This window comes from Noviherbaspirillum sp. UKPF54 (assembly GCF_007874125.1).
Classification (GTDB): domain Bacteria; phylum Pseudomonadota; class Gammaproteobacteria; order Burkholderiales; family Burkholderiaceae_D; genus Noviherbaspirillum.
In genome coordinates this window covers 2105598-2334039 of sequence record NZ_CP040128.1, presented here as the reverse complement: position 1 = coordinate 2334039, position 228442 = coordinate 2105598, and the positions used below count along the sequence as shown (strand labels likewise).

212 protein-coding genes and 8 tRNA genes (2 of these 220 only partly in view) are annotated in these 228442 nt (G+C 60.4%); 157 read left to right on the top strand and 63 right to left on the bottom strand.

All coding sequences use genetic code 11. From position 1 onward, the window contains the following. From hemC to FAY22_RS10780, 6 genes are all read left to right on the top strand, one after another. On the top strand, positions 1-317 hold the final stretch of the coding sequence (hemC, locus tag FAY22_RS10805; RefSeq protein ID WP_146330206.1) for a hydroxymethylbilane synthase. Its footprint begins 628 nt before the window's first position; 317 of the gene's 945 nt are visible here — the last part of the coding sequence; the start codon falls outside the window, past its left edge; its stop codon occupies positions 315-317. Between the two features lie 105 nt (positions 318-422). Then, complete coding sequence (locus FAY22_RS10800; RefSeq protein ID WP_146330205.1) at positions 423-1199, top strand: uroporphyrinogen-III synthase; 777 nt, start codon at positions 423-425, stop codon at positions 1197-1199. Between the two features lie 2 nt (positions 1200-1201). After that, positions 1202-2344: a uroporphyrinogen-III C-methyltransferase gene (locus tag FAY22_RS10795; RefSeq protein ID WP_146330204.1), complete on the top strand. Its 1143-nt coding sequence runs from the start codon at positions 1202-1204 to the stop codon at positions 2342-2344. Next, a complete protein-coding gene (locus FAY22_RS10790) occupies positions 2344-3540 on the top strand; it encodes a heme biosynthesis protein HemY (protein WP_146330203.1) in 1197 nt (398 codons plus the stop codon). The genes FAY22_RS10795 and FAY22_RS10790 overlap by 1 nt, the downstream gene beginning before the upstream one ends. A 149-nt stretch (positions 3541-3689) precedes the next feature. Further along, positions 3690-4229: an inorganic diphosphatase gene (ppa, locus tag FAY22_RS10785; protein WP_146330202.1), complete on the top strand. Its 540-nt coding sequence runs from the start codon at positions 3690-3692 to the stop codon at positions 4227-4229. Between the two features lie 188 nt (positions 4230-4417). Then, the gene (locus FAY22_RS10780) at positions 4418-6043 is read left to right on the top strand and encodes an HDOD domain-containing protein (RefSeq protein WP_246860732.1); all 1626 of its coding nucleotides are present in this window, start codon (positions 4418-4420) and stop codon (positions 6041-6043) included. 7 nt (positions 6044-6050) lie between these two features. Here the strand turns inward: FAY22_RS10780 and FAY22_RS10775 are convergent, their stop codons facing one another. Continuing rightward, positions 6051-7079 carry a serine/threonine-protein kinase gene (locus FAY22_RS10775; protein ID WP_246860731.1) on the bottom strand — a complete coding sequence of 343 codons (1029 nt, stop codon included), beginning with the start codon at positions 7077-7079 and terminating at the stop codon, positions 6051-6053. 144 nt (positions 7080-7223) lie between these two features. Continuing rightward, a complete protein-coding gene (locus tag FAY22_RS10770) occupies positions 7224-8360 on the bottom strand; it encodes a GNAT family N-acetyltransferase (protein ID WP_146330199.1) in 1137 nt (378 codons plus the stop codon). Between the two features lie 45 nt (positions 8361-8405). On the opposite strand from FAY22_RS10770, the gene FAY22_RS10765 reads away from it, so the two are divergent. Beyond that, the gene (locus FAY22_RS10765; RefSeq protein WP_146330198.1) at positions 8406-10019 is read left to right on the top strand and encodes an NAD+ synthase; all 1614 of its coding nucleotides are present in this window, start codon (positions 8406-8408) and stop codon (positions 10017-10019) included. Between the two features lie 18 nt (positions 10020-10037). Next, a complete protein-coding gene (locus FAY22_RS10760; RefSeq protein WP_146330197.1) occupies positions 10038-10376 on the top strand; it encodes a P-II family nitrogen regulator in 339 nt (112 codons plus the stop codon). A 65-nt stretch (positions 10377-10441) separates the two neighbouring features. Here the strand turns inward: FAY22_RS10760 and FAY22_RS10755 are convergent, their stop codons facing one another. The 3 genes from FAY22_RS10755 to trxB form a co-directional block, all read right to left on the bottom strand. Next, a complete protein-coding gene (locus FAY22_RS10755; protein ID WP_146330196.1) occupies positions 10442-11044 on the bottom strand; it encodes a trimeric intracellular cation channel family protein in 603 nt (200 codons plus the stop codon). A 113-nt stretch (positions 11045-11157) separates the two neighbouring features. After that, complete coding sequence (locus tag FAY22_RS10750; RefSeq protein ID WP_146330195.1) at positions 11158-11796, bottom strand: Smr/MutS family protein; 639 nt, start codon at positions 11794-11796, stop codon at positions 11158-11160. Between the two features lie 64 nt (positions 11797-11860). Further along, positions 11861-12817: a thioredoxin-disulfide reductase gene (gene trxB / locus FAY22_RS10745; protein ID WP_146330194.1), complete on the bottom strand. Its 957-nt coding sequence runs from the start codon at positions 12815-12817 to the stop codon at positions 11861-11863. 259 nt (positions 12818-13076) lie between these two features. Between trxB and FAY22_RS10740 the strand changes: the two genes are divergently transcribed. From FAY22_RS10740 to serS, 4 genes are all read left to right on the top strand, one after another. Beyond that, positions 13077-15413, top strand: a complete 2337-nt coding sequence (locus FAY22_RS10740) for a DNA translocase FtsK (protein WP_146330193.1) — start codon at positions 13077-13079, stop codon at positions 15411-15413. A 20-nt stretch (positions 15414-15433) separates the two neighbouring features. Beyond that, a complete protein-coding gene (lolA, locus tag FAY22_RS10735) occupies positions 15434-16075 on the top strand; it encodes an outer membrane lipoprotein chaperone LolA (protein ID WP_146330192.1) in 642 nt (213 codons plus the stop codon). Continuing rightward, positions 16075-17370, top strand: coding sequence for a replication-associated recombination protein A (locus FAY22_RS10730; RefSeq protein WP_146330191.1), 1296 nt, complete (start codon positions 16075-16077; stop codon positions 17368-17370). Before lolA ends, FAY22_RS10730 begins: the two co-directional genes overlap by 1 nt. A gap of 127 nt (positions 17371-17497) precedes the next feature. Then, positions 17498-18793, top strand: coding sequence for a serine--tRNA ligase (serS, locus tag FAY22_RS10725; protein ID WP_146330190.1), 1296 nt, complete (start codon positions 17498-17500; stop codon positions 18791-18793). Positions 18794-18832: 39 nt separating this feature from the next. Here the strand turns inward: serS and FAY22_RS10720 are convergent, their stop codons facing one another. Next, on the bottom strand, positions 18833-20617 hold the full coding sequence (locus FAY22_RS10720) for a GGDEF domain-containing protein (RefSeq protein ID WP_246860751.1): 1785 nt from the start codon (positions 20615-20617) through the stop codon (positions 18833-18835). 392 nt (positions 20618-21009) lie between these two features. On the opposite strand from FAY22_RS10720, the gene FAY22_RS10715 reads away from it, so the two are divergent. The 3 genes from FAY22_RS10715 (at position 21010) to FAY22_RS10705 (ending at position 25264) form a co-directional block, all read left to right on the top strand. After that, positions 21010-21100, top strand: a tRNA-Ser gene (locus FAY22_RS10715). Positions 21101-21921: 821 nt separating this feature from the next. Beyond that, entirely contained in the window at positions 21922-24462 is a 2541-nt protein-coding gene (locus tag FAY22_RS10710) for an EAL domain-containing protein (RefSeq protein WP_146330188.1), read from the top strand. Positions 24463-24481: 19 nt separating this feature from the next. Continuing rightward, entirely contained in the window at positions 24482-25264 is a 783-nt protein-coding gene (locus FAY22_RS10705) for an ABC transporter substrate-binding protein (RefSeq protein WP_168204821.1), read from the top strand. On the opposite strand, the gene FAY22_RS10700 is transcribed toward FAY22_RS10705, so the two are convergent. The 3 genes from FAY22_RS10700 to FAY22_RS22580 all read right to left on the bottom strand — a co-directional run bounded on the left by FAY22_RS10700 (position 25258) and on the right by FAY22_RS22580 (position 29100). Continuing rightward, positions 25258-25740, bottom strand: a complete 483-nt coding sequence (locus tag FAY22_RS10700; RefSeq protein ID WP_146330186.1) for a polyhydroxyalkanoate granule-associated phasin — start codon at positions 25738-25740, stop codon at positions 25258-25260. The two genes, FAY22_RS10705 and FAY22_RS10700, sit on opposite strands and share 7 nt — an antisense overlap. Positions 25741-25816: 76 nt before the next feature. Then, the gene (locus tag FAY22_RS10695; protein ID WP_146330185.1) at positions 25817-26953 is read right to left on the bottom strand and encodes an ABC transporter substrate-binding protein; all 1137 of its coding nucleotides are present in this window, start codon (positions 26951-26953) and stop codon (positions 25817-25819) included. 83 nt (positions 26954-27036) lie between these two features. Then, complete coding sequence (locus FAY22_RS22580) at positions 27037-29100, bottom strand: methyl-accepting chemotaxis protein (RefSeq protein ID WP_146330184.1); 2064 nt, start codon at positions 29098-29100, stop codon at positions 27037-27039. Positions 29101-29274: 174 nt separating this feature from the next. Here FAY22_RS22580 and FAY22_RS10685 point away from each other — a divergent pair, with 174 nt between their 5' ends. From FAY22_RS10685 to FAY22_RS10640, 10 genes are all read left to right on the top strand, one after another. Next, positions 29275-30042, top strand: a complete 768-nt coding sequence (locus FAY22_RS10685) for a GNAT family N-acetyltransferase (protein ID WP_146330183.1) — start codon at positions 29275-29277, stop codon at positions 30040-30042. Continuing rightward, positions 30039-30899 carry a UDP-2,3-diacylglucosamine diphosphatase gene (locus FAY22_RS10680; protein WP_146330182.1) on the top strand — a complete coding sequence of 287 codons (861 nt, stop codon included), beginning with the start codon at positions 30039-30041 and terminating at the stop codon, positions 30897-30899. The genes FAY22_RS10685 and FAY22_RS10680 overlap by 4 nt, the downstream gene beginning before the upstream one ends. Further along, positions 30881-31918 (top strand): glycosyltransferase family 1 protein, encoded by a 1038-nt coding sequence (locus tag FAY22_RS10675; RefSeq protein ID WP_146330181.1) that lies wholly within the window; start codon positions 30881-30883, stop codon positions 31916-31918. The genes FAY22_RS10680 and FAY22_RS10675 overlap by 19 nt, the downstream gene beginning before the upstream one ends. A 4-nt stretch (positions 31919-31922) precedes the next feature. Further along, on the top strand, positions 31923-33116 hold the full coding sequence (locus FAY22_RS10670) for a glycosyltransferase (RefSeq protein WP_146330180.1): 1194 nt from the start codon (positions 31923-31925) through the stop codon (positions 33114-33116). Next, a complete protein-coding gene (locus FAY22_RS10665) occupies positions 33106-33594 on the top strand; it encodes a hypothetical protein (protein ID WP_146330179.1) in 489 nt (162 codons plus the stop codon). The genes FAY22_RS10670 and FAY22_RS10665 overlap by 11 nt, the downstream gene beginning before the upstream one ends. A gap of 61 nt (positions 33595-33655) precedes the next feature. Continuing rightward, positions 33656-34900 carry a DUF445 domain-containing protein gene (locus FAY22_RS10660; protein ID WP_146330178.1) on the top strand — a complete coding sequence of 415 codons (1245 nt, stop codon included), beginning with the start codon at positions 33656-33658 and terminating at the stop codon, positions 34898-34900. 112 nt (positions 34901-35012) lie between these two features. Beyond that, positions 35013-35381, top strand: a complete 369-nt coding sequence (locus FAY22_RS10655; RefSeq protein WP_146330177.1) for a DUF5132 domain-containing protein — start codon at positions 35013-35015, stop codon at positions 35379-35381. Next, the gene (locus FAY22_RS10650) at positions 35378-35842 is read left to right on the top strand and encodes a hypothetical protein (RefSeq protein ID WP_146330176.1); all 465 of its coding nucleotides are present in this window, start codon (positions 35378-35380) and stop codon (positions 35840-35842) included. Before FAY22_RS10655 ends, FAY22_RS10650 begins: the two co-directional genes overlap by 4 nt. A gap of 40 nt (positions 35843-35882) precedes the next feature. Beyond that, positions 35883-36485 (top strand): hypothetical protein, encoded by a 603-nt coding sequence (locus tag FAY22_RS10645; RefSeq protein WP_146330175.1) that lies wholly within the window; start codon positions 35883-35885, stop codon positions 36483-36485. 95 nt (positions 36486-36580) lie between these two features. Then, positions 36581-36931, top strand: coding sequence for an HMA2 domain-containing protein (locus FAY22_RS10640; RefSeq protein WP_146330174.1), 351 nt, complete (start codon positions 36581-36583; stop codon positions 36929-36931). On the opposite strand, the gene FAY22_RS10635 is transcribed toward FAY22_RS10640, so the two are convergent. Continuing rightward, positions 36835-39936: a cation-transporting P-type ATPase gene (locus FAY22_RS10635; RefSeq protein WP_146330173.1), complete on the bottom strand. Its 3102-nt coding sequence runs from the start codon at positions 39934-39936 to the stop codon at positions 36835-36837. The two genes, FAY22_RS10640 and FAY22_RS10635, sit on opposite strands and share 97 nt — an antisense overlap. 262 nt (positions 39937-40198) lie before the next feature. Between FAY22_RS10635 and FAY22_RS10630 the strand changes: the two genes are divergently transcribed. After that, the gene (locus tag FAY22_RS10630) at positions 40199-41944 is read left to right on the top strand and encodes a methyl-accepting chemotaxis protein (protein ID WP_146330172.1); all 1746 of its coding nucleotides are present in this window, start codon (positions 40199-40201) and stop codon (positions 41942-41944) included. A gap of 57 nt (positions 41945-42001) precedes the next feature. Here FAY22_RS10630 and FAY22_RS10625 read toward each other — a convergent pair whose 3' ends face one another. The 3 genes from FAY22_RS10625 to FAY22_RS10615 form a co-directional block, all read right to left on the bottom strand. Then, positions 42002-43714, bottom strand: coding sequence for a right-handed parallel beta-helix repeat-containing protein (locus FAY22_RS10625; RefSeq protein WP_146330171.1), 1713 nt, complete (start codon positions 43712-43714; stop codon positions 42002-42004). Positions 43715-44009: 295 nt separating this feature from the next. Beyond that, positions 44010-47255 carry a DUF748 domain-containing protein gene (locus tag FAY22_RS10620; protein ID WP_146330170.1) on the bottom strand — a complete coding sequence of 1082 codons (3246 nt, stop codon included), beginning with the start codon at positions 47253-47255 and terminating at the stop codon, positions 44010-44012. Positions 47256-47370: 115 nt separating this feature from the next. Beyond that, complete coding sequence (locus FAY22_RS10615; protein WP_146330169.1) at positions 47371-48621, bottom strand: Hsp70 family protein; 1251 nt, start codon at positions 48619-48621, stop codon at positions 47371-47373. A gap of 132 nt (positions 48622-48753) precedes the next feature. Between FAY22_RS10615 and FAY22_RS10610 the strand changes: the two genes are divergently transcribed. Together FAY22_RS10610 and FAY22_RS10605 are read left to right on the top strand one after the other, a co-directional pair. Continuing rightward, positions 48754-48840, top strand: a tRNA-Leu gene (locus FAY22_RS10610). A gap of 44 nt (positions 48841-48884) precedes the next feature. Beyond that, a tRNA-Leu gene (locus tag FAY22_RS10605) sits at positions 48885-48969 on the top strand. A 75-nt stretch (positions 48970-49044) separates the two neighbouring features. On the opposite strand, the gene FAY22_RS10600 is transcribed toward FAY22_RS10605, so the two are convergent. From FAY22_RS10600 to FAY22_RS10590, 3 genes are all read right to left on the bottom strand, one after another. After that, positions 49045-49425: a hypothetical protein gene (locus tag FAY22_RS10600; protein ID WP_146330168.1), complete on the bottom strand. Its 381-nt coding sequence runs from the start codon at positions 49423-49425 to the stop codon at positions 49045-49047. A 105-nt stretch (positions 49426-49530) separates the two neighbouring features. After that, positions 49531-49731: a hypothetical protein gene (locus tag FAY22_RS10595; RefSeq protein WP_146330167.1), complete on the bottom strand. Its 201-nt coding sequence runs from the start codon at positions 49729-49731 to the stop codon at positions 49531-49533. A 45-nt stretch (positions 49732-49776) separates the two neighbouring features. Continuing rightward, positions 49777-50004, bottom strand: coding sequence for a hypothetical protein (locus tag FAY22_RS10590; RefSeq protein WP_146330166.1), 228 nt, complete (start codon positions 50002-50004; stop codon positions 49777-49779). Between the two features lie 203 nt (positions 50005-50207). Between FAY22_RS10590 and FAY22_RS10585 the strand changes: the two genes are divergently transcribed. Together FAY22_RS10585 and FAY22_RS10580 are read left to right on the top strand one after the other, a co-directional pair. Further along, complete coding sequence (locus tag FAY22_RS10585; RefSeq protein ID WP_146330165.1) at positions 50208-50633, top strand: CopG family transcriptional regulator; 426 nt, start codon at positions 50208-50210, stop codon at positions 50631-50633. Positions 50634-50648: 15 nt separating this feature from the next. Further along, complete coding sequence (locus FAY22_RS10580) at positions 50649-51869, top strand: PHB depolymerase family esterase (protein WP_146330164.1); 1221 nt, start codon at positions 50649-50651, stop codon at positions 51867-51869. 23 nt (positions 51870-51892) lie between these two features. On the opposite strand, the gene FAY22_RS10575 is transcribed toward FAY22_RS10580, so the two are convergent. The 3 genes from FAY22_RS10575 to FAY22_RS10565 form a co-directional block, all read right to left on the bottom strand. Beyond that, the gene (locus tag FAY22_RS10575; protein ID WP_146330163.1) at positions 51893-52360 is read right to left on the bottom strand and encodes an Lrp/AsnC family transcriptional regulator; all 468 of its coding nucleotides are present in this window, start codon (positions 52358-52360) and stop codon (positions 51893-51895) included. A 241-nt stretch (positions 52361-52601) separates the two neighbouring features. Continuing rightward, positions 52602-53195: a 2-hydroxychromene-2-carboxylate isomerase gene (locus tag FAY22_RS10570; RefSeq protein WP_146330162.1), complete on the bottom strand. Its 594-nt coding sequence runs from the start codon at positions 53193-53195 to the stop codon at positions 52602-52604. Between the two features lie 43 nt (positions 53196-53238). Next, on the bottom strand, positions 53239-53970 hold the full coding sequence (locus FAY22_RS10565) for an SDR family oxidoreductase (protein ID WP_146330161.1): 732 nt from the start codon (positions 53968-53970) through the stop codon (positions 53239-53241). A 90-nt stretch (positions 53971-54060) separates the two neighbouring features. Between FAY22_RS10565 and FAY22_RS10560 the strand changes: the two genes are divergently transcribed. Both FAY22_RS10560 and FAY22_RS10555 read left to right on the top strand, forming a co-directional pair. Next, entirely contained in the window at positions 54061-54663 is a 603-nt protein-coding gene (locus FAY22_RS10560; protein WP_146330160.1) for a TetR/AcrR family transcriptional regulator, read from the top strand. A gap of 7 nt (positions 54664-54670) precedes the next feature. After that, entirely contained in the window at positions 54671-55453 is a 783-nt protein-coding gene (locus tag FAY22_RS10555) for an N-acetylmuramoyl-L-alanine amidase (RefSeq protein ID WP_146330159.1), read from the top strand. A 33-nt stretch (positions 55454-55486) separates the two neighbouring features. Here FAY22_RS10555 and FAY22_RS10550 read toward each other — a convergent pair whose 3' ends face one another. Further along, on the bottom strand, positions 55487-55789 hold the full coding sequence (locus FAY22_RS10550) for a hypothetical protein (RefSeq protein ID WP_146330158.1): 303 nt from the start codon (positions 55787-55789) through the stop codon (positions 55487-55489). Between the two features lie 273 nt (positions 55790-56062). Here FAY22_RS10550 and FAY22_RS21985 point away from each other — a divergent pair, with 273 nt between their 5' ends. The 12 genes from FAY22_RS21985 to FAY22_RS10495 all read left to right on the top strand — a co-directional run bounded on the left by FAY22_RS21985 (position 56063) and on the right by FAY22_RS10495 (position 66718). Continuing rightward, complete coding sequence (locus FAY22_RS21985; RefSeq protein WP_168204820.1) at positions 56063-56215, top strand: hypothetical protein; 153 nt, start codon at positions 56063-56065, stop codon at positions 56213-56215. 157 nt (positions 56216-56372) lie between these two features. Further along, positions 56373-57704 carry a D-serine ammonia-lyase gene (locus FAY22_RS10545; protein ID WP_146330157.1) on the top strand — a complete coding sequence of 444 codons (1332 nt, stop codon included), beginning with the start codon at positions 56373-56375 and terminating at the stop codon, positions 57702-57704. Next, complete coding sequence (locus FAY22_RS10540) at positions 57701-58204, top strand: GNAT family N-acetyltransferase (protein WP_146330156.1); 504 nt, start codon at positions 57701-57703, stop codon at positions 58202-58204. The genes FAY22_RS10545 and FAY22_RS10540 overlap by 4 nt, the downstream gene beginning before the upstream one ends. A 213-nt stretch (positions 58205-58417) precedes the next feature. After that, on the top strand, positions 58418-59461 hold the full coding sequence (gene pstS / locus FAY22_RS10535; RefSeq protein WP_146330155.1) for a phosphate ABC transporter substrate-binding protein PstS: 1044 nt from the start codon (positions 58418-58420) through the stop codon (positions 59459-59461). 198 nt (positions 59462-59659) lie between these two features. Beyond that, entirely contained in the window at positions 59660-60607 is a 948-nt protein-coding gene (gene pstC, locus FAY22_RS10530; RefSeq protein WP_371417395.1) for a phosphate ABC transporter permease subunit PstC, read from the top strand. Beyond that, a complete protein-coding gene (pstA, locus tag FAY22_RS10525; RefSeq protein WP_146330153.1) occupies positions 60604-61449 on the top strand; it encodes a phosphate ABC transporter permease PstA in 846 nt (281 codons plus the stop codon). The genes pstC and pstA overlap by 4 nt, the downstream gene beginning before the upstream one ends. A gap of 1 nt (position 61450) precedes the next feature. Further along, entirely contained in the window at positions 61451-62230 is a 780-nt protein-coding gene (pstB, locus tag FAY22_RS10520; protein WP_146330152.1) for a phosphate ABC transporter ATP-binding protein PstB, read from the top strand. 25 nt (positions 62231-62255) lie between these two features. Continuing rightward, positions 62256-62963, top strand: a complete 708-nt coding sequence (phoU, locus tag FAY22_RS10515; protein ID WP_146330151.1) for a phosphate signaling complex protein PhoU — start codon at positions 62256-62258, stop codon at positions 62961-62963. A 2-nt stretch (positions 62964-62965) separates the two neighbouring features. Beyond that, on the top strand, positions 62966-63655 hold the full coding sequence (gene phoB, locus FAY22_RS10510) for a phosphate regulon transcriptional regulator PhoB (protein WP_146330150.1): 690 nt from the start codon (positions 62966-62968) through the stop codon (positions 63653-63655). A gap of 18 nt (positions 63656-63673) precedes the next feature. Beyond that, positions 63674-64981 carry a phosphate regulon sensor histidine kinase PhoR gene (phoR, locus tag FAY22_RS10505; protein WP_146330149.1) on the top strand — a complete coding sequence of 436 codons (1308 nt, stop codon included), beginning with the start codon at positions 63674-63676 and terminating at the stop codon, positions 64979-64981. A 141-nt stretch (positions 64982-65122) separates the two neighbouring features. Continuing rightward, complete coding sequence (locus tag FAY22_RS10500; RefSeq protein ID WP_146330148.1) at positions 65123-65680, top strand: hypothetical protein; 558 nt, start codon at positions 65123-65125, stop codon at positions 65678-65680. Positions 65681-65815: 135 nt separating this feature from the next. Next, on the top strand, positions 65816-66718 hold the full coding sequence (locus tag FAY22_RS10495) for a patatin-like phospholipase family protein (protein WP_146330147.1): 903 nt from the start codon (positions 65816-65818) through the stop codon (positions 66716-66718). A 10-nt stretch (positions 66719-66728) separates the two neighbouring features. On the opposite strand, the gene FAY22_RS10490 is transcribed toward FAY22_RS10495, so the two are convergent. After that, positions 66729-67193: a C40 family peptidase gene (locus tag FAY22_RS10490; RefSeq protein ID WP_246860750.1), complete on the bottom strand. Its 465-nt coding sequence runs from the start codon at positions 67191-67193 to the stop codon at positions 66729-66731. Between the two features lie 189 nt (positions 67194-67382). On the opposite strand from FAY22_RS10490, the gene FAY22_RS10485 reads away from it, so the two are divergent. From FAY22_RS10485 to FAY22_RS10460, 6 genes are all read left to right on the top strand, one after another. Further along, a complete protein-coding gene (locus tag FAY22_RS10485) occupies positions 67383-68540 on the top strand; it encodes a response regulator (RefSeq protein ID WP_146330146.1) in 1158 nt (385 codons plus the stop codon). Between the two features lie 73 nt (positions 68541-68613). Beyond that, complete coding sequence (locus tag FAY22_RS10480) at positions 68614-69021, top strand: heme-binding protein (RefSeq protein WP_146330145.1); 408 nt, start codon at positions 68614-68616, stop codon at positions 69019-69021. Between the two features lie 225 nt (positions 69022-69246). After that, positions 69247-70401 (top strand): glutamine-hydrolyzing carbamoyl-phosphate synthase small subunit, encoded by a 1155-nt coding sequence (gene carA, locus FAY22_RS10475; protein ID WP_146330144.1) that lies wholly within the window; start codon positions 69247-69249, stop codon positions 70399-70401. Beyond that, a complete protein-coding gene (gene carB, locus FAY22_RS10470) occupies positions 70394-73624 on the top strand; it encodes a carbamoyl-phosphate synthase large subunit (RefSeq protein WP_146330143.1) in 3231 nt (1076 codons plus the stop codon). The genes carA and carB overlap by 8 nt, the downstream gene beginning before the upstream one ends. A 99-nt stretch (positions 73625-73723) precedes the next feature. Next, positions 73724-74200, top strand: coding sequence for a transcription elongation factor GreA (greA, locus tag FAY22_RS10465; protein WP_146330142.1), 477 nt, complete (start codon positions 73724-73726; stop codon positions 74198-74200). 6 nt (positions 74201-74206) lie between these two features. Continuing rightward, entirely contained in the window at positions 74207-74656 is a 450-nt protein-coding gene (locus tag FAY22_RS10460; RefSeq protein ID WP_146330141.1) for a DUF4149 domain-containing protein, read from the top strand. A 4-nt stretch (positions 74657-74660) separates the two neighbouring features. On the opposite strand, the gene FAY22_RS10455 is transcribed toward FAY22_RS10460, so the two are convergent. Next, positions 74661-75122, bottom strand: a complete 462-nt coding sequence (locus FAY22_RS10455; protein WP_146330140.1) for a YhbY family RNA-binding protein — start codon at positions 75120-75122, stop codon at positions 74661-74663. A gap of 36 nt (positions 75123-75158) precedes the next feature. On the opposite strand from FAY22_RS10455, the gene FAY22_RS10450 reads away from it, so the two are divergent. From FAY22_RS10450 to FAY22_RS10420, 7 genes are all read left to right on the top strand, one after another. Further along, complete coding sequence (locus tag FAY22_RS10450) at positions 75159-75803, top strand: RlmE family RNA methyltransferase (protein WP_146330139.1); 645 nt, start codon at positions 75159-75161, stop codon at positions 75801-75803. 136 nt (positions 75804-75939) lie between these two features. Further along, positions 75940-77826 carry an ATP-dependent zinc metalloprotease FtsH gene (gene ftsH / locus FAY22_RS10445; protein WP_146330138.1) on the top strand — a complete coding sequence of 629 codons (1887 nt, stop codon included), beginning with the start codon at positions 75940-75942 and terminating at the stop codon, positions 77824-77826. Positions 77827-77959: 133 nt separating this feature from the next. Then, positions 77960-78808: a dihydropteroate synthase gene (gene folP, locus FAY22_RS10440; RefSeq protein WP_146330137.1), complete on the top strand. Its 849-nt coding sequence runs from the start codon at positions 77960-77962 to the stop codon at positions 78806-78808. Positions 78809-78820: 12 nt separating this feature from the next. After that, complete coding sequence (gene glmM / locus FAY22_RS10435; protein ID WP_146330136.1) at positions 78821-80158, top strand: phosphoglucosamine mutase; 1338 nt, start codon at positions 78821-78823, stop codon at positions 80156-80158. Between the two features lie 136 nt (positions 80159-80294). Then, positions 80295-80371: transfer RNA gene (locus FAY22_RS10430), tRNA-Pro, on the top strand. 313 nt (positions 80372-80684) lie between these two features. Beyond that, a tRNA-Arg gene (locus FAY22_RS10425) sits at positions 80685-80761 on the top strand. A 277-nt stretch (positions 80762-81038) separates the two neighbouring features. Then, a complete protein-coding gene (locus tag FAY22_RS10420) occupies positions 81039-81410 on the top strand; it encodes an HPF/RaiA family ribosome-associated protein (RefSeq protein ID WP_146330135.1) in 372 nt (123 codons plus the stop codon). Positions 81411-81433: 23 nt separating this feature from the next. Here the strand turns inward: FAY22_RS10420 and FAY22_RS10415 are convergent, their stop codons facing one another. Further along, the gene (locus FAY22_RS10415; RefSeq protein WP_146330134.1) at positions 81434-82000 is read right to left on the bottom strand and encodes a hypothetical protein; all 567 of its coding nucleotides are present in this window, start codon (positions 81998-82000) and stop codon (positions 81434-81436) included. Positions 82001-82037: 37 nt separating this feature from the next. Here FAY22_RS10415 and rnk point away from each other — a divergent pair, with 37 nt between their 5' ends. Next, a complete protein-coding gene (gene rnk / locus FAY22_RS10410) occupies positions 82038-82454 on the top strand; it encodes a nucleoside diphosphate kinase regulator (protein WP_146330133.1) in 417 nt (138 codons plus the stop codon). Between the two features lie 254 nt (positions 82455-82708). Then, entirely contained in the window at positions 82709-83695 is a 987-nt protein-coding gene (locus FAY22_RS10405) for a C45 family peptidase (protein WP_168204819.1), read from the top strand. A 19-nt stretch (positions 83696-83714) separates the two neighbouring features. On the opposite strand, the gene FAY22_RS10400 is transcribed toward FAY22_RS10405, so the two are convergent. Genes FAY22_RS10400 through wrbA form a run of 4 tightly spaced genes read right to left on the bottom strand, consistent with a single transcriptional unit; the run spans position 83715 to position 86541 of the window. After that, positions 83715-84140 carry a DUF4124 domain-containing protein gene (locus tag FAY22_RS10400; protein WP_146330131.1) on the bottom strand — a complete coding sequence of 142 codons (426 nt, stop codon included), beginning with the start codon at positions 84138-84140 and terminating at the stop codon, positions 83715-83717. After that, on the bottom strand, positions 84137-85549 hold the full coding sequence (locus FAY22_RS10395) for an FAD-binding oxidoreductase (RefSeq protein WP_146330130.1): 1413 nt from the start codon (positions 85547-85549) through the stop codon (positions 84137-84139). Before FAY22_RS10395 ends, FAY22_RS10400 begins: the two co-directional genes overlap by 4 nt. Next, the gene (locus FAY22_RS10390; RefSeq protein WP_146330129.1) at positions 85546-85938 is read right to left on the bottom strand and encodes a DUF2069 domain-containing protein; all 393 of its coding nucleotides are present in this window, start codon (positions 85936-85938) and stop codon (positions 85546-85548) included. The genes FAY22_RS10395 and FAY22_RS10390 overlap by 4 nt, the downstream gene beginning before the upstream one ends. 3 nt (positions 85939-85941) lie before the next feature. Continuing rightward, on the bottom strand, positions 85942-86541 hold the full coding sequence (gene wrbA / locus FAY22_RS10385; RefSeq protein ID WP_146330128.1) for an NAD(P)H:quinone oxidoreductase: 600 nt from the start codon (positions 86539-86541) through the stop codon (positions 85942-85944). 68 nt (positions 86542-86609) lie between these two features. Between wrbA and FAY22_RS10380 the strand changes: the two genes are divergently transcribed. Continuing rightward, a complete protein-coding gene (locus FAY22_RS10380) occupies positions 86610-87920 on the top strand; it encodes a YihY family inner membrane protein (protein WP_146330127.1) in 1311 nt (436 codons plus the stop codon). Positions 87921-88008: 88 nt separating this feature from the next. On the opposite strand, the gene ssb is transcribed toward FAY22_RS10380, so the two are convergent. The 4 genes from ssb to FAY22_RS10360 all read right to left on the bottom strand — a co-directional run bounded on the left by ssb (position 88009) and on the right by FAY22_RS10360 (position 90727). Continuing rightward, complete coding sequence (ssb, locus tag FAY22_RS10375; RefSeq protein ID WP_305778384.1) at positions 88009-88455, bottom strand: single-stranded DNA-binding protein; 447 nt, start codon at positions 88453-88455, stop codon at positions 88009-88011. Between the two features lie 22 nt (positions 88456-88477). Next, positions 88478-88984, bottom strand: coding sequence for a siphovirus Gp157 family protein (locus tag FAY22_RS10370; RefSeq protein WP_146330126.1), 507 nt, complete (start codon positions 88982-88984; stop codon positions 88478-88480). Further along, on the bottom strand, positions 88981-89910 hold the full coding sequence (locus FAY22_RS10365) for an ATP-binding protein (protein ID WP_146330125.1): 930 nt from the start codon (positions 89908-89910) through the stop codon (positions 88981-88983). The genes FAY22_RS10370 and FAY22_RS10365 overlap by 4 nt, the downstream gene beginning before the upstream one ends. Positions 89911-90094: 184 nt before the next feature. Then, positions 90095-90727, bottom strand: coding sequence for a hypothetical protein (locus FAY22_RS10360; protein WP_146330124.1), 633 nt, complete (start codon positions 90725-90727; stop codon positions 90095-90097). Between the two features lie 228 nt (positions 90728-90955). Here FAY22_RS10360 and FAY22_RS10355 point away from each other — a divergent pair, with 228 nt between their 5' ends. After that, positions 90956-91360, top strand: coding sequence for a hypothetical protein (locus tag FAY22_RS10355; protein WP_146330123.1), 405 nt, complete (start codon positions 90956-90958; stop codon positions 91358-91360). 338 nt (positions 91361-91698) lie between these two features. Here FAY22_RS10355 and FAY22_RS10350 read toward each other — a convergent pair whose 3' ends face one another. Further along, a complete protein-coding gene (locus FAY22_RS10350; RefSeq protein WP_146330122.1) occupies positions 91699-92511 on the bottom strand; it encodes an alpha/beta fold hydrolase in 813 nt (270 codons plus the stop codon). A 1-nt stretch (position 92512) separates the two neighbouring features. Further along, entirely contained in the window at positions 92513-93823 is a 1311-nt protein-coding gene (locus tag FAY22_RS10345) for an O-acetylhomoserine aminocarboxypropyltransferase (RefSeq protein ID WP_146330121.1), read from the bottom strand. 160 nt (positions 93824-93983) lie between these two features. On the opposite strand from FAY22_RS10345, the gene FAY22_RS10340 reads away from it, so the two are divergent. From FAY22_RS10340 to FAY22_RS10330, 3 genes are all read left to right on the top strand, one after another. Then, entirely contained in the window at positions 93984-94430 is a 447-nt protein-coding gene (locus tag FAY22_RS10340) for a CBS domain-containing protein (RefSeq protein WP_146330120.1), read from the top strand. 131 nt (positions 94431-94561) lie between these two features. Further along, the gene (locus tag FAY22_RS10335) at positions 94562-95572 is read left to right on the top strand and encodes an NAD(P)/FAD-dependent oxidoreductase (RefSeq protein WP_146330119.1); all 1011 of its coding nucleotides are present in this window, start codon (positions 94562-94564) and stop codon (positions 95570-95572) included. 146 nt (positions 95573-95718) lie between these two features. Beyond that, positions 95719-97605 (top strand): MFS transporter, encoded by a 1887-nt coding sequence (locus tag FAY22_RS10330; protein WP_146330118.1) that lies wholly within the window; start codon positions 95719-95721, stop codon positions 97603-97605. Positions 97606-97631: 26 nt separating this feature from the next. On the opposite strand, the gene FAY22_RS10325 is transcribed toward FAY22_RS10330, so the two are convergent. Further along, positions 97632-100511 carry a PAS domain S-box protein gene (locus tag FAY22_RS10325; protein ID WP_246860748.1) on the bottom strand — a complete coding sequence of 960 codons (2880 nt, stop codon included), beginning with the start codon at positions 100509-100511 and terminating at the stop codon, positions 97632-97634. A gap of 28 nt (positions 100512-100539) precedes the next feature. After that, the gene (locus tag FAY22_RS10320) at positions 100540-102780 is read right to left on the bottom strand and encodes an EAL domain-containing protein (protein WP_246860729.1); all 2241 of its coding nucleotides are present in this window, start codon (positions 102778-102780) and stop codon (positions 100540-100542) included. A gap of 340 nt (positions 102781-103120) precedes the next feature. On the opposite strand from FAY22_RS10320, the gene aroC reads away from it, so the two are divergent. From aroC to FAY22_RS10155, 33 genes are all read left to right on the top strand, one after another. Continuing rightward, positions 103121-104221: a chorismate synthase gene (gene aroC, locus FAY22_RS10315; RefSeq protein ID WP_146330116.1), complete on the top strand. Its 1101-nt coding sequence runs from the start codon at positions 103121-103123 to the stop codon at positions 104219-104221. A gap of 111 nt (positions 104222-104332) precedes the next feature. After that, positions 104333-105508 (top strand): MFS transporter, encoded by a 1176-nt coding sequence (locus tag FAY22_RS10310; protein WP_146330115.1) that lies wholly within the window; start codon positions 104333-104335, stop codon positions 105506-105508. Further along, positions 105505-106332 (top strand): M48 family metallopeptidase, encoded by an 828-nt coding sequence (locus tag FAY22_RS10305; RefSeq protein ID WP_146330114.1) that lies wholly within the window; start codon positions 105505-105507, stop codon positions 106330-106332. Before FAY22_RS10310 ends, FAY22_RS10305 begins: the two co-directional genes overlap by 4 nt. Before the next feature lie 153 nt (positions 106333-106485). Then, positions 106486-107889 carry a 3-isopropylmalate dehydratase large subunit gene (gene leuC / locus FAY22_RS10300; protein ID WP_146330113.1) on the top strand — a complete coding sequence of 468 codons (1404 nt, stop codon included), beginning with the start codon at positions 106486-106488 and terminating at the stop codon, positions 107887-107889. Positions 107890-107914: 25 nt separating this feature from the next. Further along, positions 107915-108037 carry an entericidin A/B family lipoprotein gene (locus tag FAY22_RS10295; protein ID WP_146330112.1) on the top strand — a complete coding sequence of 41 codons (123 nt, stop codon included), beginning with the start codon at positions 107915-107917 and terminating at the stop codon, positions 108035-108037. 46 nt (positions 108038-108083) lie between these two features. Further along, entirely contained in the window at positions 108084-108731 is a 648-nt protein-coding gene (gene leuD, locus FAY22_RS10290) for a 3-isopropylmalate dehydratase small subunit (protein WP_146330111.1), read from the top strand. 20 nt (positions 108732-108751) lie between these two features. Beyond that, on the top strand, positions 108752-109825 hold the full coding sequence (gene leuB, locus FAY22_RS10285) for a 3-isopropylmalate dehydrogenase (protein ID WP_146330110.1): 1074 nt from the start codon (positions 108752-108754) through the stop codon (positions 109823-109825). Between the two features lie 67 nt (positions 109826-109892). Continuing rightward, a complete protein-coding gene (asd, locus tag FAY22_RS10280; RefSeq protein ID WP_246860747.1) occupies positions 109893-110996 on the top strand; it encodes an aspartate-semialdehyde dehydrogenase in 1104 nt (367 codons plus the stop codon). A 292-nt stretch (positions 110997-111288) separates the two neighbouring features. Beyond that, positions 111289-114156, top strand: a complete 2868-nt coding sequence (locus FAY22_RS10275) for a FimV/HubP family polar landmark protein (RefSeq protein WP_146330108.1) — start codon at positions 111289-111291, stop codon at positions 114154-114156. Between the two features lie 79 nt (positions 114157-114235). Next, on the top strand, positions 114236-115057 hold the full coding sequence (truA, locus tag FAY22_RS10270) for a tRNA pseudouridine(38-40) synthase TruA (RefSeq protein WP_146330107.1): 822 nt from the start codon (positions 114236-114238) through the stop codon (positions 115055-115057). 30 nt (positions 115058-115087) lie between these two features. Further along, positions 115088-115759 (top strand): phosphoribosylanthranilate isomerase, encoded by a 672-nt coding sequence (locus FAY22_RS10265; protein WP_146330106.1) that lies wholly within the window; start codon positions 115088-115090, stop codon positions 115757-115759. A 12-nt stretch (positions 115760-115771) separates the two neighbouring features. Then, positions 115772-117040 (top strand): tryptophan synthase subunit beta, encoded by a 1269-nt coding sequence (gene trpB / locus FAY22_RS10260; protein ID WP_146330105.1) that lies wholly within the window; start codon positions 115772-115774, stop codon positions 117038-117040. 94 nt (positions 117041-117134) lie between these two features. After that, a complete protein-coding gene (gene trpA / locus FAY22_RS10255; protein WP_146330104.1) occupies positions 117135-117932 on the top strand; it encodes a tryptophan synthase subunit alpha in 798 nt (265 codons plus the stop codon). Positions 117933-118028: 96 nt separating this feature from the next. Further along, on the top strand, positions 118029-118901 hold the full coding sequence (accD, locus tag FAY22_RS10250; RefSeq protein ID WP_040040939.1) for an acetyl-CoA carboxylase, carboxyltransferase subunit beta: 873 nt from the start codon (positions 118029-118031) through the stop codon (positions 118899-118901). Between the two features lie 74 nt (positions 118902-118975). Further along, positions 118976-120289 carry a bifunctional tetrahydrofolate synthase/dihydrofolate synthase gene (folC, locus tag FAY22_RS10245; RefSeq protein WP_146330103.1) on the top strand — a complete coding sequence of 438 codons (1314 nt, stop codon included), beginning with the start codon at positions 118976-118978 and terminating at the stop codon, positions 120287-120289. A 52-nt stretch (positions 120290-120341) separates the two neighbouring features. Further along, a complete protein-coding gene (locus tag FAY22_RS10240) occupies positions 120342-121283 on the top strand; it encodes an SPOR domain-containing protein (RefSeq protein WP_146330102.1) in 942 nt (313 codons plus the stop codon). Between the two features lie 15 nt (positions 121284-121298). Next, entirely contained in the window at positions 121299-121787 is a 489-nt protein-coding gene (locus FAY22_RS10235) for a CvpA family protein (protein WP_146330101.1), read from the top strand. A 57-nt stretch (positions 121788-121844) separates the two neighbouring features. Further along, positions 121845-123362 (top strand): amidophosphoribosyltransferase, encoded by a 1518-nt coding sequence (purF, locus tag FAY22_RS10230; protein ID WP_146330100.1) that lies wholly within the window; start codon positions 121845-121847, stop codon positions 123360-123362. A gap of 232 nt (positions 123363-123594) precedes the next feature. Further along, positions 123595-124836, top strand: coding sequence for a cystathionine gamma-synthase family protein (locus FAY22_RS10225; RefSeq protein ID WP_146330099.1), 1242 nt, complete (start codon positions 123595-123597; stop codon positions 124834-124836). A gap of 110 nt (positions 124837-124946) precedes the next feature. Then, a complete protein-coding gene (locus FAY22_RS10220) occupies positions 124947-126650 on the top strand; it encodes a GspE/PulE family protein (RefSeq protein ID WP_146330098.1) in 1704 nt (567 codons plus the stop codon). Positions 126651-126653: 3 nt separating this feature from the next. Then, complete coding sequence (locus FAY22_RS10215; protein WP_146330097.1) at positions 126654-127886, top strand: type II secretion system F family protein; 1233 nt, start codon at positions 126654-126656, stop codon at positions 127884-127886. 155 nt (positions 127887-128041) lie between these two features. After that, on the top strand, positions 128042-128452 hold the full coding sequence (locus FAY22_RS22140; protein ID WP_210411933.1) for a type II secretion system protein: 411 nt from the start codon (positions 128042-128044) through the stop codon (positions 128450-128452). Positions 128453-128640: 188 nt separating this feature from the next. Beyond that, positions 128641-129153, top strand: a complete 513-nt coding sequence (locus tag FAY22_RS10205; protein WP_146330096.1) for a Tfp pilus assembly protein FimT/FimU — start codon at positions 128641-128643, stop codon at positions 129151-129153. A 4-nt stretch (positions 129154-129157) separates the two neighbouring features. Next, the gene (locus FAY22_RS10200; protein WP_168204818.1) at positions 129158-129538 is read left to right on the top strand and encodes a type II secretion system protein; all 381 of its coding nucleotides are present in this window, start codon (positions 129158-129160) and stop codon (positions 129536-129538) included. An 11-nt stretch (positions 129539-129549) separates the two neighbouring features. Then, positions 129550-130056, top strand: coding sequence for a prepilin-type N-terminal cleavage/methylation domain-containing protein (locus FAY22_RS10195; protein WP_168204817.1), 507 nt, complete (start codon positions 129550-129552; stop codon positions 130054-130056). Positions 130057-130058: 2 nt separating this feature from the next. After that, positions 130059-131066 carry a hypothetical protein gene (locus FAY22_RS10190; protein WP_146330093.1) on the top strand — a complete coding sequence of 336 codons (1008 nt, stop codon included), beginning with the start codon at positions 130059-130061 and terminating at the stop codon, positions 131064-131066. 204 nt (positions 131067-131270) lie between these two features. After that, positions 131271-132131 carry a pilus assembly protein PilM gene (gene pilM / locus FAY22_RS10185; protein WP_246860728.1) on the top strand — a complete coding sequence of 287 codons (861 nt, stop codon included), beginning with the start codon at positions 131271-131273 and terminating at the stop codon, positions 132129-132131. Beyond that, positions 132128-132787: an MSHA biogenesis protein MshI gene (locus tag FAY22_RS10180; protein WP_146330091.1), complete on the top strand. Its 660-nt coding sequence runs from the start codon at positions 132128-132130 to the stop codon at positions 132785-132787. The genes pilM and FAY22_RS10180 overlap by 4 nt, the downstream gene beginning before the upstream one ends. Then, positions 132784-133494 (top strand): MSHA biogenesis protein MshJ, encoded by a 711-nt coding sequence (locus FAY22_RS10175; RefSeq protein WP_146330090.1) that lies wholly within the window; start codon positions 132784-132786, stop codon positions 133492-133494. Before FAY22_RS10180 ends, FAY22_RS10175 begins: the two co-directional genes overlap by 4 nt. Next, positions 133479-133883, top strand: a complete 405-nt coding sequence (locus tag FAY22_RS10170) for an MSHA biogenesis protein MshK (RefSeq protein ID WP_210411932.1) — start codon at positions 133479-133481, stop codon at positions 133881-133883. Before FAY22_RS10175 ends, FAY22_RS10170 begins: the two co-directional genes overlap by 16 nt. Beyond that, positions 133880-135616 carry a pilus (MSHA type) biogenesis protein MshL gene (gene mshL / locus FAY22_RS10165; protein ID WP_146330089.1) on the top strand — a complete coding sequence of 579 codons (1737 nt, stop codon included), beginning with the start codon at positions 133880-133882 and terminating at the stop codon, positions 135614-135616. The genes FAY22_RS10170 and mshL overlap by 4 nt, the downstream gene beginning before the upstream one ends. A 2-nt stretch (positions 135617-135618) precedes the next feature. Continuing rightward, positions 135619-136515 (top strand): ExeA family protein, encoded by an 897-nt coding sequence (locus FAY22_RS10160; protein ID WP_146330088.1) that lies wholly within the window; start codon positions 135619-135621, stop codon positions 136513-136515. Next, entirely contained in the window at positions 136497-137639 is a 1143-nt protein-coding gene (locus tag FAY22_RS10155; RefSeq protein WP_146330087.1) for a lipopolysaccharide assembly protein LapB, read from the top strand. Before FAY22_RS10160 ends, FAY22_RS10155 begins: the two co-directional genes overlap by 19 nt. A 50-nt stretch (positions 137640-137689) precedes the next feature. On the opposite strand, the gene FAY22_RS10150 is transcribed toward FAY22_RS10155, so the two are convergent. The 5 genes from FAY22_RS10150 to FAY22_RS10130 all read right to left on the bottom strand — a co-directional run bounded on the left by FAY22_RS10150 (position 137690) and on the right by FAY22_RS10130 (position 141913). Further along, positions 137690-138283 (bottom strand): TIGR00730 family Rossman fold protein, encoded by a 594-nt coding sequence (locus FAY22_RS10150; RefSeq protein WP_146330086.1) that lies wholly within the window; start codon positions 138281-138283, stop codon positions 137690-137692. Positions 138284-138455: 172 nt separating this feature from the next. Continuing rightward, a complete protein-coding gene (locus tag FAY22_RS10145; protein ID WP_146330085.1) occupies positions 138456-139229 on the bottom strand; it encodes a hypothetical protein in 774 nt (257 codons plus the stop codon). A gap of 13 nt (positions 139230-139242) precedes the next feature. Next, entirely contained in the window at positions 139243-139908 is a 666-nt protein-coding gene (locus FAY22_RS10140; RefSeq protein ID WP_040040960.1) for a TetR/AcrR family transcriptional regulator, read from the bottom strand. Positions 139909-139987: 79 nt separating this feature from the next. Continuing rightward, a complete protein-coding gene (locus FAY22_RS10135; RefSeq protein WP_146330084.1) occupies positions 139988-141244 on the bottom strand; it encodes a patatin-like phospholipase family protein in 1257 nt (418 codons plus the stop codon). Positions 141245-141382: 138 nt separating this feature from the next. Continuing rightward, positions 141383-141913: a phasin family protein gene (locus FAY22_RS10130; RefSeq protein ID WP_146330083.1), complete on the bottom strand. Its 531-nt coding sequence runs from the start codon at positions 141911-141913 to the stop codon at positions 141383-141385. A gap of 219 nt (positions 141914-142132) precedes the next feature. Between FAY22_RS10130 and FAY22_RS10125 the strand changes: the two genes are divergently transcribed. After that, positions 142133-144121 carry an SDR family oxidoreductase gene (locus tag FAY22_RS10125; protein ID WP_146330082.1) on the top strand — a complete coding sequence of 663 codons (1989 nt, stop codon included), beginning with the start codon at positions 142133-142135 and terminating at the stop codon, positions 144119-144121. A gap of 95 nt (positions 144122-144216) precedes the next feature. Here FAY22_RS10125 and FAY22_RS10120 read toward each other — a convergent pair whose 3' ends face one another. After that, entirely contained in the window at positions 144217-144684 is a 468-nt protein-coding gene (locus FAY22_RS10120; RefSeq protein WP_146330081.1) for a fasciclin domain-containing protein, read from the bottom strand. A gap of 266 nt (positions 144685-144950) precedes the next feature. Here FAY22_RS10120 and corA point away from each other — a divergent pair, with 266 nt between their 5' ends. Continuing rightward, positions 144951-145916, top strand: coding sequence for a magnesium/cobalt transporter CorA (corA, locus tag FAY22_RS10115; protein WP_146330080.1), 966 nt, complete (start codon positions 144951-144953; stop codon positions 145914-145916). 7 nt (positions 145917-145923) lie between these two features. Here corA and FAY22_RS10110 read toward each other — a convergent pair whose 3' ends face one another. Genes FAY22_RS10110 through FAY22_RS10100 form a run of 3 tightly spaced genes read right to left on the bottom strand, consistent with a single transcriptional unit; the run spans position 145924 to position 149083 of the window. Next, positions 145924-146898 carry a triacylglycerol lipase gene (locus FAY22_RS10110; RefSeq protein WP_146330079.1) on the bottom strand — a complete coding sequence of 325 codons (975 nt, stop codon included), beginning with the start codon at positions 146896-146898 and terminating at the stop codon, positions 145924-145926. Between the two features lie 16 nt (positions 146899-146914). Further along, positions 146915-148555, bottom strand: a complete 1641-nt coding sequence (locus FAY22_RS10105; protein ID WP_146330078.1) for a GMC family oxidoreductase — start codon at positions 148553-148555, stop codon at positions 146915-146917. A 6-nt stretch (positions 148556-148561) separates the two neighbouring features. Further along, positions 148562-149083 carry a hypothetical protein gene (locus FAY22_RS10100; protein ID WP_146330077.1) on the bottom strand — a complete coding sequence of 174 codons (522 nt, stop codon included), beginning with the start codon at positions 149081-149083 and terminating at the stop codon, positions 148562-148564. A 194-nt stretch (positions 149084-149277) separates the two neighbouring features. Here FAY22_RS10100 and FAY22_RS10095 point away from each other — a divergent pair, with 194 nt between their 5' ends. Further along, a complete protein-coding gene (locus FAY22_RS10095; RefSeq protein ID WP_146330076.1) occupies positions 149278-149988 on the top strand; it encodes a hypothetical protein in 711 nt (236 codons plus the stop codon). Positions 149989-150004: 16 nt separating this feature from the next. On the opposite strand, the gene FAY22_RS10090 is transcribed toward FAY22_RS10095, so the two are convergent. From FAY22_RS10090 to FAY22_RS10075, 4 genes are read right to left on the bottom strand one after another with little or no spacing between them, the layout of a single operon-like run. Then, complete coding sequence (locus FAY22_RS10090) at positions 150005-150487, bottom strand: RDD family protein (protein ID WP_146330075.1); 483 nt, start codon at positions 150485-150487, stop codon at positions 150005-150007. Between the two features lie 15 nt (positions 150488-150502). After that, a complete protein-coding gene (locus FAY22_RS10085; RefSeq protein ID WP_246860727.1) occupies positions 150503-151162 on the bottom strand; it encodes a DUF3106 domain-containing protein in 660 nt (219 codons plus the stop codon). 1 nt (position 151163) lies between these two features. After that, positions 151164-151568, bottom strand: a complete 405-nt coding sequence (locus FAY22_RS10080) for a DUF3619 family protein (protein ID WP_146330074.1) — start codon at positions 151566-151568, stop codon at positions 151164-151166. Then, positions 151565-152134 carry an RNA polymerase sigma factor gene (locus tag FAY22_RS10075; RefSeq protein WP_146330073.1) on the bottom strand — a complete coding sequence of 190 codons (570 nt, stop codon included), beginning with the start codon at positions 152132-152134 and terminating at the stop codon, positions 151565-151567. The genes FAY22_RS10080 and FAY22_RS10075 overlap by 4 nt, the downstream gene beginning before the upstream one ends. Positions 152135-152644: 510 nt before the next feature. On the opposite strand from FAY22_RS10075, the gene FAY22_RS10070 reads away from it, so the two are divergent. The 6 genes from FAY22_RS10070 to FAY22_RS10045 all read left to right on the top strand — a co-directional run bounded on the left by FAY22_RS10070 (position 152645) and on the right by FAY22_RS10045 (position 159797). Then, the gene (locus FAY22_RS10070; RefSeq protein WP_146330072.1) at positions 152645-154366 is read left to right on the top strand and encodes an acetolactate synthase 3 catalytic subunit; all 1722 of its coding nucleotides are present in this window, start codon (positions 152645-152647) and stop codon (positions 154364-154366) included. After that, on the top strand, positions 154366-154857 hold the full coding sequence (ilvN, locus tag FAY22_RS10065; RefSeq protein WP_040040971.1) for an acetolactate synthase small subunit: 492 nt from the start codon (positions 154366-154368) through the stop codon (positions 154855-154857). Before FAY22_RS10070 ends, ilvN begins: the two co-directional genes overlap by 1 nt. Positions 154858-154902: 45 nt before the next feature. Continuing rightward, on the top strand, positions 154903-155919 hold the full coding sequence (gene ilvC / locus FAY22_RS10060; RefSeq protein WP_040040972.1) for a ketol-acid reductoisomerase: 1017 nt from the start codon (positions 154903-154905) through the stop codon (positions 155917-155919). A gap of 160 nt (positions 155920-156079) precedes the next feature. Beyond that, entirely contained in the window at positions 156080-156835 is a 756-nt protein-coding gene (locus FAY22_RS10055) for an SIMPL domain-containing protein (RefSeq protein WP_146330071.1), read from the top strand. A gap of 212 nt (positions 156836-157047) precedes the next feature. Next, positions 157048-157929 carry a CDP-diacylglycerol--serine O-phosphatidyltransferase gene (gene pssA, locus FAY22_RS10050; protein ID WP_146330070.1) on the top strand — a complete coding sequence of 294 codons (882 nt, stop codon included), beginning with the start codon at positions 157048-157050 and terminating at the stop codon, positions 157927-157929. A 329-nt stretch (positions 157930-158258) separates the two neighbouring features. Further along, positions 158259-159797, top strand: coding sequence for a 2-isopropylmalate synthase (locus FAY22_RS10045; RefSeq protein ID WP_146330069.1), 1539 nt, complete (start codon positions 158259-158261; stop codon positions 159795-159797). A 59-nt stretch (positions 159798-159856) separates the two neighbouring features. On the opposite strand, the gene FAY22_RS10040 is transcribed toward FAY22_RS10045, so the two are convergent. After that, positions 159857-160375 carry an outer membrane protein assembly factor BamE gene (locus FAY22_RS10040; protein WP_146330068.1) on the bottom strand — a complete coding sequence of 173 codons (519 nt, stop codon included), beginning with the start codon at positions 160373-160375 and terminating at the stop codon, positions 159857-159859. A 156-nt stretch (positions 160376-160531) separates the two neighbouring features. Here FAY22_RS10040 and rpsO point away from each other — a divergent pair, with 156 nt between their 5' ends. Then, on the top strand, positions 160532-160801 hold the full coding sequence (rpsO, locus tag FAY22_RS10035) for a 30S ribosomal protein S15 (RefSeq protein WP_040040977.1): 270 nt from the start codon (positions 160532-160534) through the stop codon (positions 160799-160801). A gap of 196 nt (positions 160802-160997) precedes the next feature. Then, positions 160998-163127, top strand: coding sequence for a polyribonucleotide nucleotidyltransferase (pnp, locus tag FAY22_RS10030; RefSeq protein WP_146330067.1), 2130 nt, complete (start codon positions 160998-161000; stop codon positions 163125-163127). A 116-nt stretch (positions 163128-163243) separates the two neighbouring features. Here the strand turns inward: pnp and FAY22_RS10025 are convergent, their stop codons facing one another. Beyond that, on the bottom strand, positions 163244-166102 hold the full coding sequence (locus FAY22_RS10025; protein WP_146330066.1) for a diguanylate cyclase domain-containing protein: 2859 nt from the start codon (positions 166100-166102) through the stop codon (positions 163244-163246). A gap of 278 nt (positions 166103-166380) precedes the next feature. Between FAY22_RS10025 and FAY22_RS10020 the strand changes: the two genes are divergently transcribed. From FAY22_RS10020 to FAY22_RS09925, 20 genes are all read left to right on the top strand, one after another. Beyond that, the gene (locus tag FAY22_RS10020; RefSeq protein WP_146330065.1) at positions 166381-167361 is read left to right on the top strand and encodes an NAD(P)H-quinone oxidoreductase; all 981 of its coding nucleotides are present in this window, start codon (positions 166381-166383) and stop codon (positions 167359-167361) included. Between the two features lie 151 nt (positions 167362-167512). Next, positions 167513-168259, top strand: a complete 747-nt coding sequence (gene tpiA, locus FAY22_RS10015; RefSeq protein WP_146330064.1) for a triose-phosphate isomerase — start codon at positions 167513-167515, stop codon at positions 168257-168259. A gap of 50 nt (positions 168260-168309) precedes the next feature. Then, a complete protein-coding gene (gene secG / locus FAY22_RS10010; RefSeq protein ID WP_146330063.1) occupies positions 168310-168711 on the top strand; it encodes a preprotein translocase subunit SecG in 402 nt (133 codons plus the stop codon). 97 nt (positions 168712-168808) lie between these two features. Then, positions 168809-168893: transfer RNA gene (locus FAY22_RS10005), tRNA-Leu, on the top strand. Positions 168894-168990: 97 nt separating this feature from the next. After that, a complete protein-coding gene (locus FAY22_RS10000; protein WP_146330062.1) occupies positions 168991-169350 on the top strand; it encodes an NADH-quinone oxidoreductase subunit A in 360 nt (119 codons plus the stop codon). Positions 169351-169353: 3 nt separating this feature from the next. Continuing rightward, a complete protein-coding gene (locus FAY22_RS09995; RefSeq protein ID WP_146330061.1) occupies positions 169354-169830 on the top strand; it encodes an NADH-quinone oxidoreductase subunit B family protein in 477 nt (158 codons plus the stop codon). An 18-nt stretch (positions 169831-169848) separates the two neighbouring features. Beyond that, entirely contained in the window at positions 169849-170445 is a 597-nt protein-coding gene (locus FAY22_RS09990; protein WP_146330060.1) for an NADH-quinone oxidoreductase subunit C, read from the top strand. Then, positions 170445-171698, top strand: a complete 1254-nt coding sequence (locus FAY22_RS09985; protein ID WP_146330059.1) for an NADH-quinone oxidoreductase subunit D — start codon at positions 170445-170447, stop codon at positions 171696-171698. The genes FAY22_RS09990 and FAY22_RS09985 overlap by 1 nt, the downstream gene beginning before the upstream one ends. Before the next feature lie 23 nt (positions 171699-171721). Further along, complete coding sequence (gene nuoE, locus FAY22_RS09980; RefSeq protein WP_168204816.1) at positions 171722-172213, top strand: NADH-quinone oxidoreductase subunit NuoE; 492 nt, start codon at positions 171722-171724, stop codon at positions 172211-172213. Then, positions 172210-173505 (top strand): NADH-quinone oxidoreductase subunit NuoF, encoded by a 1296-nt coding sequence (gene nuoF / locus FAY22_RS09975; protein ID WP_146330058.1) that lies wholly within the window; start codon positions 172210-172212, stop codon positions 173503-173505. Before nuoE ends, nuoF begins: the two co-directional genes overlap by 4 nt. Before the next feature lie 87 nt (positions 173506-173592). Next, entirely contained in the window at positions 173593-175929 is a 2337-nt protein-coding gene (nuoG, locus tag FAY22_RS09970; RefSeq protein ID WP_146330057.1) for an NADH-quinone oxidoreductase subunit NuoG, read from the top strand. After that, a complete protein-coding gene (nuoH, locus tag FAY22_RS09965; RefSeq protein WP_146330056.1) occupies positions 175929-176996 on the top strand; it encodes an NADH-quinone oxidoreductase subunit NuoH in 1068 nt (355 codons plus the stop codon). The genes nuoG and nuoH overlap by 1 nt, the downstream gene beginning before the upstream one ends. Positions 176997-177028: 32 nt before the next feature. Next, positions 177029-177517, top strand: coding sequence for an NADH-quinone oxidoreductase subunit NuoI (gene nuoI / locus FAY22_RS09960; RefSeq protein ID WP_146330055.1), 489 nt, complete (start codon positions 177029-177031; stop codon positions 177515-177517). Positions 177518-177564: 47 nt separating this feature from the next. Further along, entirely contained in the window at positions 177565-178203 is a 639-nt protein-coding gene (locus FAY22_RS09955) for an NADH-quinone oxidoreductase subunit J (RefSeq protein WP_146330054.1), read from the top strand. Between the two features lie 12 nt (positions 178204-178215). After that, positions 178216-178524, top strand: coding sequence for an NADH-quinone oxidoreductase subunit NuoK (gene nuoK, locus FAY22_RS09950; protein WP_040040991.1), 309 nt, complete (start codon positions 178216-178218; stop codon positions 178522-178524). 26 nt (positions 178525-178550) lie between these two features. Continuing rightward, positions 178551-180599, top strand: coding sequence for an NADH-quinone oxidoreductase subunit L (nuoL, locus tag FAY22_RS09945; protein ID WP_146330053.1), 2049 nt, complete (start codon positions 178551-178553; stop codon positions 180597-180599). Positions 180600-180626: 27 nt separating this feature from the next. After that, on the top strand, positions 180627-182117 hold the full coding sequence (locus FAY22_RS09940) for an NADH-quinone oxidoreductase subunit M (RefSeq protein WP_146330052.1): 1491 nt from the start codon (positions 180627-180629) through the stop codon (positions 182115-182117). A 41-nt stretch (positions 182118-182158) separates the two neighbouring features. Then, on the top strand, positions 182159-183637 hold the full coding sequence (gene nuoN, locus FAY22_RS09935; RefSeq protein ID WP_146330051.1) for an NADH-quinone oxidoreductase subunit NuoN: 1479 nt from the start codon (positions 182159-182161) through the stop codon (positions 183635-183637). An 11-nt stretch (positions 183638-183648) separates the two neighbouring features. Continuing rightward, on the top strand, positions 183649-183954 hold the full coding sequence (locus FAY22_RS09930; protein ID WP_146330050.1) for a DUF2818 family protein: 306 nt from the start codon (positions 183649-183651) through the stop codon (positions 183952-183954). Between the two features lie 66 nt (positions 183955-184020). Then, positions 184021-184575, top strand: a complete 555-nt coding sequence (locus tag FAY22_RS09925; RefSeq protein ID WP_146330049.1) for an NUDIX hydrolase — start codon at positions 184021-184023, stop codon at positions 184573-184575. A 51-nt stretch (positions 184576-184626) separates the two neighbouring features. On the opposite strand, the gene FAY22_RS09920 is transcribed toward FAY22_RS09925, so the two are convergent. Then, the gene (locus FAY22_RS09920) at positions 184627-186315 is read right to left on the bottom strand and encodes an electron transfer flavoprotein-ubiquinone oxidoreductase (RefSeq protein ID WP_146330048.1); all 1689 of its coding nucleotides are present in this window, start codon (positions 186313-186315) and stop codon (positions 184627-184629) included. A gap of 173 nt (positions 186316-186488) precedes the next feature. On the opposite strand from FAY22_RS09920, the gene FAY22_RS09915 reads away from it, so the two are divergent. Next, entirely contained in the window at positions 186489-187253 is a 765-nt protein-coding gene (locus tag FAY22_RS09915) for an SDR family oxidoreductase (protein WP_371417394.1), read from the top strand. 23 nt (positions 187254-187276) lie between these two features. Further along, entirely contained in the window at positions 187277-187687 is a 411-nt protein-coding gene (locus tag FAY22_RS09910; protein WP_146330046.1) for a thioesterase family protein, read from the top strand. A 7-nt stretch (positions 187688-187694) separates the two neighbouring features. Here FAY22_RS09910 and FAY22_RS09905 read toward each other — a convergent pair whose 3' ends face one another. Then, positions 187695-188255, bottom strand: coding sequence for a LuxR C-terminal-related transcriptional regulator (locus FAY22_RS09905; protein WP_146330045.1), 561 nt, complete (start codon positions 188253-188255; stop codon positions 187695-187697). 138 nt (positions 188256-188393) lie between these two features. Here FAY22_RS09905 and FAY22_RS09900 point away from each other — a divergent pair, with 138 nt between their 5' ends. Both FAY22_RS09900 and FAY22_RS09895 read left to right on the top strand, forming a co-directional pair. After that, positions 188394-189092: a CoA transferase subunit A gene (locus FAY22_RS09900; RefSeq protein ID WP_146330044.1), complete on the top strand. Its 699-nt coding sequence runs from the start codon at positions 188394-188396 to the stop codon at positions 189090-189092. Between the two features lie 14 nt (positions 189093-189106). Continuing rightward, entirely contained in the window at positions 189107-189760 is a 654-nt protein-coding gene (locus FAY22_RS09895) for a 3-oxoacid CoA-transferase subunit B (RefSeq protein WP_146330043.1), read from the top strand. Positions 189761-189864: 104 nt separating this feature from the next. Here FAY22_RS09895 and FAY22_RS09890 read toward each other — a convergent pair whose 3' ends face one another. Together FAY22_RS09890 and FAY22_RS09885 are read right to left on the bottom strand one after the other, a co-directional pair. Next, positions 189865-191247 (bottom strand): sorbosone dehydrogenase family protein, encoded by a 1383-nt coding sequence (locus tag FAY22_RS09890; RefSeq protein ID WP_210411931.1) that lies wholly within the window; start codon positions 191245-191247, stop codon positions 189865-189867. Between the two features lie 87 nt (positions 191248-191334). Beyond that, positions 191335-192117, bottom strand: coding sequence for a 3-hydroxybutyrate dehydrogenase (locus FAY22_RS09885; RefSeq protein ID WP_146330042.1), 783 nt, complete (start codon positions 192115-192117; stop codon positions 191335-191337). Positions 192118-192219: 102 nt separating this feature from the next. Between FAY22_RS09885 and FAY22_RS09880 the strand changes: the two genes are divergently transcribed. From FAY22_RS09880 to FAY22_RS09870, 3 genes are read left to right on the top strand one after another with little or no spacing between them, the layout of a single operon-like run. Further along, complete coding sequence (locus FAY22_RS09880; protein WP_146330041.1) at positions 192220-193086, top strand: alpha/beta fold hydrolase; 867 nt, start codon at positions 192220-192222, stop codon at positions 193084-193086. Positions 193087-193099: 13 nt separating this feature from the next. Further along, the gene (locus FAY22_RS09875; RefSeq protein WP_146330040.1) at positions 193100-193453 is read left to right on the top strand and encodes a RidA family protein; all 354 of its coding nucleotides are present in this window, start codon (positions 193100-193102) and stop codon (positions 193451-193453) included. Continuing rightward, the gene (locus tag FAY22_RS09870; protein WP_146330039.1) at positions 193453-195714 is read left to right on the top strand and encodes a bifunctional (p)ppGpp synthetase/guanosine-3',5'-bis(diphosphate) 3'-pyrophosphohydrolase; all 2262 of its coding nucleotides are present in this window, start codon (positions 193453-193455) and stop codon (positions 195712-195714) included. Before FAY22_RS09875 ends, FAY22_RS09870 begins: the two co-directional genes overlap by 1 nt. A gap of 6 nt (positions 195715-195720) precedes the next feature. On the opposite strand, the gene FAY22_RS09865 is transcribed toward FAY22_RS09870, so the two are convergent. Continuing rightward, positions 195721-196647, bottom strand: coding sequence for a cation diffusion facilitator family transporter (locus FAY22_RS09865; protein ID WP_146333400.1), 927 nt, complete (start codon positions 196645-196647; stop codon positions 195721-195723). Between the two features lie 197 nt (positions 196648-196844). Here FAY22_RS09865 and FAY22_RS09860 point away from each other — a divergent pair. From FAY22_RS09860 to FAY22_RS09820, 9 genes are all read left to right on the top strand, one after another. Continuing rightward, positions 196845-196921 (top strand) — tRNA-Val (locus FAY22_RS09860). A 207-nt stretch (positions 196922-197128) separates the two neighbouring features. Then, complete coding sequence (gene thrS, locus FAY22_RS09855) at positions 197129-199036, top strand: threonine--tRNA ligase (RefSeq protein WP_146333399.1); 1908 nt, start codon at positions 197129-197131, stop codon at positions 199034-199036. Between the two features lie 59 nt (positions 199037-199095). Then, the gene (infC, locus tag FAY22_RS09850) at positions 199096-199617 is read left to right on the top strand and encodes a translation initiation factor IF-3 (RefSeq protein ID WP_146330038.1); all 522 of its coding nucleotides are present in this window, start codon (positions 199096-199098) and stop codon (positions 199615-199617) included. 158 nt (positions 199618-199775) lie between these two features. Beyond that, complete coding sequence (gene rpmI, locus FAY22_RS09845; protein ID WP_132259957.1) at positions 199776-199973, top strand: 50S ribosomal protein L35; 198 nt, start codon at positions 199776-199778, stop codon at positions 199971-199973. 20 nt (positions 199974-199993) lie between these two features. Continuing rightward, the gene (gene rplT / locus FAY22_RS09840) at positions 199994-200353 is read left to right on the top strand and encodes a 50S ribosomal protein L20 (RefSeq protein ID WP_146330037.1); all 360 of its coding nucleotides are present in this window, start codon (positions 199994-199996) and stop codon (positions 200351-200353) included. 135 nt (positions 200354-200488) lie between these two features. Next, a complete protein-coding gene (pheS, locus tag FAY22_RS09835) occupies positions 200489-201505 on the top strand; it encodes a phenylalanine--tRNA ligase subunit alpha (protein WP_146330036.1) in 1017 nt (338 codons plus the stop codon). 112 nt (positions 201506-201617) lie between these two features. Beyond that, positions 201618-204044: a phenylalanine--tRNA ligase subunit beta gene (gene pheT, locus FAY22_RS09830; protein ID WP_146330035.1), complete on the top strand. Its 2427-nt coding sequence runs from the start codon at positions 201618-201620 to the stop codon at positions 204042-204044. A gap of 60 nt (positions 204045-204104) precedes the next feature. Then, positions 204105-204518 carry an integration host factor subunit alpha gene (locus FAY22_RS09825; protein WP_146330034.1) on the top strand — a complete coding sequence of 138 codons (414 nt, stop codon included), beginning with the start codon at positions 204105-204107 and terminating at the stop codon, positions 204516-204518. A gap of 11 nt (positions 204519-204529) precedes the next feature. After that, positions 204530-204910, top strand: a complete 381-nt coding sequence (locus tag FAY22_RS09820; protein ID WP_146330033.1) for a MerR family transcriptional regulator — start codon at positions 204530-204532, stop codon at positions 204908-204910. 69 nt (positions 204911-204979) lie between these two features. On the opposite strand, the gene FAY22_RS21980 is transcribed toward FAY22_RS09820, so the two are convergent. Continuing rightward, entirely contained in the window at positions 204980-205294 is a 315-nt protein-coding gene (locus FAY22_RS21980; protein ID WP_168204716.1) for a hypothetical protein, read from the bottom strand. Here FAY22_RS21980 and FAY22_RS09815 point away from each other — a divergent pair. Both FAY22_RS09815 and FAY22_RS09810 read left to right on the top strand, forming a co-directional pair. Next, positions 205178-206623 carry a sigma 54-interacting transcriptional regulator gene (locus tag FAY22_RS09815; RefSeq protein WP_210411930.1) on the top strand — a complete coding sequence of 482 codons (1446 nt, stop codon included), beginning with the start codon at positions 205178-205180 and terminating at the stop codon, positions 206621-206623. The two genes, FAY22_RS21980 and FAY22_RS09815, sit on opposite strands and share 117 nt — an antisense overlap. A gap of 359 nt (positions 206624-206982) precedes the next feature. Next, positions 206983-209127, top strand: coding sequence for a 3-hydroxybutyrate oligomer hydrolase family protein (locus tag FAY22_RS09810; RefSeq protein WP_146330032.1), 2145 nt, complete (start codon positions 206983-206985; stop codon positions 209125-209127). An 82-nt stretch (positions 209128-209209) separates the two neighbouring features. Here the strand turns inward: FAY22_RS09810 and FAY22_RS09805 are convergent, their stop codons facing one another. Continuing rightward, entirely contained in the window at positions 209210-210589 is a 1380-nt protein-coding gene (locus FAY22_RS09805; protein WP_146330031.1) for an erythromycin esterase family protein, read from the bottom strand. A 393-nt stretch (positions 210590-210982) separates the two neighbouring features. Between FAY22_RS09805 and FAY22_RS09800 the strand changes: the two genes are divergently transcribed. The 3 genes from FAY22_RS09800 (at position 210983) to FAY22_RS09790 (ending at position 212768) form a co-directional block, all read left to right on the top strand. Further along, positions 210983-211059, top strand: a tRNA-Pro gene (locus FAY22_RS09800). Positions 211060-211173: 114 nt separating this feature from the next. After that, on the top strand, positions 211174-212307 hold the full coding sequence (locus tag FAY22_RS09795; RefSeq protein WP_146330030.1) for a M14-type cytosolic carboxypeptidase: 1134 nt from the start codon (positions 211174-211176) through the stop codon (positions 212305-212307). Beyond that, positions 212304-212768 (top strand): CYTH domain-containing protein, encoded by a 465-nt coding sequence (locus tag FAY22_RS09790; RefSeq protein WP_146330029.1) that lies wholly within the window; start codon positions 212304-212306, stop codon positions 212766-212768. The genes FAY22_RS09795 and FAY22_RS09790 overlap by 4 nt, the downstream gene beginning before the upstream one ends. A gap of 18 nt (positions 212769-212786) precedes the next feature. On the opposite strand, the gene FAY22_RS09785 is transcribed toward FAY22_RS09790, so the two are convergent. The 6 genes from FAY22_RS09785 to FAY22_RS09765 form a co-directional block, all read right to left on the bottom strand. Further along, positions 212787-214034, bottom strand: coding sequence for a DUF2863 family protein (locus tag FAY22_RS09785; RefSeq protein ID WP_146330028.1), 1248 nt, complete (start codon positions 214032-214034; stop codon positions 212787-212789). Positions 214035-214269: 235 nt separating this feature from the next. After that, positions 214270-214434 (bottom strand): hypothetical protein, encoded by a 165-nt coding sequence (locus tag FAY22_RS21975; protein WP_168204815.1) that lies wholly within the window; start codon positions 214432-214434, stop codon positions 214270-214272. Between the two features lie 119 nt (positions 214435-214553). Beyond that, positions 214554-217265, bottom strand: a complete 2712-nt coding sequence (gene acnA, locus FAY22_RS09780) for an aconitate hydratase AcnA (RefSeq protein ID WP_146330027.1) — start codon at positions 217263-217265, stop codon at positions 214554-214556. 108 nt (positions 217266-217373) lie between these two features. Further along, entirely contained in the window at positions 217374-217841 is a 468-nt protein-coding gene (locus FAY22_RS09775) for a hypothetical protein (RefSeq protein ID WP_146330026.1), read from the bottom strand. A gap of 58 nt (positions 217842-217899) precedes the next feature. Continuing rightward, positions 217900-218871, bottom strand: coding sequence for a CoA ester lyase (locus FAY22_RS09770; protein WP_146330025.1), 972 nt, complete (start codon positions 218869-218871; stop codon positions 217900-217902). A gap of 88 nt (positions 218872-218959) precedes the next feature. Then, positions 218960-219949 carry a malate dehydrogenase gene (locus FAY22_RS09765; protein WP_146330024.1) on the bottom strand — a complete coding sequence of 330 codons (990 nt, stop codon included), beginning with the start codon at positions 219947-219949 and terminating at the stop codon, positions 218960-218962. Positions 219950-220245: 296 nt separating this feature from the next. Between FAY22_RS09765 and FAY22_RS09760 the strand changes: the two genes are divergently transcribed. From FAY22_RS09760 to FAY22_RS09725, 8 genes are all read left to right on the top strand, one after another. Next, positions 220246-221037, top strand: a complete 792-nt coding sequence (locus FAY22_RS09760) for a GntR family transcriptional regulator (RefSeq protein ID WP_146330023.1) — start codon at positions 220246-220248, stop codon at positions 221035-221037. Between the two features lie 138 nt (positions 221038-221175). Further along, a complete protein-coding gene (sdhC, locus tag FAY22_RS09755) occupies positions 221176-221586 on the top strand; it encodes a succinate dehydrogenase, cytochrome b556 subunit (protein ID WP_146330022.1) in 411 nt (136 codons plus the stop codon). A gap of 2 nt (positions 221587-221588) precedes the next feature. Beyond that, positions 221589-221957, top strand: a complete 369-nt coding sequence (gene sdhD / locus FAY22_RS09750) for a succinate dehydrogenase, hydrophobic membrane anchor protein (protein WP_146330021.1) — start codon at positions 221589-221591, stop codon at positions 221955-221957. Between the two features lie 2 nt (positions 221958-221959). Further along, positions 221960-223738, top strand: a complete 1779-nt coding sequence (gene sdhA, locus FAY22_RS09745; protein WP_146330020.1) for a succinate dehydrogenase flavoprotein subunit — start codon at positions 221960-221962, stop codon at positions 223736-223738. A gap of 9 nt (positions 223739-223747) precedes the next feature. Beyond that, complete coding sequence (locus FAY22_RS09740) at positions 223748-224458, top strand: succinate dehydrogenase iron-sulfur subunit (RefSeq protein WP_040041134.1); 711 nt, start codon at positions 223748-223750, stop codon at positions 224456-224458. A 94-nt stretch (positions 224459-224552) separates the two neighbouring features. After that, a complete protein-coding gene (locus tag FAY22_RS09735) occupies positions 224553-224822 on the top strand; it encodes a succinate dehydrogenase assembly factor 2 (RefSeq protein WP_146330019.1) in 270 nt (89 codons plus the stop codon). A gap of 78 nt (positions 224823-224900) precedes the next feature. Then, the gene (gltA, locus tag FAY22_RS09730) at positions 224901-226214 is read left to right on the top strand and encodes a citrate synthase (protein WP_146330018.1); all 1314 of its coding nucleotides are present in this window, start codon (positions 224901-224903) and stop codon (positions 226212-226214) included. Positions 226215-226444: 230 nt separating this feature from the next. Continuing rightward, positions 226445-228442, top strand: partial view of a 2-oxoglutarate dehydrogenase E1 component gene (locus tag FAY22_RS09725; protein WP_146333397.1) — the 5' portion only. 858 nt of this gene lie beyond the right edge of the window; the window shows 1998 of its 2856 coding nt (coding positions 1-1998); its start codon is at positions 226445-226447; its stop codon lies off the right edge, out of view.

Here is a 228442-nt window from a genome sequence, read left to right as displayed (position 1 = left end):
ACGGCCGCGACGACTTGGTGCAATTGCTCGCGCCGCTCAACCACGAGGCGACGGCGCAGGCCGTCAGCGCGGAACGCACCGTATCGCGCGTGTTCGGCGGCAGCTGCCAGATTCCTCTGGCGGCTTTTGCGACGGTCGACAGCGGCGCGATGCGCCTGCGCGCAATGGTCGCCACGCCCGACGGCAAGCGCATTGCGACGGCGGACGCGTCCGGTCCGGCCAGCGCCCCAGAAGCCCTGGGCAACCAGATCGCCCAGTCGCTGCAGGCGCAGGGCGCCGACGACATTCTCGCGGCTTGCAAGGCAATGGATGCCTGATGCGAAGGCGGGATGGCGGCGCTCGCCATCCCGGACGCAAGCCTCTTTCCCACGAAGCGTGGCTGTTATTCCGGCGCGCCTGCCGCGCCATTGCACGGTTGCACGATGACAGATCAAACCGCCCGTCCCGTTATCATCACGCGTCCGCTGGCACAGGCGACGCCCCTGGCGCAACGCGTTCGCGACATCGGACGCCACGCCGTCGTATTCCCGCTGCTCGACATCGAGCCCTTACCCGATCAGACGCAGCTGCGCGCCGAATTGCATGATTTGCGCCGCTATGCGATGGTCGCCTTCGTCAGCCCGAATGCGATCAACGCGGCCTTCGCCATCCTGCCGTCGTGGCCGCGCGAGGTCGCGATCGCCGTGGTGGGCGAGGGCAGCCGGCAGGCGCTCGCCGCGCATGGCGTGACCGACGCGAATGCCACCATCTTCAGCCCGAAGGATACGGAGCGCACCGATTCGCAGACGTTGCTGGAAGTGCTTGACATCGATGCGCTGCGCGGCAAGCGGGTGCTGATCGTGCGCGGCGAAAGCGGGCGCGAATTGCTGGCCGACGCCTTGCGCGCGCAGGGGGTCGATGTCACGCCGCTGCCAGCCTACCGGCGCCGCGCGCCCGCGCTGGACGATGCCGGACGCGGCCAGCTGCTCAGCCTGCTGGATGCGCAGGGCGACTGGATCATTACCAGTTCCGAGGCATTGCGCATCCTCGTGGAGATGGTGCGGGAAGCGGCGACCGAAGACGGAGTGGCGAAATTGCAACAGCAGCATCTGGTCATTCCCCACGTCCGCATTGCGGAAACCGCGCGTTCACTCGGCTTCACCCATCTTACCCAGACGGCGTCAGGCGACGAACCGCTGCTTGCCGCGTTACAATTTTGAGCATGAACGAATTGCCATCCTCCAATAATTCCACTCCATCCGGCGGTGCCAGCCCCGCGCCGCAGCTGCCTTTGCAAACTGAGACTGGCTCCGGGCATCATCGGCTGAACCGCCCGGTGTACGCGGCGCTGGGCGTGCTCGGCTTCTTGCTGGCGGCGCAATGGTGGTCGTCGAACCACGAAATCAGCAGCTTGCGCGAGGAAATGGCGCAGCGTCTGAAAACCGGCGAGTCGATCAATGCCGAAACCAAGGTGCTGGTGAAGTCGATGCAGGACAGCATGCGCGACATGCAGGCCAAGGTCAATGTCCTCGAAGGCAAGCAGGTCGAAGCGCAGGGGCAGCAACTGGCGCTGGAACAGATGTACCAGGAGCTGTCGAAGAATCGCGACGACTGGGCGCTGGCGGAAATCGAACAGGTGCTGTCGACCGCCAGCCAGCAATTGCAACTGGCCGGCAATGTGCAGGGCGCGCTGATTGCGCTGCAAAACGCCGACAACCGCCTGTCGCGTTCGGACAAGCCGCAGTTCATCGTCATCCGCCGCGCGCTTGCCAGGGACATGGAGCGTCTCAAGCTGCTGCCGAACATCGATCTTCCCGGCATCGCGTTGCGCCTGGATAGCCTGATCGGACAAATCGACAGCATGCCCTTGCTGGCCGATGAAAAGCCGGCGTTGCCGGCCACCCAGCCCAAGACCTCGCGCCGCGCATCGAAGAGCGCAAGCGCCGCGAAAGCGCCGGCGAACGCGGGCAATTCCGCCGCCGACTGGTTCAGCGACCTGGAAGACAGGTGGAACAGCTGGACCAATGAAGTCTGGACCGAGCTCAAGCAAATGGTCCGCGTGCGCAATGTGGAAACGCCCGATGCGCTGCTGCTGTCGCCGACCCAGGCCTACTACGCGCGCGAGAACGTGAAGCTGCGCCTGCTGAATGCGCGCATGGCGCTGTTGACCCGCAATGAAGCCATGTTCCGCAGCGATCTTCTCGCCGCGCAGGACGCCATCTCCAGGTACTTCGATACGCGCGCCAAGCAGACGCAGACGGCGCTGGCGCTGCTGCGGCAAGTCCAGTCGAGCAACCTGTCGATCGACATGCCGACCCTGGCCGACAGCCTGAATGCGGTGCGCAATTACAAGGCGAAGCCATAATGCGTATCCTGCTCTCGCTCGTGATCCTGTTTGCCGCCGCCATCGGGCTGGCGGTAGGGGCGCAATTCAATCCCGGCAACGTGGTGTTCTTCTACCCGCCGTACCGCATCGATCTGTCGCTCAACCTTTTCATCGCACTGGCCGCGCTGCTGTTCGTCGTCGTATATTCGGTCCTGACCGCCATCCGCAGCACGCAGCAGATGCCGCAGCGCGTGGCGGCCTACCGCCGCGACAAGCGCGAGCGCGAAGGCAACCGCGCCATGCGCGAGGCGCTCAAGGCCTTGTTCGAAGGCCGCTTCGGCCATGCGGAAAAGGCGGCCATCCGCGCCGCCGACAATCCGGACAATGCCGGGCTGTCGGCCCTGATCGCGGCGCGCGCGGCGCACCGCATGGGACAGCCTGAGCGACGCGACGTCTGGCTGGCCAAGGCGCAGGACGACCAGGCGCTGAAAACCGCGCGCCTGATGACGGCCATTGAACTCGCCGTCGACGGCCAGCAGCCCGAAAGCGCGCTGGAAGCGATCAGGGAACTCAATGCCAGCGGCATGCGCCATATCCATGCGCTGCGCCTGGCGCTCAAGGCCAACCAGCGCGCCAAGAACTGGCCCGAAGTGCTGCGCCTGGTGCGCTTGCTCGACAAGCGCAACGCATTGCATCCGGCGCTGTCGCACCGCCTGCGCGAACTGGCCTATGAGGCGCTGCTTTCCAGCGTTGCGCATGACACCGAATCGATTCGGCGGATTTGGGCGGCCGTGCCTGCCGAAGACCGCGTGCGGCCGTTCGTGGCGGTGCGCGCCGCCGGGGCGTTCAACGCCAGCGGACTGCACGACGAGGCGCGTACCATCGTGGAAAAGGCGCTGGAGGTCGAATGGGACGAGCGCCTGGTGCGCGCGTACGGCAATTCCGCGGCGGCCGAAGGATCGCCCGCCCTGCTGGCCCAGATCGAACGCTGCGAGGAATGGGCGCGTTCGCATCCTTCCGACTCCGAGCTGGCGCTCACGCTGGGCGTGCTCTGCCTGCGCCAGAAATTGTGGGGCAAGGCGCAGCGCCACCTGGAGCAGGCGCTGTCGGAGGCATCCGGCGCGTCCACGGTGCGCGAAGCGCATCTGAAGCTGGCGCAACTGCACGAAGCGCTGAAGCAGCCGGACGAAGCGGCCGCGCATTATCGCCAGTGCGCACTGGCCAGCATCCTGTAGCTTGTAGCTATCACTTGTTGCTGACACGCGGCTGACGGCGTTGCGTGTCAGCCCACAGCGCGCGGCGCGTGCTGTTGCGACGCACAAAGCCAGAATGAAAGCCGCTATAATCTGCGGGTTTCCAAATTTTCATTAGATGAGAGAGCAACATGAGCTTGAATAACGTTCCCGCCGGACGCGACTTGCCGAACGATTTCAACGTGATCATCGAAATCCCGATGAACGCCGACCCGATCAAGTATGAGGTGGACAAGGATACCGGCGCGATTTTCGTCGACCGTTTCATGGGCACCGCGATGCACTATCCGTGCAACTACGGCTATATCCCGCAAACCATTTCCGCCGACGGCGACCCGGTCGACGTGCTGGTGGTGACTCCGTTCCCGCTGATCCCGGGCGTGGTCGTGCGCTGCCGTCCGATCGGCGTGCTGAAGATGACCGACGAGGCCGGCGGCGATGCCAAGGTGCTGGCGGTTCCGGTAGATAAGGTGCTGCCGATCTACACCCACTGGCAAAAGCCGCAAGACCTCAACGACCTGCGCCTGCAGCAGATCCAGCACTTCTTCGAGCACTACAAGGATCTCGAAAAAGGCAAGTGGGTCAAGGTGGACGGCTGGGAAGGCCCGGACGAGGCGAAAGCTGAAATCATGGCTGGCGCGGAAGCCTACAACAAGGCGCACAGCAAGTAATCGCCAAAGTGTTCTTACGAAAGGGCGCACCGCAAGGTGCGCTTTTTTTTTCGCCCCAGCGCCGCGCTTGCACGCTTTCGTTGCCGCACAGTGATAACTTGCATCTCCAGCGCACGTTTGCATCGACAACTGAATTCAAATGCGTCATTATTGGCTAAAGTTGCCGTGCGGCAATAATGGAGCGGGCAGTGGAATTAAAGAAGGCTGGAGCATCGGGCTCCGGGACGGGGATAGGGACAGGTGACGGCGGCGTCCAGGACGCGGCCCGGGCGCGCGATCGTTTGCTGCAGAAAATTAACGCCGCCGCCGATCTCCCGGCGCTTGGCAGCGCCGTATCCCGTGTGGTGCAAATGGCTTCGTCGGACGATGAGGCCGTCAGCGATCTCGCGCATTTCATCCTGTCGGACGTCGCGCTGACGCAAAAGATCCTGCGCATCGCCAACACGGTCAGCTACCGCACCGCTTCGGGCCGGCAGGTGACGACGGTGTCGAAGGCCATCTTCCTGCTTGGCCTGGAAACGGTCAAGACGACGGCGCTGGCGATGCTGCTGGTGGACCGGTTGGCCGGGACGCATGCGCAAAGCGTGCGCAACGAACTGCTGCTGGCGCTAACCGCCAGCATGGTGGGACGCGAGATGGCGCGCCGCAGTCAGCACAAGGATGCGGAGGAAGCGGCGATTGCGGCGCTGTTCAAGAATATCGGCCGCCTGCTGGTGGCCGCGCACGACCACCGGCTGTACCTGAATATCGCCAGGCTGGTGGAAAGCGGCACGCATACGCCGGCCCAGGCATCGAAAGAGCTGCTGGGTTGCAGCTTCGACTTGCTGGCCGAGTCGGTACTGCGCAGCTGGAATATCCCCGAGTCTATCGTGCATGCGCTGTCAGCGTTGCCGTCAGGCGTACTGAAACCGTCGAAAGGGCGGCAGGAGTGGATGCAACAGGTCGCATCCTTCAGCCTGAACGCCGCGAAGCTGATTCCGGCAATGGACGACCCCGCCCAGGCGGATGCCCGCAATGCCTTACTGCTGCGCTTCGGCGCGGCGTTCAACCTCGATCACGCCAGGCTGGAACAATTGTTCGCCAGCGTCGCGCAAGAGTCGAGCGCGCTGGCCAGCGACAGCGAACTGGCCCCGTACTTCGACGCGAGGGGCGAGGCGCACGGTACGCATGCCGACGCCGGACAATCCGCGGCGAAGGCGCCGGCACAAGCCGGCCTGCTCAACGAGTTGCTGCTGGATTTAGTCGAGGAAAGCGAGCCGGTGCAGGTGGGAGCGTGCCATCCGAGCGGCAAGCCGCTCAACGCGCGCGACCTGCTGCTGGACGGCGTGCTGGACGTGACGCAGATGATGGCCTCGGGTAACTGCAAGCTCAACGACTTGATGCTGCTGGTGCTGGAAACCTTGTACAGCGGCATGGGGTTCCGCTTTGCCACGGTGTGCCTGAAGGAAAAGCATTCGAACCGGTTCCGGGCGCGCATCACCGTCGGCGAGAATTATGCGGCGCGCGAGGCGGGCTTCGTCTTTCAATTCGCGCCCGGCGACGATCTCTTCAAGCTGGCAATGGAAAACAATGCCGACCTGATGATTTCGGATGCGTTCGCCCCCAAGATACGCAGCCTGCTTCCTGACTGGCATCGCGCGCTGCTGCCGGAGGCGCGCAGCTTCATCGTGCTGCCGCTGGTGGTCCAGAACAAGCAGCTTGGCCTGTTCTATGCCGACCGTGCGCAACCAGCCCCGGAAGGCGTGCCGGCCGATGAAACGGCGCTGATCAAGACATTGAAAGGGCAGGTGTTGACAGCGCTGAACTCGCTTTAGGCGCGGTTCAGCGCAACATCCTGAACGTCAGCATGGTCGCCGCTGCCAGCGCCAGGCATCCGCCCCAGAAGAGCGGGCTGCGCGCAAAATTCAGCTTGCGCGGATGGCGGCGTTCGAGGGCCACCATCTCGAGTTTCATGCGGCGCATTGCGCGCCTTTCGCGCAGCAGGAAACGCTTCAGGTCGAGCGCCATCGCTTCCGCCGTCTGATAGCGCTTCTCGGGGCGCTTGCTCATTGCCTTCATCACGATTTGCGACAGCGCCATGGGAATGTTCGGATCGACCTCGTGCGGCGGTGCCGGCGCCCGCAGCGCGATCTCGTTCAGGAGCTTGTCGACGCTGCCGGACTGGAACGGCTTCTGGCCGACCAGCATTTCATACATGACGGCGCCCAGGGAATAGATGTCGGTCGGCGGGCCGGCTGGTTTGCCCGCCGCCTGTTCTGGCGACATGTAGGCCGGGGTGCCGAACAGCTTGTTGTTCTGGAAGATGGTGTGCGGCCAGTGATCGGCGGGCGTTTCCCCCTCCGCGCCGCCGCTGCGTTTCGGCGCGCGCGCGATGCCGAAATCGACCAGCTTGGGCAATTCATCCTTCACCATGAAGATATTGGCCGGCTTGATGTCGCGGTGCACGACGTCATGGCGGTGCGCGTGGTCGAGCGCATCGGCGATCTTCCATCCGATCGAGGCCGTTTCTTCCGGCTTGAAGCGATGGCCATTGTCGAGCATCCTGCTCAGCTCGCGCCCTTGCAGGTATTCCATCGCGATGTAGGTCGCTCCGTTTTCAACCGAAGCGTCGTAGATCGTCGCGATATGTGGATGCGACAGGCAGCCCGCGGCGCGGGCTTCGTTGAGGAATTGCTGTTCGTAACGCGACTTTTCGGCTGGCGTCAGGCGCGGATTGAAGGTCTTGATCGCCAGGTCGCGGCCGATGACCGGATCGTGGCCGAGATAGACGCAGCCGACCGTGCCGCGCCCCAGCTCGCGCGTAATGTAGAAGCGTCCGATTCGGCTGAGCGCAGGGGCGATCGATGTCATGCGGGCAGTCGGCTGGGAGATCATGATGCGACAGGATGCCGCGAAGTTTTATTCTTGGCAAGAAAATAGCGTCGACTCGCACCAGAAATATCCTCCTGCGCGCCGTGCTGTGCCCGCAAGTTTTTTGTCGGTGTCGACTCTTGGTTAAGGTGATTTGAACGGCGTGTGTTCGTCGAGCTCGTCAATGTAGGCATCGATCCCGCCAGATTCCTGCTGCAGGAAACGTTCGATCGCTTCGGCGAAGGCGGGATGGGCCAGCCAGTGGGCGGACCAGGTTTTTTCCGGCAAAAATCCACGTGCCATCTTGTGCTCGCCCTGGGCGCCGCCCTCGAAGCGTTCGATGCCGCGCGCAATGCAGAATTCGAGCGGCTGATAGTAGGCGGTCTCGAAATGCAGGCAGGGCACATCCTCCAGCGCGCCCCAGTAGCGGCCGTACAGCGCAAGACGATCGTGAAAGACCAGCGAAGAGGCGATCGGCTTGCCGTCGCGTTCGGCGAGGATGAGCCGGATATGCTGCGGCATCGTTTCGCCGATGCGCAGGAAAAATTCCAGGTTCAGGTAAGGCGTGGAATAGTGGGCCGCATAGGTGCGGTCGTAGCAGCGTTTGAAAAACCGCCAGTCCGCTTCAGTGGCATCCTCTCCCGCGACATGCCGAAAGCGGATGCCTGCTTCCTGCACCTTGCGCCGCTCGGCGCGGATGTTCTTGCGCTTCTTGCGGTCGAGCGCCGACAGAAAATCGTCGAAGCTCCGGTAGCCCTGATTGAGCCAGTGGAACTGCACGCCGCTGCGCAGCATGAAGCCGGCCGCTTGCAGGGCCTGCGCCTGCGCCGCGGGCGGAAACAGGATGTGGGTGGACGACAGTCCGCTGTGCTCCTGCAGCGCGCACAGCGCATCGATCAATTGTTGCGCCGCGTCCGCATCGCGCGCCAGCAGGCGGCTGCCCGTGACAGGCGTGAACGGGATCGCCGACAGCAGCTTCGGGTAGTACGCAAGACCGTTGCGGCGGTAGGCGTCGGCCCATGCCCAGTCGAACACGTACTCGCCATACGAATGGGATTTGACGTACAACGGCAGCGCCGCGCACAGCTCGCTGCCTCGCCAGAGCGTCAGGTATTGCGGCTGCCAGCCGGTGTCGGGTGCGGCACAGTCGGTTTCATGCAACGCCGCAAGAAAAGCATAGGAAAGAAACGGATTGCGCTCCGCTTGCACCGATACAAGCGCATCCCATGCGGCTTGACCGATCTCGGACAGAGCGGAAACGATTCGCGTGCGATAATTCACTATCAATAATTTGTTTCAGCAGAGTTAAGCCGTCTGTGCACCATCATGACAGTCAAAGTTGCAATCGCCCAAATCAATAGTACCGTCGGAGACCTGGCGGGCAATCGCGCCAAAATCGTCGATTTCGCGCGCCGCGCCGCCACTCAGGGCGCGGACGTGGTGCTGACCCCGGAAATGTCGCTGGTCGGCTATCCGCCGGAAGATTTGTTGTTGCGCCATTCATTCTACGCAAAAGTCGCCGAACAGTTCGAACTGCTGACGGCCGAGCTGGCGGACCTGCGGGATGTACATATCGTCGTCGGCCATCCTGTCTTGCTGGAAGGCGCGCGCTTCAACGCCGCATCGGTTGTCGTCAACGGCAAGCTGCTGGCTTCCTATCGCAAGCACGACTTGCCCAACGACACGGTGTTCGACGAAAAACGCTATTTCGCTTCGGCTGATGAACCGGTCGTGTTCGACGTGAAGAGCGTGCGCTTCGGGATCAACATTTGCGAAGACACATGGTTTTCGCATGCGCCGGCGCGCGCGCAGGAAGCCGGCGCGCAGGTGCTGCTGGTGCCGAACGGCTCGCCTTATCACATCAACAAGCAGCACCTGCGCTATGACGTGATGCGCGCCAACGTGACCGCGCGCGGCATGGCGATCGTGTACGCGAACCTGGTCGGTGGCCAGGATGAGCTGGTTTTCGACGGCAATTCCTTTGTGCTGGATGCGCAAGGCGAGGTGCGGGCCCGCATGAAGCACTGCGTGGAGGAGCTGCGGATCGTGGAGTTCGACGGTGCGACCCCGAAGCCGTCGACGATCGAGCCCGACCTGCCGGTCGAGGAGCAGGCGTATAAGGTGCTGGTGCTGGGCGTGCGCGATTACGTGACCAAGAACGGCTTTCCGAGCGTGCTCATCGGCCTGTCGGGCGGCGTGGACTCGGCGTTGACGCTGGCGGTCGCGGTCGATGCGCTGGGCGCGGACAAGGTGCGCGCGGTGATGATGCCGTCGCCGTACACCGCCGAGATTTCCTGGATCGATTCGCGCGACATGGTCAAACGCATCGGCGTGCGCTATGACGAGATTCCGATCGTCGACTGCTTCGATGCGTTCCGCAAGACGCTGGCCGGCGAATTCAAGGGCTTGCCGGAGGATACGACCGAGGAAAACATCCAGGCGCGCATCCGCGGCACCATCCTGATGGCGCTGTCCAACAAGTACGGCTCGATCGTTCTCACAACCGGCAACAAGAGCGAGATGGCGGTCGGCTACTGCACGCTGTACGGCGACATGGCGGGCGGTTTCGCGGTAATCAAGGATATCGCCAAGACGCTGGTGTACCGTCTGTGCGACTACCGCAATGCGATTTCCGACGTGATCCCGACACGCATACTGACGCGCGCGCCGTCGGCCGAGCTGCGGCCCGACCAGACCGACCAGGATTCGCTGCCGCCGTACGAGGTGCTGGACGCGATCATGCAGATGTACATGGAAGAAAACCGCAGCATTGCCGAGATCCTGGCGCAAGGGTATCGTAGGGAAGATGTCGAGCGTGTAACGCGGTTGATTAAAATAAACGAATACAAGCGCCGCCAGGCCCCGATCGGCATTCGCGTCACGCATCGCGCATTCGGCCGCGACTGGCGTTATCCGATTACGTCCAAATTTCGTGAGTGATTACATTAAGGAGCATATATGAAATTGATTACCGCAATCATCAAACCCTTCAAGCTGGACGAAGTGCGCGAAGCGCTGGGCGAGATCGGCGTCACCGGCCTGACCGTGACCGAAGTAAAGGGTTTCGGCCGCCAGAAGGGCCACACCGAGCTGTACCGCGGCGCCGAGTACGTGGTCGACTTCCTGCCGAAGGTGAAGATCGAGGCGGTGGTGGATGAAAAGGTGGTGGAACAGGCGGTCGATGCGATCATCAAGGCGGCGCGCACCGGCAAGATCGGCGACGGCAAGATCTTCGTGCGCGACGTGGAGCAAGTAATCCGCATCCGCACCGGCGAAACGGGTCCGGACGCGGTCTGATCCTGTTTTCCTTGCGGACTATGGAATCGTTCATGCGCAGCCGCATTCGATTCCGTAGTCCGCATTCATTCGAGGCGCACGCCTTTGGCCCAGGTCAGCAGGCGCAAGCCGCAAATGACCAGCGCGCTCGACCACAGTGAAAAATCCGGCGGCACGCCGGTTTTTTGCATCAGCAGGTACATCCAGCATCCCGCGAACGAGCAGATCGCATAGGGCCTGCCGTCGCGCAGCACCATCGGGATTTCATTGCACACGATATCGCGCAGGATGCCGCCGAAAATGCCGGTAATGACGCCCATCATCGAGGCGATAAAGATCGGCATGCCGGCCGCCAGCGCCTCGGACACGCCGGCGATGGAGAACAGGCCGAGCCCGAGCGCATCTGCGAATACGATCACCCTTTCCGACACGATTTTGCGCGCCATGCGCACCGCCGGCACGGCGATCAGGGACAGCACGAAGATCAGGATCGCATATTCCTGGTGCGTGACCCAGAACAGCGGACGCTTGTCGAGCAGGATGTCGCGCAGCGTGCCGCCGCCGAACGCGGTGATGAAGGCCACCGTGAACACGCCGACCACGTCCATCTTCTTGCTGCGCGCTTCGGCGAAGCCGGAGAACGCGCCGACCAGGATGGCGAGGACCTCGATGATCTTGATCAGGGACATGCGGCGCGCGGGCGAGTGGTTGATCGCTGCATGATACCGGCAGCAAGCAGGGACGGTCGAGACCCGCCGATCATCGGTTGCTGGCGGCGGGTCTCGGCCCGCACTATGCTTTTCTATGCCTTTAACAGAACGACCAGCGCGCCCGAGCCGCCGTCGGCGGCGCGTGCCTGGCAAAAGGCGATCACTTCCTCCTTTTGCACCAGCCAGTTGCGCACCTTGTTCTTCAGGACCGGTTCCTTGTTGACCGAGCCCAAACCCTTGCCGTGGATGATGCGCACGCAGCGCGTGCCGCGCTTGACGGCATTGCGCAGGAATTCGGCCAGCGCCTCGCGCGCTTCGTCGCGCCGCATGCCGTGCAGGTCGAGCTGGCCCTGGATCACCCAATGGCCGCGCCGCAGTTTGCGCAGGATGTCCTGGCCGATGCCGGGGCGCGCATAGCTCAGGGCTTCGTCGGTGTCGAGCAGGGTGTCGACGGTGAATTCGTCGGACAGCGATTCCTCCAGCGCCGCCAGCTCGTCGGCGATGCGCTGGCGCGGGATCGGCAATGGCGCCGGCGACGCCGGGTGCGCCTTGTCCGACGGCGGCAGCAGCGACACCTCGCCCACCGCGCGGCGGAACAGTTCGGCGTCGCGCCTGCTTTCCTGCTCGCGGCGCAGCCGTTCCGCTTCGGCGGCCTTGCGCGCCTCTTCCTGCGCCTTTACCTGCGCGCGCAGGGATTTGAGTGCGGCGAAATCCTTGATGGGGCCAGACATGATGGGTGCTTCCTGAGGCCATTCGCCGCCATCAGGCGGCGAATGGATTACTACTGTAACGGCTTCAGCCTTCCAGGCTTTCCAGATAGCGCTGGGCGTCGAGTGCGGCCATGCAGCCGGTACCGGCACTGGTGATCGCCTGGCGGTACACGTGGTCCTGCACGTCGCCGGCGGCGAACACGCCCGCGATGTTGGTCGCGGTGGCCATGCCTTCCAGGCCGGTCCTGGTCTTGATGTAGCCGTTGTGCATGTCGAGCTGGCCTTCGAAGATGCCGGTGTTGGGCTTGTGGCCGATGGCGACGAACACGCCATGCACCGCGATCTTGCTGATCTCGCCAGTGGTGGTCGACTTGACGTTGACGCCGGTGACGCCGCTGTCGTCGCCGGTCACTTCATCGAGCGTATGGTTGAGCTTGAGCTCGATCTTGCCTTCGGCGACCTTGGCCATCAGGCGGTCGATCAGGATCGGCTCGGCACGGAACTTGTCGCGGCGGTGCACCAGGGTCACCTTGCTGGCGATGTTGGCGAGATACAGCGCTTCCTCGACCGCGGTATTGCCGCCGCCGATCACGGCGACTTGCTGGTTCTTGTAGAAGAAGCCGTCGCAGGTGGCGCAGGCCGACACGCCCTTGCCCATGAACGCTTCTTCCGACGGCAGCCCCAGATACTGGGCGGAGGCGCCGGTGGCGATGATGAGTGCGTCGCAGGTGTATTCGCCGGAGTCGCCGATCAGGCGGATCGGCTTTTCGGTCAGCCTCGCGGTATGGATATGGTCGAAGATGATCTCGGTGTTGAAGCGTTCCGCGTGCTGCAAGAGGCGCTGCATCAGTTCCGGACCTTGCACGCCCATCGGGTCGCCGGGCCAGTTTTCGACGTCGGTGGTGGTCATCAGCTGGCCGCCTTGCTCGACACCGGTGACCAGCACCGGCTTGAGATTGGCGCGCGCGGCATAAACCGCAGCGCTGTAGCCGGCGGGGCCGGAACCGATAATCAGGACGTGGGCGTGTTTGGTGGTAGCCATGGCAATATGTGGAGAGGGAATAGGGTTGGTCGGTGAGAGCGTGGAAAGCTGACAAAAACGGGCGCTGACCGTGTCTTCATGCGGTGAATATGTCACCAAAAGGCAAAAATTCAACCGCGTTACTATTTATTAAGGTATTGCACTCGAAAAACTGGGTAAGATTATAGACGAACATGCTTCGCGAGGATGCCCGTCGCTGCGATCCGCCGCGAACCCCACGCGGCCGGTGCGCGGATGCATCACCGATTTTGCAAGAGTTATGACCCGAACAACCCAAGCCTATACGCGCAACACCAATCCGACCCCGGAAAATCCATTGCCGAATCGCCTGGTGCGCCTGCTGTCCGAAGCGCGCTGGTTCGCGCTGACGGCCGCCACGGTGTACCTGATCCTTATCTTTCTGACATATTCGAAGGCCGATCCGGGCTGGTCGCATGCGAGCGTGGTGCCGCGGCTGCACAACTGGGGCGGGCACATCGGCGCCTGGCTAGCCGACCTGATGCTGTTCATTTTCGGCTTTTCGGCGTGGTGGTGCTGCGTCTACATGGTGCGCCTGGTATGGGCTGGCTATCGCCGTCTGTCGCATCGTTTCCTGTTCCAGAAGGAGCTGGAGCCGGAGCACCATCATGAAGCGTGGATCCGTTCGATCGGCTTCGTGCTGATGTTGCTCGGCAGCGTGGCGATCGAATACCTGCGCATGTACACGCTGAGGGCCCAGCTGCCGCGCGCGCCCGGCGGCGTGCTGGGCGAGCTGATCGGCGGCGGCGCGCAAAACGCATTTGGATTCACCGGCGCGACGCTGTTTTTGCTGCTGCTGTTCGGCGTGGGCTTCTCGCTATTCTTCCATGTGTCGTGGCTGGCCGTCGCGGAGCGTATCGGTGGCTGGATCGAGGATGGGGCGAGCGCCGTGCGCAAGCGCTACACCGAACGCGAAGACCGCAAGATCGGGCAGGTCGCCGCGGTCAAGCGCGAGGAAGTCGTGGTGCAGGAGCGCGCCAAGGTGGTCGAGGCGCCGCCGATCCGCATCGAGCCGCAGGTGGTCGAAGTGCCCAAGTCCGAGCGCGTGCAGAAGGAAAAGCAGGTGTCGCTGTTCTCCGACCTGCCCGATACCAACCTGCCGCCGCTGTCGCTGCTGGACGATCCGCCCCCGGCGCAGGAAACGGTCAGCGTCGAGACGCTGGAGTTCACCAGCCGCCTGATCGAGAAGAAGCTGTCGGACTTCGGCGTCGAGGCCAAGGTCGTGGCGGCCTACCCGGGCCCGGTCATCACCCGCTATGAAATCGAGCCGGCGACCGGCGTGAAGGGCAGCCAGATCGTGAATCTCGCAAGGGATCTTGCGCGCTCGCTGTCGCTGACTTCGATCCGCGTCGTCGAAACCATCCCGGGCAAGAATTACATGGGCCTGGAGCTGCCGAATCCGAAACGCCAGATCGTGCGCCTGACCGAGATCCTCGGCTCCAAGGTGTACAACGACAGCGCGTCGAGCCTGACGGTTGCGCTCGGCAAGGATATCGCCGGCAATCCGGTGGTGGCCGACCTGGCCAAGATGCCGCACCTTTTGGTGGCGGGTACCACCGGCTCCGGCAAGTCGGTGGGCATCAACGCGACCATCCTGTCGCTGCTGTACAAGTCGGACCCGAACAGCGTGCGCATGATCCTGATCGATCCGAAGATGCTGGAGATGTCGGTCTACGAAGGCATCCCGCACCTGCTGGCGCCGGTGGTGACCGACATGCGCCAGGCGGGGCACGCGCTGAATTGGGCGGTGGCGGAAATGGAGCGGCGCTACAAGCTGATGTCGAAACTGGGCGTGCGTAACCTTGCCGGCTACAACCAGAAGATCGCCGAGGCGGAAAAGAAAGAGGAAAAGATCCCGAACCCGTTCAGCCTCACGCCGGACGCGCCGGAACCGCTGGAGAAGCTGCCGACCATCGTCATCATCATCGACGAGCTGGCCGACCTGATGATGGTGGTGGGCAAGAAGGTCGAAGAGCTGATCGCGCGTATCGCGCAGAAGGCGCGCGCGGCCGGCATCCACCTGATCCTCGCCACTCAGCGCCCGTCGGTGGACGTGATTACCGGCCTGATCAAGGCCAACATCCCGACGCGCATCGCATTCCAGGTCAGCAGCAAGATCGACTCGCGCACCATTCTCGACCAGATGGGCGCGGAGACGCTGCTCGGCATGGGCGACATGCTGTACATGCCGCCGGGGACAGGCTTGCCGGTGCGCGTGCACGGCGCCTTCGTGTCGGACGACGAGGTGCATCGCGTGGTGCAGCACCTCAAGGCGCAGGGGGAACCGAATTACGTCGAGGGAATCCTAGAAGGTGGCGTGGCCGAGGAGGGCGGCGATGCGGCGCTCGGGGCGGAGGGCGGCGGCAATGGCGAAGCCGACCCGATGTACGACCAGGCAGTGGCGGTAGTGCTGAAGAACCGCCGCGCTTCGATCTCGCTGGTGCAGAGGCATCTGCGTATCGGCTACAATCGCGCAGCCCGCCTGCTGGAGCAAATGGAGCAGAGCGGTCTGGTTTCGACAATGCAATCCAACGGCAACCGGGAAATTCTTGTGCCGGCTGGGAATAACTCCGAATAGGGTAGAAGTTGAAAAAAACAATGTACATCGGTGCCGCGTCGCGCCTTGCAAAACTGCTGGCGGCCGCTGCGATCGCGATTCCTGCCATTGCCAGCGCCTCGGCACTGGATCAGTTCAAGTCGTTTGTCAGCAGCACCAAGTCGGCCAAGGGCGAATTCACGCAGCGCCAAGTCAAGGTGGTAGAAGGTGCGACCAAGGTGTCCAGCCAGTCGACCGGCAGCTTCGCCTTCGCGCGCCCCGGCAAGTTCATCTGGACCTACCAGAAGCCGTATGAACAGCTGCTGCAGGCCGATGGCGACAATCTCTACATTTACGACAAGGATTTGAACCAGGTCACCATCAAGAAACTGGGCAATGCGCTTGGCTCCTCGCCGGCCGCGATCCTTTTTGGCAGCAATGACCTGGAAAAGAATTTCACGCTCAAGGATGCCGGCGCCAAGGATGGCCTGGAGTGGCTGGAAGCCACGCCCAGGACGAAGGATACGACCTTTGACAAGATCGGCATTGGCCTGAAGGATGGCGTGCCGCGCGCGATGGAATTGCGCGATTCCTTCGGACAGGTGTCGCTGCTGACGTTTAATCGGTTCGAGAAGAATCCGCCGATGCCCTCCGGCCAGTTCAAATTCGTGGTGCCCAAGGGCGCCGACGTGTTCCAGCAATAGTGGCATCGATTCCCTTAGCCGAAAGGCTGCGCCCCCAATCGCTCGATGAAGTCATCGGCCAGCGGCATCTGCTCGGGCCCGGCAAGCCCTTGCGCGTGGCGTTCGAGTCGGGCGAACCGCATTCGATGATCCTGTGGGGGCCGCCCGGCGTGGGCAAGACCACGCTGGCGCGCCTGATGGCGGACAGTTTCAATGCCGAATTCATCGCATTGTCGGCGGTGCTGTCGGGAGTGAAGGAAATCCGCGAGGCGGTCGAACGCGCCCAGGTGGTGCGCGCCAACTCGGGCCGGCGCACCATCCTGTTCGTCGACGAGGTGCACCGCTTCAACAAGAGCCAGCAGGATGCCTTCCTGCCTCACGTGGAGAGCGGGCTGTTCACCTTCATCGGCGCGACCACCGAAAATCCGTCGTTCGAGGTCAACAGCGCATTGCTGTCGCGCGCGGCCGTGTATGTGCTGAAGTCGCTGTCGGACGAAGAGCTCGATGAGCTGGTCGACCGCGCCTGCATCCAGGAGCTCGACGGTCTCGATTTCACGCCGGAGGCGAAAGCGACCCTGATCGCCAGCGCCGACGGCGACGGACGCAAGCTGCTCAACAACCTCGAGATCGTGGCGCGCGCGGCGGCAGCCAACGACCAGCAGGAAGTGGACGAGGCGCTGCTTGCCACGGCGCTGGCGGAAAACCTGCGCCGCTTCGACAAGGGCGGCGACGCGTTCTACGACCAGATCTCGGCACTGCACAAGTCGGTGCGCGGCTCCAATCCGGATGCATCGCTGTACTGGTTCGTGCGCATGATCGACGGCGGCGCCGACCCGCGCTACCTGGCGCGACGCATCATCCGCATGGCGGCCGAGGATATCGGCCTGGCGGATCCGCGCGCGTTGCGCATTACGCTGGATGCCGCCGAAACCTACGAGCGGCTGGGTTCGCCTGAAGGCGAGCTGGCGCTGGCCGAGGCGGTGGTTTTCCTGGCTTGCGCGGCCAAGTCGAACGCGGTTTATAACGCCTATAATGCGGCGCGGGCGTTTGTCGCGAAGGACAAGTCGCGGCCCGTGCCGGAGCATTTGCGCAATGCGCCGACCAAGCTGATGAAGGAGCTCGGGTACGGGAAGCTGTACCGGTACGCGCACGACGAACCGGATGCTTATGCCGCGGGCGAAACCTATCTGCCGGAAGGCATTGCGGAACCGGGATGGTACCGGCCCGCACCGCGTGGATTGGAAATCAAGATAGGGGAGAAACTGGCCTATCTGCGCACGCTGGACCGCGAAGCGAAGAAGAGCGAAAAGAAATAGTCGCAGCAGGCGTGCGCGCGGCGCACGCTACTTGCCAATAATCAAGCATTTACGCTTGGGTGGCCGCTGGAAAATCCTTCCTGCTTGGTACAATGGCGGTTTTCGCATTCCAACCCTCGCAATTCCCATGATCGACATTCAACTTCTCCGCAAGGACATCGATAGCGTCGCCGCCCGCCTGGCCGCGCGCAAGTTCCAGCTCGACGTCGCCGCTTTCAATGCGCTGGAAGCCGAGCGCAAGCAGATCCAGACCCGTACCGAAGAGCTGCAGAGCAAGCGCAATACGCTGTCCAAGCAGATCGGCATGCTCAAGGGGAAGGGTGAGGATACGTCGGCGGTGATGGCGGAAGTGGCCGGCATTGGCGACGAGCTGAAGGCTTCCGCCGAACGCCTGGACGCGGTGCAGGCGAAGATGAGCGAATTCATGCTCGCCGTCCCGAACCTGCCGCACGAGTCGGTGCCTGCAGGGCAGGACGAATCCGCCAATGTCGAGATGCGCAAGGTCGGCACGCCGCGCGCATTCGATTTCGAGGTGAAGGACCACGTTGACATCGGCGCCGCGCTGGGGCTGGATTTCGACGTCGCCGCCAAGCTGACCGGCTCGCGCTTCGCCGTAATGAAGGGCGGCATCGCACGCCTGCATCGCGCGCTGGCGCAGTTCATGCTCGACACCCAGACCGCCGAGCACGGCTATACCGAATGCTATACGCCGTACATCGTCAATGCCGATTCGCTGCGTGGCACCGGCCAGCTGCCGAAGTTCGAGGCCGACCTGTTCGCCGCCAAGAAGGGCGGCCAGGAAGGCGAGGGCGAGGCGCTGTACCTGATCCCGACCTCGGAAGTGCCGCTGACGAACATGGTGCGCGACGAGATCGTCTCCGCCGACGCATTGCCGATCAAGCTGACCGCGCATACGCCTTGCTTCCGCTCCGAGGCGGGCAGCTACGGGCGCGACACGCGCGGCATGATCCGCCAGCACCAGTTCGACAAGGTCGAGATGGTGCAGATCGTGCACCCGGAAAAATCCTACGAAGCGCTGGAAGAGATGGTCGGCCACGCCGAAAACATCTTGAAGAAACTGGGACTGCCGTACCGCGTGATCACGCTATGCACCGGCGACATGGGCTTCGGCGCGGCCAAGACCTACGACCTGGAAGTGTGGCTGCCGGCGCAGAACACCTACCGCGAAATCTCATCGGTGTCGAACTGCGAAGCCTTCCAGGCGCGTCGCATGCAGGCGCGCTTCCGCAATGCGCAGGGCAAGCCGGAGCTGGTGCATACCTTGAACGGCTCCGGCCTGGCGGTGGGCCGCACGCTGGTCGCGATCCTCGAAAACTACCAGCAGGCTGACGGCAGCGTCGATATTCCCGAAGCGCTGCAGCCCTACATGGGCGGGCTCAAGCGGCTGACGCGCGCAGCCTGACCGCGGGCCGGCCGTATCGTGTTGGTGTCAAGCCCGATATCAGCCTGGATACGGCCACTGTGAACACGAAACTCCCTGGCGCCGTTCGATGAACAGGCTGTTGCCAGGGATTTTTTTCGCCTGCTTCTTGGCTTCCGCCGCCGCCGTGGCGATCTGATGGTGCGACACGAAATGCGCCGGCTCGGCGCGCACCACGCCCAGCGACAGGCTGATCAGCGGGTGGAAGACCTTGCGCCCGCGCCGGTCCTCGCAGACGTAGCCGCCGCGCTCGCGGTCCGCGCCGCAGTAATGTTCCGGGACCGCGGCGGAGAACGCCGTCAGGATCGCCTCGCAGCGCGTTTCCCAATCCTCGCTCTGGAATAGCACGATGAAGTCGTCGCCGCCGATGTGGCCGACGAAGTCGCGGTTGGGATCGCAATGCATGCCCAGTATCCGCCCCGTCAGCTGGATCACGTCATCGCCCTTGCGGTAGCCGTACACGTCGTTGAACGGCTTGAAGTGATCGAGATCGGCGTAGCAGGCGGCGAAGCGCGCGCCGCCGGCAAGCAGGCGGTCGATATGTTCGTTGATCGGCACATTGCCGGGCAACAGGGTGAGCGGGTTGGCGTAGCGCGCCGCGTTGATCTGCATCTGGGTAATCTCGCGCATCAGGTCCTGCCCGGTGCCCATGCCGAGATAGCGCCCGCCGTCGGTGATGATGAACCCGTTGGAGAGATGATGCCGGTCGGCTTCCACGATGGTCTGGCTCAGCTCCTGCAGGCTGGTGTTCTTGTCGGTGATGAGCGGCTTGGCGTCCATGAAGGTGGTACAGGATTTCTTGCCGTACAGCTCGCGCAGATAGGGGCGGGCGAAGCGGTCGATCAGGTCCGGCCGCGTAATCAGGCCGACAGGCACTTCATTGTCCACCACCGGGATGATCTGCAGGTCGGGCGCGGCGCGGAAGACTTCGTAGACCTGGTTGTTGGTCATCTCCGGCGCCACGGCCGGTACGGTACGCAACAGCTTGGCGGCGGTCACGATGTTGTGTTCGAATGCGCTCTTTTGCGGGTACACCGCCACTTCGTTGCGGTTGAGGCTCTTTGCCACCTCCACCGGAAGCTCGGTGCCGGGCGTGGGCTGCGGCCGGGCGATATGGTAGCCCTGCCCGTACGCGATCCTGAGGTCGCGGATCAGCAGCAGCTCGGCCTGCGTCTCGATGCCTTCGGCGATCACTACAGTGCCCGACTCTTCCGCGATCTCCTGGATCGAGCGCACGAACTGCAGCTTGACCGGGTCGTGGTTGATGCCCTGCACGAAGTGCATGTCGATCTTCACGTATTCCGGGCGCAGCTCCGACCACAGTCGCAGGCTGGAAAATCCCTCGCCTAGATCGTCGATCGCGATCTGGAACCCCATGCCGCGATAATGCATCACCGCTTCGCGCATCAGGTCGTAGTCGTAGGTGGGCTGGTTCTCGGTCAGCTCGATGATCACGCGCTCCGGGTTGATGCCGACCTCGTCGATGTAGCCGAGCGTTTCGCCGTGCCTGGCGTGCGGCTGCAGCAGCATTTCCGGGCTCACGTTGAGAAAGAGCTTGCCCGGCAGGTCCAGTTCGGCAAAGCGCTCCAGCACCACGCGCCGGCACATATGCTCGACGGCTACGCCCAGGTTGTTGGCGCGCGCCACCTTGAACAGGTTCAGCGGCGAGTGCAGCGGGCTGTCGGACGGCCCGCGGATCAAGCCCTCGTAGCCGACGATTTCCCCTTTTTGCATGTTTATGATGGGCTGAAACAGCGCCGTCAGCTGACGCCGGCCCAGGATTTCATTCAAGCGCGATAACAGCATGGCATCCTTGCTTTCTGGCAGCCTCGACCTGTTCCTGTCATTGGCGGCGACGCCCGGGATGAGCACCGCCGTCGCGCCCTGGGAATGGCCGGGGGGGAGGAATTCCGCAGTGCTGGACGTCATGATGGAGTGCTCCTGCGCCAAATCGCAGACAGGGTTGTTGAAAAATTGAAGCGAATTCAAGGCGGCCTTTCTTGTTTTTCTGTTTTCGATACTGCGCCGCAATACTAGATAACATTTATGACAAGATGATGATTCGGAGAAATTTTGGGTGCGTAAAAGGAAGAGGCCAGCGCAATGTTAATTATTGGGATTGCTATTCCTTCCGCGTGACTAGTCTGCTATAATCGTCTGCTTTGTGGCGTCGTCAAAGCCACAAAACGACCGAAGACGGAAAGGTGGCAGAGTGGTCGAATGCGCTGGACTCGAAATCCAGTGTACGGTTATACCGTACCGTCGGTTCGAATCCGACCCTTTCCGCCAAAATACGATCAGAAAAGATCCGGAAACCCGTGCTAATTCAATGAATTAGCACGGGTTTTTTGTTTTCCTGCATCTCGTTTTTCAGTTGGGGAAAGTGGTTTTCCATACTCCTGTCCCTACCGCACCGTCTCCCATTGGATTAAGAAATTACCTACAAAGATAAGGTAAATACCTGATAGGAAAAGGACTTTTCTGGAAGTCCACATTTCCTGTGGATAAGTTTGTGGACAAGGCGCTCTTGACATTCGTTAAAGCGAGGAAACATGCGGTTTCCATTAGCATGCCCACAAAATGGGCATTATGGGCAGCCCTTATAAATCAATGACTTAGCAGATCGGCTGAGAGAGCGATCAAGGGGGTACGAAATCGTACCAAAAATCTTTCGGGGTATTGCACTTGTGCACAAAGTGTATTAGGCGCCTTGATGCTTGTGTGCATCGCGCGGCTTGCCGAAGTACTGTCTCGCAATTTTGGGCTGGTTTTGTTGATAAGCATGATTTTCACTTGTCAGAGAAGTCCTACGAGGCAAGGAAAAAGTGCTGAATTCGGGAATGCAATAAATCTAGGATTCATCTCCGCGCTACGGAGCAGCCCGGAATGGCACGATTTTTTTCCGCTATTCCGCCGCCATTGCGCCCGCTTTTTGCTGTATTGCACAAGCAAATCCTGGTGATGAGGACCAGCCAATCCCACTACTCCAGTTTGGAAATGCTATTCTTTCCTAATGGAAATATATGCTGATGCTTTAAACCACCGATCCTGCTGACGGCGCGACCACCGATCGCTGGCTAGCCAGGAAACTGTCATGAGGTCCTGATCCCATGAGCATTTCGGCAAGCGGAAAAATCTGGGGCGATCCTCTCGGAAGGAGGCTGCTGGCGGCCATTCTGTTTTGCAGCACCGGGCTGGCCCTGATTGCGACCGGCTCGCAACTGCTGCTCGATTACCGGCAGGGCGTGAGCGCCGTCGAATCGCGCATGGCGGAAATCGAGCATGCCTATCTCGACAGCGTGGCAGCATCGCTGTGGACCATGGACGAGCAGCAGACGCGCAAGCAGATCGAAGGCATCGCGCGGTTGCCGGATATCGAGTCGGTGGAGTTGCGCGACCCGATAGGCATGTTCCTGATGCGGGCGGGAGCCGCGCGCAGCGCGGAAAACATGATTCACCGCGAAATCCCGATCCGGTTCGCCGACGACAGCACGCCGCACATCAGGGTCCCGCTCGGCACCTTGATGGTGAGCGCCAGCCTGGACAACCTGTACCGGGACCTGAGGAACAAGGCCTTGCTGATCCTGGTCGCGCAGACCACCAAGACGGCGATTGTCGCGTTCTTCACCCTGTTCATCTTCCGCCGCATGGTCAGCCGCCACCTTTCGGCGATCGCCGCCTACGCGCGCCGGCTCGACCTGGACAAGCTCGGAGAGCCGCTTGCCCTGCGCAGGCGCAAGCGCAAGGCGGATGAACTCGACGTCGTGGTCGATGCCTTCAACGACATGGCGGGATCGATCAGGCGCGATGTCGAAGAGCTGGCGCGCTACCGCAGCGGGCTGGAGCAGCTGGTGGCCGTGCGCACCGGAGAGCTGGCGCAGAAAATCGCCGAAAAGGACGAGGTCATCCGCCGGTTGAACCGGGAAATGACGGAACGCCAGGCGGCGGAGCGGACGGCGTGCGAAAGCGAGGAACGCTGGCGGCAGGTGGTGGAAATGTCGCCGGACGCGATCATGATCGAGCGCAACGGGCGCATCGTGTTCGTCAATCGCGGCGCGCTGGAGCTGCTGGGCGCGCCGAATGCGGCGCAGATCAGGGCGATGAGCTTCATGCAGCTGATCCCCGCCGACTGGCGCGAGCGCCTGCGGGAAAAGATGGAGGCCGCGGCCGACCGCGAAGAGGCGGTTGGCTGCTTCGAGGGCAGGATGGCGCGTTTCGACGGCAAGGTGATCGATGTCGAAATCCGGCGCGCCGTGTTCCGCTACGAGGGCTCGCCGGCGGTGCAGACCGTGGTGCGCGACATCACGCGCCGCAAGGATTACGAGGAGCAGCTGCGCAGGCAGGCCATGCACGATGCGCTGACCGGCCTGCCCAACCGCGTACTGCTGATGGACCGCCTGGACCAGGCGATTGCGCAGGCGCGGCGGCGCCGGCACGCGGTATTCGTGCTGTTCTTCGACCTCGACCGCTTCAAGTACGTCAACGACATGCTCGGCCATGACGCCGGCGACGAACTGCTGTGCGCGATCACCGGCCGCATGGCGGAGTGCGCGCGCAACTGCGACACGCTGGCGCGCCTGGGCGGCGACGAGTTCGTGATGGTGATCGACGGCGTCGAAGACGAACAGGGCGTTCCGGCGCTGGCGCGGCGCCTGATGGAGCGGATTTGCGCGCCGATATTGCTGCGCGATCAAGAGATCGCGGTCACCTGCAGCATCGGCATCAGCGCCTATCCGCATGATGCCGACGACCCGCATACGCTGCTGAAATACGCCGATACGGCGATGTACCACGCCAAGGAAAAAGGGCGCAACACCTTCGAACGCTATACCGCCGAGATGCACAGCCGCGTCAACGAGCATTTGCTGATCGAGTCGAACCTGCGGCGCGCGCTGGAGCGCAACGAATTCCTGCTGCATTACCAGCCTTTGGTGGACCTTGGCAGCGGCAGGATCGTGGGCGCCGAGGCGCTGGTGCGCTGGCGCCATCCGGAGCTGGGCATGGTCGCGCCGGCGCGCTTCATCCCACTGGCCGAGGAAACCGGCCTGATAACGGGCATCGGGGAATGGGTGATGCGCTCCGCCTGCCGGCAAGCCAGGGCGTGGCATGACGCGGGCTTCGGGGATTTGCAGGTGGCGGTCAACCTGTCGACGCAGCAGCTCACGCGCGCCGGTTTCGACGCCGAGGTGGCCGCCGCGCTGGCCGATGCCGGCCTGGAGCCGCGCTACCTGGAGCTGGAAATCACCGAAAGCGCGTCGATGAAGCACCCCGAGCGCACGGTCGTCCTGCTGGCGCGCCTGAAGCAGATGGGCATGTCGATCGCGATCGACGATTTCGGCACCGGCTACTCCAACCTGTCCTACCTGAAGCGCTTTCCGGTCGACCGGCTCAAGCTGGACCGCGCGTTCGTGTCCGATATCACCAGCAAGCCCGAGGACTCGGAGCTGGCGCGGGCCATCATCGCCATGGCGCGCAGCCTGCGCCTGACCGTGGTGGCCGAAGGCGTGGAGGATGCGCAGCAGGTCGAGCTGCTGCGTGCCTACGGTTGCGACCAGGTGCAGGGCTATTATTTCAGCCCGCCGCTGGCGCCGGAGGATTTTGCCGACGTGCTGCGTTCCGGCCGCACGCTGGGCGCGGTGGCGGCGGCATGAGCCGGGAGCGGAGGAAGCCATGAAAACGATTCGTCGCGGTTGCGGTGCCGGCGGCGCGCGCCGCTGGTTGGCCGCGGCGGCGCTATTGGCCTGTATCGCGGGCGCCCGCGCGCAATCGCTCGACGAGCTGACCTTCATCACGGAAGACTACCCGCCGTTCAATTTCGAGCGGCACGGGCAGCGCCAGGGCATCTCGGTCGACTTGCTGGAGGAGATGCTGGTGGCGGACGGCGCGGCGAAGCGGCGCAAGGACATCAAGGTGTGGCCGTGGGCGCGCGCCTACCAGACCGCGCTCAGGGAAAGGAATACCGTGCTTTTCTCGACCGCGCGCACCGGGGAGCGGGAGAGCCTGTTCAAGTGGGTAGGCCCGATCATGCCGTCGCGTATCGTGCTGGTCGCCAGGAAGACCAGCCGCATCCGCTTTGGCTCGCTCGATGAGCTGAACCGGATGAACCTGCGCATCGGCGTGGTGCGCGAGGACATCGGTGGCCTGCTGCTGGCAAGGCAGGGCGTGCAGAAGGAAAAGATGCTGCAGGCGCATTCCGGGAAGAACTTGGCGAAGATGCTGCAGGCCGGGCGCGTGGACCTGTGGGCGTATGGCGCGCAGGTAATCCAGTGGAACCTGAAGGAAATGGGTTATCCCTCCGCCGACTATGAAGAGGTGCATACACTCGCCGATGAGCAGCACTATTACTTCGCGCTGAACAAGGATACTGACGACAGGCTGGTCGCCAGGCTGCAGTCCGCGCTCGATGCGCTCAGGGCGAGCGGCCGGCTGGCGGAGATCGTGGCGCGCTACTGATTGCGCAAGCGCCTGGCATTGCCGGTGGCGCGCGCATGGACCGGGCGCAGCGCGTGCTGCGCCACCTGCGCGGCCGAATTGGCGAGCTTCGACGCGAGTGCGCCGGAATTGAGCATGGCCGCGCGCAGCAGCGCCGCCTGCCTGCGGCCGGACAACGCGAGCGCCGGCTGCATGACCAGCGCGAAGGCGCCGCCCGCGCCACCGATCCATTGCCTGAGCACCATCGTGCCGATCTGCTGGTTGAGCGCCATCATCCGCATGCCGGCGGCGAGCGCCGATTCGGCGGCGGCTTCGATCTTTTCCTGTCCCATCAAGGTGAATTCGCGCCGGTCGCGCGCATCGGGCAGGGGGCCTGCGGCCGCGATGCGGGCGCTGCGGTGGCCGATGACCTGCGCCGAAGCAAGCATCATTTCGCCGGTTTTCAGCGCCAGCGCGCTCCAGGCCTGGTACGTATTGAGAAGCGGGAATCGTTGCACGGCGCGTCCTTGGCATGAATAAACAGGTTGGAGCGCGTGCCGGCGGCGGAAGTTCGGCGCCGTCGCTATTTATTTGTCAGAACACCAGCCCGCTGCCTTTCCGGAACAGCGCGATGTCGACATAGCCCGACAGGCGGTTACCGCGATCCGACGCCGCAACGGACAGCCCGCCCAGGTCGATCCTGCCGCTCTGCGCGAGGAAATCCTGCAGCGCGTTCCCGCCGCGCCGCGCTTGCCGGATCGCGCCGGCCAGCGCCTTGGCCGCCGCAAATCCTTCCAGCGTCAGCGACGACACCGCCTCGTCGCGATACTTCTTCATCATGTTCAGGTGCTCTATCTGGAGCGGCGACGCGCCCGCGCCCGGGTTCGGCACCACCTGCGAAAACACGGTCCATTCCACCGCACGCGCGCCCGCCAGCTCGCGCAGCGTGGACAGGTTGATCAGAGAAGTGCCGGCGACGAAGGTCTGGCCGTCGTACTTGCGGTATTCCTTCAGGAAGAGCGCGGTGCCGATGGTATCGGCGATCACCAGCACGAAGCCCGGCCTGGCCGCGGCGAGGCGCCGCGCTTCCTGCGCGATGCGGGCGGCGTCGGTACCCTCCGCACCGATACGGGCGCTGCCGGCCAGCCGCACGTGCCGCTCCCGCATTTCCGCCGTCAGGCTGTCATAGGCTTCCAGGTTGGACGGCGAATCCTGCAGCACGATGCCGGCATGGGCGATGCCGAGCTTGCTGAAGTGCTCGAAGATGTGACGGATTTCCTGCTTGTAGCTCGGGCGCCAGAACAGCACGCGCTCGTCGGCGCGGTAGTCGGCCGCCGCCAGCGGCGCGAACAGGATGTGCCCGCTGCGCCTGAAGGCCGGAGCACTGAGCACGGCCCTGGCGGCCTGGTCGCCGATGCCGCCCATCAGGTAGTCGACCTGGTCGCGCTCGATCAGCTCGGTGGCGGCCCTGGCCGACAGTTCCGGCTGGCCGCGGTCGTCGCGCGCGATGAAGCTGATGCGCCGGCCGTTGATGCCGCCGGCAGCGTTGATCATGTCGAAGCAGGTCTTGATGCCGGCGACGTAATCGCGTCCCAGGCTGCCGTCCGGCCCGGACAGGTCGACCGCCTGTCCGATCACGATGGCGTTGCTTCCGGCGGCGGCATCCAGCGGTAACAAGGGCAGCAAGGCCGCGCATGCGGCGGCGAGAAGGCGGGAGAGTCGGTTCAGCATTGCATGAATGGATAGGAAAATGGACAAGGCGGGATTCTGGCGGCCGTTTGTGACGGCATGATGAATCGCGCTTCCAGGCGCCGTCAGGCGCGCTTGCGCGGCGCGGAGGCGTCGAATTCAGCGGCGTCGAACGCGATGCGTTGCGGCCTTTTGCGTGGCAGCGCGGCGACGCTCGCGCGCGCCGGCGGCGCTTCGGCCGCTGGCTCCCGCTGCTCGTCCAGCTTGAACACGGCGACTGCCTGCGACAGCCGCAGCGCCTGCTGCTGCAGCGAGACTGCCGCGCCGGCGGCGTGTTCCACCAGCTGCGCGTTGCGCTGCGTGACTTCGTCCATCTCGCCGATGGCGCGATTGACCTGCTCGATGCCGCCCGCCTGTTCCTGGCCGGCGCTCGCGATGTCGTTCATGAGGCCGGTCAGTCCGCGCACCGCGCCGAGGATGTCGTCCATGGTCTTGCCGGCCGAATCCACCAGCTCGTTGCCGCGCTCTATCTGGGCGACCGAATGCTCGATCAGGCTCTTGATTTCCCGCGCCGCGCCGGCGGAGCGCTGGGCCAGCGCCCGCACTTCGGCGGCCACCACCGCGAAGCCGCGCCCCTGTTCGCCGGCACGCGCCGCCTCCACCGCGGCATTCAACGCCAGGATATTGGTCTGGAACGCGATGCCGTCGATGACGCCGATGATGTCGATAATCCGGCAGGAACTGGTCTTGATATCGCCCATGGTGCCGATCACCTGTTCCACGGCCGCGCCGCCGCGGGTGGCGACTTCGTCCGCACCTGCCGCCAGGCGGGTCGCTTCGCCGGCGTTGCGGCTGTTCTGCCGCACTGTGGCGGTCAGCTCTTCCATCGAGCCGGCGGTCTGCTCCAGCGCGCTGGCCTGCGATTCGGTGCGCGCCGCCAGGTCGGAGTTGTCGCCGGAAATCTCATGGGCGGCCTGTTCGATGGCGCCGCTCGCCGTCCGCACCTGCGCGACCAGCGTCGCCAGCCGCGCGTTCATGTCGCCGAAGGCATTCACCAGCCCGCCGATTTCATCGGTCGCATCGGACGAGACGCGATGCGCCAGGTCGCCGCCGGCGGCGCGCTCGACCGCCTGTTCCAGGGCCGCGACGCCGCGCGAGAACGATGCGTAGAAGCCGGCCAGCAGGTAGAGGGCGATGCCCAGCGTGGCGGCGACCGCCAGCACGATCATGTTGCGCCGCGCGGTGTCGAGTTCGATGCGCCGTTCCAGCAGCGTGTCGAGGGCGGAGGCGGACGCGGCCGCGGCGGCGTACAGCCCGTCGATGCAGGCTGCGCCGGCGTCGAAGAACTGGCTGCCGGAAGTCTGGTTGTAGGTGTTGAGCACTTCGCCGCGCGCCCGCTCCAGAAAGGCGAGCGAGGCGGGAACGGCGGCCAGCTGGCGCTCCAGCGTGCGGCGCAGTTCCGGGTTTTCCCGGAACACCGCTTCGAACTGCGGCGGGATGCTCGCCAGGTCGCGCCCGGCGAGCATGACGTTCGAGCTGAGCAGCAAATCCTCGTTCGGTTCGAGCAGGCCGGTATCGATGTAGGCCGCGCCGCGCCCGGCGATCTGCGCCAGGTTGTCGGCGACCGCCGGAAAGCCGTGCACCAGGGCCGCGATCAGGTGGTAGCTGTCGATCTGCGGGTCGAGCGTCAGCCCGGACTTGTCCGCCGCCAGCGCGTTGAGCTTGCCCATCCGTTCGATCAGCCGCGTGTGGTCGGCATAGCTGTCCTTGGCGGACGCGCCGCGCATCTTGCCTTGCAGCGCGGTCCAGTCTTGCCGGACGTCGTTCCATGCGGCCTCGATGCCGAAGGCCGCCGCATCGCCGCGCAGCGCGTCCAGCGCAGCGACCTGGCGATTCAATTCGGCTTGCGCTGAGGCCGCCTGGCCGGCGGCGGTGGCGTTGCCGGACAGCTGCATATGGCGCAAGGCGCGGTGGCGCTGCGCCAGCCGCATCGCATTCTCCAGCTGACGCACATAGCGCGCGCCGAGCCGTTCCTGGCGCGCGGTGTCGATGGATTTGTTGAGCTCGGCGAACAGCAGCGATGCCATCAGTGCCAGCGGCACGGCGAACACTGCCGTGATCAGGGCGAATTTGGGCAGCAGGCGCAGGCGCTGCATCAGGTGCACGACGGGGGCAAGCAGGATCTTCATGGTAATCCTTGTTGTTCGATGAAGTTGATTTTTAGCAATTCTGCTGGGCGATTGTTACAACCTGATGAAGCGGGGACGTGCCGGCCCTGCATGTCATCGCCCTGACACGGAACTGTCATTGGGGTGAAGCAAAGCGCGGTTACGCTTGGCCCGTCTCAACCACAAGGACGACGAATGCGATTACTGACCACCGCCGCCGATGCGAGCGCGAGCTTCCCGAAACTGACCCTGAGCCTGGCCAGCACGCGCGAGGAAGTGCGCGAAGTGCAGCGACTACGCTACAAAATCTTCATCGAGACGATGGGGCTGTCGGCGCTGGCCAACGACGACGGGATCGACGCCGACGAGTTCGACGCCTGGTGCGATCACCTGATCGTGCGCGACGCGCGCTCGCTGAAGGTGGTCGGCACCTACCGCGTCCTCGGCCCCGCGGCGGCGCGCGAACTGGGGCGCTTCTATTCGGAAGGCGAATTCGACCTGGCGCGCCTGCAGCACCTGCGCGGGCGCATGGTGGAGGCCGGGCGTGCCTGCATCCATCCGGATTACCGCAGCGGCGGCGTGATCATGCTGCTGTGGGCGGGGCTGGCCGCCTACATGCGCCGCCAGCGTTGCGAATATCTGATCGGCTGCGCGTCCATCAGCCTGTCCGACGGCGGGCACAACGCCGCCGCCGTGTACCACGCGCTGGCGCAGACCAACCTGGCGCCGCCCGAATACCGCGTCACGCCGCATGCGCCGTTTCCGCTGCATGCGCGCGACGCCGACCGCAAGTCACAGGTGCCGCCGCTGCTGAAGGGCTACATGCGCAGCGGCGCCTGGATCTGCGGCGAACCGGCGTGGGACGCCGACTTTCATAGCGCCGACCTGTTCCTGCTGCTGCCTTTGGACCGGCTGGACGAACGCTATGCGCGCCACTACCTGAAAGACTCGGGGCAGCCATGAAGCCGCGCGACGCTTTCCTCGATCCGCTCCTGGATGCCGCGCCGAAGAAGACGGTCAAGCGCTTCAGGACCATCTGGATCTCGGACATCCACCTCGGCACCACGGGATGCCAGGCGGCGCGGCTGCTCGAATTTCTGCAGGCGACCGAGTCGGAGACGCTGTACCTGGTGGGCGACATCATCGACGGCTGGCAGTTGAAGCGCCGCTGGTACTGGGACCAGGCGCACAACAACGTGGTGCAGGCCGTGCTGAAGAAGGCGAAGAAGGGTACCGAGGTGATCTTCGTGCCCGGCAACCACGACGAGGCGATCCGCCAGTTCATCGACCTCGACTTCGGCGGCATCCGCATCCGCGACGAGCTGATCCACGTGACCGCCGGCGGCAAGCGCATGCTGGTGCTGCATGGCGACCGCTTCGACGGCGTGATCGCCTGCGCCAAGTGGCTGGCCTATGTCGGCGACAGCCTGTACACGATGATCCTGAAATTCAACCAGGTCTACAACAATTGGCGCGCGCGCGCCGGGCTGCCGTACTGGTCGCTGTCGCAATATCTCAAACTGAAAGTGAAGAACGCGGTCAGCTACATCACCTCGTTCGAGCAGGCGCTGGCGGCCGAGGCCCGGCGCAAGGGCGTGGACGGCGTGATCTGCGGCCACATCCACAAGCCGGAAATCCGCGACATCGACGGCATCACCTATTGCAACGACGGCGACTGGGTGGAAAGCCTGTCGGCGCTGGTCGAGGATCATGCGGGCGAGCTGCGCCTGGTGAGCTGGGAGGAGGGCGTCAAGCGGCGCAAGCAGGACAAGCACGAACGAGTAGAGGAACTGCAAGACATATGCGTATCGCCATCGTGACCGATGCCGCGCCGCCCCAGGTCAACGGGGTGGTCAATACCATCAAGGCGACGCAGCGCTGCCTGCAAGGCCTCGGCCACGCGGCGCATGTTATCGATCCAGCGGGACTGGAAACCTTCGCCTGTCCCACCTATCCGGAAATCCACCTGGCCCGCAATCCCTATCCCAAGGTCGAGCAGGCGCTCGACGCGCTGCAGCCGGACTGCATACACATCGCCACCGAAGGGCCGATGGGTCTGGCCGCGCGGCGCTATTGCGCCAGGCGCCGGCTGGATTACACCAGTTCCTACCACACCCGCTTCCCCGAATACGTGCGCTCGCGCTCGCTGATTCCCGCCGCGCTGACTTACCGCTGGCTGCGCTGGTTCCATGGCCGCTCGAAGGCGGTGATGGTGGCCACGGCAGGCATGCAGCGCGTGCTCGAAGCACGCGGCTTTCGCAATGTCGTGTTGTGGGGGCGCGGCGTCGACACCGGGTATTTCAGGCCGGACGCGCAGGACTACGCCTGCATTGCGCGGCCGCTGTTCCTGTACGTGGGGCGGGTCGCGGTGGAAAAGAATATCGAGGATTTCCTGCGCCTGGACCTGCCCGGCACGAAGTGGGTGATCGGCGACGGGCCGCAGCGCGAGCAGCTGGAGCGGCACTATCCTGCGGTACGCTTTCTCGGACCCAAGCCGCACGAGGAGCTGGCCGCGTATTACAACTGCGCCGACGTGTTCGTCTTCCCCAGCCGCACCGACACCTTCGGCCTGGTGATGGCCGAGGCAATGGCGTGCGGCGTTCCGGTGGCCGCCTATCCGGTGGAAGGACCGCTGGACGTGGTCGTGCATGGGCGCTCGGGCATCCTTGACAAGAACCTGGGCAACGCCTGCATCGACGCACTGCGGCTGAACCGCGACACGGTGCGCCATTGCGCGCTGCGCTATTCCTGGAACGCGGCCACCCGGCAATTCCTGCAGAACCTGCATCCGGCGCGGCGGCGGCATGTCGGCGGCACGCCCTGTTCCGTGCCGGTGTGAGCCGATGAAGACGCGTTCGCTTTTTTCAGTGCCGCTGCAGCCGCGTGCCGCGCCCGTGCGCCGGAAAAGGATCCTGCTGCTGAGCGTGTCCGCCGGCGCCGGCCACGTGCGCGCGGCGGAAGCGATCCGGCATGTCGCCGATGCGCATGAAGACGGGGTGGAGGCGAGGCATCTGGACGTGATGGATTACGTGCCGGCCCTGTTCCGCTGGCTGTATACGGACCTTTACATTTCCATCGTCAACCGCTTTCCGGGGCTGTGGGGAGCCCTGTATCGCGTCACCGACGAGGCGCGGCCCGGCGGCGTGCTGCAGCGGTTGCGGCGTTTTGCGGAGCGGCTGAACACGCTCGCCTTGCGCCGTGAAATCGCCGCGTTCCGGCCGGATGCGATCGTCTGCACCCATTTCCTGCCGGCTGAAGTGCTGGCGCGCATGGCCCGCAAGGGGATGCTGGCATGCCCGCTATGGGTGCAGGTCACCGACTTCGACCTGCACCGGATCTGGGTCCAGCCGGGCGTGACCGGATATTTCGCCGCGAACGAAGAGGTTGCGTTCCGCCTGCGCGCGCATGGGGTGGCGCCGCAGGCGATACGCGTCACAGGCATTCCGGTCATGCCGGCCTTCGCGCGTGCCGCCGCAAGCGCGGGCGGCGCGCAGGAAGCGGGGCTCGATGCGCGGCGCAGGATCGTCTTGCTGATGGGGGGCGGCGCCGGACTGGGGAGCCTGGAACAGGTGGCGGCAAGCCTGCTGGCGCTGGACGTGGACATGCAACTGGTCGTGCTGGCAGGGAAGAACCGCGCCGCGCTGGCGGCCTTGCAGCGGCTTGCCGCACGTTATCCCGGCCGCCTGCTGCCGCTCGGATTCACGGACCGGGTGGAGCGCTTGATGGCCTGCGCCGACCTCGTCATCACCAAGCCGGGCGGGCTGACCGTGTCGGAATGCCTGGCGATGGGCTTGCCGGCGATCCTGCATGCGCCCATTCCCGGGCAGGAGGAGCGCAACGCCAATTTCCTGCTGGAGCAGGGCGCGGCGCTCAATGCCGGCAACGGCGTGGCGCTCGCCTATCGCGTGTGCCATCTGCTGCGGCATCCGGAGCAGATGGCGCGGATGCGGGAAAGGGCGGCCGCGCTGGGCCGCCCGGACGCCGCGCGCCACGTGCTGCAGGCGGTGCTGGCCGGCCTGAGAGCCGATGAGGCGTAAGCACGCCTGGCGGCAGTTGTTGCCGACGCTGGCCTGGACGATCCTGCTCGCCTGCTTCTTCGCGCACGTCGAGATCGAGATCGAAGGCGGCGCCGGCTGGGCGGCGAGCCTGCCGACCTGGCGCATCGAGCGGCACTGGCTGCTCGACATCTTCTGGGGCGGGCGGCCGATGACCGGGTACCACGCCTGGGTCTTTCCGTTCATCGCGCTGTTCTTTCATTTCCCGCTGGTCTATGCTGGCCGCTGGTCGTGGCGCGACGAAACCCGCGTGCTTGCCTGCATCATGCTGTTCTGGCTGGTCGAGGATTTCCTCTGGTTCGCGCTCAATCCGGCTTATGGGCTGGCGCGATTCCATGCCGGCGCGGTTGCCTGGCATAAGCACTGGCTATGGGGCGCACCGGTCGATTACTGGGTGTTCGGCGGCCTGCTGCCAGTCTTGCTGCGGTGGTCGTGCAAGGGCGCGAGTTGTCAGGAATGAACTATTTGGCTTGGCTCACGCTCGAATCAGGCATCGACTACCTTGCGTGTATAACCCATCGATGCGCCCATCAGACCGGGAAGCGGAACAACTCGTCCAATTGACCAAGACCAGGCGGCTGGCGACCGGCCTGCTGGTGCTGATGGCCGTGCTGTTCGTGGTGGCAAGACTGCTGCAGCCGGCGCATCCATCCCTGTCCTTTGTCGCGGCGTTCTCCGAAGCGGCGATGGTGGGCGCGCTGGCCGACTGGTTCGCGGTGACCGCGCTGTTCCGGGCGCCGCTCGGATTGCCGATTCCGCATACCGCGATCATCCCCAGGAACAAGGAGCGCATCGGCGAAAGCCTCGCGTATTTCCTTAAGCATAACTTCATCACGCAGGAAGTGATCCGCGAGGAATTGCGGCCGATCGACTTTTCCGGCACGGCGGCGAAATGGCTGGCGCGGCCCGAGAACAGCCGCTTCGTGGCGAAGCAGGTGGTCGGCAGCATCCCCGCGATCCTGCGCATGATCGAGGACGAGGACGTCGCCCAATTCATGCAGCGCCGCATGCGCGCCGCCATGGGCAGCGTGCAGTTCGCGCCGCTGGTGGCGGAAATCCTGTCGGTGCTGGTGGCCGGGCGGCATCACCAGGTCGTGTTCGACCACCTGGTGAACCTGATGGCGCAGCTGGTGGAGAACAACAGTTCCTACATCCGCTGGAAAATCAACGAGAACAGCCCGCGCTGGCTGCCGAAGGCAGTGGACGACCGGTTTTTTGCGCGCCTGCTCGACGCCATGCAGAGCACGCTGGCCGAAATGCGCGAAGACGACAGCGAGTGGCGTAACCGCTTCCAGATCGCCATCGAGGAACTGATCGACAAGCTGCGCACCTCGCCCGAGTACGAGGAAAAGATCGAAGTGGTGATCATGAACGTGCTCGAGCACCCGGTGTTTCGCAACTACATCAACCACATCTGGCATGAAATCAAGCTGCGCCTGCTGACCGAAGTGGAGGCGGAGGATTCGGTCATGCTGACCAAGCTGACCCAGGGGTTGCATACCTTCAGCGTTGCGCTGCTGCAGGACAAGACGGTGCAAAAGAAGCTGAACCAGTGGATCCGCATCGTCGCCACCGATACGCTGGTCGAGCGGCGCGAAATGATCGCCGACCTGGTCACGCGCGTGATCCGCAAGTGGGATGCGGAAACGGTGTCGCGCAAGTTCGAGCTGCATGTCGGCAAGGACCTGCAATATATCCGCATCAACGGCACCCTGGTGGGCGGCCTGGTCGGCCTGGTCTTGCATACCGTGTCGCTGGCTTTGTGAAACTTACCGTCAAGACGCTTCTTCCATATAGCGCAAAGTGCGTCCCTTTTTGCAGGAACGCCAGGCGCGGTGCCGGGGTCGAACGAGGTGGAGAACCGAGGCGGAGTCCTTCATGGATATTTTCAAGAGCAATATCGTCGTCGGCCTGACCGCAGGGCTGGCCGCAACCGTGCTGGCGCCGGTGGTCATTCCTGTGGTGGCGATGGCTGCCCGCCCGCTGGCCAAATCCCTGCTGAAGGGCGGCGTGCTGCTGTACGAGAAAGGACGGGAGGCGCTGGCGAGCGCCGGCGAGGAAATGGAGGACCTGATCGCGGAAGTGCGCTCGGAGATGGAAATGGAGCACGGCGGGCATGGTTATGGCTACGCGGCGCCGGACGAGGCCGGCGACCTGCCGCAGGCCGGCACGCAGGAGGATGTGGGCCCGCGCCCGGAGGCTGGGCCCGCGGCGCGCCATTCGGGCAATGGAGCGCATGCGTCATGACGGCCCATGCGGTCATCGTCCACTGGATTGCCGGCAGGGTGCGCTTGCGCATCGACGAGAAGCGCGGCGATGCAGGCTATTTTTCGGATATCTCGGAACGCTTCGCCCGCTTCGGCAACGTATACAAGACAAAGGCGAATCCGGTCACGGGCAGCCTTGCGCTGGAATTCTCGGGGGATCTGGACGACCTGCTGCGACGGGCAGAGCAGGACGGCTTGCTGTCTGTCGCCGCCGATGCCGGCGCGGAGCATTCTTCCGGCGCTGCGGCGGTCTACAGGGGCCTGGACGGCGGGCCGATCAACCTGGTCAGCGGGCGCGACATCAATCGCGACTTCATGATGGGGGCGCTGCTGCTGCTGGTCGGCGTCGGCCAGATGTTCAGGGGGAAGTGGTTCCCGCCCGCGTTCTCGGTATTGTGGTACGCAAGGCAGGCATTCAATCTTGCGGATAGGCGGCGTTGAGCGCAAGCGGGACGGCGCCGCAATGGAAAGGAGATTCACCATGGCAGAACATCATCATCCAGCCGGAAAGACGGAACAGGCGATGAATCCTCAGGTGCGCAAGGAATCGGCGGCCGAGTCGATCCAGCGCGACCCCTATCACGCCCAGGCGGCGCAACAGACCGCGGCCGAAACCGGCGCCGAACAGGAAGGACTGGAAAGCCTGTCCGGCATGTCGGGTACGGTCGGCCAGGCAGCAAGCCGGGCGGCGGCGGGCGCACAGCACGCGGTATCGGGCACCATGCATTCGGTGGCCAGCGTCGGCGATGACGTCATCGGCGCCACGCGCGACGTGCTCAAGGGCGTCATCGCCGCCACCGAGGAAGTCGGCAGCGGCCTGGTCGGCGGCGTGCAGCATATCGCCAAGGACGTGCTGCACGGGGTCGAGGATGTCGGCGGCGCCGCGGTGCATACCCTGACCGGGCTGCTGGTCGGCGTCGTGGGCGGCGTGAAGGCGGTGGTCGGCGAGGCGATGCCGCGCCGCAGCGCCGAAGGGCAGCAGGCGGGCGCCGGCATGGTCGAGCGCAAGCGGAACGAGACGGCGGAGGCGCCCGGGCGCAATGTACCGATCGAGCACTCGCGTCCGGAAGAAATGATGCATTGAACGCAAGCCCGGACCGGACGCCCGTCCGAGTCTGAACGGGCGTCATCATCCTGTCACGCTGGCCTGCTACGGTACCGCCCGTAGTGGAGGCCAGCATGAGCGAATACATACATCACACTTCGGGACGCCTGCGACTCAAGCTCGCGCGCATCAGGAAAAATCCGGCACGTGCCCATGACATACAGATAATGGCGCGCCGTCTCGACGGCGTCACGTCGGCGGCGGCGAACAGCGTCACGGGCAGCGTGCTGATTCATTACGAGCCGGGACGCACCGATGTCCACGCCATCCTGCGAGCGATGAGCAGCGCAGGATGGCTATCACCCATGGCCACGGCCGGCAATGCCGGTCAGGCCTTGCCGCCGCTTGCCGGCAAGGTGCTCGACGCTCTTGCCGAAAAACTCGTCGAACGCTCCGCGCTCGCGCTGCTGGGCGCGCTGCTGTAGCGTGGCCGGCGGGCAGTCGCGCCGGTTGCGCTCGCAGCGTCGCGCGGCCGCTGCCCGGCGCGCGCGGCGTCCGGCGGCTTGGCCGCTTCGTTGAGCAGCAGCGGCAGGGCGGCCCCGGCCGCTACGGCAAGCACATCGCCGAACACAGGCGCGCGCATGCCCAGCAGCCTGCGCAGGCCCGGCACCAGGTTGGCCAGCAGTTGCAGTCCGACCGAGCCGGCGATCGCCCAATCGAGCTGCCGGTTGCGCGCGGCGCCGGAGAACGGCCGCCGCCGCTCCGAGCGGCACGACAGCGCATGCAGCAATTGCCCCAGGATCAGCGTATTGAAGGCGACGCTGCCGGCGCGCGGGCCGGCGCCGTGGCGCGCCGTTGCGTACAGATGCGCGGCCAGCGCGCCGCCGGCGATGAGCGCGGCTTCGCGGGTGTAGTGCGCCAGGTCGTCCCTGCCGATCATCGGCTGGCGCGCATCGCGCGGCGGCCGCGCCATGACATCCTCTTCCGGCGGTTCCGCCGTCAGCGCGATCGCGGGCAACACGTCGCTGAGCAGGTTCAGCCACAGCAGCTGCATCGGCGTGAGCGGCGAACCCGCGCCGAACGACACGCCGCCGAGCACCAGCAGGATTTCGCTCAGGTTCGACGAGATCAGGAAATGCACGGACTTGCGGATGTTGGCGGAGATGGTGCGGCCCTGGCTGATCGCCGCCAGCAGGGTCTCGATGCGGTCGTCCTTGAGAATGATGTCCGCTGCCGCGCGCGCCAGGTCGGTGCCGCCGTGCCCCAGCGCGATGCCGATGTCGGCCGCCTGCAGGGCAGGGCCGTCGTTGATGCCGTCGCCGGTCATCGCGACCACTGCGCCGCCTGCCTGCAGCGCCTGCACGATGCGCAGCTTGTGCGCCGGGCTGACGCGGGCGAAGACGTCGGTGCGCCTTGCCAGGCGTTGGAAGGTTTCGGCTTCCATGCGATCCAGGTGCGCGGCGTTGAGGATGCGCAGTTGCGTGCGCCGGCCCAGGCCCAGTTCCTTGCCGACCGATGCGGCGGTGGCGCCCTGATCGCCGGTCGCCATCACGGTGCGGATGCCGGCGCGGTGGAAGCTGCCGATCAGCTGCCTGGCCCCGGCGCGCAGCGGGTCGGCCAGGCCGACCAGCCCGAGCCAGACCAGTGGCGGCCGCTCGACATGCGACGGGTCGGCTTCCGCATACGCGAACCCGAGCACGCGCAGGCGCCTTTGCGCCATCCCTTCATTCTGCCGTGCGAACTCGTCGCGCAGCGGTTGGGTCAGCGGCACGAGCCGTCCATCGCTCAGGCAGGCGCGACACAGGCCGAGCACTTCCGGCGGACTGCCCTTGACCGTCACCAGCTGGCGGGACATGCCGGGGATCGCGTGCACGGTCTTCATGTAATTGCGCCCGTGCGCGCGCAGCTCGGTCACCAGCGTCGAGTGCCGGTTGCGCCATTCGGCGGCCGGCGCGCCCGCGAGTGCAGCCAGTTCCTGGAGCGCGCGCTCGGTGGAGGAACCGTTGGACGATGACAGGTCGTCCGGCCTGGCCCCGTCTTCGCTGCTCAGCACGCAAACCTGCAGCAGCCGCAGCAGTTCCGGCTGCGCTGGGTCTGCCGGGTCAGCCGGCGTGCCGTCGGCGGCAAGCAGGCGGCCGGCGTCGACCCGGAAATGGCGCAGCCCGGCGCGCACTTCGAGCGCGGACATGCGGTTCATGGTCAGCGTGCCGGTCTTGTCTAGGCAGATGGTCTGGATGCCGCCGATGGTTTCGACCGCCTGCAGTCGCCGGATCAGCACGTTGATCCGGCGCATCTGGCCGATGCCGCGCGCCAGCGTCGCGGTGGAAGCCGTCGGCAAGCCTTCCGGCACGGCGGCGATGGCCAGCGAGACGGCCACCTTCAGCATGTGCAGCCAGCCTTGCCCGCGCAACAGCCCGATGCCGAACACGCCGGCGCAAATGGCGCCGCTGAGGACGACCAGCCGGTTGCCCAGCTGGTCCAGCTGCTGCTGGATCGGCGTCGGCGGGCGCTCCGCCTGCGCCATCAGGCGCTGGATGGCGCCGATTTCGGTGCGCGCTCCGGTGCCGACCGCAAGCGCCAGGCCGGTGCCGGCGGCCACCGCCGTGCCGCGATAGACCATGTTGCGGCGCTCGGCCAGCGGCGCGGCATCCTTCAGCGCCGCCGGGTCCTTTGCCGCGGGCAGGCTTTCGCCGGTCAGCGCGGATTCGTCGAGAGCCAGGCCGTTGGCGGCGAGCAGCCTGGCATCCGCCGCCACATGGATGCCGGGGGAAAGGAGCAGGATATCGCCGGGCGCGATATCGGCCGCATCGACTTGCCGCACCTTGCCGTCGCGCAGTACCGGGACGACGTCGTCGATCAACTCCGACAGCGATGCGATGGCAGACTCGGCGCGCCGTTCGGTCGCGAAACCGATGCCCGCGTTTAAGGCCAGCACGGCGGCAATCGCCGCCGCTTCCGGCAGTCCGCCGGTGAGCGCCGACAGCAGCGCGGAAGCGCCAAGCAGGAGCACCGGCAGGCTCTTGAACTGGTTGGCCAGGAGCATCCATTGCGACGGCCCCGGGGCTTGCGGCAGCAGGTTGCGGCCATGGCGCAGGCGCTCGGCGGCCGCCGCCGGCGACAGGCCGGAGGGCGAGCTGCGGTAGTGCCGCAGCGCCTCCTGCGCCTCGCGCAAGTGCCAGGGCGGGTAGATGTCGCGGGGGGCTGGCGTCTGCTTGGCAGCAGTGCGGCCGGGACGCGGGGCGGGCAGCCTACGCGCATGCGGGGCTCCGGCGGGAGGCATGCCGAGCGCGTCGAAGATTTCGCGCGGCGGGTCGGGCGCGTCGAACAGGACCAGGATGCGCGCCGTCAGCGGATTGGCATAGACGGCGGTGACGTCGCGGCATGCGGCCAGACGCGACTCGATGCGGTTTTTTTCCGTTTCACAGCGATAGAGCTTGGGGAACGTTATCCGGACGCGGCCGGGCGGGCCGGAATGCACCGTGGCTTGCACTGCAATGCCTCCTTGCGATCGTTCCCGTCAGAGGATGCGGCGCGGGCAAAGTTCAGCGCGGGCCTGTCGCAGCATCGCCCGCACCGCCGTGCTGCCCGGCTATCGCATGAATAAAATTGATTTAGAGTAAGTTTTCCATAAGGCAACAAGCGTAAGATAAAATATTGTCCATGCGCGAGATAGGGTGATTGTCTCCTTCGCCCTTGTTGCAGCAGCACCGATTTTCATTTGAACCATCGTCCCCTTTTCCGGAAGATTCGACATGAAGCTGTCTTTTCGTACCAAGCTTTTTGCCCCGCTCGTGGTTTGCTGGGTTGCCCTGTGGGCAATCACGGGAGCCGACATCTATCACAACAAGCAGCGCCGCCTGGAAGAGCGGCAGCTGTCGCTGAAGTACGCGACCGAGATCGGCGTATCGATCGCCAGGGAATACGAGGCGCTGGCGACTGCCGGCACGCTGACGGTCGACGAGGCGAAAAAACAGGCGCTGGCCCGCATCAAGGCGGTGCGCTTCGGCAAGGACGGCTACCTGACCGTCGTCTCTTCCGAGCCCAAGATGATCATGCATCCGATGAAGCCGGAAATGGACGGCTCGACCCTCGCGGACTACAAGGACCCGCAAGGGAATTACCTGTTCCGTGACATGGCCGCCATCGCCAAGAGCACGGGAGAAGGGTGGGTCGAATATGTGTGGGCGAAACCGGGACATCCCGACCAGTCCAAGGTCTTTCCCAAGGGATCCTACGTCCTGACCTTCAAGCCCTGGGACTGGTCGGTCGTGACCGGCGTCTACCTGGATGACCTGTCCGACGCCACGGTCCGGGACTTCTGGCAGGCGTTTCTCGCGCTGGCCGTGGTCGGCATTTTCCTGAACGGCGCGGTCCTGCTCGTGATCCACAGCCTCAACCGGGCGGTCGGCGGCGACCCGCAGGATGCGGCCGAGGTGGCGCGCAGGATTGCCGCCGGCGACCTGTCGGAGCCGGTCAAGGTCAAGCCGGGCGACAGGTCCAGCCTGCTGTTCGCCATGAAGACCATGCAGGAAAGCCTGCTGGGCATCGTGAGCAAGGTCCGCACCGGAACCGATGCCATCACCTCCGCCACCAACGAAATGGCGGCCGGCAATCTCGACCTGTCATCGCGCACCGAGCAGCAGGCGGCATCGCTGGAAGAAACCGCTTCCTCGATGGACGAGCTGACCTCGACCGTGAAGCAGAATGCCGACAATGCGCGCCAGGCCAACCAGATGGCGGTTGTGGCGTCGGAAGTCGCCGGCAAGGGCGGCGCCGTGGTGGCGGAGGTGGTCGATACCATGGCCGCCATCAACGAGTCGTCACGCAAGATCGTCGACATCATCGGCGTGATCGACGGCATCGCCTTCCAGACCAATATCCTGGCGTTGAACGCGGCGGTGGAAGCGGCCCGTGCCGGCGAGCAGGGGCGCGGCTTCGCGGTCGTGGCGGCGGAGGTGCGCACGCTGGCGCAGCGCTCGGCGTCGGCAGCCAAGGAAATCAAGGAGCTGATCGGCGACTCGGTGGACAAGGTGCACGCCGGCACCGGCCTGGTCGACCAGGCCGGCGCGACGATGCAGGAAGTCGTCGCCAGCGTCACCCGCGTGGCCGACCTGATCGGGGAAATCGCCGCGGCCAGCCAGGAACAGAACAACGGCATCGAACACGTCAACCAGGCTATCGCGCAGATGGATCAGGTGACGCAGCAGAACGCCGCGCTGGTGGAAGAGGCGGCCGCCGCGGCGGAATCGATGCACAAGCAGGCCGAGGAACTGGCCCAGGCGGTGCAGGTGTTCAAGCTGACGGCCGACGATGCCGCCATGCGGCCTGCAGCAGCGCCGGCGTCTGCATCGGTATCTGCGCCCGCCCGCGCCGAGCCGGCATTGAAGGTGGTCGCTCCGAAGCGCGCCACAAAGGCTACCGCGAAGGCCGCCGCGCCGGCCATCCCGGCACGCGCGCTGCCGCCGGCATCCGCTGCGGACGGCTGGGAAGAGTTCTGATTCACCATGCCGGGCGCTCCCTGCGCCCGGCGTCGCCGGCATGAATGATGCCGGAACCTACTGCGCCTGGAACGTCGACGACGCGTCCTGTCCCGTGCGCGCCTTCCATTGCGTGTAGTTCAGCAGCTCGCCATTGAAGTTGGCGAAGGTGGCGGAGGAACTGGTATAGGCGTTGTCGCTGTATGCGGCGAACTGTGCCACCGAATCCGCGCCCAGCGTGCTGCTGATGCGATACGTCTCTTCGCCGTTCTTCGACGTAAAGACATTGTTTTTCACGACATTGTTGCGCACGCTGGGCGCGCTGCCGTCCTCGTCCATCTGGATGTGGGCCTGACGGCTCGCCGAGAAGCGGTTGCCGCTGATCGTGTTGCCGCCGCCGTCATGGAGCTGCATGCCGTTGGCGCTGGCGGTGATCGTGTTGTTCGACACGGTGACGCCGCTGGCGGCGTCGAGATCGATCGCCCATGCCAGTTTCTGGCTGCCGCCGACATTGGCAATCGTGTTGCCGTCGACCACGGTATTGAGCGCCTGGCCGTCGTCCGTGTAAAAGTACATGCCGCCGCAGTCGGTCAGGACCATGCAGGCGCCGTCCACCGTGTTCTGCGTCACGCTGGCATTGCGGAACGCACGGATGCCGATATAGCCGGAATTGGTGACGGTGTTGTTGCTGACGGTCGAGCCGACGCCCACGGTCAGGTTGACCGCCGCGTGGGCATTGGTCGGCATGCCGATCACGCCGGATGCGTCGATGGTCGAATTGCGCACGGTATCCCCGCCGCCGCCCCACTTGACGGCAATCGCGTCATGCCGCGAGTTCCTGATGCTGGCGCCGTCGACATACAGCCCCGAACCGCCGGAATTGAGGATGCCGTTTTCGGAGGAGTTGGCGATATCGGTGGCCGTCACGCGCAGGTTCTTCGCGTCGAGCGCGTTGATGCCGTTGGCGGCGGCATAGATGCTCACGCCGTCGACCGTGATTCCCTGCGCATTGCGCGCGTTGATGCCGTCGCGGTCGGGCGAAGCCACCACCCGTCCTTGCGGCGACTTGCCGTCGGCCGTCCAGACGTACAGCCGGCCGCCGGACACTGCCCATTCGCCGGGCTCGTCGAGCATCCACAGCTTGCCTTCCACGTAAAAGTCCGGCTGTCCGGAAAGCGCGTAGCCGTCGAACGAGACCTTGCCCGTCGAGGCCAGGCTCATCGAGCCTGCCGAATAGCCGGTGATGGTGCGCGCCTCGATCGCCCAGTCGTTGGGGCGGAACAGCAGGGTGGCGCCGGCCAGGTCGCCGTTCGGCATTGGATAGGCGAGCGAAGCGCCGCTGGAGCTGCCGGCCCTGGCCCAGGTTTGCGAACGCGACGGCCAGTGTGCGCGCGCCAGCGGCTGCCCGTCGACAAGCACTTGCGCCGCGTCGAAGGCAATGGGCGCCGAATAGATGTTGCCCTGGTATAGGCTCCATCCGTCGATCGCCTGGCCGGGCGTGATGACGGCCTTGCCGCAGCCGCCTTCGGTCCTGACGGTCACGTTCGACTTGCCGGCAAGGTCCAGCGTGCCGGAATAGGTCCGGCCGCACTGCAGCGACACCACGCTGCCATTGGCGATATTGGCGGGCAGCGCCAGCGCCGGCTGCGTCAGGTCGGGGGCGGCGATGGCCTCCGCCGGCGACTGCACTGCGGAAGGCGCGGCGCTGGCGGCCGGCGTGGTCCCGGTGGTGGCGGCTGCGGAAGCGGATGGGGTCGCGGCGGGAGAGCCGGAGCCGCCGCAGCCAGTCATGCCGATCGCAAAAGACGTACACAGGACGAGCGAAACGGCCGGGCGGAGACGGTGGGGGGAGTTGATCATGAATCTGGAAGATGCTTCCCGAAACACGGAAGCAGTCAGGCAATGGAAGAAGGCTTAATTTCACCATTGTCACTTGACATGCGGCAATGCCGCATTGGCAAGCCCTGGCGTTAAAGGGCTTGCTCTAGCGTAACAAATGTGACGTTACGTAACAGATTGCGGAGGCAAGGGATGGCAGCAATGCAAGATTTCCATCACCGCGCCGCGGTGGTGGAAACCGGCTCGGCTACCTTAGCGAAAATTCCACCTTGCTCAGCGCGGCTGGGCTCCCGCCTGCCTTCGCTTCCTGCTGCCCAGCCTTGGAGGCGAGGATGAAGATGCGCTCGCCGGGGATCTTGCCGAACTTGATCAGCCAGTCCTTGACGGCTTGCGCGCGCCGGTTGGCGAGGGCATTCAAGTCATCCTCGTCGATCGGCGTATTTTCCTTGATCAGGTTTTCCATGTCCGCTTGCGGCAAGGCTTTTTGCAGGCCGATCACATTGCGCGGCTTGGCAAACTTTTCCTCCTTGTAGACGCGCGCCAGCAGGGCAGGGTATTCCTCGGGCGTGACAGTGATGCCCGACATTTCGAAAAACTGTCCTTTCGTCTGCAAGTCCTTTTGCTTGAGCGCGCGCAGCTTGCGGTCGATGGCGGCACGCTTCAAGCCTTCGAAGTCCGACGCCCGGTCGGCCCAGCCGGTGATTTCCAGCTGCAGGGCGGGGCGGGCGGCCAGCGCCTTGGCGAGCGTATTGAGCGCGGGCTCGGCGGAAGGCCGGACGACGGCGCGCCCGGGCTCGAACGGCAGCGACGACAGTTCCGCGCCGCTGCCGAACATCGAGCCGAGCAGGGCGAACGGCTTGCTGACCGCCTTGACGATGGCGTTGCCGATCACCTTGAGGACGATGCCGCCGACCGAGAAATGCGGATCGTCGAGCGATCCGTCGACCGGCACGTTGACGTCGATGACGCCGTTGCTGTCCTGCAGCAGCGCGATCGCCAGCTTGACGGGGAGCTTGGTGGCGGGGGAACTGGCGCTGCGCTCGCTCAGCGTGAGCTGGTCGAGGATGAGCCGGTTGGCCGCGTTGAGCTGGCGGTTCTCGACGTGGTAGGCGACCTCGAAGGACAGCTTGCCCTTCTCGATGCCGTAGCCGATGTAGCGGTCGGCGTAGGGTGACAGGTCGGCCAGTTCCATGCCGCGCACGTTGGCTTGCAGGTCCAGCAGCAGGTCCTTGCGCAGCGGCTGGATGCGCCCGACGATCGACAGCGGCGCGCGGTTGACTTCGCCGCGCAAGTCCACGCCCGCGCTGGCCGACGGATCGGAGGACAGGCCGGACACCACGCCGCCGAGATTGCTCAGGCTGGCCGAATAATTGGGCTTGATGAAGTTGTCGGAGAAGCGTACCCGGCCGCCCTCGAAAGTGAGCTTGCGGATGCTAATCGGGGGCATTGCATGTTTTGATTCGCCCTTTGATTCGGCGGCGGTGCCGGGCTGCTTGCCGCCGGCACGGGCACTGTCTGCCTCGGTGAGGCTCCGCCGGTCTTCCGCATCGCCGCGCACGATGTCCTGCAGATTGATGCGCCCGGACGGATCGATGATGATGCGGGCGAAGAAGTCCGCCAGCGCGAGGTGGTCCACGGCCAGCGAAAACGGCGCGAGCCGCACATCCATGCCGCCAGCGGAAAGCGACTTCCAGCGCAGGAAGTCGTTGCCGCTGATTTCATCCACGGTCGCCAGGTTGGTCAGGCTGGCGTCGCCCTTGAAGCCGCCTTGCAGGCTGCCGTCCCGCGCCGTATCGAGTTGCAGCTTGCCCTTGGAGGTCAGGCTGGCGCGCGTGACGCGCAGGTTGATCCTGTCCTCGACCAGCGGCTGCAGCGGAAGGAGATCGACGCCGTTCAGGTCGAGCGCCAGGTCGGCGCGGAACGGCGCGAGGCCGAGGCTGCCGTCGGCGGCCAGCCGGCCGTTCTTGTTGACGCTTGCCTTGAGCGCCACGCGCGCCGGCGCCGAGGATGCGGTCGACGCGTCCTGCACCGAAACGCTCAGCGGTGCGATCGTCGTCACGATCGGCTGCGGCGCGTTCTGGTCTTCCAGCCGCGCCGACCAGTTGTCGATGCGCAGCCTGCCGACGCTCACCGCGTAGGCCGGCCCGCTATCCTGCGCGGCGGGCGCCTGCGGCTTGTTCGGCGCAGGTGCAGCCGCCGCGCCGGGTTTGCCCTGGCGCAGGAGCAGCGCGGCATTGTCCGACACGGCATCGCCGATGCCGACCGTCTTCTTGCCGGTGTCGACGGCAAGCTTGTGCAGCTTCAGCGCGAATTTCTCGACGCCGGCGCGTAGCGGGCGCGTGCCGGTGTCGTCCGCGTAGCGCACGGCGCCGTTGCGGATTTCCAGATCGTCGAGCGCGATGCGCAGCGGCGTCGAGGGCGCAGCCGGCCGGCTATCCGGCTTGGCGGCCGGCGCAGGCAACAGGCGCTGCAGGTTGAGCCGGCCGTCGCGGCCGCGCGTCAGTTCCATTTCCAGGCCGTTCAACGCAACTTTGCTCAAGGCGACTGTGCCGCCGAATGCATTGGTGCTGCCCAGGGTGACGGCCAGTTCCGGCAGCTTCAGGAGGGGCGCGCCGTTTTTCTCGACGAGCTGCACCGACTTGAGCGCGGCGCTGCCGGCCAGCAGGAGTTCCGGCGCGCCATCCTTCAGTTGGCGGAAGCTGGCGTTCAGGCGGGTATCGAGGCGCGCGCTGCGCAGCGTCGCGCCGGGTTCGAACGGCAGGTACTCGACATAGCGGGTCAGGTCCAGTCCGTCGAGGTTCAGTTCCACCACGGCGTCCCTGTCCTGCGCGAACGGACGCGCCTTGCCCTTGAGTTCCAGCGGCGAGCCATCAACCTGCATGCGCAGCAGCGGTTCGACGAAGATGCCCACCTGCGACGGCAGCGACGAAATGAAGGGGATGCCCAGCGAGACGTCGGTGACGGCATGGGAGGCGTGGCCCGGCCGGTCCTGGAAGTCGACGCGGCCGTTATCGATGAGGATATTGTTGACGGAAAAGCGAGCAGGTTGCGGCGACGGGGGCTGGCTGGTCGCCAGTTCGATCAGGTCGTCGATGTTGTAGCGGTGGGAAGCGGTGCGTTCCAGATGCACATAGGGTTTGTCCAGGCGGACCTGCTGCACCACCGGCGCCAGGCGGAACAGGGATTCGGTCGACAGGTTGACGACGAGCGCGTCGAACGAGGCGAAAGTGGCGTTGCCTTGCGGTTCCATCAGCTTGAAGTCGCGCACGCTCACGGTAAGGGCAAACGGGTTGACCTTGACCTCGCCGAGGGTCCCGCGCCGGTGGAGCTTTTCCGCGAACAGCGTTTCGGCCTGCGACTTGATAACGAACGGCAGCACGACGAAACCGGCGAGGCTGTACAGCAGAAGCAAGACGCCCAGCGTGATGCAAGCGCGTCGAAACGCGGCATGGTGCAGGAGGGAGGAGAGTCGCTTCGACAGGGCGCTGGACATGGGAGATTTTGCCGTGCGGCAGAACATGAGATGGAGAAATTTTACCAGCGGCACGAGGCAAGAGATTTAACGCATGGACGTAGCTTGTTGCGCGTTCCTTTGCCGCCGGTCATGCTCAACCGAAACGGCGCGCGGCATCGAGCGCCAGCCCGGTGCCGATGCTGCCGAACACGTCGCCTTCGACCCGCCGCGCGGCAGGAAAGAGCGCGGCGATCCTTGCGCGCAGCAGCGGCACGCTGCTCGACCCGCCAGTGAAAAACACCGTGTCGACCGCGTCACCGGCCACGCCGGCGTCGCGCAACAGCCGGGCGACCGTCTTTTCCACGCCGTCGACCAGGGACGCGATGGCGGCGTCGAATGCTGGCCGCCGCAGGTCGAGCATCAGGTCGGGCGCCAGGCGGTCGAGCGCCAGTTCTACCGCATCCCGCTCCGACAGCGCGATTTTCCCTTGCTCGACCTGCAGCGCCAGCCAGTGGCCGTCGCGCTGCTCGATCAGCTTCAGCAGGAGACCGAGCTTGTCGCGTTCACGCGCGTCGCGATACACCTCCTGCAATTCGCGCCAGACCTTTTGGGTATAGGCGAAATTGATGGTGTGCCAGGTCGCCAGGTTGAAGTAGTAACTCGACGGCACTTCCTTGTTGTTGACCAGCCGGGTGCCGAGGCCGAGGAACGGCATGGCGCAGGCCAGGCTCAGGTGCTTGTCGAAGTCGGTGCCGCCGATATGCACGCCGCCGGTCGCGAGGATATCGTCGCGCCGCTCGGTCTTGCGCGCGCGTTGCGGCGAAAGCCGCACCAGCGAAAAGTCCGAGGTGCCGCCGCCGATGTCGGCGACCAGCACGAGTTCTTCGCGCTCGATGCCGGATTCATAGTCGAAGGCGGCGGCGATCGGTTCGTACTGGAACGCGACCTCGGCAAAACCGGCCGCGCGCGCCACTTCGCGCAACGTGCTTTCCGCCTGCCGGTCGGCCTGCTCGTCGTCGTCGACGAAATGCACCGGCCGCCCGAACACGGCCTGCGTGAATGCGCGGCCCGCGGCCTGTTCGGCGCGGCGCTTGAGCTCGCTCACGAATTGCGCGAGCAGTTCGCGAAACGACAGGGCGCGGCCTTGCACTTCGGTCTGCCCGTCGATCAGGCTGGTGCCGAGCAGGCTCTTGAGCGAGCGCATCAGGCGGCCCTCGTGGCCGGCGAGATAGTCGGCCAGCGCGGCGCGGCCGAACGTGACCGCGTTGTCGTCGGCATTGAAGAACACCACGGAGGGCAGGGTGGGCTTGCCGTCCTCCAGCGGGAGCAGGACGGAATGGCCGGGCCGGCAGCAGCCGACGGTCGAATTCGAGGTGCCGAAATCGACGCCGCAGACATCAGACATGTTCAGGCTTTCAATTCAAAGGGGGGACATGATACGGGAAATGGGGCGGCTCCGAAGCCGGACAGAAAGCGAAAAGAAAAATACGGTATTGCTTCTATCCGAGGTTCGGCTATAATTGCGGCCTTTCGCATCGCCCAGATGGCGGAATTGGTAGACGCACTAGGTTCAGGTCCTAGCGGTGGCAACACTGTGGAGGTTCGAGTCCTCTTCTGGGCACCACTCTCATGCGGGATCTTGCTGCAACGATCCCGGCATATTCTTCAGCCCAGATGGCGGAATTGGTAGACGCGCAACGTTGAGGTCGTTGTGTCTTAGGACGTGGAGGTTCGAGTCCTCTTCTGGGCACCATACGTGCGGCAAGCTGTTGCGGGCCGACGCATTCTTTTCCAACTGCTCGATACGAACGCGCCGGCGGAGAATCCGCTAGCCGAGCGTCGCCACCGCGTGCTGCGCCTGCTCGATGGCCGCTGCCACGACGTGGTTGGGCGCCGCGCTGATCGCGTCGATAATCGGCGGAAGCGTCTCGCGCAGCCATTTCACTTCGTCTTCGAGCGCGTAAAGGCGGCCTTCCTGCTTTTGCCGGTCGACGATGACTGCCAGGCGGCTGAGAATCTCAGTCCCGACAGGTTCGTTGCTCATCACGCTCCACAGCAATCCCATCATCTGCAATTCCCCGACATGGCCCATGTCGAGCCAGTCGGTGTCCAGCGAGATCAACGCAACGCGCGCGGGCAATTCCGTCTTGAGCAAGTGCTTTGCGTTACCAGGCAGTAGGGCGTTGCGGGGATTATGTTTTTTCTTCATCGTGACTCTGAGAATGCGGAGATGCTGTCGCTGATCGGACTTTAGCATGCCCCGCCTTTGTGGAGGGCTTTTGCTTACCTATCAGCAACATTTACTTATCGCGCGTCAATCGCGCAATGCCGCCTTCGCCGCTTCTTCCGGAGACAAGCCGTCATAGAACATGTCGGTGAACCACTCGACCTGTTCCTCGATATGTTCTTGCGCCTGGGCCAGCGTCGCTCCGCCGGCAACAAGAAATCCTTCCACCTCCGTGCACCACTGAATCAGCGCGGCGGTTTCCGGATCGAGTTTCTCTTTTTTTGCCATTGGTTTTTCCTCTGCAGATAAATGATGTGAGCGCTCCGGCCGCGCTTACAAGGGCGCCGTCGTCCTGATTACCGTAACGCGGCTGATGAGGAATTCTCCGTCCACCACGCTGCGGTGCGGCACGCCGACCACATTGAATCCCGGTCCGCCGTCATCGAGCCAGCGCTGCGCCAGCGGGTCGAACTCTTGCGGCTTAAGGCGCAGCATTTGCGCGCTGATGACAAACTGTGCCCCGGTTTTTTGTTTTCGTACCAAATCCTCGATAGAAGCCATGCCTGTCCTTTCCCGTCATGACTGCGCATCATAAAGCAGTTTCCCCCGGTAGATTGCATTAAGGCGAGCGCCTTGGTCGGCATTCGTCGGAAGAGTGGCATTTTCACCAACCGCGTTGCATTCGCCTTCATCTTCGCCTTCACCATCCACGTGGATGGGAACTGGATGGCTTTTAGATGGTCATACGGTGAAAGGAGACAATCATGGGACGTGAAATCGCCGCGCAGGAAAACCGGATGAAACCGGCTGACACCGAGAAAATCACCATCAATCTCGGGCCGGTCGACCTCGGCCAGATCGACCTGCTGGTGCAGGAAGGCTTCTATTCCAACCGCACCGATCTGATCCGCACGGCGATCCGCAACCAGTTGCAGTCGCATGGCGACGTGATCAAGCAAACGGTCGCGCGCAAGAGCCTCGTTCTTGGATTGCAACATTACACCCGCGCCGACCTGGAGGCGGTGCGGGATGCCGGACAGAAGCTGCAGATACAGGTGCTGGGGCTGGCGAGCATCGGTGCGGATGTCACGCCCGAACTGGCGCTGGCCGCCATCGACTCTGTCACCGTGCTGGGTGCCTTGCATGCCAGCGCAGCCGTCAAGGCCGCCTTGGCCGGACGGATTCATTAACTACGAAAGAATGCCATGAAAATCAACGAAGGCTTTCTCGCGCAAATGCGCGAAGCCGCCAGGATCCTGCAAAGCGAAGGCCCGATGGCCGCCACCGCCGCCATCCAGCGCGCCCTGAATGGTGCCGGCGCGCCCGAACAGACGGCGGCGCCAGCGGATTGGACCCGCTACCTGCCAAAGGCCCCGGAGCCGGACGGCAGCCCTGCGCCGCATGTCCCCGAAACGGAGGCAGGCGCGCATCCGCACGACCGCATGCGCGCCCAGTTGCATAGGTTCCAGCGCGCCTGGCCCGGCGCGATGGCCGACCTGGAAGTCGAGGATGTCCAAGCCAGGGAAGTTGTCGACCTGGCGGGCAAGGGCCGTTTCCTGTCCGGTTCGTGCACCAGCCACGCCGGCACGCGCGCCTACAAGCTGTATGTCCCGAGCGGTTACACCGGCCAGGCGCTGCCGCTGGTCGTCATGCTGCATGGCTGCACCCAGCATCCGGACGATTTCGCCGCCGGCACCGGCATGAACGCGGCTGCCGAGGAGCGCAACTGCTTTGTCGTGTATCCGGCGCAGACCAAGGGGGCAAACGCGTCGAACTGCTGGAACTGGTTCAACGCAAGCGACCAGCGCCGCGATCACGGCGAGCCTGCCATCATTGCCGACATCACGCGCGCCATTATCCGCGACTATGCCATCGACACCGGCCGCATCTATGTCGCCGGCCTGTCCGCGGGCGGCGCCATGGCGGCAGTGATGGGCGCGACTTACCCGGACCTGTACGCCGCGATTGGCATACATTCGGGGATTCCATACGCCGTCGCGCACGACATGCCTTCCGCGTTTGCCGCGATGAAAAGCCGCAAGCTCAAGGCGTCGGCACGCAAGACGGGATGCAAGCCGGCGCGGCCGCTCGGGCACGCCATGCCGGTCATCGTGTTCCATGGCGATTGCGATGCCACCGTGGATTGCGCCAATGGCGAGCAGGCATTGGCGCAATGCGTGCCGTCGCCGGGCGCGGGCGGCAAGACGGAAAGCGGCAGGATTCCCGATGGCCGGTCTTATACGCGAACTGTTGTGCACGACGCGCAGGGCAAGGTCGTCGCGGAAAAATGGATCGTGCACGGCGCCGGGCATGCATGGTCCGGCGGCAGCAGCAGGGGGACGTACACCGATCCGCAGGGGCCGGATGCGTCGCGCGAAATGCTCCGCTTCTTCGGTGCGCACGGACGAAATCGGACTGCTGCATGATTTAGTCCGCCCGCCCGTTCCGCTCACGGTGTGACGGAGTGCACCCGCTTCAGGCAGCGCAGGGCGAAGGTCGAGCGGGAATGGCGAATGCCGGGAATTTTGTACAGCTTTTGGCGCAGGAAGCGTTCATAGCCTTCCGTTCCGGAGACCGCCACCTTGATCAGGTAGTCGTATTCTCCGGTCAGCAGATAGGCTTCCATGACTTCCGGCAGTTCCGCCAGCGCATCGCCGAAGCGCTTGAAAATGTCGTCGTCATGCCGCTCCAGCGTGACCTCGATGATGACCGTGTCGGGCAGTCCGAGCGCGCGCTGGTCGAGGATGGCGACATATTCATTGATGAAACCGGCTTCCTCCAGCGCCTTGACCCGGTTCCAGCACGGCGTGGGCGACAGGTTCACCGTTTCGGCCAGCTTCTGGTTGCTGATGCGGCCGTCGCGGCTCAAGGTGCGCAGGATCTTGCGGTCGATTTCATCCAGCTGGTTTTCCTTCATCGCGGTACATCCTTTTGCATTTTTTGGTTGGCGAGGGAATTTTATCCGTGAATTGCTTTAGGCGTGGATGAATGTTCTGCATTTTCAGGTTTTTATTCTGAAAAACAAAAGCACATTCTGCAGCCTCCCTTGTAAGATTTTCCCGTGCTCACAAGGCACTACCAAGCCGGCACTCTGCCGCCTTCCCGGACCAAGGGAGGGCGGAGATGCGGCGGTGCCAGGATAGAGAGCATCGACGGAATCAAGCCTGTCCCAATGCCAGATCGACGAAATGCAGGCGATCCTGTCCCCAGAACATCTCCTCGCCGACGAAGAAGGTCGGGGCGCCGAACACGCCGCGCGCCACCGCTTCGTCGGTGTTGGCCCTGAGCTTCTGCTTCACCTTGTCGTTCTGGGTCAGCGCCAGGACATCCATCGGTGAAAAACCCGCGCCCTCGAGAACGGCGGCAATTTCCTGAAGGTCGTTGAGATTGCGCGGTTTTTCAAACATCGCCCCGAAGATCGCCGACAGGTAGCGCTGGAACTCTTCATCGCCGCGCATCTGCATGCCCACGGCGCCGCGCATGAGTTGCAGGGTGTTGAGCGGGAAGTGCGGGTTCGGGGTAAATGGCGCATTGAAATACCTGGCCCACCGTTCCAGGTCGATCAGCGAATGTTTTGCCTTCAGCGGCACGGCGGCCGGGCTGCTGTTGCCGGTTGCCTGGAATATGCCGCCCAAAAGCATCGGGCGCCAGACGATGCCGGCATTCCTGGCGCCGGCGATCTTCGGCAACTGGTGGTAGGCGAGGTAGCTGTACGGGCTGCCAACATCGAAGAAGAATTCGACTTGTTTCATGGGATTGCTCCTGTGGGTGGGATTGCGGGCGAGACCGATGCGCTTACCAGCGTTCGATCCAGGGGCGCAGGTCGAGCTCATGGGTCCAGGCGTCGCGCGGCTGTGTGTGCAGATGCCAGTAGTTGTCCGCGATATGGTCGGGGTTCAGGATGCCGTCCCGCTCCTTCAGGGCGTAGCGCTCGGGGAATGTGTCGCGGATGAACGCGGTGTCGATCGCGCCGTCGACGACCACGTGTGCGACGTGGATGTTCCTGGGGCCAAGCTCGCGCGCCATGCTTTGCGCGAGCGCGCGCAGGGCGTGCTTGGCGCCCGCGAATGCGGCGAAGTTGGCCGAGCCCCGCAGACCGGCCGTCGCGCCCGTGAAAATGATGGTGCCGCGTTCGCGGCCGACCATGCGCCTGGCGACTTCCCGCCCGGCCAGAAAGCCGGAAAAACAGGCCATCTCCCAGATCTTGAAGTATTTGCGCGCGGTTTCATCGAGGATGCTGCACGGGACATTTGCGCCGATATTGAAGACCATGACCTCGATGGGTGCGATGTCGCGCTCGATGTCGTCCACCAGCTTGACGACTTCCTCTTCCTTGCGGGCATCCGAGGCGAAGCCGTACGCCTGTCCGCCCGCGTTGCGGATATCGTCGATCAGCGGTTGCAGCTGGTCGGCGTTGCGCCTGGTGGCGCAGGCGATCAGTCCTTCTTTCGCAAACCGTTTCGCGATCGCGCCGCCCGTCGCGTCACCGGCGCCGATAATCAGCGCCGCCTGCTTTGTATTTCCCATGCCCGCTCCTCATTAAATAACGATCGTTACTATAACGAACGTTATGCTAACATTCGCTATGTGTCAAGCGATGGGAAGGTCGGGGCGAACATGCGGTACAAGCCGGGTCATAAAGAGGAAAAGCGCAAGGAGCTGCTGAAAGCCAGCGGTGCGCTGGTCAAGCAGCGCGGCTTCGCGGCCACCGGCGTCGATGCGCTCATGCAGGCGGCCGGCGTGACTAGCGGCGCGTTCTACAGCCATTTCTCGTCCAAGTCGGAGTTGCTCAAGGCGCTGGTCGAAAGCGAATTGCAGGCAAGCCGGGAGATGTGGGCTGGTAATCCGCACGAGACGGCCGAAGACTGGCTCAACTTCGAGCTGGATCGCTACCTCAACATGGGCCACGTCAGGCATCCCGATGCGGGCTGCGTGCTGCCTTCCCTGGGGGCGGAAATCGCGCGGGCGGAAATGCCGGTGCGCGAACTGTTCGAAACGGAGTTGCGCAAGGGCCAGGAAGGACTGGCGCAGCGTCTTGGCAGCGACGATCTCGCCTGGGCTTTCCTTTGCCAGCTCGTGGGCGCCATGCTGATCGCGCGGGCGCTGCCGGACGAATCGTCGCAACGCGCCGTGATCGATGCCAGCAAGCGCTTCCTGAAGGATGCCGTGTCGAGCAGGGCCGGTGACGCGGGCAAGCACGCGGCGGAAAAAAAGGCGTAGCGGCCAGATGAAGTTCCTGGCCTCGATCCTGGGCCTGGCGCTGCTGGCCGGCTGCGCCGGCGGCCCGCCGATCGATCACAGCTATTCCGCGGTGTCCCAGGATAGCCGCGTGCGCTATGTGATCCTGCATTACACGGAGGGCGATTTCCCGCGTGCGCTGCAGGTCCTGACCAGGGGCGCCGTGAGCAGCCACTACCTGATCTCGGACCGTCCTGCCGAGATCTACCAGCTGGTGGATGAAAACCGGCGCGCTTATCACGCCGGCGTGAGTGCATGGAAAACCGACGCCCAGTTGAATTTCAGCTCGATCGGCATCGAACTGGTCAATCCCGGCTATCGCGATACGCCCGAGGGGCGGGTGTATTTCGCCTATCCTCCGGAGCAGATCGCATTGCTGATCGACTTGCTCAGGCAGATCGTCGCGCGCCACCAGATCGCGCCGGACCGGATTTTGGGCCACAACGAAATCGCGCCCCAGCGCAAGTCCGATCCCGGGCCGATGTTTCCGTGGCAGCGCCTGGCGCAAGCCGGCCTGATCCTCTGGCCGGACGCCGCGGAGGTTGCTCTGCGGCGGCAGGCATTCGAGCGGCAGTTGCCAGACGCCGCCTGGTTCCAGCGCAAGCTGGCGCTGCATGGCTATGTGCTGCCATGCAGCGGGCTATGGGACGAGGCGACGCGCCAGGTGCTGGTGGCGTTCCAGATGAAATACCGGCCGGAACGCTTCGATGGACTGGCTGACGCAGAAACGGCGGCGCTGCTCGATGTGCTGACCTCGCACGCGGCGCCGTGAGCGCATGCGCCGGGACGCCCGGCTTATGGTGCGTTATGCCGCGTGCTTGTGCGGCGCGTACTGAGCGGCGATACGCGAGATCGCCTGCTGGCCTTGTGCGATCGCCTGGGAAGCCGCGTCGCGCATGCGCGCGGATTCCATTTTCGTCAACGCGTGTTTGCGCAACGCCTGTTCCGCCATTTCATGCGCGTCACGCTGCAGCAGGCGCAGCGCGCTGCGATGTTTTTCCGCTTCGCCGAGGATCTGTTCATATTGCACGGACGGCGCCAGTTGCTTGGCGACGTAGGCGAATGAGCGGACGATCAGGTCGGTATCCGATGTGACTTGAATTTTCATAAATATTCCCTGAGCAATATGGTGATTCAAGGCGTATAACGCGCCACCTTGCCATTGCGACGACGCAATCACAAAAACTTACGAATTTTTTTGTGGCATTGCAGGAAGAACAACAGAATGTGCATGGGAAAAAATCATCGCGGAAGATCAGGGCGTTTGCCATTGCCGAGGCCTGTCGCTGGCAAGCGGCTGCGTCGCCGCATGAAACCTTATTGAAGGCGCGAAAACTAACGGGGTGAATGGTTCCGAAGCTTCTTTTTTGAAGGAAATCCCATGGCAGCGAATACGAAAAACAAGTATCCGGCCGACAAGGCAGGCACCAAGTACAGCGAGTTCAAAAATACGAAGCGCACCCCGCCGGGCAAGGTACATCGGGAAACAAAGCAATCCGGCGCCACCGACCGTACGGCGGGCAAGACCGCCTAAGCGAGCCAGGGTAAGTCGGAAATGCTTGCCAATCTGTAAAGGTCGGGCGAGATTTCCGCCTGTTGATGCGACCGCCGCACGGATGCCGGCAGACGCCATCGTAAACAGTTGCCATCCCGCGTTATGATCGCCGGTATCGCAACTTGATGGATGCCCGATGTCGACTGTCGAAGAAATCTCCAGCGCGGCCATGGACTCGCTTCGCGCGCGCCGGCCTTTCCTGTGGCTGAACCCGGCGCGGCGGCCCGCGCAGGAAGCCTTGCGCGGCGCGCAACCAGGCGCGGACGCGATCGAGGCGGCATGCGCGCGCTGGCAGCGCTTTGCACCCTTGCTGGTGAAGTTGTTCCCGGAAACCGCCGCAAGCGGCGGCATCATCGAATCGGACCTGATCCCGGTGCCAAGCCTGCGGCGCGCGCTTGCCGGGAACGCCGCTGCAGGCGCGTGGTTCATCAAGGCGGACCATGCGCTGCCGATCGCCGGTTCGGTCAAGGCGCGCGGCGGGATTCACGAAGTGCTGGAGTTTGCCGAAAAACTGGCGCTCGAACACGGCTTGATCGACCGCACTTCCGACGCTTCCGACTACGGTGCGCTGGCCGATCCGACGGCGCGGCAACTGTTCGCGCGTTACACGGTCGCGGTCGGCTCGACCGGCAACCTCGGCATGAGCATCGGCGTGATCGCCGCCGCGCTCGGGTTCCGCGCCCAGGTGCACATGTCGGCCGAGGCGAAGGAATGGAAAAAGCAGCGCTTGCGCCGGCACGGCGTGGAAGTGATCGAACATGCCGGCGATTACGGCGCGGCGGTCGAAGCCGGACGGCGCGCGGCGCAAGCCGATGCGCGCGCCTATTTCGTCGACGACGAGCGTTCCCTGTCGCTGTTCCTGGGCTATGCGGTTGCGGCATCGCGCCTGCGCGACCAGTTGCGGCAGGCCGCAGTCGCGGTCGGCCCGCAGGCGCCCCTGTTCGTCTACCTGCCGTGCGGCGTGGGCGGCGCGCCGTCCGGCATCGCTTTCGGGCTCAAGCAGGTGTTCGGCGACCATGTGCATTGCTTCTTCGCCGAGCCGACTGCGTCGCCCTGCGTGCTGGCGCAGATGAGCCAGCCCGGCCGCCCCGGCATCACGGTCTACGATCTCGGGCTGGATAACCGCACGGCGGCCGACGGCCTCGCCGTGGGCCGGGCATCGGAGCTCGCGGTGCGGGTCATGACGCCGCTGCTGTCCGGAATATTCACGCTCGATGACGACATGCTCTTCCGCAACCTGTTCCTGCTGCACGAGAGCGAAGGCATCCGCATCGAGCCCTCTGCGGCGGCGGCCATCGCCGGTCCGGCGATGCTGCTGGACACGCCCGCCGGGCAGCAATATCTGAAGGAAAACAAGCTGGAACAGGCCATGTCCAGTGCGACGCACCTGCTGTGGACGACCGGCGGCCTGTTCGTCCCGGATGACGAATATGAGGGGTTCCTGGCACGGGGGCGGGCGCTGGCATGACGATACGTATCAGGCGCTATCGGGCCGGCGACAGAAAGGCCGTCATCGCGGCGTTCCGCTCGAACGTCCCCGACCATTTCCCTGCCTCCGAGGAAAGCTGGCTGCGCTCGTGCCTGGACGAGCCGGACGGTCCGCTGTTCGTCGTGGTGGACAACGGAGAAGTGGTCGGCTTCGGCGGGTATGAACTGTCCGAGTTCTATCATCTCGGCACGCTCGTGTTCGGCCTGGTGCGCGCCGACCGCCACGGCACAGGAATAGGGCGCATGCTGCTGAATTACCGGCTCATTCACATGGCCGGCCGCAAGTTGCGTCCGCGTTACGTCACGGTCGATACCCATGCGCACACGGCGGGCTTTTTCCGGCGCTGCGGATTTGTCGAGATCGCCAGATGGCCGGGCGGCTACCGTTCCGGCCGGGAACGCGTCGACCTGCGTTTCGAACTGACCGACGCCGCCGTTGCAGCGCTGCGCCAGGGTACGCACGCCCGCAACGGCCGCTGACCAGGCTTCTTTCTTCCTATCGTTTCATCCACCGTTCCATCTGCCGCAAAGCCGCATGTCCGCTTGCCAAGCGGACTTTATGACAAATTGATGACGCCGATTCATGGCTCCGGCACTTTATGACATGCCTTTTTGTCAGTGTCATAAACCTGTCACATTCGTCGGATAGAGTTCGCCCTGTCCCTTTTTGACAACTTCCATGAAGGAGTAGATATGCGACTGAACAAATTTCTCTCGGTAACGCTGGCAGCGGCCGGCGCCGTAGCAGTGTTTTCTTCCGCCTTCGCGGCAGACATCACCGGTGCCGGGGCAACCTTTCCGTACCCGATTTACGCGAAGTGGGCGGAAGAATACAAGAAAGCCAGCGGCAACGGCCTGAACTACCAGTCCATCGGCTCCGGCGGCGGCATCAAGCAGATCAAGGCGAAGACCGTCGACTTCGGCGCCTCCGACATGCCGCTCAAGGAAGAAGAACTCAACGAGAGCGGCCTGATGCAATTTCCGGCGATCATGGGCGGCGTGGTGCCGGTCGTGAACCTGGAAGGCGTCGCTCCCGGCCAGCTGAAGCTGACCGGCCAGGTGCTGGCCGATATCTACCTGGGCAAGGTCGCCAAGTGGAACGCCTCTGAAATCGCCTCCCTCAATCCCGGCGTGAAGCTGCCGGCGGAAGACATCACCGTCGTGCATCGCGCCGACGGCTCCGGCACCTCCTTCCTGTTCACCGACTTCCTGTCCAAGGTCAATCCGGAATTCAAGACCAAGGTCGGCGCCGGCACCGCGGTCAAGTGGCCGGTCGGCGTGGGCGGCAAGGGCAACGAGGGCGTGGCCGCCAACGTTCAGCGCATCAAGAACTCGATCGGCTATGTCGAGTATGCGTACGCGAAGAAGAACAAGATGGCGTACACCCAGCTGAAGAACCGCGACGGCCAGTTCGTGCAGCCCGACGATGACACCTTCAAGGCCGCCGCCGCCGGCGCCGAATGGGCCAAGACTCCGGGCTTCGCGGTGGTGCTGACCGACCAGGCCGGCAAGCACAGCTGGCCGATCACCGGTGCGTCCTTCATCCTGATGCACAAGGCGCAGGCCGATGCCGCCAAGGGCAAGGAAGTGCTCAAGTTCTTCGACTGGGCCTACAAGAACGGCGACAAGATGGCTGCCGATCTGGACTATGTATCCATGCCGGCGGCAGTCGTCAAGCTGGTGCAGGATGCCTGGAAGGCGCAGCTGAAGGACGCTTCCGGCAAGGCGGTCTGGTAAGCCGACGCAAGTGGCATTATCGATTCTCCAGGCGCGGGCCGGCCGACCGTCTTGTGACGGCGGCGCGGCCCGGCCGCATTGCCCGGACGGGCACTCCGACTTATGAATGCACCTCTTTCCACGATCACGGGCCGGATGACGAAACCCGAACATGCTGGCGCAGATGGCGCGCAGGCCGCCCGCGACGCCGAGCGCGCGATGAACGCCGTCATGCGCAGGCAGCGCCTGCAGGATTTCGTGTTCCACAAGATCACGCTCGCTTTCGCGCTGAGCGTGCTGGCCGTTTTGATGGGCATCATCGTCTCGCTGATGATCGGCGCCTGGCCGGCATTCAAGGAATTCGGCCCGGCGTTCATCACGACCGTCGAATGGGACCCGGTCAACGAACAGTACGGCGGCCTGATCGCGATCTACGGCACGCTGGCCACCTCGGTGATTGCGCTGGTGATCGCCTTTCCCGTCAGTTTCGGCATCGCGCTGTTCCTCACCGAGATTTGCCCGGCCCGCCTGCGCCGTCCGCTCGGCACGGCCGTCGAGCTGCTGGCCGGCGTGCCCAGCATTATCTATGGCATGTGGGGCCTGTTCGTGTTCGCGCCGCTGTTCGGCGACTATATTCAGCCGGTGCTGAACAAGACCCTGGGGCAGCTGCCGCTGGTCGGCATGCTGTTCAAGGGCCCGATGATGGGCATCGGCATCATGACCGCCGGCCTGATCCTGGCCGTCATGATCATTCCCTTCATCTCCTCGGTCATGCGCGACGTGTTCGAAATCGTGCCCGCCGTGCTAAAGGAATCGGCCTACGGCCTGGGCTGCACCCGATGGGAAGTGGTGCGCAAGGTGGTCCTGCCGTACACCAAGACCGGCGTGGTCGGCGGCGTGATGCTGGGGTTGGGGCGCGCGCTGGGCGAGACCATGGCGGTCACCTTCGTGATCGGCAACGCGCAGCAATTGTCCTGGTCGCTGTTCGCTCCGGGCAACAGCATCGCCTCCACCCTGGCCAACGAATTCGCCGAGGCGGCATCGACGTTCCACGTGTCGTCGCTGTTCGCGCTCGGCCTGATCCTGTTCGTCATCACTTTCCTGGTGCTGTCCGCCGCCAAACTGATGTTGCTGGGCTTGTCGCGCCGCGAGGGAACGAAATCATGAATCCTGTGTACCGCAAGCGCCTGTGGGCGCACCGCATCGGCATGTCGCTGTCGGTGCTGGCCATGGCCGTCGGCCTGTTTTTCCTGATGTGGATACTGCTGACGCTGGTGCTCAAGGGCTTCGGCGCGCTGAGCCTGTCCATGTTCACCGCGACCACGCCGGCGCCGGGCAGCGAAGGCGGCGGACTGATGAACGCCATCGTCGGCAGCCTGATGCTGGTCGGCGCGGCCACCGTGGTCAGCACGCCGATCGGCATCCTGGCCGGCGTCTATCTTGCCGAATACGGCGAGGAGAGCTGGCTGGCGCAGGTCACGCGCTTCGTCACCGACATCATGCTGTCGGCGCCGTCGATCGTGATCGGCCTGTTCGTCTACGCCATCTACGTCGCCAACGTGAAGCACTTCTCCGGTTGGGCCGGCACCTTCGCCATTTCGCTGATCGCCATCCCGGTGGTGGTGCGCACCACCGACAACATGCTGAAACTGGTGCCCGCCAGCCTGCGCGAAGCGGCGTTTTCGCTCGGTGCGCCGCGCTGGAAGGTGGCGCTGCTGGTGCGCCTGCGCGCCGTGAAGGCGGGCGTGGTGACTGGCGTGCTGCTGGCGATTGCCCGCATTTCCGGCGAAACCGCGCCGCTGCTGTTTACGTCGCTGAACAACCAGTTCTTTTCGGCCGACATGAACAAGCCGCTGGCCAACCTGCCGGTCGTGATCTACCAGTTCGCCATGAGCCCCTACGACAACTGGCGCTCGCTCGCCTGGGGCGGCGCGCTCCTGATCACCTTCAGCGTGCTGGGCCTGAATATCCTGTCGCGCACTTTGTTCAGCCAAAAGGTTCCGCATTAATATGACTACGCAAACTCACGCCGCAGACAAGGCGACGCTTGAAATCTCGAACCTGAACTTTTTCTACGGTTCGTTCCAGGGGCTGAAAAACATCAACCTGAACATCCACGAGAAAAAGGTCACCGCCTTCATCGGTCCGTCCGGGTGCGGCAAGTCGACCCTCTTGCGCACGCTCAACCGCATGTATGATCTGTATCCCGGACAGCGCGCCGAAGGCAGCATCCTGTACCAGGGCCGCAATATCCTCGACGCCGATCAGGATGTGAACATGTTGCGCGCCAAGATAGGCATGGTGTTCCAGAAGCCGACACCGTTCCCGATGTCGGTGTACGACAACATCGCGTTCGGCGTGCGCCTGTACGAAAAGCTGTCGAAGGGCGAGATGGACGAGCGCGTCGAGTCGGCGCTGAAGAAGGCGGCGCTGTGGAACGAGGTAAAGGACAAGCTCAACAAGAGCGGGCTTTCCCTGTCCGGCGGCCAGCAGCAGCGGCTGTGCATCGCGCGCGGCATCGCGGTGCGGCCGGACGTGCTGCTGCTGGACGAGCCGACCTCGGCGCTCGACCCGATCTCGACGGCGAAGATCGAGGAACTGATCGCCGAGCTGAAGGAAGACTACACGATCGCGATCGTGACGCACAATATGCAGCAGGCGGCGCGCTGCTCGGACTACACCGCATACATGTACCTGGGCGAACTGGTGGAGTTCGGCGACACCGACCAGATCTTCATGAACCCGGTGAAGAAGGACACCCAGGATTACATTACCGGCCGTTTCGGCTGATCGACTGAATGCACGGAGAAAGACAATGCCCGGAGACCACTCTTCAAAGCAGTACGACATGGACCTTGAAACGATTCGCTCCAAGGTGTTGCAGATGGGCGGATTGGTGGAAAGCCACTTCAACGATGCGATGGCCAGCTTCAGGTCCGGCAACATCGCGCAGGCGGAACAGCTGATCAAGTCCGACGAAGACGTCAACCGGCTGGAAGTGACGCTGGACGACGCCTGCAGCCACCTGATCGTCAAGCGCCAGCCGGCCGCCAACGACTTGCGCACGGTAATGGCCACGCTCAAGGTCATCACCGACCTGGAGCGCATCGGCGACGAGGCAACCAAGATCGCGCGCATCGGCAAGAACCTGCACGAGCGCGGTACGGTGGCCGTGCTGAACCATTACGAATCGGTGCGCGTGATGGCGGCCAACACGGCTGGCCTGCTGCACGATGCGCTGGATGCCTTCGCGCGGCTGGACGAGAAGCAGGCCGCCCGGATCATCGCGCAGGATGCCGCGATCGATCACGAGTTCGGCGCCGTCCTGCGCACCATGATCACCTTCATGATGGAAGACCCTCGCACGATTTCCGCCGCGCTCGACACGCTGTGGGTGGCGAAGGCGATCGAGCGCATCGGCGACCATGCAAAGAACATCGCCGAATACGTGATCTACGTGGTCGAGGGCAAGGACATCCGTCACACCGATTATGTCTACACCAAGCTCAACAGTTCCGTCTGAAAATGGCAGCCGATAAAACCACCATTCTGATTGTCGAGGATGAGCCGTCGATCGCCGCGCTGGTGACCTTCACGCTGAAGGAAGCGGGATGGAATACCTTTGTCGCCGGCAGCGCGGGCGAGGCGTGGGAATTCATCCAGCGCCGCATGCCGCAGCTCGTGCTGCTGGACTGGATGCTGCCGGACCAGTCCGGCCTGCGCCTGCTGTCGCGCATCCGCGCCGACCGGCAGCTGCAGGATATTCCGGTGATCATGCTGACCGCGAAAAGCATGGAGGAGGACAAGATCGCCGGCCTCGACAACGGCGCCGACGACTACATCACCAAGCCGTTCTCGCCGCGCGAACTGGCCGCGCGCATCAAGGCGCTGTTGCGGCGCAAGAGCCCGGAGCATGCGCAGAGTCTGATGAGCGCCGGCGAGGTGACCCTGGACCCGGCCAGCTGCACGGTCATGCTCCACGGTCAGAAGATCGACATCGGTCACGCCGAATACAAGCTCCTGAAGTTCTTCCTCGCGCACCCGGAGCGGGTGTTTTCGCGCGGCCAGCTGCTCGACAAGGTGTGGGGTGACCACGTCGCGATCGAGGAGCGCACGGTCGACGTGCACGTGCTGCGGCTGCGCAAGGCGCTCAAGGAAGCCGAGTCCCTGATCAGGACGGTGCGTAGTGTAGGATACATGCTCTCCGAAAAGTAGTTCAACCGCCCTCTAACGATGAATCCTCAGTTGCTATTCTGGGTGCCGGCCGGCCTGCGCCTGGCGCTGCTGCTGGTCTGCGCCGGCGCGGTCGGGCATTTTTTCGGCATCGTCGCCGGGCTTGCAGCCGCGCTGGCGGGCATGGGAGTGGCGCTGGTCGCGCAGCTGCATTACCTGTACCGGCTGGCCGACTGGCTCGATCACCCGGCCAGCGCCCGGCTGCCGGATGGCTGGGGCGCCTGGACCGATATCTTTTCGCGCCTGTACAAGCTGCGCCGCGACGATGAAAAGAACCAGGCCGAGCTGGCCGAGTGGCTGGCGCGCTTCCGGCAGGCGATGAGCCTGCTGCCGGATGGCGTGGTCATCATGGACGATGTGCTGTTCCTGGAATGGTGCAATCCGGCGGCGGAAAAGCATCTCGGCCTGCACCTGGAACGCGACAAGGGCATGCGCGTCACCAACCTGATCCGCAGCCCGGAATTCATGGATTACGTCATCCTCGGCCGCTACGAGCAGCCGCTTACCCTGTCGCTGCGCGAGCGCAAGCTGTTCGTACAGATCATCCCGTTCGAAAACCGACGCCAGATCCTGGTCACGCACGACGTCACCGAGACGGAACGCATCGAGATGATGCGACGCGACTTTATCGCCAACGCCTCGCACGAGCTGCGCACGCCGCTGACCGTGATCAACGGCTTCCTGGAAATCGCGCAGAGCCAGCCCGACCTGGATGTGCAGACCCGGATGGGACATCTGAACCTGATGATCGAGCAGGGCCAACGCATGCAGAACCTTGTGGAGGACATGCTGACGTTGACCCGGCTGGAATCGGTCGACTATCCGTTGCGCCCCGAGCGGGTCAACATTCGTGCACTGCTGGAGCAGATCCTGCGCGAGGCGACGGCGCTGTCGAACGGCAGGCACAGGATATCGCTCGATATCGAGGGGCCGGACATCAGGGGCAGCACGGATGAGTTGCGCAGCGCCTTCGGCAACCTCGCGTCCAACGCCGTGCGCTACACGCCGGAACAGGGCAGCATCCATCTTGCATGGACCACGACGCCGGCCGGGCCGAGGTTCACTGTGAGCGACACCGGAATCGGCATTCGTCCGGAACATATTTCCCGCCTGACCGAGCGTTTCTATCGGGTCGACAAGAGTCGGTCGCGGGAAACGCAGGGCACCGGGCTGGGACTGGCGATCGTCAAGCACGTCCTGCTGCGCCACGATGCTTCCCTGTCGATCGAGTCCGAGCCTGGCAAAGGCAGCACATTCACCGTGGCTTTTCCGAACAAGTCCATTTGCAACGCGGAGGAAGCCGCTTGATTCCCGGCGAGGGAAGGGGGCATTGAATTTCTTTGGGCTAAGCAGAGTTCATGCTACATTGAAAGTATGCAAGTTGCCCGACGAGTTGCCCCTATGCGGCTCCTTCCCCTGACTCAGCCCAACGGACCATTGCAGCCTGTGTTGGCAAGGACCATTGTGGCGTGCTTGCTGGCCGCAACGACTGCTTGCTCCAGCCTGCTGCCCGACGCGCGCCAGGAAACCCGGACGCCCTGGCACAGCTATGCCGAGGCGCAAGCGATGTTCAATAGCATCGTTCCCGGCCAGACGACCCTGACGGAATTGAAAGCGCTCGGCATCGATCCCGACAAAACCACGAACGTCGCATTGCTGAGCCACACCGATCTGTTGCGCCGGCTGGTGCCGTCCACTTCCTTCGACATCGGCTTGCTTGATCCCGGCTTGCAGAAATGCGTATCGGCGCAGGCGCGGTGTTTTGCCTATGAAATCGAGCAGCTTTCCCTGCAGCGCAACCGATATGGCAACTTCTGGCTGGATTTCCTGAATTTCCGCCGGCAGGTCGATGTCTCTGGCTGGCAGTTCGATGCCGTCGTGGTTATCAAGAATGAAACCGTCGTCTACAAGACCTGGAGCGGCAAGCCCAAGGTGCATCAACTGGAAAACGAACGCAATCCGCTCGGGCCGCTGCAGGGGCTGGGCCCGTCGCTGATACAGCGATGACGCCGCGAAGGCGATCTTGATTCCTGGACATCCGCTACAATTTCCATCTTTTCTAGCCGCCGGGCCGTTTGTGCTTCGGCCGGCCGCCTGTTTTTTAACTGCTGTTCAGGTGCTCCCTGGCGCCGCCGACATTTCATGTATCGCCTACGTTCATCCATCATCTCCCTGCTGTCCACCCTGTTTTTGCTTGCTGCCTGCACCACCGCGCCGCCCGTGCCGCAAGTCGCCAGCCAACCGAAGCCGGCGCGCCCGGTCAAGATCGGCCTCGCCCTGGGCGGCGGCGCCGCGCGCGGCTTCGCGCATATCGGCGTGATCAAGGCGCTGGAGGCGCAAGGCATCGTGCCCGACATCGTGGTCGGCACCAGCGCCGGCAGCGTGGTCGGCGCGCTTTACGCTGCCGGCAACAACGGTTTCGCCTTGCACAAGCTCGCTCTGGAAATGGATGAGGCGACGATTTCGGACTGGTCGCTGCCATTCTTTTCCAAGGCAACCGGCGTGCTCAAGGGCGAGGCCTTGCAAAACTATGTGAACAGGGCGGTCAATCAAGTGCCGCTGGAAAAACTGAAGATTCCGTTCGGCGCGGTGGCCACCGACCTCAACAGCGGCGCGCCGATCCTGTTCAGGCGCGGCAATACCGGCGCCGCGGTGCGCGCTTCGTCGGCCGTGCCCAGCGTGTTCCAGCCGGTGCGCATCGGCGATCACTCCTATGTCGACGGCGGCCTCGTTTCGCCGGTGCCGGTGCGCTTTGCACGGGAAATGGGCGCGGATTTCGTGATCGCGGTGAATATCTCGGCGCAGCCCGATGCGCAACCGGCGTCCAGTTCGCTGGAAGTGCTGTTGCAGACGTTTGCCATCATGGGCCAGAGTATCAATCACTATGAATTGAAAGAGGCGGATGTGGTGATCCAGCCGCGCCTCGGGACCATGAAGGGCAACGATTTCCCTGGCAGGAATACGGCCATTCTCGCCGGCGAGCAGGCGGCGACGGCGGCGATGGCGGAATTGAAGCAGAAACTGGCGGCCAAGCGGACGCAGTAGGGCGCTGTTATTACTGTTGTTCAGGCTCGTTGATCCGGCGCGCGCCGTTGAAGCGTTGCTTCCAGTAGCTCAGGTCCATGCTTTCGATCCGGACCTGGCCGCCGCTGGAGGGCGCGTGGATGAACTTGTTGTCGCCCAAATAAATGCCGACATGCGAAAAGCCACGGCGCAAGGTATTGTAGAAAACTAGGTCCCCTGGCCGCAAATCATTCGTATCCACATGCTGGCCGACGTGGCTGATCTGTTCCGATGTGCGCGGCAAATCCTTGCCCCACACCTGCTTGAACACATAGCGCACCAGGCCGCTGCAATCCAGGCCGCTTTCAGGCGCGTCGCCGCCGTACTTGTAGCGGATACCGATCATGCCCATGGCCTGAATCGCCAGCTCGGATGCCCGGCTGGTCAGGTTATGTAATTTAGTCAATGCCGTGGCGGGGACCGGCTCCGTGCTTTGTGGTTCGGCGCCGAAAGCCATCCCGGAGAGGCAGGCGACCGCGGCCACCGCGCAGAGGCGGAGTCGGAAGCGCTGAGGGAGGGATGGTGATGTCATGTTGATAATGTTTCTTCGGCGTGACAGTTGCAATGTAAGGGAATCGGGTAGTGCTGTCAAAAAATAGTGTGCGAAGGTATCCTTGTAGTAGTGCATCTTTTTTGATCAACCAGCATGGCCACGCTCGCCCCCGACATTTCCGTCAAGCCCAGGGTATTGATTGCCGACGACTCACGCATCGTGCGCGCGTCGCTGATCAAACACATCGAAGGCATGTTCGAATTCCGCGAGGCACTCAACGGGGAAGAGGCTTGGGAAACACTGTTGATCGATCCGAATATCCGCGTCGTCATCACCGACCTGACAATGCCGAAGCTGGACGGCTATGGCCTGCTGCAGCGCATTCGCGGTTCGAAGATCGGCCGCATCCGGGATATTCCCGTGGTCGTGGTGTCGGGCAGCGACGAAAACGCGGAGCGCGAGCGCGCCAAGGCGGCCGGTGCAACCGACCTGATCACCAAGGGGATCGGCACCGCGCAGCTGTTGTCCCGACTGGACATCCTGTCCAAGCTGGTGGCAACGCAACGCGAATTCGAACACAGCCTGGAGGCGCTGGTGCGCCACGCGCAGGTGGAGACGGTTGATCTGCCTTCGGCCGACGTGCTGCGCACGCAGGCGGCGGTGCTGCTGGCAAACGCCGTCAAGAACCGGAAAAACTTCGTCGTCCTGAATGTTTGCGTCGGCCTGAGATGCCTCAGTCCGGAGCAGTCGGTGCTGCCGGCTGGCGTGGTCGACGCGATCGGCCAGCTTTTGCAGCGTAACGTGCGCCAGACCGACCTCGTTGCCCGGACCGGCGAAGCGGAGTTCACACTGGCGACCGGCAGCATCAATTTCGATGCAGCACGCTACTTTGCGCGGCGGGTATGCAAGGCCATTGCCAGCGCCGACCTGGTGCACGACGATCGACTGTCATTGATTGCCAGTTGCGGCGTGGTGTCGTTAAGTGACGACGCCGAGGATACGCAGCACCGGACGTTCGATACGCTGGCCGGGATGGCTCACCGGCGCGCCGTGCTGGGACTGAATTGCGCGCTAACCGGCATCGTGGGACGCACCGAAGAAGAGGTCCTGCTGCGTTCCAGGGCAGCCGTGTCCGCGGCGGTTCAGCCGCTCGTGCCAAGCGCTTCAATCGACGCCGGCGTTCCCGAGGTGCCGGTGCTGGTTCAGTGGATCCGGGAGGGACGGCAAGCGGAGGTGCTGCCGCATCTCGACAAGCTGCCGGCCGATTTGCGAGCCTTGGTCGAACTGGCATTGCAACAGGACGGCCGGTAAACCGGTAATTTTCCGGCGTCTCGCACGGTTGGCCTGTCGTACAATCCTCCCTTCAATTTTCGCGGGAGAGATGATGTTATCCAAGCAAGTTCTGACGTTGGACGAAGTCAAGAAAATCGCGGCGGCCGCCGAGGCGGAAGCAAGGGCCCACAACTGGGCGGTGACGATTTCCGTGGTCGATGATGGCGGCCAGTTGCTGTGGTTGCAGCGCATGGACGGCGTGGCGCCGATTTCGGTCGACATGGCGCAGGCCAAGGCGAAAACCGCGGCGCTCGGCCGGCGCGAAACCAAGATTTACGAAGACATGATCAATAACGGCCGCTTTTCCTTCATGAGCGCGCCGGTCCTGGAAGGCATGATCGAAGGTGGCGTCCCTATCATGGCGGATGGCCAGTGCCTCGGCGCGGTCGGCGTATCCGGCGTCAGGTCCGCCGAAGATGTGCAGATCGCCAGGGCGGGAATCGCCTCGCTCGGTCTCTGAAGGGCCTCCGTCGGCATGGCCGGCGGACGAGTCTTACATCAGGCTTACGGCATTGCAGGGAAGTGCGTATTCGGCTATAATTTTGGGGTTTAACCAAATCAGTCCGCCGTAGCGCATACCCCTTCCATCACGTCCCAAAAAGACCCACAGCACCCTAACGCATGCCGTTCGGTTGACGGTCGTTCTGGCGCGGCGCAGCGGCGGTAACAATCTCAGGAGTTACCCTTGCTGCCATTTTTTTCTGGCCAATCAGTTCCGGCCATCCTAGCGCTTGCAGACGGGTCGATTTTCCAGGGTTTTTCCATCGGTGCTTCCGGTCATACGATCGGCGAAGTCGTGTTCAACACGGCCATCACCGGCTATCAGGAAATCCTGACCGACCCCAGTTACTGCCGTCAGATCGTCACCTTGACCTATCCGCATATCGGCAACGTCGGCATCAATGAAGAAGACGTCGAAGCGAGCAAGATCCATGCGGCTGGCCTGATCATCAAGGATCTGCCGCTGTTGGCGTCGAACTTCCGCTCCACGCAAAGCCTGTCGGATTACCTGAAATCCCAGAACGTGGTCGGCATCGCCGGCATCGATACCCGCAAGCTGACGCGCATCCTGCGCGAAAAAGGCGCGCAGAACGGCGCGATCCTGGCGGGCGAAGCGGCCAACGCCGAAGAGGCGCTGGCGCTGGCGAAATCGTTCCCCGGCCTGGCCGGCATGGACCTGGCCAAGGTCGTATCCACCGCCAAGCCGTACGTGTGGAGCGAGACCGAATGGTCGCTGGGCTCTGGCTACGGCCAGCAGGCTAATCCAAAATTCCACGTCGTGGCCTTCGACTACGGCGTAAAGTACAACATCCTGCGCATGCTTGCCGCGCGCGGTTGCAAGGTGACCGTGCTGCCGGCTCAGGCGTCGGCAGCCGACGCGCTCGCGCTGAACCCGGACGGCATCTTCCTGTCCAACGGTCCCGGCGACCCGGAGCCGTGCGACTACGCGATCGCGGCGACGAAGGAACTGATCGAGCGCGGCATTCCGACTTTCGGCATCTGCCTCGGCCACCAGATCATGGCGCTGGCCTCCGGCGCGAAGACGCTCAAGATGAAGTTCGGCCATCACGGCGCAAACCATCCGGTGCAGGATCTCGACACCAAACAGGTGATGATTACCTCGCAAAACCACGGTTTCGCGGTGGACCAGGAAACACTGCCGGCCAACTGCCGCGTCACCCATGTGTCGCTGTTCGACGGTTCGCTGCAGGGCTTCGCGCGCACCGACAAACCCGCATTCTGCTTCCAGGGCCACCCCGAGGCGTCGCCCGGACCGCACGACATCGCCCCCCTGTTCGATCGCTTCGTGGCGATGATGGAGAAACACAAAAATGCCTAAGCGCACAGACATCAAAAGCATCCTGATCATTGGCGCCGGCCCGATCATCATCGGCCAGGCGTGCGAATTCGACTACTCCGGCGCGCAGGCCTGCAAGGCATTGCGCGAAGAGGGCTACAAGGTCATCCTGGTCAACAGCAATCCGGCGACCATCATGACCGACCCGGAAATGGCCGACGTCACCTACATCGAGCCGATCACCTGGCAGGTGGTGGAGCGCATCATCGCCAAGGAGCGTCCGGATGCGATCCTGCCGACCATGGGCGGCCAGACCGCGCTGAACTGCGCGCTCGACCTGAGCCGCAACGGCGTGCTCGACAAGTACAAGTGCGAACTGATCGGCGCCACCCCGGAAGCGATCGACAAGGCCGAAGACCGCTCCAAGTTCAAGGCAGCGATGACCAAGATCGGCCTGGGCTCGGCCCGCTCGGGCGTGTCGCACACGATGGAAGAATCGTGGGCGGTGCAGCGCGAAATCGGCTTCCCGGTCATCATCCGCCCGTCGTTCACGATGGGCGGCACCGGTGGCGGCATCGCGTACAACCCGGAAGAATTCGAAACCATCTGCAAGCGCGGCCTGGAAGCGTCGCCGACCTCGGAACTGCTGATCGAGGAATCCCTGATCGGCTGGAAAGAGTACGAGATGGAAGTGGTGCGCGACAAGAAGGACAACTGCATCATCGTTTGCTCGATCGAAAACCTCGATCCGATGGGCGTGCATACCGGCGACTCGATCACCGTTGCTCCTGCTCAGACGCTGACCGACAAGGAATACCAGATCATGCGCAACGCCTCGCTGGCGGTGCTGCGCGAGATCGGCGTGGACACAGGCGGCTCCAACGTGCAGTTCGCGGTCAATCCGGCCGATGGCCGCATGATAGTGATCGAGATGAACCCGCGCGTGTCGCGTTCGTCCGCGCTGGCGTCGAAGGCGACCGGCTTCCCGATCGCGAAAGTCGCCGCGAAACTCGCGGTCGGCTTCACGCTGGATGAATTGCGCAACGAAATCACTGGTGGCGCCACGCCGGCTTCGTTCGAGCCCTCCATCGACTATGTCGTGACCAAGGTGCCGCGTTTCGCATTCGAAAAATTCCCGCAGGCCGACAGCCACCTGACCACCCAGATGAAATCGGTGGGCGAGGTGATGGCGATCGGCCGCACCTTCCAGGAATCGTTCCAGAAGGCGCTGCGCGGCCTGGAAGTCGGCGTCGACGGCATGAACGAAAAGACCACCGACCGCGAAACCATCGAAGAGCAGCTGGGCGAGCCCGGTCCGGAACGCATCTGGTACGTCGGCGACGCGTTCGCAAAGGGTTTTTCGCTGGAAGAGGTGCATCAGCTCACGCACATCGACCCGTGGTTCCTGGTGCAGATCAAGGAAATCGTCGACATCGAATTGTGGCTGGAAAAGCAGAAGCTCGAAGATCTCGACAAGGCAATGCTGTTCAAGCTGAAGCAGAAGGGTTTTGCCGACCGTCGACTGGCCAAGCTGTTGAAGACGACCGACAAGGAAGTGCGCAACCGCCGCCGCGAATTCAACGTGCGCCCGGTGTACAAGCGCGTCGACACTTGCGCCGGCGAATTCGCGACCAATACGGCCTACATGTACTCGACCTATGATGAAGAGTGCGAGTCGCAGCCGACCGGCAAGAAGAAGATCATGGTGCTGGGCGGCGGTCCGAACCGCATCGGGCAGGGCATCGAATTCGACTATTGCTGCGTGCACGCGGCACTGGCGATGCGCGAAGACGGCTACGAGACCATCATGGTCAACTGCAACCCGGAGACGGTATCGACCGACTACGACACCTCCGACCGCCTGTACTTCGAGCCGCTGACGCTGGAAGATGTGCTGGAAATCGTCGACAAGGAAAAACCGTACGGCGTGATCGTGCAGTATGGCGGCCAGACGCCGCTGAAGCTGGCGCTCGATCTGGAAGCGAATGGCGTGCCCATCGTCGGCACCTCGCCCGACATGATCGATGCCGCCGAAGACCGCGAGCGTTTCCAGAAGCTGCTGCAGGACCTGGGCCTGCGTCAGCCGCCGAACCGCACGGCGCGCACCGAGGAAGAAGCATTGAAGCTGGCGCAGGAAATCGGCTACCCGCTGGTGGTGCGCCCCTCCTACGTGCTGGGCGGCCGTGCGATGGAAATCGTGCACGAGCAGCGCGACCTGGAGCGCTACATGCGCGAAGCGGTGAAGGTCTCGAACGATTCGCCGGTGCTGCTCGACCGCTTCCTGAACGATGCGATCGAAGTCGACGTCGACTGCCTGTCGGACGGCCAGCGCACTTTCATCGGCGGCGTGATGGAACACATCGAACAGGCTGGCGTGCACTCGGGCGACTCCGCCTGCTCGCTGCCGCCGTATTCGCTGTCGCCGGAAACGATCGCCGAACTGAAGCGTCAGACCGCGCTGATGGCCAAGGGCCTGAACGTGGTCGGCCTGATGAACGTGCAGTTCGCTATCCAGCAGCAGGAAATCGACGGCAAGCTGCAGGATGTGGTGTTCGTTCTGGAAGTGAACCCGCGTGCCTCGCGCACCGTGCCGTACGTGTCGAAGGCGACCGGGCTGCAGCTAGCGAAGATCGCCGCGCGCTGCATGGTCGGCCAGTCGCTCGACAGCCAGGGCGTCAAGGACGAAGTGGTGCCTTCGTACTACAGCGTGAAAGAAGCCGTATTCCCGTTCAATAAGTTCCCGGGCGTCGATACCATCCTCGGCCCGGAAATGAAATCGACCGGCGAAGTAATGGGCGTGGGCAAGACCTTCGGCGAAGCCTTCGTCAAGTCGCAGCTGGGTGCAGGCGTGAAGCTACCGAAATCAGGCAAGGTTTTCTTGAGCGTCAAGAACAGCGACAAGCCGCGCGCAGTGCAGGTGGCGAAAGACTTGGCCGGGCTCGGTTTCACGTTGGTCGCGACCAGGGGAACCGCAGCAGCAATCAGCGCGGCCGGCATTCCGGTTACCGCCGTCAACAAGGTGGTGGAGGGGCGTCCGCACGTGGTTGATATGATCAAGAACAACGAGATTGTCATGGTCATCAACACCGTCGAGGAAAAGCGCACGGCAATCGCCGATTCGCGCGCCATTCGTACCTCGGCGCTGCTGGCGCGGGCCACCACGTACACGACGATTGCCGGTGCGGAGGCGGCAGTCGAAGGCATGCGGCATCTTGATGAGTTGCATGTCTACGATTTACAAGGCCTGCATAAAACCTTACACTAACCCGATAATTTAATCTCGCCACAGAGGTCACAAACGGTACCGGGTTCTTCCCGGCACTATTTGTGACCTCTGTGGTTTTCATTTGATCAATAGAAAAGCATGAGCACAGTTCCTATTACCAAGCGCGGTGCAGAACTCTTGAAGGAAGAGCTGCATCGCCTGAAGACCAAAGATCGCCCGGCAGTCATCAATGCGATTTCCGAGGCGCGCGCGCAGGGCGACCTGTCCGAAAATGCCGAGTACGATGCGGCGAAAGAGCGCCAGGCCTTTATCGAAGGGCGCATCGCCGAACTCGAAGGCAAGTTGAGCGCGGCGCAAATCATCGACCCTGCGGTGCTGGATGCGGAAGGCCGCATCGTGTTTGCCTCGACCGTCGACCTGGAAGACCTCGAGTCCGGCCAGAAGGTCACCTACCAGATCGTCGGCGAGGACGAAGCCGACCTGAAAGAGAAGAAAGTGTCGATCACTTCCCCGATCGCTCGCGCGTTGATCGGCAAATACGCCGGTGATGTGGTCGAAGTGAATGCACCTTCCGGCGTGCGTGAATACGAAGTTCTCGAAGTCCGTTATATCTGATCTGCCATGCTCGCCGCACCTGCCCGCCTGCTGATCGCAACCCTGTGGGCTGGCAGCCTGTGGACGATCGGCTATCTGGTGGCGCCGACCTTGTTTGCGACGCTCGACGACAAGGTGCTGGCCGGTTCGATTGCGGGCAGCCTGTTTCGCATCGAAGCATGGCTGTCGGTATTTTGCGCCACCGTTTTGCTTGCTCTCGCCGCTGGCATGACGGGTCCGCATAGCGGCAAGCCGGGGCGGAGACTATCGTGGATCGTCGCCGGCATGCTGGCTTGCACGGTGATTGGATATTTCGGTCTCCATCCGTACATGGCCGCCCTCAAGGAGGCGGTCGGTCCCGGAGGAGTCATGGCAGCTGACGCCAGAACGCAGTTCGGCATCCTGCACGGCATTTCAAGCGCTTTCTACCTTGTTCAGAGCCTGCTGGCTATCGCGCTTGTTCTGGCCGTGCGGTAGAAGCTTAAGTCGATTTCTTGCTGCTGGTCTGGCGCGGCTTGGCGCGTTTGATCAGGCCGCCGGCGGTTACCCGCTCGTTACCTTTTAACACTACCTTTGTGACGGTAGGGCGCTTTGTGCCGCTCGGGCTGGGCTTGACGATAGTGACTTCGCGCAGGCCCTTGCCGCGTTTTTCGCTGCGTTCCTTTTGTGCTTCTTTTTTCGGACGGTAGAGCACCAGCAGCTTTCCGATATGCTGGATGGGAGCGGCGCCGAGCTGCTCGCAGATGGTTCCATACATTTCGATGCGCGCATCGCGGTCGTCGCCGGCTACGCGGACCTTGATCAGGCCGTGCGCATTCAGGCTGCCATCGATTTCCTTGAGCACGGCGGGCGTCAGTCCGGCGTCGCCGACGATGACCACCGGGTTGAGCGCGTGGGCCTCGGAGCGAAGCGCGCTGCGCTCCGCAGGGGTGAGTTTTAACATAATCAATAAATCCTTCAAAAGCGGTATTCTACGCGAATGGCAAAGAACAAATTCAACAAAAACTGGCTGAACGACCATATCAACGACCCTTACGTGAAGCTGGCGCAGAAGGAGGGCTATCGAGCCCGTGCCGCCTACAAGCTGAAAGAGATCGACGAGAGCGAAAAGCTGATCAAGCCGGGGCAGATCATCGTGGACCTGGGATGCGCTCCCGGCAGCTGGTCGCAATACTTGCGCAACAAGCTGGCAGGGAAGGAGGGCGGCGGCATCAACGGCACCATCATCGGCCTGGACATGCTGCCGATGGACCCGATCGCCGACGTCCATTTCATCCAAGGCGACTTCCGTGAACAGGACGTGCTGGAGCAACTGGAGGCAGTGGTGGGCGGCCGCAAGGTGGACCTGGTATTGTCCGACATGGCTCCCAACCTGTCCGGCGTGGCCGTGACCGATGCGGCCCGCGTCGAACATATCATTGATCTGGCCATAGAATTCGCGCAGGCCCACATGAAACCTTCCGGCGCCTTGCTCGTCAAATGCTTCAACGGGACGGGCTATACCCAACTGGTGGAAAAGTTCAGGCAGGAATTCAAGACCGTTGTGTCCAAGAAGCCCAAAGCCAGCAGGGATAAATCGTCAGAAGTCTTTTTGCTCGGCAAAGTGCTCAAAAACCCCTCTTAAAGCCACGTTATTTACTTGATAACCCTTGAATTTCAGGGTCTTAGCCGCACATGCAGCCTAGCAAGCGCTGATTAATGCGGGTAGAATCAATTTTACAAGTCTTGTAAATAGGCGCGCCTGCGTCTAAGGAGTCCTAGTGAACAACATGTTTTCCAAGGCCGCCATCTGGGTGGTCATCGCCTTGGTGCTCTTTACCGTCTTTAAGCAGTTCGACGGCCGAACTCTGGCCGGCGGCGCGCAGCAGGTGGCATATTCGGATTTCCTCGACGAAGTCAAGTCCAAGCATATCAAGGAAGCCACCATCGAGGATCGGACCATCGTGGCGACAACCACGGAAGGCAAGAAGGTCAAGACCGCCGTTACCTATCTCGACCGCGGCCTGATCGGCGACTTGGTGAACAACAATGTCAAGTTCGACGTCAAGCAGCCTGAGGAACAATCCTTCCTCTCGCAAGTATTCATTTCCTGGTTCCCGATGTTGCTCCTGATCGGCGTCTGGGTGTTCTTCATGCGCCAGATGCAGGGCGGTGGCAAGGGCGGCGCCTTCTCGTTCGGCCGCTCCAAGGCGCGCATGCTCGATGAGGCAAGCAATACCGTGACCTTTGCCGATGTTGCCGGCTGCGACGAAGCGAAAGAAGAAGTGCAGGAGCTGGTCGATTTCCTGCGCGACCCGACCAAATTCCAGAAGCTGGGCGGTCGTATTCCGCGCGGCGTGTTGATGGTCGGTCCACCGGGAACCGGCAAAACCCTTCTCGCGCGTGCCATCGCCGGCGAGGCGAAGGTCCCGTTCTTCACGATTTCCGGCTCGGATTTCGTTGAAATGTTTGTCGGCGTAGGTGCCTCGCGCGTGCGCGACATGTTTGAAAATGCAAAGAAGCATTCCCCTTGCATCATCTTCATCGATGAAATCGACGCGGTCGGCCGCCATCGCGGCGCCGGCATGGGCGGTGGCAACGACGAGCGCGAACAGACGCTGAACCAGTTGCTGGTGGAAATGGATGGTTTCGAAGCTAATTCCGGCGTGATCGTGATCGCAGCAACCAACCGTGCCGATGTGCTGGACAAGGCATTGCTGCGTCCGGGCCGCTTCGACCGCCAGGTGATGGTCGGTCTGCCCGATATTCGCGGCCGCGAGCAGATTTTGTACGTCCACATGCGCAAGGTGCCGATCGCGCCGGACGTCAAGGCAGACATTCTGGCCCGTGGCACACCGGGCTTTTCCGGTGCCGATCTGGCCAACTTGGTGAATGAAGCCGCATTGTTCGCTGCGCGCCGTAATAAGCGCCTGGTGGAAATGCAGGATTTCGAAGATGCCAAGGACAAGATCGTGATGGGTCCGGAGCGCAAATCCGCCGTCATGCGCGAGGAAGAGCGTCGCAATACGGCCTACCATGAATCCGGCCATGCAGTGGTTGCCAAATTGCTGCCGAAAGCAGACCCGGTGCATAAAGTGACAATCATGCCGCGCGGCTATGCCCTTGGTCTGACTTGGCAATTGCCCGAGCATGACCGTGTGAACATGTACAAAGACAAGATGCTGGAAGAGATCGCGATCCTGTTTGGTGGCCGGATCGCCGAAGAGATATTCATGCATCAGATGTCTACCGGCGCGTCGAATGACTTTGAGCGCGCAACCAAACTTGCGCGCGCCATGGTTACCCGCTATGGCATGTCGGAAACCATGGGGACCATGGTGTACGAAGATAGCGAGCAGGATGCCTACTTCGGCCGTATGACAGCGAAGACCGTGTCGGAAGCGACGCAGCAAAAGGTCGACAATGAAATTCGCCTGATTCTTGATGCGCAATATGCGTTGTCACGCAAATTGCTGGAAGAAAATCAGGATAAGGTCGAAACCATGGCCAAGGCTTTGCTCGAATGGGAAACCCTCGATGCCGAGCAAATCAACGACATCATGGAGGGCCATGAGCCGCGTCCGCCCAAAGCGGGCGTCCCGACCAAACGATCCGCGTCGGACAGTACATCTGGAGGCGTCTCTCCCAACGCGACGGCGCCGGCCTGATTTCGCCGCTAATCGGAAGTAATGGAAAAAGGGTGGGGAATGATCCCCACCCTTTTTTTATGGGATGCATTCTTCGCTGATCAGCACGATAATGTGTGCGCGCCGATGCGCGGACAATTTACTCAAACAGGAAATGACCACTCAGAAGTTGCAATGCGGGCGTTACCGCTTTTCTCTTGGCGGCGATGCTCCAACCCTAGTGATGGGGATCCTCAACGTAACGCCAGATTCCTTTTCGGACGGGGGGCAATTCCAGTCGCTGGATCTGGCGTTAACGCATGCCGAGCAAATGATTGCGGAAGGCGTCGATATTATCGATATCGGCGGCGAGTCAACCCGTCCTGGTTCGCAACCCTTGCCACTTGACGAAGAGTTGCGCCGGGTAATGCCAGTGATCTATGCGCTTCGCGATTGCGGCAAGCCTTTGTCGATTGATACCTACAAGCCGGAGGTCATGCGCGAGGCAGTGGCTGCAGGCGTTGACATGATCAATGACATTAATGGATTCAGGGCTAATGACGCGTTGAGTGTCGTCAAGGAAAGTGATTGTGCGCTTTGTATCATGCATATGCAGAAAGAGCCTCTGACGATGCAGATGCAGCCTCAGTATGAAAGCGTCACAGACGAAGTTCTCTCGTTCTTGCGCGAACGAATCCGGACTGCGGAGGACGCAGGCATTGCGCGCGAGCGGTTATGCGTCGATCCCGGCTTTGGGTTTGGCAAGACGTTGGTGCATAACCTTGCCCTTTTGAGAGATACACAAAGGATTTCCGATGATTTGGGCTTGCCGGTGCTGGCGGGCCTGTCACGTAAATCGATGATAGGCGCGATTACCGGCAGACCGGTGGAGCAGCGCCTGGCCGGTACGCTTGCAGCGAACTTGGCAGCCGTAGCCCATGGCGCGAGGATTGTGCGCGTTCATGACGTGGCGGCAACAGTGGATGCAATCAAGGTCTGGCGTGCGATTCACGATTTCAACTAGGGATATTAAAGAATGACACGAAAATATTTCGGCACGGACGGCGTGCGAGGGCGGGTGGGCAGCCTTCCGATTACACCCGATTTCGTCATGCGGCTCGGCTATGCGGCCGGCAAGGTGCTGGCCAAGGTGGAAACGACGACGGCGAATCCGGTCGTATTGATTGGCAAAGACACGCGCATTTCCGGCTACATGCTGGAAGCGGCGCTTGAAGCCGGATTTGCGGCGGCCGGCGTCGACGTGATGCTGGCCGGCCCGATGCCGACGCCAGCGATCGCTTATCTGACCCGTGCTTTGCGCCTGTCGGCAGGCGTCGTCATTTCTGCATCTCATAATCCTTACGACGACAACGGCATCAAGTTTTTTTCTGCGTCGGGCAACAAGCTGCCTGACGCGGTGGAGGCCGAGATCGAGGCTGCGCTGGATCAGCCGATAGAATGCGTGGGTTCGGAAAAGCTGGGCAAGGCCAAGCGCCTGTCCGATGCGCAGGGGCGGTATATCGAGTTCTGCAAGAGCACTTTCCCTAACGAGTTGGACTTGCGCGGCCTGAAGATCGTGGTCGACTGCGCTCACGGCGCCGCTTACCACATCGCGCCCGATGTGTTCCATGAACTTGGGGCAGATGTGATCGCTATCGGCAATGCGCCGAACGGACTCAATATTAATGATGGCGTTGGCGCGACCGCACCGGCAGCCTTGTCGGCCGCGGTCAAGGAGCATGATGCCGATCTCGGTATCGCGCTCGATGGTGATGCCGACCGCTTGCTGATGGTGGACGCGACCGGCCGGGTTTATAACGGTGACGAATTGCTCTACGTGATGGCCAAGGACCGGATGCATGGCGGACCGGTTGCCGGGGTGGTCGGCACCCTGATGACCAACATGGCGCTGGAAGTCGCCTTCAAGCAGATGGGCATCGGCTTTGCCCGCGCCAAGGTTGGGGATCGATACGTACTCGAGGTGTTGCAGGAGCGGGGATGGCTGATCGGCGGGGAGGGTTCGGGGCACCTGCTTTTCCTGGATAAGCATACTACCGGCGATGGCATCGTTTCGGCGCTGCAGGTGTTGTCGGCGCTAAAGCGCAGCGGCAAGACGCTGGCAGAGGCGACTGCCGAACTCGTGCTGTATCCGCAAAGCCTGATCAATGTGAAGGTCGCTCCGGGCTTTGACTGGCAAAAGAACATGGCGGTCGTCGCTGAAAAGGAAGTGGTCGAAGCTGAACTGGGCGACAACGGCCGTGTGCTGATCCGCGCATCCGGCACCGAACCGCTAATCCGCGTGATGGTGGAGGCCGCAAACGCGGAAACGGCGCAACGAATGGCGCGTCGCATCGTAGACAAACTGGAGGTGTGAAAGGCGGCCGACGCAGCGGATGCGCCGGCCGTTGATAAGCAGGAGGGGCGTAGTGACAGTCGCTCCTGCTTTTATTTTTCGGGCGCGGCAGTTATAAATTGACCTCGGCCGCGGGGAACTGTATGATGCGTGCTCTCGGGGCGTAGCGCAGCCTGGTAGCGCACCTGATTTGGGATCAGGTGGTCGGACGTTCGAATCGTCTCGCCCCGACCAGAATTTGCCGCAGAGGTGCGGCCACAGCAGTTTATCCTTCCTCCTCTCCGTTCGACATCTTCGATTTCTCCTGAATGCGCTGCCTGAACGGTGTCGATGGTTTTTCGCCATGCGCGGATGTCAGCAATCGACAAACTGAAGCAGCTGATGTTGGACAACAAACTGCGACTGGCCGTTGAAACACTCGTCCATTAGATGTAATATCCGCAAGCCCTGCCGGCGCGGCATCCTTTCCGCTCGTTGCAAGGTGGCGGCCATGCACTTTTGTTGTGGCCGCGTGTAGTTAAGTATTATATTTCGGTAATTCTCCCCTCCGTCCTTAGCTCAGTTGGATAGAGCAACGGCCTTCTAAGCCGTAGGTCACACGTTCGAATCGTGTAGGACGGGCCATCTCGCCTTTTCCCCATCACTGATTCAATCGGCAGGAAAAGAGCCTACCCTCGGTGGCGCTCGCAACGCCTGCTCACGCTTGTTCCGGCCACGGCCTGTTTCATGGCGAGGGCGACACCGTCAAGTCATCCTGCGGGTCCCGGAGAACGAATGCACTGTCCTGTTTTTCGGAACCTGACGTCAGGTAAATGCATCTTTTGCCACTTCGTTTTCTATGGAACCATGGAGCTGCGGTTTGAACAAGACCGCGTCACATGTTCCGTAAGAGGAGGTCTTCATGCAGGTTCATTTCATGGCGAGCGAATTCGAATTAACCCCGTCGCTTCGGGATCATCTCGCACGCCGCTTGCGTTTTGCATTCATCTCGCTCCAAAACAAGATCCAATCCATATCGGTACGCCTGCGGGATCTGAACGGTCCCAAAGGGGGGCGTGACATGCTGTGCCAGGTGGCCGTTGTCATCCCCGGACGCCCGACAGTGCTGATCAAGGACGTTCAGGAAGACATGTATGCGGCGATCGATAGCGCATTCAAGCGGGCGTCCTACAGGGCGAGCCAGATGATTACGCGCCAGCGTGACGTCATGCGCGGGATTCGCGGAAACACGAATCGCGGCACGCCTGATTCCGTTCAACAGCGGGAGGCTTAAGAACTATCTCCCATCGGGCGGCGTCAACGCTTGACGATGTGCATTTGATTCCAAAGCGGTGCCATCACCGGTGTTTTCGCCTTTGATCCATGTCCGTGCCCCTGAGCTAGGGCTGCACGGGCAACTGTTTTTTCTTCAAGAAGCATGTGTTTCATGTATTTGATCAGCCAGGCAAGCGCCAGCTTGCGAGCAATGTGGTAGGGCGCGGAGCGCACAGGCGCGCTTGGCTGCTGATCGTCTTTGTCGTCGAAATCGTTATTGCTGCGACGATCCTGATCGCTGACTAGCCGAAAGTGAACAACGCCTTCCATTTCACGAATTGCTATTGTCCGCCCCTGGACGAGGGGGCGTTGTCTGTTGTCGAGCCTCTGGATTTCATTTTTCCTTACTGGGCATCGAATGGATATTCGTTCCCGGATATCCGTCATGCGTGCTTGCCTGCGCGAGGCCGCGCCCGTCTCTTTGGAGCTCGGTGAACGGCTGGAATATCCGCAAGGTTCTGCCCGCCCTCCCGAGCCTCCATCATTTGAATCCTGAATGCCTTGCTGGCGCCAATGCGGCGCCGGGCGATCGATCAACCTGGCGGCCATGTGCGCGCCAGTCGTGCACTAATTACCGGAAAATACCATGATGATGAAACCTCGCATTACCGTGTCCGAGCAGGACCTGGAGCAACTCGAATCGCTGCTGGATATGTTGCCGGTATCGGCTGCCAATTGCAGGTCGGCGCTGCTCGCGGAACTCGACCGGGCCGATATCGTCGACTTGAGCGACATCCCGCATTCAGTGGTGACGATGAATTCGACCGTCCGGTTCGAGATCGATTCTCCGAGGGAGGAGTTCTGCCTGACGCTCACTTACCCCAGTGAGACAGGCAATACTCCGGATACGATTTCAGTGCTTACGCCGATTGGCACCGCGCTTCTGGGAATGTTCGTGGGGAGTGAAATCGAATGGCCTCGCCCTGACGGAAAGCTGGTCAAGGTGCGCATATTGGATGTGGTGCGCCACCCCGAGCATGCTGGTAAGCAGGAAATATCCTAGAAATACCGGGTATCGCATGATGGCGCAGGCTGGATTTTTGCGCCGGAAGGAGGAGAATGAAGATTCAGCCGCGCGTTTTATCGCGAGCGGATCGACAGCTGTACAGCAACGTCGTCGTTCGCGTGCCGATGCTACGACGCCTGCTTATCATCTGAGATACATTGATTCGAGCAATGCAATCACGTTTGCCAGTCAGGATTGCCGGTTCTCCGCTGGAGATCGGGAGGGCGCTTGGGCGCCTCGCACATCCTGCGATGAGCAAGGTGATCGTTCACACCGATGCATGGAAAAAACTGCTGAAATGGCGCGGCGATTCGGCGCTCGTGCGGCGCATGGAGGCGACCAGGGATTTGTTCCCGGATCTCTGGCAGGAAATCCATGGCCTCAGTCTGGGCCTGGATATGGAAGTACAAGACGTCTTCCTCTGGAATTGCAGGGCCGATTTGATGCCCGATGCCATCGCTAGTAGCATGTCTATTGCAGTCAATAGACTGACAAGCCGTTCCATCCTGTACGTGCTGCAGCAGAATGGCTTACCGGGCGAACACGTTTCGCTGGTCGAAGTGAATCCTTCCGGAAAACCAGGCTTCCTTGGGCTATGCCATCCTGGTTGTGTTCCGGGCTCTACCATTGCCTTTACGCGCGACGGGTTGCTACAGGCGGTCAATGACTTGCCCTGCGAATGGGACGATGACGGCATCCCCAGCGCGCTGATCGGCCGTGCCGTCCTTGGCGCGGAATCGCTGGCGGATGCAATCGACGGCGTGACCCAATGTCCACGCTCGGGGTGTGCTCATCACATCCTCGCATCCGCACACGAGTTCATCATGTTGAGTATCGAAGCTGCCGGCGCTCATCGTTCCGTTCTGCCGGTGTCGAGCAAGTACATGCACGGCAATGCCCCGGAGCATCGCGCTACAGGGGCGGTACGGCATGAAGCCAAGGACCGGAGGCAGCCGGATTATGTCCGGGTAAGCGGGTTCCTGAACAGCATGCCGGACCATCCAGCGGACGACGAAGTGCTCGAACTCTTTGGGAGATTGAGCCAGGGAAAATCCTGCGATGGACCGGGCGGTGTGACGCCGTTGTTATCCGAGGAAGCGTCGGCGGTTGCACTGGTGCAAGCAAACGAGGGCGCAATTGGCCTTCGCTTATGCCTTCGCTCGCAGGGCCAAGTCCACGAGCTGAATGTCGAGTGGCCGTTTGCGGGGAGTCAAGGACGGCCTGAGCGCGAAGCGTAAAGGGCCTGCCGGGTGCAGCCTACTTCGGGCATTCTCCGTCGTACTGTTCCACCAGGCGGTGGGCTTTTCGTTGAGCTTTGTCTGCCGATCGGCCGCGCGCCAAGCGGGAATCCTCTTCAGCCCATTTGACGCGGCGCGCCAAGGTGTCGCATTTTTTCTTGCGGCTTGCCATTGCATGGGCGATACGCGCCTGCTCCTTTTCTTCTTTGGCTTCGCGCTTGTGCCTGTCGCTTTCCAGGCGTCGCAACTCGCTTTTTTCCTGCGCCAGCCGCAGCCTTGCGTCCGCCGCATCGGTGGCGGGCACGGCGATGTCCAGTTGCCGGCCGCCGGCACAGACCATGTCACTGTAGCTGATCTTGCCGCCTTCCTCGCACCGGTATACAGCCAATGCGGGTAGCGAGCACGACAACAGGCAAAGCGCCGTCAGCGCGCGGCGCGCCATCATGGCTGGATTACCTTTCCCGGATTCATCAGGCCCTGCGGGTCGAGCGCCTGCTTCAGTGTCTGCATCAGCTTCATTTCCACCTCTGACTTGTAGTGCCGGATCTCGTCGCGCTTTAACGCGCCAAGGCCGTGTTCCGCCGAGATCGAGCCGCCGAAGCGATGCACGCTGTCATGCACCACGCGGTTGACGGCCGCTTGCCTTGCAATGAATGCGTCGGGTGCTTCGTCTTCCGGCGGCGACACGTTGTAATGCAGGTTGCCGTCGCCGAGGTGGCCGAAGGTCACCATGCGGCATTTCGGGAAGGCTTGCTGCAGCAGCGCGTCCGTAGAGCGGATGAATTCACCGATACGCGAAATCGGCACCGATACGTCGTGCTTGATATTCTTGCCTTCCTCGGCTTGGGCTAGCGGAATATGTTCGCGCAGGTTCCACAAGGCTTTCGATTGCGCGATCGATGATGCTACCGCGGCATCCTGGATGACACTTTGCTCCAGCGCATCCGTAATCAAGCTTTCCAGCATCGCATTCGCATGCGCTTCGGATTCGCTGTCCGACAGTTCCAGCAGCACGTACTGCGGATAATTCTGCGGAAATGGCAGGCGTAGGTGGGGGAAATGCTTGGCGACCAGCTTCAGGCAGAAATCGGACATCAGTTCGAATCCGGTGAGCGCCGCACCACAGGTATCCTGCGCCAGCGTCAGCAGGCGCAGGGCGTCATCCGGCGTCTGCATGGCGGCGAGTGCCGTCAATTGCGCCCGCGGCTGGGGAAACAGCTTGAGCACGGCGGCGGTGATGATGCCGAGCGTGCCTTCCGCGCCGATGAACAGGTCGCGCAAATCGTAACCGGTGTTGTCCTTGCGCAGCCCGCGCAACCCATCCCAGATCTCGCCCTGCGGCGTGACGACTTCCAGCCCGAGGCAGAGCTCGCGCGTGTTGCCATATCGAAGGACGGCCGTGCCGCCGGCATTGGTCGAGAGATTGCCGCCGATGGTGCAGCTGCCTTCGGCTGCCAGCGACAGGGGAAACAGGCGGCTGGCTTCCGCGGCGGCATTTTGCACCTGTTCCAGGATGCAGCCCGATTCGACGGTCATCGTATTGTTGACGGTATCGACCGTGCGAATGCGATTGAGCCTGGTCAGCGACAGGATGATCGCCGTGCCGCTGTCGTCCGGGACGCTGCCGAGCACAAGACCGGTGTTGCCGCCTTGCGGCACGATCGGCACGCGAAATTCGTTGCATAGCCGTACGACGGCCGCGACCTCGGCGGTCGACCCGGGCTTGACGACGGCCAGCGCCTTGCCCGTGAACCGGCGGCGCCAGTCGGTCAGGAAGGCCGCCGTATCATTGGGGGCGGTCAGCACATGACTGGTTCCGACGGTTCCACGGCAACGGTCCAGGAAATCGTTCATTTCGATGCCTTCTGTATGGCCTGCTGCGCCAGCCTCTTGGCCGCCTGCTTGTAAGGACGCAGATAAAAGATGACGCAAACGAAGAAGACACATACCAGTCCGACCTCGATCCACCCCAGATTGGCCGACACGCCCTTGTCGCTGGTGGCGCGCACGACGCCTTCAGCCAGGTAAAGCAGGATCAGCATCGACGACCACTGCATCGTGTAGATGTTGCGCTTCAATACGCCGCGCAAGGGCAGCAGCAGCGGCACGACTTTCAGGACCATCCACGAGCCGCCCGGGCGCAGCGGCGCAAGCGCCAGCTCCCAGGCCACGCACAAGGCGATCAGCAGCGTGAGGCTGATGACGGCACCGGCATAACAGGTCTTTTGCATGGGGTTTTGCATTGGTCACATTCCTTTCAGCTTGAGCGCGGTTTGCGCCAGTCGCTTCCCGAGGGCGACCGTCAATGATTTGGTGTCGTCGGAGACGGCATGCGTTCCGTTCGGCCCCGACCAGTGGCTGGCGCCGTAAGGGGTGCCGCCGGTGGTCGTGGTCATCAGTTCCGGGCAGGTATAGGGAAGGCCCATCAGCATCATCCCGTGATGCATGAGCGGAAGCATCATCGACAGCAAGGTCGATTCCTGGCCGCCATGCAGGCTGCCGGTGGATGTGAAAACGCAGGCCGGTTTGCCGCTCAATGCACCGGACAGCCATTGCGCCGACGTGCTGTCCCAAAAGTATTTCAGCGGAGCGGCCATGTTGCCGAAGCGGGTAGGAGAGCCGAGCGCCAGGCCCGCGCATTGTTCCAGGTCCTGCAGCTCCACGTAGGGAGCGCCATGTTCCGGAATCGCCGGCTCCGTCGCTTCGGTCACGGGGGATACCGCCGGCACCGTGCGCAGCCGCGCGTCGCAGCCGGGAACGCTTTCCACGCCTTGCGCGATCAGCTCCGCCATCCGCCGCGTGGCGCCGCGCCGGGAATAATAGAGGACGAGAATGGTGAGATTCATGCTTGGTATTATAGTGGCACTCAATCATCGCAACGCCTCGGCAACCGCACCGCACAACCATTCAACGCATGCTTCGATTTGACCATCCGCTACTTCGCCAGTTGCCTCTCGACGACGCTCGCGGCTTGCTGCGCTTCGCGCGCCGCCGGCTGGACGAGGAACGCTTGCCGCAGGTGGCCGGCAGCCTGACGTTTACCACCGTATTGGCGCTGGTGCCGATGCTGACAATCGCGTTCGCGATTTTCACTACGTTCCCGCTGTTCAATACGTTTCGCGCATCGCTGGAAGCGTATTTCATCAAGAGCCTGATGCCGAAGACGATTTCCAACACGATACTCGGCTACCTGAGCCAGTTCGCCTCCAAGGCGACGCGCCTGTCTGCCATCGGCGCGGTCGGCCTGATCGTGACGGCGGTGGCGACCATGCTGACGATCGACCGGGCATTCAACCAGATCTGGCGCGTCAAGCGGGCGCGCACCTTCACGCAGCGGATGGTGATCTACTGGACCATGATCACGCTCGGCCCGCTGCTGATCGGCGTGTCGATTACGGTGACGTCGTACCTGATCGCCGCGGCCAACGGCCTGGTCGGCAGCTCCTCGTTTTTCGGTACCTTGTTGTACACGTCAATATCAGTCCTGCTGACGACGGGAGCATTTACGCTGCTCTATATTGCAGTGCCGAATCGCCAGGTTGACTGGCGCGATGCCGTCGCGGGCGGGTTTCTTGCCGCCACCGTCTTTGAAATCGCCAAGCGCATTTTCGTGGTGTTCGTCACCAAGATTCCGGCTTACACCATGATCTATGGCGCGCTGGCCGCATTGCCGATCTTCCTGTTATGGGTCTATGTTTCCTGGATGATTACGCTGATGGGCGCGGTGCTGGTCGCGGCGCTGCCGGTGGTGAAGTATGAGCGCTGGTGGCATGTGGCTACGCCCGGCAGCGCCTTCATCGACGCGATGGCCATCCTGAAAGTCTTGTACGCGGCCAGGGAAGGCGGCACAACGGCGGCGGTCGATGCCGGTGCCATCCGCACAAGCACGCGGCTGGGGTATGACGAGTCGGAAATGCTACTGATGAGCATGCTGGAAGCGGGCTGGGTAGGCCGCATCAGGACGGAGCACGTGAAGCGCGCCCAGTTCGGCAAGCGCATTACCGAAGGGCTGTTCAAGTGGACCCTGCTGGCCAATCCGCAGCAGCTGAGATTGTGCGACGTCTATCGTTTATTCGTTTTTAACAAGACCGGCGATATGGACTTGGCGGAAAAAGTCGAAACAGCCGTCGAACGGGGGCTGAACCAGACACTGGCCGGCTATTTCACCACTGGGGACGTGGCAGCCGGAGCTTCTGTGGACGTTACAGCGACGCGCGCAGGGTAAGCGGCCGCAGGTCTCTCACCCGCTCGCCTGTCAGGAAGCAGGCTGGCGACTGAGAGATCTGGTCAAGGCAAGGCTCGGGGCCGACTGATCAGAATGGAATGGCGTCGTCCTCGTATTCATAACGCGCATGCGACTGGCGGGCGTGTTGCGGCGCCGCCGGTGCGGATGCGTTGTCTTCATTGCCGGTATCGCTGGTCGCAGGGCGCGCGCCGAGCATGCGCATGTCGTCGGCAATGATTTCCGTCGTATAGCGGTCGATGTCATCCTTGCCGGTCCACTTGCGGGTCTGCAGTCGCCCTTCGAGGTAGACCAGCGAACCTTTTTTCAGATACTGGCCGGCGATCTCGGCGAGTTTGCGATATAGCACGACGCGGTGCCATTCGGTCGCTTCCTTCTTTTCACCGCTAGCCTTGTCCTTCCAGGTCTCGGTCGTCGCCACCGCGAGATGGGCGACGGCGTCGCCGGCGGCGGTGGAGCGCATTTCCGGATCATGCCCGAGATAGCCGATCAGGGTGACTTTGTTCAGTGTTGCCATAGCAATCTCCTCGCTGGAAGGTCTAACGAATTTCAAGTCGCACATGCTGCTCGCTGCGTGCGCCGGGAACCGGGATGCCAGCCTTGAGCGCCGCAGCGATCGCCTTTTTGTCGGGCGTCGGTGCCGGTGGCTCGTGCCGAGTGAGGAAGTCCGGCGGCAAGGCCGACTCCTGGTCAATGACGACTTGCGGCGGATTTTTCCTGACCGCGATCGTAAACAGCGCCGTGGTCGCCTTGTCGCGCCCCGCCGCCTGCATCAGGTCGAGCACCAGCCTGCGGGCGCGCTCGGCGGCGCGCTGCAGGGCGGCATGCCGGCGTTCGAGACTGGCCATCGTCTGCTGCACGCCGGCGGCGGCGCTTTCGATGTTGCGCACCATTTTGGCGAGATTTTCGAGCCGCTCGTCGAGCGGCTCGGAAATACTCTCCAGCGTGTCCGCGATCACCTGCTCGTCGTCGTGCCGCTCGGCCAGCAGTCCGGCGAGTTGCCGGTACTGTGCCGCGAGCTCGAACGCTTCAAACATCGGGCTCATGCGGCAACTCCATAGGCGGCTTCGTTATGCACTTCGAGCAGGATCTTGCGCGCATCCTTCACCCTGGTCAGTTCTGCCAGCGCCTCGGGGTCGGGCAAGGCATTCGCGGTGCGGTAGGCCAGCGAGAATGCCTGGAACAGTTCATCCACCGATTCGGCGCGGTAGATCGAGTCGATCAGTTCCGTCTTCTGCTCTTCCGGCATGGCATTACGCTTGACCTGCGGCTCGTCGATGCCGGCATTGAGCCAGCCCAGCAATTGGCGCCCCGTTTCCATTTCGGGCCGGAAGATCTGGCCGTCGAATAGCTGCGTGCGGTCCTTGCCGACGAAGGCCATGTGCTGCACATCGAGTTCGAAGAAAGTCGTGAACTCGTACTCGATGCCGTCGCGCATGATCGGCGCCAGGCCGATCTTGCGCACTACCTGCTTGCCGGTGCGCTCATCCTTTTCCTGCACATACTCGGTCTTGGCACGCATCGTCGCGATGATGTGGCAGGGGCTTTGCAGCAGGGTCTCGACCAGGGCATTGTGCTCCGGGGTGACCTGCCGCCAGGCTTGCCAGCTGTTGCCCGACTTGTCGGCGATCTTGCCTTGCCGGTCGAGCGAGCCGCCTTCGCCGCTCCATGCATGGGTCAGGCTGTCGACGATGATGGTCGACACGCCCGCTTCCTCCAGCGCATGAATCGCTTCGATATAGCGCGCCGGCGTATAGGGCGGAGTGAGTGACAGCACGTCATAGCCGTCCGGCAGCAGATCGGCGTACAGATCGCCGCTGCCGTGCTCGGTATCGATCATGCCGATCCGCCCGCCCAGGCCGCTGGCGATCAGCAAGGCGGAATAGGTCTTGCCGCTGCCGGCCGGCCCGGACATCCCAAGACGCAGCTTGGCGCGACGCTTCGTGGCACGATGAATCTCAAATGTACTCATGATTTCCTTCCTTTCCTGGTCCTCGTGTTCAATCTGCTCCAAACGGCCGACCTGCTCATACCACTGCATTCCGCCGTCATTCCAATCAGCTTGGCAATCCATTTCCTGGTTCCCGCGAATCGGTTTGTCGACTACTGAAAAGGTAGTCGTGAAAGTCGCTCCTGTTCCGATGCGATCCTGCCGCTCAGCGCAAGCTCTTGATCTTCACCTGCGCGATGATTTCCAGCGCGCTGAGCGTGGCCGACTGTTCCGGCAGCAGCTGGGCGACATGGCTGGGCGACAGCCGCTTCTTGTCCAGCGCCTCCAGCAACACCCGTTCGCGCCCGGCCGGATCAATGCCGAGCGATGGCGTCCAGTGCGGCGGTTCGCGCCGGGTGCGTGCTTCCCGCACCGCCCTGGCGTAGGTCTCGCAAAAGGCGGTGCGCGCGCCGCCGGCGTCGCCGACATTGAGCAGCGGCAGCGCTATGCCCCAGGCCCTGGCCATCTCGTCGGTCCAGACGACGGACGCCAATTCGCTGTGTGGCATCATCGACCATGCTTCGTCGGTATCCGGCCGTCCGTCATCGATGCGCGCCAGGATCTCGGCTGCTTTCAGCGGACCCTGCAATTCCATCCGGCAGCGCGCCAGCGCGGCCAAAACCTGCGCCTCGTCGAAGTCGCACAAGTCGCCCGCCAGCATGTCGGCGGCGGCGTTTGACATGGCCTGCCCGCAGACTTCCGCCGTCAGCGAAACCGCCTGCGCCAGCGCAGCGCGCCTTGCTTGCCGGCGCGCCGCCGGACCGGTCGAATCGCTCCATTGCGGGTAGTGAATCTTCATCTTTTTCATAACAGTCAAGCAGCGTGATTGCGGAGTAGGGCTCGACGCATCACATGCAGATAGATCGTTGCTTTAGTTAATCGTCGAAGGATGGTTACGCTTGGTAAGGCGCTGTTCAGCGGAAACGATACAAAGCGGAAATGCGTCAGATTTGGTTGCATTAACTCAACAAAAGCCGGCGCGCCTGCGGTACACTGTCGGGCCTCTTGCAGCATCGGCGACAGGGCGATGGATAGTGCACAAATAAGACATAAAAATTTCCGGAAGCTGTTTGATGACTTTGTCCGTCAGCATCCCGACTTGCCCCAGCGCGGCATGCTCAAGCTGTTTGCACAGCATCTGGAGCTGTCCGACCGCTACCTCAGTCATATCAAATGCAATCGTAAAAACATCGGCAACAACGTCGCGCGCGTCATCGAAGAACGGCTGAAACTGCCGCATGGCTGGATGGATCGGGAACACGACGCGTTCAATATGCCTGTCGATGAAAAAGAAAAACTGTTTGTCGAAACAGCGCTCACCCTGTTCCGGGCGCAACCGGAAAATGCCCGCGAAATCATGATCGACATGCTGCGACAACGCCTCCAGACCCCGCCGCCGGCGACGAAACGCCGTACGCCGAAATTCGACTGAGACTTGCTGGAAGTAATTCAATGCTTGCCTGATACCTAAGTGTGGCAAGCAGGCTTTGCTCATCCTGTCTGCCTATACATACTGTATAAAAGCACAGTGAATGTTAAACAAAGTGGCGGTGATATGCAATACCAAATAGGTAGTTTTTTGAGAAAAAATTCGGATGCGTTGCATCCATGCTGATTGCTTTTGGTTAAGTCTTAAGGGACTGTTTCAAAAGGAATTTTTTTGCGGAGTTGATGAGATTGGGAAGCTACTTCTCGTTACCGAGATATAGCTTCGCTCTCATTTTTCAAGTGGCTAAATGCGACCGTTCCAGGTGTTTTTTGCGGTTGGAATTACTCCGGCGCGCGAGAAAATGCGTACAGCGCGTCGAGCACGGCATCCGGCTGTTCCGCCATCAGCGCATGGCCGCAGTGATCGACTTGCACTACCTGGCAGCGCGCCAAGTTGGCGGCCAGGGGCGCGGAGGACTTCGGAGTCGTCATCATGTCGCGTTTGCCGAGCAGGAGCAGGGCCGGGCAGGAAACCGCCTTGGCCGCCGCTTCCCCGTTGGCATAGGCATTACAGGCCGAAAAATCGGTATGGAACACCTTGGCCGGATTGCGCCTGGCGATATGCTGCATCAGCCGCTGCGCGCCGCCCATCACGTTAAACCCGGGGCCTGGGCAGGACGGCTTTTGCGCAATCGACGAATGCGACCAGATGTTGACCATGTCGATCGCCTTCTGTTCTTCGTTTTTCGCCGCTTCCAGCAGCTGGCTCGATACTTTCATCGGATAGGCGGTGCCGACCATGGCCAGCTTGCGGCAGCGCTGCGGCGCGCGGAACGCCGTCTCCAGTGCGACCAGCGATCCCATGCTGTGGCCGATCAGGACCGCCTCGCGCACGCCTGCCGCGTCCAGTACCGCGAGCAGCCAGTCCGCCATGGCTTCGACCGTCGCCAGCGGCTCGCCCTTGCTGCGTCCGTGACCGGGCAGGTCGACCGCCAGCACGCCGAAGCCGTGGTGCGCGAAATAACGGGTCTGAAGCACCCAGACGGAATGGTCGTTCTGGGCGCCGTGGATGAACACGGCGGTCGGCAGTGATGGATCGAACGGTTTGCCGCCGGTATAGCAGTAGGTCTCATGACCTTGAACGTTGATCAGCACGTCATGCTCCTTTCTGCGCAGTCTTCAGCGCGCGTCCCAGGTCTTCGATCAGGTCGTCGGCGTCTTCCAGTCCAACCGACAGGCGCATGGTGCCTTCGGTGATGCCGGCTTGTTCCAGTTGGTCCGCCGGCACCCGGAAATGGGTGGTCGAGGCGGGATGGATCACCAGCGACTTGGCATCGCCGACATTGGCCAGATGCGAGAAGATCCGCAGCGATTCGACGAAGCGGCGGCCGGCGGCGCGGTCGCCCTTGATGCTGAACGAAAATACCGCGCCGCAGCCCTTCGGCAGCAGCTTTTGCGCCAGCGCATGGTCGGGATGGGAGGCGAGTTCCGGATAGGCGATCGATGCCACCGCCGGATGTGCCGCCAGAAATTCGATGATGCGGCGGGTGTTGGCGACATGGCGTTCCATGCGCAGGCCCAGCGTTTCGATTCCCTGCAGGATGGCGAACGCGTTATGCGGGCTCATCACTGCGCCGAAGTCGCGCAAGCCTTCGCGCCGCGCGCGCAGCGAGAACGGCGCGACCGACGACTCTTCGGAAAACACCATGCCGTGAAAGCCGTCGTACGGCTCGCACAGCTCGGCGAAATGTCCGGTCTTTTCATAGGCCAGCTGCCAGTCGAACGTGCCGCCATCGACCAGCAGGCCGCCGATCGCGGTGCCATGCCCGCACAGGAACTTGGTTGCGGAATGCACGACCAGGTCGGCGCCATGCTCGAACGGCCGAAGCAGGCTGGGCGTGGTGAAGGTTGCGTCGACCATCAGCGGCAGGTGGCGCTCGTGCGCGATGTCCGCGACCCGGGGAATGTCGAGCACGTCCAGTCCCGGATTGCCGAGCGTCTCGCCGAACAGCAGCTTGGTGTTGGGGCGAATCGCGTTGCGCCAGGCATCGAGGTCGCGCGGGTCGACGAAGGTGGTGTCGATGCCGAAGCGCTTCATGGTGTAGGCCAGCAAGTTGTGAGAGCCGCCGTACAGCGCGCGCGAGGCGACCACGTGCGAGCCGGCGCCGGCGATCGTGGCCAGTCCCAGGTGCAGCGCCGCCTGGCCGCTGGCGGTCGCGATGCCCGCTACGCCGCCTTCCAGCGCCGCGATGCGCTCTTCCAGCACCGCATTGGTCGGGTTGGAGATGCGCGAGTAAACGTGGCCGGCGCGCTCCATGTTGAACAGCGACGCCGCATGGTCGGAATCCTTGAACGCGAACGATGCGGTCAGGTAGATCGGCGTGGCGCGCGCGCCGGTGGCGGGGTCGGGCGCGGCGCCGGCATGCAGCGACAGGGTGTCGAAGCCCGGATATTTGGGATCGCTCATAAGGTGGTTTGTCTCCCGGAATGGTTTGGTGTGCGCAATCCTAGCATTGAACGTAATATTGAGCTGTCAAGCTGGCGACAGCTGACGCGCTGGATTTTTCAGTCGGCTTAGGCTACATTTGAGCTGCCAAAACAACAATTTCTCTACCAGGGTGACGCCCATGAAAGTATCCGAAATTCTGAAGGTCAAAGGAGACATCCTCTACACCGTCACGCCGGACACGCCGATGTCGCAGGCGGTCGACACCATGGCGGAAAAGGATATCGGCTCGCTGGTGGTCATGGAGTACGGAGAACTGGTCGGCATGCTGACCTTCCGCGAAGTGATGAAGGCGCTGTACGCCAACAAGGGCGAAATCGGCGGCGGCACCGTGCGCAAGCACATGGACGATCATCCGATCACGATCACGCCCGATACCGACGTCAACGAAGTGCGGCGCCTGATGCTGGAGCGCCATGCGCGTTACGTCCCGGTGGTGGACGCCAGGACGCTGATGGGCGTGATTTCGTTCTATGACGTCGCCAAAGCCGTGTTCGAGGCGCAAAGCTTCGAGAACAAGATGCTCAAGGCTTATATCCGCGACTGGCCCGCCGAGGGCGACGAATAAGGACCAAGACAAGAACCAAGCCGACGCGATGAAACAGGCCGTTCATGGTAAGCGAACCATGAACGGCCTGTTTCACATGCACGCCCGTTTTTGACCATCACCCGCGGCAAACAGGAAAGGGGATTCCATTCATGCATATCGCTATCATCGGCGCCGGACTGGCGGGCCTGACCTGCGCGCGCCGGCTGCAGGCCGCCGGACATGACGTCATCGTGTACGAGAAGGGCGACGGCGTCGGCGGGCGCATGAGCACGCGCCAGACCGAGCTCGGCGGGTTTGATCTGGGCGCGCAATACTTTACCGCTTCCAGCGGGCGTTTCAGGAACGAGGTCGCCGCATGGCGCAAGGCGGGCTGGGTCGTGCCGTGGGAAGGCCGGCTGGTGACGCTCGATCACGGCGTCGCGCAAGCGGCCGGCCGCTCGGGCAGCCAGCGCCTGGTTGCCGTTCCGGGAATGGCGTCGCTCGCGCAGCGGCTGGCGCAGGGCATCGAGATTCGCGCCGGGCAGGCGGTCGTCGGCCTCGAGCGGCATGGCGCGCAATGGCTGCTCTCGGTGCTGTGCGATACGGTGCCGGTCGCCGCGACTGCCGGGCCGTTCGACGCGGTGATCCTGGCCATTCCGGCCGACCGGGCGCTGCCGCTGCTGCGCCCGGTATCGGCTTTCGCCGTCCGGGCCGAGGGCGCGCATCTGGTGCCGTGCTGGGCCCTGATCCTGGGCTTCCAGGAGGCGCTGAACCTCGAGTACGACGGCGCCTGGGTACAGGGATCGCGTCTGCGATGGATAGCGCGCGATAACTCCAAGCCGCAGCGGCGGCCCGGCGAGCACTGGATCGGGCATGCTTCGCCGCAGTGGAGCCAGGAGCACCTGGGCGACGACCCGGAGAGGGTCAAGGAAAAGCTGCTCAAGGCGTTTCACGAAGCGACAGGCTCGCCGGTCAACCCGATTTATGCAGATGTGCACCTGTGGCCGCATGCGCAGGCTGCCACGCCGCTTGCGGCAGATTGCTACTGGGACGAGGGCGAGCGCATCGGCGTCTGCGGAGACTGGTTCGCCGCGGGATTGGACGGCTGCGGACGCATCGAAAATGCCTGCCTGAGCGCGCTTGCGCTGGCAGGCGCGATACGCCCCGAGCCGCAGCATTAAACGCACGGTATCGAAAGCCGCAACTTTCCGCAAAACGCAGACAACGTCCCCGGTTGTCCACTACACTTGCGCCATTGACAACAGGCATTGCCGGCCTGCTGCCGAACGGGGCATTCCGCATTCAATCTTATTGACCATTCATCGATATGAGCCAATCCAGCCAATTCGCCTTGCTTGCGCAACGCCGTTTCGGCCCGTTTTTCTGGACCCAGTTTTTCGGTGCGTTCAACGACAACGTCTTCAAGACTGCGCTTCTGACGATTCTGACCTATGAGGCATTGAGCTGGACATCGCTCGATCCCGGACTGCTGAACAACCTGATCCCCGGGCTGTTCATCCTGCCGTTCGTGCTGTTTTCGGCGACCGCCGGCCAGCTGGCGGACAAGTTCGAGAAGTCGGGGCTGGCGCGCTACGTCAAGATCCTCGAAATCGCCATCATGACCATCGCCGCCGTGGGCTGGATGGCGCACAGCCTGTGGCTGCTGGTCGCCGCTGTCGTCGGCATGGGGCTGCATTCGACGCTGTTCGGGCCGGTCAAGTACGCCTATCTGCCGCAGCAGCTGAAACCGGAGGAACTGGTCGGCGGCAACGGCCTGATCGAAATGGGGACCTTCGTCGGCATCCTGCTGGGCGAGGTGCTGGGCGCATTGCTGGTCGTGCACAAGCCCTGGGGCATCCAGCTGGTCGCCTACGGCACCATCTCGATCGCCGTGGTCGGCTGGCTGTTCAGCCGTCGCATCCCGAATTCTCCTGCGCCGGCGCCGGACCTGAAAATCAACTGGAATCCGCTGACCGAAACCGTGCGCAACATCGGCTTTACCCGCCAGAACCGCCCCGTGTTCCTGTCGGTGCTCGGTAATTCCTGGTTCTGGTTCTACGGCGCCGTGATCCTGGCGCAGTTCCCGGTCTATGCGAAGGATTACCTGCACGGCGACCACAGCGTGTTCGTGCTGCTGCTGACAGTGTTTTCCCTCGGTATTGGTGCCGGCTCCCTGCTGTGCGAGCGCATGTCCGGCCACAAGGTCGAAATCGGCCTGGTGCCGTTCGGCTCGATCGGCCTGTCGCTGTTCGGCTTCGACCTGGCGCTGGCCAGCACGCACTACACGAGCACGATGGCGGTCGACTTGTCCGGCTTTGTCGCCCAGCCAGGCAGCCTGCGCATCCTGTTCGACTGCATGATGATCGGCATGTTCGGTGGTTTTTACATCGTCCCGCTGTTCGCCCTGATCCAGACCCGCTGCGACCGCAAGCATGTGTCGCGCACCATCGCCGGCATGAACATCATGAACGCGCTGTTCATGGTGGTGGCCGCCCTGTTCGCGATGGCGCTGCTGAAGGCGGGCTTCAGCATCCCGCAGATCTTCATGGCGACCGCATTGCTCAACGCAGTGGTGGCGATCTACATCTTCTCGCTGGTGCCGGAATTCCTGATGCGTTTCCTGGCATGGCTGCTGATCCATACCATCCACCGCGTGCAAACCGTCGATACCGACCGCATCCCGGAAGAGGGCGCGGCAGTCCTGGTGTGCAACCACGTCAGCTACGTCGACGCGATCGTCATCATGGCGGCCAGCCCGCGCCCGATCCGCTTCGTGATGGACCACCGCATCTTCAGGATCCCGGTGCTGTCCTGGATCTTCCGCACCGCCAAGGCGATTCCGATTGCGCCGGCCAAGGAAGATCCGTGGCTGATGGAAAAGTCGTTCGTCGACATCGCCCAGGCCTTGCACGAGGGCGAGCTGGTCTGCATTTTCCCGGAAGGGAAGCTGACCACTACCGGCGAGATGAACGAATTCAAGGGTGGTATCCGCAAGATTCTCGACCGTACCCCGGTGCCGGTGATCCCGATGGCGCTGCGCGGCCTGTGGGGCAGCATGCTCACCCGCGGGCCCGGCAATCCGTTCGAGCGTTCATTCCGGCGCGGGCCGTTCTCGCGGCTGTCGCTGGTGGTGGGCCAGCCGGTGGCGCCGACGGTGGCTACGCCGGAGGCGCTCTATTCGCAGGTGCGTGAACTGCGCGGCGACTGGAAGTGATGTCAGCGGCATGGCCAAGAAGACGGCTATGCCCGCACCGCCTCGTCGTCGTGCTGCCGTTGCGGCGCCACCAGCGGCAGGTTCAGGAAGAACGAGGTGCCGCGTCCGACTTCGCTTTGCATCCGGATGCGCCCGCCCAGGATGCCTGTCACGATGTTGTGCGCGATGTTCAGCCCCAGGCCCGATCCGCCGGAGCCGAGCTTGGTGGTAAAGAAGGGATCGAAGACCCTGTTCAGGTTGGCGGGCGGGATGCCGACGCCATCGTCCCGGACAACGAATTCCAGCCAGCCGTCGGCGCTTTCATGCGCCGAAATCAGCACCGTGCCCGTAGCACGGCCTTCGAAACCGTGCAACAGGGCGTTGTTCACCAGGTTGGTGATGACCTGCCCGAGCGGTCCCGGATAGCTGTCCATTTTCAGGCCGGCGGCAATATCCTGTTTTACCGTGAATGAGGTTTTCTTGAGCGTCGGCCACAAGGTCAACATGATTTCCGCCACCACTTCCGCGACCGAGAACGTGCGGCGCTGCGAACTGGTCTGGTCGACCGCCACTTGCTTGAAGCTAGTGACGAGGTTGGCGGCGCGCTGCAGGTTGCGCACCAGGATGTCGCCCGCCTTGCCGGTATCCGTGATGTAGTTCTCGAGCGTCGAGCGCTTGATGCCGTTGTCCCGGGCGTAGCTGGTGCCCAGCGCGCGGCTCTGGTCGAGCAGGGTGCTGGCCACCATCAGGCTGTTGCCGATCGGGGTGTTGAGCTCGTGCGCGACACCGGCCACCAGGGAGCCGAGCGCCGCCAGCTTTTCGCTGCGTACCAGTTCTTCCTGCGCCATGTTCAAGGTGCCGAGCGTGTATTCCAGTTCCTCGTTGGCCTGCTGCAATTCTTCGGTGCGTTCGACCACGCGCTGCTCGAGCGTCGCGTTCAGTTCCCGGATTTCGTTTTCGATGCGGCGCTTGTCGGTCACGTCGGTACAGGCCAGGATGCCGAACCTGTCGCCGGCCAGCGTGAAGGTATGGCCGAATATCTCCACCAGGACCCGGCTGCCATCGCCGCGCAACATCCAGATCTCCGGCCGGCTGTCTGCGGTGCCGGTCCGCTTCAGCTCGGCGATGAGCGCGGCGCGGTCTTCCGGATTGCAATACAGGCCGATTTCGGAGGTATTTTTTCCGAATACCGCAGCGCGGCTGCGCAGGAATAATTGTTCGAACGCGCGGTTGACATCCTTGATGATGTAGTTGCCGCGCACCTGGGTGACGAACATCGCGATCGGGGAAGACTGGAAAATGGTGGAAAAGCGCTGCTCGCTGGCGCGCAGCTCTTCTTCGGCGCGCTTTCTTTCCATTTCCGCCGACGCACGCTCGCCGAACACCTGCAGCATCGAGCGTACCAGGTCGGGATTGTTCAGCGGCTGCGAATGCAGTACCGCCAGCACCCCGATCGGATTGCCTGCGGCGTCGCGCAGTGCGGTACCGGCATAGCTCTCCCATCCGTGTTCGGACAGCAGATGATCGGCCGGAAAGTTGCGCCGCACGTCTGAAGCGTATACGCAAATCCCGTCTTCCAGCGTGCGTTCGTACGGCGTGCCGGCGCTCGCGAAATCGAAGGGCCCGACGTCGTGTCCGCGTTCGTGGGCCGCGATGGTGCGGAAGAGATCCTGCGACTTGCGCGTGCGCAGGCCGATGAATGCGCAATCGGTACCCAGCGCCGAAGCCAAGTCCGCCACCAGCAGGTCGAAAAAGGATTCGCCGGCGATGTCGCGCGTGCCTTGGGCCAGGCGCAGCAAGGCGCGGTCCGCCTCAGCCTTTTGCTCTTCGAGCTGGCGCTGGTCGGTCACGTCGCGAATGATCACGAGGATGTAGCGCTCATTGCTAGCAGTGAAGATAGTGCCGTTGGTAAGGCATTGACGCGTCACTCCGTGGCGGATACGCATTTCCCAGGGAATGTTGCGCACGCTGTAGCGGTCGCGCAGCTCGCGAAACATGGCTATCCGTTGTTCCGGCTTGACCCACATCTGCAGTTCGACCGATGTCCTGCCGACGGCTTCGTCGCGCGCATACCCGGTCATCTCGGCGAACGTCTGATTGACGTCGATGATCACGCCGTCGCCCATGCGCACGATCGCTACCGCCTCCGGGTTGCAGTCGAACGCGCCGGCGAACTTGGCTTCCGACAGGCTCAGCGCCTCCTCGGCGCGCCGCTTGTCGGTGATGTCCTGTTCCAGCTCCCGGTTCTTGCGGTCGAGTTCGTCGAACAGTTTGCGCAGGCTGATCCGGGTGTCTTCCATGCGGCGGCTGAGCAGGCCGATCTCGTCCAGCCGCTGCCAGGTAAACGGCACTTCCAGCTGGCGCTGCGCCAGGCGTTCGGCGCCGAGGCTGATGCGCTGCAGCGGACGCACCAGGCGCCGGTCCAGCAGGAGAAGGATCAGCACGATCGACAGCGCCGCCTGCGCGACCATCGCCGTCGTCGATTCCAGCAGGCCCGCGAGCAGGGCTCGGCGCAGCCTTGTGCTGCCGACCTCGATCTGCACCGAGCCGATGGTGCTGCCATGGTAGAGAACGGGCTTTTCCGTGACCGCGGTATAACCGTCGCGGCGTTCCGGATGCTCGCCCGAGACGAACACGCCGAGCGCGTTGTCGCGCACTTCGATGCGCACGATGTCCTCGTCGCGCGACATCATCGCTTCCAGCAGTGCATTGCCACTTTCTTGGTTGAGGTTCCACAGCGGCTCCTGCATGCCGGTGGCCAGAACCGCGGCATTCTGCTGCAGCAGGCCCTCGGTCTGCTTGCGGATGTCCTCGTTATAGCGATTGATCCAGGAGTAGCCGCTGATGAGCAGGGCGGGTATCAGCAAGCCGAGCATCACCATGAGCACGATCGCGCGCCGCAGTGTCAGGGTGCGTCTTCTGCGCATCACGGCTGCTCCCGGATGAGATGCCGCGTCATGCGGCGGTGTGCTCCAGCCAGCTCTGCAATTGCTCGACCGTCATCGGTCGTGCGAACAGGTAGCCTTGCGCCAGCGGGCAACCGAGCGCGGCCAGTATTTCCGCCTGCCGTTCATCCTCGACGCCCTCCGCCACCACCGACAGGCCGAGGTTGCGGCCGAGCTGAATCACCATCTCGGCAATGCTGCTGCCGCGCGCTGAACTGGTGATCTCCGTCACGAAGCCACGGTCGATCTTGAGGCGGTCGGCCTGCAGGCGCTGCAGGTAGCTGAGCGACGAAAAGCCGGTGCCGAAATCGTCGATCGCGATGCTGACCCCGATCTGCTTGATCTTGCCGAGCAGTTCGATCAGCGCATCGGGTTCCTCCATGGCGATCGATTCGGTGATTTCCAGCTCGATGCGCGAGGCCGGCGCCCCTGTGTCGACCAGCACCGCGCGCAGCGTGTCAAGGAAGCGCGGATGGCGGAACTGGACCTGGGAGACGTTGATCGACATCGTGAAATCGGTGAAGCCGAGCGCTTGCAGCCGCACCAGCTCCTCGCAGGCGACGCGCATCACCTGTTCGCCGATCTCGATAATCAGGCCGGAGTACTCGGCGATCGGAATGAAGCGGTCGGGCGCGATGAAGGTGCCGTCCTTGGTCTTCCAGCGCAGCAAGGCTTCCGCGCCGACCGGGCGGCGCGTCGCGAGATCGATTTGCGGCTGATAGACGACGAACAGTTCCTTCGCTTCCAGGGCGGAGCGCAGAGCGTGCATCAGGCGCACCCGTTCGCGGATGTCCACTCCCATGCTGCGCGAGAAATAGAAATGGCCGGCGCGCTGCAGAAGCTTGGCGCGCTTGAGCGCGATGTCGGCGTCCTTGAGCGCGTCCGCGCCGCAGCCTTCGTAGTCGTGCAGGTTGACCAGGCCTGCGGTGGCGGAAAGCTGCACTTCCTGCCCATCGATGTGGAACGGCTTGTCGAACAGATCCAGGATCAGGTCTGGGTTGACCAGTGCAGCGTTGCCGAGCACGGCGAAGGTATCGCCGCCCACGCGCCCGACCACCAGCGAATCGCCCAGCTCCGATTGCAGGCGCGCCGCCACGCCGAGCAGGAGCGAGTCGCCGAACTGGTGACCCAGCGCATCGTTAGTCTCGGCAAAATGGTCGATGTCGACCAGCGCGAGCGTGGCTTCGGCCCGGGATGGGGCTGCGAGCGCCGCGTCCAGCATTTCCTTGAGCCGGGTACGATTGGGTAGCTTGGTCAGCGGATCGTAAAACGCGGACGTGTGCAGGCGGGACATGAGCAGTACATTGTCCAGGCCGACGGCGATGGTGCGGCAGAATACGTTCAGCAATTGCCGATCGATCTCGCCGACGGTTTTGCCGGTATCGATAAACGCGACGAATTCGGCTCTGGCATTGCCGCCCAGGTAAAGCGTGGCGAAATCGTCTCCGTAGACGTGGTGGCGCTCGCGCAGCGCAGCCTGCATGGCGCCCGCAACATGGGCATTGGAAAGCGCGCAGATCGGCTTGTTCAGCAGTCCAGCGTGCATTCCGCGGGCCGCCACGGTCAACAATTCATGCCCGTGCTCATCCGATTTTTCATGCAGGCAAAGCAGCCCGTTCGGAGGCAGGTCGAGCAGGCACGCCACCTGGCTAAGGACGCCTGCGGCAAAACTGTCCAGACCGTGCAGCGCCATCAATTCCGAACTGGCCCGCACGATACGGTCGAGGCCGCGCCGGCTGGCGTTGATCGCGCAGATCTGTTCGTAGGAACGGATGGCGGCGGTGACCGTGGTGTACAGCTTGATGCGGGTTAGCTCCGACTTGGTCTTGTAATCGTTGATGTCGAAATCGCGGATGGCATCGATTTCCGGCGCATAGCCGGGCTGGCCGGTGCGCAGGATGATGCGGACCTCGCTGAGCTTGAGCACTTCGCGGATGTGGCGCACCAGTTGCAGCCCTGAGTCGCCCTGTTCCATCACGACATCGAGCAGGATGACCGCAATGTCTTTTTCGCGGGCCAGCAGCTCGCGCGCCTGCGCCGCCGAATAGGCATGCAGGAATTCCAGGGGGCGGTGCTGCATTTCCAGGTTGGCGAGCGCGAACATGGTGGCCGAATGGACATCGGCATCGTCGTCGACGATCATGACCCGCCAGACGTGCTGTCCGGTGGGGCATCCGGGAGCGCTGCTCGCCTCCGTCGTTTCTTCCAGAAATATCAGATCGTCGCCAGCCGACGTTCTCGATCCGCTCATTGTCCCCCCCGCAGCTCAGAGGTTTTTGCCTGAAAGCAATATACAGAAAATTCCATGTGAAACAGTACGGCGATAGGTTTTGTATTGCCAGGCTAGTAATTTTTCTTGGCGCTTGTCCAGATTAGCTTACTAAGCGGTGGACATGCTTTCAGTTAAGTAATTTCGCTCTGTAAATTATTGTTTGGATACTGCACGATATTTTGCTGTCGTGCAATCAAGACATTTCCTTAATTTTTTCATGTGGTTAATCCGTCGCCGCAACTGTTGGTTGTCGCGTTTTTTCTACGGCTGCAAGGACGATACGTTAAAATCGTGCCTTTCTAATCAATTCGATATCACCATGTCCGGCAACACTATCGGCACGCTCTTTTCGGTCACCACTTTCGGCGAGTCGCACGGCCCGGCCATCGGTTGCGTGGTGGATGGCTGCCCGCCGGGCATGGCCTTGTCGGAAGCCGATATCCAGCCCGAACTCGACCGCCGCAAGCCGGGCACGTCGCGGCACGTGACGCAGCGCCAGGAATCGGACACGGTGGAAATCCTGTCCGGCGTGTACGAGGGCAAGACGACCGGCACGCCGATCGCGTTGTTGATTCGCAACGAAGACCAGCGCAGCAAAGACTACGGCAATATTGCCGACACGTTCCGGCCTGGCCATGCGGACTACACCTACTGGCACAAATACGGCATCCGCGACCCGCGCGGCGGCGGACGCTCGTCGGCGCGCCTGACCGCACCGGTGGTCGGCGCCGCCGCCATCGCCAAGAAATGGCTGCACCAGCAATTCGGCACCACCTTCCAGGGGTGCATGAGCCAGCTCGGCGAGATCGAAATCCCGTTCCAGTCCTGGGAGCATGTGCCGGACAACCCGTTTTTTGCCGCCAATGCGGATATCCTGCCGCAGCTGGAGGCTTACATGGATGCGCTGCGCAAGGACGGTGACTCCTGCGGCGCGCGCATTGACGTCGTTGCGCAAAACGTGCCCGTCGGACTGGGCGAACCGATCTACGACAAGCTGGATGCCGATATCGCGTATGCCATGATGGGGATTAACGCGGTCAAGGGTGTCGAAATCGGCGCCGGCTTCAAGTCGATCGCGCAAAAGGGAACGGTGCACGGCGACGAACTGACGCCGCAGGGCTTTGCAACCAATCACGCCGGCGGCATCCTGGGCGGCATTTCGACCGGGCAGGACATCACGGTCTCGATCGCGATCAAGCCCACGTCGAGCATCCGCACGCCGCGCCGTTCGATCGACAAGAGCGGCAATCCGGTCAACGTCGAAACCTTCGGGCGTCACGATCCCTGTGTAGGCATTCGCGCCACGCCGATTGCGGAAGCGATGCTGGCGCTGGTCCTGATGGACCACGCGTTGCGTCACCGCGCGCAGTGCGGCGACGTGCGCGTCGATACCCCGAAGATCGCCGCGCGCATCAGGTAATGCCGCCACGCCGCTGCCCGGGGGGCATCCCGGGGACGTTGTCGCAAGGGCAGGCCGAGCGACAACGGCGCGCCGCACAACCAAGCCTGCGGCACTCATAATCACACTTCCGTGCAGCATCCGTCCTGGCCAAAGCAGTCGTTCAGTTTCGCTCTGTTCTTCTTCGCGTACTACGGCTACGTCGGCGTGTTTTCGCCGTACGCCAGCCTGTATTTTTCAGGCAAGGGCATGAGCGCCGCCGAGATCGGCGTGTTGATGTCGCTGATGCAGGTCATGCGCATCTTCGGTCCCAACCTGTGGGGCTGGGTGGCCGACCGCCACCAGAAGCGAGTGACGGTATTGCGGCTGACCGCAGTGGCGGCCACCGCGCTGTTCGCCGGCATCTTTGTCGGCCAGACGTTTGCACACTTCTTCCTGGTGATGGTCCTGGTGAACCTGTTTACCAGCGCCCAGGCGCCGTTGTCGGAAGCCTTGATGTTGTCGGAGATGCGCGGCGACCTTACCCACTACGGCCGCCTGCGCCTGTGGGGGTCGGTCGGCTTCATCCTGACGGTGACGCTCGCCGGGCCAGCGCTCGACCGCTTCGGCATCCATCTGATGCCCTGGATCTCGATATCCTTGCTCGCGCTGGTGCTGGTGGCCAGCCTGCGCATGCAGGAGGCGGCGCCGGTCACCGCACCGCACGGCGCTCCATCCGTCATCGCGTTGCTGCGCAGGCGCGAAGTGCTGGCGTTTTTTGTGTCGACCTTCATGATGATCGCGGCGCACGCGTCGCTCTATGTCTTCTACTCGCTGTACCTGGCGCAGATCGGCTACAGCAATACGGTGATCGGCCTCATGTGGTCGCTCGGCGTGGTGGTGGAAATCGCCTTTTTCTTTTTCCAGGCACCAATTTTTCGCCGCTACGGCGTGCAAAAGCTGATGATGGCCAGCCTGCTGATCGCGGTGCTGCGCTTTCTGCTGATCGGCTTCGGCGCGCAGTCGCTGATCTTGCTGCTGGCGGCTCAGGTAATGCATGCTGCCACCTTCGGCACCCATCATTCGGCATCCGTGGCAACCCTGCAGCGCTGGTTCTCCGGGCCGCTGCAGGCAAGCGGCCAGGCGCTATTCACCAGCATTTCATATGGGCTGGGCGGCACCTTGGGCGGACTGATTTTGGGCGTGTTCTGGGATACATTTGGCTCGCAAACAGTCTATTTAATGGCAGCAATGTTCGCGCTGGCGGGCGCCGCGGCGGCGGCATTGTCATACCGCTGGCAACCCCATCGTCATGAGGAGAAAAAATGAAACCGATCATGAGAAGCCTGCTATCGAAGTTGGCGACGGCGACGGTGATGCTCTCGCTGGTTGCCTGCGAAACGGTGCAAACCACGCAAGGCGGCGCCGTCGGCGTGACGCGCGAGCAGCGCATGGCAGTGCCGGCCGCTGAAATCCAGCAGGCGGCCAGCCAGGAGTATGCGCAGGTAATGAATGAGGCACGCAGCAAAGGCTTGCTCAACCGAAATTCCACCCAAGTGCAGCGCGTGCGCAACATCGTCAACCGGTTGATTCCCCAAACCGCGGTTTTCCGTCCCGATGCCCTGCAGTGGGCCTGGGAAGCCAATGTGCTGACCTCCCCGGAAGTGAATGCCTGGGCCATGCCCGGAGGGAAGATTGCGGTTTATACCGGCCTGATCGATAAGCTCAATGTCACCGACGACGAACTGGCCGCCGTCCTCGGTCACGAAATCTCGCATGCCTTGCGCGAGCATTCGCGCGAGCGCGCTTCGGAGCAAATGGTGGCGGGCAGCCTGATCCAGATCGGTTCCGAATTGCTCGGCTTGGGCGACATCGGACAGAAGGGCGCCGAATACGCCTATATGGGCCTGGTGGGCCTGCCGCATTCGCGCAACCAGGAATCGGAAGCCGACCGCATGGGCGTGGAGCTGGCCGCGCGTGCGGGCTACGATCCGCGCGCGGCCATCTCGCTGTGGCAGAAAATGGGACAAATCGGCGGCGCGGAGCCAATCAAGTTCCTGTCGACTCACCCGTCACGCGAAGATCGCCTGAATGACCTGACCAACTATTCGCAGCGGGTAATGCCGCTCTACGAGCAGGCGCGCAAGAAGTAGGGATTAAAAAAGAATTAACAATCTTCTGCCGGGGCCGATCGTGCACGCCTTTCGCCGGGCGCGCCGCGGTTTTGCGCTGCACTATGGCATAATCAAGGACTCTTTCCAACGTATTGCGCTGCATGGCGCATCCTTTTGGCTCGCTCTTGAAACATGGCTCAAACGCTCTACGACAAACTCTGGGAATCGCACGTCGTGCATACCGAAGAGGATGGCACCGCCGTTCTCTATATCGATCGTCACCTGGTGCATGAAGTCACCAGCCCGCAGGCATTCGAAGGTCTGAAACTGGCTGGACGCAAGCCGTGGCGCAATTCCGCCAACCTGGCGGTGGCCGACCACAACGTGCCGACCACGGGCCGCGCCCAGGGCATCGCCGATCCGGTATCGCGCCTGCAGGTCGAGACGCTGGACGCCAATACCAAGGAGTACGGGCTAACCTATTTCAGCATGCGCGACAAGCGCCAGGGGATCGTGCACGTGATCGGGCCGGAGCAGGGAGCCACCCTGCCGGGCATGACGGTCGTGTGCGGCGACTCGCATACTTCCACCCACGGCGCCTTCGGCTGCCTGGCGCACGGCATCGGCACTTCGGAGGTCGAGCATGTGTTGGCGACCCAGACTCTGCTGGCCAAGAAATCCAAGGCGATGCTGGTGCAGGTCGATGGCGCGCTGCCGTTCGGCGTCACCGCCAAGGACATCGTGCTGGCCGTGATCGGCAAGATCGGCACTGCCGGCGGCACCGGCTACGCGATCGAATTCGCCGGCTCCACCATCCGTTCGCTGTCGATGGAAGGGCGCATGACGATCTGTAACATGGCGATCGAGGCAGGCGCGCGCGCCGGCATGGTGGCGGTCGACGACACCACGATCAACTACGTGAAAGGCCGCCCGTTTTCGCCGGTCGGCCCGCACTGGGACCGCGCGGTCGAATACTGGCGCACGCTGCATTCCGACGCCGGCGCCAAGTTCGACATGGTGGTGACGCTCAACGCCGCCGAGATCAAGCCGCAAGTCACCTGGGGCACTTCGCCCGAGATGGTAGTCGCGATCGACGACCGCGTGCCGGATCCGGACAAGGAAAAGGATGCGGTCAAGCGCGACGCGATGGAAAAGGCGCTGGTCTACATGAGCCTGAAGCCGAACACAGCGATCTCCGATATCCGCATCGACAAGGTCTTCATCGGTTCCTGCACCAACTCGCGCATCGAAGACTTGCGCGCCGCTGCCGCCGTCGTGCGCGGCAAGTTCCGCGCATCGAACGTGAAGCTGGCGCTGGTGGTGCCGGGTTCCGGCCTGGTGAAGGAGCAGGCCGAGCGCGAAGGACTCGACAAGATCTTCAAGGAAGCCGGTTTCGAATGGCGCGATCCGGGCTGCTCGATGTGCCTGGCAATGAACGCCGACCGGCTGGAGCCGGGCGAGCGCTGCGCATCGACGTCCAACCGCAATTTCGAGGGACGCCAGGGGCAGGGCAGCCGCACGCACCTGGTGTCGCCGGCAATGGCGGCAGCCGCCGGCATCGCCGGGCACTTCGTCGACGTGCGCGCGCTGCGCTAGCGGGATTTAGGGAGGCAAAGAAAAAATGAAAAATCTGTTCGTTCTGCTGTTTTCCTCGCTCATTCTGTTGGGATGCAACACGGTGGAAGGCATCGGCAAGGATGTGAAGCGCGCCGGCGAAGTCGTCGAGAACGCGGCGAGAAAATAAGGACAAGGTGCCTGCCGCAGCGGCGGGCTCCAGTGAGATCAAGACCATGGATAAATTTATCGTACACGAAGGATTGGTTGCGCCGCTCGATCGCGCCAACGTCGACACCGACGCCATCATTCCCAAGCAGTTTCTGAAATCGATTCAGCGCACCGGCTTCGGCCCGAACCTGTTCGACGAATGGCGTTACCTCGATCACGGCGAGCCGGGGATGGACAATTCCAAGCGCCCGGTGAATCCGGATTTCGTGCTGAACCAGCCGCGTTACCAGGGAGCGTCGATCCTGTTGACCCGCAAGAATTTCGGGTGCGGCTCGTCGCGCGAACACGCGCCGTGGGCTTTGCAGCAGTACGGATTCCGCGCCATCATCGCGCCGAGCTTCGCCGATATCTTCTTCAACAACTGCTTCAAGAACGGCGTGCTGCCGATCGTGCTGTCCGAGGCGCAGGTTGACCAGTTGTTCAACGAAGTCAAGGCCTTTCCCGGCTACCGTCTGGTGATCGACCTGGAAAAACAGGTGGTGAGCACGCCCAAGGGCAGCGCCGCGTATCCGTTCGACGTGGATGCATTCCGCAAATACTGCCTGCTGAATGGCCTGGACGACATCGGCCTGACGCTGCGCCATGCGGACAAGATCCGCGCCTTCGAAGAGCGTCATCTCGCCGCACAGCCCTGGCTGGGCAATACGATTTAACAGACAACGAAGAAGAGTAAATGAAAATCGCAATTCTGCCGGGCGACGGCATCGGTCCCGAAATCATCGAGCAGGCGACACGCGTGCTGAACGCGCTCGACGAAAAGTTTGAAATGGAAAGCGCGCCGGTCGGCGGCGCCGGCTTTGAGGCGCACGGCCATCCGCTGCCGGATGGCACCCTGAAGCTCGCCAAGGATGCCGACGCGGTGCTGTTCGGCGCGGTCGGCGATTGGAAATACGACAAGCTGGAGCGCGCTTTGCGTCCGGAGCAGGCGATTCTCGGCCTGCGCAAGAACCTGAACCTGTTCGCCAATCTGCGTCCGGCCATCCTGTATCCGGAACTGGCCGGCGCATCGACGCTCAAACCGGAAGTCGTGTCCGGCCTCGACATCCTGATCATCCGCGAACTGACCGGCGACATCTACTTCGGCCAGCCGCGCGGCGTGCGCGAATGCCCGGACGGCCCGTTCAAAGGCGAGCGCGAAGGCTTCGATACGATGCGTTACGCCGAATCCGAAATCCGCCGCATCGCGCATGTCGCGTTCCAGGCAGCGCGCAAGCGCAGCAAGCGCCTGACCAGCGTCGACAAGGCCAACGTGCTGGAAACCTTCCAGTTCTGGAAAGACATCGTGACCGACGTGCACAAGGATTATCCGGACGTCGCGCTCGATCACATGTATGTCGACAACGCGGCGATGCAGCTGGTGCGCGCGCCGAAGAAGTTCGACGTCATCGTCACCGGCAACATGTTCGGCGACATCCTGTCCGACGCCGCCGCGATGCTGACCGGCTCGATCGGCATGCTGCCGTCGGCTTCGCTGGACGCGAACAACAAGGGCTTGTACGAGCCGTCGCACGGTTCCGCACCCGACATCGCCGGCAAGGGCGTCGCCAATCCGCTGGCAACCATCCTGTCGGCCGCAATGATGCTGCGCTTCTCGCTGAACAAGGCGGAGCAGGCCGATCGCGTCGAGAACGCGGTCAAGAAGGTGCTGGCGCAGGGCTTGCGCACGCCGGACATCTATGAGGAAGGCACGACCAAGGTCGGGACGAAGGAAATGGGCGACGCCGTGGTGAAGGCGCTCGCGCAATGAGCAGAGTTTTTTGAATGTACTGAGGGAGAAAATCGTGAAGTTAGTCGGTCTGGTGGGTTGGCGCGGTATGGTGGGCTCGGTCCTGATGCAGCGCATGCAGGAAGAGGGCGATTTCGCTCATATCGAGCCGGTGTTTTTTTCGACGTCCAACGCAGGCGGCAAGGCGCCGGCAATGGCGAAAAACGAAACCGCGCTGAAAGACGCCAACAATATTGATGAGCTCAAGAAGTGCGACATCATCATTACCTGCCAGGGCGGCGACTACACCACCGAGATTTTCCCGCAGTTGCGCGCGGCCGGGTGGAACGGTTACTGGATCGACGCGGCCTCCACGCTGCGCATGAAGGATGACGCCATCATCGTGCTCGACCCGGTCAACCTGAACGTGATCAAGGATGCGCTCTCGCGCGGCGTGAAGAATTATGTCGGCGGCAACTGCACCGTGTCGTGCATGCTGATGGGCCTGGGCGGCCTGTTCCAGCACGACCTGGTCGAGTGGATGACTTCGATGACCTACCAGGCGGCTTCCGGCGGCGGCGCGCAGCACATGCGCGAACTGCTGACCCAGTTTGGCTCGATCAACGCCGAGGTCAAGGCGCTGCTGGACGATCCGGCATCCGCGATCCTGGAAATCGACCGCAAGGTGCTGGCCAAGCAGCATGCGCTGACTGCCGACGAAACCAAGAACTTCGGCGTGCCGCTCGGCGGCAACCTGATTCCGTGGATTGACAAGGATCTCGGCAACGGCGTGTCGCGCGAAGAGTGGAAAGCTGGCGCAGAAACCAACAAGATCCTTGGCCGCGGCGAGGCGTTCGGCCCGGCGGCGAAGTCGGCCGTTCCGGTCGACGGCCTGTGCGTGCGCATCGGCGCGATGCGCTGCCATTCTCAGGCGCTCACCATCAAGCTGAAGAAGGATGTGCCGCTCGACGAGATCGAAGGCATCATCGCCGCCACAAACCAGTGGGCGAAAGTCGTGCCGAACACGCGCGAAGCGTCGATGAAGGACCTGACGCCGGCCGCTGTCACCGGCAGCCTGACGATCCCGGTCGGCCGTCTGCGCAAGATGCAGATGGGCGGCGAGTATCTGTCGGCATTCACGGTCGGCGACCAGTTGCTGTGGGGCGCGGCCGAACCGTTGCGCCGCATGTTGCGCATCGTGCTCGACGCCTGATCGGAAGCTGGTAAAAGCAAAGCGCTGGGGCCTGCCGGCAGTCGGTTCGATAGAACCGACTGCCGGCAGGCCCCAGTTTCGTTGTCAGCGCGCAACATTGACTTTGTGTGATTTTCCCGTCCAGTCCTATGTCTAACAAGGCACCGCGCCATGCGCAACTTAGCAAGTTGGTTACACTTGCACGCCTAAGTCCATGATGATATGGTGAAAGTTCCCCGAAAGAATGATAAATTGGCGCGGTAATTGTGCCTCCACCAGATACGCAAACGGAATGCCTCCTATGCCATCAAACATGCATTCAACCACACGCCAGAAGTTCGGTACGCTCAATTTGAAGACCATCAGCGCCGCAGTTGCTTCGGCACTGCTGTTCTCCAATGCGTATGCCGCTGGCCTGGGCAAGCTGACGGTCTTGTCGTCGCTTGGTCAGCCTTTGCGCGCCGAAATTGAGCTCAGCTCGGTGGCCAAGGAAGAGGCCGGGGCGCTGGTCGCCAAACTGGCATCTCCGGAAGCTTTCCGGCAGGCCGGGGTGGACTTTAATTCCGCCTTGTCGTCATTGCGCTTTTCCGTGGATCAGCGTGGCGGGCGTCAATTCATCTATGTCACGTCGACCCAGCCTTTGAACGAGCCGTTCGTCGACATGTTGCTGGAACTGGGCGGTCCGAATGGACGCCTGGTGCGCGAGTACACCTTCCTTCTCGACCCGCCCGACATGCGCACCGCGCAGGCGGCACAGGTGGCGCCTGCGCCGCGCGCCGAACAGGCTCGCGCCAATGCGCCGCAACCGGCCGTCGAGCCTGCGCCGGTCGCGGCCGCCGAAAAACCGGCGACGCCCAAGCAGCCGGTAGTCAAGGCGGCCAAGCCGGCGCCGCGGGAGAGCAGGGAAGCGGGCTTGTCCGAATACCAGGTCAAGAACGGGGATACGCTGGCAAAGATCGCGAGTCAGTACAAGACCGGCGGCTTGTCGCTCGACCAGATGCTGGTCGCGCTATATCAGGCCAACCCCGATGCTTTCGTCGGCAATAACATGAATCGCCTCAAGGCCGGGCAAATCCTGACCGTGCCGAGTGCCGGCGAGGCGCAGGGCATCGGCAAGTCCGAAGCACACGGCATCGTGGTGGCGCAATCGGCGGATTTCCATAACTACCGCAGCAAGCTGGCGGGGCAGGTCGCCACCGCGGCGCCGCAGAAATCCGGGGAAACCCGGCAAAGCGCCAGCGGCAAGATTACCGCCAAGGTCGAAGAAAAACCGACGCCCGCCAGCGAGTCGAAGGACAAATTGAAGCTGTCGAATTCGGCAGCGGCTCCAGGCGCTGACAAGGCAGCCGGTGCCGCCTCGGCTGAAGACAAGATTGCCAAGGAAAAGGCTGCCGCCGAAGCCAGCGCCCGTATCAAGGAGCTCGAGAAGAATGTAACCGACCTGCAGAAAGTCCTGGAGGTCAAGAACAAGAGCCTGGCGGAGCAGCAGAAGCAGGCCGAGGCGGCAAAGGGCGAAGCTAAGCCTGCCGCGCCGGCCGCATCCGCTCCGACGGCTGCGACGCCGAACCTCGGCAAACAGGAGCAACCCAAGGCGGAGACGCCGGCAGCGCCTGCACCTGCCGCATCGGCTCCCGAAGCATCGACCCCGGCCGCATCCGTACCTGCGGCCTCTGCGCCCGCTGCAAGCAGCGCGCCCGTGGCGAAAAAGCCGAAGCCCGTTGTTCCGCCGCCTCCGCCGGCGCCGGAACCGAGCTTCTTCGATGGGCTGCTCGATAATCCGCTGGTGCTGCCGGGTCTGGGCGCATTGCTCGTGGCCCTGGGCGGCCTCGGCATTTACAGCGCGCGCCGCAGGAAGAGCAAGCAGTTCGAGGACAGCATCATCACCGATTCGAGCCTGAAGGCCAATTCGCTGTTCGGCTCGACCGGTGGCCAGAGCGTCGATACCAACAACAGCGTCTTCAATTCCAGCTTTGCGCCGTCGGCCAGGCAGCTCGATACCAACGAAGTCGACCCGGTGGCCGAGGCCGACGTGTATATCGCTTACGGCCGCGATGCGCAGGCCGAAGAGATCCTGAAGGAGGCGCTGCGCACGCAGCCGGAGCGTCATTCGGTGCGCGTCAAGCTGCTGGAAATTTACTCGAACCGCAAGGATTTGCGCGCATTCGAGGTGCTGGCGACCGAGCTGTACGGCCTGACCAAGGGCGAAGGCGACGAGTGGGCGCAAGCCGCATCCATGGGCGCTGCGATCGACCCGAACAATCCGCTGTACGCTGGCGGCAAGGAGGCGACGGAAGCTGCCCCGGCGCCGGCCGTTGGCATGATCGCCCCAACACAGCCGCTGAAAGATCAGGGCTTAGCCACGCTGCTGGCGAGCACCCAGCCAGACGTGCCGGCGGAGGATATCAGCTCGCTCGAAACGGACACGTCCTACTTCAACAACAGCGCGCTGGAAACGGACGCGCCGCTTGAATTGCCGCAGGAGACGCCGCTACCGGAGCAGCCGGCGACTAAGGCGGAGTCGAACGACCTTGACTTTGATCTGGACGGCATGGACCTGGCGAAAGTCCCGAACACGATTCCGCATCCGGCACCGGCTGAACCGCCGGCTGACTTGGCATCGATCGATTTCGACTTCCTTGATGAGCCGGCCAAGCCGGTGGAAGCAGCGGCGGGGCAATCCGAGCCGGAACCTCTGGCCGACCTGCAGCTGGACCCGATCCCGTCGATCGCCGATCTCGAATTCCAGTCGCAGGAGGAAACTTCTGCCAAGGATGCGCCGCTGGAGTTGCCTGCGGAAGAGCTTGCACCGGCGGATTTCAGCATTCCGGAATTGCCGGAAGTTCCTGAGGTCCCAACTGCTGAGGAAGCGAAGGCGGAACCGGCGTCTTCCGCGGAATCCGAGCCGCTGGACTTCGATTTGTCTGGGATTAACCTTGACCTGAACCCGGGCGCATCGAATGCGGTGCCCGAGCCTTCATTGGAGTCGCTCGACGAACTGCCGTCGCTGGATCTGAACACGACATCGGTTGACGCCGAGATGGCGACCAAGCTGGATCTGGCGATGGCTTACCGCGAGATTGGCGACAAGGAAGGCGCGCGCGAACTGCTGGACGAGGTCATGAAAGGCGGCTCGCCGGAGCAAAGCGAAAAGGCGAAGTCGCTGTTGCTGGAACTCGCATAATCCTGGCAGCCAACCATCAACGGGCGCGACGCGATGCGGGCGCCCGTTTTGTTTTTGACGAATTCATAGCGGAGCCGACTTGAAACGTATTGTGCTCGGCGTCCAGTACGACGGAACGCCATGGCGCGGCTGGCAGACCCAGCCGGGCGGAGGAACCGTGCAGGACACGCTGCAAGACGCGCTCAGGAAGTTCACCCTGACCGACATCGTCACGACCTGCGCCGGGCGCACCGATGCCGGCGTGCATGCGCTGGAGCAGGTGGTGCATTTCGATACCGGGCTCGATCGCGAACTGTTTTCCTGGGTGCGCGGGGTCAACGCATTCCTGCCGCCTTCCATCGCGGTGCGCTGGTCCTGCGAAGTGCCGTCGACGGCGCCGGACGATTTCCACGCACGTTTTTCCGCGGTCGCGCGTACCTACCATTACGTGATCTACAACCATCCGGTGCGCTCACCCCTGCTGGCGGGCAAGGCCGGATGGGTGTTCCGGCCGTTGCAGGTCGAACCGATGCGGGAAGCGGCGCGGCACTTGCTGGGCATGCATGATTTTTCGTCATTCCGCGCGGCCGAATGCCAGGCTAAGTCGCCGGTCAAGACCATGCACGATATCCGCATTGAACGTCAGGGCGATATTCTTGTCGTCACATTGTGCGCCAACGCATTTTTGCATCACATGGTGCGCAATATCGTCGGTTCGCTGATCGTGATCGGCAACGGCAATCAGCCTCCTTCGTGGATGAAAGAGATACTCGAATGCCGCGACCGCAGCCGTGCGGCCCCGACCTTCATGCCGGACGGCTTGTATCTGGCGCGGATCGATTACGATGCAAAATGGGCGCTGCCGCACGATGCCGTCAACCCGTTGCCGTGGGCTCCCGCCACGCTCCCGGCGCATGCCTGAGTTGCTGCAAATTCAATTTGAGCTACCTTGATGAATTCCCGTACCCGAATCAAGATTTGCGGCTTGAGCCGTGTTGAAGACGTGCAAACGGCGGTCACGTCCGGAGCCGATGCGATCGGCCTGGTGTTTTATGAAAAAAGCCCGCGCTACGTGACGCCGGAGGTGGCAGCCGAATTGATCGCGTCTGTTCCGCCCTATGTCGCGGCTGTCGGCTTGTTCGTGAATGCCAGACCGGAGGACGTGCAGCAAATCGTTGCGCGAGCTCCGGTCTCCCAGTTGCAGTTTCACGGCGATGAAACGGTTGAACAATGTTGTGAAATAGCCAAGCTCGTGAATCGGCCGTTTACCCGCGCGCTTCGAGTATCTGCCGATATGTCGGGCGCCGATTTGCTAAAATACGAGCAAAGTTATCGTGCCGCCAGCACCTTGTTTAGCGGTTTGCTGCTTGATGCTTTCGTGGATGGTTATGGCGGCGGTGGAAAGGTTTTCGATTGGTCCCTCATTCCAAAAGAGCTCGCGCCTCGGGTCGTTTTGAGTGGTGGCTTGAGCGTGCAAAACGTCACTGACGCCATGCGTCGCGTGCGCCCTTACGCGGTCGACGTCAGCAGCGGCGTCGAACAGGCCAAGGGTGTCAAGGATCCGGCAAGGATCACAGCCTTCATCCGCGCGGTACGCCAGGCGGATGCATCACTGGATGAATAGAAGAGAACGACCATGAAAGAATTGAACCCGCTCGAACACTACGCCGAGCGCCAATCCGTGCAGCACACGGCGATTCAGCAGGCCGCACGCTACAACCTGCCGGATTCAAGAGGGCATTTCGGCCCTTACGGCGGCAGCTTCGTTTCCGAAACCCTGACCCACGCTTTGACACAGCTGAAGGAGGGGTATGCGCACTTTCGCAACGATCCGGAGTTCCTGGCTGAATTCGACAACGAGCTGAAGCATTTCGTCGGCCGCCCCAGCCCGATCTATCACGCCAGGCGCTGGTCGGAAATGATGGGTGGCGCGCAAATCTACTTCAAGCGCGAAGACCTCAACCATACCGGTGCGCATAAGATCAACAACGTGATCGGCCAGGCCTTGCTCGCCAAGCGCATGGGCAAGCCACGCGTGATCGCCGAAACCGGCGCCGGCCAGCATGGCGTGGCGACTGCCACCATCTGCGCGCGCTTCGGCCTGGAATGCGTGGTCTACATGGGCGCCGAAGACGTCAAACGCCAGGTGCAGAACGTGTACCGCATGGAGCTGTTGGGCGCCAAGGTCGTGCCGGTCGAGTCCGGTTCCAAGACCCTGAAGGACGCGTTGAACGAAGCGATGCGCGACTGGGTCACCAATGTCGAAAACACTTTCTACATCATCGGCACGGTGGCCGGCCCGCACCCGTATCCGATGATGGTGCGCGATTTCCAGTCGGTGATCGGCAAGGAGTGTCTGGTGCAGATGCCGGAAATGGCCGGGCGCCAGCCGGATTACGTGGTGGCCTGCATCGGCGGCGGCTCGAATGCGATGGGTATCTTCTATCCTTATATCGATTACAAGGATGTGCAGCTGGTCGGCGTCGAGGCTGCAGGTGAGGGGCTGGAAACCGGCAGGCATTCCGCTTCGCTGATCGCCGGCTCGCCGGGTGTCTTGCACGGCAACCGCACCTACCTGCTGCAGAACGAGGACGGACAGATCATCGAAACGCATTCGGTGTCGGCTGGCCTCGATTACCCGGGCGTCGGTCCGGAGCATGCCTACCTCAAGGATTCCGGTCGGGCGCAATACGTGTCGATCACGGACGATGAAGCGATCGAGGCATTCCACAATTGCTGCCGCATCGAGGGCATCATCCCGGCCTTGGAATCCAGTCACGCGCTGGCCTATGCCGCCAAGTTCGCGGCGACTCTGCCGAAAGACAGGATCGTCCTGGCGAATCTGTCCGGCCGCGGCGACAAGGATATGCACACCGTCGCCGAACGTATGAAGAAAAAGTTCTAGGTCCCGTCGGCCACATCCACCACGTTTAAAAGCAGGTGTCGTTCCGGCGCAGGCCGGAGCGGCGCAACGAAAGCGAATCCAAGGCAAACCGCCCATGTCCAGAATTCAATCCACCTTGTCTGCCCTGGCAGAGAAAAACAAAAAAGGCCTGATCCCGTTCATTACCGCCGGTGACCCCGCTCCCGAGCTGACCGTGCCGTTGATGCATGCGCTGGTTGCCGGCGGTGCTGACATCATCGAGCTCGGCGTGCCATTCTCGGACCCGATGGCGGACGGTCCGGTCATCCAGCGCGCATCGGAAAGGGCCCTGGCCAACGGCGTCGGCATGCGCCACGTGCTCCAGTTCGTGCGCGAATTCCGCGGCACGAACCAGACTACGCCGGTGGTGCTGATGGGGTACGCCAATCCGATCGAGCACATGGGCGCGGATGCCTTCATCGACGCCGCCAAACAGGCGGGTGTCGACGGCGTGCTCGTGGTGGACTATCCGCCGGAAGAGTGTGAAGAATTCGCCGCGCGCATGAAGGAAAACGGATTGGACCCGATTTTTCTCTTGGCTCCAACCTCGACCGACGAGCGCATCGAGCAGGTCGGGAAAATCGCCAGCGGCTATGTCTATTACGTGTCCCTGAAAGGAGTGACCGGTTCGGGGCATCTGGACTTGGATGCCGTGGCGCAGAAAGTCCCTGCAATTAAGAAACATGTACGCGTGCCGGTCGGCGTCGGCTTCGGCATTCGCGATGCGGCAACGGCCAAGGCGATCGGATCGTTGTCCGACGCGGTAGTGATCGGCAGTCGCATCATTCAGGAGTTGGAAAATACGCCGCGCGAACAAGCGGCGGAAGCGGTACGGGTGTTCATTTCCGGAATCCGCAAGGCGCTGGACGAATAATTGATTAATATGAAGCTGCGCCGTCGCAAGGTGTTATTGGCGTACGGCAAGGCGAGCTGTACAATGCGGCAACCAAAAAAGTGAGAAGAGGTCACGATGAGCTGGCTTGAAAAACTGCTTCCCCCGCGCATCCAGCGTTCCGAGTCGGCGCAGCGCAAATCCGTGCCGGAAGGACTCTGGGTCAAATGCCCGTCCTGCGAGGCAGTGCTGTACCGTACCGACCTGGAGTCCAATCTCCATGTCTGCCCGAAATGCGATCATCACATGCGTATCCGTGCGCGCGAGCGCCTGGACGCGCTGCTGGACGCCGGCGGGCGCTACGAGATCGGCCAGGAAGTGCTGCCGGTCGACTCGCTGAAATTCAAGGACAGCAAGAAATATCCGGATCGTCTGAAGGATGCGCTGGAAGGCACCGGCGAAACCGATGCGATGGTGGTCATGGGCGGCGCGATCATGACGCTGCCGGTCGTGGTGGCCTGCTTCGAATATGAATTCATCGGCGGTTCGATGGGCTCGGTGGTGGGTGAGCGCTTCGTGCGCGGCGCGCAGGCCGCACTGGAGCAGAAAGTGCCGTTCATTTGTGTCACGGCCACCGGCGGCGCGCGCATGCAGGAGGGCTTGCTGTCGCTGATGCAGATGGCGAAAACCACCGCGATGCTGACCAAGCTGTCCGAGAAAAAGCTGCCGTTCATCTCGGTGCTGACCGACCCGACCATGGGCGGCGTTTCCGCTTCCTTCGCTTTCATGGGCGATGTCGTGATCGCGGAGCCGAAGGCGCTGATCGGCTTTGCCGGCCCGCGCGTAATCGAGAACACGGTCCGCGAGAAACTGCCGGAAGGGTTCCAGCGCGCGGAATTCCTGGTGCAGAAAGGCGCCGTCGACATGATCGTCGACCGCCGCAAGATGCGCGAGGAAATCGCCCGTCTGCTCGCGTTGTTACAGAACCAGCCGGCCGAAGTGCTGGCCTGATTCTCCCGCCATGCAGACATGGCCCGGACTGACCCAGGTCCGGGCTTTTTAGTTTTCAGCGTAGGTTTTCAGTCATGCAGAATCTCCCCACCACCCTGGCCGGCTGGCTTTCCGCCCTCGAAACGATGCATCCGAAAGCCATTGACATGGGACTCGATCGCGTCAGGCAGGTCAAGGACCGGCTAGGCATCCGCTTCGAGTGTCCTGTCTTCACCGTGGGCGGCACCAATGGCAAGGGGTCGACCTGCGCGATGCTGGAATCGATCCTGATGCAGGCCGGCTACCGCGTCGGCCTCTACACCTCGCCGCACCTGATCGACTTCAACGAGCGCGCGCGCGTGAACGGAGAAATTGCCTCCGACGCGGCGCTGATGGAGCAGTTCACAGCAGTCGAGGCTGCACGCGGCGACATATCGCTGACCTATTTCGAATTCACCACGCTTGCCATCCTGCGCCTGTTCGCCCAGGCGCAGCTGGATGCAGTGATCCTGGAGGTCGGCCTCGGCGGCCGGCTGGATGCGGTCAACGTGATCGACCCCGATGTCGCCATCGTGACCAGCGTCGACATCGATCACACCGAATATCTGGGTGACACGCGCGAACAGATTGGCTTTGAAAAGGCGGGCATCTTCCGCGCTGGCAAAGCGGCGATCTGCGGCGATCCGGTGCCGCCCCAGTCGCTGATCGACCATGCCGCCGCCATCGGTGCCGACCTGTGGCTGTTCGGGCGCGACTACAACTACTCCGGCGACAAGCAGCAATGGAATTTCGGCGGGCGCTCGCAGCGCCGCAACTCGCTCGGCTATCCCAGCCTGCGCGGGGCCAACCAGTTGCTCAACGCGTCCGCCGCATTGGCCGCGCTGGAGGCATTGCGCAACCGCCTGCCGGTCGGCGCGCAGGAAGTGCGCAATGGCCTGGTGATGGTCGAACTGCCGGGGCGCTTCCAGGTGCTGCCGGGCCGACCGAGCGTGATTCTCGACGTGGCGCACAATCCGCATGCGGCCGCCACGCTGGCGCAGAACCTCGACAACATGGGATTTCACCGCTATACCTACGCGGTGTTCGGTGCCATGCACGACAAGGATATCGACGGCGTGATCGCGCAGCTGAAAGACCGTGTGGATCACTGGTGCGTCACCGACCTGCCGCTGCCTCGCGCGGCCAGCGCCGAGCAGCTCAGGCAGCGTTTGCTCGACGCAGGCGTCGCTCCGAGCACTGCCCCTGGTGCAGAAAAGACAATCGAGACCTTCTCTTCGCCGGCCGCCGCGTTTGCGAACGCTCGGAGCAGGGCGGGCGAGAATGATAGAATTGCGGTTTTCGGGTCCTTCCTGACCGTCGCAGGCGTGATGGAATTCAGGCGATCCGAGGGGCGGTCGGGAAAAGCGTAACGGTTTTTCACGGCGGCTTTTGAATCTCATTGGTGGATACTATTTTTATCGCATGAGCTTGTTCTCGTTCCTTCGCAAAAACAAGCAAGAGTCAGCCTCCGACGACAGCACCTTTTATTCGCGTGCCGAGGAAGAGTCGAACCAGATCCGCGGTCGCGGCAAGCGCCGTCAGGGCAATACCAACAAGCGTTCCGAACAGGCCGATCCGGTTTTGCCGGAAAAGAAACGCGCGCGCCGCCGCCTGGTTGGCGCGATTGCATTGGTGCTGGCTGCCGTGATCGGTTTGCCAATGATTCTTGATTCCGAGCCGAAGCCGGTCGCGGACGATATCGCGATCCAGATTCCCTCCAAGGACAAGGCCATGCCGGCGCGTCAGGTGGCCGATCACCCGGCTGCGGTTGAAAAAGTCGCCGCATCGGCATCGCTCGACCCAAAGGAGGAGGAATTGATCGATCCTCCTTCCACGGATGCGCCATCCCGGGACAAGTCCGGCGTGGATGAGCCCGCCGTCAAGCCCGCTATCACAAACATGGCCGCGCTTGAGACCGTGCCCCCCCAGGCGAAGGATGCTCCGGCCAAGCAGGCGGAGACCACCAAGGTCAAGCCGGCTGACAAGCCGCACGCGATGCCGCTGCCAGTGGCCAAGGCGGATGTCAAAACTGAAAGCAAACCGGCCGAGAAGCTTGAGAAGAAGCCCGACGAAGCGGCGCGTGTGCAAGCTCTGCTGGAAGGAAAACCCGATCCCAAGGCGGCAGAAAAAAAATCTGGAAAATTCGTAATCCAGGTGGCGGCACTTGCGACCAAGGACAAGGTCGATGAACTGCAAACCAAGTTGAAAGGCGCCGGCATCAAGTCGTACACGCAAAAGGTGGCAACCTCGTCGGGCGACCGCATTCGCATTCGGGTCGGCCCGTTCGCCAGCAAGGAAGAAGCGGACAAGATGCGTGCCAAGATGGTGAAGCTGGGATTGAGCGGTACTGTCGTGCCGGCTTGATAAGCGCTGATTACTGTGACGATTTTCGACTACCTGGTGCTGTTCGTGCTGATCTGTTCGGTCGTCATCAGCGTCTTGCGCGGGCTGGTCAAGGAGATGTTGTCGCTGCTGGGCTGGATCGTGTCGTTCGTGGTGGCGAATGCGTACGGAGAAGACCTCGCGAAGTTGTTGCCGGATGTTATTCCCGGTGCGGTAACGCGGCTGATCGTCGCGTTCATCGTGTTGTTTATCGGCGTACGATTGCTGATGAAACTGCTGACCATGGCCATCGAGGCCGCGATTAAGGCGAGCGGACTGACGCTGGCCGATCGTGGCCTTGGAGGCTTGTTCGGCTTGGCGCGAGGCTTGGTGATCGTGCTGGCCGCGGTTCTGTTATGCGGCATGACGGCGATCCCGCGACAGCCGTTCTGGAAAGGCGCGGTGCTAAGCCCGCTGGCGGAAACCGCCGCGCGCACCGTCAAGCCATTCCTGCCGGGTGATTTCGCCCGGTATGTTCAGTTTTAGCCATGGCCGCAACCGGCCTGTGCACAGGTTTTTTGAGTTTTCGTTGAGGAGTCCACCATGTGTGGCATAGTTGGCGTTGTTTCCCATGGCCCCGTCAATCAGCTGATCTACGATGCGCTGCTGCTGTTGCAGCACCGTGGACAGGATGCGGCGGGCATTGCTACCAACCACGGCAATATGTTTTCCATGCACAAGGCGAACGGCCTGGTGCGCGACGTATTCCGTACCCGTAACATGCGTTCGCTGCCGGGCAATGCCGGTATCGGCCAGGTGCGCTATCCGACCGCCGGCTCGGACAGCGAAGCGGAGGCGCAGCCGTTCTACGTCAATGCGCCTTTCGGCATCATCCTCGCCCACAACGGCAATCTGACCAACTGGGAACAGCTCAAGAGCGAGATGTTCAAGAATGACCGCCGGCACATCAATACCGATTCGGATTCGGAAGTGCTGCTCAATGTGCTGGCGCACGAAATCCAGCAGGCCACTACCGGCTACTCGCTCGATCCGTCGGCGTTGTTCAAGGCGGTCTCGGTGCTGCACAAGCGCGTGCGCGGCTCCTACGCCGTGGTGGCGCAGATCGCCGGCTACGGCCTGCTCGCGTTCCGCGATCCGTATGGCATTCGTCCGCTGTGCATCGGCTTCAATGAAACCGATGCCGGGCCGGAATATATGCTGGCCAGCGAATCGGTCGCGCTGGAAGGCTTGGGCTTCCGCTTCCTGCGCGACGTGGTGCCGGGAGAAGCGATCTTCATCGACCTCGACGGCAATCTTCACAACCAGCAGTGCGCCGACAATCCGGTCCTGAGTCCGTGCGCCTTCGAATACGTCTATCTGGCACGCCCCGACTCCGTGATCGACGGCGCCTCCGTGTACGCGACGCGCCTGAAAATGGGCGAGTACCTGGCCGAGAAGATCCGCCGCCAGCTCTCCACCGGAGACATCGACGTGGTGATGCCGATCCCCGATTCCTCGCGCCCGGCCGCGATGGAACTGGCGCTGAAGCTGAACCTGGAATACCGCGAAGGCCTCATCAAGAACCGTTACATCGGCCGCACCTTCATCATGCCGGGCCAGGCCCAGCGCAGGAAGTCGGTGCGCCAGAAGCTCAACGCGATCAGCAGCGAATTCAAGGGCAAGAGCGTGCTGCTGGTGGACGACTCCATCGTGCGCGGCACCACCAGCCGCGAGATTGTGCAGATGGCACGCGATGCCGGCGCCAAGCGCGTGATTTTCGCCTCGGCGGCGCCGCCGGTAAAATTCCCGAACGTGTACGGCATCGACATGCCGACTCGTAACGAGCTGATTGCATATGGCCGCAGCGAAGAGGAAGTGTGCCGCGAGATCACCGCCGATGCGCTGGTCTACCAGGATATCGACGCGCTCAAGCGTTCGATCTCGGACGTCAATCCCTTGCTCAAGAACTTCGAGGCATCGTGCTTCGACGGCGTCTATGTGACCGGCGATATTTCGCGCGACTATCTCGACCGCATCGAGCATGTACGCAACAACCCGAAGCCGGTCAGCGAAGATGCGGTGCGCTCGCAGTTGAATCTGAATCTGGCGCGGGCCGACTGATCGCCTGCGGCTGCCCTATCCAAGCCCGTTGCCCGTGAAGGCGCGGGCTTTTTCATTGGTGGATCGCGGAGCTTGAATCTTTTGTATTTCCCGCGTTTTGCGCTACGATAGGAATTGCGCCGATTTGCATCTGCTTGCGGGCGCCAGGGTGCAGTCCCACAATAAATGCCGCTAAAAGGGAAACAAATTCATCAACCCGTTTAGCGCAAGCTGAACGGGTTTTTTATTTATCATGACTGACTCAAAGAAATACGGTTTCACCACCACCATCCTGCACAGCGACCGGCAAAAGCCGATCGAACATGGTTCCCTGCACAAGCCCATCCACACCTCGGTCACCTTCGGCTATCGCGATGCGCGCGAACTGGCCGCCGTTTTCCAGGGCAAGCAGCCCGGCTACCGCTACGGACGCCAGGGCAACCCGACCGTGTCAGCGCTGGAAGACAAAGTCACCAAGATGGAGCAGGGACTGGCGACCATCTGCTTTTCCACCGGGATGGCGGCGATCGGCTCCCTGGTGCAGGGCTTGTTGCGCGAGGGAGACCACGTGGTGTCTTCCTCCTTCTTGTTCGGTAATACCAACAGCCTGTGGCAGACGGCGAATGCGCAAGGCATCGATGTCTCGATGGTCGATGCGACCGACGTGAAAAACGTCGAAGCCGCATTGACGCCGGCCACGCGCCTGGTCTTCGTCGAAACCATCGCCAATCCGCGCACCCAGGTGGCGGATCTGAAGCGCATCGGCCAGCTTTGCCGCGACCGCGGCATCCTTTATGTGGTCGACAACACGATGACTTCGCCCTATCTGTTCCGTCCCAGGATGGTCGGCGCCAGCCTGGTGGTCAATGCGCTGACCAAGTCGATTGGCGGTCACGGCGATGCGCTGGGCGGCAGCCTGACCGATACCGGCTTGTACGACTGGACCAAGTTCCCGAATATCTACGACAGCTATAAGCGGTACGCGTCGCCGCAATGGGGCATGGCGCAAATCCGTGCCAAAAGCCTGCGCGATTTCGGTGGCACGTTGGGGCCGGAAGCCGCGCATCACATCGCGGTGGGAGCCGAAACCATGGCGCTGCGCATGGAGCGCGAGTGTTCCAACGCGCTGGCGCTGGCGCAGATGCTGGAAGCCGATGAGCGCGTGGCTGCCGTTCACTATCCCGGTTTGCCGTCGCATCCGCAGCATAAGATCGCCAAGGAATTGTTCGGCGCATTCGGCAGCCTGTTCAGTTTCGAGCTGAAAGACAATATCGATTGCTTCGACTATCTCAACCGCCTGAAACTCGCGATTCCTGCGAGTAATCTCGGCGATACCCGTACGCTGGTCATTCCGGTAGCACACACCATTTTCTACGAGATGGGGCCCGAGCGCCGTGCCAGCATGGGGATTGCCGAATCGCTTATCCGCGTTTCCGTGGGCATCGAGGATACGGCGGATTTGCTGGCTGATTTTCAGCAAGCGCTGGATGTGTAAAAGCGCCACGGAAGTATTGCTGCACGGAAATTTCTCAATAAAAACAATTCACTAGAGAAAGTGGTTGTGGCTACAATACGCGTGTGATTGATCCTCAGTAAGGAGCGCGTATGGCCCGGCCCGAGAAGGTGCGCCTCGGTGAAATTTTGGTGCAGCAAAATCTGCTTACCGAAGAGCAACTTCAGTTTTGCCTCGTCGAGCACAAAAAGTCGGGCCGCCGCTTGGGGCAGGTATTCGTCGAGAACGGGTTTGTCTCCGAAGATGATATCTGCCGGGCGGTCGCCAGGCAGCTCAACATCCCTTACATCAATCTCAAGACCTACAGCCTGAACCCGAGCGTCGTACGCCTGCTTAATGAAATGCGCGCGCGGCGTTTCCGGGCGATCGTCATGGAGGATCGCGGCGATTCCTTCCTGGTCGGCATGGCGGACCCCACCGACCTGTTTGCCTACGACGAGATTTCTCGCCTGCTGAAGCGCAGTATCGACCTCGCGGTGGTCAGCGAAGACGCGCTGATCCAGGCGATCAGCCGGATTTACCGCAAGACCGAGGAAATCACCGACGCCGCGCGCGAGTTGGGGCAGGAAATCAGCGACAACGCGGTCGACTTCGGCATCGTGGCGATGACGGCCAGCGTCGAGGAAGCGCCGGTCGTCAAGCTGCTGCAAACCATCTTCGAAGACGCGGCACAGGTCGGCGCTTCCGACATCCACATCGAACCCCAAGAAACCAGCCTGCAGATCCGCTTCCGTATCGACGGCGTGCTCAACCTGCAGGCCGAAGCCGATATCAAGATCGCCGCGCCGCTGGCCTTGCGCCTGAAGATCATGTCCAACCTGGACATCTCGGAAAAGCGCCTGCCGCAGGACGGGCGCTTCACCATGAAAATGCGGCAGCAGCAGATCGACGTGCGTCTGTCCACCATGCCGACGCTGTTTGGCGAATCGGTCGTTATGCGTCTGCTGGGGCAGGGACGCGGCGCGGTCAGGCTGGACACGATCGGCATGCCCAAGCCGATGCTGGAAAAATTCCGCTCCTTCCTCGGGCGTCCGAACGGCCTGGTGCTGGTCACCGGTCCGACCGGCAGCGGCAAGACGACGACCTTGTACGGCGCGCTGGCCGAACTGAACAGCACGGAACGCAAACTGATCACGGTTGAGGATCCGGTTGAATACCGGCTGCCCGGCATTAACCAGGTGCAGATCAACGAAAAGATAGATCTCACTTTCGCCCGCGTGCTGCGCGCCGCGTTGCGTCAAGACCCGGACGTGGTGCTGGTGGGCGAGATGCGTGATCAGGAAACCGCGCAGATCGGCCTGCGCGCCGCAATGACTGGCCACCTCGTGTTCTCGACCCTGCATACCAACGATGCGGTCAGCACGCCGATCCGCCTGCTCGACATGGGCGTGCCGTCGTACATGATGGCGTCCGCGCTGCAGGCGGTCATCGCGCAGCGTCTGGTGCGCGTGATCTGCGACGTGTGCACGCAGCCCTACCAGCCGACGCCGGGCGAGCGCGCTTGGCTGCGTGCCGAGCTGGGAGACAAGGTCGAAGAGCACAAGTATCACCATGGGCGCGGCTGTTCCCACTGCAACGGCAGCGGTTACAGGGGCCGCACCGGTGTCTATGAAATGCTCGAAATGACGGAATCGCTGGCCGAAGCCGCCAACAAGCAGGATCCCGGCTACTTCATCAAGGCCGCCGAAGAGCAGATGGCGGGTGAAACCCTGCGCCGCCATGCCGTGCGGCTGGTCCTCTCCGGGAAAACCACCATTTCCGAAGCCATGGTCATCAGCAACCAGTTCGTGGATTAATCGATGCCGTTCTTTAACTACAAGGCGCGCAATGCCCGCGGCGAATTGCTGCAAGGCGTGCTGGAAGGCGCCGACAGCAATGCCGTCGCCACCTATCTGCTCAATATCGGCACCACGCCGGTGGAAATCGTCCTGACCAAGAAGAAGGACTTGAGCGAGAAGGGGAGCTGGCTCGAACGCCTGACCGCGGAAAAGATCACCGACCTGGATGTGCAGCTGTTCAGTCGCCAGATATACACGCTGCTCAAGGCTGGCGTGCCGATCATGCGCGGCCTGGCGGGATTGCAGGAATCGGCGATCAACAAGTCGTTCGCCCGCGTGCTCAAGGAATTGCGCGAGGCGCTCGACACTGGGCGGGAACTGTCCGCTGCCATGCGCGCATTTCCGACTGTGTTTTCGTCGTACTACGTCAGCATGGTGCAGGTCGGGGAAATGACGGGACGGCTGACCGAAATCTTCCCGCGTTTGCACGACTTCCTGCAGTTCGAGCGCAGCATGCGCGAGCAGATTACGGCGGCGTTGCGGTATCCGAAATTCGTGCTGCTGGCGATGGTGAGCGCGATTTCCGTGATCAATGTGTTCGTCATACCGTCTTTTGCCAAAGTGTTTATGCGGGCGCAAATAGAACTGCCCTTGATGACACGCCTGCTGTTGGCTTCATCGCATTTCACGATCACTTACTGGCCGGTTGTCGTAGGAGGAATTGCCGCCGCTGCGCTTCTGGTTCGGCAATTCGTGAATACTGCAAATGGCCGATACCGTTGGGATCGGGCGAAGTTGCGAATTCCAATCGCGGGTTCAATCATCATGAAGGGCACGATGGCACGTTTCGCACGTAGCTTTGCCCTTGCATACAAGAGCGGCATACCGGCGGCACAGGCACTGAGTTTGGTCGCGAAGACCGTCGATAACGCGTACGTCGCCAGCAACATCGAGCAGATGCGTGACGGTGTCGAGCGAGGCGAAACCATTTTCAGGACGGCTTCGACAACCCGGGTCTTTACTCCCATGGTCTTGCAGATGATCGGCGTCGGCGAGGAGACCGGCGAGATTGACAAGCTGATGGATGAAATAGCCGAAATGTACGAGCGCGAGGTGGAGTACGAACTGAAAACACTCGCGGCACGCATCGAGCCCATCATGATTGTCGGCATGGGCATCTTAGTTCTGATCCTGGCGCTCGGTGTGTTCATGCCGATGTGGGATTTGGGGCAAGTCAGCTTGCACAAGAAATGACAGTAGGTGTTGCGAAATTGCAGAATTTTTGATGTGTCCGCTCTACACAGTGCTTGGGTTTCCGAAGGGACATGCTAAGATAAATTCAGTTACACATTTGTTACGTTTATGCCATTGATATTGTAAAAACTAGTTTCATTTCAAGGAGAAAAAGTATGAAAAAACTGCGCCCCGTTCAGAAAAAACAATCGGGTTTTACCCTGGTCGAATTGATCGTCGTGATCGTGATTCTCGGTATTCTGGCGGCAGTTGCGATTCCCAAGCTGAGCGATAGTCAGACTGGTGCGCGTGACGCTGTACAGCAAGCGACACTTGGGGCCCTTAAGTCGGCTTGGACAATTGCTTATACCAAGAATAAGGGCGTGGCTCCTTCCTTGAAGGAAGTCGCTGATCAGATGTCTGATCCTAAGTGCGGGACAGTAGCTGATCCGACAGCTGCGGCTGCGGCTACCGATACTAAAATTGCATGCGTGGGTGTGATGAAAACGACTGGCTCTGGATTCGCTGAATTTGGTGGTTCGGCTAGTCCGGCGGCTCCATCCGACATTAGTATTGTCACGCCATAATACGAACATAACCAAGTTAATGGGCTTGCATTGGGTGGGATGTCTAGTGCCTTCTACCCAATGATCAATTTTTTCGGGCGAAAGACGCCTAGCATTTTGGTCGCACTGATTCTATGTCGATTTGACTTGCATCCGATTGGGAGGTGAGTCGTTGTCGATATCGGTGTGCCTCAAGTTAAGGCAGCAAGATGCCACGGACCAGCATCTATCGCGAGGGATTCACGCTTATCGAGATGATCGTTGTCATGTCGATTATCAGCATTCTCGCTGCAACGATGGTAGTGCAAATGAGTGCGACGAGTGCGCGTGCTGCAATTAATCAGGCCGACCAACTGCGCCGCAATTTGTCTCATATCCAAATGCTCGCGCTCGGGTGGGGCGTCACGCTGCGACTGTCGACGGCGGCAGACGGCAAGAGTTACTCGGTGACCTGCCGTGGCACTAATGCAAATACTCCGTGCACCACCATAGGTACAGTGCCGGCTGATCCTGCTACCGGTCAGAGTTTCACGGTCATTCTGACCGATAACGTATTGATCGCGCCGACTAGCAATACAGTCGATTTCGATAGCCTTGGGCGCCCAACGTCAGGCGGTGCCCTCATTGCTACTAATCCCGTACGTACTTATACATTAACTGGTAATGGAGCCAGTGCCACGGTCACCCTGCAGCCGGTTACCGGTTTTGCGGAAGCGAGTTAGGGGTATGCGCCGCGTCGATGGCTTTACGTTGCTCGAACTTTTGGCGGTGATCGTCATCGTCAGCGTTGGTCTCGCTGGGCTTGCCAAAATGTTTGGTAACACCAGTATGGCGCTTGTCCTTGGAGAAGGCACGCAGCTAACAGCACAATACGCGCAGGAGTGCGCAGAGTACGTGCTCGGTGTGCGAAAGGATCTTGGTTTCGCCAGCATTACTGAGAATACCTGTGATTCATTGCCGGCCCTGCCGGCCGGGTATTCGCGTTCGCTGAGCTTGGCGGCGAATACTACCGGAACCTGTCCATCCAGTTCTACATGCGCCAATGTCGCAGTTACAGTGAGTCGAGGAACTGCCTCGACGACGATAACGGTAATGCTGGTTCAGTGATGAGATCAGTGTTGAAGAAACCGGCTGGTTTCACCCTGCTTGAGATGGCAGTCGTGATTGCCATCATAGGCATTCTCGTAGCATCAGTAACGCCTATTGCAGTTTCGTGGATCGGGGCATACAGCGCGACTCTGAATGCGGCTGTCACGCTGGATAAGCTTCGGTATTCTGTCGAGCGAATCGAACGTGAGTTACGCGACGTAAAAAGCATCGGCGGGGGCTATCAATTCGGGACGTTGGGCGCCACCATGACAACGTTTACACAAAATTCGACCGGCAGAACTGTGACAATTGCCCAGAGCGGCAATACCGTGACGCTCAGTTACAGCGATGTCAGCGGCGTTACTCCGGTGCTCACCAATCAAGTCAGTTCTCTCGGCTTTAGATATTTGCAGCAGGATGGAAGCAATCAAACTGTCGATCCGACCTTGGTCCGCTATGTCGAGATTTCCCTGACGCTGACGCAGGGGGGGCAAAGTTATAGCGAACGCACGCGTGTGAGATTAAGGAATCTTTAGCCATGGTGCAGGGTTCGATTATCCATCGTCGGCAAAGGCAATATGGCGCTGCAAGCGTGGCAATTGCTTTTCTTGTGCTTTTCCTGATCGCCGGTGCGCTGGCTACTGCCTTTGGTTTATCCGGATCGGTAGTGCGCGATGCGACCATGAGCGCACAACAAGCACAGGCGCTATTTCTGGCGGAAAGCGGACTTGCGCGGGCACTCAAGCGTTACGGTAACGGCACGTTGTGCGGCAGTCTTGGTCCGGATGGGCCGTATAGTCTGGGACAGGGGAATTTCACTGTCGTTAGCGGTGGTGCTACCGATTTTTCCGGCGCGGCTCTCCCTGCGGCGCAATGCCGTGTCCAAGTTAAAGGGATAGTATCGGGCGTTTCGCGCACCATTGAAGGGATCATGCAGCGAAGTACCAATGGCTTCCCACCCCAGGCGAATGTGAATTTTAACCAGCCGGTCGGCACATGTGTATATCCCGGCTGCATGCCGACTAACTGGAATTTCAGTCAAGCGGGATGGCTCGACACCGGCGGTCCTGACTCCTCGCGCGCAGCGTACATTGCCAAGTCAGCCAGTGGCTCGGGGATCGACGTATCCGCCGGGGGCTACAGTTTTTATCCGCCGATTACCCGTGTCGGTCCGAAAACCCTGAAGATTGATGTTGACTATAAAAACAGTGTCGTAGGGGGCTCAAAGAAGATACATGTAAATTTCTGGCTGTATCAGCAGGCGCCGGGCACGGGGGTATGGTCGACTGTGGCCAATGGTACCGCTATTGATAGTGGCAATACTTCAGGGTGGCTAAGAACTGGGACGCCAGGAGGTGAAGCGTCGGCCACGATTAATTTACCCGCCGGAACATTTCGTATCGACCGAATAGACTTCAAATTGACTGCTGATTCCGGTAATAACTACAGCTCTGTGATCGACAATATATCGATAGACGGCGAGGACACGGGTCTTACAACGGAGGAAAAGGCAGTTCTTCTCTCTTGGCGGGAGGTTGTTCAGTGAATGCAATGACACGTTCGTAGAACAACGCAACAGATTGCCCAGGCATTTCCTAAACTCGTTGACATCGCATTCTGATTCACTTAACTTCAGGTAACATTTTGTTACGCAATATTTATGCGCCTGTTCCAAAAATTAAAGAAGGTCGACGGTTGGCGGGCCATTAGCTTCCTCGAAAATAATGTATGCGCTGCCCATGTGCGGCGCATGCCGAATGTAAAACCGAAAGTCACCCTGGCGCTGTCCGTGGCGGTCAACGGCCTGTCCAATAACACCTTCCTCGAAAAGCTGGCGAAGGATTGGCATGGCGACCGCTATCAGTGCACGACCTTGCTTTCTGGTGGCGAATACCGGTTTCTTCCGGTAGACGCGCCGCAGGTTCCAGTCGCCGAACTGAAGCCGGCGATCTCGTGGGTGATCAAGGACATGCTCGACTTTCACATCGACGAGGCGACGGTCGATGTGCTGAGCATCCCGGCGGAAAAAAATGCGCCGCAGCGCAATCGCGCCATGTACGCAGTGGCCGCGCGCTCGAAAGTGATCGAGGAACGCCAGCACCGTTTCGAGGATGCGAAGATCCCGTTGCGCGTGATCGATATTCCGGAAATGGCACAGCGCAATATCGCCGCCTTGTACGAACCGGAGGGGCGCGGCCTTGCCGTATTGTCCTTGGGGGCGCAAGGCGGCTTGTTGACGATTACGGCTGGCGGTGAACTCTACTTCGCGCGCCGTATCGACATTACGCTCGAGCAGTTGCTGCAGTCCGGCCCGGAAAAACGGGAGGCTTATCACGACCGGATCGCCTTGGAGATCCAGCGCTCGCTCGACCATTTCGGCCGGCAGTACCAGTCGATCACGCTGTCCAAGCTGATGCTCGCGCCGATGGGCGATGACGATGGCGGCCTGCAAGCCTATCTGGCGGAAAACCTGGACAAGCCGGTGGAGTCCATGAATCTGGAATCCGTGCTGGACTTCTCCGACGTGCATGACCTGAAGCGGCCCGACAAGCAGCAGTATTACTTCCTGACGCTGGGAGCTGCGTTGCGTCTTGAGGAGAAGGTGCTGTGAGCCAGCAGATCAATTTATTCAACCCGGTTTTCCTGAAGCAGGAGAAGCTGTTTTCCGCGCTGGCGATGGTGCAGGGCCTCGGCCTGATCTGCCTCGGCCTGGCCGGCCTGGGCGGCTATTCCTATTACCGGGTCCATCATCTTCGCGCCGATGCCGCCGCCGTTGCAAATCAACTGGTGGCGGTGCAGGCCGAGCTGACGCAGCAGGCCGAACGCGACAAGCCGAAGGAAAAGAACAAGGCGCTGGAACAGGAGATACAGGCCGTGGAAGCCAAGCTCAATGCGCAGCGCCGCGTGCTGGATTTCGTGCAGCAGGGCGAGCTGGGAAATACCAAGGGATATTCCGATTACTTCCGCGCATTCGCCCGCCAAAACATGAACGGGCTGTGGCTGACCGGTTTTGCAATCCACGGACCGGGCAGCGATATCCGTATCGACGGTCGCGCGGTGCAGCCTGAACTGATCCCGGCGTACATCATGGGCATCAAGCGCGAACCGCTGTTCCGGGGCAAGTCGTTTGCAACCCTGTCGATGCGCGGCGCGCAGGCAGCCGATACAGCCAAGGGCAAGGCTGCCGGCGCATATGTCGAATTCAGCTTGGGAACGTCGGATGCGGAACCTGACGCCGTAGCAGCGATTGCAGGGGGCACGAAATGAAACAGCGCTGGAAACAATTCGCGCTCCGGATCGATGCATTGAGCTTGCGTGAGCGGGCCATGATCTTTGCCGCGGTCGTGGCGGTCGTGATTTATGTAGTGAATTCCCTGGTACTTGACCGCTTGATGTCCGAGGACAAGCGCGTATCGAAGCAACTGGCGCAGGACCGCAGCGCAATCTCGACGATGCGCGCCGAGATCCGGCGGCGAGCGGCGGAACACCCGGTCGATCCCGATGCGGAAAACAAGGCGATCTTGCAAAAGCTGCAGGAGCAGGTGGCGCAGGCCGACGAACGGATGCGCAACATGCAGAACGGCCTTGTTTCCCCCGACAAGATGGCTTCCCTGCTGGAGGGGCTGCTGAACCGCAATCCCAAGTTGCATCTGGTGTCGTTCAAGACGCTGCCGGTGGCGAGCTTGAGCGATGCCTTCGCATCCAAACCCGACGACAAGGGCAACCCGGCGGCGGCAGCGAACGACGCGGCGGCACGGCAGAATGCCGGCGCCGAAGCGCTCTACAAGCATGGCGTTGAAATCGCGTTACAGGGAACGTACTTCGACATCATGCAATACATGACCCAGCTGGAAGGCATGCCCTGGCAGCTGGTCTGGGGCAAGGTGAACCTTCACGTCGACGAATATCCGAAGGCCACGCTCACTTTGGAGCTGTACACGCTGAGCATGGAGAAGAAATGGCTGAACATTTAACCGCAATCCGTATTTGCGCCATTGGCAGCCTGCTGTGCACGGCTGCAGCGGCGTTGCCCGCGCATGCGCAGGAATTGTCGGACCCGACGCGGCCGGCGACGGCGGTCGATGTCGCACCTGGAGCGCAGGCCGCCGCCCCGGTGCTGCAATCCATCCTCATCTCGGGAACGCGCCGGGAAGCGATCATCGGCGCGCAGCTCGTTCGCGTCGGCGACCGCTACGGAGACGCGCAGATCGCCCAGATCCTGGAAGACAGGGTTGTGCTGCGCAACGAGAAGGGAATGCAGACGCTCAGGCTGTTCCCGGGCATAGAAAAACGTGCTGTCGCGGTTCGCGGCGGCTTTGATGCGGCAGTCCGCCACAACAACATCGAAAAGCATAAAGAATGAAAAAGACGGTATTAGCCCTACTGATGATCGGCCTGGCCGGCTGCTCCGCGCCTTCGAAGCGGCAAACCTATGACCTGATCAGCGCCGAAATGAACAAGGCGGCGGAGGAGAGCAAGAAGCCGGCGGTGGTGCCGGACGCCGTTTCTGCCGCGTTGCTGCCGCCGCTGCAAAGCGCCCAGCCGCCCGTACGCAAGCCCGCCGAGGAGCGATTCAACGTCACGTTCAATAACGTCCCCGCCAGCCAGTTTTTCACGGCCATCGCGGCGGGCACGCGCTACAACGTGCTGGTGCATCCGGATGTGGCCGGAACCATCTCGGCCAACCTGAAGGATGTGACCCTGTTCGAGGCGCTGGACGCGATCCGCGACTTGTACGGCTATGACTATACGGTCGAAGGCAACCGCATCGTGATCAAGCCGTTGACCATGCAGACGCGCGTGTTCCAAGTGAACTACTTGACTGGCAATCGCCTCGGCTCGTCCGAGACCCGCGTCAACGCCGGGTCGCTCAGCGCAGGCCAGCCCGCCTCGACAACGTCTCCCGGTACCACGTCCACTCCCACATCGACCTCGCCGACGGCAGTGCGCGTGACCGACAGCAGCAAGGTCAGTTCGACCTCCAGCACTGACTTCTGGGGCGAGTTGAAAACCTCGCTGCAGGCGATCGTCGGCACCGACAAGGATGGCCGCAGCGTGGTGGTCAGCCCGCAATCGGGCGTAGTGGTGGTACGTGCGATGCCGGATGAGTTGCGCAATGTCTCGGCGTACCTGAAGGCGGCGCAAATTTCGATCGACCGTCAGGTGATCCTGGAAGCGAAGATACTCGAAGTGCAGCTGAACGACGGTTACCAGACCGGGGTGAACTGGGCGGCATTCAGGACAGGCGGGAACAGCCGGGTATCCGGTGGCTTGCTCTCTCCGGGCACGGTCCTGCAGACGAGTGGGCCACTGGGGACAGGTGTCTCCGCCGTCGACACGACTGCAAGGACATTCACGGGAGGCCAGCTCGTGTCGACTCCTGGTCAGGATATGGTTTCAGCAACTGCGGCAGCTAGCGGCTTGTTCGGTCTTGCATTCCAGACCAGTAATTTTGCAGCTTTGCTCTCCTTCCTCGAAACGCAAGGCACGGTGCATGTGCTGTCCAATCCGCGTATTGCGACCTTGAATAACCAGAAGGCCATTTTGAAGGTCGGCACCGACGACTTTTTCGTGACCAACGTCAGTACCACCACCAATACCTCTGCAGGCGGCAACACTACGACGCCGACGGTGACGCTGCAGCCATTCTTTTCCGGCGTCGTGCTCGATGTGACGCCGCAGATCGACGAGCAGAACAATATCATCCTGCATGTGCATCCATCGGTCAGCCAGGTCACGACGGTCACCAAGCTGGTCGACCTTGGGACGCTCGGCTCGCTGAAGCTGCCGCTGGCGTCGAGCAATGCGTCCGAAACGGATAGCGTGGTCCGGGGGCAGGACGGCCAGATTATTGCCATCGGCGGGCTCATGCGGCAGGCATCGGCGTCCGATCGGTCGCAATTGCCAGGCGTCGGTGACGTACCTGGATTGGGGGCCCTGTTCGGTAACACAAGCCAGGCAAATCAAAAGCGCGAGCTGGTCATCCTGATCAAGCCGACCATCGTGCAAGGCGCATCCAGCTGGGGGCGAGACATCCTGGAAAGCCAGCAGCGCATCCAGGCGCTGGAGCCCAAGAGCAGGGTAGGGTTGCAATAAGCATGTACAAGTCTCATTTCGGACTGCGCGAACTTCCGTTCGGTATTACGCCGGACACCAGCTTTTTCTTTGCGTGCTCGAACTACCAGCAAGCATTGAACACGCTGCTCATCGCGGCGAAGAACGGCGAGGGATTCATCAAGATCACGGGGGAAGTCGGAACCGGGAAGACGCTGTTGTGCCGCAAGTTCATGGCGACGCTCGACGACAGTTTTGTCACGGCCTACATCCCCAATCCTTTTCTCGAGCCGCGCACGCTGATGCTGGCGCTGGCCGACGAGCTGGAAGTGCCGCTGGAAAAGGACGTCGACCAGCATCACTTGCTGAAATCGATCAACCAGCGCCTGCTCGAACTGGCGCAAGAGGACAAGCGCGTCCTGCTGTGCGTCGACGAGGCGCAGGCCATGCCGATCGAGAGCCTGGAAGCGCTGCGGCTGCTGACGAATCTGGAAACCGAAAAGCGCAAGCTGCTGCAGATCGTGATGTTCGGCCAGCCCGAGCTGAACCGCAAGCTGCAGCTGGAGGCAATCCGGCAGCTTAACCAGCGTATCACCTTCCATTATCATCTCGGTCCGCTGACGCGGGACGACATGGAGTTTTACATCTCGCACCGCCTGAGCGTCGCGGGTTATACGGGAAGCAGGTTGTTCAGCCGCGGCGCCTTGCGGGCGGTACATGCAGCCACCGGCGGCACGCCTCGTCTCGTCAACATTCTGGCGCACAAATGCCTGATGCTGGCGTATGGCGAAGGCAAGCAGCAGATCAGCGCGAAACACGCGCGGGCGGCGGCCGCCGACACCGGCGCGGCAAGCAAAAGAATCATGTGGCCTTGGGTTTGGCTGGGGGCGGCGAGCTTGCTGGTCGCGGGTACTGGTATGGGATGGGCATTCTTCCGATGAGTTTGATTAACAAGATGTTGCAGGACCTGGATGCGCGTCGCGCTGACGTGCCGGGACAGGGGGCATACAGCCAGCAAGTCCGGGCGGTGCCGGAACGGCGCCGGGTCAGTCCGGCATGGTGGGGCGTGGCGGGACTGGCGGTGGCCGTTTCCGCTTCTGCCGCATGGCTCTGGTTACGCCATCCGGCGCCGCAGCCAGGAAAGGCGCCGCTGAAACTGGATGCCGATCTGAAGGTGGCTCAGGCCGTTGCGCAGCCGCAGGCGCCTGTCGCGCCGCCGGCCGCAGTTGCTTCGACACCCCCGACCCAGACCGCTGAGCGGCCAGCGGGCAAACCGGCTCCCGTCGTGGCCGAGAAGGCCGCCGAGTCGGCTCAAGTCGCGGATGCAGGAAACGCGACGAAAAGATCAACGCCGTCGGCCAAACCGCCGGAGCACGCGGCGAAAGCACTGGCAAAGGCGACGCCAGTGAACGCGGCGCCGGTTTCCGTGCCGGCGAGCGAAAGCATCGCCTCACCGGCTGTCAACATCGAGAAACCGACCAAGGAATTCACGCCTCAGCAGCTCGCGGAAAACGCGTACCGCAAGGCCATGCTCGCGCTGCAGCAGGGGCGGACTTCGGAAGCGGCCGACGGGCTGGAGCAGGTTCTGCGCCTCGATGCACGTCATGCCGCGGCACGCCAGGCGCTCATCAGAGAACTGGCCAGCGCCGGCCGGCAGGATGAGGCTATTCGACTGGCCAGGGAAGGTCTCGGGATGGACCCGAACCAGCCCGCTCTGGCGATGGCGCTGGCGCGACTGCAATTGGACAAGGGGGAACTTCGTTCCGCCGTCGAGACGATGGAACATACGCTGCCTTACGGCGCCGATCGCGCCGATTACGTCGCGTTTTTGGCGGGCCTGCTGCAACGTGACGGCAGGCATAAGCAGGCAGCGGAGCAGTATGTCTCGGCCTTGCAACGTGCTCCGCAGAATGGAGTCTGGTGGATGGGGCTTGGCATTTCGCTTCAGGCCGACAATCGGCCTGCCGAAGCGGTAGAGGCGTTCAAGCGGGCGAAAGCGGCCAATACGCTTTCGCCCGATCTGCTCGCTTTCGTTGACGCGCGGCTCAATCAGCTCAAGCCATAAAGGGGGCTTGCCAGGGGGGGGAAGCGGTTTGTCGCGGCTGCGTGGCCGTATCAAACCACCTTGCCGGCTGTCTCCGGGTCTAGCAATGCCGGGTACGGGATTGGCATAAACGTCTTCATCCGTTCCAGCAGGACGTCTGGAGTGGCATCGTGCATGAGCAGGGATGCTTGCGCCGGCCGCAGGAAGCCTTCCTGCACGACATGCTGCAGGAAGGCGATCAGTCCATCGTAGAAGCCGGCGGCATTGAGTAGTCCGATGGGCTTGTGATGCAATCCGAGCTGCGACCAGGTAAATATCTCGAACAGCTCCTCAAGCGTTCCTATGCCGCCCGGCATGGCAAGGAAACCGTCCGATAATTCGGCCATCATCGCCTTGCGTTCGTGCATGTCTTTCACGATGTGCAGGCGCGTCAGGCCCCGATGGCCCACTTCCTTGTCCATCAGCGCCTGGGGAATGACGCCGGTGGCTTCGCCCCCAAGCCGCATGACTTCATCAGCGATGACACCCATGAGGCCGACTTTCCCTCCGCCATAGACTAGCGCGATATTGTCGTTGACCATCGCCTTGGCCAGCTCACGCGCTGCTACGGCGTAGGCGCGAGAGCTTCCTGGCGAAGATCCGCAGTAGACGCAAAGTGACTTCATTGTGCTCGGCTAATTGAAAGTGAGTGGATAGTGAGTGGCGGCATGTCATGCGTGCCACGCTGTTAGTCTGGCCACAGACTAACAGGTAAAGTGGGGAGGGGGGAAAGTAAAAGGACCGGCAGCAACCATACAATCACGTTGCTCCGGCCCATTTCTTGCTCGGTGACGAGAATCAGTCTTCCAGCTCTTCCTTGGCCAGTTCGACGTCGAGACGCTCCATGGCATCCATTGGCTCGCACTCAACCGCTTCGTGATACAGCTTGACTGCCTCGTCCATCTTTTTCTTCCCTTCGAGCATGATCAAGCCATTGGCATATTCGACGCGTGCAATCGCGGAGTGTGGATTGACCTCGAGTCCCTTTTTGTAGAATTTCAGCCCTTCATCTTTTTTCGCACCATAAGTGAGGCCGCCGATCATCGCGCCGACCTTGTCGATGATTTCTGCATGGTAGGCGCCCAAGCTGATCAGAGCGTCTGCATGTTTAGGCGCAAGCTTGATCGTCATGTCCAAGCTGTGCTTTACCTTCGAACCTATGCCTTGCGACAACGCCTTGACGACAGAAATGCCTTGCGCATAGCGGCCCAGGGCATAGGCATGGTTATAGTAGCCAGCCGGATTTTTCGGCTGTTCTTTCTGTTGCGCCTCGCACCGCTCGGCCACTTCCAGGAAAAGCGCCAGCTTCTTCTTTTCCGATTTTTCCAGGTAGTGGGCGTAGATGTTGGTCGCCTTGTTAGCGACCGAATAGCCATCCATGCCATGCTCCAGCCCGATCTTTGCGGCGGTTTCGAAGTCGCCCGCATGGAACGCGATCCAGGCGTCGACCAGCGCGGCATCTTTCGGGAACGGTTCCGCATCGCAGGTATGCAGCCGGGCCCATGCCTTCTTCAGGCTGGCTGCCGTGTAGCGGTATTTGTCGTCCGGGTAGGGAAATTTGGCCCATGCCATGTCGTTGTCGTCCTTATTTAAGTTTTTTTAGATATTCTTCAGCCAGCTTGTCGAACAAAAGTTGCGTTTCGCCCCGCAAATAGGGCCCGATCAGGGACAGCACCTGATAGCAGCCGCGCGCCAGCGCCTCGGCCATTGCTTCCTGTTCGGTGTACTTGCGCGGATTGCGCACATATTCGTAGGATAGCCAGTAGGTGGCTACGACCACCATATTGGTTGCCAGCGCATCGATTTCCTGATCGTCGGCTTCCAGTGCCTTGTCGCCTCGCAGGCCGATACACAACTGCTGCGCGACCTTGATCTTGTGCGCCAAGATCTGCTTGAAGTGTAATTCCAGCTTGCGGTTGCGCGACAGGAGATCGCTCAAATCCCGGTAAAAAAAACGGTAGCGCCACACCAGCTCAAACATTAGGTGCAGGTACAGCCAGACGTCTTCAATGTTCGGCTTGCGGTCAGCAGGCACCGCCAGCATGCGCCCGATCTCGGTTTCGAACTGGGCAAACAGTGAATTGACGATGTCGTCCTTGTTGCGGAAGTGGTAGTACAGATTGCCTGGGGAGATATTCATCTCTTCGGCGATGACGGTAGTGGTGATGTTCGGTTCGCCGAATTCGTTGAACAATCGCAGCGACAGTTCGAGAATCCGTTCGCGCGTACGCCGCGGGGCCTTGTGTTGCATGCTAGATGCCTCCCATGTCTGCTTTGGCTTTTTTGCTAGCATAACACTGATAAATCAATCCACAAACGGCGTCCGGCGCTTAGCCGGCGGCGATTTTCAGATGGCGCTCCAGGCTGTTCAGCGCATCCGTCAGACTTGCCAACCCGAATCGGTCTTCCTTATCCCTTGCCGGTGTTTTCACCAGGCTCAGGCTGGGATCGCGCAGCACCGACAGCTTGAGCCTGAGTCCGTGGCGTGCCAGTTTTGCATCGAGTTCGTGGCGACGCAGCCATAACAGCATGCGCGTATTCTGATAGGCGTTTTCGCACATGCGCCGGCGATTGTTGTAGCTGAACAGGTTGGTGAAAAACATTTCCGCATCCTCCTGGCTCGGTTCCAGCAACACGATGTCGGTGCCCGGATAGGTGACGCCGTAATTGGCCATGCCGATTTCGACCCGCGAGTGAATGACCGCGCGCAGCGATTGCGACAGCACCGACAACAGGCCGCCCTGCGCAATTTTGCCCGGAGCATGTTCGGTGCGGGCGTTATAGGGAACCAGCGGATTGACGCAGAACAGCAAGTCGACTTGCTCTTCAAGCGCGATGGAGGCGTGGAGTGTTTTTTTCAGGGCACCATCGACGAAATATTTACCGTCGATTTCGACCGGCGGAAATAGCCCGGGAACCGCAGCGCTGGCTTGCGCAGCCTTCGAAATGGGAACGTGATCGAGGCCTGGACGGCCGAAGCGGGCCGGTTCTCCCGAATCGAGATCGGTCGCCACGATGACCAGGCGATGCTTGAGCTTCCGGAAGTCGTTGGTACGTCCGCCGGATGCAAATACCTTTTGCAGGAATTCGTGAATGCCCTCGCCGGACAGGATCCCGGTGGGCAAAGTCATTTTCAGGCGGTCGAGGGAGTTGGCGAGACTAGCCTTCCCGCGATGCCGTACATAATGCAAAAGTGAGTCCGCCAGCAGGACGGGCAGGGCGACGGCGCGAATACCGAATTCATCCCATGCCGGTTTGAGCAGTATCTCGGGCTTGAACAACTCATGTTTTGACTTGGCAGCATCGCTTTCGATAAACATCCGGCACATGTCGTGCGGCGTGATTCCATTGGCGAGTCCGGCAGCGATCAGGCCGCCGGCACTGATGCCGACATAAATGGCGGCATCGTTCAGGTCCAGGCCTTCGATCGATTCTTCGAGCGCGGCAAGCGCCCCGATTTCATATACCGCTCCCAGCGGCCCTCCCCCGGCGAGAGCAACGCCGATTCTGAGGGGGGCGGACGTTGCGGTACGTTTTGAGGACGGGGACTTGCGAGAGGGAGATTTGGACGTTCGCTTGGCTGTCATAGGCCGGATGCTGGTGGGCCGAGATTAATCTGTACTGCGGTTCTGAACGTATCCGTATTGGCGGACATCTGGATGCGCGATTACGCCGTGAGCAGGAGGGCGGCGGGATTTCCCAAGCCCTCCATGCCGGCGCAGATGTCACTTGGCGACAGCGGCTGCTTTTCTGGCTGTACTCTTGACGGCCGTCTTCTTTACCGCAGCAGTCTTGACCGGAGCCTTCTTGGCAGCGGCGCGGGACGCCGTCTTGGCTACCGTTGCCTTTTTCCCGGACAGCGTCGCGACAGCCTTGTTCAGTTCCTCAACGCGCTTGGTCAGGGCCTGGATATCTTTTTGAGTCGGTACCCCCAGGCTCTTCAGCGAGCGCGATACGCGGTCTTCGAAAACCTGCTCGAGCTTGTCCCATGAACCGGCCGCCTGCTTGCTTACCGTGTCGGCCACCTTGCTCACCGTGTCGGCCACGTCGGACACCTTGCCTTCGGCCAGACGCTGGGTGCGCTTCTGCAGATCGGTGCCTTCCTTGACCAGCTTTGCAAAGACCTTGCCGCCTTCTTCCTGCGCCTTCGCAAACGCGCCCAGACCAGCTTGCCAGATCTGCTGCGCCGACGCACGGACAGCGTCGGCCAGTTGTTTGTCGTCCGATTTTGCCAGCGCCTTCAACTTCTTCACCATGGTTATTCTCCGTTCGTTGGTTAACTCGACGCGCCGGGATACGCGGCGCCCTTTTCCGATGAATGCAGTTTAAGCGGCAAAAGTAGAGATGGGTTACTAAATCCATAGAGACTGTGTTCTAAATGACAACGCTCTTGTGCCGTACTATTGCCAAGCGTGACAGGGCCTGCAATGATTGTCATCTAGACAAATATTTGGGAATTTGAAAAGGGAGCGAGCATGCAGTATTTCGTTACAGGGGCGACTGGATTTATCGGCAAGCGACTGGTTAAAAAGCTTTTGGCACGCAACGACAGTGTCGTGTATTTTCTGATGCGCGAAGAGAGCCGAGGCAAGGTTCCTGCATTACTTGAATACTGGGGCGTGCCGGGGACGCGGGCAATTCCCGTCTTCGGCGACCTGAAGTCTACCAGCCTTGGCATATCCGCCAGCGACATCGAAGCGTTGACTCGAAAGGTGGATCACTTCTTCCACCTGGCGGCCGTCTATGACCTGAAAGCCGATGCGGAAGAGCAGATGGCGGTCAATGTAGAAGGCACACGCAACACGGTAGCATTCGCCAATGCGATTGGTGCGGGATGCCTGCATCACGTCAGCTCCATCGCGGCCGCCGGCCTTTTCGAAGGCATCTTCCGCGAGGATATGTTTGATGAAGCGGAAAATCTCGATCACCCGTATTTTGCAACCAAGCATGAATCGGAAAAAATCGTCCGCCTGGAGTGCAAGTGTGCGTTTCGCGTCTACCGGCCGGGCATGGTGGTCGGCGACTCGAAGACCGGTGAAATGGACAAGATCGATGGCCCGTACTACTTCTTCAAACTGATCCAGCGTCTTCGCCAGATCCTGCCGCCATGGATGCCGGCCATTGGCCTGGAAGGTGGACGCATCAATATCGTTCCAGTCGACTACGTGGTGGATGCGATGGATTACATCGCGCATCTGCCCGATCTCGACGGCCGCTGCTTCCACTTGACCGATCCTGAGCCGATGCGCGTCGGCGATGTGCTCAATACCTTCGCGCGTGCCGCGCATGCGCCGACCATGAGCGTGCGTATCAACGCGGCGCTGCTCGGTTTTATTCCCAAGTCGATTACGAAGGGGATGATGGCGTTGACGCCGGTGCGCCGCGTGCGCAATGCGCTGATGAAGGATCTCGGACTGCCCGATGACGTGATGCAGTTCATTAACTATCCGACGCGCTTCGACAATCGGGATGCCGCCCGCGCACTCAAGGGCAGTGGCATCAAGTGCCCGCGCCTGGAGGACTATGCATACCGCATTTGGGACTACTGGGAGCGTAATCTCGATCCCGCCCTCTTCATCGACCGCACCTTGCATGGCCAGGTGGCAGGCAAGGTGGTGCTGGTGACGGGCGGTTCCTCCGGAATCGGCCTGGCCGCCGCGCACAAGCTCGCCGAGGCGGGCGCGATCACCCTCATTTGCGGGCGCGACGAGGAAAAGCTTGCTGAAGCGAAGAAAGAAATCAACGACCGGGGCTACGATGTGATTACCTATTCGGTCGATGTCGCCAACATGGAGGACTGCGATCGCTTCGTCAAATTGCTGATTGAAAATCATGGTGGTGTTGACGTCCTAGTCAACAATGCAGGCCGGTCTATCCGGCGCGGCATCGAGTCGAGCTACGACCGCTTCCACGACTTCGAGCGCACCATGCAGCTGAATTACTTCGGGGCGCTGCGCTTGACGATGGGGTTGCTGCCCAAGATGGCGGAACGCAAGCGCGGGCATGTCATCAATATTTCGTCGATCGGCGTGCTGACCAATGCGCCGCGCTTCTCGGCCTACGTTGCGTCGAAAGCGGCGCTCGATGCGTGGACGCGCTGTGCGGCTTCCGAATTTGCGGATGTAAACATCAAATTTACGACGATTAACATGCCGCTGGTGCGCACGCCGATGATTGCGCCGACCAAGATCTATCAGAACGTGCCGACCCTGACGCCGGACGATGCCGCAGACATGATCGCGCAGGCGATTGTCGACAAACCTGTGCGTATCGCCACTCGCTTGGGCATTCTCGGCGAGGTATTGCACGCGCTGGTGCCGCGTGTCGCCCAGATCATCATGAACACCAGCTTCCGCATGTTCCCGGACTCGGATGCGGCGAAAAACAACGGCGACAAGAAGGCGCTGCAAATGAGCGCCGACCAGATTGCGCTGCAGCAGTTGCTGCGCGGCGTGCATTTCTAATCTAATCCGGACAACGGCTATTCCGCCCCGGCGGGGTAGCCTTTTTTATCGGCCGCTCCCGTCTTTATCCCGTCTTTATCCCGTCTTAACTCATCCTACTTGGGAAGCACCACGGTATCGATCTCGTGGATGATGCCGTTATCGGCCGTCAAATCGCTCTGGGTGACATTCGCATCGTTGACGGTGACCTTGCCGTTATCGGAGGTCAATGTGAGCGGCTTTCCCTCGATCGTCTTCACTTCGCCAGGCTTGACTTCGGCAATGGGAGTTTTGCCAGGAATGACATGGTAGGCGACGAGTTGGGCGAGCCGGGGTTTATCTTTCAGAAGAGCATTAAGTGTTCCGGGCGGAAGCTTTTCAAATGCCGCGTCGCTCGGTGCAAAGACCGTATAGGGACCGGTATTTTTTAACGTTTGGGTAAAACCGGCCGCTTCGGCAACCGCAAGGAATGTCTTGAATGTCCCCGACGCGGCGGCCGTTTCTACCAGATCCGTCGCGGCTGCGCCCGGCATACTGCACATCAATAGAGACGCGGATGCGATCGCGAGCAGGATTCGTCGCATGGCAAGGTCCTCATTAGAGATAGGAGAAGGCTGGACGCTGAATAGCGCGGGGCGTCCCTGCTTTTTCAGATGTATCTGTCTGTTTTCCCCGGCGGGGAAAAGTTCAATTCCATAATCCATCAGGCTTGAGAATAGGCAACACAAATGTTGTGCGGCCTCGGTGCAAATAGGTCCAACTTGCCTGACGCCATAGGCGCGGCCAAATCGCGGTAAGCTGCATGCATATTCAATATGCCAAGATATTGGCGTCGCAAGGAGGGTTCGTCATGCTGATTAACTGTGTTGCGTACCAGGAAGGGAAAAGGCTGTGTGACGTTCCGGTAACGCAAATCAGCGATTTTCTTTCTCGCCCTGACTGCTTTGTCTGGGTAGCCTTGCGTGACCCGGAACCACCTGAGCTTGAACAAATGCAACATGAATTCGGCTTGCACGAATTGGCGGTCGAAGATGCCCACCATGGCCACCAGCGGCCCAAAATCGAGGAATATGGTGAGTCCCTCTTTGCGGTTGTGCACACGATCGAATTGCTTGACGGTGAATTGCTGGTGGGCGAGCTCGATATTTTTGTGGAAGAACGCTATGTACTGTCGGTACGCACTCGCAGCCGGCAAAATTTTCTTGGCGTACGCGCCCGCTGCGAACGCGAGCCGCAGTTGCTCAGGCAAGGGGCGGCGTTCGTGTTCTATGCCCTGATGGATGCAGTCGTCGACCGCTATTTTCCCGTGCTGGATGCCTTCGAAACCGAACTCGAAACCATCGAGGAGCAGATTTTCGTCAAGGGGTCGGAACGCGCAAATATCGAGCGTCTGTACGAATTGAAGCGCAAGGTGACCGTGCTCAAGCATGCGGTGGCGCCATTGATGGAATCGGTCGCCAAGCTATATGGAGGGCGAGTGCCGCATATCTGCGTCAATACACAGGAGTATTTTCGCGACGTCTACGATCACCTGTATCGGATCAATACCTCAATCGACGCGATCCGCGACACCATAGGAACGGCAATCCAGGTGAATCTCTCGATGGTCGCTATCGAGGAAAGCGAGGTCACCAAGAAGCTGGCTTCCTGGGCCGCCATCTTCGCGGTAGCCACGGCTTTTGTCGGCATCTGGGGAATGAACTTTTCCTACATGCCGGAGCTGAAATGGCGCTACGGCTATCCTGCCGCGCTGGTATTCATCGCCGTCGTGTGCGGGTATTTGTATCACCGGTTCAGGAAGGCCGGCTGGCTCTGAAGCGCGGTTATTGTCGAGCGGGCTCGACGGAAGGAGCGGCTGCATGAACCGAGGCGCTGCGGATTTCACGAATGACTTGCGCCTGGATGGCGGGGTGCATGGCCAGCGCGACGTGCCCGATCCCCTGGAATTCGAGATTGACGGCACCGTCGAGGCGGGAAGAAACCTGGGGCGCGATGATATTGTCGTGGTGCGAATAGAGCGACACGATGCGCCGGTACACCGCCTTGTCCTCGTTCTCGGCCAGTTCGCGCAGCCATTTGCTGGATAAGCCTTCCTGTTCGCCGACGGTCCACAGCATTTGCTTTGTGTTGATGCCGATGCCGAAGCGCGCCAGGGCGGTGCCGTGATGAGGCGTGCCCAGCGTGACGGCTTTGGCGATGTGGGCGTCGCCGTGGTCGCGCAGATAAGCGCGCGTTGCCAGGCCTCCCATGCTGTGGGCCACAATGACGATCTTGCTGCTTCCGGTTTCGCCGCAAATTCGCTCGACAGCCTCGTGAATCATCGGCACATACGCGTCGATGCTGCCGATGAGCGGCTCCATATCGAGTGCATAGTGACTGATATTTTGCGCCGCCAGGGCAGCGCTCATCGCGTGCCAGTAGCCGCTGTTGCAGCCATATCCGTGAATGAGCAGGACGGGCAGCGCGGCCGGTTTGTCCGCCACTCGCCTGGAGAACGTGTGAAATGGCATGGTCCAGGACGAGGCGGTCATCGTTGCCCGGAACTCTCCAAAGAATAGCCGGATTGCCTGCCCAAAGTTCAGGCAGTATGCCTGCGGCGTCTCGCTCCGAAAATGCCAGGCCAGCGAAAAGTTGTTCGCTGTGATCGACAAGCGGACCAGAAGTACTGCCGCGATCCCAAGCGCGAGAGCCAGCATATTGTTCGGGATGTGGAAAACCGATTTTGCGAAAGCTGCCATCGCCAATGCGATGGCAAACTGGATCAGGAGGAGAAGTCTGGTGATGCGGACAACGGCCATGGAGTATCCGGGAGCATTAAGTCGATGCCGCCAATGCAGGAGCGGGTTTGCCGCTCAGCTGTTCGGCAAGCCCGCTGGCGAGCCTGGCTGTCGTCCCGTAAATCGACAGCTGGGGATTCGCGCCGATCGACGTCGGAAACAGGGAGCCGTCATGCACGGACAAATTCGTAATGCCATGATAGCGCCCGTTGGACGACACGACGCCCAACTTTTCGTCACCCGACATTCCGCATCCGCCCATGACGTGCGCGGAAACTACCCGCGTCAGCAAGGGCTTGTAGGGCAAGGTCTCGATCGCCTGTTTGGCCGCCTTCCAGTTTGAATAGCCTTCTGCCATTTCATGTACGGGATATACGGTCCGTGCGCCCGCGGCAAACTGGATTTCAGCCATGCTCAGCAGGGCGCGTTTGACGCCATTCCACACAAAATCCGTGATCGGATAATCAAGAACCGGCGAACCGTCGTCGCGCAATTGGACCGTTCCGCCGACGGAATGTTCATTAAAGCCGTCGCGCAGCAGGGCGAGTAGGGCATGGGTTTGGGCGAACTGCTTCATCACCGCGCTGTGCCGTGCGCCGAAACCATTCATGGTCGATGCGAACAGCAGAGGATGCAATGGCGGCGCTTCCAGTTTGTACCCGATAGGGCCGTCGATAGACTGCGTTTCCAGGAAATGATCGGAGTACACCGACTGCGGCGCGCCCGAAAAGCCTTCGACCTTGTGATCATGGAGGGCTGCGGAAATCACGGTCGGGTGCAGGAAGGTCCTCTTGCCGAGCAAGCGGTGCGGGTCGGGCGCGCCTGAACGCATCAGCAACGCCGGCGAGTTGATTGCCCCGCCCGAAAGGACAAAATGCCTGGCGCGCAGGCTCACTTTTCTTCCTGTCGGTTCCAGACCGCTCGCATCCATGGCAACACATGCAAGGCTGTCGACGGCATCGCCCTTGAAATGCAGCTTGTCTGCGCGTGCTCGCGTGACCAGCATGGCGCCATGCGACAGTGCAGATGGAATCGTGGTGATCAGCATGGACTGCTTTGCATTGGTCGGGCAGCCCATTCCGCAATAGCCAAGATTCCAGCAACCCTTGACGTTGCGCGAGATGACACCTGTTGGGATGCCGAGTTTCGTGGCACCTTGCCTGAGCAGGTTGTTGTTTTCGTTCGGCTCCGTGGCCCACGGGTGGATGTTGAGCCGCCGTTCCATCATTGCAAACCATGGCGCGAGCGATTCCGACGAATAGTCCTTCAGGCCGAATGTCTGTTGCCAGTAATTCAGCGTCCGGCCAGGCGTGCGAAAGCTGGAGGTCCAGTTCACCGTCGTTGATCCGCCGACGGCGCGCCCCTGCAGGATATTGATCGATTTATCCTTCGTCTTGCGCGCAGCCGATTCCTGGTAGAGCGCAGGATAGGCTTGCGCTTCGCGCATCTTGAAGTCCCTGGACGATTTCAGCGGGCCTTCCTCTATCAGGATCACCTTCAGCCCGGCAAGCGCCAGGATTTCCGCCGTCACGCCGCCGCCCGCGCCGGTGCCGACGATGACCACGTCGGCTTCGAAATGCCGGTCCTCGGCCAAGCTGGAAGCGTCAAGTACTTGCCAGCCAGAGGCCAGCCCGGCTTGAATGGGATCGGAGATTGGTCCGTTCGTGGAGATCGTCATGATTTCTTAGCTCAATTCTTTCAGCGGGCCCGGATAGCCGATAGACGCCCAATTCGATTCATCCGCATACCATGGACCCGTAATCAAGTCGTGCAGGGCGTGATAGGCGCTCTGCAGCATTTCTATGCGATGCACGCGCCAGCTCTGCAAGAACGTGGCGATATCATCCTGTTTGGCATTCGGCCAGTCGTCGGGGATGCCGGCCAATATGCGCCGTGTCGGCGCCAGTGTCAGAAGGGCGAACAAATCCCGGACTTCCTTTTGGGTGCGCAGTGGGAGCCCCGCAATGGCGCCTTGAACCCGCTCCATGGCGAGCTGTACGCCCGGAGATCCAGGTTCGACGGCGTCTTTTAAAACGACCGGAATGATCGCAGCGAGCGCGGCTTTGGCTGCGTCATCGAGCACGAACTTGACCGTCGCTGCAGGTTGGCTGGTCAGCCTGTAAAGGCCGCCAGTCAAGGCCAGTGCAACGGCGCCGGCGACGCCTGCTTTCAAAAATGAACGGCGAAAAAAGGTGGCTGCTGCCATGTCTCCCTCATGTATATTGTTTTGCGCAGTGTACTCCAAGCATTCAAGGGAAAAATGCAGTGAACTAGAGCTCTTGCTCTAGGCGAATAAAGCCAAAGTTGAATCTTCTTTTGCCGGCCATAATATATGGCCTGCTAGCGATTGCCGGGGGAACTGGAAATAGTGCGCTTCGGCCTCAGCCGATTAATCATGTCATGAAAAAAGAAAAAGCCATAGCTGCCATTCGGCGAGAATTAGGGGCGGTGACCGCTGAAAGGCGTGCGGCCCAAAATGATCCTGCAGCCCTTGCTTCACGCATCGCCCTCAGGTCTTTCCAGTCGCAGCGAATGGCTCGCACTCATGCTGATTTGCTGAATAGTCATGAATCACGAAAAGCGGCGGAGTTTTTCTTGAATGATTTGTATGGCACCGAGGATTTGACCCAAAGGGATGCTGATCTGGTGCGCGTGGTCCCGGCAATGGAGCGAATGTTGCCTGCCACGGCATTGAAGACAATCGCGGAAGCGATTGCGCTGGATGCGTTGTCCGAAAAGCTGGACGCGGCAATGGCGCAGCACCTTGGGCAATGCTTCAGCGAAGAGGACTATATCGTCGCATACAGGAAGATGGCTGCGCGCGCTGATCGCGAGCGGCAAATAGCCCATGTTGAATCACTGGGGAATGCCTTGTGTGAACTGGTTCGCATTCCCATGATCGGTAGTACGCTGGCCATGATGCGAGGTCCGGCAAAGCTGGCCGGGCTGGCAGAGTTGCAGAGTTTTCTCGAACGCGGGTTCAAGGCTTTCAAGGTGATGAAAAATCCGCACTTGTTCGTGTCGGCAATCGTTCAGCGCGAGCGCACGATCATGGACAGGCTTTATGCCGGAGCGGCCGATCCGTTCATGGTCGACGTGGCCGGAAACTAGCGCAGTACTGAACTCGTCAAGAAGCGTTGATGACACGCGTTCCGGCCAAGCGGTCATGCAGGAACTGGCGCTGGGGATCGAGATAAATCGTCATTGCCCAGAACACTATGTTTGCTGCCGGGATGATGGCAAGGCTCCAGTCCCTGGCTTCGGCGAGCCATGCGAATGCAAGCCCCGGCAAGATCCACAGCCAAGCAATCAGATATCTGACAAATGCGCGCTTGACTCCGACTTTCCCGCCGTCGATGGACACGAGGCGAATGCGCCACGTCTTCATTGCAAGAGTTTGGCCGCTCTTCGTCCAGAACCAGATGAAATAAGACGTGATGACGACTAATAGCCAGACTTGAAGGGCATGTCGCAAGTAGAGCGCATGGCGCTGCTGGAACAAGATGGAAAACAGTGCGCCGGTAACGGCGACCACGCCAAACAGCAGCATGGCTTCGTACACCATGCTGGCCAGTCGGCGTTTCAGGGAGGGAGTTGTTGTGGTATTCAACGGTAATGTCGGATGCTATTTTTCCTGTGCTGGCGAAGGCGCCTGCAGTACCGATTCGCTGGCCGCCTGGGGGGTAACCGAGCGTTCGATGACGGGTTTGGGGGCAGACTTAATCGGCGGCACAGTCTTGCTATGATTTGCTTGCGCGGCATTTGACGGCAGCGTGGCGACTCGTTTTTTCGACGCAGCGTCGGCAGCCAGCCTCTTTTTCTGCTCTTCCGGTAATTGCTGGTATTGCTCCCATTGCGCCGACTTCTGTTCCGGGCCCAGTCTTTTTGCCCGAGCATAACTTTCGCGGGCGATGCGCCGCTGTTCCGGCGTGAGCGTTACCCAGTCGCGCATGCGCTCCTGCATGCGCTGTTGTTCGGCGGGTTTCATCTTCGCGTATCTGTTGCCGATAGCGAGCCATTTGTTCTTGCGTAGGGTGTCAAGCTTGTCCCATTCGCCCGCTAAAGGTGCTAGCGCTTGTTGCTGCGCAGGTGACAACTCGGACCACAAGGGTCTGGCGGCGGCCTGTGGCGAATTCGCGGCAGGCTGCGCTATGCCTGACGGCGGGACCGGTTGTGACGGCATGTCGGCAGCATATGCGGGCGCCGCCAGGATCGACAGGCTTGCTCCTAAAATACGCGCCGCCCGCAATAGGCGGGCGGGCAAAAGCACAATGCTGTGTGTCACGTCACTCGCCTCGCTTGGCAAGGTAGGCGTTAAAGCCATGGTCAACATATGCCGACAGAGGCAATTCGTCCGTCAGGACCGCTGCGTCGATCTCTGCGGTTTCGTCGATGTGCCGTTCTTGCTCATATTGATAAATGCCAGCCAGCCCTGTAGCCACGACAATCAATGGCAGGATCAGCCCCATCCGGGCAATCCATGAGAAATGGGCATTGAAAAAGCTGCCGGCGTCGCCCGCCAGACGTCGCGGTGAAACAAGGATGCGGAGCGTGGATTCTTTCTTTTTTCGCGATAGTGCAATTTTGCGCGCAGAAGAGAGGCGTTCTGCGGTAGATGCCGGAAGATTTTCTGCGGACTCGTTCAGCGCATGGCGCACTTTATAGGCGAAATTCAGTTCTTTCTGGTTCATAGGGTGATTCCTTTGGCTCGCAATGCCTGGGCCAGCGCATGTGTGGCGCGAGAGCAGTGTGTTTTCACGCTGCCCTCTGAGCAGCCCATCGCTGCAGCTGTTTCAGCTACATCCATATCTTGCCAATAACGCATAAGGAATGCTTCCCGTTGACGTGCGGGCAGCTTTTGTACTTCTTCCTCAATTGCGGCTAAAACTTGTTGGCGCTCCACCTTGTCCGCGCTGGATTCCGCGGCGAGCGAACCTTCTTCGGACTCGAATGTTTCCAATAAATCAAAATGTTCGCTGTCGTCCGCGTCACCGCCGAGGCCGGAGAACAGGCTGACCCAAGTACTTCGTACCTTTTCACGCCGAAAGTAGTCATGGATCGTGTTTTGCAGTATCCGCTGGAAGAGAAGCGGCAGCTCGGAGGCCGGCTTGTCGCCGTATTTTTCGGCGAGCTTGATCATTGCGTCCTGGACGATGTCCAGGGCTGCTTCATCCTTGCGCACCGCATAAACCGCCTGTTTGAAGGCGCGGCGTTCTACGTTTTCCAGAAAATCGGAAAGTTCTTTTTCAGTTGCCATGCGATGTGGCGGATTGTCTTTCGGCTGCCGGGAGAAAGTCGATCGAGGGATCGGAGGCCATCGAATAGTTGTTCTTCGAAACTGTGCGAATGCTAGCAAAAAAGCCCGCAGCTGTGGGCTTTTTTTGGCTTAATGCGCTTGATTTCAAAAGGTTTTGGTCGAATTTGACTTGACCAAAATGGTGCAACACATTAACGTATCATTCCCTTCTCACCCGTGAAGGACAGTCTTTTCGCGCGGCCCAAGATGCCGCTTTTCGATCAGGCGCGCTTCAACATTTGAAAGCTGTTTGCTCTAACCCACGCCACAAGCGTGAGGAATCCGTATCGGATCTTCAGTACTCCGGCTGAACGAGTCGCGTTTAGCGCCGCTTTGAACCGCATCTACGGGTGCGTACCGAACCGGCGTGACCGCACAAGAAAGGGAAGCCCAAAGACCTGTCGTTCCGTGCGATTCCGCCAGGAGAGAGCATCCGATCAATCTCCAATGGACCTTGAAAGGAACTTAGCAATGAGTATCGAACTGACAGGCGCGGAAATCGTCGTGCGCTGTTTGGCCGAAGAGGGCGTCGAGCACGTGTTCGGCTATCCCGGCGGCGCAGTGCTCTACATCTACGACGCCATCTTCAATCAAGACAAATTCCAGCACATCCTGGTGCGCCATGAGCAGGCGGCCATCCATGCGGCGGACGCGTACTCGCGCAGCTCGCAAAAAGTCGGCGTTGCTATCGTCACCTCCGGCCCCGGAGTGACGAACGCGGTTACCGGTCTGGCGACTGCTTACATGGATTCGGTCCCCATGGTCGTTATCTCCGGCCAGGTGCCCACGCATGCAATCGGCCAGGACGCCTTCCAGGAATGCGACACCGTGGGCATCACCCGCCCATGCGTGAAACACAACTTCCTCGTCAAGGATGTAAAGGATCTCGCCGCGACGATTAAGAAAGCCTTCTTTATCGCCACCACTGGCCGTCCGGGCCCGGTGCTGGTCGATATTCCGAAGGATATCTCGATGCACAAATGCGCATTCGAATATCCGAAGGAAGTCGAAATGCGCTCCTACAAGCCTGTCGACAAGGGACACTCCGGTCAGATCCGCAAGGCGGTGCAGCTGCTGCTGTCGGCAGAGCGCCCGATGATCTATACAGGCGGCGGCGTCATCCTGGCCAATGCGTCGGCAGAGTTGAACAAGCTGGTTGATAAGCTCGGCTATCCGTGCACGAATACGCTGATGGGCCTCGGCGCGTACAAGGCCTCGAGCGACAAATTCGTCGGCATGCCGGGCATGCATGGCACGTACGAAGCCAACATGGCGATGCAGCACTGCGACGTACTGATCGCCATCGGCGCGCGCTTCGACGACCGTGTGATCGGTAATCCGAAACACTTCGCGACGCATCCCCGCAAGATCATCCACATTGATATCGACCCGTCTTCGATTTCCAAGCGCGTCAAGGTCGACATTCCGATCGTCGGGAATGTGAAAGACGTGCTTCAGGAATTGCTGTCGCAGCTCGATGCCGCGGAAGCGGCCGTCAAGCCGAATGCTCAAGCGCTGGGCGCGTGGTGGCGCCAGATCAATGAATGGCGTGGTCGCGAATGCCTGAAATACGCAACGTCCGATGACGTGATCAAGCCGCAATCAGTGGTCGAGAAGCTGTGGGAAGTGACCAAGGGCGACGCCTTCATCACCTCCGACGTCGGCCAGCACCAGATGTGGGCTGCACAGTACTACCGCTTCGACAAGCCGCGCCGTTGGATCAATTCCGGCGGCCTGGGCACGATGGGTGTCGGTCTCCCGTACGCGATGGGCGTGCAGATGGCCAATCCGGGCGCGACCGTCGCCTGTATTACCGGCGAAGCGTCGATTCAGATGTGCATCCAGGAGCTCGCGACCTGCAAGCAGTATCACCTGACGCCGAAGATCATCCTGTTGAACAACCGCTTCCTTGGCATGGTGCGCCAGTGGCAGCAGATCGATTACGGTTCGCGCTATTCCGAGTCGTACATGGATTCGCTGCCGGACTTCAACAAGCTCGCGGAATCCTTCGGCCATGTCGGCATGAAGATCGAGAAGCCGGGCGATGTCGAAGGCGCGCTGAAAGAGGCGTTCGGCATGAAGGACAAACTGGTATTTATGAACTTCATTACGGATCAAACCGAGAACGTCTGGCCGATGGTGAAAGCCGGCAAAGGCTTGACTGAAATGCTCTTGGGTTCGGAGGATCTGTAATGCGTCATATCATTTCTGTTTTGCTTGAGAATGAAGCAGGGGCGTTGTCGCGAGTAGTGGCTTTGTTTTCCGCGCGTGGCTACAACATCGAAACCCTGACCGTGGCGCCGACGGAAGACGTTACCCTGTCACGCATGACTATCGTCACTACCGGGTCGGACGACGTGATCGAGCAGATCACCAAGCACCTGAACCGCCTGATCGAAGTCGTGAAAGTGGTGGACCTGACCGAAGGTGCCCATATCGAACGTGAACTTATGCTCATCAAGGTGCGTGCCGTTGGCAAGGAGCGCGAGGAAATGAAGCGTACTGCGGACATCTTCCGCGGTCGCATCATCGATGTCACCGAGAAAACGTACACGATCGAACTGACGGGTAACAAATCCAAGCTCGATGCTTTCATCGAGTCGATCGATCGGACAGCAATCCTTGAAACCGTCCGTACGGGCGGGTCGGGCATCGGCCGCGGCGAGCGTATTCTCAAAGTTTAGAACCAGTTTCACGCAATTAAACAAATAACCATATTAGGAAGATCAATGAAAGTTTTTTACGACAAAGACTGTGACCTGTCCCTCATCAAAGGCAAGAACGTCACCATCATCGGTTACGGATCGCAAGGCCATGCGCACGCGCAGAACCTGAACGACTCCGGCGTCAAGGTGACCGTCGGTTTGCGCAAGGGCGGCGCATCCTGGGAGAAGGCAAAGAACGCAGGCCTGAACGTCGCCGAAGTCAATGAGGCTGTCAAGGCTGCCGACGTTATCATGATCCTGCTGCCGGACGAGAATATCGCGCAGGTCTACAATGAAAACGTCGCTCCGAACGCCAAGCAAGGCGCGGTGCTGGCTTTTGCCCATGGCTTCAACGTGCACTACGGCCAGGTCGTGCCGCGCGCCGACCTCGACGTGATCATGGTTGCGCCTAAGGCCCCTGGCCACACCGTTCGCGGCACGTACACTCAAGGCGGCGGCGTGCCGCACCTCGTCGCCGTGTATCAGGACAAGTCCGGCAATGCCCGCGACATCGCTCTGTCCTATGCGATGGCCAACGGCGGCGGGCGTGCCGGCATTATCGAGACCAACTTCCGCGAAGAGACTGAAACCGACTTGTTCGGCGAGCAGGCTGTTCTGTGCGGCGGTACGGTCGAGCTGATCAAGGCTGGTTTTGAAACGCTGGTTGAAGCCGGTTATGCGCCGGAAATGGCGTACTTCGAGTGCTTGCACGAGCTGAAGCTGATCGTCGACCTGATCTATGAAGGCGGCATTGCCAACATGAACTACTCGATCTCGAACAATGCGGAATATGGCGAGTACGTGACTGGGCCGCGCGTCGTCACCGAAGACACCAAGAACGCAATGCGTCAGTGCCTGAAGGACATTCAGACCGGTGAATATGCGAAGAGCTTCATTTTGGAGAACAAGGCCGGTGCGCCGACCCTGCAATCCCGTCGCCGCCTCACCGCTGAGCACCAGATCGAGCAAGTTGGCGAGAAACTGCGCGCAATGATGCCGTGGATTAAGAAGAACAAACTGGTCGATCAGTCCAAGAACTAAATGCGACTTTGTCGGCTTGCCCCTTGATCAATGCGATCAATGCGGGTTAAGTAAAATAAATGGGGCGTACACAATGTGTCGCCCCATTTTTTTTGCGGCAACACACTTTCGAGGTGAACGAGGTGAGTTGCTTCTTGATGAGACACTATTACCCGGGAGAATGCAATTGTCAAAACTCAGAAATGCCCTGTTGGCGGTGCTGCTCTGCTGCGGAGTAAACAGTGCCTTTGCCCAGCCCGCGATACAGACATCAGGTGCGCTAGTCGTTGTTCCAGCCTTCGGCGAAGTACGGCAGCGCAATGATGAGGCGCATGCCACGTTGATGATCGAGGAGCAGGACAAGGATAAGGCGATGGCGGCATCGCGAGTGAATCAAAAAATGAAGCAGGGTATTGATATCATCAAGCGGGAAGATCCCCAAGCGATATTGCAAACCCGCGGATACTATACATACCCCGTATATGCGGACGAGCAGACCCCAAGGCCGGCCGGGAAGGCGCGGCAGCCGGTTGGCTGGCGTGTCGGGCACTATCTGGAGCTGACCACGACCAATATCACGGGCTTGCCGAATACAATCGCTTCCGTTCAGCGCATTCTTGCGCTCAATGGTTTGTATTTCGGATTGAGCGAGGCCGCCGCAAAGAAAGTGGAAGAGCAGCGTATTGCCGCCGCCTATCGGAATCTGACGGATCGTATCGCGGCCATTGCAAAGACAATGGGGCGAAGCCTCTCGGATGCGGTGCTGGATACCGTCGACTTCGAAGCCTCCGGTGCCTATGCGCCTCAGCAGGACCTGCGGGCATCAAAAACGATGATGGCTGCCGCTGTGCCCCCGGAGCGCGTGGAAGAACCAAGTTTTGAACCTGGCGAAACGACGTTGAGCATGCGGGTGGTCGGCAAGGTCAGGTTCAAGTGAGAAGGCGGCAAGAGTAATTCGGGGGTTACATTTACTTGTTGCTCGTCTAGAATAGCCACGCTTTTAGTATTTCATTATCAAACGGAGTGAAGTTGAACATTTGTCCGTGCCCTATCGTCGCGTGTGAGGATCAGCCTTTTCCGGGAAATTCGACAAGAATTGATTCTGGTCGGATCGTGATCTCATTGCATCATTATTGAAGCGGAATAAGCATGGCAACTTTTAATCGTCGTAAAGCGAAAAGCAACGTCGGATCCTTTTCCAAGGGGGGGCGGCTAAACAAGCGCGCCTTACACCACGCACCTCATCCAGAACAGATCCCACCGTCGGCACCAACCTTGCGCCGGCGCGGCATCTACTTGCTGCCGAACGCCTTTACGACCGCGAACCTGTTTTGCGGATTCTTTGCGATCGTGATGGCGATGAATCTGAAGTTCGATTTTGCATCGGTGGCGATCTTTGCCGCCATGCTGCTCGATAGCGTCGATGGGCGCGTCGCCCGACTGACCAATACGCAGAGCGAATTCGGCGCCCAATATGACAGCCTGTCCGACATGTTGTCGTTCGGTGCGGCGCCCGCGCTGGTGGTCTACGAATGGTCCTTGCGCGGTATGGGTAAGCTCGGATGGCTAGCTGCGTTCGTATATTGCGCGGGAGCGGCATTGCGCCTGGCACGTTTCAATACCAACATCGGCGTCGTCGACAAGCGCTATTTCCAAGGCTTGCCCAGCCCGGCGGCAGCGGCCTTGGTGACGGGATTTGTCTGGCTGATGGATGACCTACGCTTTACCGGCCTGGAGTTGAGCTGGTATGCATGGGCCATCACCTTGTACGCCGGCCTAACGATGGTGACAAACGTGCCGTTTTACAGTTTCAAGGAAGTGAATTTCCGCAAATCTGTGCCGTTCATCGCCATTTTTCTGATTGTGCTGGTATTCGTTCTCATTTCAAGCGATCCGCCTAAAGTGCTCTTTGGCATGTTCGTATTGTATGGATTGTCCGGCTATGTCATTTATTTCTGGCGCCTTGCAAAAGGAAAGCCCGTCAGCATCGTCGAGACAACGGAAGATCATGCTCCGGAGGCAAAAGAATAGCCCTCTGTGGTTTCCGACAATCACAAGACGTGGTTGCCGGAAACCGTAATGAAGTTAATGGCGAAAAATCCCCTGGATTGTCAGGCTGTTGCACTTTTCCACGATTCCGCTTATAGTTTTTCCATGTCTCGCGAAATCCACATTTCCGCATCCGCATCTTTCAGCAGCTTCCTGAACGGCCTGCTGCTGTCGCTACTACTAGTGCGTTAACGCGCGCTAAATCCCATTTTCCACAATTCGTGTCGTATCCGGCCCATGATGATGAATGCAAGGGCGGGCCAAATACCATTTAGAACCAATTCGATCACCGACTTCCCGAGGAGTGCAGCATGGCCGACAAACTGATTATTTTCGACACCACTTTGCGCGACGGCGAACAATCGCCTGGCGCCTCGATGACCAAGGATGAAAAAATCCGCATCGCAAAGCAGTTGGAGCGACTGCGCGTGGATGTGATCGAAGCCGGCTTTGCTGCGGCGTCGCCCGGCGATTTCGAGGCGATCAAGGCGATTGCCGGAATCATCAAGGATTCCACCGTTTGCTCGCTGTCCCGCGCCAATGATCGCGACATTTCTCGTGCGGCGGAAGCCCTTGCACCAGCGGCCAGGAAACGTATTCATACGTTCATCGCGACGTCTCCGCTGCACATGGAAAAGAAGCTTCGCATGTCTCCGGATCAGGTATTCGAGCAAGCCAAGCTGGCGGTTCGTTTTGCCCGGCAATTTACTGATGATATCGAGTTCAGCCCGGAAGACGGCAGCCGTTCCGATATGGACTTCCTGTGCCGCGTGATCGAGGCGGTCATCAACGAAGGGGCGCGCACGATTAATTTTGCGGACACGGTTGGCTATGGCGTACCTGAGTTGTACGGCAACATGATCAAGACGTTGCGCGAGCGTATTCCGAATTCCGACAAGGCGATCTGGTCCGTGCATTGTCACAACGATCTTGGCATGGCAGTCGCCAACTCGCTGGCCGGCGTCCAGATTGGCGGTGCACGCCAGGTCGAGTGCACAATCAATGGCTTGGGTGAGCGCGCCGGCAATACTGCGCTTGAAGAGGTCGTGATGGCAGTGAAAACGCGGAAAGACTATTTTAATCTCGAATTGGGCATCGACACGACCCAGATTGTGCCGGCATCCAAACTGGTGTCCCAGATTACCGGTTTTGCAGTGCAGCCGAACAAGGCCGTGGTTGGCGCCAATGCGTTTGCGCATGCGTCCGGCATTCATCAGGATGGCGTGCTGAAGGCGCGCGACACCTATGAAATCATGCGCGCGGAAGACGTAGGCTGGACAGCAAACAAGATTGTGCTCGGTAAATTGTCCGGGCGTAATGCATTCAAGCAGCGCTTGGAAGAACTCGGTATCGAACTTGACTCCGAAGCGGATGTAAATGCTGCGTTTGCTCGTTTTAAGGAATTGGCCGATCGTAAGTCTGACATTTTCGATGAAGACATCATTGCGCTGGTATCCGACGAGCAGCATTCTCACGACAATGAGCATTATCGTTTCGTATCGCTGTCTCAACACTCCGAAACGGGGGAAAAGCCCCGTGCAAAGGTCGTGTTCTCGATGGGGGGCAAAGAAGTAGTGTGCGAAGGGCAGGGTAACGGCCCGGTCGATGCGACCGTCAATGCGATCGAATCGCGGGCCGAAAGCGGCTCGGAGCTCTTGCTGTTCTCGGTCAATGCAATCACTACCGGTACACAGTCGCAAGGCGAGGTAACGATGCGCCTCGCCAAGGCCGGACGCATTGTCAACGGCGTGGGTGCCGATCCGGATATCGTGGTGGCATCGGCAAAGGCCTACTTGTCTGCCTTGAACAAATTGCATTCCAAGTCAGAGAAGTTGAATCCGCAACTTTGATCACACCTATAAACGGAAAAGCGCCCGCATCAAGCAGGCGCTTTTTCTTTGTGTTGGAATTAGCGGCGCCGAAACATTCCAAATGGGAAGCGTTCGTCCGGGTCGAAGCGCGGATCCGGGGCGTTCATCATCTTACGTACCACCCCTGATCTGTCAAAGTGAATGTGCATCAGTGAATTCCACACGCCGTTTTCTTTGTAAGGATAGGACCAGACCTCAAGATCGCTTAAGCTGAGATATGAGGTTTCGCTGGGGGCGCCGACGGTACGCAGGACGTCGTCCTTGGTCGCTTCTCCGATTTTAATCGATGCGAATTTTGGGGATGTTAAAACTTGATCAAAAGAAATAACTTTGCCGTCAGGGCCGATACGTGCCATATAGGTTGCCTGCCCCCACGGACCTTGCGCATATTCCAGTAAGTGACTTCGACCATCGGCATAGCGATGGGTTGGCTGACCGCGCTTGGCAATGACTTGTGCTTCGCTGTCGCAAACATTGACTGGCTCCGGGAAAAGCGTGGCGCAGGAACACAACGCCGTCAAAAATCCGAGGAGCAACAATCGGCCGGAAAATTTCATGATTTCTCCGCTAAAAACAGCCAAAAGCGAGCTAAGTATTTGAATCCTTTTGGCATTTCCTATATACTGCGCTACTTGGCCAATTTGGCCAAGTTTTTATCAATGTGTCACGGTGTACGGGGTTGCGACTCCATCCACCGCATGTGAAAGGTAATCATGACAGTAGAAAATATCAACAAGGCCGCCATCATTGCGGACAATGCTCGTGGCACGAACGATACCGGTTCTCCCGAAGTGCAAGTCGCACTGCTGACCGCACGTATCAATGAGCTCAACAACCATTTCAAGGCCCACGCCAAGGATCACCACTCCCGCCGCGGCCTGATCATGATGGTTAATCGTCGCAAGAGCCTGCTCTCCTATCTGAAGGGCAAGGACGCAAACCGTTATCGCGCCCTGATCGAGAAGCTCGGCCTGCGCAAGTAATTTTTTTGCGACATTCGCTCGGTTTATAGCTGAAATGCCTGCGTCAGCCTGCTGATGCGGGCATTTTGCCATTTTGTGGTTTGTAATTCGATAGCGATCAAGTAGTGAAGGTGACAGGTCATTCGTGATATGTCATCCGTGGTGAGGTGAACGACAGCGCCTGAAAATCTGTCGGCAAAAATAGAAAGGAAACACCGTGTTCAATAAAGTTACCAAGACCTTCCAGTACGGCCAGCATCAAGTCACGTTGGAGACAGGTGAAATTGCTCGCCAAGCATCCGGTGCCGTGCTCGTATCGATCGAAGATACCGTGGTGCTGGCGACCGTCGTCGCGAAGAAGGATGTCAAGGCGGGGCAGGATTTTTTCCCGCTGACCGTCGATTATGTCGAGAAGAGCTATGCGGCCGGACGTATTCCGGGCGGTTTTTTCAAGCGTGAAGGCCGTCCGTCCGAAAAGGAGACGCTGACCTCGCGCCTGATCGATCGCCCGATTCGCCCGCTGTTCCCGGAAGGCTATCTGAACGAAGTACAGGTCATCGTGCATGTCCTGTCTGTCAATCCTGAAATCGATCCGGATATCGCATCGATGATCGGCGCGTCGGCTGCGATCTGCGTTGCCGGCATCCCGTTCAGCGGCCCGCTCGGCGCGGCACGCGTCGGCTATGTCGACGGACAATACGTGTTGAACCCGACTGCATCGCAGTTGGCGAAATCGCAAATGGATCTGGTTGTCGCCGGTACCGAACAGGCCGTGCTGATGGTGGAATCGGAAGCGAACCAGCTGTCCGAGGAAGTCATGCTTGGCGCCGTGGTGTACGGCCATGAGCAGATGAAGGTCGTGATCGACGCCATCCATGACCTCGTGCGCGACGGCGGCAAGCCGGAAGTCGTATGGAATCCGCCGGCGAAGAACGAAGCGCTGATCGCACGCGTGACCGAACTGGCTGAAGCCAAGCTGCGCGAGGCATATCAGACCAAGGACAAGCAGGCGCGCACGGCCAAGCTCAATACCGTGTCCGCAGAGGTGAATGCGGCGCTGGCAGCGGAAGCCGCTGCGGCAGGCGCCGCAGCACCGGATTCGGCCGAAGTCGGCAGCATCCTGTTCGACCTGGAAGCAAAGATCGTTCGCTCGCAGATCCTCGAAGGCGAGCCGCGTATCGACGGCCGCGACACTCGCACCGTGCGTCCGATTTCGATTAGCACCAGCGTGCTGCCGCGTACTCACGGCTCTGCACTGTTCACCCGTGGCGAAACGCAGGCGCTGGTGGTGGCAACCCTCGGCACTGCACGCGACGAGCAGAAGATCGATGCATTGATGGGCGAGTATTCCGACCGCTTCATGCTTCACTACAACATGCCTCCGTTCGCGACCGGTGAAACTGGCCGCGTGGGCACGCCGAAGCGCCGCGAAATCGGCCACGGCCGTTTAGCCAAGCGTGCACTGCAGGCTGCGCTGCCGGCACCGGAAGAGTTCAGCTATTCGGTGCGTCTGGTTTCGGAAATCACTGAGTCGAATGGTTCGTCGTCGATGGCGTCGGTGTGCGGCGGTTGTTTGGCGTTGATGGATGCGGGCGTGCCGATGAAAGCGCATGTAGCTGGCATTGCAATGGGCCTGATCAAGGATGGCAGCAAGTTCGCCGTGCTGACCGACATTCTGGGTGATGAAGATCACCTGGGCGATATGGACTTCAAGGTCGCCGGTACCGCTAACGGCATTACCGCGCTGCAGATGGACATCAAGATCCAGGGCATCACCAAGGAAATCATGCAAGTCGCGCTGGCACAAGCCAAGGAAGGCCGCATGCACATCCTGGCGAAGATGCAGGAAGCCGTCCCGGCTGGAAAGGCGGAGCTGTCCGACTTCGCTCCGCGCCTGATCACCATCAAGATCAATCCGGAAAAAATCCGTGACGTGATCGGCAAGGGTGGCGCGGTCATCCGCGCGCTGACCGAAGAAACCGGCACCCAGATCGACATCAGCGATGAGGGTGTGGTGACGATTGCTTCGGTCGACGCTGCCGCCGGCCAGGAAGCCAAGCGCCGTATCGAAGAGCTGACCGCCTCCGTCGAAGTGGGCAAGATCTATGATGGCGTCGTACTCAAGCTGCTCGACTTCGGCGCAATCGTGCAAGTCCTGCCGGGACGCGACGGTCTGCTGCACATCAGCCAGATCGCCAACGAGCGCGTCAACGCCGTAGGCGACTACCTGAAGGAAGGCCAGCAGGTACGTGTCAAGGTGCTGGAGACCGATGAGCGCGGCCGCCTGAAATTATCGATGAAGGCTGCAGCCGCCGAAGAAGGTGGCGCGGCGCAACAACAGCAGTAAGGCGAAGCGGATGACGATCGCTTAGGCCGTCGTCATCAATGAAAACCGCCCGCAGCAGTCGCTCGGGCGGTTTTTTTTATTGCTTCGCGCCTGAGGGCAGGGCGGGATGCGCGAAGTCAGCTGTAGTACGTGGTTTCGCTTTCTTTTAAGTGTGCCATCAGGTGCTGCTTGAACATATCCAGTTTTTCCTCTCCGAATTCCAGATGCGGCGAAAAGAATTCGTAGGCATTTTTTCCGCGATCCTTGGCGCGGTACATCGCGCTGTCTGCGTTCTTCAAAAGCGTCAGCTCATCATTGCCGTCATCAGGGAAAATGCTGATCCCGATGCTGACGCTCAGTTGGCAGTCGCGGTCAGCGACGCGCACCGGGCGTAATGCGGCATCAAGAAGTTTTTGCGCGACATCTGCGGCATACCGGCCGTCGCCGAGATCCTCGATCAAGACATAGAATTCGTCGCCGCCCATGCGGGCAATCTTGTCGGTATGGCGAAGGCAGTTGCGCAGGCGCGCGGCAACTTCCCGTAGCACGTGGTCACCAGCATCGTGGCCGAGCGTATCGTTGATTTCCTTGAACTTGTCGAGGTCGAGGAAAAAGACAGCGAATTTCTTGCCATGTCTTTTTGCATTGCGCAGCGCCAGATCGAGGTATTCCTTGAAGAGAAACCGGTTCGGCAGCGACGTCAGTCCGTCATAGTGCGCCAGGTAGCGAATCTTTTCTTCCGAGGCGCGGCCCTCGATCGCAATCCCGGCGAGATTGGTGCAGATGTTAAAGAGCTGCAAGTCTCTGGCGGACGGCGCAGATGGCTCCATGAAATAGAGAGCAAAGGTACCGAGAATTTTCTTGTTCTTCCCGAAAATTGGCCAGGAGGTGCACGCTCTCAGGCCATGCGCGAGCGCAAGATCGCGGCGCGACTCCCAGAGCGGATCGGTCGCGATATCGGTGACGATTACCGGCGCCGCACGGAAGACGGCTGTGCCGCATGAGCAATTGGCCGGCCCGACTTTGCTGTCGGCGAGCCGTGAAAGATAGGTTTGCGGCAGGCTGGGAGCGATCCGGTCGGTAAGCGCGGAGCCATCGCCGTTGAGTTGCATTATCGAACACAGGCCGTGATCTGACTGACTTTCGACGAATCGTGCTATTTCCAACAGGATTTCCGGCAACGCGACCCCGGTCGCGACCATATTGAGGATGCGATTCTGCCCCAGTTGCAGCGACTCGGTGCGTTTGCGTTCGGTGATGTCACGCACAACCACTTGTACCGCCGGCTCGTCGTTGTACATCAGGTTGGTCGCCGCGATCTCCGCATTGAACCTGCTTCCATCCATACGCAGCCAGATCTGTTCGATGAATGGCGTGGATGGCAGGGATGCCGGCGCCAGCCGGGCTCTCTCCTGAAACAGGGCATGATAATCGGGATGAATGAAATCGAAAATGCTGCGGCCAAGCAGCCGTGCGGTGTCGGCTGTGCCGAGCATCCGGCCGCCGGCTTGATTGAGAAGGGCCAGCTTGCCGTCACGGTAAACAAAAATCGCCTCGGGAGACAGTTCAACTAGCTGGCGATAACGCATGGCGCTGTCTTTTAGAATGGCTTGGCTTTGCTTAAGCTCGGATATGTCGCGAATGAACGCCGTGAAGATGGGCTCGTTTGCGACGCTAAGCGGGACGACCGCGAGCTCCACTGGAAAAATCGTGCCGTCTGATCGCATCGCCGTCAGCTCGACGCGTCGGTTGAGCATGGTGCTCGTCCCGTTGGAAAGAAAACGCTCGACGGCAGGCTGATGGCGATCGCGCCATTCTTGCGGGATGATGGTATCGACCAAGGGCTTTCCGAGTACTTGGTCGCGGCTATAACCGAATGTGCGCTCGGCGGCTTCGTTGAAGCTGATGATTTCACCCTTGCGATTGATCGAGACGATGCAATCGAGTGCGGCTGTCAGGATTGCGCTCTTGAAGCGTTCGCTGTCGACCAATGCGGCCTCGATCGCCTTGCGCTGCGCTTCGCGCTCGTAGTTTTCGATCGCGAACGAAATATCGAGAGCCATTTCCTCCAGCAGCTCGATCAGCTGCTCATCGAAAAAGTCTTTTTCTGCGGAATACAGATTCAATGCGCCTAGCGTTTTGCCGGCAATGTGAAAAGGAAAGCTTGCAAGAGATTGATATTCCGCCTCATTAGCTGCTTTCAGGCGGTGGCTCGGGTGGGGAGTGCTGTAAAGATCGTTGCAGATATTCGGCCGATTCTCCCTGAGCGCCATGCCGATCACGCCGCAGCCTTCGGGCTTGGAGTCGTCGACTGAGACCGAGAGGTGCTGAAGTGCGTCGGGGTTCTTGCCGTATGACGCGACGCTGATGACTTGCTTGCTGGTGTGGTCAATCAGGCCGATCCACGCCATGTGAAAGCGGCCATGCTCGACCGCAATGCGGCAAATTTCACGGAACAGTGCATCCCGCTCGCCGATTCGAACGATCGCCTGATTGGTCTGACTGAGCGTGGCGTACAGATCGCGCAGCCGAGCGATTTTTCTTTCGTTCTGCTTGCGTTCGTCTATGTCGGAAAAGGTGCCTACCATGCGGACTGCCTGCCCGTTGCGGTCGCGCTCGATGATTTTGCCGCTGATGTTGACCCAACGCCAAGTATGCTGGGAATCCCTCAGGCGCAGTTCCGCCTTGTAGAACGCGCCGTCCGTGCCGGCCGTCCCCTTAAGTGCATCACGCAGCTGGCGGCGAAAATTTTCCTGGTCGTCGTTATGGATGATGGCGGGTAGTGTGCTGGAGCGCCAAGCTGTCCCGGGTTCTAGCAACGAGTCAATAAAGCTCTCCATTGGCTCGCCGCAGACATAAAGCTTATCGTCGGGAATGTGCCAGTCAAACGCCATCTGGCGCGAACTCTCGAGTGCAAGAATAAGCCGTTCATTGATTGCCGATAAATGCATTTTTAAATGCTTTCTATTTGGCCTGGAAACAAGAGCGAGCTGCATGGCTGTGCCTCGACATGAGTTTATATTTCCGTTTGGAAATGAAACTTGTCAATTTAGTTCCCGTTCTTTTGTAACAAATGAAACAAGGTCGGTGCAGCAATGAGGCGATCGTTGTTCAGGCTGTTTTCAATGTCCCGCGCTATTCTTGGCTAGTTTGCGTGTAACAATGTTGCGATGCATCAATTGTTGTCTATTAGCATTTCCATGCGCCAGATATCCGCCTATATAAAATGTGTGCGTAACGTAAAATGCAAATTTTTTTCATCTCACGAACAGACATGAGAGCTATCGAGATTACACGGCCGGGGCCGCCGGATGTTTTGCGGCTTTGTGATAAGCCGATGCCAAACCTCAACCCGGGGGACGTAATGGTCAGGGTGCACGCGGCAGGTATTAACCGGCCGGACGTGCTTCAGCGCATGGGGCAATATCCGGTTCCTCCCGGTGCATCCGAATTGCCTGGGCTCGAAGTGGCGGGTGAAATCGTAGATGGCGATTTTTCCGGCAGCGACTTCAAGAAGGGGGACATGGTTTGCGCGCTGGTGCAGGGCGGTGGTTATGCCGAATATTGCGCGGCACCGGTGCGCCAATGCCTGCCTATTCCGAAAGGGCTGAGCGTTGAGGAGGCGGCGTCCTTGCCTGAAACGTTTTTTACCGTATGGAGCAACGTGTTCGACCGTGCGCGCTTGACCGGGGCTGAAACCTTGCTGGTGCAGGGAGGTACTTCCGGAATCGGTGTGACCGCGATCCAAATGGCGACTGCGCTCGGGCATCGTGTGTTTGCAACTGCTGGCACGGATGAAAAATGCAGGGTGTGCGAATCGCTTGGCGCCGTTCGCGGCATTAATTATCGCAGCGAGGACTTTGTCGAAGTCGTAAAGGCATTAACTGGCGGGAAGGGCGTTGATGTCATTCTCGACATGGTTGCAGGCACTTATCTGCCGCGTGAAATCGATTGTCTTGCTGATGACGGGCGTCTCTCGGTGATCGCGTTGCTGGGCGGAGCGAAGGCGACAGTCGATATCGGCCAAGTGTTGCGCAGACGTCTTACGATCACTGGTTCGACGTTGAGGCCTCGTCCAGTTGAATTTAAGGCGGGGATTGCAGAGCGTCTGCGTGAGCACGTCTGGCCGTTGCTTGACTGCGGAAAAATCAAACCGGTGTTATACCGCGTTTTCCCCCTTGCCGAGGTTGCGCAGGCGCATGCGCTGATGGAGTCGAGCGAACATATCGGCAAGATCGTCCTGAAGGTGAGCTAGTCCCTGCAGGGCGCATGCTGATGCAGTGTAGCGATATATTTCGTGACTCGTGGAACATGCCGAATTGAGTGCGGTCGAATCCTTCCTTTATGGTTTGACCACTCATGCTGCGCCGCGCTAGAATCAAGGGTTATTGCAAATTTGGACCCCTATGCGCCGCAAACTCATCGCCGGTAATTGGAAAATGAATGGCAGCCTTGCTGCCAATGCTGTTCTACTAAATGGGATCAAAGGCGAGCTTGGTCAGCCGGCATGTGCGGTTGCGGTTTGCGTTCCTGCTCCCTATCTTGCGCAATGCCGAGCAGAGCTTGCTGAAAGTCCAGTCGCCTGGGGGGGGCAGGATGTTTCGGTTCATGAGTCCGGTGCATACACGGGGGAGATTTCTGGCGCCATGCTGACGGATTTTGGTGCCCGCTATGTCATTGTCGGGCACTCCGAGCGTCGCACATATCATGGCGAGAGTAACGATCTGGTAGCGCAAAAAGCGAACGTCGCGCTCGGGGCCGGTTTGACGCCGATCGTGTGCGTGGGCGAGTCACTGGATGAGCGCGAATCCGGTCGGACGTCTGCCGTTGTTGGTGCGCAAATCGATGCGGTATTGGCGGTGCTTGATCCCAGCGAGCTTTCAAAGATCGTGGTTGCCTACGAACCGGTATGGGCAATTGGTACGGGCAAAACAGCGACGCCGCAGATGGCGCAGGATGTGCATGCCATGTTGCGCACTAGGCTTGCGGATAAAAGTGCCGAGGCGGCTGAGCTTATTCCGATCCTGTATGGCGGCAGCATGAAGCCGGATAACGCCAGGGAGTTGCTGGCAATGCCTGATATTGATGGCGGCCTGATCGGTGGTGCCTCGCTCAAGGCGGCAGATTTTCTCGCCATCGTTCGAGCGGCATGAAGTCGCATAATGGGCGCCCAAAGAATTAACTTTTGATTGGAAATTGTTCAATGAACGCTTTGTTCACATTTGTTGTTGTGGTTCAGGTATTGTCCGCGCTTGCGATTATTGGGCTCGTGCTGCTGCAGCATGGTAAGGGGGCGGACATGGGGGCTGCGTTTGGCTCAGGTGCTTCGGGTAGTCTGTTTGGCGCGAGCGGGTCGTCGAACTTCCTCTCTAAGTCGACCGCAGTTGCGGCGACTATCTTTTTTGTGGCGACGCTTGCGTTGGCTTTTCTCGGAAATAAACGCGCGCCCGCGGGTGGTGGTGTGATGGAAAATTTGCCGGCGCCTTCCGCGCCTGCTTCCAGCGTTCCTGCGAACAGTTCTGCCAACGCGCCGCAAGGTGCGGCGGCTCCTGTGCCTGCTGCTCCTGCTAACAATGCAGGGCAGGCGAACCAAATCCCGAAATAATATTGGCATTGCTAGCGCAAAAATTGCTTTTCATTTTGATCTTGAGCAATTGTGCGTTGAACAAATTAGTCAAAGCAGGGTAAAATAGCAGTCTTTGGCCGACGTGGTGAAATTGGTAGACACGCTATCTTGAGGGGGTAGTGGCGCAAGCTGTGCGAGTTCGAGTCTCGCCGTCGGCACCAACAATATGAGGCCAGCAAGGGTGCTCCCGAGCTGGCTTTTTATCGAGGAAATTTGGTTTTTGTAATTCCTTCAACTGACCAACGTCCGTCATTCATCGTGAACCTCGAAAATTATTTCCCCATTCTCCTTTTTGTTCTGGTTGGCATTGGTGTTGGCATTTTGCCGCAGGTGCTGGGCCGGGTCTTGGCGCCGCACAAGCCAGATGTTGAAAAGCTTTCTCCCTACGAGTGCGGCTTTGAGGCGTTTGAAGATGCGCGCATGAAGTTCGATGTGCGCTACTACCTGATCGCGATCCTGTTTATTTTGTTCGATCTGGAAACGGCCTTTTTCTTCCCGTGGGGCGTTGCAATGCGTGACCTCGGCTGGCAGGGCTTTGTGACGATGATGGTGTTCATCGCCGAATTCGTTGTGGGCTTCTGGTATATCTGGAAGCGCGGTGCTCTGGATTGGGAGTGAGTGATGTCTATTGAAGGTGTTTTGAACGAAGGCTTCATAACGACGACAGCTGACAAGCTGATCAACTGGACTCGTACCGGTTCGATGTGGCCGATGACATTCGGCTTGGCTTGCTGTGCGGTCGAGATGATGCATGCCGGTGCTTCTCGTTACGACCTTGATCGTTTTGGTGTTGTGTTTCGCCCCTCGCCGCGTCAGTCAGATGTCATGATCGTTGCTGGCACGCTGTGCAACAAGATGGCGCCGGCACTGCGCAAGGTGTATGACCAGATGGCGGAGCCGCGCTGGGTGATTTCAATGGGGACCTGCGCGAATGGTGGCGGTTATTACCACTATTCGTACTCGGTGGTGCGCGGGTGTGATCGCATCGTGCCGGTTGATGTGTACGTGCCTGGGTGTCCGCCGACTGCGGAGGCTTTGTTGTACGGCATCATGCAGTTGCAGAACAAGATCAAGCGTACCAACACGATCGCGCGTTGAGTTGGTGTACTGAGAGATATGACGACGAAAATTGAAACCCTCGAAGCAGCCCTGCACAATGCGTTGGGCAGCCAGATTCGGAGCCTGACGGTTGCGTTGGGTGAGGTGACCGTGGTGGTTGGTGCTTCTGATTATCTGTCTGCGATGCGCGTGCTGCGCGATCATGCCGATCTGCGTTTCGAAGAATTGATCGATCTGTGTGGTGTCGACTATTCCACTTACGCCGATGGTGCGTGGAATGGTCCGCGTTTTGCGGCTGTTTCCCATCTACTGTCGGTGACGCATAACTGGCGTTTGCGCGTGCGAGTGTTCGCGCCGGACGATGAGCTTCCCGTGGTGCCGTCAGTCGTGGAAATCTGGCCTTCCGCCAACTGGTACGAGCGCGAAGCATTCGACTTGTTCGGCATCCTGTTCGAAGGTCATAACGATCTGCGCCGAATTCTTACTGATTACGGTTTCATCGGACATCCATTCCGCAAGGACTTCCCGGTATCGGGCTACGTTGAAATGCGTTACGACCCCGAGCAAAAGCGCGTAATTTACCAACCCGTCACGATTGAGCCGCGTGAAATTATTCCGCGTGTGATTCGCGAAGAAAAGTACGGGATGAAATAATGGCTGAAATTAAGAATTACACCCTGAACTTCGGTCCGCAGCACCCGGCTGCGCACGGTGTGCTACGTCTGGTGTTGGAGTTGGACGGTGAGGTGATCCAGCGTGCGGATCCGCATATCGGGTTGCTGCATCGCGCGACCGAGAAGCTGGCCGAAACCAGAACCTTCCTGCAGTCCGTGCCGTACATGGATCGTCTCGACTATGTGTCGATGATGTGCAACGAGCATGGCTACGTGCTGGCAATCGAGAAGCTGCTCGGTATCGAAGTCCCGCTGCGCGCGCAGTACATCCGCGTCATGTTCGACGAGATTACGCGCCTCCTGAATCATCTGTTATGGATCGGTGCGCACGGTCTGGACGTCGGCGCGATGGCGGTCTTCCTGTACGCGTTCCGCGAGCGTGAAGATCTGATGGACATGTACGAAGCGGTGTCGGGGGCGCGCCTGCATGCGGCTTATTACCGTCCGGGTGGCGTCTATCGTGACCTGCCGGATACCATGCCTCAGTACAAAGCATCAGCCATCCGCAATGAGAAGGCGATCCGTCAGCTCAACGAGAATCGTCAGGGCTCGTTGCTTGATTTTATCGAGGATTTCACCAATCGCTTCCCGGGATATGTCGACGAATATGAAACGCTGTTGACGGATAACCGTATCTGGAAGCAGCGCCTGGTTGGAGTGGGTGTCGTCTCTCCGGAGCGCGCCAAGGCAATGGGCTTTACCGGCCCGATGCTGCGCGGTTCCGGCATCGAGTGGGACCTGCGCAAGAAGCAGCCGTATGAAGTCTACGACTTGCTCGATTTCGATATCCCGGTCGGTGTCAACGGCGATTGCTATGACCGTTATCTGTGCCGTGTCGAAGAGATGCGCCAGTCGAACCGCATCATCAAGCAATGCGTGGAATGGCTTCGCAATAATCCCGGCCCTGTCATCACGGACAACCACAAGGTTGCGCCGCCTGCCCGCGTGAACATGAAGTCCAACATGGAAGAGTTGATCCACCACTTCAAGCTCTTCTCGGAAGGCTTCCATGTGCCGGAAGGCGAGGCTTATGTTGGTATCGAGCATCCGAAGGGCGAGTTCGGCATCTATCTGATTTCGGATGGGGCTAACAAGCCATATCGCATGAAGATCCGCGCGCCTGGCTTCGCGCACCTGCAAGGCTTGGACGAAATGGCGAAGGGGCACATGATCGCCGACGCAGTAACGATCATCGGCACGCAAGACATCGTGTTCGGTGAGATTGACCGATAACCCGCGCGAAACATCGCGCACGAATGGCTGACAATATGCTGTTAAGTCAAGAAGCGTACAAAAAAATTGATCGCGAACTCGCGAAATTCCCCGCCGATCAAAGGCAGTCCGCAGTCATGGCGGCGCTCGCCATCGCTCAGAGCGAGAAGGGCTGGCTATCTCCGGAAGTGATGCAGGACGTCGCCGACTATATCGGCATGCCTGCCATCGCGGTGCAGGAAGTCGCCACTTTCTACAACATGTTCGATACCAAGCCGGTAGGCAAGCACAAGATTTCTGTGTGCACCAACCTGCCGTGCGTATTGTCGGGAGGAGAGCGCGCAGCCCACTATCTGAAGCAGAAGCTCGGGGTCGATTACAAGGAAACGACGGCGGATGGCCAGTTCACTCTGATTGAAGGCGAATGCATGGGGGCTTGTGGCGACGCACCGGTCATGTTGGTGAACAACAAGCGTATGTGCAGCCACATGTCGAACGAAAAGATCGACGCGCTGGTGGAGGAGCTGAAGAAATGACCTGCCTGCACGATCGTCATATCAATCCGCTGATTCTGGCTGGCCTCGATGGAAACAACTGGCATCTGGGCGACTATGTCAAGCGCGGCGGCTATGAGGCATTGAAGCGCATTCTGGCCGAAAAAATCACGCCGGAGCAGGTGATCGCCGAATTGAAGACGTCGTCGCTGCGCGGACGCGGCGGCGCGGGTTTCCCGACCGGCTTGAAGTGGAGCTTCATGCCGCGCCAGTTCCCTGGCCAGAAATACCTCGTCTGCAATACGGACGAAGGCGAGCCGGGCACGTTCAAGGACCGCGACATCATTCGCTATAACCCGCACGCGCTGATCGAAGGCATGGCCATCGGCGCGTACGCGATGGGAATCACGCAAGGGTACAACTATATCCACGGCGAGATCTGGGCGGAGTACGAGCGCTTCGAGCAGGCGCTGGAAGAAGCGCGTGCTGCAGGATTCCTTGGCAATAACATCATGGGTAGTGATTTCAGCTTCCAGTTGCATGCGTTCCATGGTTATGGCGCATACATCTGCGGCGAAGAAACCGCGCTGCTCGAATCCTTGGAAGGCAAGAAGGGGCAGCCGCGCTTCAAACCGCCGTTCCCGGCGAGCTTCGGCCTGTATGGCAAGCCGACCACGATCAACAATACCGAAACCTTTGCTGCCGTGCCTTTCATCATGCGCATGGGCGGTGAGGCATATGCAGCGCTGGGCAAGCCGAATAACGGCGGCACCAAGATTTTCTCGATCTCCGGCGATGTCGTGCGTCCGGGTAACTATGAAATGCCTCTCGGTACCCCGTTCGCGAAACTGCTGGAGCTCGCTGGAGGCATGCGTGACGGTAAGAAGATCAAGGCCGTGATTCCCGGCGGCTCGTCCGCGCCAGTAATTCGCGGCGACGTCATGATGAACACCGACATGGATTACGACTCGATCGCGAAAGCGGGATCGATGCTTGGTTCCGGCGCGGTCATCGTGATGGATGAGACTCGCTGCATGGTCAAGTCGCTGCTGCGTCTGTCATATTTTTACTTCGAGGAATCATGTGGTCAATGCACGCCGTGCCGTGAAGGTACCGGTTGGATGTACCGCATGGTGAACCGGATCGAGCACGGGCAGGGCCGTGCGGACGATCTCGATATGTTGAATTCGATCGCCGACAACATCCAGGGACGCACGATTTGTGCATTGGGCGACGCTGCTGCAATGCCGGTACGTGCCTTCGTGAAAAATTTCCGCGAAGAGTTCGAATACCACATCGAGCACAAGCGCTGCATCGTACCCGCGTACGTTTAATCGACATCGTGCGTGTTATGCACGCCGAAGGCGAGATTCATTTGGCGCGCATGTCGCGCCCTACAAATACTGAGGCAAAACAGAGCCATGGTTGAAATCGAAATTGACGGCAAAAAAGTAGAGGTGCAGGAAGGCAGCATGGTGATGGATGCTGCCAACAAGCTTGGCACCTACATCCCGCATTTTTGCTATCACAAGAAGTTGTCCATCGCGGCCAACTGCCGCATGTGCCTGGTCGAAGTCGAGAAGGCCCCGAAGCCGCTGCCCGCGTGCGCGACTCCCGTCACTAACGGCATGATCGTTAAAACCGGCAGCGACAAGGCGATCAAGGCGCAGAAGAGCGTGATGGAGTTTTTGCTGATTAACCATCCGCTCGATTGCCCGATCTGCGATCAGGGTGGTGAATGCCAATTGCAGGATCTGGCGGTCGGCTATGGCCCGTCCGCTTCACGCTATGAAGAAGAGAAACGCGTGGTCGTCCCCAAGGACGTCGGCCCTCTCATCTCCACGAAGGAGATGACGCGCTGCATTCACTGCACACGCTGCGTGCGTTTCGGCCAGGAGATCGCCGGTGTCATGGAACTCGGCATGCTCAATCGTGGCGAGCACTCCGAAATCACGACTTTCGTCAACAAGACGGTCGATTCCGAATTGTCGGGGAACATGATCGACCTGTGCCCGGTCGGCGCGCTGACTTCCAAGCCGTTTCGCTATAGCGCCCGTACCTGGGAGTTGTCGCGGCGTCGTTCGGTAAGCCCGCACGACGGTCTGGGAGCCAACCTGATTGTCCAGGTAAAAGCAGGCAAGGTGATGCGCGTGCTGCCGTTGGAAAACGAAGCCGTCAACGAATGCTGGCTGTCCGACAAGGACCGTTTTGCTTATGAAGGTCTCGGCAGCCCGGATCGTCTGACCGTTCCGATGATCAAACAGGATGGCAAGTGGCTGGAAACCGATTGGCAAACCGCGTTGGAATATGTCGCGCATGGCCTGAAAAATATTAACCACGAGCATGGTGCCGATGCAATCGCCGCGTTGGCAGCGCCGTACTCGACGCTGGAAGAGTTGTCGCTGCTGCAAAAAGTGGTGCGCGGTCTGGGATCGGACAATATCGACTTCCGCTTGCGCCAGTCCGATTTTGCACTGGACGGCAAGATTACACCGTGGCTCGGCATGTCGATCGAAGAATTCGGCCAGCTCGACCGCGCATTCGTAATCGGCTCATTCTTGCGCAAGGACCACCCGCTGCTTACCGCACGTCTGCGTCATGCGACCAAGCGCGGTGCGAAAGTTAGCGTACTGCACGCGACCGACGACGATCTGCTGTTGCCGCTGGCAGCCAGGATGATCAAGGCCCCATCCGAGTGGCTGTCGGGATTGATCGAAGTCGTTGTCGCCGTAGCACAGGCTAAAGGTATTGCCGCGCCGGCAGGTTACGAGGGTATCGAAGCGGGCGAGGTGGCAAAAGGCGTCGCTACAACGCTGCTGTCTGGCGAACGCAAGGCAGTCATGCTGGGCAACGCCGCGGCGCAGCATCCGCAGGCATCCCAGCTGCACGCCGCCGCACAATGGATTGCTCAAGCTACGGGTTCCCAGCTGGGCTATCTGACCGAGGCTGCCAACACAGTCGGTGGCTATATCGCCAACGCCCTTCCTGGCAAGGGATTCAACGCATTGCAGGCGTTCGCTCAACCGCGTAAGGCTTATGTCCTGCTGCACGCGGAACCGGAGCTCGATTGCTACGATCCGCAGGTAGCGCGTGCCGCACTGGATCAGGCCGACATGGTTGTGGCGCTGTCTCCGTACAAGCATGCCACCGAGTACGCCGATGTGCTTCTGCCGATTGCGCCGTTCTCCGAGACTGCCGGTACTTTCGTCAACTGCGAGGGACGTGCACAGGGATTCAATGGCACCGTCAAGCCGCTGGGTGAAACGCGCCCCGCCTGGAAAGTGTTGCGCGTGCTCGGCAATCTGCTGGAACTCGGCGGATTCGATTATGAGACCTCGGAAGAGATTCGCGCAGAGCTTCTGGGAACCAAGAATGCCGAGGATGCCGATCTGTCCTCACGTCTCAACAATACCGCGAATATCCAGCCGCAGGCCGCCAAGTCTGCCGCGGAAGCCAAGCTGGAGCGTATCGCCGACGTACCGATCTATTTTACCGATGCGATCGTACGCCGTGCGCCATCGCTGCAGCTGACTCACGATGCTCAGGCGCCGAAAGCAACCTTGTCGGCCATGCTGGCGCAAAAGCTCGGTGTCGCCGACGGCGATCAGGTCAAAGTGACGCAAGGGCAGGGAAGTGCTGTTCTGACAGCATCGATTGACGCCAAGTTGCCGGAAAACGTCGTGCGCGTATCTGCCGCCCATGCATCGACTGCCGGTCTGGGGGCAATGTTTGGCGAAATTAGTGTGGAGAAGGCGTAATGGACCAGATGTTCATGACCATCAACGAGAGTGGGCAAAGCCTGTTTGGCGGCGCGTGGCCGCTAATCTGGACGCTGGCCAAGATCGTTGTCCTCGTGTTGCCGCTGATGGGCGCCGTAGCATACCTGACGCTGTGGGAACGCAAGATGATCGGCTGGATGCATATCCGTCTCGGCCCGAACCGCGTCGGTCCTGCCGGCCTGCTGCAGCCGATTGCCGATGCGCTGAAGCTGCTGCTCAAGGAAATCGTCGTGCCGGCACGCGCCAACAAAGCATTGTTCGTGATCGCCCCGGTCATGACCATCGGCCCGGCGCTCGCGGCTTGGTCGGTGATCCCTTTTGGACCGGAAACTGTGATCGCCAATATCAACGCCGGCTTGCTGTTCGTGATGGCGATCGCGTCGATGGAAGTCTACGGCGTGATCATCGCCGGCTGGGCGTCCAACTCGAAGTATGCCTTCCTTGGCGCGATGCGCGCTTCGGCACAGATGGTGTCCTATGAGATTGCGATGGGCTTTGCGCTGGTGATCGTGCTGATGGTGTCCGGCAGCCTGAACTTCATCGATATCGTGGGCGCGCAGAACAAGGGCTTCTTCGCAGACAAGGGGCTGACATTCCTGTCGTGGAACTGGCTGCCGCTGCTCCCGATTTTCGTGATCTACGTCGTGTCCGGCATTGCTGAAACCAACCGCCATCCATTCGACGTGGTGGAGGGCGAGTCCGAGATCGTCGCGGGCCACATGGTGGAGTACTCCGGCATGTCGTTTGCCATGTTCTTCCTCGCCGAATACGCGAACATGATCCTGATTTCCGCGCTGGCATCGCTGATGTTCCTGGGAGGTTGGGCTTCGCCGGTATCGTTCCTGAACTGGATTCCGGGCTGGATCTGGCTGGGCATCAAGACCTTCTTCGTGGTATCCCTGTTCATCTGGGCACGTGCGTCGTTCCCGCGCTACCGCTATGACCAGATTATGCGCCTGGGCTGGAAGGTGTTCATCCCGCTGACGCTCGCCTACCTGGTGATCGTCGCCGCCTGGATGCAGACCCCCTGGAATATTTGGAAGTAAAGAAACTAGGCTGAATACAACGGAAGCCAAAAATGGAAGCAATCAAGGATTTTTTCAGCAGCCTCATGCTGCGGGAACTGCTCAAGGGCCTGGCCCTGACAGGGCGCTACATGTTTGCCCGCAAGATCACCGTGCAATTCCCGGAAGAGAAAACGCCGCTGTCGCCGCGCTTTCGCGGCCTGCACGCGCTGCGACGCTATCCCAACGGGGAAGAGCGCTGCATCGCCTGTAAGCTCTGCGAGGCAGTCTGCCCGGCAATGGCGATCACGATCGAATCGGCTGAGCGCGAGGATGGCACCCGCCGGACCACGCGTTACGACATCGATCTGACCAAGTGTATTTTCTGCGGATTCTGCGAAGAATCTTGCCCGGTCGACTCGATCGTCGAAACCAACATCTTCGAATATCACGGCGAAAAACGCGGCGATCTCTACTTCACCAAGGAGATGCTGCTGGCGGTCGGCGATCGCTACGAAAAGGATATCGCCGCCAATCGCGCAGCTGATGCTGCATATCGTTGATCGATAGTTCGATTTGACCCGGTTCAGCTGACTTTTATTGGCCCATTATGGAATTTAAAACTGCATTGTTCTACGCGTTTTCGGCGATTCTGGTTTTCGCCGCATCGCGCGTCATCACCGATCGCAATCCGGTGCACGCTGCCCTGTTTCTAGTGCTGTCGTTCTTCTCGGCCGCTGCCGTCTGGCTCCTGTTGAAGGCCGAATTCCTCGCGATTGTCCTGGTGCTGGTATATGTCGGCGCGGTCATGGTGTTGTTCCTGTTCGTGGTGATGATGCTTGACATCGACATGACGAAACTGAGGGTGGGATTCTGGAACTACTTCCCGCTCGCGGCCACGATTGGCGTCGTCATCGTGCTGGAAATGGCCGCCGTACTGCTGCATGGTTTCTGGTCTTACGATATACAGGTGCCGGCCGCAGCTGCAAACATCGGCAATACCAAGGAACTCGGTAAGCTGATCTATACGCAATACATTTATGCGTTTGAAATCGCAGCCGTCGTGTTGCTGGTCGCAATTGTAGCTGCTGTTGCGCTCACGCTGCGCCGTCGCAAGGACAGCAAGTATTTCGACCCGGCTGCTGCCGTCAAGGTCAAGCGTAACGACCGCTTGCGTATTGTCAGCATGAAGGCGGAGTCTGTACGCGTGAACGGCAACGTGCAGCCTGTGGCCGCGGAAAAACAATAAGGGGAATTCACCGTGGCATTATCGCTCGCTCACTATCTGATTCTCGGCGCAATCTTGTTTGCGATCTCGATCGTCGGCATTTTCCTGAATCGCAAGAACATCATCGTACTGCTGATGGCAATCGAGTTGATGCTCCTCGCGGTCAACATGAACTTCATCGCCTTCTCGCACTATCTCGGCGATGCCGCTGGGCAGATTTTCGTTTTCTTCATTCTTACCGTGGCTGCTGCTGAGTCTGCAATCGGCCTCGCCATCTTGGTGGTTCTGTTCCGTAATCTGGACACCATCAATGTCGAGGATCTCGATAGTCTCAAAGGTTAACCGCAACAATAACGATAAGGTCCATCATGGCGGGGCAACTCAACCCTAACGTTTTACTGGCTGTGCCGCTGGCACCTCTGGCGGGATCCGCGATCGCGGGCCTGCTCGGCACCAAGTTTTTCGGTAACAAGATCGGTCGCACGGCTTCGCATACCGCGACTATCCTCGGCGTACTGATCGCGTTCGTCATTTCGTTCCAGACGCTGCTGGCAGTGCTCGACGGGGCAAGCTACACGGGCACCATCTATAACTGGATGACTGTCATGGGGCTGAAGCTTGAAATCGGCTTCCAGATCGATAGCCTGACGGCAATGATGATGTGCGTGGTGACCTTCGTGTCGCTGATGGTGCACATCTATACCATCGGTTACATGGCGGATGACGAGGGCTACAACCGCTTCTTCTCGTATATCTCGCTGTTCACCTTCTCGATGCTCATGCTCGTCATGAGCAACAACTTCCTGCAGCTGTTCTTTGGCTGGGAGGCTGTGGGCCTGGTGTCTTATTTGCTGATCGGCTTCTGGTACACCCGCCCAACGGCGATTTTCGCCAACATGAAGGCGTTCCTGGTCAATCGCGTAGGTGACTTCGGTTTCGTGCTGGGTATCGGCCTGTTGCTGGCCTACGCTGGTTCTCTGAATTATGGCGAGGTGTTTGCGAAGAAGGAAGAACTGGCAACACTGATGCTGCCTGGTAGCGACTGGCGCCTGATTACGGTAGCCTGCATCTGCCTGTTCATTGGCGCAATGGGTAAGTCGGCTCAATTTCCGCTGCATGTGTGGCTGCCGGATTCGATGGAAGGCCCGACCCCGATCTCAGCGCTGATCCATGCCGCGACCATGGTAACCGCCGGTATCTTCATGGTGGCACGTATGTCGCCGCTGTTTGAGCTGTCCGACACCGCGCTGTCGTTTGTGCTGGTGATCGGTTCGATCACGGCGCTGTTCATGGGCTTTTTGGGCATCATTCAGAACGATATCAAACGTGTCGTCGCGTACTCGACGCTGTCTCAGCTCGGCTACATGACGGTTGCACTGGGAGCTTCCGCCTACTCGGTCGCCGTGTTCCACCTGATGACGCACGCGTTCTTCAAGGCGCTGCTGTTCCTCGGTGCTGGCGCGGTCATTATCGGCATGCATCACGACCAAGATATCCGCAACATGGGTGGCTTGCGCAAGTACATGCCGATTACGTGGATTACATCCTTGCTGGGGTCTTTGGCACTGATCGGTACGCCGTTCTTCGCCGGCTTCTACTCGAAGGACAGCATTATCGAAGCGGTGCAGAACACCCACATCGCGGGCGCTGGCTTTGCAAGCTTCGCCGTGCTCGCAGGTGTTTTCGTGACTGCGTTTTACTCGTTCCGTATGTATTTCCTGGTGTTCCACGGTGAAGAGCGCTTCGGCAAGCCGCACCCGGGCGAACACCAGAATCACAGCCACGACGAACACAGCGACGAGCATCATCACGGCCTCGGCCCGGGCGAAAAACCGCACGAGGCACCGCTGGTGGTCACCGTGCCGCTCATGCTTCTGGCCATTCCATCCGTGGTGATCGGCTTTATCGCGATCGGACCCATGCTGTTCGGTGATTTCTTTAAGAACGTGATTTTTGTCAGCGAATCGCATCAGGCGATGGAAGAGCTGGCGCATGAATTCCACGGAGCATGGGCAATGGCCTTGCATGGATTTACGTCGCTGCCGTTTATGTTGATGGTGGCAGGCGTAGCTTCGGCCTATTACTGCTACATGATCAATCCGAAGGTTCCGGCGTGGTTCTATAGCAAGTTCCATCGGACTTATACGCTGCTGGATAACAAGTACTACATGGACAAGATCAACGAGGTCGTGTTTGCACGTGGCGCGCGTCTCTTGGGTGGCGGCTTGTGGAACGTCGGCGACCGCACCTTGATCGATGGCCTGATCGTCAACGGCAGCGCCAAAGTGGTGGGCTGGTTCTCGGCGTTGATTCGCCACTTCCAGTCGGGTTACATCTACCACTACGCTTTTGTAATGATTCTCGGCGTGCTGTGTTTCCTGATTTATTTCATGCCGTTCCCATCATTTGCCAAATAAGTTGGCGAAGTAGAGCAAACAACAATCATGATGCAGTCAACTTTTCCTCTTCTGAGCCTGGCGATCTGGTGTCCGATCGCGTTTGGTCTGTTCGTGCTGGCATTCGGGCGGGATGACAATCCCGGTCTGGTGCGCGGCGTGTCGCTGCTGGGATCCGTCATCAGCTTCCTAGTGACGCTGCCGTTGATCCAGAATTTCGACAAGGCGGCGCACGGCATGCAGTTCATCGAGAAAGCCGCCTGGATCGACCGTTTCAATATCAATTACTTCCTTGGTATTGACGGCATCTCGGTCTGGTTCATTCTGCTGACGGCGTTCATTACCGTGATCGTAGTCATCGCCGGCTGGGAGGTGATCGAGAAGCGTGTCGCGCAGTACATGGGCGCATTCCTGATTCTGTCGGGTTTGATGATCGGTGTGTTCTGCGCACTCGACGGCTTGCTGTTCTACGTGTTCTTCGAAGCGACGCTGATTCCGATGTTCATTATCATCGGCGTCTGGGGTGGCCCGAATCGCGTGTATGCCGCGATTAAGTTCTTCCTCTACACCTTGCTCGGTTCCTTGTTGACGCTGGTCGCGGTGTTGTACCTGTACTTCAAATCGGGTGGCAGCTTCGATATTCTGGTATGGCACAAGCTGCCGCTGCCGCTGAATGCGCAGATCCTGATCTTCATTGCTTTCATGATGGCGTTTGCGGTGAAGGTACCAATGTGGCCGGTACACACTTGGCTGCCGGACGCACACGTGGAAGCGCCGACCGGCGGCTCCGTGGTGCTGGCTGCGATCATGCTGAAGCTGGGTGCTTACGGCTTCCTGCGGTTCTCGCTGCCGATCGCGCCAGATGCGAGCCATTCGCTGGCAGGCTTCGTCATCGCATTGTCGCTGATCGCCGTGATCTACATCGGTTTGGTAGCGTTGGTGCAGGCGGATATGAAGAAGCTGGTCGCATATTCATCGATCGCGCACATGGGCTTTGTTACCCTCGGTTTCTTCATGTTCAATGACATGGCAGTGCAGGGCGGCATCGTGCAAATGATTTCGCACGGCTTTGTGTCCGGTGCGATGTTCCTGTGCATCGGCGTACTGTACGACCGCATGCACTCGCGCCAGATCGCCGATTACGGCGGTGTGGTCAACACCATGCCGCGCTTCGCGGCGCTGTTTGTCCTGTTTTCCCTCGCTAACTGCGGCCTGCCGGCGACTTCAGGCTTCGTCGGCGAGTTCATGGTGATCCTGGGAGCGGTGAAGTACAACTTCTGGATTGGCCTCCTGGCGGCGACTGCCTTGATCTTCGGCGCAGCCTATTCGCTGTGGCTGGTCAAGCGGGTCGTGTTCGGTGCAGTCGGCAACAAGCATGTCGCCGAACTGAAGGATCTGAACATGCGCGAATTCTTTATGCTTGGTCTGCTTGCAGTCGCAGTGCTGGCGATGGGCCTGTACCCGGCGCCGTTCACCGACGTGATGCAAACCTCCGTTGCCGACCTGCTCCAGCATGTCGCTGTATCGAAAGCGCACTGAAGTAGTGAACGTATACGTGGACGCAATTTAGCGACGACAACATGAACAACACGAATTTGATCCCGGTTTATCCGGAAATTTTTCTCCTCATTGCGACGTCGGCAATCCTGCTGATCGATATGTTCCTGAGTGAGGCAAAACGGAACATTACCTATGCACTGAGCATTGGTGCCCTGGTCATTTGCGCCGTATTGACGACGAATGACTTCGGCCCGACCGTATACACGTTCAACAATATGTTCGTGTCGGATCCGATGTCGGGTTTGCTCAAGCTCTTCTCGTACATCGCGGTTGGCATGACGCTGATTTATTCCCGTCAATATGCTAGCGAGCGTGGCATGCTTGGCGGCTCACTGGGTGGCGAGTTCTACGTCCTTGCGCTGTTTTCGCTGCTCGGCCAGATGGTCATGATCTCTGGGAATAATTTCCTGATCATCTACCTTGGTCTGGAGCTGATGTCCCTCTCACTGTATGCGTTGGTGGCGCTTCGTCGCGGCCACTCGGTTTCTACAGAAGCATCGATGAAGTATTTTATTCTTGGTGCGTTGGCATCCGGCTTCCTGCTGTATGGGATCTCGATGCTGTATGGTGCGACGGGCTCGCTCGATCTGACCGAGGTTGCAAAAGCGACGGCATCGGGTACCGTGAACAAGACCGTGCTGGTGTTCGGCGTGGTGTTCGTGGTGTCCGGTCTAGCATTCAAACTGGGCGTGGTACCTTTCCACATGTGGGTGCCTGACGTATATCAGGGTGCGCCGACCGCTGTCACCCTGCTGCTCGGTGGCGCTCCGAAGCTGGCGGCGTTTGCAATGACGATCCGCTTGCTTGTCGAAGGACTTTTCCCGCTTGCGCTCGACTGGCAGCAAATGATTACCGTGCTCGCCGTACTTTCGATGGCGATTGGCAATATTACGGCGATCGTTCAAACCAATATCAAGCGCATGCTCGCCTATTCGACTATTGCGCAAATGGGCTTCATGCTGCTCGGAATGTTGTCCGGTGTAGTGAACGGCAATGTGTCGGCTGCCGCAAATGCATACAGCTCCGCGATGTTTTACACGGTTGCGTATGTCTTGACTACCTTGGGTACGTTTGGCTTGATCATGCTTCTGGCACGTTCCGGTTTTGAGGCAGAAAATATTGACGACTTCAAGGGGCTGAATCAGCGCAGCCCGTGGTTTGCATTCATGATGCTGATCCTGATGTTCTCGCTGACGGGCATTCCTCCGACCGTTGGCTTCTATGCCAAGCTGTCCGTGCTGCAGGCCGTTTTGGGCACCGGTCAGGTTTGGCTGGCGGTGGTCTCGGTTCTGCTATCGCTGATCGGTGCGTTCTACTACCTGCGCGTGGTTAAGGCGATGTACTTCGACGAGCCGGTCGATACGGCAAAGATCGCAGTCCATGGCGACATGAAAGTGACACTGAGCCTTAACGGCCTTGCAGTACTGGTTCTCGGTATTCTGCCTGGCCCGCTCATGGCTCTCTGTGCGACGGCCATTGTCAAGACACTGACTTCCTGAGCAGTTTTCTAGTGGATGTTTCTCTTTCCAGCTGGTTCGTGATTCTGTTGGCGGCATTTGCCGCCAACATGCCCTTCCTTAATGAGCGGCTGTTTGCCGTCATCCCGATTCGACGATCCTCGAAACCGATCTGGCTGCGCCTGGCGGAGTTGTTCGTCCTATATCTGGCAGTGCGGGGAGTTGGATATGTGCTTGAATCCCGTATCGGCAACGTCTTCCCCCAAGGCTGGGAGTTCTACGTGATCACGGCGTGCCTTTTCTTCGTTCTCGCCTTTCCGGGATTCGTTTTTCGTTACTTGCGCAAGCAGCACGGTTGACCCGCAGCCATCGCGGATTCACGCCGTGCTGTAATATTGAGCCCGATACGTTAGTGGAGCCTGCGCATGGATTTGCATTTGAAAGAAGTGACCGTGGATGGAGAGGTGGCGTTTGAGGGCAAATTCCTCAAGCTTCAACGCGACACGGTGCGGCTGCCGGATGGTAAAACTTCGATGCGGGAATATATCCGCCATCCTGGTGCTGTTGTTGTCCTACCCCTTTTCGATGATGGTACAGTGCTACTGGAACGGCAATTCCGTTATCCGCTCCAGCAAGTGTTCATCGAGTTCCCTGCAGGTAAAATCGATCCGAACGAGGATCCCTTGGATTGCGCCAAGCGGGAACTGCAGGAAGAAACCGGCTACACCGCAAGCAATTGGCAATTCGTCTGCACTATTCACAATGCCATTGCATACTCCGATGAACATCTCGACATTTATCTTGCGCGCGGATTGACCCCCGGCGAGAACAAACTCGACGACGGCGAATTCCTCGAAACCTTCACGGCGTCCATCCCGGAAATGCTGGGGTGGATACGGGAGGGTAAGATCACCGATGTAAAAACCGTCATCGGCGCCTTCTGGCTGGAGAAAATCGTAGCAGGGCAGTGGCAGCTTTAAGCAGTTGCCGAGACGGACAATAAAAAAGCCGCTCGCGCGGCTTTTTTATTGTTACATGCCCGAGTAGTTCGGTCCACCGCCGCCTTCCGGCGTGACCCACACGATGTTCTGCGTCGGGTCCTTGATGTCGCAGGTCTTGCAATGCACGCAGTTCTGCGCATTGATCTGCAACCGGTCTTCGCCCGCATCGCTCTTGACGAATTCGTACACGCCGGCCGGGCAATAACGGCTTTCCGGCCCCGCAAACTTCGCCAGGTTGATCTTCACCGGCACCGACGGGTCTTTCAGCGTCAGGTGCGCCGGCTGGTTTTCTTCATGGTTGGTATTGCTCACGAACACACTCGACAGGCGATCGAAGGTCAGCTTGCCGTCCGGCTTCGGATACGCAATCTTCGCGCACTGGTCGGCCGGCTGCAGGTACACATGATCGGGCTTGTCGCGATGCAGCGTCCACGGCGGATTCTTCACTCCCAGCTTGGGCAGCAGCCATTGCTCGATACCCGTCATCAGCGGCCCCATCAGCGAACCCTTCTTGAACCACAGCTTGAAGTTGCGCGACTGGTCCAGCTCTTCCTTCAGCCAGCTGCTTTCGTAGGCTTGCGGATACGCCGCCAGCTCGTCGGCGGCACGGCCGGACGTCACCGCCGCAAAGACGGCTTCGGCGCACAGCATGCCGCTCTTGATCGCGGTATGGCTGCCCTTGATGCGCGCCGCGTTCAGAAAGCCGGCATCGCAGCCGATGAGCGCGCCGCCCGGGAACACCAGCTTGGGCAGCGCCTGCGGCGTGCCGTTGTTGATGGCGCGCGCGCCATAGCTCAGGCGCTTGCCGCCTTCGAGATGGGCGCGGATGCTCGGGTGCGTCTTCCAGCGCTGCATTTCCTCGAACGGGCTCATCCATGGATTCTTGTAGTCCAGGCCAATGACGAAGCCGAGCGTGACCTTGTTGCCTTCCAGGTGATACAAAAAACCGCCGCCAAACGTCTCCTTGTCCATCGGCCAGCCGGCGGTGTGCACCACCAGGCCCGGCTTGGCCTTGGCCGGATCGATTTCCCACAATTCCTTGATGCCGATGGCAAAGCTTTGCGCATCGCGGCCGGCATCGAGCTGGTACTTGGCGATCAGCTGCTTGCCCAGATGGCCGCGCGCACCTTCGGCGAAGATCGTGTACTTGCCCAGCAATTCCATTCCGAGCTGGAAATTCTCGGTCGGTTCGCCATCCTTGCCGATGCCCATGTTGCCGGTGGCAACGCCGCGCACCGCGCCCTGCTCGTCGTACAGCACTTCGGCGGCGGTAAAGCCGGGGAAGATTTCGACGCCCAGCGCCTCGGCCTGCTGCGCCATCCACTTGACGACGTTGCCGAGCGCAACCACGTAGCAGCCATCGTTGTGGAAGTTGCGCGGCACCAGGAAATCCGGGGTGCGCTTGGCACCGGTTTCGCTCAGGAACAGGATGTCGTCGCCGGTGACGGGCTGGTTCAGCGGCGCGCCGAGCTCTTTCCAGTTGGGGAACAATTCATTCATGGCGCGCGGGTCCATCACCGCGCCCGACAGGATGTGCGCGCCGGGCTCGGACCCTTTCTCGAGCACCACCACCGACACGTCCTTGCCTTGTTCGGCTGCCAGCTGCTTGACGCGGATCGCCGTGGCCAGCCCGCCCGGGCCGGCGCCAACGATCACGACATCGTATTCCATCGACTCGCGCGGGCCATATTGTTCAATCAGATCTCGGGTCTGTGTCATGGTCTCACCAGGGTAGTTAAAATTATCGAACGAACGTGCTAATTGTCATTGATTTTGCGGGAGAATGCTAGACAGCACACTCTAAATGCCACTCGTTCGTGTAATCATAACGTCAAAGTGCGACAGCACGACCATTACTGGACAATAACAAGGAGGTTTTCGTGGGCATCGAAATGAATTTTGAAGGGAAGATCGCACTGATTACCGGGGCCTCCAGCGGACTGGGCGCCCGGTTTTCAAAGGTGCTGGCGCAGGCCGGAGCCCAGGTTGTGCTGGCATCGCGCCGCGTGGAGCGATTGAAGGAATTGCGAGCGGAAATCGAGGCGGGTGGGGGCGCAGCGCACGTGGTTTCGCTCGACGTGACAGATTACGGCAGTATCAAATCCGCTATTGCGCATGCCGAAACGGAAGCAGGGCCGATCGATATTCTCGTTAATAATTCCGGAGTGTCGACGACGCAGCGCTTGGTCGATGTGACGCCGGAAGACTATGCGTTCGTAATGGATACCAATCAGCGCGGAGCGTTTTTCGTTGCGCAGGAAACGGCCAAGCGCATGATCGCACGCGCCAAGGGAGATCCGAAAAAGCAGCATCGCATCATCAATATCGCGTCGGTCGCCGGTCTGCGCGTACTGCCGCAGATTGGCATTTATTGCATGAGCAAGGCGGCTGTGGTGCATATGACCAAATCGATGGCAGTCGAATGGGGACGCTACGGCATCAATGTCAACGCGATCTGCCCGGGCTATATCAGCACGGAAATCAATGCCGAGCATTTCGGCACCGAACAAGGCCATGCCCTGATTAATATGTTGCCGCGCAAGCGTCTGGGTAAACCGGAGGATCTGGATGGCTTGCTGCTGTTGCTCGCTTCCGAAGAATCGCAGTTTATCAATGGTGCCATCATTACCGCAGATGACGGCATGAGTGCGCAATAGAGAACGGCCAGGGCGAAAGATTCATGACAACGAAAAAGCTCGTTCATATCCTGCGCATGCCGATTCGCTGGGGAGACATGGATGCGATGGGGCACGTGAACAACACAGTATATTTCCGCTACCTGGAGCAGGCGCGCATCGAATGGTTTACCGAGGCCGGATGCGATCCGGACCCGCTGGGCGAAGGACCGGTGATCATCAATGCGCATTGCACCTTCGCCAAGCAACTCAAATATCCGGGCGATATCGAGATCCGCACTTATGTCGGTCCGGCGGGACGCTCCAGCTTCGAAACGGTTCAGGAAATCCGAAGGGTTGACCAGCCTGACGTGCTGGCGGCACATGGCGGAGCAAAGGTCGTGTGGGTGAACTTCCCGTTGGAAAAATCCGTGCCTTTACCCGACCGTATCCGCGCGCTGCTTGCCGACGCCTAGTAGCCGTTCAGGCCGCGACCCCGACTAGCCGGTGCACCAGCTCGCCGGAGGTGGCTGCCTCGAACTTGCGCATCAGGCGTGCGCGATGCATTTCCACCGTGCGCGGACTGAGTCCTACCTGGCGGGCGATCAGCTTGCTGGTCTTGCCTTCAACCAGCAATGCGGCAATTTCCCGTTCGCGCGGCGTGAGCTGGGCCGTTACCGGACGTTTCGCACTCAAATCTTCGAAGGTCCAGATGCCGGCAGCGTGCGGATCATTATGGACAAGGGCTCGACCGCTGACATGGCACCAGAAGAGTTCCTGGTTTGAACGTTTCATGATGCGCTCGTCGGAGTAATTTCCCCCGGCGCTCATGATGGGAACGATGCGCGCACCGGTACGCTCGAACTCGTCGACGGTGGGGTAGAGCACTTGGAACGATTGGCCGGTCAGCGCTTCCGGCTGGTAGCCGAACATTTTCGCCAGTGTCTCGTTGCAAGCAAGAATCACCCGGTTTCGGGATACGCACATGCCAACCGGAGCGTTCTGGAAAATGGATTCGTAGTCGATCGAAAATAGGGCGCTCATGGGCTAGGGGCGCTGTCTTAGAGAAAATAGTTCGTATTTTTACGGTATTGCGCGGCCTAGTCCACCATCTTATGCTGGGGACGGGCAAATCAGCCAGAAAGCCTATGTTAGGTCATTTCTCATAATAAGAGGGTTGGTATGAATAAACTTTATCCAGATGCAGCCAGTGCGTTGGCAGGCATCGTCAAGGATGGCCAGACCATCGCCGTCGGCGGTTTCGGATTATGCGGCATTCCGGAGGCGTTGATCGCGGCATTGCGCGACACCGGTGTCAAGAACCTGACCGCCATTTCCAACAATGCCGGCGTCGATGGATTTGGCCTCGGGCAATTGTTGACTACGCGTCAGATCAAGAAAATGATTTCCTCCTATGTCGGGGAAAACAAGGAGTTCGAGCGCCAGTACCTGGCGGGCGAGCTGGAGCTGGAATTCACTCCGCAAGGCACGCTGGCGGAAAAGCTGCGCGCCGGTGGCGCCGGCATCCCGGCCTTCTTTACCAAGACTGGTGTCGGCACCATTGTCGCGGAAGGCAAGGAAGTGCGCGAGTTCGACGGCGAGAAATACGTGATGGAGCGCTCGCTGGTAGCCGACGTGTCGCTGGTGAAGGCCTACATGGCCGACAAGACAGGCAATCTCGTATTCCGCAAGACGGCACGCAACTTCAATCCGAACGTCGCGATGGCGGGCAAGATCACGGTGGTCGAAGTCGAGAAGCTGGTCGAAGCAGGCGAGCTCGATCCAGACCAGATCCATCTGCCGGGCATTTTCGTGCATCGCATCGTGGTGAATGCGAACCCCGAGAAGCGCATCGAACAACGCACCACGCGTGCTAAGTAACACGGAGAACGAACATGGCTTGGACTCGTGATGAAATGGCCGCGCGCGCGGCGAAGGAATTGCAGGACGGTTTCTATGTGAACTTGGGCATTGGCCTGCCGACCCTAGTGGCGAACTATGTGCCGAAGGATATCGAGGTGTGGCTGCAATCGGAAAACGGCTTGCTCGGCATCGGCCCGTTCCCGACCGAAGACGAAGTGGATCCGGACCTGATTAACGCCGGCAAGCAGACGGTGACGGCATTGGCTGGTTCGTCGTTCTTCAGTTCGGCGGACTCGTTTGCGATGATCCGTGGCGGCAAGATCAACATCGCCATCCTGGGCGCGATGCAGGTGAGCGAGAAGGGGGACCTGGCGAACTGGATGATCCCGGGGAAGATGGTCAAGGGCATGGGTGGCGCGATGGACTTGGTCGCAGGCGTCAAGCGCGTCGTGGTGCTGATGGAGCATGTGGCGAAGGCGAAGGATGGCACGACTTCCCACAAGATCCTGAAGAATTGTGATCTTCCGCTGACCGGCGTCGGCGTCGTCAACCGCATCATTACCGACCTCGGCGTGATCGATGTGACGGATGCTGGCTTGAAACTGGTTGAGCTGGCACCTGGCGTGACGAAACAGGAGGTGGTCGAGAAGACCGGCGCAGAACTGGATGTAAGCGCGGTCGCTTGAGCCGCCTTTACTGCTGCGGAGAACGGCGCCTGACAGGGCGCCGTTTTTTTGCAAGCGACGAATGTATGAACAGCCTGCGACTTAGGCATGTATCAAGGCATGCATCAGCGCCGGCCTGCCTCGTCATGCTGCAGTAAATACACAGTTCCCGAATAGTCGTCGGAAATATACAAGCCGCCTTTGCCATTCGGGATCGCAGTAACCGGTCGGCCCCAGCGCCGGCCGGTTTTCTCATCGGAGAGCCAGCCCGTCGCCAGGTCGACCGGATCTCCCACGGAACCATCCTTACTGAACGGGAACAGCACTATCTTGTGGCCGTTGGGCGCACTGCAATTCCAGCAGCCATGCAATGCAGTGACCAGCGCGTTGCGATAGGGGGCGGGCAGGCCAGATTCGTGCAGAAAACTCATGCCGAGCGGTGCCGAATGAGGCTCGATGCCTTTCGTCACGCGATCGATCTTGCCACAATCGAGCTTGTCGCCGTCCGGATTCATTTGAACATCCGGGTCGTACGGCATGCCGTTCGGCCCGCCATCGGGATTCGGGTTGCAGAATGGCCAGCCATAGTTGCCGCCATCCCTGACCTTCACCAGCAGATCGGGCGGGTGCCCGTCGACATAGCTTTGCATGACCTTGCCGTAGTCATCCTTGCCGTCGCCATCCCAATCCTTGTGATAGGGGTAGGCGATGTTGTCGCGGCTGTTGACCACCGCCCACAATTCATTCGTGTCCGGCTTGAAGCGGATGCCTTCGGCATTGCGCAAGCCCTTCGCATACAGGCGCCCGTTCTCCCCGTTTGCATCGTACTCATATATCGCACCGCGAAGCGGATCGGCGCGGGTATCGGAAAGGCAGGCATTGCAGGTGGAGGCAATCGACACATAAAGCTTGTCGCCGTGCAGCGCGATATTTTTCAGCTGGTGGCCGTAGCTGCCCTTTAGGCCTGGGCTGGAGGCGTCGGGCAGACCGCCCACGATTGTCTGCGTTGTCCCGATATCGGTTTGCCCCCTGCTATAAGGGGCTCGAATGATGTGGTTCGATTCGGCGATATAGACGTACTGCTTGCCATCCAGCGCATGGAACACGATGTCATGCGGATGATGCAGCCCCGATGCGAAGGTGAAAGACCGGATATTCCCTTGTCCGTCGGGGCGCAGCAAGGTAATGCTTCCTTTGCCTGGACTGGATACCAGCAGATCGCCGTTTGGCACGAGCGCCATGAAGCGGGCATCCGCAACGCGCGCCACCACGCGTATCGAAAATTCCTTGGGGATGGTCAGGTGGCGCACCACATTGAATGGCGCGCTTGCCGCTTCGTCCGGAACCCTCACCTGAACAGATTGGCTGGCACCGGGTGGGGAATCCGTGGCGGCAAGGGCAGCGCCGGTCAACGGCAGTCCGAGGATGCACCAAAGATGCACTGGTAACATGCGCCGCCAAACGAGTGGCATGGGCATTTTGAAGAGAAGAGACGGCGTTATCTTCATTCGCTGTTCCGTTCGGGCTTTCGCTACAGCGACGGCTGCAGGCCGGCAAACGGCATTGCAAATGGCAGATAACGCTCCGTCGCGGGCTTACTGTGCTACCCAGCCGCCATCCATGTTCCATGCGACGCCGCGGACCTGGCTTGCGGCATCGCTGCTCAGGAAGACAGCGAGTTCGCCTAGTTGTTCCGGGGTGACGAACTCGCCGGACGGCTGTTTCTCGGAAAGCAGGCCTTTCTTGGCTTCCTCATTCGAAACCCCTTGTTGTTCTGCCCGGGCATCGACCTGCTTTTGCACCAGCGGCGTCAGTACCCAGCCCGGGCAGATCGCATTGCATGTAATGCCGGTATGGGCATTTTCCAGCGCCGTTACCTTGGTCAAGCCGACGATGCCGTGCTTGGCCGCTACGTATGCCGACTTTTGCGCAGAGCCGACCAGGCCGTGGACCGATGCGATATTGATGATGCGTCCCCAGTTGCGCGTTTTCATCGCCGGTAGCGCCAGGCGCGTGGTATGAAAGGCGGAGCTGAGATTGATCGCGATGATCGCGTCCCATTTTTCGATCGGAAAATCCTCGACATTGGCGACGTACTGGATGCCGGCATTGTTCACCAGGATATCGACGGCGCCGAATTGTTCAGCAGCAAAGCGCATCATTGCTTCGATTTCCGCCGGTTTCGACATGTCGGCATTGTGATATGCGGTCTTGACCTTGAATTGCTCCTTCACTTGCGCCTGGATAGCGTCGATTTCCTTCATGTCGCCGAAGCCGTTGAAGACGATATTCGCGCCTTGCGCAGCGAATGCTTTGGCAATGCCAAGTCCGATACCTGAAGTGGAGCCGGTGACGAGTGCGGTCTTCCCTTTATGCATGATGTCCTCTGCGAATGAAATATTGAACTGCGAAGAAGTTAAACAAGATTTTAAGCGGAACGAACAGTAAAATGCGAGAATGACAACCGGATATCCGACAAAATGAGTCAAGCTCGCCTGCACACCGTTCAATGCCTGTCCCCGACCGGCCTGCACAAGATGGCCTACAAGGAATGGGGCGATCCCGCCAACTCGAAGGTGCTTGTTTGCGTACACGGCGTTACGCGCGTGTCGGATGATTTTGACAATCTGGCGCGCGCCTTGTGCGATGAATATCGCGTCGTCTGCCCCGATGTCGTCGGCCGCGGTCGGTCCGACTGGTTGCGCGACCCGCAGCACTACCAGGTGCCGCAGTATGTGAGCGACATGGTGACATTGCTGGCGCGCCTGGATGCGGATGTCGTGCACTGGTTCGGCACGTCGATGGGCGGATTGATCGGCATGGGGCTGGCTTCCTTGCCGGATAATCCGGTCCGCAAGCTGGTGCTGAACGATGTTGGTCCGGCGTTGAATCCCGCCGCGCTGCAGCGCATCGGAGAATATATCGGCCAGGAGCTGCGCTATCCGACATTTGAGGAAGCGGTGCGCGGTATCGAGGAACTGATCCGGCCGTTTGGTCCGCATAGCGATGACGAGTGGCGCAAACTGGCCACGGATGTCTTGCGCCAGGATCGGGACGGACATTGGATTCGCCACTACGATCTGCGCCTGGCCATTCCGTTCAAGGCCGTCACGCCGGAAAGCGCGCAGCAGGCGGAAAAGATGATGTGGCTGGCCTACGACGCGATTGCCTGTCCGACCTTGTTGGTGCGAGGGGTGGAGTCGGACCTGGTGACGGCAGAGGCGGCGCAGGCGATGACGATGCGCGGGCCGAAGGCAAAGCTGGTCGAATTGCCGGGAGTGGGTCATGCGCCGACTTTCATGCATGCGGACCAAATCGATATTGTGAAAGAATTCTTGCTGGGATAAGAGAGTGAGTAGCATGGAAATCAAGCGTTTGCACGTCGGGAAAACGCTGTCTGAAGTAGCGATCCACAACGGCACGGTCTACCTCGCCGGCCAGATCGCGGAGGATGTCGGCCAGGATATTACGGGTCAGACACGCGAGGTGCTCGGTCATATCGATCGCCTGTTGGCAGAGGCCGGCAGCGATAAGTCGCGCATCCTGATGTGCCAGATATTCCTGTCCGACCTGAAGAATTTTTCGGAAATGAATGCAGTGTGGAACGAGTGGGTGGCGGAAGGTAATTCTCCGCCCCGCGCCACCGTCGAGGCCAAGCTCGCAAAGCCGGAATGGCTGGTCGAAATGGTCGTCACTGCGGCACAAGCAGAGTAATGGTTTCTATCGCTGCGACACGAAGCGACGCACAGGCGCAACTGTCTTCCGGCCTGACGGCCGAGGATGGTGCGCGCGTGCTCGATGCCCTTGGTTTTATCGAGCCGTTCTATAGCGGCAAGCAGGTAAGCACGGGACAGGATGCCTTCGCCTTCGCGCAAGGCGTGGCAACGACGCTGGCGCAGCTCAATACCGATGCCGATACCCGTATTGCCGGCTTGCTGGCGGAGCTGCCGGTGCTTCACCCCGCATCGGCAAGCGGCATCGAAACCCGGTTCGGCAAAGAGATTGCCGATCTGGTAAACGGCATCCGCCAGATGATGCGCCTGCATGAGCAAACCTTCGGGCAGAAGGAGGTCGGCCGCGGGAAGAATGCATCTCAGCAGGCGGCCGAGCAGCTCGAGACGCTGCGCAAGATGCTGTTGTCGATGGCATCTGACATGCGCGTCGTTCTGGTGCGTCTGGCTTCACGCGTAACAACCTTGCGATACTTCGCGGAACTCAAGCTTGAGACCGACCAGACGCATCAGTATGCGCGAGAAACCCTGGACTTGTACGCGCCGCTGGCGAACCGCCTCGGCATCTGGCAGCTGAAGTGGGAGCTGGAAGACTTGGCATTTCGTTTTCTGGAGCCGGCGACTTACAAGCGCATCGCCCGGATGCTGGAAGAAAAGCGCATCGAGCGTGAAAGCTTTGTCGAGGCAGCGATTGCGCGCCTGAAGTCGGAACTGGCGGCAGCCGGCATCAAGGCCGAGGTCAGCGGGCGCCCCAAGCATATCTACAGTATCTGGAACAAGATGCGCGGCAAGTCGCTCGACTTTTCCGAGCTGTACGACGTGCGCGCATTCCGCGTCATCGTGGATGACGTGAAAGCCTGTTACACGGTGCTTGGTCTGGTGCACAACATCTGGACACCGATTCCGGAAGAGTTCGACGATTACATTTCGCGCCCCAAGCCCAATGGTTACCAGTCCCTGCATACGGTGGTGATCGCCGAAGACGGCCGCGCGATCGAGGTGCAGATCCGCACCCAGGAAATGCACCGCTTCGCAGAATACGGAGTGGCGGCTCACTGGCGTTACAAGGAATCGGGCGGGTCCAATTTCGCCGCGCAAAAATACGATGAAAAGATCGCCTGGCTGCGCCAGTTGCTGGCGTGGAAGACCGAGGTTGCCGATGCCGTCGTGGGGCAGGAGGTTCAGCGTGAATGGGTCGAAAAGCTCAAATCCACATCGCTTGACGACCACATCTATGTACTGACGCCGCAGGCGCGCGTGATCGAATTGCCGCATGGCGCCACGCCCATCGATTTCGCCTACCACCTGCATACCGACGTCGGGCACCGCTGCCGTGGCGCACGGTTGGACGGCGCGATGGTGCCGTTGAATACGCCGTTGAAGAGTGGCCAGACGGTCGAGATCATTACCGCAAGAGGCGGCGCCTCGGCCGCCTTGGGGCCATCGCGCGACTGGCTCAGCCCGGGTTATGTCGCCAGCCCACGCACGCGCTCCAAGGTGCGCGCCTGGTTCAATGCGATCGAACAGGAGGAAACCCTTTCGCACGGCCGCGCCCTGGTTGAAAAGACGTTGCAGCGCGAGGGTAGGACCGCGATCAACCTGGAGGAGTTGGCGCATCGACTCGGCTTTTCAAAGGTCGACGATTTGTTCCTTGCGGTCGGCAAGGAAGAATTCAGCCTGCGCAATATCGAGCAGGAGTTGCATGCAGACGACGAGCAAAAGAGCGCGGCGAAAAACGCGCAGCCGGAAGACGCTCTGCAGCTGAACAAAAGCCGTGCGTCCAGTGTCACGCAGGGTGCCAAATCTGGTGTGTTGGTGGTCGGTACCGAGGGGTTAATGACGCAGCTTGCGCGCTGCTGCAAGCCTGCGCCGCCGGACGATATCGTCGGGTTTGTCACACGCGGCAAGGGGGTGTCCATCCATCGCGCCTCCTGCAAGAACTTGGCGCAGATGCGCAAGAATGCGCTGGAGCGCGTCATCCAGACCACCTGGGGCGAGTCAGGTAAGGACACCGTTTATCCGGTGGATATCTTTATTCTGGCGAACGATCGCCAAGGCCTGCTGCGCGATATCTCGGAAATATTATCGCGCGAAAAAATTAACGTGATTGGCGTCAGTACTCACAGCGCCAAGGGGCAGGCGAAGATGGAGTTTACAGCGGAAATTTCTTCCACCGCCCAATTGCAGAAAGCATTGTCGATCATTCGCGATGTGTCCGGCGTGATCGACGCAGAGCGACAGTAACGAGAATCAATCGCCTTCGGCCATTGACGGCAATTCCGCCTGCAAGGTCACATGATCGATACCGTATTTTTCCAGCAGCATGGTTTTGATGGCGCGCAGTGTGTCAGGCCAGTCATCCATTCTTGTGATTTCGACATGGCCGATCAGCGCAGGTTGACCTGGCGTCATTTCCCAGACGTGCAGGTCGTGGACTGACAGCACTCCGCTTACCGCAGCCAGGTCTTCGCCAACCTGCAGGTAATCGATGTGGTGCGGGACGCCCTCCATCAGGAAATGATAGGACTCGCGCAGCACGCTGAACGTCGATTTCAAGATCAACGCCGAAACCAGGAGCGAAAGCAGTGGGTCGATTTGCAGCCATCCGGTGAAATAAATGACGGCGCCGGCAGCCAGAGCAGCCACAGACCCGAGCAAGTCGCCTAGCACGTGTACCAGCGCCGCCTTGGTATTGACGCTATTGCGGTCATGCGACAGTACCCATGCAACGACCACATTGATCGCCAGCCCGACCAGGGCGACTGCGAACACGGCTTCACCCTTTACCTGCACCGGCTTGGAGAAGCGCTGGATCGCTTCGAAGGCGATCCAGCCGACCACTGCCAGCATGGCAAGCGCATTGATGAAGGCAGCCAGCGCTTCTGCGCGTCCGAACCCGAATGAGTGTTTCGCTGATGGCGGGCGCTTTGCGATGATTTGCGCAAGCAGCGCCAAGCCCAGCGCGCTCGCATCCGTCACCATATGTCCGGCATCGGAAAGAAGTGCGAGCGAATTGGACCAGAATCCGGCAAGTGCTTCGACCAGTGCGAAGCCGAGCGTCAGCAGCACCGCCCATCCCAGTATGCTTTGCCGGCGACCTTCAGTGAAATGGTGATGTGATGCATCGCCCGCACGATGTGCATGCAGGTGGCTGGAAGATGCGTCGCGGGTTTTCATATACATATTTGTATCGCATGCAGGCGGAAGGGAGGGAATGTACCAATGTTTTGCGAATGCTGCTATTTCCAAATGGATCATCTCTTGGCCTAATATCGGCTGGCTCTTCTTTTGGCGCGAGGTTTGATCAGGCGAAACCTGGTTTCAAACAAGACACTAGCGCAAATGAAAAACTGCCGTTATAATTTCGCTTCTTTAGGCTCGTAGCTCAGCTGGTTAGAGCACTACCTTGACATGGTAGGGGTCGTTGGTTCGAGTCCAATCGAGCCTACCAACGAATATTTTGTAAGAGCGAGAAAGGCATTTCGGTTATGACACCGCGAACTACAACCGTAAAGGTTTTAGTACGGCGCTAGTCGGAGACTTTTTCGTCATTTCAAAAATACAGAGAAAAAGCGCGGCTGGTCCGCGTTTTTTTTCGTCTACAGATTTCTTCGCATTTATCTAGTCCGTTCATCCTCCCGCTGACATGGAGAGCAAAATGGTATCAATCCGACTCCCAGATGGTTCGCAACGCCAATTCGATGCGCCGGTCACGGTGGCGCAAGTCGCCGCTAGCATCGGAACCGGTCTTTCCAAGGCGGCCTTGGCCGGTAAGGTGGATGGCAAGGTGGTCGATACGTCGTATCTGATCGATCGCGATGCCGATCTGGCCATTGTTACAGATAAGGATCCGGAGGGGCTGGATGTGATTCGCCATTCGACCGCCCACTTGCTGGCGTATGCGGTCAAGGAGTTGTTCCCGGATGCGCAGGTCACCATTGGGCCAGTGATCGAAAACGGCTTTTACTATGACTTTTCATATAAGCGCCCGTTCACGCCCGAGGATTTGCAGGCGATCGAGAAGAAGATGGTCGAACTTGCAAAAAAGGATGAGCCGGTCATGCGCAAGGTATTGCCGCGCGATGAGGCGGTTGCCTATTTCAAGTCGATCGGTGAAGCGTACAAGGCGGAGATCATCGAATCGATTCCGCAGGGCGAGGATGTATCGCTTTACAGCGAGGGGAAATTTACCGATCTGTGCCGGGGGCCGCACGTGCCGTCTACCGGCAAGCTGAAGGTCTTCAAGTTGATGAAGCTGGCCGGCGCTTACTGGCGCGGTGATTCCAAGAATGAAATGTTGCAGCGTGTGTATGGAACCGCCTGGGCCAAGAAAGAGGACCAGGAAGCTTACCTGCATATGCTGGAAGAGGCGGAAAAGCGCGATCACCGCAAGCTGGCCAAGCTGCTCGATCTGTTCCATTTCCAGGACGAAGCACCGGGGCTGATTTTCTGGCATCCGAAAGGTTGGGTCATCTGGCAGCAGGTCGAGCAGTACATGCGTCGCGTCTATCAGGAAAACGGTTACCAAGAAGTAAAGGCGCCGCAAATTCTCGATCGTACGTTGTGGGAAAAGACCGGACACTGGGAAAACTATCGCGAAAACATGTTCGTGACCGAGTCGGAGAGCCGTAATTACGCTTTGAAGCCGATGAATTGCCCGGGACACGTGCAAATCTACAATTCCGACCTGCGCAGCTACCGCGATCTGCCGCTCCGTTACGGCGAATTTGGCCAATGCCATCGCAACGAACCCTCCGGCGCGTTGCACGGGATCATGCGGGTGCGCGGCTTTACTCAGGACGACGGCCACATCTTCTGTACCGAAGAGCAGATCCAGGGTGAAGTGACTGACTTCCACCAGCAGGCAATGCAGGTCTACAAGGATTTCGGCTTTACCGAAATCTCGATCAAGATCGCGCTGCGTCCCGACAGCCGCATCGGCTCGGATGAAACCTGGGATCGTGCCGAAGAAACGCTGCGCTCCGCGTTACGCGCTTGCGGTGTGGCTTGGGAGGAGTTGCCGGGCGAGGGGGCATTCTACGGCCCGAAGATCGAATACCACCTGAAGGATTCGCTCGGTCGCCCATGGCAGGTGGGCACCATGCAGGTCGATTTCTCGATGCCGGGGCGCCTCGGTGCCGAATATGTTGCGGATGATAATACGCGTAAGGTGCCGGTCATGCTGCATCGAGCCATTGTCGGCTCGATGGAACGCTTCGTCGGCATCCTGATCGAAAACCATGCTGGCGCGATGCCGCTGTGGTTGGCGCCGGTGCAAGTCGCTATTCTGAATATCTCGGATGCGCAGGCTGATTATGCGCAAAACGTCGCACAAAACCTGAAAAAACAAGGGTTTAGGGTGGTTGTCGATTTGCGTAATGAGAAAATAACCTATAAAATACGCGAGCATTCGGTTCAGAAGCTGCCTTATATCGTCGTTATCGGCGACAAGGAACGGGATGCGAATACAGTGGCCGTGCGTGCGCGGGGCAACGTCGATCTGGGTGTAATGCCAGTCGATGCGCTGGTGGAACGACTCAGGAACGAGGTCGACACCAAAGCCTGATGGGAAAGCCCAAAGCGCTAGAGCACGGCTTAATTATTTGATTTTTAAAGGAAACTGCAATAGCTACGGACAAGTCGCATCGCATTAACGGCGAAATTACTGCGCCGGAATTGCGCTTAACTGGGGTCAATAACGAACCGCTTGGTATCGTGAGTCTGGCTGAGGCCTTTCGCTTTGCGGAAGAAGCGAACGTGGATCTGGTGGAAATCGCGCCTACCGCGCAGCCGCCGGTATGCCGCCTGATGGACTATGGAAAGTTCAAATATCAGGAGCAAAAGAAAGCCCACGAAGCGAAGCTCAAGCAAAAGGTTATCCAGGTCAAGGAAGTTAAATTCCGCCCGGGTACCGATGACGGCGATTACAACATCAAGCTGCGCAACTTGACCAAGTTCCTCGAAGAGGGCGATAAGACTAAGATCACGCTGCGCTTCCGCGGTCGTGAGATGGCGCACCAAGATATCGGCATGCGCATGCTGGAGCGGTTGAAGGCCGATTTGGAACCGTTTGGCCAGGTCGAGCAGTTTCCAAAGATGGAGGGCCGCCAGATGGTGATGGTGCTGGCGCCTAAAAAGAAAAAATAAAGATTCGTACGAATCGTCCGGCAGAACGGACGGTTGGTGCAAATGGTGGTGGACTAGATTCCACTGCAAAACAAGTGAAAGCAGGCATCCAAGTGCAATGAAGTATTGCCACCTGCAATCATGTTAAAAATGGAGCTGTCCGAGAGGACAGATTTGCTATGCCTAAAATGAAGACGAAGAGCAGCGCGAAAAAGCGCTTCCGCGTGCGTCCGGGCGGTACCGTCAAGCGCGGTCAAGCCTTCAAGCGTCACATCCTGACCAAGAAAACCACCAAGAACAAACGCCAGTTGCGCGGTGCAGTGGACGTTCATGAGACAAACATGAACTCCATCCGCGCGATGATGCCGTTCGCTTAACCTCACACTAAGGAGCTAACATGCCTCGAGTAAAACGTGGGGTCACCGCACGGGCCCGTCATAAGAAAGTTCTCGACCTCGCCAAAGGCTATCGTGGTCGTCGCGGTAATGTATACCGCATCGCCAAGCAGGCAGTCATGCGCGCCGGTCAATATGCATACCGTGACCGTCGCAACAAGAAGCGCGTATTCCGCGCTCTGTGGATCACCCGTATCAACGCGGCCACCCGCGCGCACGGCGTTACCTACAGCGTGTTCATGAATGGCCTGAAGAAGGCCAATATCGGCCTAGACCGTAAGGTGTTGGCCGATATGGCAGTGATGGACAAGCCGGCATTTGCCGCGATTGTCAACCAGGTGAAGGCCAACATCGCTGCTTGAGTGTTGTAAGCGTTCGCACCGCCTTCCGGCGGTGTGACAACGAAGGCGGGGCAGAGGTCATACACCTGTGCCCCGTTTCGTTTTTGAATCGCCGTTTCTGGATTTCCGATTTCTTTTCACGGGCGAAAAAGCCGCATGAATTCCCTCGAACAAATTGTCATCCAGGCGCAAGCCGATTTCGCCGAAGCTGGCGATGCAGCCGCTCTGGAGAATGCAAAAGCCAAATACCTCGGTAAGACCGGTCAGATCACCGAGCAGATGAAGGGCCTCGGCAAGCTGGCGCCGGAAGATCGCAAGGTACAGGGCGCCGTGATCAACACCGCCAAGGAAAAGATCGAAGCCGCGTTGAGCGCGCGCCGCGAAGCGCTTGCCAACGCGCAGATGGAGGCGCGCCTGAACGCGGAAGCGATCGACGTGACGTTGCCCGGTCGCGGCCGGGGTGCCGGCGGCATTCACCCTGTGATGCGCACTTGGGAACGCATTGAGGAGATTTTTCGCTCGATCGGTTTCGACGTGGCTGACGGCCCCGAGATCGAAACCGACTGGACCAATTTCACCGCATTGAACAGTCCGGAAAACCATCCGGCGCGTTCGATGCAGGATACCTTCTACATTGAAGGCAAGGATACGCAAGGCAAGCCGCTGCTGCTGCGTACGCATACTAGCCCGATGCAGGTGCGATACGCACGGCAGAACCGCCCGCCGATCAAGGTGATCGCGCCGGGGCGCACCTATCGTGTCGACAGCGATGCGACGCACTCGCCGATGTTTCACCAGGTCGAGGGCTTGTGGATAGCGGAAGACATCAGTTTTGCCGACCTGAAGGGCGTGTACCTGAATTTCGTGAAGGCGTTTTTCGAGACCGATGACCTGCAGGTGCGCTTCCGGCCTTCGTATTTTCCGTTTACGGAACCATCCGCCGAGATCGATATCGCGTTCGGTAGCGGGCCACTGAAAGGGCGCTGGCTGGAAGTGTCTGGCGCCGGCCAGGTGCACCCGACCGTGGTGCGCAACATGGGGCTCGATCCAGATCAATACATTGGCTTTGCATTCGGCTCCGGAATTGAGCGTCTGACCATGCTGCGCTATGGGATCAACGATCTGCGCCTGTTTTACGAAGGTGATCTGCGCTTCCTGAAGCAGTTCAACTAGGAATATTTTGGGCCCCTCCTGATAGAGGGGCAGGGAGTGGCGAACCGCTCACGCATGGTTCGCCTGGCCTCCTCCTGATAGGGGAGGCAACGAGATATCTGAAGGTTTTAATATGCAATTCTCCGAGAGCTGGCTGCGCACCCTGGTTGATCCGAAGATGACTTCGGACGAGTTGTCCCATCTGTTGACGATGAGCGGACTGGAAGTGGAAGAAGTCGAGCCGGTCGCGCCGCCGTTTTCCAATGTCGTCGTCGCAAAAGTGGTCGAGGTCGCGAAGCACCCGAACGCGGACCGTCTGAATGTCTGCCAGGTGGATGCCGGAACCGGTACCTTGCTCAATATCGTCTGCGGCGCGCCGAACGTGCGCCCTGGGCTGAAAGTCGCCTGCGCGATGGCCGGCGCCAAGCTGCCGCCGGGCGAAGACGGAAAACCGTTCGAGATCAAGGTCGGCAAGTTGCGCGGTGTCGAGTCGCAGGGCATGCTGTGCTCCGCGCGCGAGCTGAAGCTGTCGGAAGAAGGCAGCGGCCTGCTCGAATTGTCGGATGATGCACCGATCGGACAGAACTTTCGCGACTACTATCAGCTGAACGACCTCAAGTTCACCATCAAGCTTACGCCGAACAAGGCTGATTGCCTGTCGATACTCGGTGTCGCACGCGAAGTTTCCGCCCTGACGGGAACGCCGTTGAAGGCGCCGACCTACCAGACGGTCGAAGTGACGACGCAGGAAAAGCTGCCGGTCAAGGTGTCGGCGCCGGATCTGTGTGGCCGTTTCTCCGGCCGCGTGATTCGCGGCTTGAACGCGCGGGCGGAAACGCCGGAGTGGATGAAGCGGCGCCTGGAACGCAGCGGCCAGCGTCCGATTTCGGCACTGGTGGACATCTCGAATTACGTGATGCTCGAACTGGGCCGGCCGTCCCATGTGTTCGATCTCGACAAAATTCATGGCGGACTCGACGTGCGCTGGGGCCAGCAGGGTGAGTCGCTCAAGCTGTTGAACGGGAATACCGTGGACGTCGATAGCTGGGTGGGTGTGATCGCCGACGAACAGGGTATTGAATCGCTCGCCGGCATTATGGGCGGCGACTCCACGGCGGTATCGCTCGACACCCGGAACATTTATCTGGAAGCCGCGTTCTGGTGGCCGCAGGCGATCCAGGGGCGCGCACGGCGCTACAACTTCTCGACCGATGCGGCGCATCGTTTCGAGCGCGGCGTCGACTTTGCGACAACCGTGGATCACCTGGAGCGCATCACGGCGCTGATCGTGGAAATCTGCGGCGGCCAGGATACGGTGGTTGGCCCGGTAGATGACCATGTCGTTAATCTGCCGCAGCGCAAGCCTGTGTTGATGCGCACCGCGCGCGCGGTAAAGGTGATCGGCGTTCCGCTCTCGGATGTGCAGATCGCGGACATTTTCACGCGGCTCGGACTGTCGTTCACGCAGGAGCCGGGCGTGTTTTCGGTCACTCCGCCATCCTATCGGTTCGATATCGAAATCGAGGAAGACCTGATCGAGGAAGTGGCGCGCGTCTACGGCTTCGAGAACATTCCGGCACTGCCGCCCGTGGCCGCGAATACCATGCGCATCGCGCCGGAAAATACCCGCTCGCTGTTTGCGATTCGCCGCCGCCTGGCAGATTTCGACTACCAGGAAGTGGTCAACTTCAGCTTTGTCGACGAAGCATGGGAAGCGGATTTTGCCGGCAACGCCAATCCGATCAAGTTGCTCAACCCGATCGCCAGCCAGATGAGCGTGATGCGCACGTCGCTCGTCGCCAGCTTGGTGGCGAACGTACGCTACAACCTGAATCGCAAGCTCAACCGCGTGCGCCTGTTCGAAATCGGCGCAGTGTTCCTGCGCGACGAATCCGTGCAGGATGGCCCGCTGTCGGTCGCGGGTTATGCGCAACCCAAGCGTGTTGCCGCGATCACCTATGGCCCGGCGGTAGATGAACAATGGGGCCAAGCACATCGCAATGTCGATTATTTCGACGTCAAGGCCGACCTGGAAGCCTTATTTGCGCCGAAAGCATTGCTTTTCGTGAAAACCGAGCATCCGGCATTGCATCCGGGGCGCTGTGCAAAAGTACTGCTCGATGGGCAGGAGATCGGTGTCATTGGCGAACTGCATCCGCGCTGGCAGCAAAAGTATGACTTGCCCCTCGCGCCGGTCGTATTCGAGGTTGATGCCCAGGCGTTGCAGGCACGCGATATTCCGGTTTATCAGGAAATCTCGAAATTCCCGGCAGTGACTCGCGATATCGCGCTGGTTGTCAAACAATCAGTGAGCGCGCAGGATCTGATGGATGCGTTTGTTGCCGAGCGGCAGGAGAACGCTGCCTGTGCTATCATGCAAGCCATTGTTTTATTTGATGAATATCGTGGCAAGGGACTGGAGAGTGACGAAAAAAGTCTTGCTTTCCGGTTCACCTTGCAAGATACTCAAACTACCTTGCAAGACGAAAAAGTAGATGCTGCAATGGCCGCATTTATTGCGTCTGTCGAGAAGAAGCTTGGCGCCAGGTTGCGCGCATGAGTGTGTGCGTAATCGCGAGCATGAGCATCGGCTACGGGCTGGGCAGGGACGACAACTACCATGAATGACGTGAATTCTGCCGAATTTCAATCCGTGTTGGCCGCCGACCTCAATCGTGCAATGCAAGAGGCGCAGGCGCGTACGCAGGCTGAAAAGGACCTGCCGACCCTGACCAAGGCGGAGCTTGCCGAACTCCTGTTCGAGCAGGTCGGCCTGAACAAGCGCGAAGCGAAGGATATGGTCGAAACCTTTTTCGACGAAATCCGCAACGCGCTTGAGCGCGGCGAATCGGTCAAGCTGTCCGGCTTCGGCAATTTCCAGTTGCGCGACAAGCCGCAACGCCCGGGCCGCAATCCCAAGACCGGGGAGGAAATCCCGATTACCGCGCGGCGCGTCGTCACCTTCCACGCCAGCCAGAAGCTGAAGTCGATGGTGGAAGTGGCCAGCCGCAAGCCTCTCGCACGCGTCGCCTGAAATCCTGATCCATGAACGAGCGCTCTAACAAGCCTGAAGCGATCGCTTTGCCGCCGATTCCGGCCAAGCGCTATTTCACGATTGGCGAAGTCAGCGACCTGTGCGGCGTGAAGCCGCATGTGCTGCGCTACTGGGAGCAGGAATTTACCCAGCTCAAGCCTGTGAAGCGCCGCGGCAACCGCCGTTATTACCAGCATCACGAAGTGTTGCTGATCCGTCGCATCCGGGAATTGCTTTACGAGCAGGGATTTACCATCAGTGGTGCGCGCAACAAGCTCGAAAGCCGGATGGTAGATGACGAAGAGATGCTGTCTGTCTTGCCTGCGCTGGAAGTCGATACCGTCGCCATTCGTCAGGAACTGACGGAGATACTTAACCTGCTCAAGCCTTAGCCGTGTCCCGCGGTATGCGCCTCCAGCCAGACAATAAGCCGCTTTCAGCGGCTTTTTTATTTCTGGGCATTAGTTGCTCTCGAGTAGTCTGGTGAGGCCATGTTGCCACTGGATGTTGATCACGGCGAAAGTGGTAATGGGAGGATCATGCTGTACTGAAGTTTCATTTAGCGTTGGACGAGAAACATCTGCGCCGGATAGGACTGTGGCCGTCATAGCCGCGTCATCCGAGCGGCGTTTGCCTGCATAAACTGGAGGAGACGAAACATGAAATCGTCGGTTAGTTTCCATTGGGATATTGACGGTATTCAGCGCGCTGGCATGGAGTCCTTGCTGGATTTGTTCGACGATTCCTGCGAAGGCACGATAGCCGTCGATGATCATGGGCGCATTGTCTGGATGAACGACAAATATGCCAGCTTCCTTGGCCTCAAGAGTGCCGCCAGTGTGCTGGGCAAGCCGGTGGAGGAAATCATCCCGAACAGCCGCATGCGGGAAGTTGTGCAAAATGGCAAGCCGATTTTGCTCGATATCATGATGATCCGCGACCAACCCCTGGTGGTGATGCGTATCCCGCTCAAGGACGAGGCAGGCAAGATCATCGGTGCCATCGGCTTTGCCTTGTATGACCGCCTGCAACAGCTCAAGCCGCTGGTATCCAAGTTCGCGGAACTGCAGTGGGCGCTGACCAGTACACAGAAGGAACTGACCAAGCTGCGTCATACCAAGTACTCGATCTCGAATTTTGTCGGCGTCAGCCCCTTGTCCCTCGAACTGAAGCACCGCGCGCGCCGCGCGGCGCAGCTCGATACGACCGTGCTGCTGCTGGGCGAAACCGGAACGGGCAAGGAACTGCTGGCGCATGGGATTCATGCCGCGTCGGGCCGTGCCGGAAAACCGTTTGTCGGCATCAATATCGCGGCCGTGCCGGAAACGCTGCTGGAAGCGGAATTCTTCGGCGTGGCGGCCGGTGCTTATACCGGCGCCGAACGCAAGGGGCGTCACGGCAAGTTCAAGATCGCCGACGGCGGCACGCTGTTCCTGGATGAAGTCGGCGACATGCCTTTACAGGTGCAGGCCAAGCTGTTGCGCGTACTGCAGGAACAGGAAATCGAGCCGCTCGGCTCCAACACTATCATCAAGGTCGACGTGCGCGTGATCGCCGCCACCAGTCACGACCTCAAGAGGCTTGTTGCCGAAGGCAAGTTCCGTTCCGATCTGTATTACCGCCTCAACGTGCTGCCGATTGTGCTGCCGCCGCTGCGTGAGCGTATCGCCGATCTCGATGCGATCTGCGAAAACCTGCTGGAGCAAATCGCCTACCGCACCGGTATGCCGCAACGCGAGCTGACGCCATCGGCGCGCGCCCTGTTTGCATCGTATGACTGGCCGGGCAACGTGCGCGAATTGCGCAACGCACTGGAACAGGCCGGCATGCTGACGGACAGCATCAGCTTGTCGGTGGAACATTTTGCAGCCATTTTACCCACGTCGGGAGCCGCGCCGCTTGCGCCCCCCAAAGCAGAAATAGCAGCGAGCGCTGCGACGGTGAAGCCGTTGGGCGAGTCGATTGCCGAACTGGAAAAGAACATTATCCGCAACGCGTTGCGCCATGCAGCCGGAAACAAGGCGAGGGCGGCCAGGCAACTAGGAATTTCCCGCGCGACGCTTTACCAGAAAATTGACGATTATCAGTTGTTGTCTGATGAATAGGCATGTGTCTGTTTGTTGAACATTTCACAAACCCCTTGTTTTTCAAGCGGCTAAGCCCAAGCGCGATGAAAGTGTCTAGTTTCTGAACGGTTTTCGCGTCCACATTTCTCTATGTAGGCTGCTGCAGAGCAGGTTAACCTAAAAGATTCCTTAAAAATCAAGAGCTTAGTTACTTTGGCATAACTATTGCCATCGTTGCTCGATTGCTGGTGAGGATCGTGTTGTCGGGGTAGCCAGTTCTGCCAAGCGGGTTGTGATTGAAGTGTAGGGAGATAGGGCGCTGTAGAACAGTGGTTTGTGTGGCACGGGATACCAGTATAAGGACTCCGGTGCGCCGTTCAATTCAAGGAGAAGACACTATGACAAGACAAAAGATATCCGGTGTTGCATTGGCCATCGCGGGCGGTGCCCTGACAGTATGCGGGGGCCATGCCGGCGCGGGCAATTTGTCGAGCGGCATGGTCAACACCAAGCCGCCCTTTATCCGAGGCGCCGTGTTCAGCCAGGCCTATGACGGCATCAGCGACGACTTGCTGACGGCCGGCCTTGGGGCTGGCGGCTTGGCGGGTGCGGCTCCCGTCATCGCCAATCCGGCCAGCCCGACCGCGGCCGAATTGCGCCGCCTAGCGATCTGGAGCAACTACCGGGCCCTGATCGATGTGGCCACCAACGGCGGCTACGGCACACTCTACGGGCCGAACGTGACGGCCGACGGCGCGGTCACCAGTGGTGCCGGGAAGATCGCCGGGAAGGAATTCATCGCGTATGCGGACGATGGCAGCGGCAGGCAGAATGTGGTGCTGATGGTGCAACTGCCGGATACATTCAATCCTGCCAAGCCATGCATCGTCACGGCGACCTCGTCCGGCTCGCGCGGCATCTATGGCGCTATCGGCACATCGGGCGAATGGGGGCTGAAGCACGGCTGCGCGGTCGCCTACACGGACAAGGGCAGCGGCAACGGTTTTCATGATTTGCAGTTGAACCGCGTGACACTGATCGATGGCACGATCGTCGACGCCGATGCCGCTAGCAGCGCCGCGCATTTCAGGGCGCAGATCAGTGACACGGCGCGCATCGCATACAACGCGCAGTTTCCCAATCGCGTGGCGTACAAGCATGCGCATTCGCAGCAGAACCCGGAAATGGACTGGGGTAAGAACACGCTGCAAGCCATCGAGTTTGCGTTCTATGTGCTGAACGAACAGTATGGCGCCAGGAACGGAGCGGTGAAGGCGCGCACTATTGTGCCGTCCAATACGCTGGTGATTGCTTCGAGCGTGTCCAACGGCGCAGGGGCAGCGGTGGCGGCGGCCGAGCAGGACAAGGACGGCTTGATCGATGCCGTCGTGGTGTCCGAGCCCAACGTGCAGCCCAAAGACAATGACAAGCTCGTCATCAAGCGCGGCAACCGGGTAGTGACGACGCACAGCAAGCCGCTGGCCGATTACTTCACCTATGCCAGCCTGTACCAGCCGTGCGCCGCGCTGGCCGTGCCGAACAGCCCGGGAGCGGCTTTACTGTCCGCGGCCAATTCCGCCAATCGCTGCACGGCACTCGCCGCCAAGGGACTGGTAAGCGGCAGCACCACGGCGGAGCGGGCGGCCGACGCATTGAACAAGCTGCATGCCTATGGCTGGGAAGCGGAACAGGATGTGCTGCAGGCGTCGCATTACCGCCTTGCGACGCCTGCGATCGCCGTGACTTACACCAATACTTACGGGAGGTTCGGCGTCACCGACAACCTGTGCGGATTCAGCTTCGCCAATACCAATGCATCAGGTAACGTGGCTGCGCAAAACCCGCTGGTGCAGGCGGCGCTGTTCGGCACCGGCAACGGCATTCCTCCAACGTCCGGTGTCAATATCGTCTACAACGATGCGGTCGGCGGTCCCAGGCTGGACTTGCTGAGCGTATCGCCGTCGAGCCAGCTGGCTGACTTTGCGCTCGATGGCGCGCTTTGCCAGCGCGCACTGGCAACAGGAGTCGATCCGGCGAGCGGGGCGGCCCTGAAAGGAGAGTTGCGGGCGCAGTCGCAGCGCATGCGGCAGGGCATATCCGAAGTCCAGCTGAACGGCGAGCTGCGCAACAAACCGGCCATCATCGTGGCCGGCCGCAGCGACACGCTGCTGCCGCTGAACCACACGTCGCGCGCCTATTTCGGTAAGCTGCAAATGACCGGCGGCGGGACCAACGCGCGCTTCATCGAAGTCGAAAACGGCAACCACTTCGATGCGTTCATCGATAACCCGCTGTTGCCAGGCTACGACTCCCGCCTGATTCCGATGCACTACTACATGATCCAGGCCTTGGATCGCATGTGGGCGCATCTCACCGCCGGTGCGGCGCTGCCGGGCAGCCAGGTGGTGCGTACGATGCCGCGCGGCGGCACGCCCGGCGCGGCACCGGCGATCACCACGGCGAACGTGCCGCCGATCGCCTCCACGCCGGCCGCGGCAAACGCGATCACCTTCGCCAATAACACGCTCAACATCCCCGATTGAGCGGCGCCGGCAGGCGCGAATGGTGGGGGCGCGCCTGCGCCTTCGCGAGGGGCGAAAAATGCAGGCCTCTTGTGCAGGGGCGCTACACGCCGTATGGATAGGTATCCGGAACTCCCTCATGCGCCCAGTGCGGCGAGAGATCGAGCGGTTGTAGCGCATGCGTCCGGTCGAAATGGATGACGGCGTCGAACTGTTGCGCCATATGGGCATGGAAGTAATGGCTCGCGCGTTCGGATTCGGGAAGGTAGAGCACGCCGATCGCGCGTTCCATGCGGCGTTCGCTCAGCAATTCCTGCACGTGCGGCGTGCCGCGAATCGGCACGAAAAAGCCGGGCACGCGGGTGTCGTGCAGCAGATGCTCGAAACTGTCCGCCGCCGACGGGAGCACCGTCTTCAGTTCCGCCGGCGCATCCCAGTCGGACGCCGCCGTGACGGTGCCGGCGTGGGTGGTGAAACCGAGCAGGAAGCAGTCTTGGCCCGCCTGTTCGCGTACCAGCTGTCCGAGATTGAGCTGCCCGCGCTCGCCCATCTCCGTCGCCCTGGCGTCGCCGATATGGGAGTTGTGGGCCCACGCGATGACCTTGGCACGGCCGCCCTTGCGCCTGGCAATGTGCTCTCGCAGCGCCTGCAGGGTATTTGCCATGTGCGTGTCGCGCAGGTTCCAGGATTCGTCGCGCCCCTGGAACATCGCGCGGTAATAGGCTTCCGCATTTTGTGCGACCCGCGCATTCTGCTGCGCGTAAAACAGCTCGTCGATCGCAGCCTGCGGCAAGCCGTCGAGGCGGCCTTCCAGTTGCCGTTGCGTCTCGGATTGCAGCTCGATCAATTGGCGCACCACTTCATCCTCGCAATCCTTTCTCATGCCAAAGGTCGCCGCATAACCATAGCGTTGCGGGTCTTCCGCCGAGTGGTCGAAGCAGCCGTAGCGCGCGCGGGCGCGCTTGGCTGCCTCGGGGTCGACCTGCGACAGATAGCGCACCACGGCATCCATCGAACTGCGCAAGCTGTACAGGTCGAGGCCGTAAAAGCCGACGCGGCGCCCGGCCTCTTCGATCCCCTGATTATGCGTACGCAGCCAATCGACTAGCGCGACGATCTCGGTGTTGCGCCACATCCATTGCGGAAAGCGCTGGAAATTTCCGAGGGCTTCTTCCGGCAGCATGTCGGGGGCGGATGAATGGGATTTAACGTGGTAGCGGCTCGCGCCCTGCACATACCGGCTTACGCGCAACGCATCCGGCCAGTCCGCTTCGACGGCAATGGCGTCGAATCCTTTTTTTGCAATCAGGCGTTTGCTGATTTCGGCACGGTCTCGATAGAACTCGTGCGTGCCGTGCGTGGCTTCGCCCAGCAGCACGATCGACACATTGCCCAGCTGTTCAATGATGGAATCATAATCTTCGTCACGCGTGATGGCCTGGACTTCATGCCGTAGCGCTTCGTGCAGGGAACGGTCAGACATAGGGAGCCTCTTGCATCGTTGCTACGCCGGTGACTCGTCGGCGCGAAGGCTTCCGTAGACGCTCGAACGGCACCGGCGTCATAGCATTCGGTCGCGCGCGGATTCAAAAGTTCACAAAGGAACAGAGGGCGCGGGATGGCTGAAAGGCATACCTCAACGGACAGGTCGTTACTCTGGAAAATAAGCATGAGTGCGAGCCCCGATTTCGTTTGCCAGCTGCGAATGGCGTAGGCGGGCGCACGAAGCCGCCCATCAATCGTAAGACTGCATTGAGCGGCGACAGCGTTCAGGGCTTTGTCATGGCGCCCGACGCGGACAACAGGAAGCAGTGATAGAGATTTCTGGCATGCATGGTAGAAACCGTTATCGCTCTGCTATAATGTAAGGCTTCGTCGGGGCGTAGCGCAGCCTGGTAGCGTACTTGCATGGGGTGCAAGGGGTCGGGAGTTCGAATCTCCCCGCCCCGACCAATAGAATCAAGCAGTTAGAACAAGCCGGAGCAATCCGGCTTTTTCTATTGTGGCTTGGGATGTCTTGCCTCCCGGACTCATCGCCAACCCGCTCAACCGGTGTCACGCCATATCATGCCCATCACTATCAGCCAGCAGTTCGACGCCGGCGCCATCGAAGTCATTCGCGCCGACAGTCCCGTCACGATCGATCTCACTCTGCGCAAGGATAATCATGCCGATTTCCTGCAATGGTTCCATTTCCGGCTGCAGGGCGCGCGCGGTCAGGAGTGCGTCATGCGCTTCCTGAATGCCGGGCAGGCCGCATTCCCGCAAGGATGGGAAAACTATCAGGCGGTCGCCAGCTACGACCTTGAAAACTGGTTCAGGGTGCCGACGACATACGACGGACAGGTGCTGACGGTACGTCACGTGCCGGAACGTGACAGCGTGTACTACGCGTATTTCGAACCTTATTCCTGGGAACGCCATTTGCGCCTGTTGGGCAAGGTGGAAAAACATCCGTTTGCCCGCGTCGAACGCCTCGGCGCCACCGTGGATGGCCGAGACCTTGACCTGGCCGTGATCGGCAACCCAGATGCGGCGGCCAAGGTGTGGGTTATCGCGCGCCAGCATCCGGGCGAAACCATGGCCGAATGGCTGGTTGAAGGGATGATCGACGCATTGCTGGATCGCGCCAATCCGATTGCGAGTAAGCTTTTGCAGCAAGCAGCGCTCTACATCGTGCCAAACATGAATCCGGACGGCTCGGTGCGCGGCAATCTTCGCACCAATGCGGCCGGCGCCAACCTGAACCGCGAATGGGTCGCGCCGTCGATGGAAAGAAGCCCGGAAGTCTTTTTTGTGAAAAACAAGATCCATGAAGTCGGTTGCGACCTGTTCCTCGACATTCATGGCGACGAAAGCCTGCCTCATGTCTTCGTCGCAGGCTGCGAAATGCTGGAGGGATTCAGCGAACGGCAGGCTGCCGAACAACAAGTATTTATCGACAGCTTTAAGCTGGCCAGCCCGGATTTCCAGACCGAACATGGCTACGAGGCTAGCAAATACCGCGCCGACATGTTGCAGCTGGCATCGAAATATATCGGCCACACGTTCAAGTGCATATCGCTGACGCTGGAGATGCCGTTCAAGGACAACGCTTCATTGCCCGATCCCGAGGTCGGCTGGAACGGCGCACGCAGCGCCAGGCTGGGGGGCGCGATGCTGCAACCGATCCTGCACTCGATCACGCGGGGACGGTCGTGAGCGTCGAAATAGAACGCAAGTTTCTGGTGACGGACGAACGCTGGAAGACGATGGGGCAGGGTGTATTGCTGCGCCAAGGCTACCTGTCGTCGTCACCGGAGCGCATTGTGCGGGTGCGCATTGAAGGTGAAGGCGCAATGCTGACGATCAAGGGCCGCACTGTAGGTGCCACGCGCAGCGAATGGGAATATCCGATTCCGCTGGAAGATGCGCAGGCGTTTCTCGACAATCTGTGCGAGCGACCTATCATCGAAAAATATCGCTATCGCATTCCGTATCAGGGCTTGACCTGGGAAGTCGATGAGTTCCTGGGCGAAAACTCCGGACTGGTGGTGGCGGAAGTCGAACTCGAGAGCGAAGACCAGGCGTTTGCCAAACCGGCTTGGATAGGGCAGGAGGTGACGCACGATGCGCGCTACTACAATGCGAATCTGCTGCGCCACCCCTATGTCAGGTGGTGAGGCGTAATGCCAAGGGCGTCAGTGGAAATGCTCGGTTCCGCTTGGCGCATCCTCGGGCATTTCGGCGTGCACCAGTTCGCCTTCGGCATCCGGATACAAGGGCGCGCCGCAGTCGTCGCAGAACTCCATCGGAAAGCGTTCGCTATGCCGCTTGATATGCGTGATGCCGCAGGCACGCAGCAGTGCCACGATTTCTTCGATCGGCGTGCGCAATTCCTGCGACACGCTTTCCGGCATCATCACCGCCTCCAGCGTGGGGCTGACGGTTTCTTCCTCGTCTTCCTGGCCATATAGTGGCCATACGACGCCATAAACGACTTCCGGATTCTGGCGCAGCGTAAACGCGACGCGATATTCGTCGACGTGTCCGGCGACCGGGTCTTCGCTGAAACCGCCGATGATGGCGCGCAGCCCGCTCGTATCGACGCTGAGTGTATTGGTCAGGTAATGTACCGCCGCCCGGATGGACGCCGGCCGGATTTCCTTGTCCGCCTCGCGGCAGGCAATGTAATACGCTTCCGGCATTAGCAGTTCGACACCGCAACCGGGCAGCAGCGACATGATATTTGGCGTCGCCTGCGCACGCCATTGCGCCAGCGCCTGCATGCGGTCGGAAAGATGCAGCGATGCTTGCCATGCAAACAGCGGCTCGCCGCTGCGCGCGGCCACGGCTGCCAGCAGATAGCGCGTGTCGGCGAGGAAGGGAGCCGTTTCCGGCGGATTGGCGAGAGGCCGAAGCGCAAGGCCCTTGACGGCGGACTGGGCCATGCGCTGGGTCAGGGCGAACGTTTCGGCATGGGTGCGCGGCAATTGATCGATCGAAAAAAGCGTCGGTTGTAGCGCAAGATGGGTATCGGGCGCCAGCAAGTGGCCATGCAGATGCGCGGACAAGGTCGTGCGCATCTCGTCCGGAATGGTGCCGGACGCAATCGTAAACCGTGTCCAGGCCAGGACCGGCGCGGCGATCAGCAGCACGTCGTACTGCATGCCGTCGTGTTCGAGCGTGCAGGACTCGCTGTTGGCTTCGACCGATTCCATCAGCGTGTCGTACGCGGGAAGGTCGGTTTTGAACAAGTGCTCCAGGGCTGCGTCGATCGTGTCCTGGTGCCCCGATTTCAGCAGCTTGTGCAGCAAGGTGTCCACGCAGCGTTCCCAGCCGCGTTCCTCCAGGCGACTTGCCGCCTGTGTCTTGCCTTGAGATAAGGCAACCAGACGTTGGCTGTCACCTGACAGCCTGTTGGGTGAACTTTTGGAAAAACGGCGCATGACGGATAAAAGGAGAAGGCGAAGAGAGGTGTTGTTATTGTATTAGATTCAACGTATGCCGGCCGAGATGGATCGCGCCGGAGCATGAAAAAATCATATTGGGGCGCCGGGTCGCGTTTAAAGGCATGCACTTCGATAAAGATTTCGATGCACCGGCGGACAACTGTTAGGAATAGGGGGCGGGAAAATAAAAAAGCCGCATAGCACGACGCCATGCGGCTGCAAAACGGGGCGCTTACTTTGATTCGGCGTGTGCCGGTGAAGCCGATGCGGCCGGGGCGGAGGCGACTGGCTCGTGACCGCCTGCTTCGCCTTGCATATCCACCTTGTCGCCGCCCTTCATGATGAAGAACAAGGCAGCCAGCGCGAACGCCATAAATCCTGCAAAAATTTTCCACATGGTTTGTCTCCTGAATTATTGATTTAAAGAAAACGCCGGATCAACCGGCGTTTTCCTTGATTCAAGACTACCTGTGGATTCTTACGTCCGGCTTGCACATTGCGTCGCCGTCCGGCTCCTTATGCCGCGAGCAGTTGCCGCAGAACGAAGGGCAGGATGCCGCCGTGCTTGTAATAGTCGACTTCGATCGGCGTATCGATGCGCAACAAGACTTGTACTTCCTGCTTCTCGCCGTTGGCACGGTTGATCACCAGCGTGACTTGCTGCTGCGGCTTGAGGTCGCCTTCGAGGCCTTGCAGGTCGAATGTTTCATTGCCCGTGATGCCGAGCGACTGCACGCTGTCGTCGCCGAGGAATTGCAGCGGCAGCACGCCCATGCCGACCAGGTTGGAGCGGTGGATGCGTTCGAAGGAACGCGCGACCACCGCCTTCACGCCCAGTAGCTGCGTGCCTTTGGCAGCCCAGTCGCGCGACGAACCGGTGCCGTACTCTTCGCCGGCGAATACCATGGTCGGGACGCCGTCGCCGACGTACTTCATCGCGGCATCGTAAATCGACATTTGCTCGCCGCTCGGTTGGTGCACCGTCAGGCCGCCTTCGACGCGCGAACCGTCTTCCTTGGGCGGGATCATCAGATTCTTGATGCGCACGTTGGCAAAGGTGCCGCGCATCATGACTTCATGGTTGCCGCGGCGCGAACCGTAGGAATTAAAGTCGGCCTTCGTGACCCCGTTTTCCAGCAGCCACTTGCCTGCCGGGCTGGATTCCTTGATCGAGCCGGCCGGAGAGATATGGTCGGTCGTGATCGAATCGCCGAACACGCCCAGTGCGCGTGCACCCGAGATGCCGGTCGCGGCAGCCTTCGGTTCCATGCCGAAATCGGCGAAGAATGGCGGTTCCGCGATGTAAGTCGATTGGGGCCAGTTGTACACTTCACCCTTGGCCACGCCCTTGATCTGCTCCCACAGCTTGCCGGGCGCTTCCTTGACTTCCGCGTAGTTTTCCTTGAAGACAGACGCGTTCATCGCGAATTTCATCAGCTTGCCGATTTCCTGCGAAGTCGGCCAGATGTCTCCAAGGAAAATATCCTTGCCGCCCTTGCCCTTGCCGACCGGTTCCGTCATCAAGTCCCTGGTGACGTTGCCGGCGATCGCATAAGCGACGACCAGCGGCGGCGACGCCAGGAAGTTGGCGCGGATGTTCGGGTGAATGCGCGCTTCGAAGTTGCGATTGCCCGACAGCACTGCCGCCGCGACGATGTCGTTCTTGACGATGGCTTCATTCAGCTCGGCGGTCAGGTCGCCGGCATTGCCGATGCAGGTGGTGCAACCGTATGCTGCCACGCCAAAGCCCAGTTTTTCAAGGTAGGGCAGCAGGCCGGCCGCTTCCAGGTATTTGGTGACCACGCGCGAGCCGGGTGCGAGCGAAGTCTTGATGTGCGGCGCAACGGTAAGGCCGGCTTCCACCGCCTTCTTGGCCAGCAGGCCGGCGGCCAGCAGCACGCTCGGATTCGAGGTGTTGGTGCAGGAAGTGATCGCCGCGATCAACACATCTCCGCTCTTGACCTTGATGCCGTCCGAGGTCTCATACTCGGCTTCCAAATCTTCCGCCTTTTTGTTGAAGCCGTTCTGCGATACCGGCTTGGAGAACAGGTCTTGGAAGGTCGATTTTACGTGGCCGATTTCGATCCGGTCCTGCGGCCGCTTCGGGCCGGCCAGCGACGGCGCGACGGCCCCGAGATCGAGCGTGACCACATTGGTGTAGTCGATGTCGCCATCCTTCGGAATGCCAAACAGGCCTTGCGCCTTGAAATAGTTTTCGAAAGCATCGATCTCGGCCTTGCTGCGGCCGGTACCCTTGAAGTAGTCGATGGTGGCTTCATCGACCGGGAAGAAGCCCATTGTCGCGCCGTATTCCGGCGCCATGTTGGCAATCGTCGCGCGGTCGGTGGTCGAAAGCGACGCGGTGCCTTCGCCGAAGAATTCGACGAACTTGCCGACGACCTTTTCCTTGCGCAGCATTTCGGTGATGGTCAGTACCAGGTCGGTGGCGGTGACACCTTCGCGCAACTGGCCGGTCAGGTTCACGCCGATCACGTCCGGGGTCAGGAAATACACCGGCTGGCCCAGCATGCCCGCTTCGGCCTCGATGCCTCCCACGCCCCAGCCGACTACGCCGATGCCGTTGATCATGGTGGTGTGGGAGTCGGTGCCGACCAGGGTGTCGGGGTAGAACACGCCATCCTTGTTATGCACTCCGCGCGCCAGGTATTCGAGGTTGACCTGGTGCACGATGCCAAAGCCGGGAGGCACCACGCCGAAGGTATCGAATGCCTGCATGCCCCACTTCATGAACTGGTAACGCTCGTTGTTGCGCTGGAATTCCAGCTTCATGTTCAGGTCGAGCGCTTTCTTGTCGCGGAAGTAGTCGACCTGCACCGAGTGGTCGACGACGAGGTCCACCGGCACCAGCGGCTCGATGTTCTTCGGCTTCTTGCCCATCTTGCTTGCCACGCCGCGCATTGCCGCCAGGTCGGCCAGGAGAGGAACGCCGGTGAAGTCCTGCAGTACCACGCGCGCGACCACGAACGGAATTTCATCGACGCGCGCCGCCGTCGGGCTCCAGTTCGCGAGTTGCTTGACGTGCTCTTCGGTGACCTTCTGTCCGTCGCAATTGCGCAGCACCGACTCCAGGACGATACGGATTGATACCGGCAGGCGCGATAGATTCACGTCGAGTTTCTTCGCCAGCGCGGGAAGCGAATAGAACTGGCCCTTCTTGGAGCCCGAGAGATTGAATTCCTTGAGCGTGTTCAGAGTGTTGCGGGACATAGCCTCTCCTTTGTTATTGAAAACTGAACTGGTGACAAATGAATTTCAAGCCGTACAAGCAAGACGCCCGGTACATGCCCGGGCGCCGTTCGATCTATCTGGACTGCATCAGCCTTTTGAATCCGCCTTCAGCGCCTGTTCGCTGTTCTTGCATTCATTCGCAAGCTGATGTCCCTTCTTGGAATCGAGTAATATCCCCTTCGCCGGAATACCGATCCAGACCAGCCCTTTCTTCGCATTTTCGAAACGGTTGGCACCGGTTGTAGTTGTCACGCGCATCATCTGATGCAGGCGCTTGTTCCAGCGTAGCGCAATTTGCTGGTCGTCGTTCGGACTGCGATAAATGGTCAGATTATTGCCGAGTTCGCAGTGAAATTCGACCGGCTGTAGTCCCGTAATGTCCGGTTCCTTCTCATCTTCATCGGCTGGAGCCGGTTTGGCCAGTGCCTTTTTCGCCTGCCCTTTCTTGGAAGCATGTGCTGCGGCGGAGGTGCCCTGTGCCATGGCGGGCGTTGCGGCCAATGCTGCGGCTGCCGCGCTGGCGATCAAAAGAACGAGTGTGTTTATGGCTTTCATGCAATTTCCTTTGGTGCGCGCCGGGTGTTGTTCAATTCATGTGGGCGACGCGGGTACTTCACAATAGACTCCCAGCTGATTCCGGTATCGGCATGCCGTTTGCCTTCGCGCGCTGCAATATCGTCCAGTAGTAGCGATAGCTGGCGCGGTCGTGCAGCCTGCCGTTATGCTGTATCGGGCCCCACTGCGCGGCTTGGGCCTCGGTCAGGATGCTGGCGGCTTCGCTGACTTCGGAACTGCGCGGCGAGAGTGCCTTCAGTATAGGTTTGATCTGGTCCGGATGGATACTCCACATCCGCGTGTAGGCGAATTCTGCCGCAGCGCGGGCGGCGTCGTTTGCCACCGTCGCGGGTTCCTTGATATCCGTAGTCACGTTATGCGATGGCACCTTGCCGTAGGCGTGACAGGCGGCCGAGATTTCGAGCTTCGCACGTACCACCAGCGGGTGCGTGAACTGGCCCGGCGAGCGCATCGCATTGCCCGGGACAGCGCCGTAATGCGCGGATACGAAATCCATGATGCCGAACGACAGGCATTCGACCTGCGGCAGTGCAGCAATCGAGAAAACATCGGCCAGGGCGCCATGGCTCTCGATCAGTACGTGCACCGGCAGGTCTTCCCGGCCGGCCTTTTTTGCGTGGCGATTGATAATGTCGATTGCGCGCGCGACCTCGTCGACGCTTTCTGCTTTCGGCACGGCCAGATAGGCAAGGCGTCTGGCGGCGCCCTTGCAGATAATGGAAACGTCTTTTTCGAAATGCGGATGCGTCAGGTCATGCACGCGCGCGCCGATGCGATTGAACTGGTTCGCGTCGCTGTTGACCAGCGCCGCCACCATCTCGGCGTGTGCCTTTTCGTTGCCGGCGGAAGCGCCGTCCTCGCAGTCGAGAGTGATGTCGAATACTGGGCCAAGCTCTTGTTGCAAGGCGATCGACTTATGCATCAGTTTTTCGGAACCGGCATAGTGATCACAGGCCGGAATCGAAACCGGTTTGCGGGTGCCCTGGAATAAGACCTCGGAGGGATGCATGTGCAGCGACAATCAGATGGAACAGGAGGGCAGTGTAGCAAGGGACGCGGCCCGTCCACAAGCGGCCGCGTCCCTTTTTGGTAAAGCGTCAGCCTACCAGGTGCTTCACGCCGTCACGCTCTTCCATCAGCTCTTTCAGCGTCAGGTTGATGCGCTCTTGCGAGAAGGCGTCGATTTCCAAGCCCTTGATGATCTTGTACTCGCCGTTTTCGGTGGTTACCGGGAAGCCGAACACGGTACCTTCCGGGATGCCGTAGGAGCCATCGGACGGAATGCCCATCGTGGTCCACTTGCCGTTCGTGCCGAGTACCCAGTCACGCACATGATCGATTGCCGCGTTGGCTGCCGAAGCGGCGGAGGACAGGCCGCGTGCTTCGATGATCGCCGCACCGCGCTTGCCGACGGTCGGCAGATATACGTCCTTGGTCCAGACGTCGTCGTTCACCAGTGCCTTCGCCGGCTGGCCGTCGATGGTGGCGTGGGTGAAATCGGCGTACATGGTCGGGGAGTGGTTGCCCCACACGCACAGCTTTTCGATCGAGGTGATCGGCTTGCCAACCTTTTGTGCCAGTTGGGTCAGTGCGCGGTTGTGGTCCAGGCGCAGCATCGCGGTAAAGTTCTTGGCCGGCAGATTCGGAGCGGACTTCATTGCAATATAGGCATTGGTGTTGGCCGGATTGCCGACCACCAACACCTTGACGTTGCGCGAAGCGACGGCGTCGAGGGCCTTGCCCTGCACTGTGAAGATTTGTGCATTTGCTTCGAGCAGGTCCTTGCGTTCCATGCCTGGGCCGCGCGGGCGTGCGCCGACCAGCAGGGCGACGTCGGCGTCCTTGAATGCGGTCATCGGGTCGCTATGCGCGGTCATGCCAGCCAGCAGCGGGAATGCGCAATCGTCGATCTCCATCATCACGCCCTTGAGCGCCTTTTGGGCCTTTTCATCGGGGATTTCGAGCAATTGCAGGATAACCGGCTGATCTTTGCCCAGCATGTCGCCGTTAGCGATGCGGAACAGCAGGGAATAGCCGATTTGGCCGGCGGCGCCGGTGACGGCAACGCGCATAGGGGCTTTAGCCATGATGAATCTCCAAAGTGGGAATGAAAACGGTGTCTGGAATTTTGTGAGAAATCCAGCAAGCCTGTAATAATACCGTTGAAAACCTACCAAGTCACAGCCGTGTCCTCGTCAAGACCGGCCATTGTGCATAGCAATAAATTATCGCTTTTCACCCGGCTTGCAACATGTAAATATCGCCAGCGAGTGTAGGACGACATGGTGCCTCTGTCAACGGCTATCTTATATCTTATATAAGACATATTACTTAGCACTTTTTTCTAGACGGCAATGGGTGTTTTGTGGTGAAATCCACGCCTATGAGCTCCATCCCTCCCAATCCGATTGTCAACGGCGTTCCTGCCGCAGGGGCGGGGGCATCTGCTTCTGGGGTTTCTCCAACCTTCAGTCCCCTCTACCAGCAAATCAAGGCGCTCATTACGCAAAGCCTGCAGTCCGGCGAATGGAAGCCGGGCGAGTTGATTCCCAGCGAGGTCGAGTTGGCCAATCGCTTCAAGGTCAGTCAGGGCACCGTGCGCAAGGCAATCGACGAGCTCGCCGCGGAAAATCTGGTAGTGCGCAGGCAGGGGAAGGGGACTTTCGTCGCGACGCATCATGAAGATCGCGCGCAATTCCGATTTCTGCGGTTGATGCCGGATGCCGGCGACCCGCACAGTGCCGACAACAAGATCCTGGAAGTCAAGAGACTGCGGGCGCCTGCAGAAGTTGCGCGCCTACTGGATATCAAGTCCGGCGATTCCGTTGTTTTCATCAAGCGCGTCCAATCGTTCGACGGCGAGCCTATCATCGTCGAGGAGCTCTGGCTGCCTGGGGCGATATTCAAGGGGCTGACCGCCGAGCGGTTGGTCGAATACAAGGGGCCGATGTACGGCTTGTTTGAGACCGAATTCGGTACGCGCATGATTCGTGCGACCGAGAAAATCCGCGCGGTCAGCGCCGACGAGGCGACGTCCGAATTGTTGCAGGTTGCGGTGCATACCCCTTTGTTGAGCGTGGAGCGCGTCTCCTTTACCTATGGTGACAAACCGGTGGAGGTGCGGCGCGGATTGTATTTGACGGATCATCATCACTATCAAAACGAGCTGAGCTGATGTTCCGGGCAATGGTCGATGCAATCAGGGATTTTACTGATTGACGAAAAGATATATTGCCAGAGGGAAGAATACCTATTGGTGTGCTGCACAAAATAGGCGAAAATTACGGGATTATTAAGCACTGGGAGGTCTTGTATGTCCGAAGCCGTAAAGAAGAGTCGGCGGCAATTCAATGTAATGAGTTTTGCTCAAACCGTTCATTACCGGTTGCCACTGGCGGGGATTGTCTCCATTCTGCACCGTATCAGCGGCATGCTGATATTCTTGCTGTTGCCCTTCATCTTGTACCTGTTGGACAAGAGCCTCACTTCCGAAATTTCGTTCGAATACTTCAAGGGTTACGTCTCCCATCCGCTGGTTAAGCTCGCGGTCCTGGCGTTGTCCTGGGCGTATCTGCATCACTTCTGCGCCGGTGTGCGTCACCTGCTGATGGATCTGCACATGGGTCTGGACAAGAACAGCGCGCGCAAGTCTTCCGTCGCCGTCTTCGCCGTCAGCCTGCCGCTGGCCGCACTGGTTGCATTGAAACTGTTCGGAGCATTCTAAACATGGCAAACAACAATATTGGACCGAAGCGCCTGGTCGTCGGTGCGCATTACGGATTGAGGGATTGGCTCGCGCAGCGCGTGACCGCAATCGTCATGGCGTTGTATACCATCATCCTGCTGTTATCTTTCCTGGCTGGTTCGAATTTCAGCTATGAGGGCTGGGCGGGTCTATTCGCACGGCAGTGGTTCAAGATCGCCACCTTCGTCGCCCTCCTGTCGCTGTTCTATCACGCCTGGGTCGGCATGCGTGACGTCTGGATGGATTACGTCACCAAATCCGTCGCACTGCGACTCGTATTCCAAGTTGCCACACTCCTGTGGCTGGTCGGTTGCGCTGGCTGGGCCGCGCAGATTATCTGGAGAGTGTAATCGTGGCAGCAATCAAACAATCTATTCCTGTTCGTCGTTTTGATGCAGTGATCGTCGGCGCCGGCGGTTCCGGTATGCGTGCTTCGCTGCAGTTGGCTGAAGCCGGCCTGAATGTCGCCGTCTTGTCGAAGGTGTTCCCGACCCGCTCGCACACCGTTGCGGCGCAGGGTGGCATCGGCGCATCGCTCGGCAACATGTCCGAGGACAACTGGTACTGGCACATGTTCGACACCGTCAAGGGGGGCGACTATCTGGGTGACCAGGATGCGATCGAATTCATGTGCCGTGAGGCTCCCAAGGTCGTGTACGAGTTGGAGCACTTCGGCATGCCGTTCGACCGCAATCCGGATGGCACGATTTACCAGCGTCCGTTCGGCGGACACACCGCCAACTTCGGCGAAAAGCCGGTGCAACGCGCTTGCGCCGCCGCCGACCGTACCGGCCACGCGCTGCTGCACACGCTGTATCAGCGTAACGTGCGCGCCAAGACCCATTTCTTCGTAGAGTGGATGGCAATCGACCTGGTTCGTGACCAAGATGGCGATGTGCTGGGCGTAGTCGCGCTGGAAATGGAAACCGGCGATGTGATGATTCTCGAAGCCAAGACGACGCTGTTCGCAACCGGCGGTGCGGGCCGTATCTTTGCCGCTTCGACCAACGCCTTCATCAATACCGGCGATGGTATGGGCATGGCGGCGCGTTCCGGCCTGCCGCTGCAGGACATGGAATTCTGGCAGTTCCACCCGACCGGCGTGTCCGGTGCGGGCGTGCTGATTACCGAAGGTGTGCGCGGCGAGGGCGGTATCCTGATCAATGCCAATGGCGAGCGCTTCATGGAGCGTTATGCGCCGACCCTGAAGGATCTGGCGCCGCGTGACTTCGTGTCGCGTTCGATGGACCAGGAAATCAAGGAAGGTCGCGGCTGCGGCCCGAACAAGGACCACGTGCTGCTGGATCTGCGCCACATCGGCGCCGATACCATCAAGAAGCGCCTGCCGTCGATTCTGGAAATCGGCCACAAGTTCGCCAACGTCGATGCGACCAAGGAGCCAATCCCGGTCGTGCCGACCATTCACTACCAGATGGGCGGTATCCCGACCAACATCAACGGCCAGGTCGTGGCACCGAAGAACGGCAACCCGCGCGAAGTCGTCAATGGCATGTACGCAATCGGCGAATGCGCTTGCGTCTCGGTGCATGGCGCCAATCGCCTTGGCACCAATTCGCTGCTCGACCTGGTGGTGTTCGGCCGCGCCGCCGGCAATCACATCGTTGCGCAGAACCTGAAGCAGAAGGAACACAAGCCGCTGCCGGCGGACGCTGCCGATCTCGCTTTGTCGCGCCTGGCGCGTCTGGAAAGCAGCACCGGTTCCGAGCGCGTGCAGGATGTTGCGAACGCAATTCGTTCGACGATGCAGCAGTACTGCGGCGTGTTCCGTACCGACGAACTGCTGGAAACCGGCTACAAGAAAATCATGGAGCTGGACGAGCGTCGCAAGCATGTCGCGTTCAAGGACAAGTCGAAGGTATTCAACACGGCGCGTGTCGAAGCGCTGGAGCTCGATAACCTGATTGAGACCGCCAAGGCGACCATTACATCCGCAGTTGCTCGCAAGGAATCGCGTGGCGCCCATGCGCATCGCGACTACGAGAAGCGCGACGACGTCAATTGGATGAAGCATACGCTGTGGTTCTCCGAAGGCAATCGCCTTGAATACAAGCCGGTCAACACCAAGCCGCTGACCGTGGAAACCTTCCAGCCTAAAGCACGTACTTTCTAAGGTAAGAACATGGCACGTACTCTTAAATTCCAAATCTACCGTTACGATCCGGACAAGGACGAAAAGCCGTACATGCAGGATCTGACGGTGACCCTGCAGGACACCGACAAGATGCTGCTGGATGCCCTGCAGCGCATCAAGGCTGACGTGGACGACTCGCTGGCGCTGCGCCGCTCCTGCCGCGAAGGCGTGTGCGGTTCGGATGCGATGAACATCAACGGCAAGAACGGCCTGGCCTGCACCACCAACCTGAACGAGCTGACCGAACCGATCGTCCTGCGCCCGTTGCCCGGCTTGCCGGTGATCCGCGATCTGATCGTGGATATGACGCAGTTCTTCAAGCAATACCATTCGATCAAGCCGTACCTGATCAACGATACGATTCCTCCAGAGAAAGAGCGTCTGCAGTCGCCAGAGGAGCGCGAAGAGCTCGACGGTCTGTATGAGTGTATCCTGTGCGCTTGCTGCTCGACGTCCTGCCCGTCGTTCTGGTGGAATCCGGACAAGTTCGTCGGGCCGGCGGGCCTGCTGCAGGCATACCGCTTCATTGCCGACAGCCGCGATCAGGCTACTAACGAGCGTCTGGATAACCTGGAAGATCCATACCGCCTGTTCCGTTGCCACACGATCATGAACTGCGTCGACGTTTGCCCGAAGGGGTTGAACCCGACGCGTGCGATCGGCAAGATCAAGGAGCTGATGGTGCGCCGTACGGTGTAAGTTCCATGCAAGGGCGGAAGAGGATACTGCTTCCGCCTTATTCCATTTGCCTTCGTTTACATGAGGGCAAACGAAATAAAGCGAATGAGGATTTATGTCTATTACCCATCAGACAGACCCGGTCAAACGCGCTCGCTTGCGTTGGCGCGCCCGTCGCGGTCTGCTCGAGAACGATCTGATCGTGACGCGTTTTCTCGACGCGCACGAAGCCAGTTTGACCGATGAAGAGGTTGACGCGTTTTCGCGTTTGATGGAACTGGCGGATAACGAATTGATGGATTTGCTTCTGGCACGCAAGGAGCCAAGCGGTGAGGTGGACTTGCCTCATGTTCACACGCTGCTGGCAAAACTGCGCACTGCATGAAACAGATGCCATCATCGGGTTTTTGTTTTTCGTTTTTTTTAACTATCGACTCACCCCTCCTCATTTGAAGGAAGAGCCATGACCAATTCTGAAACCAAAGCAACCCTGTCGTTCTCCGACGGTTCCCCGTCGCTGGACCTTCCTATTTACAAGGGCACCGTCGGCCCTGACGTTATCGACATTCGCAAGCTGTACGGCGCGACCGGCAAGTTCACCTACGACCCGGGTTTCATGTCGACCGCAGCCTGCAATTCGTCGATCACCTATATCGACGGCGACAAGGGTGAGTTGCTGTACCGTGGTTACCCGATCGAGCAACTCGCAGTCAACTGCGACTTCCTGGAAACCTGCTATCTGCTGCTGAACGGCGAGTTGCCGAACGCAGCGCAAAAGCAGAAATTCGTCAGCACCGTCACCAATCACACGATGGTGCACGAGCAGATGCAATTTTTCTTCCGCGGCTTCCGCCGCGACGCGCACCCGATGTCGGTGCTGGTCGGTACCGTCGGCGCCTTGTCGTCGTTCTATCACGATTCACTCGACATCAATGATCCGCATCACCGCGAAGTGTCGGCGATCCGTCTGATCGCCAAGCTGCCGACCCTAGTGGCGATGTCCTACAAGTATTCCGTCGGCCAGCCTTTCGTCTATCCGCGCAACGATCTGTCCTACAGCGCGAACTTCATGCGCATGATGTTCTCCACGCCGTGCGCCGAGTACAAGGTCAATGACGTGCTGGTGCGCGCGCTCGACCGTATCCTGATCCTGCATGCCGATCACGAGCAGAACGCATCGACCTCGACCGTGCGTCTGGCTGGCTCCTCCGGTGCTAACCCGTTCGCCTGTATCGCCGCCGGCATCGCATGCCTGTGGGGACCGGCACACGGCGGCGCGAACGAGGCCGCGCTGAACATGCTGGAAGACATTCAGAAGCAGGGCGGCGTCGAGCGCATCGGCGAGTTCATCGCCAAGGTCAAGGACAAGAACTCGAACGTCAAACTGATGGGCTTCGGGCATCGCGTGTACAAGAACTACGATCCGCGCGCCAAGCTGATGCGCGAAACTTGCTACGAAGTGCTGAACGAACTCGGCCTGCACGACGATCCGCTGTTCAAGCTGGCGATGGCGCTGGAAAAGATCGCGCTGGAAGACGATTACTTCGTACAGCGCAAGCTCTACCCGAACGTCGACTTCTACTCCGGCATCGTGCAGCGCGCGCTGGGCATCCCGGTTTCGCTGTTCACTGGTATCTTCGCAATGGCCCGCACCGTCGGCTGGATCGCGCAGTGGAACGAGATGATCTCGGATCCGGAGCAGAAGATCGGCCGCCCGCGCCAACTGTTCGTCGGCTCGCCCAAGCGCGATGTCCCGGCAATGGACAAGCGCGGCTAATCGCCTGGCGGTGGCAAAGTATTGCCCGAAAAAAAGCGAGCCCCGGCGGCTCGCTTTTTTCTTGGTGCAAATAATTATGCTATGCTAGCGAATCCAGAAATTGGTAACACCTCAGGTCACGTAGCCCTTCCCCCCACAACTTGATGTGCAATCCGCTAATCGGTCAGGCCGTGTCGCGGAAGGTTAAATTAACCCGCTAATCTCGCGAAACGCGAAGAAAGGTGAGCAAGATGATGCAGCAGTACTTCTCCAACTCTTATCTGTTTGGAGGCAACGCGCCGTACGTTGAAGAACTGTACGAGGCGTACCTCAACAACCCTGGCTCCGTGCCTGACAACTGGCGCGCGTATTTCGACGCCATGCAGCATGTGCCCGCCGTCGATGGCTCGAACAAGCCGGATGTCGCGCATGCACCGGTGATCGCCTCCTTCGCCGAACGCGCCAAGCAAGGACCGATCCGCACCGTGACCGCGACGGCCGACGTTGAAATGGGCCGCAAGCGTGTCGCCGCGACCCAACTGATCGCAGCCTACCGCTTCCTTGGCAACCGCTGGGCGAACCTCGACCCGCTGCAGCGCCAGGAACGTCCGAATATCCCCGAACTGGAGCCGAGTTTCTACGGTTTTGCCGATGCCGACATGGATATCGTGTTTAACATTAGCAACACGTATTTTGGCCCGGAAACCGCTTCGCTGCGCGACTTGCTGCAATCCCTGCGTGATACGTACTGCCGTTCGATCGGCGCCGAGTTCATGTACATGAGCGACCCGGCGCAGAAACGCTGGATGCAGGAGCGACTTGAGTCGGTACGCTCCACCCCGAATTTCACCGCCGAGAAGAAGAAGCACATTCTCGATCGACTGACTGCGGCAGAAGGCCTTGAGCGCTACCTGCATACCCGTTACGTCGGCCAGAAGCGCTTCTCGCTGGAAGGCGGCGAGAGCTTCATCGCCTCCCTGGATGAAGCCATCCAGCGCGCGGGTGAGAAGGGCGTTCAGGAAATCGTAATCGGCATGGCGCACCGCGGTCGTCTGAACGTGCTGGTAAACACTCTCGGCAAGATGCCGCAGGATCTGTTCGCTGAATTCGAAGGCCGTCATGCCGACGATCTGCCGGCAGGCGACGTGAAATACCACCAAGGCTTCTCGTCCGACATCTCCACCCCGGCCGGTCCGATTCACCTGTCGCTCGCATTCAATCCGTCGCACCTCGAAATCGTCAATCCGGTCGTCGAAGGTTCGGTCAAGGCACGTATGGAACGCCGCGGCGACAAGGATGGCTCGCAGGTCATGCCGATCCTGGTGCACGGCGATGCCGCATTCGCCGGTCAGGGCGTCGTGATGGAAACCCTGAACCTCGCGCAGACCCGCGGCTACGGCACCGGCGGCACAGTTCACATCGTGATCAACAACCAGATTGGTTTCACCACTTCCGACCCGCGCGATACGCGTTCGACGCTGTACTGCTCCGACGTCGTGAAGATGATCGAAGCGCCGGTGCTGCACGTCAACGGCGACGATCCGGAAGCCGTCGTGCTGGCAACGCAGATCGCGCTCGATTTCCGCCTCGAGTTCAAGAAGGACGTGGTCGTCGACATCATCTGCTTCCGCAAGCTTGGCCACAACGAGCAGGATACGCCGGCGCTGACGCAGCCGCTGATGTACAAGAAGATCGGCCAGCATCCGGGTACGCGCAAGCTGTACGCGGACAAGCTTTCTGCCCAAGGCACCATTGCTGCTGATGCCGGCGACGCAATGGTCAAGGCTTATCGCGACGCGATGGATGCAGGCAAGCACACGGTCGATCCAGTCATCTCCAACTTCAAGAGCAAGTACGCAGTCGACTGGATGCCGTTCCTTAACCGCAAGTGGACCGATGCAGCCGACACCGCCGTGCCGATGGCGGAACTGAAGCGTCTCGCATCGCGCATCACGAGCGTTCCGGAAAACTTCAAGTTGCATCCGCTGGTCGAGAAGGTTCTCGCCGACCGTGCCACCATGGGCCAAGGAGACATGAATCTCGACTGGGGCATGGGCGAGCATCTCGCTTACGCATCGCTGGTAGCATCCGGTTATGCCGTGCGCCTGACCGGTCAGGATGCCGGCCGCGGTACCTTCGTGCACCGCCATGCCGTGCTGCATGACCAGAAGCGCGAGCGTTGGGATGCCGGCACTTATATCCCGCTGCAGAACGTGTCTGAAAACCAGGCGCCGTTTACCGTCATCGAC

Excerpts from the sequence above, each read along its gene's own strand:
- FAY22_RS10800 (WP_146330205.1), top strand. The coding sequence starts at position 423 with ATGACAGATCAAACCGCCCGTCCCGTTATCATCACGCGTCCGCTGGCA.
- FAY22_RS10795 (WP_146330204.1), top strand. The coding sequence starts at position 1,202 with ATGAACGAATTGCCATCCTCCAATAATTCCACTCCATCCGGCGGTGCC.
- FAY22_RS10790 (WP_146330203.1), top strand. The coding sequence starts at position 2,344 with ATGCGTATCCTGCTCTCGCTCGTGATCCTGTTTGCCGCCGCCATCGGG.
- ppa (WP_146330202.1), top strand. The coding sequence starts at position 3,690 with ATGAGCTTGAATAACGTTCCCGCCGGACGCGACTTGCCGAACGATTTC.
- FAY22_RS10775 (WP_246860731.1), bottom strand. The coding sequence starts at position 7,079 with ATGACATCGATCGCCCCTGCGCTCAGCCGAATCGGACGCTTCTACATT.
- FAY22_RS10765 (WP_146330198.1), top strand. The coding sequence starts at position 8,406 with ATGACAGTCAAAGTTGCAATCGCCCAAATCAATAGTACCGTCGGAGAC.
- FAY22_RS10760 (WP_146330197.1), top strand. The coding sequence starts at position 10,038 with ATGAAATTGATTACCGCAATCATCAAACCCTTCAAGCTGGACGAAGTG.
- FAY22_RS10755 (WP_146330196.1), bottom strand. The coding sequence starts at position 11,044 with ATGTCCCTGATCAAGATCATCGAGGTCCTCGCCATCCTGGTCGGCGCG.
- FAY22_RS10750 (WP_146330195.1), bottom strand. The coding sequence starts at position 11,796 with ATGTCTGGCCCCATCAAGGATTTCGCCGCACTCAAATCCCTGCGCGCG.
- trxB (WP_146330194.1), bottom strand. The coding sequence starts at position 12,817 with ATGGCTACCACCAAACACGCCCACGTCCTGATTATCGGTTCCGGCCCC.
- FAY22_RS10740 (WP_146330193.1), top strand. The coding sequence starts at position 13,077 with ATGACCCGAACAACCCAAGCCTATACGCGCAACACCAATCCGACCCCG.
- lolA (WP_146330192.1), top strand. The coding sequence starts at position 15,434 with ATGTACATCGGTGCCGCGTCGCGCCTTGCAAAACTGCTGGCGGCCGCT.
- serS (WP_146330190.1), top strand. The coding sequence starts at position 17,498 with ATGATCGACATTCAACTTCTCCGCAAGGACATCGATAGCGTCGCCGCC.
- FAY22_RS10720 (WP_246860751.1), bottom strand. The coding sequence starts at position 20,617 with ATGCTGTTATCGCGCTTGAATGAAATCCTGGGCCGGCGTCAGCTGACG.
- FAY22_RS10710 (WP_146330188.1), top strand. The coding sequence starts at position 21,922 with ATGAGCATTTCGGCAAGCGGAAAAATCTGGGGCGATCCTCTCGGAAGG.
- FAY22_RS10705 (WP_168204821.1), top strand. The coding sequence starts at position 24,482 with ATGAAAACGATTCGTCGCGGTTGCGGTGCCGGCGGCGCGCGCCGCTGG.
- FAY22_RS10695 (WP_146330185.1), bottom strand. The coding sequence starts at position 26,953 with ATGCTGAACCGACTCTCCCGCCTTCTCGCCGCCGCATGCGCGGCCTTG.
- FAY22_RS22580 (WP_146330184.1), bottom strand. The coding sequence starts at position 29,100 with ATGAAGATCCTGCTTGCCCCCGTCGTGCACCTGATGCAGCGCCTGCGC.
- FAY22_RS10685 (WP_146330183.1), top strand. The coding sequence starts at position 29,275 with ATGCGATTACTGACCACCGCCGCCGATGCGAGCGCGAGCTTCCCGAAA.
- FAY22_RS10680 (WP_146330182.1), top strand. The coding sequence starts at position 30,039 with ATGAAGCCGCGCGACGCTTTCCTCGATCCGCTCCTGGATGCCGCGCCG.
- FAY22_RS10675 (WP_146330181.1), top strand. The coding sequence starts at position 30,881 with ATGCGTATCGCCATCGTGACCGATGCCGCGCCGCCCCAGGTCAACGGG.
- FAY22_RS10670 (WP_146330180.1), top strand. The coding sequence starts at position 31,923 with ATGAAGACGCGTTCGCTTTTTTCAGTGCCGCTGCAGCCGCGTGCCGCG.
- FAY22_RS10665 (WP_146330179.1), top strand. The coding sequence starts at position 33,106 with ATGAGGCGTAAGCACGCCTGGCGGCAGTTGTTGCCGACGCTGGCCTGG.
- FAY22_RS10660 (WP_146330178.1), top strand. The coding sequence starts at position 33,656 with ATGCGCCCATCAGACCGGGAAGCGGAACAACTCGTCCAATTGACCAAG.
- FAY22_RS10655 (WP_146330177.1), top strand. The coding sequence starts at position 35,013 with ATGGATATTTTCAAGAGCAATATCGTCGTCGGCCTGACCGCAGGGCTG.
- FAY22_RS10650 (WP_146330176.1), top strand. The coding sequence starts at position 35,378 with ATGACGGCCCATGCGGTCATCGTCCACTGGATTGCCGGCAGGGTGCGC.
- FAY22_RS10645 (WP_146330175.1), top strand. The coding sequence starts at position 35,883 with ATGGCAGAACATCATCATCCAGCCGGAAAGACGGAACAGGCGATGAAT.
- FAY22_RS10640 (WP_146330174.1), top strand. The coding sequence starts at position 36,581 with ATGAGCGAATACATACATCACACTTCGGGACGCCTGCGACTCAAGCTC.
- FAY22_RS10630 (WP_146330172.1), top strand. The coding sequence starts at position 40,199 with ATGAAGCTGTCTTTTCGTACCAAGCTTTTTGCCCCGCTCGTGGTTTGC.
- FAY22_RS10625 (WP_146330171.1), bottom strand. The coding sequence starts at position 43,714 with ATGACTGGCTGCGGCGGCTCCGGCTCTCCCGCCGCGACCCCATCCGCT.
- FAY22_RS10620 (WP_146330170.1), bottom strand. The coding sequence starts at position 47,255 with ATGTCCAGCGCCCTGTCGAAGCGACTCTCCTCCCTCCTGCACCATGCC.
- FAY22_RS10615 (WP_146330169.1), bottom strand. The coding sequence starts at position 48,621 with ATGTCTGATGTCTGCGGCGTCGATTTCGGCACCTCGAATTCGACCGTC.
- FAY22_RS10600 (WP_146330168.1), bottom strand. The coding sequence starts at position 49,425 with ATGAAGAAAAAACATAATCCCCGCAACGCCCTACTGCCTGGTAACGCA.
- FAY22_RS10595 (WP_146330167.1), bottom strand. The coding sequence starts at position 49,731 with ATGGCAAAAAAAGAGAAACTCGATCCGGAAACCGCCGCGCTGATTCAG.
- FAY22_RS10590 (WP_146330166.1), bottom strand. The coding sequence starts at position 50,004 with ATGGCTTCTATCGAGGATTTGGTACGAAAACAAAAAACCGGGGCACAG.
- FAY22_RS10585 (WP_146330165.1), top strand. The coding sequence starts at position 50,208 with ATGGGACGTGAAATCGCCGCGCAGGAAAACCGGATGAAACCGGCTGAC.
- FAY22_RS10580 (WP_146330164.1), top strand. The coding sequence starts at position 50,649 with ATGAAAATCAACGAAGGCTTTCTCGCGCAAATGCGCGAAGCCGCCAGG.
- FAY22_RS10575 (WP_146330163.1), bottom strand. The coding sequence starts at position 52,360 with ATGAAGGAAAACCAGCTGGATGAAATCGACCGCAAGATCCTGCGCACC.
- FAY22_RS10570 (WP_146330162.1), bottom strand. The coding sequence starts at position 53,195 with ATGAAACAAGTCGAATTCTTCTTCGATGTTGGCAGCCCGTACAGCTAC.
- FAY22_RS10565 (WP_146330161.1), bottom strand. The coding sequence starts at position 53,970 with ATGGGAAATACAAAGCAGGCGGCGCTGATTATCGGCGCCGGTGACGCG.
- FAY22_RS10560 (WP_146330160.1), top strand. The coding sequence starts at position 54,061 with ATGCGGTACAAGCCGGGTCATAAAGAGGAAAAGCGCAAGGAGCTGCTG.
- FAY22_RS10555 (WP_146330159.1), top strand. The coding sequence starts at position 54,671 with ATGAAGTTCCTGGCCTCGATCCTGGGCCTGGCGCTGCTGGCCGGCTGC.
- FAY22_RS10550 (WP_146330158.1), bottom strand. The coding sequence starts at position 55,789 with ATGAAAATTCAAGTCACATCGGATACCGACCTGATCGTCCGCTCATTC.
- FAY22_RS21985 (WP_168204820.1), top strand. The coding sequence starts at position 56,063 with ATGGCAGCGAATACGAAAAACAAGTATCCGGCCGACAAGGCAGGCACC.
- FAY22_RS10545 (WP_146330157.1), top strand. The coding sequence starts at position 56,373 with ATGTCGACTGTCGAAGAAATCTCCAGCGCGGCCATGGACTCGCTTCGC.
- FAY22_RS10540 (WP_146330156.1), top strand. The coding sequence starts at position 57,701 with ATGACGATACGTATCAGGCGCTATCGGGCCGGCGACAGAAAGGCCGTC.
- pstS (WP_146330155.1), top strand. The coding sequence starts at position 58,418 with ATGCGACTGAACAAATTTCTCTCGGTAACGCTGGCAGCGGCCGGCGCC.
- pstC (WP_371417395.1), top strand. The coding sequence starts at position 59,660 with ATGAACGCCGTCATGCGCAGGCAGCGCCTGCAGGATTTCGTGTTCCAC.
- pstA (WP_146330153.1), top strand. The coding sequence starts at position 60,604 with ATGAATCCTGTGTACCGCAAGCGCCTGTGGGCGCACCGCATCGGCATG.
- pstB (WP_146330152.1), top strand. The coding sequence starts at position 61,451 with ATGACTACGCAAACTCACGCCGCAGACAAGGCGACGCTTGAAATCTCG.
- phoU (WP_146330151.1), top strand. The coding sequence starts at position 62,256 with ATGCCCGGAGACCACTCTTCAAAGCAGTACGACATGGACCTTGAAACG.
- phoB (WP_146330150.1), top strand. The coding sequence starts at position 62,966 with ATGGCAGCCGATAAAACCACCATTCTGATTGTCGAGGATGAGCCGTCG.
- phoR (WP_146330149.1), top strand. The coding sequence starts at position 63,674 with ATGAATCCTCAGTTGCTATTCTGGGTGCCGGCCGGCCTGCGCCTGGCG.
- FAY22_RS10495 (WP_146330147.1), top strand. The coding sequence starts at position 65,816 with ATGTATCGCCTACGTTCATCCATCATCTCCCTGCTGTCCACCCTGTTT.
- FAY22_RS10490 (WP_246860750.1), bottom strand. The coding sequence starts at position 67,193 with ATGGCTTTCGGCGCCGAACCACAAAGCACGGAGCCGGTCCCCGCCACG.
- FAY22_RS10485 (WP_146330146.1), top strand. The coding sequence starts at position 67,383 with ATGGCCACGCTCGCCCCCGACATTTCCGTCAAGCCCAGGGTATTGATT.
- FAY22_RS10480 (WP_146330145.1), top strand. The coding sequence starts at position 68,614 with ATGTTATCCAAGCAAGTTCTGACGTTGGACGAAGTCAAGAAAATCGCG.
- carB (WP_146330143.1), top strand. The coding sequence starts at position 70,394 with ATGCCTAAGCGCACAGACATCAAAAGCATCCTGATCATTGGCGCCGGC.
- greA (WP_146330142.1), top strand. The coding sequence starts at position 73,724 with ATGAGCACAGTTCCTATTACCAAGCGCGGTGCAGAACTCTTGAAGGAA.
- FAY22_RS10460 (WP_146330141.1), top strand. The coding sequence starts at position 74,207 with ATGCTCGCCGCACCTGCCCGCCTGCTGATCGCAACCCTGTGGGCTGGC.
- FAY22_RS10455 (WP_146330140.1), bottom strand. The coding sequence starts at position 75,122 with ATGTTAAAACTCACCCCTGCGGAGCGCAGCGCGCTTCGCTCCGAGGCC.
- FAY22_RS10450 (WP_146330139.1), top strand. The coding sequence starts at position 75,159 with ATGGCAAAGAACAAATTCAACAAAAACTGGCTGAACGACCATATCAAC.
- folP (WP_146330137.1), top strand. The coding sequence starts at position 77,960 with ATGACCACTCAGAAGTTGCAATGCGGGCGTTACCGCTTTTCTCTTGGC.
- glmM (WP_146330136.1), top strand. The coding sequence starts at position 78,821 with ATGACACGAAAATATTTCGGCACGGACGGCGTGCGAGGGCGGGTGGGC.
- FAY22_RS10420 (WP_146330135.1), top strand. The coding sequence starts at position 81,039 with ATGCAGGTTCATTTCATGGCGAGCGAATTCGAATTAACCCCGTCGCTT.
- FAY22_RS10415 (WP_146330134.1), bottom strand. The coding sequence starts at position 82,000 with ATGGCCGCCAGGTTGATCGATCGCCCGGCGCCGCATTGGCGCCAGCAA.
- rnk (WP_146330133.1), top strand. The coding sequence starts at position 82,038 with ATGATGATGAAACCTCGCATTACCGTGTCCGAGCAGGACCTGGAGCAA.
- FAY22_RS10405 (WP_168204819.1), top strand. The coding sequence starts at position 82,709 with ATGAGCAAGGTGATCGTTCACACCGATGCATGGAAAAAACTGCTGAAA.
- FAY22_RS10400 (WP_146330131.1), bottom strand. The coding sequence starts at position 84,140 with ATGATGGCGCGCCGCGCGCTGACGGCGCTTTGCCTGTTGTCGTGCTCG.
- FAY22_RS10395 (WP_146330130.1), bottom strand. The coding sequence starts at position 85,549 with ATGAACGATTTCCTGGACCGTTGCCGTGGAACCGTCGGAACCAGTCAT.
- FAY22_RS10390 (WP_146330129.1), bottom strand. The coding sequence starts at position 85,938 with ATGCAAAACCCCATGCAAAAGACCTGTTATGCCGGTGCCGTCATCAGC.
- wrbA (WP_146330128.1), bottom strand. The coding sequence starts at position 86,541 with ATGAATCTCACCATTCTCGTCCTCTATTATTCCCGGCGCGGCGCCACG.
- FAY22_RS10380 (WP_146330127.1), top strand. The coding sequence starts at position 86,610 with ATGCTTCGATTTGACCATCCGCTACTTCGCCAGTTGCCTCTCGACGAC.
- ssb (WP_305778384.1), bottom strand. The coding sequence starts at position 88,455 with ATGGCAACACTGAACAAAGTCACCCTGATCGGCTATCTCGGGCATGAT.
- FAY22_RS10370 (WP_146330126.1), bottom strand. The coding sequence starts at position 88,984 with ATGAGCCCGATGTTTGAAGCGTTCGAGCTCGCGGCACAGTACCGGCAA.
- FAY22_RS10365 (WP_146330125.1), bottom strand. The coding sequence starts at position 89,910 with ATGAGTACATTTGAGATTCATCGTGCCACGAAGCGTCGCGCCAAGCTG.
- FAY22_RS10360 (WP_146330124.1), bottom strand. The coding sequence starts at position 90,727 with ATGAAGATTCACTACCCGCAATGGAGCGATTCGACCGGTCCGGCGGCG.
- FAY22_RS10355 (WP_146330123.1), top strand. The coding sequence starts at position 90,956 with ATGGATAGTGCACAAATAAGACATAAAAATTTCCGGAAGCTGTTTGAT.
- FAY22_RS10345 (WP_146330121.1), bottom strand. The coding sequence starts at position 93,823 with ATGAGCGATCCCAAATATCCGGGCTTCGACACCCTGTCGCTGCATGCC.
- FAY22_RS10340 (WP_146330120.1), top strand. The coding sequence starts at position 93,984 with ATGAAAGTATCCGAAATTCTGAAGGTCAAAGGAGACATCCTCTACACC.
- FAY22_RS10335 (WP_146330119.1), top strand. The coding sequence starts at position 94,562 with ATGCATATCGCTATCATCGGCGCCGGACTGGCGGGCCTGACCTGCGCG.
- FAY22_RS10330 (WP_146330118.1), top strand. The coding sequence starts at position 95,719 with ATGAGCCAATCCAGCCAATTCGCCTTGCTTGCGCAACGCCGTTTCGGC.
- FAY22_RS10325 (WP_246860748.1), bottom strand. The coding sequence starts at position 100,511 with ATGCGCAGAAGACGCACCCTGACACTGCGGCGCGCGATCGTGCTCATG.
- FAY22_RS10320 (WP_246860729.1), bottom strand. The coding sequence starts at position 102,780 with ATGAGCGGATCGAGAACGTCGGCTGGCGACGATCTGATATTTCTGGAA.
- aroC (WP_146330116.1), top strand. The coding sequence starts at position 103,121 with ATGTCCGGCAACACTATCGGCACGCTCTTTTCGGTCACCACTTTCGGC.
- FAY22_RS10305 (WP_146330114.1), top strand. The coding sequence starts at position 105,505 with ATGAAACCGATCATGAGAAGCCTGCTATCGAAGTTGGCGACGGCGACG.
- leuC (WP_146330113.1), top strand. The coding sequence starts at position 106,486 with ATGGCTCAAACGCTCTACGACAAACTCTGGGAATCGCACGTCGTGCAT.
- FAY22_RS10295 (WP_146330112.1), top strand. The coding sequence starts at position 107,915 with ATGAAAAATCTGTTCGTTCTGCTGTTTTCCTCGCTCATTCTGTTGGGA.
- leuD (WP_146330111.1), top strand. The coding sequence starts at position 108,084 with ATGGATAAATTTATCGTACACGAAGGATTGGTTGCGCCGCTCGATCGC.
- leuB (WP_146330110.1), top strand. The coding sequence starts at position 108,752 with ATGAAAATCGCAATTCTGCCGGGCGACGGCATCGGTCCCGAAATCATC.
- asd (WP_246860747.1), top strand. The coding sequence starts at position 109,893 with ATGGTGGGCTCGGTCCTGATGCAGCGCATGCAGGAAGAGGGCGATTTC.
- FAY22_RS10275 (WP_146330108.1), top strand. The coding sequence starts at position 111,289 with ATGCATTCAACCACACGCCAGAAGTTCGGTACGCTCAATTTGAAGACC.
- FAY22_RS10265 (WP_146330106.1), top strand. The coding sequence starts at position 115,088 with ATGAATTCCCGTACCCGAATCAAGATTTGCGGCTTGAGCCGTGTTGAA.
- trpB (WP_146330105.1), top strand. The coding sequence starts at position 115,772 with ATGAAAGAATTGAACCCGCTCGAACACTACGCCGAGCGCCAATCCGTG.
- trpA (WP_146330104.1), top strand. The coding sequence starts at position 117,135 with ATGTCCAGAATTCAATCCACCTTGTCTGCCCTGGCAGAGAAAAACAAA.
- accD (WP_040040939.1), top strand. The coding sequence starts at position 118,029 with ATGAGCTGGCTTGAAAAACTGCTTCCCCCGCGCATCCAGCGTTCCGAG.
- folC (WP_146330103.1), top strand. The coding sequence starts at position 118,976 with ATGCAGAATCTCCCCACCACCCTGGCCGGCTGGCTTTCCGCCCTCGAA.
- FAY22_RS10240 (WP_146330102.1), top strand. The coding sequence starts at position 120,342 with ATGAGCTTGTTCTCGTTCCTTCGCAAAAACAAGCAAGAGTCAGCCTCC.
- purF (WP_146330100.1), top strand. The coding sequence starts at position 121,845 with ATGTGTGGCATAGTTGGCGTTGTTTCCCATGGCCCCGTCAATCAGCTG.
- FAY22_RS10225 (WP_146330099.1), top strand. The coding sequence starts at position 123,595 with ATGACTGACTCAAAGAAATACGGTTTCACCACCACCATCCTGCACAGC.
- FAY22_RS10220 (WP_146330098.1), top strand. The coding sequence starts at position 124,947 with ATGGCCCGGCCCGAGAAGGTGCGCCTCGGTGAAATTTTGGTGCAGCAA.
- FAY22_RS10215 (WP_146330097.1), top strand. The coding sequence starts at position 126,654 with ATGCCGTTCTTTAACTACAAGGCGCGCAATGCCCGCGGCGAATTGCTG.
- FAY22_RS22140 (WP_210411933.1), top strand. The coding sequence starts at position 128,042 with ATGAAAAAACTGCGCCCCGTTCAGAAAAAACAATCGGGTTTTACCCTG.
- FAY22_RS10205 (WP_146330096.1), top strand. The coding sequence starts at position 128,641 with ATGCCACGGACCAGCATCTATCGCGAGGGATTCACGCTTATCGAGATG.
- FAY22_RS10200 (WP_168204818.1), top strand. The coding sequence starts at position 129,158 with ATGCGCCGCGTCGATGGCTTTACGTTGCTCGAACTTTTGGCGGTGATC.
- FAY22_RS10190 (WP_146330093.1), top strand. The coding sequence starts at position 130,059 with ATGGTGCAGGGTTCGATTATCCATCGTCGGCAAAGGCAATATGGCGCT.
- pilM (WP_246860728.1), top strand. The coding sequence starts at position 131,271 with ATGCCGAATGTAAAACCGAAAGTCACCCTGGCGCTGTCCGTGGCGGTC.
- FAY22_RS10175 (WP_146330090.1), top strand. The coding sequence starts at position 132,784 with ATGAAACAGCGCTGGAAACAATTCGCGCTCCGGATCGATGCATTGAGC.
- FAY22_RS10170 (WP_210411932.1), top strand. The coding sequence starts at position 133,479 with ATGGCTGAACATTTAACCGCAATCCGTATTTGCGCCATTGGCAGCCTG.
- mshL (WP_146330089.1), top strand. The coding sequence starts at position 133,880 with ATGAAAAAGACGGTATTAGCCCTACTGATGATCGGCCTGGCCGGCTGC.
- FAY22_RS10160 (WP_146330088.1), top strand. The coding sequence starts at position 135,619 with ATGTACAAGTCTCATTTCGGACTGCGCGAACTTCCGTTCGGTATTACG.
- FAY22_RS10155 (WP_146330087.1), top strand. The coding sequence starts at position 136,497 with ATGGGCATTCTTCCGATGAGTTTGATTAACAAGATGTTGCAGGACCTG.
- FAY22_RS10150 (WP_146330086.1), bottom strand. The coding sequence starts at position 138,283 with ATGAAGTCACTTTGCGTCTACTGCGGATCTTCGCCAGGAAGCTCTCGC.
- FAY22_RS10145 (WP_146330085.1), bottom strand. The coding sequence starts at position 139,229 with ATGGCATGGGCCAAATTTCCCTACCCGGACGACAAATACCGCTACACG.
- FAY22_RS10140 (WP_040040960.1), bottom strand. The coding sequence starts at position 139,908 with ATGCAACACAAGGCCCCGCGGCGTACGCGCGAACGGATTCTCGAACTG.
- FAY22_RS10135 (WP_146330084.1), bottom strand. The coding sequence starts at position 141,244 with ATGACAGCCAAGCGAACGTCCAAATCTCCCTCTCGCAAGTCCCCGTCC.
- FAY22_RS10130 (WP_146330083.1), bottom strand. The coding sequence starts at position 141,913 with ATGGTGAAGAAGTTGAAGGCGCTGGCAAAATCGGACGACAAACAACTG.
- FAY22_RS10125 (WP_146330082.1), top strand. The coding sequence starts at position 142,133 with ATGCAGTATTTCGTTACAGGGGCGACTGGATTTATCGGCAAGCGACTG.
- FAY22_RS10120 (WP_146330081.1), bottom strand. The coding sequence starts at position 144,684 with ATGCGACGAATCCTGCTCGCGATCGCATCCGCGTCTCTATTGATGTGC.
- corA (WP_146330080.1), top strand. The coding sequence starts at position 144,951 with ATGCTGATTAACTGTGTTGCGTACCAGGAAGGGAAAAGGCTGTGTGAC.
- FAY22_RS10110 (WP_146330079.1), bottom strand. The coding sequence starts at position 146,898 with ATGGCCGTTGTCCGCATCACCAGACTTCTCCTCCTGATCCAGTTTGCC.
- FAY22_RS10105 (WP_146330078.1), bottom strand. The coding sequence starts at position 148,555 with ATGACGATCTCCACGAACGGACCAATCTCCGATCCCATTCAAGCCGGG.
- FAY22_RS10100 (WP_146330077.1), bottom strand. The coding sequence starts at position 149,083 with ATGGCAGCAGCCACCTTTTTTCGCCGTTCATTTTTGAAAGCAGGCGTC.
- FAY22_RS10095 (WP_146330076.1), top strand. The coding sequence starts at position 149,278 with ATGAAAAAAGAAAAAGCCATAGCTGCCATTCGGCGAGAATTAGGGGCG.
- FAY22_RS10080 (WP_146330074.1), bottom strand. The coding sequence starts at position 151,568 with ATGAACCAGAAAGAACTGAATTTCGCCTATAAAGTGCGCCATGCGCTG.
- FAY22_RS10075 (WP_146330073.1), bottom strand. The coding sequence starts at position 152,134 with ATGGCAACTGAAAAAGAACTTTCCGATTTTCTGGAAAACGTAGAACGC.
- FAY22_RS10070 (WP_146330072.1), top strand. The coding sequence starts at position 152,645 with ATGAGTATCGAACTGACAGGCGCGGAAATCGTCGTGCGCTGTTTGGCC.
- ilvN (WP_040040971.1), top strand. The coding sequence starts at position 154,366 with ATGCGTCATATCATTTCTGTTTTGCTTGAGAATGAAGCAGGGGCGTTG.
- ilvC (WP_040040972.1), top strand. The coding sequence starts at position 154,903 with ATGAAAGTTTTTTACGACAAAGACTGTGACCTGTCCCTCATCAAAGGC.
- FAY22_RS10055 (WP_146330071.1), top strand. The coding sequence starts at position 156,080 with ATGCAATTGTCAAAACTCAGAAATGCCCTGTTGGCGGTGCTGCTCTGC.
- pssA (WP_146330070.1), top strand. The coding sequence starts at position 157,048 with ATGGCAACTTTTAATCGTCGTAAAGCGAAAAGCAACGTCGGATCCTTT.
- FAY22_RS10045 (WP_146330069.1), top strand. The coding sequence starts at position 158,259 with ATGGCCGACAAACTGATTATTTTCGACACCACTTTGCGCGACGGCGAA.
- FAY22_RS10040 (WP_146330068.1), bottom strand. The coding sequence starts at position 160,375 with ATGAAATTTTCCGGCCGATTGTTGCTCCTCGGATTTTTGACGGCGTTG.
- rpsO (WP_040040977.1), top strand. The coding sequence starts at position 160,532 with ATGACAGTAGAAAATATCAACAAGGCCGCCATCATTGCGGACAATGCT.
- FAY22_RS10025 (WP_146330066.1), bottom strand. The coding sequence starts at position 166,102 with ATGCAGCTCGCTCTTGTTTCCAGGCCAAATAGAAAGCATTTAAAAATG.
- FAY22_RS10020 (WP_146330065.1), top strand. The coding sequence starts at position 166,381 with ATGAGAGCTATCGAGATTACACGGCCGGGGCCGCCGGATGTTTTGCGG.
- tpiA (WP_146330064.1), top strand. The coding sequence starts at position 167,513 with ATGCGCCGCAAACTCATCGCCGGTAATTGGAAAATGAATGGCAGCCTT.
- secG (WP_146330063.1), top strand. The coding sequence starts at position 168,310 with ATGAACGCTTTGTTCACATTTGTTGTTGTGGTTCAGGTATTGTCCGCG.
- FAY22_RS09995 (WP_146330061.1), top strand. The coding sequence starts at position 169,354 with ATGTCTATTGAAGGTGTTTTGAACGAAGGCTTCATAACGACGACAGCT.
- FAY22_RS09990 (WP_146330060.1), top strand. The coding sequence starts at position 169,849 with ATGACGACGAAAATTGAAACCCTCGAAGCAGCCCTGCACAATGCGTTG.
- FAY22_RS09985 (WP_146330059.1), top strand. The coding sequence starts at position 170,445 with ATGGCTGAAATTAAGAATTACACCCTGAACTTCGGTCCGCAGCACCCG.
- nuoE (WP_168204816.1), top strand. The coding sequence starts at position 171,722 with ATGGCTGACAATATGCTGTTAAGTCAAGAAGCGTACAAAAAAATTGAT.
- nuoF (WP_146330058.1), top strand. The coding sequence starts at position 172,210 with ATGACCTGCCTGCACGATCGTCATATCAATCCGCTGATTCTGGCTGGC.
- nuoG (WP_146330057.1), top strand. The coding sequence starts at position 173,593 with ATGGTTGAAATCGAAATTGACGGCAAAAAAGTAGAGGTGCAGGAAGGC.
- nuoH (WP_146330056.1), top strand. The coding sequence starts at position 175,929 with ATGGACCAGATGTTCATGACCATCAACGAGAGTGGGCAAAGCCTGTTT.
- nuoI (WP_146330055.1), top strand. The coding sequence starts at position 177,029 with ATGGAAGCAATCAAGGATTTTTTCAGCAGCCTCATGCTGCGGGAACTG.
- FAY22_RS09955 (WP_146330054.1), top strand. The coding sequence starts at position 177,565 with ATGGAATTTAAAACTGCATTGTTCTACGCGTTTTCGGCGATTCTGGTT.
- nuoL (WP_146330053.1), top strand. The coding sequence starts at position 178,551 with ATGGCGGGGCAACTCAACCCTAACGTTTTACTGGCTGTGCCGCTGGCA.
- FAY22_RS09940 (WP_146330052.1), top strand. The coding sequence starts at position 180,627 with ATGATGCAGTCAACTTTTCCTCTTCTGAGCCTGGCGATCTGGTGTCCG.
- nuoN (WP_146330051.1), top strand. The coding sequence starts at position 182,159 with ATGAACAACACGAATTTGATCCCGGTTTATCCGGAAATTTTTCTCCTC.
- FAY22_RS09925 (WP_146330049.1), top strand. The coding sequence starts at position 184,021 with ATGGATTTGCATTTGAAAGAAGTGACCGTGGATGGAGAGGTGGCGTTT.
- FAY22_RS09920 (WP_146330048.1), bottom strand. The coding sequence starts at position 186,315 with ATGACACAGACCCGAGATCTGATTGAACAATATGGCCCGCGCGAGTCG.
- FAY22_RS09915 (WP_371417394.1), top strand. The coding sequence starts at position 186,489 with ATGAATTTTGAAGGGAAGATCGCACTGATTACCGGGGCCTCCAGCGGA.
- FAY22_RS09910 (WP_146330046.1), top strand. The coding sequence starts at position 187,277 with ATGACAACGAAAAAGCTCGTTCATATCCTGCGCATGCCGATTCGCTGG.
- FAY22_RS09905 (WP_146330045.1), bottom strand. The coding sequence starts at position 188,255 with ATGAGCGCCCTATTTTCGATCGACTACGAATCCATTTTCCAGAACGCT.
- FAY22_RS09900 (WP_146330044.1), top strand. The coding sequence starts at position 188,394 with ATGAATAAACTTTATCCAGATGCAGCCAGTGCGTTGGCAGGCATCGTC.
- FAY22_RS09895 (WP_146330043.1), top strand. The coding sequence starts at position 189,107 with ATGGCTTGGACTCGTGATGAAATGGCCGCGCGCGCGGCGAAGGAATTG.
- FAY22_RS09890 (WP_210411931.1), bottom strand. The coding sequence starts at position 191,247 with ATGAAGATAACGCCGTCTCTTCTCTTCAAAATGCCCATGCCACTCGTT.
- FAY22_RS09885 (WP_146330042.1), bottom strand. The coding sequence starts at position 192,117 with ATGCATAAAGGGAAGACCGCACTCGTCACCGGCTCCACTTCAGGTATC.
- FAY22_RS09880 (WP_146330041.1), top strand. The coding sequence starts at position 192,220 with ATGAGTCAAGCTCGCCTGCACACCGTTCAATGCCTGTCCCCGACCGGC.
- FAY22_RS09875 (WP_146330040.1), top strand. The coding sequence starts at position 193,100 with ATGGAAATCAAGCGTTTGCACGTCGGGAAAACGCTGTCTGAAGTAGCG.
- FAY22_RS09870 (WP_146330039.1), top strand. The coding sequence starts at position 193,453 with ATGGTTTCTATCGCTGCGACACGAAGCGACGCACAGGCGCAACTGTCT.
- FAY22_RS09865 (WP_146333400.1), bottom strand. The coding sequence starts at position 196,647 with ATGAAAACCCGCGACGCATCTTCCAGCCACCTGCATGCACATCGTGCG.
- thrS (WP_146333399.1), top strand. The coding sequence starts at position 197,129 with ATGGTATCAATCCGACTCCCAGATGGTTCGCAACGCCAATTCGATGCG.
- rpmI (WP_132259957.1), top strand. The coding sequence starts at position 199,776 with ATGCCTAAAATGAAGACGAAGAGCAGCGCGAAAAAGCGCTTCCGCGTG.
- rplT (WP_146330037.1), top strand. The coding sequence starts at position 199,994 with ATGCCTCGAGTAAAACGTGGGGTCACCGCACGGGCCCGTCATAAGAAA.
- pheS (WP_146330036.1), top strand. The coding sequence starts at position 200,489 with ATGAATTCCCTCGAACAAATTGTCATCCAGGCGCAAGCCGATTTCGCC.
- pheT (WP_146330035.1), top strand. The coding sequence starts at position 201,618 with ATGCAATTCTCCGAGAGCTGGCTGCGCACCCTGGTTGATCCGAAGATG.
- FAY22_RS09825 (WP_146330034.1), top strand. The coding sequence starts at position 204,105 with ATGAATGACGTGAATTCTGCCGAATTTCAATCCGTGTTGGCCGCCGAC.
- FAY22_RS09820 (WP_146330033.1), top strand. The coding sequence starts at position 204,530 with ATGAACGAGCGCTCTAACAAGCCTGAAGCGATCGCTTTGCCGCCGATT.
- FAY22_RS09815 (WP_210411930.1), top strand. The coding sequence starts at position 205,178 with ATGAAATCGTCGGTTAGTTTCCATTGGGATATTGACGGTATTCAGCGC.
- FAY22_RS21980 (WP_168204716.1), bottom strand. The coding sequence starts at position 205,294 with ATGATCATCGACGGCTATCGTGCCTTCGCAGGAATCGTCGAACAAATC.
- FAY22_RS09810 (WP_146330032.1), top strand. The coding sequence starts at position 206,983 with ATGACAAGACAAAAGATATCCGGTGTTGCATTGGCCATCGCGGGCGGT.
- FAY22_RS09805 (WP_146330031.1), bottom strand. The coding sequence starts at position 210,589 with ATGTCTGACCGTTCCCTGCACGAAGCGCTACGGCATGAAGTCCAGGCC.
- FAY22_RS09795 (WP_146330030.1), top strand. The coding sequence starts at position 211,174 with ATGCCCATCACTATCAGCCAGCAGTTCGACGCCGGCGCCATCGAAGTC.
- FAY22_RS09785 (WP_146330028.1), bottom strand. The coding sequence starts at position 214,034 with ATGCGCCGTTTTTCCAAAAGTTCACCCAACAGGCTGTCAGGTGACAGC.
- FAY22_RS21975 (WP_168204815.1), bottom strand. The coding sequence starts at position 214,434 with ATGTGGAAAATTTTTGCAGGATTTATGGCGTTCGCGCTGGCTGCCTTG.
- acnA (WP_146330027.1), bottom strand. The coding sequence starts at position 217,265 with ATGTCCCGCAACACTCTGAACACGCTCAAGGAATTCAATCTCTCGGGC.
- FAY22_RS09775 (WP_146330026.1), bottom strand. The coding sequence starts at position 217,841 with ATGAAAGCCATAAACACACTCGTTCTTTTGATCGCCAGCGCGGCAGCC.
- FAY22_RS09770 (WP_146330025.1), bottom strand. The coding sequence starts at position 218,871 with ATGCATCCCTCCGAGGTCTTATTCCAGGGCACCCGCAAACCGGTTTCG.
- FAY22_RS09765 (WP_146330024.1), bottom strand. The coding sequence starts at position 219,949 with ATGGCTAAAGCCCCTATGCGCGTTGCCGTCACCGGCGCCGCCGGCCAA.
- FAY22_RS09760 (WP_146330023.1), top strand. The coding sequence starts at position 220,246 with ATGAGCTCCATCCCTCCCAATCCGATTGTCAACGGCGTTCCTGCCGCA.
- sdhC (WP_146330022.1), top strand. The coding sequence starts at position 221,176 with ATGTCCGAAGCCGTAAAGAAGAGTCGGCGGCAATTCAATGTAATGAGT.
- sdhD (WP_146330021.1), top strand. The coding sequence starts at position 221,589 with ATGGCAAACAACAATATTGGACCGAAGCGCCTGGTCGTCGGTGCGCAT.
- FAY22_RS09740 (WP_040041134.1), top strand. The coding sequence starts at position 223,748 with ATGGCACGTACTCTTAAATTCCAAATCTACCGTTACGATCCGGACAAG.
- FAY22_RS09735 (WP_146330019.1), top strand. The coding sequence starts at position 224,553 with ATGTCTATTACCCATCAGACAGACCCGGTCAAACGCGCTCGCTTGCGT.
- gltA (WP_146330018.1), top strand. The coding sequence starts at position 224,901 with ATGACCAATTCTGAAACCAAAGCAACCCTGTCGTTCTCCGACGGTTCC.